Here is a 226,974-nt window from a genome sequence, read left to right as displayed (position 1 = left end):
AAGGATTCGAAAGCATCGTCGGACCAGTCTGAAAGGATCGCGAATGATGTTTCCGCGCGACATTTCCCGGCCGGCGGGCGGCTGAAATCGGGGGCCGGATACGCGACACGCGTGCGTTGCCACGGTGTCGATCCGACCCGCCATTCACGCCATTCACGCCATCCGTCGCGATCGAGTCAGCCATCGGCCGAACGGCCAGTCCTGCGCGCCAGCCAGCACTTCCCCCTTATCGTGACGGTCGGCTCACGCGCCGCATGCGCGGAACGACCTTCCTTCGACACCTGCACCGCCCATACAAAATTTTGTATAATTCGACCATTCTCCCGCCGAAGCCTGTTGTTTTCGTCGGCAGCGCGCTCGCGGATCTGCGCGGCTTTCCGCTGCCTGCGCGACGCGAAGCCGGCCACCAGATCGACCAGGTACAACGCGGGTTCGCGCCCGACGACTGGAAGCCGATGCGCACCGTCGGCGTCGGCGTGCGGGAAATTCGCCTGCGCGATGCGAGCGGCGCGTTCCGGATCATTTACGTCGCGACGTTCGCCGACGCCGTCTACGTGCTGCACTGCTTCCGCAAGCAAGCGACGCGCACCACCCGAGCCGATATCGAACTGGCCGCCCGGCGCTATCGCGCGCTGACGATGGAGAGGAAACGATGACCACCAACCGTTATTCGAGCGTCTGGGACGCAATCGAGGGCCAGCCGGCCGAAGCCGAGAACATGAAACTGCGATCCGAGCTGATGATCGCGCTCAAGCAGCGCATCGCGCAGCTCGAGCTCAGTCAGGCCCAGGCTGCGGAACGACTGGGCGTCACGCAGCCGCGCGTCTCCGACCTGATGCGCGGCAAGATCAACCTGTTCGGGCTCGACGCGCTCGTGAACATGGCGGCGGCCGTCGGCCTGCGCGTCGACCTCCAGTTGCGCGAATCCGCGTGACGCGTCACGTGCGATGCCGCGATGCCCGACGCATAGCGACACGCGCATGTGCCGCCGCGGCTCGCAACGCCCCGCTCACGATCCGCCGAACCAGTTGTACCCCTGGTCGACCCAGTAGCCGCCCGGAAACGTATCGGTCACGAAGATCTCCATGATGTGCTTCGGATTCTTGTAGCCGAGCTTGGTCGGCATCCGCAGCTTCATCGGGAAGCCGAACTCCGGCGGCAGCCGCTGGCCGTCGTAGTCGAACGCGAGCAGCGTCTGCGGATGCAGCGCGGTCGGCATGTCGATGCTTTCGTAGTAATCGTCCGCGCACTTGAAGCCGACGTACTTCGCCCGCGTGTCGGCGCCGGCGCGCGCGAGAAACGCGCCGAACGGCGTACCGCCCCAGCGGCCGATCGCACTCCACCCTTCCACGCAGATATGCCGCGTGATCTGCTCCGCGTGCGGCAGCGCATACAGTTCGTCGAGCGTCCACACGCGCTTGCCCGTCACGCGGCCGGACAGCACGAGCCGGTACGTCGACGCGTCGACGTGCGGCACGTCGTCGATCCCGTAGTACGCGTTGAACGGGAACGGTCGCGTGATGTCGGCTTCGGTGTAGGTCGGCGCGAGCCGCTCGCCGCTGAACAGCCAGGCCTGCACGCGATCGTTCATGCGCGACACCGTCTCGAGGAACGTGTTGACCGACGCGTCGTCCTTCAGCGTGCAGCCGGTCAGCATCGTCAGGCCGCCGAGCGTCAGCACGCGCCGGTTGAACAGCCGCCGCGACGGCATCTCGAGCTCGCGGCGCACGTCGAGTTCGAGCGACTTCCGGTCGAGCGTCCAGCGCGAACCGTCGCGCTTGGTTTCGGATTCCGACATGATGATTTCCTTCACCCGAGGTTGACGGGTCAGCGCCCGCGCAGCATCGCGAGCAGCGAGCGCGGCACCAGCAGCGCCATCGCGACGTGAACGACAATGAATCCGACGAGCAGCGACATCGCCCAGAAGTGCACGACACGCGCGTTGTCGTAGCCGCCGAACAATTCGCGCAGCAGCGGGAATTGCACGGATTTCCAGATCGTGAGCCCCGACAGCACCAGCACGACGAGATCGACGATCGCGGTCAGGTACGCGGCACGCTGCACCGCGTTGTACACGCTCAGGTCGGCGTGCGACAACCGCCCGCCCAGCGCGGCACGGATGTCGCGCCAGATCGACGCCGGCGTGACGGGCAGCATCTTGCGCGCGAGGCGCCCCGTCGCGATCGACATCGTCAGATAGAACAGGCCGTTGAAGACGAGCAGCCACATCGCCGCGAAATGCCATTGCAGCGCGCCGCCGAGCCAGCCGCCGATCGTGAGCCCGTGCGGGAACGTGAACGGCGGATAGATCGGCGACGCGTCGTAGATGCGCCAGCCGGACAGCACCATCAGGATCGCCGCGAGCGCGTTGAGCCAGTGGCTCGCGCGCACCCACAGCGGATGGATCGGGCGCGCGGGCGGCGTGGCGGCCGCGCGGCCGGTGGCGGGAACGGTTTGCATGATGAAGACTCCCGGAATGAGTCGACGGGACGGGACGCGATGCGGGCGGCCGCCGTGCGACGCACGCGCCGGCCGCGCCGCGTCCGCCTTTCGTCAGTTCGACGGCGCCATCTTGTCGCCCGACGGCTTGCCCATCTCGTCGTGCGACATCGCGTCTTTCTTCATCGCGTCTTTCTTCATCGCATGCTTCTTCATGCCGTCCTTCTTCATCGCGTCGTGGCCCATTGCATCCTTGGCCATCGCGTCGTGGCCCATCGCGTCTTTCGACATCGACGAACCCGGCTGCGACATCGCATCGTTCTGCGCATACGCGCCCGTGGCGATCGTGGCGAAAGCGGCGACGCAAGCGGCAATCAGTACTTTTTTCATGACATCTCTCCAGAACAACATGGGTTTAAGGAGCCGAATAGACGGACGACGTCGCGGGAAATGACAGCCGCTGCGAAAATTTTTTTGAGGTTGCGCGAAAGCGCGCCGTGCTGCACCGCATTGCCCTGGCCGGCCGGGCCGGGAGGCCATGCGGCGGCGACGCGCGCTGCCATTTCGACGGGCCACCGTGCCGCCCGCCATGCTGCGGCCGCACCGGGGCAGCCGATTCTCTCCCGGTTGAAACCGCCGCCAAGCCAGTGTATCGTGTGCCCTGCTAACGCGGGGGTCCTGCAATGCGCCCGGTCAAACAACCGGCATTGCGGGTGAGAAATACCCTTTGAACCTGATCTGGATAATGCCAGCGCAGGGAAGCGTACGGATTTCGCCGCCATCCTTCTGACGAAATCCGCCGCCTCACCAAGCCTCGTCTCCTGCTTAGCTCGAGCCCCACATACGTCAAGGGCTCCGGGCAAGCGCCGAAGCGCCTGTCCGGCGCTCACACAGGAGATTGCATGAACGCCAATCCGAAGTTTCTGTCCGCCGACGCTCATGTCGATGCCGCGGCCGTCGCCCCGCTGCCGAATTCCCGCAAGGTTTATGTCACCGGCTCCCGGCCCGACATCCGCGTGCCGATGCGTGAAATCACGCAGGCCGACACGCCGACCGGCTTCGGCGGCGAAAAGAATCCGCCGATCTACGTGTACGACACGTCGGGCCCCTACACCGATCCGGACGTGAAGATCGACATCCGCGCGGGCCTGGCCGCGCTGCGTCAGGGCTGGATCGAGGCGCGCGGCGACACGGAAGTGCTCGACGGCCTGTCGAGCCAGTACGGCCTCGAGCGCGCGGCCGACCCGGCCACCGCCGACCTGCGCTTCCCGGGCCTGCACCGCAACCCGCGCCGCGCCCAGGCCGGCAAGAACGTCACGCAGATGCACTATGCGCGCCAGGGCATCATCACGCCGGAAATGGAATACATCGCGATCCGCGAGAACCAGCGCCGCGCCGAGTACCTCGAGAGCCTGAAGGCGAGCGGCCCGAACGGCGCGAAGCTCGCCGCGATGATGGGCCGCCAGCACCCGGGCCAGGCGTTCGGCGCAGCGGCCTTCGGCGCGAATGCGCCGGCCGAGATCACGCCGGAATTCGTGCGCTCGGAAGTGGCGTGCGGCCGCGCGATCATCCCCGCGAACATCAACCACCCGGAATCCGAGCCGATGATCATCGGCCGCAACTTCCTCGTGAAGATCAACGCGAACATCGGCAACTCGGCCGTCACGTCGTCGATCGGCGAAGAAGTCGACAAGATGACCTGGGCGATCCGCTGGGGCGGCGACACGGTGATGGACCTGTCGACCGGCAAGCACATCCATGAAACGCGCGAGTGGATCATCCGCAACAGCCCGGTGCCGATCGGCACGGTGCCGATCTACCAGGCGCTGGAAAAGGTCAACGGCAAGGCCGAGGATCTCACCTGGGAAATCTTCCGCGACACGCTGATCGAACAGGCCGAGCAAGGCGTCGACTACTTCACGATCCACGCGGGCGTGCGCCTGCAGTACGTGCCGCTCACCGCGAACCGGATGACCGGCATCGTGTCGCGCGGCGGCTCGATCATGGCGAAGTGGTGCCTCGCGCATCACAAGGAAAGCTTCCTGTACGAACACTTCGAAGAGATCTGCGAGATCATGAAGGCGTACGACGTGAGCTTCTCGCTCGGCGACGGCCTGCGCCCCGGCTCGATCTACGACGCGAACGACGAAGCGCAGCTCGGCGAGCTGAAGACGCTCGGCGAACTCACGCAGATCGCGTGGAAGCACGACGTGCAGGTGATGATCGAAGGCCCCGGCCACGTGCCGATGCAGCTGATCAAGGAGAACATGGATCTCCAGCTCGACTGGTGCAAGGAAGCGCCGTTCTACACGCTCGGGCCGCTGACCACCGACATCGCACCGGGCTACGACCACATCACGTCCGGCATCGGCGCCGCGATGATCGGCTGGTTCGGCACCGCGATGCTCTGCTACGTGACGCCGAAGGAGCACCTGGGCCTGCCGAACAAGGACGACGTGAAGGAAGGCATCATCACGTACAAGCTCGCCGCGCACGCCGCCGATCTCGCGAAGGGCCACCCGGGCGCGCAGGTGCGCGACAACGCGCTGTCGAAGGCGCGCTTCGAGTTCCGCTGGGAAGACCAGTTCAACATCGGCCTCGATCCGGACAAGGCGCGCGAATTCCACGACGAAACGCTGCCGAAGGATTCGGCGAAGGTCGCGCACTTCTGCTCGATGTGCGGCCCGCACTTCTGCTCGATGAAGATCACGCAGGACGTGCGCGAGTTCGCGGCGCAGCAGGGTGTGTCGGAAACCGAAGCGCTGAAGAAGGGGATGGAAGTGAAGGCGGTCGAGTTCGTCAAGACCGGCGCCGAAATCTATCACCGTCAGTAAGCGAATGCGCGGTCCGGCGATTCCCGCCGGATCGCCTCGCCACGCACGAAGCCCGCTTTCGAGCGGGCTTTTTTGCGCATGTCGCGTGCCCGCCGGCGCATGCGAAACAATTGATTACGAAACCGCGCGAGCCTTAACAAGTCCTTACAGCAGCCGCGCGGGACGGCGCGTAGATTGGGTTCATGCGCGGCCGCCAGCCGGTCGTGCGCCTTCCCGTTCACTACCACAAGGACAACGATCATGAATTCGATTCGGCGTTTTGGGGTATGCGCTCTCCTCGTCGCGACAGTGGCCAGCCTGTCGGCCTGCGATTCGATGTCGCGACGCCAGCGCGATACGGCAATCGGTGCGGGTGTCGGCGGCGTCGCCGGCGCGGCGATCGGCGGCAACGCGCTGTCGACGCTGGGCGGCGCGGCGGCCGGCGGCATCATCGGTAACCAGGTCGGCAAGTAAGCAGTCCGACATCGGCCGGCCGGGCGTCGCCGCCCAGCCGCAGGCCGGTGGTTCAACGGCGTTTCCGCGGTGCGGAAGCGCCGTTTTCGTCTGTCGGGCCGCAACAGGCCGGGCCGCTCCGCCCGGAAATGATCGGTTACCGTTTCTCATACCGTGTCATCGGGACTCGGCCTAAGCTTCAAGCATCTGCCGATCGCCGGCTCCGCCGGAGACACATCATGAACAGGACCCTCGTCGCCGCGGCGCTTGCCTGCACGACGCTTGCCGGCTGCTATTACCCGTACGGCTATTATCCGGGCGGCTATTACACGGCGGCGCCGGTGCCGGTGCAGCCCGCGCCCGTGTATGTCGATCCGGCCCCCGCCTACTACTATCCGGCGCCGGCCTATGCGCCAGCATGGGGCGGTTATTGGGGCCCGGCGCTGTCGCTCAATTTCGGCTTCGGCGGACGCGGCGGCTGGCGCCATCACTGATCTGACCGGCCGCGCCGCACGTGGCGGAGCGTCTGCGGCCCGGCGGCAAACCGGCGGAATGGCCGTTTCTTGTCGTTTCATCCGATCGTGAAACGACGGGCAGTAACGCGGTGTAAGATTCCTCGCATCCCGTCCCCGCCCTCGCCGATCGATGTCACCCAAGAACGCTTTCCTGCTGACCGTGCTCGCCGCCCTGTGGGGCGCGTCCTTCCTGTTCATCCGCGTCGGCGTGGTCGATTTCGGCGTCGCGCCGCTGATGGCGTTGCGGGTGGGCATCGGCGCGCTGTTTCTCGCCGGCTTCGCGCTGACGCGCTTCAAACCCGCCGATCTCGGCGCCCGGCTGCGCCGGCATGCATGGCCGTTGTTCGTCGTCGGCGCGCTGAACTCGGGCATCCCGTTCTGCCTGTTCGCGTTCGCCGAGCTGACGCTGTCGGCCGGCGTGACGTCGGTGATCAACGCGACGACGCCGCTGTGGGGCGCGCTCGTCGCCTACCTTTGGCTGAAGGACAAGCTGTCGCTGCCGCGCGCGCTCGGCCTCGTGATCGGTTTCGCCGGCGTGCTCACGCTCGTGTGGAACCAGATCGCGAATGCGCACGGCGAAACGGGCGCCGCCGCGACCGCGCTCGCCGCCGCCGCGGCGCTCGGCGCGACGCTGCTGTACGGCATCGCGGCCAACTACACGAAGCGCAAGTTGACCGGCGTCGATCCGCTCGTCAACGCGACCGGCAGCATGATCGGCTCGACCCTCCTGCTGCTGCCGTTCGCGATCGCCACGTGGCCTGCCGCGCCGGTCAGCGCGCACGCATGGGGCTCGGTGCTCGCGCTGGGCGTCGCCTGTACCGGCATCGCGTATTTCATCTTCTTCCACCTGATCGCGCACATCGGCCCCGCGCGGGCGATTACCGTGACGTTCGTGATTCCCGTGTTCGGCCTGCTGTGGGGCGCGCTGTTCCTCGGCGAACACGTGTCGGCCGTGATGATCGAAGGCTGCGTGATCGTGCTCGTCGGCACCGCGCTCGCGACCGGCGCGATCAAGCGGATTCCCGGGATCCGGCCGCGCAGCGGCGAAGCGACCTGACGATACATTCGGGTGCACGCGCCGCCATCGTTCCGGCCGTGATGCGTGACGACCGGGCGCCGGCTATTCATCGCCGCGCCCTCGAATAGTGCCGCGGCGCGGCCGGCATTCCGCTGACAGCGAGCTTCGTTCGCGATTTGGCGGCTGTCGGGATTTCCCGCCTCGCCTTGTCGCGCATGCCATGCTGCCCGATTGTCATGTGCGGCGGCGACGCCCGACGCGACGCGGCGGTCATGCACTGCGCGCATGCGAGCGGCGCCGGCCGCAGTGCCGTTCCCGCGTGGGTCTGGAGTTTCCCTGATACGCGAGCCGCCGCATTCCCGTTACACTTCGGACACTTACCCGCAGAAGGCGGTCTCGATGTCCCACGTCCTTTCGCGTCCGCCGGCGCGTGCGACTGCTTCAGCGTGGCGGCGCGCTGCCGTTGCGCCGCTTGGCCCCGGGCACCGTTGACATGAAGCCCGCCCGCGACCTCTCGCTCGACTCCCTGCTCGAACGCCTCACGCCGACGCCCGGCGGCTGGGTCGCCACCTATCGCACCACGACATTGCGCAGCGTGTTCCAGCCCGTGCTGTCGATCACGCACAAGCGGGTCGTCGGCTACGAGGCGCTGCTGCGCGTCGTCGATCCGAACGGCGCACTGATCTCGCCCGCCGCGCTGTTCGACAAGACGCGCGCCGACGCCGACGCGCTGCTGCTCGACCGGCTCGCGCGCTGCCTGCACACGGCCAACTTCATCGCGCAGGGTATCGGCGACGGCTGGCTGTTCCTGAACGTCAACCCGCGCGTGCTCGACTCGGGCCTCGTGCAGCGCGAATTCGTCGAAGCGCTGTGCCGGCATTTCGCGCTGCCGCCGAACCGCATCGTGCTGGAAGTCGTCGAACAGCCGTCGCGCGACGAAGCCGAGCTCGCCCGCACGATCGACATGATCCAGCATCGCGATTTCCTGATCGCGATCGACGACTTCGGCACGGGATTCTCGAACTTCGACCGCGTGTGGCGCGCGCGCCCCGACATCGTCAAGCTCGATCGCTCGCTCGTCGTACGCTCGACCGGTTCGGCCGACGATCGCCGCATCATGCATCACCTCGTGTCGATGCTGCATCAGGCCGGTGCGATGGTGCTCGCCGAGGGTGTCGAGAGCGACGACTCGCTGCAGGCGCTGATGGAAGCCGACATCGATTTCGTGCAGGGTTTCCAGTTCGGCCAGCCCGATGCATCGATCGCCCATGCCAGCGCGGCAGCACCCGCGATGCTCGACGCCGCGTGGCAGCGCTTCATCGCGCGCCGGCACACGCCGGTGGCCGCCGAGCAGCCCGGCTTCGACGCGATCGAGCGGCTCGTGCTGTCGGGGGCGGCGGCATTTTCCGCAAGCGGCAACCTGCAGGACGCCGCGCAACGCGTGTTCGCGGTGCCGGCCGCGCGCCGCGTGTTCGTCACCGACGAAACCGGCGAGCAGTTCCTGCCGTCGATCGGCGCGCGCGCCGACGACGGCCAGGCGGGCGTCACCCGCCTTTCACCGCTCTTCCCGGAAACCCACAGCAACTGGTCGCGGCGCCCGTATTTCCAGCGCGCGATCGCCGCGCCCGGACGCGTCGCGCTGATGGGCCCGCACTTCTCGCTGACGGAAGGCCGCGACTGCTATACGGCCGCCGTCGCGATCCGCGCGCAGAGCCGGCTGGTCGTGTTCTGCGTCGACTTCGTGCTCGACAGCGCCGGGACCGTCATGCGCTAATCGGTGCGATGGCAAGCGTTCGGCTGTCGCGCCCGCCGTTCGTCGGTGCATCCATTCGTCAGTCGGTCACCTTCCCTCGTCCCGACTTCACCACGCTGCGGCGCGACTTGTGCTCGAGCCGTCGCTCCTTCGACGCACGCGTGGGCCGCGTGGCGACCCGCGCACGCGGCGTGAATGCAACGCCGCTGATCAATGCATCGAGTCGCGCCAGCGCGGCTTCGCGATTCTTCTCCTGGGTGCGATATTCCTGCGACTTGATCACGACGATGCCGTCACGCGTGATGCGCTGGTCGGACAGCGCGAGGAGCCGCTCCTTGATGACGGGCGGCAACGACGACGCGCGGATATCGAAGCGCAGGTGGATCGCGCTCGACACCTTGTTCACGTTCTGCCCGCCCGCGCCCTGCGCGCGCACGGCCGTCCATTCGACTTCGGCCGGATCGAGCGTATAGCGGATCATCATCGCGCAGCCTCCCCGCGGCGCCGTGCAAGCGCCTCGTCGACGCGTGCCGCGAGCCCCGAATCGCGCTGCGTGCGCGTCGCGACCGCCTGCGCGAGTACGCGCCGAGGCCCGATCACCTGCACACGTGTGCGGGCACGCGTGACGGCCGTATAGACGAGCTCACGCGTGAGCACGCGGCCGAACGATGCCGGCAGCACGAGCGCGGCTTCGTCGAATTCCGAGCCCTGCGACTTGTGGACCGTCAGCGCGAACGCGGTTTCGTGCGGCGGCAGCGCGGCCGGCGACACCGCGCGCGCGGTGCCGTCCGCGCGCCTGAACCACACGCGCAGCACGCCGTGCGCGTCGGGCAGCGCAATGCCGATATCGCCGTTGAACAGCCCGAGCGCATAGTCGTTGCGCGTCACCATGATCGGCCGCCCCGTGAACCAGTGCGCGCCGACCGCCAGCGGCACGCGCGCCGCGTGGCGCACGTGCGCGGCCACGAGCGCATTGACGTGCTCCGCGCCGCGCAGGCCGCTACGGGTCGCGCACAGGATCCGGAACCGGTTGAGCGCGTCGAACAGCGGCAGCGGATCGGGCGCCGGCGCGGCCAGTGTGTCGCGCAACGCGTCGAGGTAAGCGCCGAAGCGCCGCGCGAGCCGCTCGACCGTCGACGACGCGAGCGACTCGCCCGCATCGTCATGGAATGACGCGGCGGCCGAATCGTCGGCGGGCAGCGCGTCGAGCGCGGCCTGCACGTCGCCGCTGCGGATCGCGAGCGACAGCCGGCCGATCGGCGAATCGAGACCGAAGCGGTAATTGCGTTCGAGCCAGACCACGCAGTCGGCGAGCGGTGCGGGTGCGGGTGCAGGTGCAGGTGCGGGCGTGGCGGGCGCGGCGGCGGGTTCGCCCGGCGGTATCGATGTGATCGATGCAAGCGCCACGTCGCCCGCGTCGAACGGCGGCAGCTCGACGGCGTCAAGCCACGCAAGTTCGTCGACCTCGATCCACGCGGGGGCGTCGCCTGGCTCACCGGTTTCGATCAGCGCCGGATCTACGGCCGGCGGCGGCGCGACGCGGGACGGCGAACTGTCGTCATCCTGCGGCTCGTCGTCGAAGAGCGATGCCTGTCGCTCATCGACTTTCCGGCGCGACGCTGGTTTGCGCGCCGCGGCCGCGGCAGGCGCCGGTGCCTCGACCGCGGCGGAAGCCGGATGCGCAGCGGGAGCGGCGGCGGTCGCGGCGGCGTCCTGCACCGGCAGCGCCGCGACGAATGCCGCCTCGTCGATGCCGAGCGCCCGCGCGATGCGCGTGCGCGCCGCGGCGGTAAACGCCGGTCGCGCGCTCAACTCTGCGAACACGGCGCCCGCCTCGACCGCGGCCAGTTGGTCCTTGTCGCCGAGCAGCACGAGCCGCGCACCCGGCGCGAGCGCATCGAGCAGATGCGCGGCGAGCGCGACGTCGATCATCGACGCCTCGTCCACGACGATCAGGTCGTATGGCAGCGGATTGTCGCGATGATGCCGGAACCCGGCCGCCCCGCCGCCGCCCAGCAACCGATGCAGCGTGAACGACGTCTCCGGCAGGCGCGCCGCAAGTTCGGGCGGGAGGTCGCCGGCCCGCGCGTGCAGCGCTTCCTGCATCCGTTGCGCGGCCTTGCCGGTCGGCGCGGCCAGCGCAACGCGCAGCCCCGGATGCGCGTCGAGCAGACAGGCCAGCACGCCGACGACGGTCGTCGTCTTGCCCGTGCCCGGGCCGCCGCTGACGATCGTCACGCGGCCCGTCAGCGCGACGATCGCCGCGACGCGCTGCCAGTCGACTTCGCCGGTTGCCGGCCCGAAGTAACGCGCGAGGCTGTCGCGCAACCGGTCGGGCGCGAGACCTTCGTCCGGCGCGGCCACGCCGGCCTGCGCGACGAGCGCATCGGCAAGCCGCCGCTCGTAGTCGAAATAGCGCGACAGGTACAGGTGGTCGTGGCGGTCGACGATCAGCGGCCGCTCGTCACCGCGTGCGAGCGTGCCGAACGCGACCACGCCGCTCGCGGCAAGCGCCGCGCGGACTTCGTCGAGCGGGGCTTCGTAGCGCTGCGCGAGCGCGCCGAGCGCGACACACACGTGGCCGCCCGCGGTCGCACGACTCGTCGCGAACGCGGCGCGCGCCGCCCAGCGCGCGGCCGCGGCCGGCGCACCGGCGCGACGAGCCAGATCGCCGATGCGGCGCGCAAACCCTTCCGCGAGCGCGATGCCGAAATCGGCGGGTTCGGGCAGCCGCGCGACGAGGCCGCCGGTAAATTCGAGCGTGTCGTCCTGCGCGTTCACGTTCATGCGCGGCCCCCTTCCATCATCCGGTCGAGTGCGTCGACGAGCGCGCGCTCGGGCCGCCGCGCATGCACGCCGGCCGGTTCGCCGCCGCTGCGCCAGTCGGGCCGTACACCGCGCACGAACAGGTACAGGTAGCCCGCGATATGCGTGTCGTAGTCATAGTCGGGCAGCCGCCCGCGCAGATAGCGGTGCAGTGCGACCGTATAGAGCAGCGCCTGCAGGTGATACGCGTGATCGGCCATCGCGACGTCGAGCGCGCGCGGACCATAGGCGTCCGGCGTCGTGCCGAGATGGTTCGACTTCCAGTCGACGATCCAGAAGCGGCCGTCGTGTTCGACGATCATGTCGATGAAACCCTTGATGAAACCGGCGAGCATGCCCGCCTCCAGTGCAACGTCCGGATAGCCGTGCGCGACCAGCAGCCGGCGCAGCGCCATCAGGTCGAGCGCGGGAGCCGGGAACAGGAAACCCATTTCGTCGAGCCGCTTCGCGGGATCGAGATCGGCGAGCCGCATGCCCGGCACGAGCTCGGTGTGCACGACATCGTCGACCAGCTGCACCATCATCGCCGGCAGGCGTGCGGCCAGCTCGGGCACGGCCTCGACCGGCCGGTCGTGCAGCGCGCCGAGCGCGGCCCTGGGCCACGACTCGGGATCCGTGAAGCGGCTGAGCTCGAACAGGCGGTGCAGGCACTCGCCGGCCGCCGCGCCGCGCGGGAACACGAGGATATCGTCGTCCGGCGGCTCGGGCGCAACCGTATCGGCCAACAGCCATTCGCCATCCGGCGCCACCGCGGCAAGCGCATCGTGATCGGGCCGCAGCTCGTCATCGGGCACGGCAGCGACGCCCGCCTCCTCGCGCGCCATCGACGCGGTCAGCGAACTGAAGCTGGCCATCCGCCACGCATCGCGCAGCACGCGCGTCGCATGGCGCGCCGCGAGCGTCTGCGATGCGTCGTGCCCGGCCGCGAGGCGCTCGGGGCGCACAGGCGCCGGCAGCGGCGCGACGCTCACGGGGCCACCCGCGAGCGCCTGCCACGCCGTATCGAGCGCGGCTTCGTCGGGCGGCTCGTCGAGCCATGCATCGAACGACTGGCCGGCGCCCGCGACGAGCCAGTTCAGCACGCTGCGCCGTGACTCACGCGTCGAGCGCGACGACAGGTACGGCCCGGCGACGACGTAGCAGCGATAGACCGCGCGCGTGAGTGCCACGTAGACGAGCCGCGCGCGTTCCGCCGCCTGCTCGCGCAGCGCCTGCCGCGCCGCATGCTCGGCTGCCTCCTCGTCGCACCCGTAATGCAGCACCGCGTCGCCCGCATCGTCGTGATACTCGCGCGCATCGGGCAATGCGGACGCGGGCGGCTCGCGCAACCCGCCGTCGTTCAGGAACGGACAGAACACGATCGCGTATTCGAGGCCTTTCGACTTGTGCACGGTGACGATCTGCACGAGGTTGCGATCGGATTCGAGCCGCAGCTGCGCTTCCTCGCCGCCGCCGTCGAGCCGTTGCGCGGCGAGCCAGCGCAGCGTCGGCGCGATGCCCGGCTGCGCGGACGCGCGTGCCTGCGTCAGTTCGGCCAGATGGTTGATGTCGGTCACGCGACGCTCGCCGTCCGCGCCGGCCATCAGGCGCTCGGCAATCCGCAGCTCCCGCGTGAACGTGCGCCACATCACCGCGAAGCCGCGTTCGCGCCACAACAGCCGATACCGCGAGAAGCGCTCGACCCAGCTCATCGCGTCGGCGCTGTCCGCCGCCGATGCTTCACGTTGCGCGTCGCCGTCGCCCTGCTCCATCCGCCACAGCGCGCCGGCATCGAGGCCGAACCAGTCGGATGCGAGCGCCGCGCGCAAGCGCCGCAGGTCGCCTGGCGCATCGATTGCTGCCAGCACACGTTCGAGCTGCTCGGCGTCATGGGTCGAGAACACCGAAGCCTGCGCCAGTTCGACGCTGCCGATGCCCCACGTGGCCAGCACGCGCTTCACGAGACTGCCCTGCCGGTGCGTCTGCACGAGCACCGCGATATCGCCCGGCGACAGCGGTGTCTCGCCGAGCCGCACGCGCCCTTCGCGCGCGCCGCGCATCAGCCGTGCGATCTCGGCCGCGCAGGCCTGAGCGGCCTGTGCCTGCGCGTCGCGCTTGAGCAACGTGCCTTCGCCGCCCGGCAACGCCCACACCCGGAAGTCGCCGGCCGGGCCCGGATCGGTTGCGTCGACGAACGGCGCACGCACGCGTGTGCCGGCACGCACCGCGTAATAGTCGAGCCCGTCGAGCACGAACGCGCGCGGATTCGACATGAAGAAGCGGTTGCATGCATCGACGATCGCGGGCGTCGAACGCTGGTTGACCGCGAGCGTGTAGCACGCGCTCGCCCGCGCGCGCGCGGCGAGATAGGTATGCAGATCGGCCGCGCGGAAGCTGTAGATCGCCTGCTTCGGATCGCCGACCAGGAACAGCGGGCCGCCCGGCGCGAAGATCCGGTCGAAGATCGCGAACTGCAGCGGGTCGGTATCCTGGAATTCGTCGATCAGCGCGGCCGGATAGCGCGCGCGCAGCGTCTCGGCGAGCCACGGATGCGCATGCAGCGCGTGGTACAGGTTCGCGAGCAGATCGTCGAACGAGACGACGCGCCGCGTGCGCTTGCGCTCGGCCAGCTCGCCCGGCGCCATGTCGAGCCATTCGCCGATCAGCGCGAGCCAGCGCGCGCGCTGCGCGGCCTCGGCCGCGGCCACGGCCGCTTCGAGCGCGTCGGCCACGTCGAAGAATGCGTGTTCGGGCGTCGTGCCGCTTTTTTTCGTGGCCTTCACGAGCGCGGTGCGGGTGAGCTTCAGCGCAGCCTTCGGCAGCGCAGCCGTCGCGTCGCCCTGCGCGAAATGCGCGGTCCATGCGGCCAGCGCATCGGCCACGGCCTCGGGTTTGTGCGAGCGCTGGTTGAGCGCGGGTTGCGCGACGCGCAGCAACGCATCGATCGCGTCGCGCTCGGCGGCCCACATCCGCCCGGCCTCGGCGAAGCATTCGGCTGCCGCCGCCTCGGCCGATTCGTCCGGCTCGGTCACGCCGTCCCAGCGCAGCGCGGCGAGCGGCTTCTTCAGTCGCCGCGCGAGCTGCGCATCGAGCGCGGCCGGGCCGGCGCCCGACTCGACGAGCCAGGTCGCGAAGCCCGGCCAGCGCGCGGCTGCCGGCTCGACACGCGTGCGCCAGAAATCCGCTGCCAGTTCGAAGCGCAGCGACGCGTCGTCGGCCTCCATGTCGAACGCGAACGGCATTGCCGCCGCGAACGGCGCTTCCTGCAGCGCGCGCTGGCAGAACGCATGGATCGTATGGATCGCGGCCTGGTCGAACGCGCGCAGCGCACGCCGGATCCGCTTCGCGGCCGTTTCGGGATCGAGCGCGCCGTCTTCGCCGAGCGTGGTTTCCAGCAGACGCTCGATGAACGGATCACCGCCGTCGTCACCGGTGTCGAGCGCATGCGCGAGCTGCGCGAGCCGGCCGCGAATCCGTTCGTGCAGCTCGGCGGTCGCCGCTTTCGTGAAGGTCACGACGAGGATTTGATCCGCACCGAGATCCTTCTCCAGCAGCAGGCGCACATACAGCGCGCAGATGTTCCAGGTCTTGCCGGTGCCGGCGGACGCCTCGATCTGGTTGACACCGTCGAGCGGGCACGCGAACACATCGAGTTCGAGCGCCTGCTGCGGCTGCGACACGGCGCTCATGCGACCTCCTTCAGATGGGCGACGAGCGGATCGAACACGAGCCGCGCGAGCGTGCCGAACGGCTCGTCGAGCGATGCATGCGCGCCGCGCCACGCGATCGCGATGGCCGGATCGTCGGCTTCGCTCACGACCCGCTCGTTGATCCAGACGCTCGCAGCCTTCGCCTCGCCATCGGACACCCTCGCCCACGCGCTGCGCGGGAAAAACCGCAGCGGCATGCGCCGCCCCGCGCGAAACAGCGCGGCCAGCGGCGCGAGCTGCTCGAGCGGCGCCGCGACGGGCGTCAGCTCGAATGCACCGCCGCTGCCGAACCACAGCGTGCGGCGCGGGCCGCCAGGCTCCGCCGCGCAGTAGACGAGATGCGCGAGCCACGCGGACAGGTAGTCGCGCGCACTCGCCCGTGCATAGCGATAGATGATCTGCCCGGCCGGCGTGAGCCGGTTCAGCGTGCCGTGCAGGTCGAGCGGCGCGCTCACCGCGTCGGCCGACAGCCGCGCGTCGTCGGCGCCGAACAGCGCCTGTTCGGTATCCGGCCAGGCCGGCACCACGGTAAGCGTGAACGGCCGCCGCTCGATCCCGTCGGCCAGCGCGCGGCGCACGTTCGACGCGAGCTGCGTCATCGAACCGAGCGCCTGGTCGCGCCACACGGCGCCCGTCGCACCGCCCGGCAGTTCGGGGCTCGCGTCCGCGATGCGCAGCGCGTGATCGAGCACGCCGCCCTCGTCCGACTCGATCAGCAACGGCAGCACGCGCTCGGCGAGCGCATCGCTGCCGGCGAAGTCGAGCGCGAACGGCTCGGTGTCGAGCAGTTCGGCCTGCGCGTCGGCAAGCACGATGCCGAGCCGCGCGCGCAGCAGCGCACGCGCGGGATGGCGCCAGAAGCGTTCGAATTCGCTGAATGCGACAGGCTCGACCGGTTCGGCCGGCAGCGGCTGCGCGAAGAACGGCAGCTCGCGCGGCCCGTCGCGCGACGCCTCGGCGGCCAGCAGCGACGCGAGCGTCGCACGCTCGGCGTCGAAGGAAACGAGTTCGCTGCCGGGCTGGAAATACGCGGCCGCGAACGGTTGCAGCGGATGCTCGACGACGAATGAACGCCGCGCGGCATCGACCGCGTCCGGCGCCGCGTCGGGCCCGGCCGTGACGAGCGCGAGATGGTCGAGCAGTTCGTCGACGAGTGCCGCGGGCGGCAACGGCGCGTTGTCGCGAATGCTGCGGCCCGTGTAGGCAATCATCAACCGGTCGCGCGCGGCGAGCAGCAGGTCGAGAAACAGGTTGCGCTCGTCGTCGCGGCGCTGGCGGTCGCCGAGCTTCGGCAACACGGCCATCAGGTCGAATTCGTCGGCACGCGCGAGGCTCGGCAGCACGCCATCGTCCATCCCGAGCAGGCAGACGACGCGATACGGCAGGCCGCGCAGGCTCGTCAGCGACGAGAACGTGACGCCGCCCCACGGCACGCCGCCGCGCGCCGGATCGTCGAGCGCGGCGGCCAGCCCCGCCCGGACGACGGCCGCCGGCAACGCCTCATCGGGCGCCCCCTCCGTCATCGCGGCCAGCATCGCGTCGAGCGCGTCGCGCACGCCCGCAAGCGCGTCCGCATACGCGGCGCCCGAATCGAAGAACCGCGCGAGCGTATCGGCGAACAGCTCGCTCCAGCCTTGCGGCGTATGCGATTCAGCCAGCCGCCGCGCGAAGCCGTCGAGATCGTCGGTGAAGCGCGCGAGCCGGCCGAGCAGTTCGGCCTCGCTGCCGGTGGCCGCCTCGATCGGCAGCCACGCGCCGACCGGCGCCGCACCCTCCGGCATCGCATAACCGAGAAAGAGCCGCGCGAGCGCATCGGAGAACGTATGGCGCGGCGACGGCACGGCGGCATCGTCGCTCACGAGCGGCGACAGCCCGCGCCGCGCACCGGCCGCCGCGAGCCAGGTCTGCACCGTCTCCAGCGCCGCCGCATCGATGCCGTAGCGCGCCGCCACCGCGTCGACACGCAGCCATTCGACCAGCTCGGGCGCGCCGACCTGCCGCTCCGGCAACGCGAGCCAGTCGAGCAGCACGCGCGCGACCGGGTTCGCCTGCGACGGCGGCAAGCCGGTGATCCGGTAAGGCACACGCGAGCCGCCGGCGCCGGCCGTGCCGAACACGGCGTCGATCAGCGGCCCGGCGGCCGCGAGATCGGCCACCGCGACGAGCACGTCGGACGGTTGCAGGCTCGCGTCGGCGTCGAACCATGCGAGCAGCCGGTCGTGCAGCACCTCGAGCTGGCGCGCGAGGCTGTGGCACACGTGCACCTCGATCCCGCGCTCGGCCGGCGTGTCGCCGATTTCGGCCTCCGGCTGCAGTTCGAGGATCGCGTTCTGCACGCGCGCGAGCCACGTCGGCGCGGGATTCTCGACGAAACGCGACGCGTCGCCCGATGCGGCGCTTTCAGTCAGCTCGTGCAGCATGTGCAGCTGCGCCTGGGTCTGCCGGCCCCATTCGGCGAGCAGCGGATGGCCGACTTCCTGGTAATCGAGCCGCCCGGCCGCATCGAGCGCCTCGGCATGCGCGGCGGTCACGATGTCGAACCAGAATTCGCGGCACGGGTTCAGCGCATAGACGCGCACGTCGATCCAGCGCGACAGCTCGCGCAGCAACGCGACGTGCAGCGGCGGCATCGTCGGCAGCGCGAACACGCTGACCGATTCCGGCCAGTCCGCGCGCGCGATGGCTTCGGGATCGAGATGGCGCGCCTCGACGAGGAAACGGTGCGCCGGCGGCGTGCCGCTGTCGCTCAGCTCCGCGAGCAGTGCGCGCCACAGCGCGGCCTGCCAGCGCTCGTCGTCGCGCGCGGCGTCGCTGATCCCGCGCGGCGCGCCGTCGCCGGCGAGCACGGACTCGCCGGCCTGCCATGCGGCCAGCCATTCGGGACGATAGGTCAGGTAATGATCGAGCACGGCCGCGACGCGGTGTGCCAGCTCGTAGCGCATCGCATCGTCGGACGCGGACAGATACGCGGCCAGCCGCGGCGACGCGAGCCACGGCGCGCCGTCGGCCGCCTGCGCGAACAGCCGGTAGCAGCGCCACACGAGGCGATCGGGTGCGAACGGCGAACGCGCAGGAACCGTCAGCACGCGACCGATCTGCGCCCACAGCCATTGCGCGAGATAGGTGAACTCGACGTTCGCGCACACGCCGTTGCGAGCGGCGATGTCGAGCTCGAGACGGCGGCGCAGCGCCGCGCTCGGCACGATGACCTGTTGCGGCGCCCACGGGCCATTGCGGGCCGGGAACGCGGCCAGATCCTCGAGCAGCGCGTCGGCCAGCGTTTCGTGACGATTCGAATAGAAGAGATGGAGCATGAAGCGGGCGTCGGAACCTCGCGCCGGCCGGGCCGGGCGAACAGGATCACCAAGGATAGCAAATGGGCCGCCGTCGCGAACCTCGTCCGGACGGCCAGGTTTTACGGATCGCGAAATACGATAGACTCGTCGCCAGTCAAGATGCCGCCCCCGGGCGTCTTCGTCTGCCATTCAGCCCATCGATGCGCTATTCGGTCGAAATCAGAAAGTTTTTCTACAGCCAGTACTTTTTCGGCGGCCTGCGGATCGCGGTCGGCGTCTCGCTGCCGGCCGTGCTGTGCCTGATCGTGTTTCACAACCGGGAGCTCGGCTTCACGATCTCGACGGGCGCGCTCGGCGCCTGTGTCGTCGACATGCCCGGCCCGCTCAAGTACAAGCACAACGAAATGCTCGCTTGCAGCGTGATCGGTTTTCTGGCCGCGCTCGCCACCGGCCTCGCGACACCGAACATCTTCGTGCTGTGGCTCACCATCGTGCCGCTCACCTTCGTGCTGTCGCTGATCGTCGTCTACGGCAACCGCTGGCCGCAGATCAGCTTCGCGACGCTGTTCATGATGGTGATGACGCTCGAGGAGAAGTTCACGCCGCTGCAGGCGTTCATCAACGCCGGCTGGATTCTCGCGGGCGGCCTCTGGTACACGTACTGGGCCACGCTCGTGTCGCAATGGCAGGCGCGCCGCATCGAGCAGCAGGCGCTGGCCGAGAGCCTGTTCGCGTGCGCCGACTACCTGCTCGCGCGCGCGCAGTTCTACGATCTCGATGCCGATCTCGACGAGTGCTACCGCAATCTCGTCGCCAAGCAGATCACGGCGGTCGAAACGCAGGAAACCGCGCGCGACATCGTGCTGCGCAACCTGCCGAAGTTGCGCCGCGGCAAGCTCGACCCCGGCCGCACGACAATGTACAACCTGTTCATCAACAGCGTCGACCTGCACGAGCTGTTCGTCGGCGCCCACACCGACTACCCGCTGGTGCGCAATACGTTCGGCGGCTCCGACCTGATCATTTTCTACCGCGACCTGATCCGCAAGGCGGCTGCCGATCTCGAGGAAATCGGCCTCGCGGTGCTCGAGAACCGCGCACCGCATTCGCGGATCAGCGTGAAGGCCGAGCTGCGCGCGATCGAGTACGAGATCGAGCTGATGCGCAAGAAGAACTTCCCGGCCACCAACGCGGAAGCCTATGCGGCCGTGCTGGCCACGTTCCGGCGCATCTGGAGCGCGACGCGCCTGATCGACCGGATGCGCCGCAACCTGTCGGGCCACGCCGATCCGCAGCAAACCGAACTGAAGATCGACAAGGCGCTCACGCGCTTCCTGCAGCGCCGCCGGATGTCGCCGCTCCTGATCTTCTCGAACCTGAACATGCGCTCGCCGAGCTTCCGCCACGCGCTGCGCGTGACGATCGCGGTCGCGGTCGGGTTCTGGCTCGGCCGGCTGCTGCCGCTCACGAACGCGTACTGGATCGTGATGACGACCATCATCATCCTGAAGCCCGGCTACTCGCTCACCAAGCAGCGCAACGCGGCGCGTATCGTCGGTACGCTGATCGGCTGCGCGGCAAGCGTCGCGCTGATCTACACGGTCAAGGATACGCACCTGCTGATCGCGATCATGTTCGGGTCGATGGTGATGAGCTACAGCCTGCTGCTGTTCAACTACGCGGCGAGCGTCGTGTTCACGTCGTCGTACGTGCTGCTGATGTTCCACCTGCTCGCGCCGGGCAGCATGCGGATCATCGGCGAGCGCGCAATCGACACGGTGGTCGGCTGCATGATCGCGATCGCCGCGAGCCGGCTGTTCCCGTACTGGGAATACCGGCTGATGGGCAAGCAGGTCGCCGACATGCTCACCGCCACCCGCAAGTATTTCGAAGCCGTATGGCGCGCCGGGCGCGGCATGTCGCCGCCGCCGGTGCCGGCCGCCGACGGCGCGGCCGTCGTGCCGGTCGTCGCCGCGGCCATCGAGACGCCGACCACGGCCCTCGACGACGACTACCGCTACCGCCTCGCGCGCAAGGACGTGCACATCGCGTTCGCGAATCTCGGGCAGGCGTTCCAGCGGATGATGATCGAGCCGAAGGCGCACCAGCGCTTCGTGCCCGAACTGAACGACCTGCTCGTGCAGACGCACGTGCTCGGCGCGCAGATCACGGCCGCCGCGCCGCTGATCCGCGCAGCCTGCGCGGCCGACGGCAGCATCCTCCACGACGACGCGCTGCATCGCGGCCTCGCCGCCGTGCTCGACAATCTCGAGAAGGCCGAAGCGGGCGAGCCGCCGCCCGCCGACCAGCTCGACGCGTCGAAGCAGATCACGCGCGACCTCGACGCGATGGTCGTGTCCGCGGAGCAATCCGATGCGGTGGGGGCCGAGCTCACGCACGACCTGAAGGTGCTCGCGCACCAGTGCAAGCAGATGCTCGCGTCGTCGCTGCTGATCCGCAAGGATGCGAGCGTGATCCGCCTGCCCGCCTGACCCAGGCTTGACCCCGCCGGTGGCCGGCCCGCGCATGCCGCGGCTCGGCCCCGGCGCTCTCCGATTCAGCGATCCCCGAAGCATGACCCGCCCGTTCCACGCGGCCCGCGCGCTCGACGCGCGACCGCCCAGCCCCCCATTGCGCCCGTCGCGCCAGTCAGGGAATACCCGATTCCGGTCACCCGGCCCGGCTTGTTATCATTCGTTCACATTTAAGTTGTCTATACAACTTGAGCCAATCGGACCGGCCCCGCTCGCCCGGTCCGTCGCATAACGATATCGGAGACACGATGAAAAACTTGCAGCGCCACCTGAGCGCGCGGCACATCCGCTTTCTCGCGCTGGGTTCGGCGATCGGCACGGGCCTGTTCTACGGGTCGGCATCCGCGATCCAGCTCGCGGGCCCGGCCGTGATCCTGGCGTACATCCTGGGCGGCGCGGCCGTCTACATGGTGATGCGCGCGCTCGGCGAGATGGCCGTGCGCGAGCCCGTCGCCGGCTCGTTCGGCCACTACGCGACCGAGAACCTCGGCCCGTTCGCCGGATTCGTCACCGGCTGGACCTACACGCTCGAAATGGTGATCGTCGCGATCGCCGACATCACCGCGTTCGGCATCTACATGGGCTTCTGGTTTCCGGATGTCCCGCAATGGATCTGGGTGCTCGGCGTGGTCGCGATCATCTGCGGGCTGAACCTGTGCCACGTGAAGGTGTTCGGCGAGCTCGAGTTCTGGCTGTCGATCATCAAGGTCGGCGCGATCATCGCGATGATCGGCGGCGGCGTCGCGATCCTGCTGACCGGCATGCACTTCGGCCATTCGGCCGACGTGCCGACGTTCGCGAACCTGTGGAACCATGGCGGCTTCCTGCCGAACGGCGTCGGCGGGCTGATCGCGTCGCTGTCGGTCGTGATCTTCGCGTACGGCGGGATCGAGGTGATCGGGATGAGCGCCGGCGAGGCGAAGGATCCGGAGCGCGTGATTCCGCGCGCGATCAACGCGGTGCCCGCGCGCATCCTGCTGTTCTACGTGCTGACGATGGTCGTGCTGATGTCGATCAGCCCGTGGACGGGTGTCGGCAACGACGGCAGCCCGTTCGTGCAGATCTTCTCGGCACTCGGCGTGAAGTCGGCTGCAACCATCCTCAACCTGGTGGTGATCAGCGCGGCGATCTCCGCGATCAACAGCGACATCTTCGGCGCGGGCCGGATGATGTTCGGGATGGCGCGCCAGGGCCAGGCGCCGGCCGTGCTGATGACGACGTCGCGGCACGGTGTGCCGTGGGTCACGGTGCTCGTGATGGCGGCCGCGCTGCTCGTCGGCGTGCTGCTCAACTACCTGATGCCGAAGGACGTGTTCCTGATGGTCGCCGCGATCGCGACGTTCGCCACCGTGTGGGTGTGGCTGATGATCCTGCTGTCGCAGGTCGCGATGCGCCGCCGGCTGTCGAGCGCCGAAGTCGCGGCGCTGAAGTTCAAGGTGCCGTTGTGGCCGGTCGCGCCGGCACTGACGATCGCGTTCATGGGCTTCGTGATCGTGATGCTCGGCTGGTTCGAGGACACGCGCGTCGCGCTGTATGTCGGCGCGGCCTGGCTCGCGCTGCTCGCGGCCGTGTTCTACGCACGGATCCGCCCGAAGTTCGCCCCTGCGTCACGTTGACGCACGACTGACCTGCCTGCGCGGCGCGCCGGTTCCGGCGCCCGCTTCTCTCCCGGCTCCGCGCGGCATCCCGCGCGCCAACAGCCGGGGATTCATCCCCTTCGCCTGCACCTGCGTGCGCGGCCCCGCGGGCCGCGCTTCGGCACGTCAGTGCGACGCCGCGCTCGCGGCCTCGGCCGGATGGGCCTCGTCGTACGCGTGCTTCTGCGAAATCGCGTTGTACAGGATCGTCCCGATCACGAGCAGCACGGCCACGACGATCAGGATGCTCACGTTGCGGACAGGGTTCTTCTTGCGCTGATCGTTCATGGTCGGGGCGACTCCGTCAAATTCATCGAAGCGGGCATTCTACGCGCTTGCGCGCCCGCTGCGACGCGCCGTTCCGATCCCCCTTCTCCGTCCTTCCTCCGGCCGCCGCAAGCTTTCATTTGATAATCGTTCCCATTTCGATCTAGAATCTCGAGTCTTTCATTTTGTAATGTTTCGGGTCGCTCGGGCGGCAGGCGCGCCCCGGAACGCTCCCATCGTCCACCTGCCCCTCCCGGAGTCTTCATGTCGAATCCGCGCACCCGCCTGCTGCCGCTTGCCGGCGCCCTCGCCCTTGCCGCCGCCGCATTCGCGCCGCTGGCCCACGCGGCCGAGGAAGTGAGCCTGTACACGACTCGCGAACCGAAGCTGATCCAGCCGCTCATCGACGCCTTCACGAAGCAGAGCGGCGTCAAGGTCAACACGGTGTTCGTGAAGGACGGCCTGCTCGAGCGCGTGAAGGCGGAAGGCGCGCAGTCGCCGGCCGACGTGCTGATGACGGTCGACGTCGGCAACCTGCTCGATCTCGTCGACGGCGGGCTCACGCAGCCGGTGCGCTCGAAGGCGCTCGACGACGCGATTCCGGCGAACCTGCGCGGCGCGAACGGCGACTGGTACGCGCTGTCGCTGCGCGACCGCGTGCTGTACGTCGAGAAGGACCTGAAGGTCGACGCGTTCCGCTACGAGGATCTCGCCGATCCGAAATGGAAGGGCAAGGTCTGCATCCGCTCGGGCCAGCACCCGTACAACACGGCGCTCGTCGCGGCGATGATCGCGCACGACGGCGAAGGTGCGACCGAGAAGTGGCTGCGCGGGGTGAAGGCGAACCTCGCGCGCAAGGCGACGGGCGGCGACCGCGACGTCGCGCGCGACATCCTCGGCGGCATCTGCGACGTCGGCCTCGCGAACGCGTACTACGTCGGCCACATGAAGAATGCGGAGCCCGGCAGCGACGCGCGCAAGTGGGGCGATGCGATCAAGGTCGTGCGGCCGACGTTCGCGAACGCGAAGAGCGGCGGCACGCACGTGAACATCAGCGGCGCGACGGTCGCGAAGCATGCGCCGCACAAGGCCAACGCGGTGAAACTGCTCGAGTACCTCGTGTCGCCGGAAGCGCAGGCGCTGTATGCGCAGGCGAACTACGAATACCCGGTGCGCGCGAACGTGAAGCTCGACCCGGTGATCGCCAGCTTCGGCACGCTGAAGATCGACCCGCTGCCGCTGGCGGACATCGCGAAGCATCGCAAGCAGGCGAGCCAGTTGGTCGACAAGGTCGGTTTTGACAACTGACGCAACCCCCGCCGGCGGCGCGCGCCGCGCGCCCTGCCGGCCGCGCCTGCTGCCGCGCGCGGGCAGCCTGTGGCTGCTCGCAGCGCTGGCGATCGCCGCGGCGGTCGCGGCGCCGCTCGCGGTGCTCGTGGCCGCCGCGTTCGACGCCGATCTCGCGCACTGGCGCCATCTCGCCGAATTCGTGCTGCCGCAGGCGCTCGTCAATACGTTGCTGCTGCTCGCGGGCGTCGGCGCGATCGTGTCGATCGTCGGCACCGGCTGCGCGTGGCTCGTCACCGCGTACGACTTTCCCGGCCGCCGGATGCTGACGTGGGCGCTGCTGCTGCCGCTCGCGGTTCCCACCTACATCGTCGCGTTCGCGTATCTCGACCTGCTGCACCCGATCGGCCCGGTGCAGGGCGCGATCCGCTGGCTGCTCGGCTTCGACAGCCCGCGCCAGTTCCGCCTGCCCGACCTGCGCTCGCTGCCCGGCGCGATCTTCGTGCTCGGCTTCGTGCTGTATCCGTATGTTTACCTGAGCACGCGCGCGATGTTCGTCACGCAGTCCGCGAGCCTGCTCGAAGCCGCGCGCACGCTCGGCGCGGGACGCATCGCCACGTTCTGGCGCGTCGTCGTGCCGCTCGCGCGGCCCGCGATCGCGGTGGGCGTGAGCCTCGCGCTGCTCGAAACGCTGAACGATATCGGCGCGTCGGAATTCCTCGGCGTGCAAACGCTGACCGTGTCCGTCTACACGACGTGGATCACGCGCTCCGACCTCGCCGGCGCCGCGCAGATCGCCCTTGCGATGCTCGCGATCGTCGTCGGCATGATCGTGCTCGAACGCTACGGGCGCCGCCGCCAGCGCTATGCGCATGGGCGGCGCATGCGGCCGATCGCGCCGCGCCGCCTGACAGGCGCGGCCGCGTTGGGCGCCGCCGTGCTCGGCTGGCTGCCCGTGCTGCTCGGCTTCGGCGCACCGGCCGCGTACCTCGCGGTGGAAACCGCCAAGCGGCTGCATCTGGTCGGCGGCGTATCCGCACAACTGATGACGGGGCTCGCGAACACGCTGACGATCGCCACCGCCGCCACCGTCGCGACGCTCGCGTGCGGGCTCGTCGTCGCATGGGCCGCGCGCGCGCAACGCGACAGCGCCCGCGCGGGCCCGGCCCGCGTGGGTGCGCGCATCGCCAGCCTCGGCTACGCGGTGCCCGGCACCGTGCTCGCGATCGGCCTGCTGATCCCGTTCGCGGCGGCCGACCGGCTGTTCGGCGCGGTGCTCGGCCGCGACGGGCTGCTGCTGATGGGCTCGTCGGCCGCGCTCGTGATCGCCTATACCGTGCGCTTTCTCGCGATCCCGGCCGGCAGCATCGAGGCCGGCCTCGCGCGCATCCCGCCGTCGCTCGAACAGGCGGCGCGCTCGCTCGGCGAGACGGCCGGCGGCACGCTGCGCCGCGTGCACCTGCCGCTGCTGCGGCCCGCGCTCACGACGAGCGCGCTGCTGGTGTTCGTCGATGCGATGAAGGAATTGCCGGCGACGCTGCTGCTGCGCCCGCTGAACTTCGACACGCTCGCGACCTGGCTGTATGCGGAAGCCGCGCGCGGCACCTACGAGGAAGGCGCGGTCGCCGCGCTCGCGATCGTGCTGGCCGGGCTCGTGCCCGTGATCCTGCTCGCCCGCACCCGCCACAAGATCGGAGCCTGACACCGTGAACCTGCTCGAACTCGATGACCTCTGCCTCGCCTACGACACGCCGCACGGCCGCCGCACCGTCGTCGACGGGCTGAGCCTCGCGCTGCCGCGCGGCGACATCGGCTGCCTGCTCGGCGCGTCCGGCTGCGGCAAGACCACCGTGCTGCGCGCGATCGCCGGCTTCGAGCCGGTGCGCATGGGGCGCATCATGCTGGACGGCGTGCCCGTCGCGGCGCCATCGCTCGACGTGCCGCCCGAGCGGCGGCGCATCGGCATGATGTTCCAGGATTACGCGCTGTTCCCGCACCTGAGCGCGGCGGACAACGTCGCGTTCGGGCTGCGGCGCATGCCGAAGGCCGAACGGCGCGTGCGTGTCGCGGAAATGCTCGAGCTCGTCGGCCTCGCCGATGCCGGCGGCGCGTATCCGCACGAGCTGTCGGGCGGCCAGCAGCAGCGCGTCGCACTCGCGCGTGCGCTCGCACCGTCGCCGGAGCTACTGCTGCTCGACGAGCCGTTCTCGAATCTCGACGTCGATACGCGCGAGCGGCTCGCGTTCGAGCTGCGCGACATCCTGAAACGCACGGGCCACACCGCGATCCTCGTCACGCACAACCAGGCCGAAGCGTTCGCGATCGCCGACCGGATCGGCGTGATGAAGGACGGCCAGCTCGCGCAATGGGATACGCCGTACGCGCTGCATCACCATCCGGCCAGCCCGTTCGTCGCGGATTTCGTGCGCCGCGACGCGCTGGCCGACGAACGCGCGCGCGCACTGGCGCGCGGCCGCTGAACTCGCGGGCGCGATGCGCGCGCCCGCGTCGTTTCATCGCTGCGTTTCGTTGCCGCGTCAGGCCGGCTCGGCAAGATCGCGCACGGGCAACGCGGTCGAATATTTGATCTGCTCCATCGCGAACGACGAGCTGACGTCGAACAGCGGCACCGCGCGAATCAGCTGCTTGTAGACGCGGTCGTAATCGTCGATGCCGGTTACCACGACGCGCAGCAGGTAATCGGTCTCGCCGCTCATCCGGTACACCTCGACCACTTCCGGCATGTCGCGCACGGCCTGCGTGAAACGCTGCGCCCATTCCTCGGTGTGCTGGTTCGTGCGGATCGCGACGAACACGGTCGTGCCGACCCCGAGCTTGCGCGGATCGCACAGCGCAACCTGCGCGCGAATCGCGCCGGTTTCCTTGAGCCGCTGCACGCGCTTCCAGCACGGCGTCTGCGACAGGTTCACGCGCTGCGCCAGTTCCGCGATCGGTAGCGTGGCGTCCGCCTGCAACAGCTCCAGCAGCTTGCGATCGATGGCGTCCATTTCTCCAGTCCCTCGTAGATAGAAATTTATTCTATGCATCCTGCACAACGGGGAACAATATGAAAACGGCTTCGCCGCGTCGACCGGTATAAATACCGATCCGGTATGCGCGCGCAGCGAGCGAATCTCCGCCACACCGCATGCGCCAAATGAAACAGGCGATTCCGCCCGTGAAAGGGGAATCGCCTGGCGTTCCTGCACAGTGCGGCCCGCCGGGCGCTCACGCGCCGCCGGCCAGCGTCAGCGCACCGCTCAATACGCGACCGTCGCGATCTCGTGCACGAAGCTGCCTTGCTCGAGCGCGTCGACGAACGCGACCGCGTAGTCTTCCGCCGAGATCTTGCTGTTGCCTTGTGCGTCCGCGATCAGCTTGCCGACGCCCGTGCGGAACGTACCCGTGCGCTCGCCCGGGGCGATCAGCGCGGCCGGCGCGAAGAACGTCCAGTCGAGATCGCCGACCGTCTTCAGGTAGTCGAGTGCATCGCGGTGCGCGAGTGCGACCGCCTTGTACGCTTCCGGGAAACCTTCGCTGTCGACGAGCTGCTTGCCCGGCGCAACTTCGAGCGAACCGGCGCCGCCCACCACGACGAGCCGCTTCAGCCCCGCCTGGCGCGTGCCGGCGACCAGCGCCTTCGCCGCTGCGACGACCTTCGCCGCATCGTCCTGTTTCGGGCCGTACGCGCTCGCGACGACGTCATGGCCCGGCAGCGCGGCCGCAATGCTGGCCGCGTCGAACAAGTCGGCCGCCTTCGCGGTGATGCCGTCGCCGGCTGCGCCCGGATTGCGCGACAGTGCGGTCACGCGATGGCCGCGTCGCGCGGCTTCAGCGGCAATGCGCGAGCCGATCGTGCCGGTGGCGCCGAACAGCGCGATATTCAAGGTACGTTGCGTCATATCGATTCTCCAGTAAGAAAAATATGTAACGTAGTTAATTACATATAAGACCGAAAAAAACGGGGCAAAGCCCCCGTCGCGCCGGTCGCCGCGCCTCTCGCGCCGCCCGGCCTCCTGCCCTGCCGCCGCTCACCCGCCGGCGCGTGTCGCCTGCTGCGTGCGCTGCTCCAGCTCCAGCACGTCGGCCGTCACGTCAGCCAGCGTGCGCGTGCCCAGCGACGCTTCCATCGCCCGCTGCGCGTCGCCGATGTAGTCGACCAGCGCGCCCTGGATGTGCCGCCCGACGAGACACGCGGGATTCGGCGCCTCACGGTGCAGCGCGAACAGTTGCGCATCGTCGACCGCGCGGTACACGTCGAGCAGCGTGATCGCGCCGGGCTCGCGCGCCAGCAGCGCACCGCCGCCCGCGCCCAGTTGCGACGTGGTCAGCCCCGCGGCCGCCAGCATCGACAACAACCGGCGGATCAGCGCCGGATTCGTGTTCACGCTGCCCGCGATGATGTCGGACGACAACGGCACGCCCTCCTGCATCGACAGCAAGGCAAGCACGTGGACGGCAAACGCGAACCGGCTGCTGGTATTCATTCCTGACTCACTTGACGACGCCGGCCCATTCCGCAGCCGGCGACATGTGTAACTATCATAATTACATTTAGCGGATCATGCAAGCCCGCGTCACTCTCCGCTCGCGGGCTTGGCGCCCGGCGCATTCTGCTGGCTCCACTGCTGGAGCTTCTTGCCGGCTTCGGCGATTTTCGCGCCGGCTTCGGAAGCCGCATGCGCGACGACCGCGGACGCGGCCGCGTCGATCTGCGCCTGCGCGGCGGAGGCGAGGCCGCTCGCGGACAGCGGCGGCACGGCCGACGCCGCGGACGCGATGCCGGCCTTCGCGGCGTTGAGCTGCTGGTTGACGGTGCTCGCGACCTGGTCGAGCGCCTTGGCCGCATTGTTCGCGGCATCGGCGGCCGCGCTCGCGGCCGTATCGGGTTGCGTGGCCGGCGCGCCGGACTTCTCGCAGCCCGCGAGCAACAGCAGCGCACCGGCGGCCACGGCCGCCAGCACGAACCCGGGCACGCGACGCGCCCGCGATGTCTTCATGTTCATCAGCAATCTCCGGCCGCGCGTCGCGCGGCCTCGTGGTTGGACCGACGTCGATGATACCGCCTGTGGAACAGGGCCAATCACGCACCGTGATTAAAAATGGCTTTCAATTTCGGACTCGTCTGATTCAATCGCACACGCGAGGACACTAAAGTGGGCACGCTTCAATCCGCTTTGGACGCGCCCCCTTTTTCTCATGGATTTCCTCGTCGACTGGCTCATCGCCCTGGCCGCCGTGCTTGCCGCCACCCTGTTCCTGTCCCTGCGCCCGCCGTCGGCGCGCCGCCTGGCCGAATCCGGGCGCCCGCGCCGCGTCGCGTCCGCGCGCCTGCTCACGCAGGCCGTGATCGGCTTCTGGACGGCCGCGCTGATCGTCGCGGAAGGCATCCTTGGCCCCACCGCCGACGGTCAGTCGCTGGCGGGCTTCGCGGCACTCGCGTTTGCCGCGCTTGGGTTGACGACCGTCGCCGCTTACTGGTCGGCGTGCGCGCTGCGGCTGCGCCGGCCGCCGCTGCTGTTCCCGCGCCACTGACGCGCCGCCACGGTGCGCGGCAACGCACCATCACGCACCACGCCGCGCCAATCGATATATCGCACGCACCAGTTCCGCACACGTCGCACCACACGCGTGCACCCGGCCTCGCATCGCAGCCGCACCGGCCACGCCCTCTTCCCGTGCACGATTCACCGGATTGCCGCACCCCACGGGGTTGAAGCACCAACTCCACGCAGCCGTTCACCAAGTTGGCTCGATACTTGCATTCCTTGCCCGTTTTTTGCGCAAGGAAGCCACGGCATGGATGGTCTGAAATCCGGCGTCGACACACTGTTCCTGTTGATCGGCGCCGTCATGGTGCTCGCGATGCACGCGGGCTTCGCATTTCTCGAACTCGGCACGGTCCGCAAGAAGAACCAGGTCAATGCGCTCGTGAAGATCCTGGTCGACTTCTCGGTGTCGACGCTCGCGTATTTCTTCATCGGCTACACGATCGCGTACGGCGTCGAGTTCTTCGACGACATCGGCACGCTGTCGCAACACAGCGGCTACGCGCTCGTGCGCTTCTTCTTCCTGCTGACCTTCGCGGCGGCGATCCCCGCGATCGTGTCCGGCGGCATCGCCGAGCGCGCGAAGTTCAATCCGCAGCTCGTCGCGACGCTGATCATCGTCGGCTTCATCTATCCGTTCTTCGAAGGGATCGCCTGGAACGAGCGCTTCGGCGTGCAGGCCTGGCTCACGCACGCGTTCGGTGCGCCGTTCCATGATTTCGCGGGCTCCGTCGTCGTGCACGCGTTCGGCGGCTGGGTCGCGCTGCCGGCCGTGCTGCTGCTCGGCGCGCGCCACGGCCGCTATGCGAAGGACGGCCGGATCGCCGCGCACCCGCCGTCGAACATCCCGTTCCTCGCGCTCGGCGCGTGGGTGCTCGCGGTCGGCTGGTTCGGCTTCAACGTGATGAGCGCGCAGACGCTCGACAAGATCAGCGGCCTCGTCGCCGTGAACTCGCTGATGGCGATGGTCGGCGGCACGCTCGCCGCGTGGATGGCCGGCCGCAACGACCCGGGCTTCACGTACAACGGGCCGCTTGCGGGCCTCGTCGCGGTGTGCGCGGGCTCCGACGTGATGCACCCGATCGGCGCGCTCGTCACGGGCGCCGCGGCCGGTGCGCTGTTCGTCGCGATGTTCACCTGCGTGCAGAACAAGTGGCGCATCGACGACGTGCTCGGCGTGTGGCCGCTGCACGGCATGTGCGGCGCGCTCGGCGGCCTCGCGGCCGGCGTGTTCGGCGTGCCCGCGCTCGGCGGTCTCGGCGGTGTGTCGTTCCTGTCGCAACTCGTCGGCACGCTCGGCGGCATCGCGATCGCGACCGCCGGCGGCACGCTCGTCTACGGCGCGCTGAAAGCGACCGTCGGGTTGCGCCTCGATCGCGAAGCCGAGTTCGACGGCGCGGACCTGTCGATCCATCGCATCTCGGCGACGCCCGAACGCGATTGAGCGCCTGACGAACGCCCGACGCAACATTACGTTTTCAATTCAAAAAACTTTCATCGAGCGTCCTTACACTTCCGTCCAGTTTTCAATTTGCCTTCGCCGAGCTTGCCGACCGCCTGCTTCGCGAAGGCCATTCTTCCAACAACTGAAACTGGACTCCACATGCCCGCGTTGCCCAATGCTGCCCGTCGTCAGGCCCTGAAGATCCTCGCCGGCGCGCCGATGCTTCCCCTTTCCGGCCTCGCGCTGCCGGCCCTGCTGACGGGTTGCGGCGGCGACGACAATCCCGCATCGACGCCGGCCCCAGTCGCCGCCGCGTACACGTCGGCGACGTTCTCGGCGATGGCCGCCCCGACGCTCGACAACGCGGCCGCGATGGCCACGACGACGGTCGGCTCGACGCTGTCGGTGTCGTTCTCGGACGGCTCGGCGCGCAACTTCAAGCTGGCGTACCGGCCGTTCTTCGTGACGGGCGACCAGGTGCCGGACGGCAAGGGCGGCACCACGCTCGCGGGCGGCTACTACGACATCAACAACCAGCCGATCATCGATCGCTCGGTGGCCGGCAAGGAGCGCCAGTTCTATTCCGACTGCCCGGACGGCAGCTCGCTGCTGACGCTGAAGAACGCGAACGTGCCCGGCGTGAAGGGCAACACGGTGTTCGCCGTCGTGCAGTTCGAATACACGACGCGCGACCAGGCGAGCGCCTCGCAGTACGGCCAGCTGCCGTCGCCGATCGCGGTGCTCACGCTCGACCAGGATCCGGCCAACGGCGCGCTGAAGGTCGTCAAGTACCACAACGTCGACACGTCGAAGGCGCACGGCCTGTGGATCACGTGCGGCGCGAGCCTGTCGCCGTGGGGCACGCACCTGTCGAGCGAGGAGTACGAGCCGGACGCGACGAAGGTCGCGACCGACGCGCAGTTCAAGGCGTTCAGCAAGAACACGTTCGGCGACGAGACGAAGGCGAACCCCTATCACTACGGCCACCTGCCCGAGATCACCGTGAATCCGGACGGCACGGGCACCGTGAAGAAGCACTACTGCCTCGGCCGCATCTCGCACGAGCTGATCCAGGTGATGCCGGACCAGCGCACCGTGATGATGGGTGACGACGCCACCAACGGCGGCCTGTTCATGTTCGTTGCCGACAAGGCGGCCGACCTGTCCGCCGGCACGCTGTACGTCGCGAAGTGGACGCAGACGTCGTCCGCCGGCGCGGGCACCGCGACGCTCACGTGGATCAGGATCGGCCACGCAACCAGCGGCGAGATCGAAGCGCTCGCGAACACGCTGAAGGCGTCGGACATCATGGACCTCGCGACCACCGACCCGAACGATGCGAGCTACACGAAGATCCACTTCGGCGGCAAGTTCAACTGGATGCGCGTGAAGCCGGGGATGGAAAAGGCGGCCGCGTTCCTCGAGACGCACCGCTACGCGGCGCTGCTCGGCGGCAGCATGGGCTTCACGAAGCTCGAAGGCACGACCGTGAACGCGAAGGACAAGATCGTCTACACGGCGATGTCGCGGATCGAGACGTCGATGGTCAAGGGCAATGCGGTGTCGCGCGACGTCGCGCTCGACAAGAAGATCGCCGCGGGCGCCGTCTATGCGCTGAACCTGAAGGGCAGCCAGCGCGACACGACGGGTAGCGCGATCGACAGCGAATGGGTGCCGGTCGACATGGGCGCGCCGGCCGCGCTCGTCGGCGAGGATCTCGCCGCGGCCGACGGGCTCGGCAACCTCGCGAACCCGGACAAGATCGCGAACCCGGACAACCTGAAGTTCTCCGAAAAGCTGCGCACGCTGTTCATCGGCGAAGACTCGGGCATGCACGTGAACAACTTCCTGTGGGCGTACAACGTCGACACGAAGTCGCTGGTACGCGTGCTGTCGTGCCCGGCCGGCGCCGAATCGACGGGCCTGCACGCGGTCGACGAGATCAACGGCTGGACCTACATCATGAGCAACTTCCAGCACGCGGGCGACTGGGAATCACCGCTGCACGACAAGGTGAAGCCGACGCTCGATCCGCTCGTGCGTGCGAACTTCAAGGACCGCTTCGGCGCCAGCGTCGGCTACCTGACGGCCGAGCAGACCAGCATCCAGCTCGCGAAGGCCTGACCGGGTCACGCGAGGGAGGTCCGCCACCGCCGGCGGGCCCGTTTCTTCATCACGTTCATTCGTCGGCGCTCCACGCCGTTTGATGCGCGATGCCCGTTGCGGGCGTCGCGCTTTTTTTTGTGCGGCGAGCGCGTCAATGCCGGCCGGCCAGGCCCTGTCCCGGCAGCGTGCCTCCCGGAAAACCGGACAGGCTCGGCGCACTGGCCGGCATCGCCGGGGCAATCGCCGGCGCGTCGGCGGGCGGCGCGGACAGCCCGGGCGCGAGGTACAGGAACTTCCATTGCCGATACGTCTCGGCCCCTTCGAAATCCATGTACCGATCCGGAAATCCCGCGCGCTTGATCGTCGCGCCGTCCGAGCTGCTGAACACGCCGTAGAAGCGCTCGCCCCGCCACAAGAAGGACCAGTCGTTCTTGCCGCTGACCGGATCCGGATACGCGCGGCGCAGGTGGTGCATCGGCTTCGCGAAGCGGGTGTCTTCCAGCAGATCGTCGACCGTCTGCGGGTACGCGCGCGCGAGCCGGTAATAGCTGACGATGGCCTTGCGGTACTGGTCGCCGACGAACAGCAGTTGCCGCTCCTGCTCGCGGCGCCGCTGCAGCGACCAGACGTCCAGCGCGCCGGCCAGTGCGATCGACATCAGCATCAGCGCGATCAGCAAGGCAAGCAGCACGAGCCCGCGCTGCCGCCGGCAGCGGGCCTGCGGCGCGCGCGCGAAGCGGCGCCCGGCCCGCTTCATTTCGCTGCCCCCGCCACAGGCGCAGCCGTTGCCGCGACGCCGGGCTGCACGCCCTGCGCGGCGCTCGCGGGCCCGACGTCGTACACGCCGGGCTTGTTCTCGTCCGGCGAGGCAAGCGTCGCCCATTTGTCGTCGCCGTTGACCGGATCGACCGGCACCGCCCGCAAATAGTGCTTCGCGACCAGCTCGTCGAGCGTCTCGGGATACTGCCCGTTGTCGCCGTAATACTGGTCGATCGCATTGCGCATCACCGCCAGGTTCTGCAGCCTCACCTGCTCCTTGCCATGCTCGATGCTGTGCATGTAGCGCGGCACGGCCAACGTCAGAAGCAGTCCGATGAGCGCCATCACGACCACGATTTCGATCAGCGTAAAGCCGCGGATCCTGCGGATGCGAGCGAGTTTCATGATGGCAGGTCACCACTGTTTGTACGGAATGCCGTTGATGCCGATACGTGCCGATTTCGACGTCACGTCGAACACGTCCTTGCCGGGCTCGAAGCCCCCCGCAGGCCCGTCCGCCGCCGGCTCCGGCGGCGTGCCGTATGCACGCACGTCCCAGGTGTCCTCGTCCGGCGTATCGGGGTCGCCGGTGAAGAACGGATCGCGCGGCACGCGGCGCAGGAACATCACCAGGCCGCCCTTCGGGTCGCGGGCGTTTTTCACGCCCGTCACGAGCACGGTCAGCGACGGCGGATAGCCGGACGATTCGGCTTCCTTGTCGATCTTCCCCGCGTCGCTCGCCTCCTTGTACGCATCGAGCGCGGTGCGGATCTCGCGCAACGCGGCACTCAACGCCTGTTCCTTCTGCCGCTGCACGAGCAGTTCGGAGAACGGCATGACCGCGAGCGCGAGGATCGCCACGAGCGCGAGCGTGATGACCATCTCGATCAACGTGAAGCCGCGCAGGCCGATGCGGCTGCCGCGGCCGACGCAAGTCGCTGCATTGCGCGCGGCCACGGCTCACTTCCCGACCGGGCGAAGCGGGTTTTCGCTCGGAATGTCGCCCGCCGGCATCTGCAGCGTCGGGGGCGGGGCCGCCGGTGCGGCGGCGGGTGCATTGACGGCCGGGGCAGCCTGCTCGGCCGGCGCGGGCGACGCAACCGGCGTCACGGTGGTGCCCGGCGCGGGCGCGACTTCGTTGCCCGCGGGCGGCGGCTCCGCCGCGGCTGCCCCGCCGCTCCCGCCGGCCGGTGCCGGCAATGCCGCTTGCGGCCTCGAGAACCGCCCGCCGTAAGGTTCGGGGGGCGGCGTCGTACGCGGTGCGGCCGGCATCTGTCCGAACGCGCCGCTCTCGGGCGACGGCTGCGCGCGGATCGCGGCAGCCTCCAGGGGGGTCGGCGCCCTGCCGCCCGACGTCCCGCCCCCCACGCTGCCCGGAACGACCCTCGCCGTCGGCGCGGCGGGCGCCTCCGCGTTCTGCGCCTCCGCGTTCAGCGCAACCGGATCGAGTCGCAGCTGGTCGGCGTGCACGTTGACGTCGGTGCCCGACCATACTTCCTGGGTGTCCGCATCCGCCGCCACTTGCGGCCGGACGATATGCGGCGTGATCTGCAGCACGATCTCGGTCTTCTTGTGATCGCCGCCGTGATCGGAGAACAGGCGACCGAGCACCGGCAACTGCCCGAGACCCGGCACCTTGTTCGCGTTGCGGCGATCCTCGTCCGAAATCAGGCCGCCCATGATCTGCGTTTCGCCGTCGCGCAGCCGCAGGCTGGTCGACGCACTGCGCGTACCGATCTGGTAGGCGAGCGAACTCAGCCCCTGCGAGTTGCCGCTCGAGATCGTGTTGGTGATGTTGCTGACCTCGAGATTCAGCTTGATTCCGACGTCGCCGTCGCGATAGACCTGCGGCTCGACCTCGAGCTTGATGCCCACGTCGAGGTACTGGATCATCTGCGTAAACGACGGGCCGCTGGTGCTCGGCGTGCTCGAGCTCGAGATCACCGGGACCTTGTCGCCGATCATGATGCGCGCCTTCTCCTTGTTGCGCGCACGGATGCGCGGGCTCGCGAGCAGGTTCGCGTCGGTATCGGTCAGCTTGAAGTCCGCGGTGGCCGACAGGCTGCTGACGTTCAGCGCATTGATCGGCAGATGGTGCAGCACGCCCCAGGTATCGGCCGAGCTCGGCGTCGACACCGTAAACGAGCTGGGCCAGTTGATGCCCAACTGAGACATCCGGTCGTGCGACACCTCCAGTACCTCGACCTCGAGCATCACTTCCGGCTCCGGCAAGTCCTGGGCGGCGATCATCTCCTCAGCGACCTTGATCATGTCGGGCGTGCCGCGGATCGTCACCGTGTTCGAGCGCTCGTCGATCACCGCTTCCTTCACCTTCAACAGGCTCTTCAGCAGCGACTGCACCTGCTTCGCGTCGACGTTCGACAACTGGAACGTCCGCACCTTGAGCTCCTGGTACTCGAGCTCCTTGGCCGGTGTCGCCGGGTAGATGAACAGCGTGTTCGCGTTCATCTGCTTCTTGTCGAGCTGGTTCTGCAACAGGATCATGTCGACCGTGTCCTGCAGCGACGCGTTCTGCACGAAGATCGTCGTCTTCAGATCGGCGCGCACGTCGCGATCGAAAATGACGTTCAGCCCGGATGTCCGCGACAAGGCCTCGAACACCATCCGCACGTTCGCGTCGCGGAACTGCAGCGACACCGGCGTGCGCATGATCGACGACGCCGCGAGCTTGTCGTCGCGCTCCGCGTGTTGCTGGCGGCGCTTCTCGCTCAGCTCCGCCTGCATGCTTGCCGCCATCGCATTGGCCGGATCCTCGACCAGCACGCGATGCACGCGCTCGGCCGCCTGCGCGTACGAACCGCGCTTCATCATGCGGTCCGCTTCCTGCAGAATCGCGAGATGCTTGCGGTCCTGGTCGATCATCGTGCCGATCCGGCGCGCGCGCTCGCTGGTCGGATCGAGTTGCATCGCCATGTAGACGGAGCGTGCCGCGTCGTCGAACTCGTTCTTCTGGCGAAACGCGTCCGCGTTGTCGAGCAGATCGTCGACGGCCTCCTTGCGGTCGTGCATTGCGTCGATCTTCACCTGTGCATTGGTCGGATCGTCGTGAAGGTTCGGCACATGCGCACATCCGCCGCATGCGAGCAGCGCCACGGCGATCGCCAGCGCGCGTTTCGTCGCGCACCGGCTGGTCGGCAGTGCCAAGCGCGCAGCGGCCCGGGGGGCGGAGCCAAGACATGTCGACCGGCCGTCGTCCCCATCGCGACGCGCATCCCGTGTACGTATGGTTTTCATTTACTTTCCTTCCACTGGAATGAGCACCGTCTGGACCTGGTTCAGCGGCAGATAGGTGAGCACCACGTTCGACGCGGACACCGACTCCACCCGATACTGGCCGCCGATCACGTCACCCGGCGAAACAATCAGCAACTGATCTCCGTTGCCGAGGAACACCTGCGGCTTCGCCGACTTGGCATCCTGCTGGCCGAGATAGACGAACGGCACCGGCGGCGCGGTCGGCGGCGCCGGACGCGTCTCGGGCGGCGGCGGCACGACGGGCGGCGGCGGCAGCCATGACGACGCCGTGAACGGATCGTGTGCGGCTTCGACGGACACGGGCGCACGCAATGCGGCGAGCTGCTCGCGCGGGGTCGCCGCCGCTGCATGCGACGCGGGCGCGGGCGCCGCGGCATGAGAGGCCGGCGCGACGCGCGCACGGGCCGGCGCGGGCACCGCCCGCACCCCGTCGTGACGCACCACGATGCTTGCGGCAGCCGGCGCCGGCTGCTGCATCGCCGCCACCAGCACGCGATATCCGGCACCGGCGACGACGAGGCAAGCCAGCGCGAGTGCGAGCCGATGGCGCGAAGCGGGCTTCATGGCGGCGGAGATCATGGCTGGGCGCTCCGGTAGACGAGCTCGAAACGCACCCGCGCGTCGAGAATGCTGCTGCCCACTGCCGGACGCTCGACGTGGATCTCCTGCAGCGCCGCGTTCGGCACGTTGTTCAGCACCGATGCAAGAAAATGCCGGATCGCGCCGTACTGGTCCTTCACGGGCAGCAGCACCTGGTAGCGCGCGAAGCGCCCGCCCGACTCGGTCGTCATCTGGTACTCGGCCGACCCGAGTGTCAGGTGACTGTCGCGCGCCTGCTCGAAGATCGACGCGATGTCTTCCGCGCTTTGCGAAGAAGCCGGAAAGAGCGCGGGCAGCGCGTCGAGCGGGGTCGCGTCCGCCGCCGTGCCGCGCACATCCACGCGACGATGGCCGGGTGCGGCGCGCACCACACTGGCCGGCGCAAGCATCGCGCGCGTGTCGGACTCGACACCCGCGATCGCCGCGTACGTGATGGCGGCCGCGCCGAGCATCAGCACGCCGGCGAGCCCCGGCAGACCGAAGGCGCGTCGCCACTCGAAGCGAAGCGTGAGCAGGCGGTCCGCGAAACGATCGGCTTTCATGATTTCCTCCAGACGGCCGTGATCTGGAAACGCACCGGCTTGCCCGCCACGTTCTCCTCGACGAGATGACCGTTGAGCGTCGCCTCGCGCAGCACGACGCTCGTCTGCAAGTACTTCAGGTACGCGATCATCGCGTCCGGGTCCTTCGCTTCGGCCGTGATGCGAATCTGGCCTTGCGCCGGGTTCTGGTCGATGCCGATGAGCGCGACGTCATGGCCCGGATAGTCCTCGACGATCGAGAAGAGCGTCTGCCACGGCACGGTCAGCTCGCGCAGCACGGCCTGGCTCTGCTTTTCCGCAAGCCGGGCAGCCGCGGTCGGCGGCGGCTTCGCGACGTGTTGCTGCGCGAGCAGGCGATGCTGGACGACCGTCAGGCTCTCCCTGATGCGATCGTTTTCCGCGTACGTGTGCCAGAGCCGGACGGCGCACGCGCTCCACAGCAACGCGGCGACACCGAGGAGGATCACTCCGCCGGCGCCGATGCGCGCGCGGCGCCGGCAAAAATCGATGTCGAGCGTGCGGATCATGGCGCGTACTCCAGCAATCGGCGCGCGGGCGAACCGTCGTGCGCCGCGCGGCCCGGCAGCGCGAACGCGGCGCAACGCGCGCCGAACGGCGTTACGTCCAGGTCGGTGCCGAACAGATAGACCTTGCAGGCGTCGAGCTTCAGGCCCGTGCGCAGCGCCGAGCGCTCGAACAGCTGCTCGGCGAGCTCGGCGAGCCGCGACGCGTCGCCGGACTCGCCCGGAAAGAGGCGCTGCGTGTCGTACGCGGCCCACTCGCCGTGCTCGATCATGACCGCTTGCAGCAGCGCCTCGTCGACGACGAGCAGCATCGCATCGCCGTCCGGCTTCACCGCGAACCGGTCGAGCGTCTCCGGAAGGGCCGCGCGCAGGCCGCGGATCGGCACGTCGCCGGACGCACCGGCACCGAGGATGCCGTCGTACAGCGTACGCGGCAGCGCGCTGGCAAAGAGCACCCTGCCACCGCGCCGCACGTCGAAGCGCGCAACCAGCGACTCCGCGGCAACGCCGTACGTGTCGGAGAAATGCGCGAGCGCGATTTCCTCCAGCTCGCGGGCGTGCAGCGCGCGGAAGTCTCCGCGCAGGATCGCATGACAACACCAGAAATCGTCGAGCACGACATGCGCGCCGCGCACCAGCGCCCGCTTCGCGCCGGCATCGGCATCGTGCATCGCGGCCAGCGCGGCGCGCAGCGCATCGAGCAGCCCCGCCTCGCTGCCGAACTGCTCATCGGGAATGGCGACGCTGAGCGGATCGGCGACGAACCCGCGCCGGTGCGGCCGCCACAGTGCGCGCGTGCGGATGCCGACGGCGATCTCGCGCGTCCCGACACCGACGGCAAGACGATCATTCGACCATGGTGACACGATTGATCTCCTCGAGCGTCGTTTCGCCGCGCCTGACCAGGTCGAGCGCCGACGCCCGCAACGTCGTCATCCCGTAGCGCAGCGCCGCGGCCTTGATGTGCCCGAGCGGCGCGCGCTCGGACAGCAGTTGCCGCAGTTCGTCGTTCATGCGCAGCGCCTCCGCGATCGCCCGCCGGCCGCGATAGCCGCTGCCGCGGCACATCGCGCACCCGGTGCCGCGTCGAAACAGGTAGCTGCCGGCCGTATCCGGGTCGATGCCCGAACGGGCGAGCGCATCGGCGTCCACCGTGTCCTCGTCGAGGCAGTCCGTGCAGCACTGGCGCAGCAGCCGCTGCGCGATGACGCCGTTCAGCGCCGATACGAAGCTGTACGGATCGACCTCCATGTTCGTGAACCGGCCGATCACGTCGAACACGTTGTTCGCGTGCACGGTGGTGAACACCTGGTGGCCGGTCAGCGCCGCCTGCACGGCGATCTGCGCGGTTTCGGGATCGCGGATCTCGCCGACCATGATCTTGTCCGGGTCGTGCCGCAGGATCGACCGCAAGCCGCGCGCGAACGTCAGGCCCTTCGCCTCGTTGACCGGAATCTGCAGGATCTCGCCCAGCTGGTACTCGACCGGATCCTCGATCGTGACGATCTTCTCGAGCCCGTTGTTGATTTCGGTGAGGATCGCGTAAAGCGTCGTGGTCTTGCCGCTGCCGGTCGGCCCCGTGACGAGCAGCATGCCGTACGGCATCGACGCGACCGACCGCATGAAGCGCGTGTCGGCCGGCTGGAACCCCAGCGCCTCGAGCGTCAGGCCGCCGGACGCCTGGGAGAGCTGATAGCGGTCGAGAATCCGCAACACGGCATCCTCGCCGAACTGGTTCGGCATGATCGACACGCGAAAATCGATTTCGCGTCCCGCGTACATCGCCTTGAAGCGCCCGTCCTGCGGGATGCGGCGCTCCGCGATGTCGAGTTCGGAAATCACCTTCACGCGCGACAGCACCTGATCCGCGACGTCGCGGCCCTCCACCCGCCCCACCACCGTGAGCACGCCGTCGACGCGGCACTTGATCATCAAGCCGGCCGCCCTGCATTCGAGGTGGATGTCGCTCGCCAGCATCTTGAGCGCATCGTAGATCGTCGAATTGAGCAGGCGCACCACCGGGCTGTCGTCGCTGCTGATGCCCTGCAGCGTCAACGCGAGCGACGCCGGATCGGGCGCGCACTGGATCGGGTCGTCGAACGCGAGCGAATCCATCGCGCGGATGTCCTTCTCGCGCACCGCCAGATACGCGCTCAGGTCGCCCGCGCTCGCGAGCGCCCATCGGTACGGCAGCGTCGGGTGCGCGCGCATCCGGTGTTCGACCCAGCCGCGCGTGCGGGCATCGAGCGGATCGGCGACAGCGAACAGCAGCGCGCCGCTGTCGGGATCGCGCAGGCACACGCAGAGACGTGCCATCGCCTCGACGAACGGCACGCGTTCGAAATCCGGCTCCAGGCGGTTCAGCTCGCGTATGCCGATCGGCTTCATCCTGAACTGCGTGGCGAGCCGCTCGCGGATTTCGTCCGCGCCGAGCGCCGTGTGCGCCGTCAATGCCTCGAGCGCGCGAATGCCGGACCCGTGGCGTTCGCCGAGCGTGCGAAGCAAGTCGCGCAGGTCGCCCCGGCCGGCATCCGCGTCGGGATCGGGATCGACGGGAGAAGTGACGGTGTCCATGCGAGTCTCCGGGGCGGCCTACTGAATGCTCGACGCGATCTCGAAGATCGGCATGTACATCAACACGACGATGCCGCCGATCACCACGCCGATCACGATCATCATCGCGGGTTCGATCAGTCGCGAGATCAGGTCGATCGTGCGCGAAACCTGCGCTTCCTGGAATGCGGCGATCCGGTCGAGGACGGGCCCGAGCGCGCCGGTCTTTTCGGCCACCGTCAGCAGGCGATAGCCGATCGCGTCCGCGAGGCCGGCCTGCTGGAACGCATCGGACATCTTCGCGCCGTTGCGGATCTGCTGGAGCGCGGCGGCGAGCGCGGCCTGATCGGCACGGCCGACCAGGCCGCGCGCGAGGTCGAACGCGCGAATCGCGGGAATGCCGCCGTCGACCAGCATCGCGGTCGTGCGATAGAACTGCGACTGGCGGAACACGCGGAAGTGTTGCCCGATGCCGGGCAGCGCCAGCAGGCGATCGGCGAGCCAGATCCGCAGGGCCGGCCGCCGCAGCGCGAGCCCGGCGGCGACCGCCAGCACGGCCAGGCCAACGGCCAGCCCGGTGCCATGCGCGTGCACCATGCCGCCCCACGCCATCAGCAGCCGGGACATCAGCGGCAGTTCGCGCCCGCTGTGTTCGAGGAGCGTGGCGAACCGCGGCACCACGAAGCCGAGCAGGAACAGCACGACGGCCGCGCCGACGAACAGCAGCACCGTCGGGTAGATCGCCGCCGACACGACGCGTGCGCGCAGCTCACGCAGCGTCGCGCTGTTGACCGAATAACGCGTGAGGCTGTCGGCCAGTCCGCCGGTCTGCTCGCTCGCCTTCACGCACGCCACCAGCACCGGCGGAAAGATCGGGCTCGCGTGCTCGAGCGCCATCGACAGCGCCTGCCCTTCCTCGAGATGCCGCAACAGGTCGTGATACACCTGGACGGACGCTTCGCGCCGGGTGCTGCCGCCGAGCGTGCGCAGTGCGTCGACGAGGCCGACGCCCGCATCGAGCAGCGCCGCCAGCTCGCGCGCGAACATGTCGACGTCGAAGCGCGCGCGCGGCATCCCGAACCGGTTCGTGCCGCGCCGCTGCCGCGCGGCGTCCGCGCTGACCGACACGACGCGCAGGCCGCGCGCGCGAGCGAGCGATGCGGCGTTCGCCGGCGAATCGCTGTCGATCCGCAGCGTCTGCACCGACCCACTCGTATCGAATACCCGCAGCACGAATTTCACGTCGACTCTCCTTGCGGTTGCTCACGCCGCGCACCCTGACCGCGCCGCTACCACGACGAGATCGTCACGTTCTCGCCGGTCCCGCCCCCGCGTCCGTCCTTGCCGAGCGAAAACAGGTCGTAGTCGCCGTGTTCGCCCGGTGAACGATACTGATAGGGCCGATCCCACGGATCCACCGGGACGGCCTTCTGCAGATAGGGGCCGCTCCACCGCGATGCGCTTTGCGGCTTGTTCACGAGCGCGTCGAGCCCTTCCTCGGTGGTCGGATACGAACCGACGTCGAGCCGGTACTGATCCAGTGCCTGGCCGAGCGACACGATCTGCGCGCGCGCGACCTTCACGTTCGACTTGCCGACCTGTTCGAAATACCGTGGCGCGACGAGCCCCGCCAGCAACCCGATGATGACCATCACGACGAGCAGTTCGAGCAACGTGAAGCCGCGGCTCGCGCGTGCGCGGCACACGCTTCGTTCGTCGCGCGGCCGCCGGTCCGGCCCGCCGGCCGGTATCGAGGACGATCCATGGCTCACGGCTTTCCTCCCTGTATCAACCCGCGGCGTCGGCGCCGCGGATGCCGTTGATTGCATTCTTGTTCACGCGGGTACGCGCCAGAAGTAGGGAGTGCCGTCCATCCCCATGGGTAGATCCCCCCCAGTTGGGCGATGCGTCAATGGAGGGAATTCACACACGGTCGTCGTCGTTCAGCGCGAGCACGCCGATGTCGATCGCGAAATGAACCAGGCCGGTCAGGTTGGCGATGCCGAGCTTGCGCATCAGATTGGCGCGGTGCTTGTCCACGGTTTTCGGACTGACCTTGAGGCACTCGCCGACCTGCCGGCTCGTGTGCCCCTCGACGACGAGGCGCAACACGGTGCGCTCGCGATTGGTCAGCGCGCTCCACAAGCGCGCCTTGTGCGCGTTCGCGTCGCGCAACCCATGCAGGCCGACGCGGGCGCGATAGGCGTCGAGGCTGACCACGCACTTGCCCTGCATCACGAAGCGCATCTCGCGCACCAGGTCGGCGAACGGCGAGTCCTTGAGCACGTAGCCGTCCGCACCCGCGGCGAACGCGTCGCTCACGTCGTCTTCGCCGTGATGAACCGTGAGGACGATGATCCGCGCATGCGGCACGTTGCGCTTGATCGACGCGATTGCCTCGAAGCCGCTGCCGCCCGGCATCGACAGATCCATCAGGACCAGGTCGGGCCGGGTCTTCTCGGCGAGATGACACGCCTCGACCCCGCCGCTCGCCGCGCCGACGATGCAGTAGTCGGCCAGCTCGGAAACCAGATGACTCAGGCCGACGCGCAACAGATGCTGGTCCTCGACGATCAGCACACGATGCTTGTTGTCCAATTTCGACGCTCCCTCGCAGAAACGTGGCACCCACGGCCCGCTGTCGGCGGGAACGGGCACTAGTTGGACGCGACGACGTCGCGATAGGCAGCGAGCAGCTCGGTGGGCGTCGCGAAACCGTCGATCCTCAGCCATGGCTGGCCCGGCGCGGCCCGCACGAACGTCACCGGCGTGTGGTTCATCTTGTCGCCGCGAAAGACGTTGAACGCGCGCTGCGCGGCCACGCTCGCCTCGACGGTCCCCGTGTAATGCTGCCATTCGGGACCGGCATCGAAGCGGGCCGCGTAAGCCCTGAGCCGCTCCGGCGTGTCGGCCTCCGGATCGATCGAGATCGACATGATGTGGACCTTGTCGCGGTCGGCGCCGAGTTCGCCCTGCAATTGCTCGAGCGTCTGGCTGATCATCGGGCAGATGGTCGTGCAGCTGGTGTAGATGAACGTCAGGATCACCGGCCGGCCGTCGTCGAGCTCCTTGGCCAGCAAGACGGTCCGACCGTCGTCTCGCACGAGCTGAACCGTCGGCGCCGCATACTGGACCATCGTGTGCACGGTCCCCGGCATCATCGCGTGATGCATGTGCATGCCCGCGGCTTCCGTCGCGCCGTCGGTCATGCCGGCCTTGTCGACCGCGTTACCGGCAGGCGCGGCCGGTACAGGCTGCGCGGGGGCGTCGGTCGCGGGCGCCATCGCGGGTCCTGCGGTGGGCGCTGCGGGCGCCGCGGCAGGGTCACTCGCCGGCTCCATCGCGTGCTCCATCGGGTGCTCCGGCGCGGGCATCGCCGCGCCGCCGGCGGCATTCCCGTCGGTGCCGTCCGCTGCGTTTCCGGCAGCGTGTTCGACACCGTTCTGCATGTCCTTGTCCATCGAACTGTCGACGGCTTCCGGCGCCGGGTTTTCCGTGACGCTCCCGGCCGCCGCCGCGCTTTCGACCGCCGCCGCGCCGGCGTTCTCCATCGCGCCGCCGTCGGACGCGCACCACGCGGGCGCTGCGGCGAGGGCAATGCCCGCCACCACGCATGCGCCCATTGTCGATCTGGCGATCCTGTTCATACCGGCCTCCATGACACGAGCGAGGCAGCGGACAATTCCGTGCCCCGCCCATGCAGTGTCATGAATTTGCCGGAGAGCGTCATGGGATGACGCCCCCCAAAGGCCGGTAGGACATGCCCGCCCGGCACGATCCCGCAATGCGCGCGGCAGGCGTTTCCCTATGACGAACGCGCGCAATCCCCATGTTGCGGGCCGCCTCGGTCACGTCCTAGAATGGTCGAAACCTTACGTTTTCCTGAAGACGCGCCTCGGGAGCCACCATGACTGAACGCCAGCCCGAAGGACCAAGGATCCGGCTGCTCGATCTGATCGACGCGATGCGCAAGCTGCGCAGTGCGCTTCGTCACGACGATCGCCGCCGCGCCATCGTCACCGACGCACGGGGCGCGGCGCTCGCCATTCTCGCCGACGACGGCGCGTTCGTATCGGTCAATCGCAGCACCGCCGCGCTGTTCGGATACAGCGGCGCCGAACTCGTCGGCCGGCCGCTGCGCGACCTGGCGCCCGACGACGCCCACGTCGGGCTTGCGGACGCACTCTCCGCGAGCGCCGCGCTCGAGCATCATTCGTTCACGGCGATGCTCGGCGGGCGAAGCGGCCATCCCGCGCAATTCGTCATCTATCGGCAGGCACTGCCCGGCACCCGGCTGTGGCTGACGCTGTTCGAGGAATCGCCGATGCCCGAGCCCGCACGACGCGGCGACGCGGCCAACGATGCGGGCGTGCATGCGTGCCACACGTATCTGCTGATGGGCCAGCAGAAGGAGCGGCATCGGCTCGCCGCGGAATTGCACGACGGGCTCGGCCAGGCGCTGACGCTCATCAAGCTGATGAATGAGGACGCGCTCATGCGGCTTCGTCGCGGCGAGATCGCCGACGCGACGGCGCTGCTCGACGTCGCCGTGCTGCGGATTCGCGAAACGATCGGCGAAGTGCGCCAGATCTGCGGCGAACTGAAGCCGCCGATGCTCGACAGGCTCGGGCTGCCGGCCGCGCTCGCGTCGCTGTGCCACCGCATCGAGCGTGACGCGAGCCCGCTGTCGGTCGAGTTCAATTGCGACGTCGACGACGACGAGATTCCCGAGCATCTGAAAGCGGACATGTTCCGGGTCGCGCAGGAGGCGCTGCACAACGTCGTCAAGCATGCGCAGGCCACCGAAATCATGCTCGGCCTGCAACACGATGCCGGTGGGCTGCTGCTGACGATCGACGACAACGGCGTCGGCTACGAGCGCCATCCGCTTGCGACGGACGACGCACGCGCGGCGGGGCTCGGGCTGATCGGCATGCAGCACCGCATCGAGTCGCACGGCGGCACGTTCGGGATCCAGTCGTCCGCCACGACGGGCACGCGTGTCTCGGCAACCTGGCCGCTCTGATACCGGCGACGCTCAGCGCTTCGCGCCGCCAGCGGGATAGTCGTCCAGCCGCGCGACGGCGTCGGGCACCTGCACGTCGTCGTCGACCGGCCGGGCCGGCACGTCGGCCACATCCGTTTCCGCGCATTTCGCCGCGAGCGTGGTCAACAGACCCATGTTCATCGCGACGAGCACCAGTTCCGTCAGATTCGCGAGATGGAGCTTGTGCATCATGCTCGCCCGGTACTTCTCGATCGTCTTCGGGCTCAGGCTCAGGTACAGGCCGACCTGCCGGTTCGTGCGCCCTTCCGCGATCAGCTTCAACACGCTGCGTTCGCGCGCGGTCAGGATGTCCCACGCCTTTTTGGGCGCGGGCGTTTCGCGGCCGGTCACGAACGAGTCGACCATGTAGCCGTACACATCCGCGCTCAGGTGCCGCTTTCCCAGCATGACCATGCGCATCGCGAGCAGCAATTCGTCAAACGAAACGTCCTTGAGCACGTAGCCTTCGACGCCGGCACGCAGCGCCTCGCGCACGTACTCCTCGTTCTGGTGCACGGTGAGCACGACGATGCGGATCGTCGGTACACGCCGCTTGATCGTCGCACTCGCATCGATACCGTTCATCCCGCGCATCGACAGATCCATCAGGATCAGGTCCGGCGCGAGCGTCATGGCCAGGTGGCACGCTTCCTTGCCGTCGCGCGCTTCGCCGACGACTTCGTAGTCGCCTTGCGCGGAAAGCATCGACCGTAGCCCGTTTCGCAGAAGATCATGATCTTCCGCAATCATCACGCGACATTTTGTATTCACGGCTTCCCCCAAGTTTTCCGCGCTTGCACCACGTCGGATCTCGACGCCTCGTTTGCACGGTGCCGGATGTGTTCTTGTTGCCTTGCCCGGTCTGGCGACCTGTCTCGCGACCAACAGGTCACACCCGTGCTCCGTGCAAGGTTCGGGCCAGCGCGCCGCGCGCGAGCGTCCGCGACGGACATGCCCTCGCCGAAACGTGGCGCACGGGCCGGAATGTTTCAGGGCTGAATCGAATTGACTGTGTGCGTCCCATCAGTAGGACTACGGATGGCGGGACTACCCGATCGTTTCCGGCACGCAAGAAACAAATCATTCCGCAACGGCGCGCGCATTGAGCAGAAACCAACTGTTCCGCGTAAGAATCGTCAACTTCGCCCGCCGGCCCGATATTACCCGCGATTTCTTTTGTAACAGTTTTGCATCGCCGCGCGGCGTGTCGCTGGCGGCATCGAAGTGTAGGAGGTCGCCCCATTGCCGATCCGATGTACCCGCAACGACAATGCAGATGCAGGAGGCCAGAAAGATGCACAGCCGCCCTTCATCCGTATTGGGAACAGCGCTCGTTGCCGCATGCGCGGGATTCGGCTCGATGTGGTCATGCACCGCGCACGCGCAGATCTTCGGCACGGTGACGAGCAACGGCGCCATCGTCCTGACCAACGAGCCCGGCACGGCCAATCTGAAAGTGATCGTCGCCGCCGAAAGGCCGAGCGCAGCGGAAGCGAAGCGCGCCGCGCCGAAAGCGGCGATCGCGTCGTCGTTGGCGGACGTCATCGCCGAGGCAAGCCGGTCGTTCAATATTCCGCCCGAACTCCTTCGCGCGGTGATCGACGTCGAATCGGGATACAACCCGAAGGCAGTCTCGGACAAAGGCGCGCTCGGGCTCATGCAATTGATGCCGGAAACGGCGCGGCGCTTCGCCGGCGTCGACATGTTCGATCCGCGCGACAACGTGCTGACCGGCGCGCGGTATCTGCGCTTCCTGCTCGACCTGTTCAAGGAGAACGTCGAGCTCACGCTCGCTGCCTACAATGCCGGGGAGAACGCCGTGATTCGGGCAGGCTATCGCATTCCGTCGATGCCGCAGACGCGCGAGTACGTGCCGCGCGTCCTGGCGCGCTACAAACGGCTGCTCGCCGCGAGTTGAAACGCCGGCGTCGGCCGGCGCGACACCGGCCGGCGGGTCGAGTGGCGATCAGGGAAACGCCGGGATGGTCGGATCTTCGCCTTGCAGGTGCGCATCCGTGTGGTGAAGCTTGATCGCGTCTTCGATCTCGTGGACGCGGTCGGTCGGAACGTCGATCATCATCAGCAATTCACCGTGCTCGATGCCGTCCTCGAAGCGCTTCAGGCGCGTGCTCGGCACGTCGACGCCGATCATCGTCGACACCCATGCGCCGAAGGCCGCGCCGAACAGCGTGATCGCCACGACGACGCCGCCGCCGATCCGCAAACCATCGGGCGGGAACGCCAGCAGGAGCAGCCCGAGCAGCATGCCGGTCCCGAAGCCGACGGCGGTGCCGCGCGCGAGCGACGGCAGCAGGTCGCTGCGCTGCGCGAGCGTCGCCTCCGGCAACCCGTCGCGCATCACGGCGTGATTCGCGAGGCAATGGATATGTCGCCACTCGACTCGCAGCGACAGCAACTCGCCGACGACCGACTGCGCGCATTGCGTCGTCGGCAACAGGAAATAGACGCGTCTCATGGCTCCTCCTACGTCACCGCGCAATGCGGCGATACGCCCTTGAACCATTCTGGCTCGGCGCGCATCCGGCTTGTAGTGGTAATGCTCGCCAAACTGCATGGGTAGAACACGGTAGGCGCCGCCGCGCGCGCCTCAGAGCCGCCCGTAGCTGTGCAGCCCGGACAGGAACATGTTGACGCCGAGGAACGCGAAGGTCGTCACGAGCAGGCCCGTGAGCGCCCACCATGCGGCCACCGTGCCGCGCAGGCCCTTCATCAGGCGCATGTGCAGCCACGCCGCGTAGTTGAGCCACACGATCAGCGCCCAGGTTTCCTTCGGGTCCCAGCTCCAGTAGCCGCCCCATGCTTCCGCGGCCCACAGCGCGCCGAGGATCGTTGCGACCGTGAAGAACGCGAAACCGACCGTGATCGACTTGACCATCACGTCGTGAAGCACGTCGAGCGTCGGCAGGCGATCGGCGAGCACGCCGCGCTCCTTCATCAGGTACGCGACCGACACCATCGCCGACAGCGCGAAGCTGCCGTAGCCGATGAAGTTCGCCGGCACGTGGATCTTCATCCACCAGCTTTGCAGCGCCGGCACGAGCGGCTGGATCTGCTGCGCGTCGCGCGCGACCGAGTACCACATCAGGAAGCCCACGGCCGCGCTGATCACCAGCAGCACGAACGCGCCGAGCGCGCGCGTGCCGTAGTGGCCTTCGTAATACAGATAGAGCAGCGCGGTGATCAGGCTGAACAGCACGAACACTTCATACAGGTTCGATACCGGAATGTGCCCGACGTCCGCCCCGATCAGGTAGGACTCGTACCAGCGCACCATCAGGCCGGTGAAGCCCATCAGCACGGCGACCCACGTGAGCTTCTGGCCGATCGCGGCGCCCGACTCCGAGCGCGCGAGCAAGCCGATCCAGTAGAAGAGCGTCGCGAGCACGAACAGCGCGCTCATCCACAGGATCGCCGACTGGCTCGACAGGAAGTACTTGAGGAAGAACGCCGAATCGGCGCGCGCGAGATCGCCCTGGTAGATCTGGATCGACAGCAGCGCCAGCACGGCGATCGACGCCATCATCAGTCGCGCGGGCTTCCAGCGCCAGCCGAGCGCGATGAGCGCCGGCACGGTGCCGATCATCACCGCCTTGTCGTAGTCATCCATGTGCGCGTTGTAGTGCACGAGCGCATAGCCCGCGCCCACCACGAGCGCCAGTGCGAACAGCCAGTCGAGCAACGACAGGCGCGCGAGGAACGCACGGTCGTGATCCGGCTCGCGCGAGCGCATCGCGGCCGGCGCACGAAGTCGCCGCTGCAGCGACGCGGCGACGGACGCCATGCCGCCGCGTGGGGATTGAATGGCCTTCATGTGCTTCACCGGAATGGAACTGCCCGTTTTAAAAGAAGGTGCCCCGCCCCGGGGAAGACGAGACACCCAAATGGTCGCCGCCGTCGCCGTTCGTCTGTCCGCTGCGCGGCACCCGCCGCACGCGACGCCGATTCAGCGGCGCGTGTTCATTGCTCGGCCGCCGGGCTCGCCGGTGCGTCGGCTTCCAGCGGAAACGCCTCGACGTACGCCGCGACGGCGCGCATGTCCTGCTCGGTCATGTTCGCGCACACCGATTTCATGACAGCGCCGCGCGGCCGCGAATCGGTTTCCCGGAACACCCTCAGTTGCTTCAGCACGTAGTCCGCGTGCTGGCCGGCGAGCCGCGGGAACCGGCTCATGCCCTCGCCATGCTGCCCATGACACCCGACACACGCCGACACGCCCTTGTCGGGCAACCCCGACACAAAGATCGCCTTGCCCGCATCGAGCAGCGCGTGATCGTCGGACGCGCCGAGGACCGGCGGCTGGCCCGAAAAATAGTCGGCGATCTCGTCGATCTGCGCATCGGTGAGATGCGTGAATCCCCACATGTAGCGCTTCGCATTCGGATCGGCACGCGCGTGATGCTTGAAGTCGGTCAACTGGTCGACGAGGTATTCCTTGCGCTGTCCGGCGAGCTTCGGAAACATCGGCGACACCGACACGCCGGTCGCGCCGTGGCAGTTCGAGCACACCTGCAGCGCGATGGTCCTGCCCGATACGGCCGGATTATCGACTTCCCGCGACCGCTCCAGGTCGTGACAACCCGATGCCGCCAGCACCAGCGCGAGCCAAGCGAAATGGGTCACCTTGTTCATGTCAGCGCTCTCCCTGCCGTAACGTCCGTCGCCCGCCCGATGTCAGAACGAAGCGAGCCATAGATAGACGAACAACGTATCGTTGTCCCTCGCATTGCGCCCGTTGCCGTCGTAGTTGGTCGTCGCGCCGAGGTACTTGGTGAAGTGCGTGTACTGGATGCCGACGCGCACGTGTTGATCCGGCATCCAGAATATTTCCGGCGTCCAGCCCTGCGTATTCGGATGGAAGTTCGCACTCGCCGCGTAGGCCGCGCTGTCGGCCGTGCCCGTCGTATTGAAGAACGACAGGCTGACGCCGTACTTGGCCTGGAAGACGTACGACGCCTTGAGCCGCAGCGAATTCAGGTTCGCGGAGGTGTTGTCGCTCACGACGAAATTGTTCGGATCGTGAATGTTCTCCCGCACGTAGCGCGCCTGCGCGGTGATCGTGTGCGGCTCCAGCAGGTACTCGTATTGCGCGTCGAGACCATAGTCGCGAAAACGCGTGACGCCGGTCCCGAAAATCGGGAAATTGTTCGCGTCGTGCGGGTAGACGTCGACGCTGAAGCCGAACGCGCCGACCATCACGCTATGCGGCCCCCACTCGTGGGTCAGCGCGATGCGCGCATACGGGTTGTAGCCGCGCAGATAGACCTGCGGGTGATTCGGGTTCCCTTCGCTGTTCCCGTGGCTCAGGAACGACCAGATGCCGTCCGCGGTGCTGTAGGTGGTCAGCTCCGCGTACAGCAGGCTGTTCCAGTACAGGTAGGCGCCGGTGCCGACCGCCTGCGTCGCGAGCGCCCCGCTTTCGAGCAAGGGCAGGTTCTGGATCTTCGCCACCGGGCTGATGGTCGACGAGACGTACGGGTATCCCCATGCCGGTGCGGTGTTGAATACGTCCTGCACGGTCGGGTTGTTGTGCACCGTCAAGCCGACGATCAGGTCGTTCGCCGACGTCATGATCCGGTCGACGAAGCGGAAGTCGGTATTGTCCGACGTCCAGTGGCCTTTCCATCGCCCGTCGCCGTCCTGATGATCGTGGGCGATGTAGGTGAACTGCGCGAAGCCGCCGAGATGGTCGGTAATCTTCCCGGCGAGGAACACGCTCGCGAAGTCGAAGATCGGCAGGCCGTCCTTGGGGTTGATCGGCGCGCCGTTGGAGTCGCTGTTGTAGCGCGTCTTGCTCAGGTCGCCAATCGCCATCGCGGCCAGCGGAATCGTGCGTTCGCCGAACGTGTAGCCGTTCAGCTTGAACATGCGCCCGTACGGCGTGAGTTCCGGAAACTGTCCGCCGGCATGGCATGCGACGCAGCTCTGCCCGGTCTGGCGCGCGAAGATCGGCAACGCGTGCGCGACCGGCAATTGCAGCAACGCGAGCACCGCGAGCGCGGCCAGCCAGCCGCGACGTGCCCGGCGATGTCGAACACCATGGCCGGCCAGGAACGTTGTCATGACGGTTTCCCTCCCCGCATCGTATGCCGCGATGCTCCGGCGCGACATCGCCATGTCGCACGATGTCTTCAGTGTGCGATGCGTGCATCGAAACCGACATGGGGCGACTCCCTCCATACGCGGCCTGTTTCCTCCTCCATCCGAAGGCGCGCGACGGCTCAGGGAACGATCCAGTCTCCGTCGGCGGCGATCTTCGTGCGGTCCGGCCCGGCAAACCGGACGATGTAGCCGCCTTTCGACGCGAAGCGCTGCCCGGTCGCGAGCGTCAGGCGCGGGTAGTAGCCGGTCAGGATGCGGCGTTCGAGCATGTCCTGGATGCGCTCGACGAGATACTCGCGCACGAACGCGTCGACCATGTGGCTCAGCGTCTCGGCGAGCAGGCCGCACGCGAGATAGGTATCCGCCTGCACCTGCGGCGCGACCATCGGAATCTTCCGGATCGTGAACCAGCCGAACGCGTAGTCGACGCGCACGCGCCGCCCTTCGGGCAAGTCGAACGGATAGGCCACGCGCGTGACGGCGCGCCAGCTCGTCGGCAGCGGCGTGCTGTCGAGCCCGCCGAGCAGCCCCGACATGAACACGGTGTCCACCGTCGGCGGCACATGCTCGAGCGCCGCGAGATCGGGCGGCCTCAGCCACAGCACGAGCACATCGTTGCGCGACATCCCGCGCAACGCGCGCGCGACGCCGTCGTGCGGTGCGAGCGCATGATTCGACACCGCGATGCCGCGTGCCCTCAGCGCCGCGGCGAGCGCCTGAGCACCGCGCTCGCCGTTGTCGCCGGCGCGATAGACTTGCCTGACCGTCTTCACCGGCCGCGCGCCGACTTCGTCCAGCACGCGCTTCGCGATCAGGTCCGACTCGAGCAGCACGCCGCGCGAGAAGTACACCGAATAGAAATCGTGATCGGCTTCGACCGGCACCTCGACGTTCGGAAAGAGGCAGGGCACGGCCTGCGCCTCGCAGAAGTCGTGAACGGGCGCCCAGTTCCTGCCGCCGAGCCCCGACACCACGGCCAGCACCGGCTGTCGGGCGAGAAACTGCGTCAACTGCGCGCGCCACGTGTCCGGCGGACCGTTCAGTTCCCACACGTGCAGTTCCCAGCGGCGATTGACCATGAACATCATTTTTCGCGTGGAACGCAGCGGCGGCGTCGTGCCGAACGGAAACGCGTTCTTGTCCGCGAAGTAGTGCTGCAGGACGTCGAGCATGCCCGCCCGCTTCACCGGGTCCGCGTCCGGCGTGACGATCGTCGCGAAATGCAGCACCGTGTCCGTCACGCCCGACGGCGGGCGGCGATCGAGACGCTGCAGATAGCCGGTCAGCGCGGCCATGTCGGCGTCGCCGAGCGCATATTGCGGCATCAGTCTGCCGAGCGGCCGGCCCTCCGGGTCGATTCCGTCGCGCACGGCGCGCGCGAGCCGCTCTTCCGTGTACGGCTCGCGATCGGTGCGCATGCCCGGAACGTACGGGATGTCGAGATCCTCGGCGGTCTGCGCGCGCGGATGCACCAGGTAGCGCCACGTGATCGGCGGGATGGTGGTGTTGCCCTCCTTCGAGCCCAGCCCGCTGCGCCGATGGCAATTGACGCAGGCGGCAGCGGCGCCTTGCAGGCGCACGCCGTCCTGATGCACGGCTTCGAGCGGCGCACCGGAACCGAGGATGCCACGCTGGAAGAGGGCTTCTCCCGCATCCGCGGGCACGACGGGTGCCGCCGGCTCGCCGCCGATCGCGTGGCCCGCGCTTGCGCACAGCGCGGCCAGCACCACCCACCGCGCCAGCCGCCCGCGCGAGACCGGCGGCCACGCCGCCGCGAGGGCGCGCGCTCGCCCCCGGATGCCGTTCATGGCCGTGCCGTCGGCCGGGCCACGCCCGGCGGGGCCGCCGACACGCGTGCATCGATCGACGCCGCACGGCGTCCGCCCGGCGATACGGGCCGGCCGAAGAGCGCATCGTCGAGCGGCGGATTCAGCGACACCTTGTCGATGATCAGCGTGTCCTTGGTCGGCGCGGCTGCCGTTCCGCTCTCGATCCTGAGCGGGATTTGCAGGCCGTCGATGAGCTTGAAGTTGCCGTAGTTCACCTCCACCGTGAGCGGGCCGCTCGGCCCGCGCACCTGGCGGTCGGCCTTCACGTCCAGGAAGCTCCGCCCGTCGATCCACACATGCCGTACCGCGCCGGACGGCAACTTCACCGCCAGGCGGTATGCATCGTGTCCGCCGATCGGGTCGACGCCCTCCAGCGTCACGCCGATGCCCTTCGCATCGTGGTCGAACAGCGGGCCGTCGATCACCTGCTCGTCGCGCGCGGACAGCAGCTCGCCCGGCGTATACGGCCGCACGCCGGCGCTGCCGCTCGCGGCCTGTTTCCAGCCTTCGCGGCCATCGAACACGCGCACGGCCTTCTGGTTGAGCACGGTGATCTCGAAGCGCGTCTTGTTCGGGCGCTTCATCGCCAGGACGAACGGCATGTTGCGCACGGGCGCATTCGGGCTGTCCACATGGCCCGACCAGACCATCGTCTGGACCTTGCGCCACGCGTCGAGCCCGCCTCTCGCCGCGATGTTCTTCTCGACGATCTGGTCCACGCCGAGGCCCTGCCCCGGCAATTGCTCGCACCCGCACAAGGCCGCCATCGCGCAGCCGGCGAGCACCCACGATCCGATCCGTCCCATGGTGGTCACCTCGTCCGGGTCTCGGCCGGGTGACTCGGCGCCTTCGCGAAGGTGAGCGGCGGCTTGCCGAACATCCCGTCGTCGGCCGGCTCGTTGAGCGCGACATGCTCGATCGTGATCCGGTGCGCGCCCTTGACGCCGCTCACGACGGTCTCGAGCGTGTGCGGCATGACGAGGCCGTTCTCCTTCCGGTAGTCGCGATAGAACACGGCGACGCTGTGCGTCTTGCCGTCCAGCACGCGCGGCTCGCCGTCGATCTTCAGTTCGAGAAAGCTCGACGCGTCGACCCACAGGCGGCGCGTCGCGCCCTCCTTCGACGTCAGCTTCAGCACATACGCGCGATGCCCTTCCACCTGCTCCGTGCCGAGCGCCTGGATCGTGGTGCCCTTGGCCGCGTAGTCGATCAGCGGCCCGTCGAGTTCGGCCGATGACGCGGCGGACTTGAGTTGCGCCGGCGTATACGGCTCGACGTCGTTGCGCCCGAGGTACGGCCGGACCAGCCAGCCCTGCGAGCCGTCGTACACCTGCAGCGCCGTTTGCTGCTCGAACTGGATTTCGAGCCGGCTCTTGCGCGGGCGCTTCAACGTCAGCGTGAACGGCAGCCTGACGTTCTTCGTGCCGCCCGCATCGAGCTGCCCCGTCATCCTGATCGACGACACCGCCCGCCACGCCTGCAGCCCGCCACGGGCCGCCGCATTGCGCTCGGCGATCTGCGCCGCATCCATGTGCGACGCCGACGCCTCCTGCGCATTCCCCGCCGCCGAGGCCGCGGATGCGACCTGGCCGCAAGTCAACAAGCCGGCGGCACATGCCGCCGAAATCGACTTGAAAAGAAACCGGTTCATGACTGCTCTCCCCGCATGCAGGCCGCCCGTTGCCGATGCGCGGCGGCATGCGCATGTATGTGATTACTCGACCACCAGCCCGTCGATGTGCAGCGAATCGATCAGGATGCTGACCCGTTCGCCGCGCTTGATCGGCCCTCCCTTGTTGGAAAACACCATCCAGTATTCGCGTCCGGTCTCGAGCTGACCGGTCTGCCGCAGCGCGCCGATCTGGTCCATCACCGGAATCACGAGCATTGCGTGGCTCGTTTCGCCGTACAGATAGACGGTCGCTTTCGTGTCGCCGAGCAGCCGCGCCTTGTCGGGATCGGTCACGCGGTAGCTGAAACGGATCAGGTTGCCGGACGCGGTGCTGCGCACGTGCAAGTTGTCGATGCCCTTCGCCATCTGGTAATAGGCCTTCGCCTGCCGCGGCAGGCTCACCGGCAGGTACGGCGAGTGCCGGATGGCCGCGGGTCCGGCCGGCGCATCCTGCCCGGCCGCGGCCGGCTGAGGCCGGACCGCGGCGAGGCAGGCAGCGCCCGCGAGCAGCATCGATGCCGCACGGACGGCCGCCCGTTTCATTGCATCGCTCCCGTGAGCGGCGCGGGTAGCGCCTGCGCCGGGGTCGGCGCCGGAAGCCGCACGGACGGCTGCGCGCGTGTCTGCGCCGGCGACTGCCCAGGCGTCTGCGTGCGGGCACGCGGCGGCGTCCGGGCCGGGGCCTGCAGCAGCGCAGCCGATTGCGGCCGCGCCAGCGCCGGAGACTGCGCCAACACGCCGGCCGGCAGCGGCCGGGTCACCGGCGGAGCCAGCCGCGCCCCTGCCAGCGGCCGCCGCAGCGCCGGCGCCTTGATCGGCGGCAGCGGCACGTTACGGCTGAAGATGGCCGGGATTCCGCCGATCCCCGGGATGCCGCCGATGCCCGGGATGCCTCCACCGCCCGGAATTCCACCACCGCCCGGAATTCCACCACCGCCCGGGATGCCACCGACACCCGGAATTCCACCGCCGCCCGGGATGCCGCCGCCGCCCGGGATGCCACCACCGCCCGGGATGCCGCCGCCGCCCGGGATGCCACCGACACCCGGGATTCCACCGCCGCCCGGAATACCGCCGACACCCGGGATGCCACCGCCGCCCGGAATTCCGCCGCCTCCGGGGATCAGCGCGGCCAGGCCGGTCGGCTGGCTCCCCAATGCGAGCGGGTCGATCGGCGTACCGCCGCCGAGCAGGCCGCCGAGCAGGCCAGGCGCGACGTACTCGACCGCGCCGATGTCGTAGCCGTTGGCTTGCGGCCGCGGCGTGCCGAAGATGTCGTGATTCGGCGCGCCGTTCGCGGTGGCTGCCCCGATCGCCGGCGACGTGCCCTTGATGGAGTAGTTGCCCATCATCACGTTGTAGCCGGCACTGCCCGGCTGGAGCGCCTCGTTGGACAGCGACAGCGGCCCGTACGACATGTTGATCCACTGGTTGCCTTCATCGGGCGTGGCCGACGGCATCAGCCCGAACAACGGGTTCGGCAACACCGCGTCGGCGATCCCGGGCGGTACGGCAAAGCCGTTCCCGCCGGCTTCCGGCGGCACCCGCGAGCCGTTGCAGTACTGGCTGGTCGTCTGCGGGTCCGCTGCCTTGTTGGTCGCGTCGTAACCGGCCGTGCTGGTCATGATCGAGTACTGCGGGTTCATGGTCAGCCCGGACTGGTGATTGGCCGGCCCGGTGTCGCCGTACGCGCCGATGTCCCAGTAGAACGGCGGGGTCGCGCCGCCCGTCACGCAAAAGCCTGTCGATTGCCCCTTCTGGTTCAGCACCGGGTTCAGCGTGACCGCGTTCTGCAAGCCGGGTATGTTCGGGTTCGGCTGCGCACTCACCGAGATGTAGAACGAGCGGTTTTGCCAGAACAGGTTGTTGCTCAGCACCGGATTCGAGAACTTCGTGCAGTTCGGCGCGTTCGCGGGACAGGTGACTTGCCCCGTGAAGCCCGCGGGCGGAACGAACGCCGCCATCAGGTTCTGCGTATGCGTCGTCGTCTCCAGTCCTGCCGGCTGCTGCGTCGATGTCTCGATGAAACTCGTGCAGGTCGAGTCCGCACTGGTCGTGCTGCTCGTGCATCCCGGCGGCGCCACGTTCGACTGCGACGCGGCCGGCGTATTGAAGAGCACGCCCGCCGACGCCGTCGCATCGTTCGCGATCACCGTGTTGTTGATGAAGCTGACGCGCACCGCATCCTGCAGCGACACGCCGCCGCCCGACCAGCCGGCCACGTTGTTCGCGATGATGTTGTTGATCACGCGCACCTGGTACCAGTTGTTCGGATTGCCGAGATTGCGTTGCACGTCCGTGCCGTTGACGTTCTGCAGCCGCAGCCCGCCGCCCTTCCCGCTTTCCGCCGTGTTGCCCATGATCAGGTTGCCGTCGATCACGAGATTCGGGCCGATGCCGTCGGACAGCTGCGGCGCGCAATCGACGTCGACGGTCGAGTTCTCGCAGAACGTGCCGTCGGGCGGCACCCCCTGCGCGATGATCCCGCCGCCGTACGTCGGCAACGTCGGGTTGTTGCTCTGGTTGAACAACACCACGTTGTGCGACAGGTCGCCGTTGTAGCTGAACCCGAAGTGCGAGACGCCGCCGCCGTCACCGCTGCTCATGTTGCCGCAGACCCAGTTGTAGTTGAAGCGGTAGTAGTCGGCGCCCGAGCACAGGGTCACGCCGCCGGCTGAGGACGGCGTGGTCGAGTTGATCTCGTCGCCATACGACGCGTTTGCCGTGACGGCGTTGTGGTGAACGTTGACGAACGTGTTGTACATGAACGGCAACTGCGTCACGCCGTCCGCGGCGATGTTGCCGTCCGGCACTTCCACCTGGCCGACCGTGATGCCGCCCGACAGCGTGCCGGCATTCCCGGTCACGCGGTTGTTCGATACCTCCGTGTAATGGTTCCAGCCGTGCAGGAAGATCCCGCCGCCGCCCTGCGAGCTGTTGGTGACCGTGACCCCGTCGATGCGCGACGGGTTGCACAGGAAGTTGCCGTAGTTCGGGTTGTTCGGGTCCGTCGTGCAATCGTGCGCCGTGAGCATCGTGCAGATGCCGTTCGCGGTGCAGTTCGTGCTCGGCTGCACCCCCTTGGCCAGCACCGTGATGCCCGCGCCTTCATACGCGCCCAGCAGCGACGGCTCGATCAGCAGCTCGCCCAGGTTGCCGTTCTGATTGCTGTCCCAGCCGACGGTCGGCTCGAACGGAATCGGATCCACGTGCCCCTGCATCTGCACCGGGCACTGGTAGGTGCCTGACGGATCGTACGGGTTGTTGGTCGACGAGATCGGCTTCGTCGGGTCGTACGTGGCCGAAATCACCCCACCGTTCAGCGACGTGCCGAACAGGCACGCGATGAGCCTGCGCCACGGATCGAGCTTGCCGGACGGATGCGTATTCGCATTGATCGTCACCGACGCTGCGCCCACGCCTTGCAGCCGCACCGGCTTCCACATCACCAGCATCTCGTTGTACGTGCCCGGACCGACGACGATCATGTCGCCCGCGCTCGCATTGTTGATCGCCGTCTGGAGCGCATTGCTCGCGCCGTTCTCGCCGCTCACGTAGGTCGGCGCCTTGCCGCCGATCGTCACCGTGACCGCATCGATCGACCGCTTGCCGTTGCCGGCCGTGATCACGAGCTCGCCGCACTGCGTCGCGGGTGCGCCCATCTGCTGGATCGTGCAGGTCGACGGCACCTTCAGCGACGGGAGCGACGGAAGGCTCAGGTCAGGCGCAAGCACCACGATCTTCGAGTCGCTCCACGACACGACCGTCGCATTGACGCCCGCGATCGTGACCGAGCCGGTGCCCTGCGTCGCGCCGAAGCCGTAGTGGCGCGTGATGAACTTCTGGTTGAACGGCGCCGTGGTCTGGCTCGGTCCTGTGTACGCGTGGTTCACCACCTGCTGGTCGCCCAGCGCGTTGATCGTCAGTTGCTTGCCGGGCGCGCTGACCCACGGGCCCGCGCCGGCGCCGATCGCATCGCCGGTCACGCTCGAGATCGCCGGCGTCGCATCCGGATACGCGCAGTCGGGCTGGTTATAGCCGTCCGCGAAGGACTGCACCGGCACCACCGGCGTATCCATGTACTGCGTCTGTCCGGGCATGAACGGAATCTCGTAACAGAACTGGCTGTATGCCGGGTTGTACAGCGGGTCGGCAATCGTCTTGCCGGGGTGCTGCGGATCGGGGATCGGGCCCGGATCGTTCATGCACGCGACCATCATCGTCGGCGCATACCCGGTCGGGTTCGGGGGGTTCACTTCCCAGGTCGAGAACGTCAGCCCGTTGTAGATGCCCCATTGGTCCGTATAGGTGCGCGAGGTTTCGTTGCCGGAGAAATCCTTGAACGAGATCGGCACGTTCGGCACGGCGAACTTCTCGCCGAACTGCGGCGAATACGGGTCGAACTCCGACGAGAAGTCGTCGAGCATGAAGCCCGTGTAGTGCGCCGCGACGTGCGTCGAGCTGAAAATCCAGAACTTCGCGAGCACCGATTCCTCGTCGGTCAGCATCACCTCCTTGCGATCGCACAGATGCCGCGATGCACCCGCGAACGGCGCGACTTCCTTCGATCCCGGGAACAGGCTCATGTAGTCCGGCACGATGCGCAGCTCGCCGACGCACGGCCAGAACCGCTCGACGCTGCCGGTGTCGCCTTCGGCATGGGGCGTCGAACCGAGGTTCGTGGTCGGGTTCTGCGGGTTGTTCTTGTTGTACGTCGAGTTCACCGCGGCCTGGTCGGGCAGGATGAAGACCGCGCCGATGCCGGCGAACTGCTGCGTCACCGGAGCGATGTAGTTGTCGCCGATCAGGATGTTCTTGTCTTCCTCCTTCACCAGTTCGTAGCCCGGCGGCACGATGATCTCGACCACGTATTTGCCGGCCGGCAGCATCGGCGTGCCGTCGACGGGGTTCTTCCCGACGCAGATCGTGCAGTTCGACGCGACCGGCTTGCCGTTCGCATCCGTCGCGGTCACGCTCGGGAACTTGTACATCCCGTCATACGGCGCCGGCTGGATCTGGTTGAACGCGTGCATGCCGTCGTAGCACTTGTACTGTGCGTTCGCGGGCAGCTGGCGATGTTGCGGATCGAGCCAGTTGGTGCTGTTCTTCAGCGTGAAGTAGAACGGGTCGTTCGGATCCTGGCCCGGGCAGTTCATGTTCGGCGTCACGCCGTCCGCGCGGAAGCCCTGCGCCCAGTCGTCCCAGCTCGCCGTCTTGGTCGTGTCCACCAGCGTCAGGTTGGTCGTGCCGTCCGTGGCCGTGCCCTCCTGGTACAGGTTCACCGTGACGTTCGGCACGTCGGGTGTCCACTTCGTGTGGATCAGCAGCGTCGGATCGTCGAACGGCCGCGTCGACGCGTAGATCACCTCGCCGCGTATCCCGCCGTTCTCGCCCTTCGCGAACGGCGTCTTGCCGTACTCGATGAACGAGTTCTGGCCGGAGAAGCCCTGCCATGCCTCCGTGCCCGCCCACGGCGGATCGACGCGCCCGGTCGAACCGCTGCCGGTCGACGCGCAGTCCGCGTCCGCGCAATACCGGGCGCCCGGCACATGCAGGTTCGACGGCAGCGGCACGGTTTCGGCCGTGTTCGCGAAGTACGCGGCCACCGTCGAGTGCCCGCTGCCGGCAGCGCCGGTGCCGTCCACCGGACCGCCCGCGTCGTACACCACGTGCGTGCCGGTCGACTTGAAGCGCGTCAGGTCGTCGTCGACCACATACCAGTTGAACAGCGGAAACACTTCGTTGAACGGCGCGTAACCATTGCCGTCGGTCGCATTGAAGTTCGAGAAGCTGCCGTCGCGGAACCGCATGTTGACCGATGCCAGCGCGATGCCGGGGTCGTCAGGATGCGAGACGCCGTCGCCGTGCAGGTCGATGAAGGTCCGCGTATAGAGGTTCGTATGCCACTGCAGTACGGACAGGTCGCCGACGTCGACCGTCGTGCTCCCGTTGGCCGCGGGCAACTGGACCGCCTTGGCCAGCCCGTCGACGATCTGGTCGTTCCATTGATCGAACACGGTGATGCGGGTCGTGCCGCTCGGCAAGCCGCTGATCGTGAACCGGCCCTGGCTGTCGCATTTGGTGAAGCCGTAGTCCTCGCTGTCCGGATCGCCGACGCTCACATAGCATTGCGAGAACGCCAGCGAGTCGCGCGAACCGCTGCTGTACAGGTTCTCGTTCGGCGGGCGGCTGTAGTGCAGGTTCGTCACGCGGCCCGTGAGCGTGTTCGGGCACGGACCGGTGTCGCATATCCCGGTCTTGGCCGCGTTGGTCCTGCGCGCGTTGATGATCTTCGGATTCGCGAAGCCGATCGACACGTGATAGCCGGCCGGCCCGAACTCCTGGAAGTATGCGGGGCCGCCGACCTTGATGAACGCGTCGTGCGCCTTCTGTCCGTCGAGCGTGTTGGTCTGCAGCCACTCCTCGCCGCGGCCGATCCGGTCGGCCGCCGGTGTCGCGATCACGCCGTAGCGGCCCGGCATCAGGTTGGCGATGATGGCCTGGCCGACGAGCGGCGACAGCGTCTTGCCGTCCGATTCGTATTTCGGGCAGGTCGGAATCATGCCGACCAGGCCGTCGGTCGCCGTCGAGATCGGGCACGCATTGAGCCCGGTGAGCGGGTCGACGGTGCCTTGCAGCGAATTCGACAGCGGCATGTTGAACATGTCGTAGGTCATCTGTCCGGTCGGGTCGCCGGTGCCGCCCGCATCGTCCCAGAGCTTGATCTCGAATCCGCCGAGCCCCGGCTCGCGTGCGGTGCCGAATCCGTCGGACCCGCCGCTGACGTCCACTTCGCCGTTCAGCGGCGCATCGTCCTCGAACACGAACACCGACAGCTTCGCGGTCTGGTACGGCGTTTCCGTCAACAGCACGTTGAGCTGCCCGGCCTGTCCCGCACCGGTCTGTCCGGCCTTCGCCGCCGCGACCTGCGCGGGCGCAATCGGCGCGCCGCCCATGCTGTGGCCGCACTTGCCGGTGCCCGGCGCGAAATCCGCGCCGCTCGGGCCCGACGGGCAGTCGAGCGCGATGCTGAATGGCCGCTTGCCGTCCGGCGACACGCCGCCGCCGTTCGTGAACGTGTTACCGGCATCGCCCGGCAGGATCGAGATGTAGTAATGCTTGGTCGGATCGAGCGCCACGTACTTCGGATCGACCGGCGCCTGTTGCGAGACGTTCGGGCCCGTGCGGCACACGCCGTTGCCGACGTCGCATACGGTCGCCACGTGCGTGTTGGACACCGGGTCGTACACGGTCTGGCCGGATTCGCATGCGACGGTGCCGACACAGCCCGACGCCACCACCGGCATGTAGCTCGTGTGGAAGTTCGTGCCGAGGCTCGGGACCGGCAGCGGCGGGCAGTTCGCCGGCCGCCCCGTCGCGGAATTCACCTGGCAGGCCGGATCGATCTGCATCGTGCGGTCTTCCTCGATGATCCAGCGATAGTCGGTGAGCTTGACCGCCTTGTTCGGCGCGGTCGCATCCGGCGCCATGCTCGGCGCGTCCATCACGTTCACGACCAGCCCGCTGCCGGGATTGAAGGTCACGGTCACCGTCCCTGCATTCGCGCTCGTCTGCATCTGCGTATTGGTGACCTTGTACTGGAACGTCATCGTCTGCGCGGCCGCGCCGTTGCCGACCCGCGGCGTCGACGGCACCGCGGTAAACGAGCCGTCCGGATTCAGCGTCACGGTGCCGTTCGTCGCGCTCGACGCGACGATTTGCGCGGTGAGCGGCAACCCGGCCGGATCGTTCGCGCTGGCGAGCACGCCCGGTGCGCCGACCTGGATCTGCGACGCGATGTTGCTCGCGAAACTCGCATTGCCGGCCGTCGGGACCGACAGGCACTTGTTGCTCGTGGTACAGGCGGTCAACGTCACCTTCGCCGTCACCGGCGGCGTGCCGTTGGTCGACTGATAGACGAAACTGTCGTTCGCACTGCTACTCGATAGATACGTGAACGTACCGTCGGTGTTCAACGTGAGCGTGCCGCTCGCGGGCGGCGTCTTGACCTTCACGCCGTACACGCCGGAGTCGCTCGCGATCACGCCCTTGGCCGGATCCGACACGGCAAGCGTCGTGCCCGGCACGAAGTAATAGTTCGCACCCGCGGCGGTCGGCGTTTCGCCGATGCCGGCAGTCGCCGACGGTTGGGCGTTGTTGACCGCGATGTAGCCTTGCATCCCGCCATCGCGCATGTTGTTGGTCGACAGGCTCAACTCGCGGTCGTATACCGGCATCGCACCGGCGGCCGGCGCGTTCAGCATCACGTCGTAGCTCTTGCCGGCCGCCATGAACACGGCGTTCTGGATGCGCGCGGCGCCGGGAATCACGTTGCCGTCCTCGGCGATCAGCGTGAAGCCCGGAACGGACGGATTGCCCGTTTGCGCGCCGACCACGGCCGGAACGTGCATGCGCAGCCCGGCGTTCACCAGGCGCACGAGCACCTGCCCCGTCGACGGCGGCACCATCGCGCTCGGCGGGAACGCCGACGCGTTCGGGTTGGTGCGATCGAAGGCCACGCCGTTGATCAGGTAGTAGCGCGGATCGTAGTTCACCACCGGCGGATAGCAGGTGCCGAACGTGACCGACTTCGAGTCGCCGCATCCGCCGGGCTGCCCCGACCACGCAGCGGTTTCGCTGAAGCCCTTGGTCGCGACGGCCGCGGCAACAGCAGCGTTCTGCACCGGATCGATCTCGCTCATCACGAGCGGCACGTCAGCGTCATAGCAGGACACCGAATTCGGATAGGCCTGTTTCGTCGATGCGCACGTCGAGCTGGGGACGCTCGGGCTCTTCACCACCAGCACCCCGTAGAGGCCCATCGGCCCCTGGATCGACGGGTGCGTGCCCGACTCGAGCAGGTAGGTGCCGGGCTTGAGATTGGTCCAGGTGAGCGTCGTGTGCGATTTCGGATCGGTCGACGCCGCCACCTCGGTCCCGAACGACTGGACGCGCGGCCCTTGCGCGGGCGGCACGAACGATGCCATCGGCGCGGTCGAGGTCGCCGTGACGATCGGCCAGGTCGTGGCGGTCTGCGTCGGATGGACCGGGCTCGGCGTGGTCGTCGGCTTGTCGCCCAGACCGCCGCCCAGCTGGCCGACGATGACGAGCGAGGTCGGCACGGGCGCAGGCAGGTTGTTCGTCAGGTTGATCTGCAGCTGCCCGGCCGGCACGGTGACGACCACCGGCGACCAGTTCGCGCCGGCGGCCGGATTCGCCGCCGCGCAGGTCGCATTCGCGGCCGGCACCGTCGCCACGGCAGCCGGCGTGCAGCTGTAGCCCCACATCGGCACGGCCTGCCCGTCCGGCATCAACGCCGTGGACGCTTTCGCCGTCAGATTGACGACCGCTTGCGCGAAACAGGCTTCGCCTGCCGTCAGCAAGATGGATGCCGCGACCCCCGCCTTGAACAGATCAAGGAGCGTCGCCGTGAGCTTGGTGGATCTCATCGTCTTTCTCCCCACCCCTAATTGGATTCGTCGATCGGAAATACCGGAGGATCAACGAGCATCATCATCATCATTCCGCCCGGGAAGATGTTGTTCGTCGTGATCTCGCGCTCGTTATGCGAGTGCCACATGAACGCGAAGCCTGCTTCCGTCGCCGGCGGGTTCAGGATCGTGTTGCTGGGTGGCGACGTGCCGGTCGGCGCCGTCGCACGCACGGTCGCGTCCGGCCCGAGATAGGGACTGCCGCCATACCAGAAGCCGTTCGTCAGGATGTTCGAGTCCGGCAACGTGACCGGCCCGCCGCTGGCGACCTTGCCGAACGGCGCCTTCTCGAGCGCCTTGCCGTGGTCCTGGCACCACTCGTAGTAGTTCGGCGCGTTGCGCGGCGCCGGCGGGTTCGACGCCGTCGTGTAGTAGCCGTTCGCGTCGGGCACGCAGACGGAGCCGTCGCCCGGGTAGTGCGCGTAGACGTCCCAGTTCAGGCCCTTGCCGGTCCAGTAGAAAATCCCGTCCATCGTCGCGCCCGGCGTCGTGGTGGTCGTGAACAGCAGCGGGCCGGCCGGCAGCCGCGGGTTCGCCGGGTGGCTCGGGTCGACCGGGCTGAGCAACAGGTTGCCGTCGCGCGCCAGCACGCGCACGTGGTTGCCGTGCTCGTGGAACGGATGCTGCCAGCGGCCGGTGCCGATGATCCGCAGCAGCACCAGTTCGCCCGGATGCATGTGCGGATTGCCGTTGTACGGCTGGTGCGGGTACTGCGGCGCGTAGTTCGGATCCATGTCGTCCGGCATCGAGCGGCCGTTGACCATGAAATAGGCCGGGTGATAAGGCTCGGTCTCGACCGTCATGCAGCCGGTCGGCCTGGTGCACGACGTATTCGCCGCAACCTGCTGCTCCGCCTGCTGATGGATGCGCGGATCCATTTCGGAGAACTGAAAAAGATACTCACGGTCATAGCAGGCGGCGCTGTTGTCGAATGCCGCCGCCGCGTTGCGGAAATCGCGCTGGCCGAACGGCCGGCCCGAATCCGGCAGCGCCATGCAGCCCGCCGTGTTGACCGCCGTATTCGGCAGCACGATGATCGCGCCGTACATCCCCATCTCGATCTGCAGATCGCCCTGCGTGCCGCTGTAGTACGCATGCGTGCCCGGCGTCGCCGCGACGAACGTGTAGGTGACCGTCGCGCCGTGCTGCGCCTCCTGCGCGAGCAGCCCCGCAACGCCGGAGGTGCCGGTGCAGGTCTTGCCGTCCGGGCTCAGGGTGCCCGTGCACACGACGAAGCCGGGAAACAGCATCGACGTGTTGCCGGCTGCCGCCGGCAGGTTGTTGGTGAGTGTCACGGTGATGATGTCGCCCTGCCTGACGATCAGCGTCGGACCGGGGATCTGCATCGTCGGACAGGTCGCGCCGGTAATCGTCGACGGCGAGAAGACGAGCGGCGTCGCGCTGGTCGCCGCGCAGCCGTAGCCCCACGAATAGACGCTCGTGCCGTCCGGCTGGGTGATGCGCGCTTCCTGTGCCGTGAGGTTGAAGACCTTGCCGGTGATGCCCGGCGCGGCGGCGTGCGCGTGCACCGACAGCAACGCGGCGAGCGTCGCGACACCGACGCGTGCGAGCCGTCCGAGACGGGCGAGCGTCGCGGTCCACGCATGATGAGTGATGTGTCCCACGGCTTTTCTCCTCAGGGCAGGACTTCCCGGCCGGGGGCCCGCCCGATGATGCGGGCGGCCCCTGGTCATCAAAGAGTGCAATGCTTCGTGACCGGATCCACGGCGCTGCAGATGTGGACCTCGGTCATCAGGCCGCCGAAGTTCTCCTGATCGTTCGACAGGTGATCGAGGTTCGGCGTGTACAGGTAGAAAATCTGGCCCGAGTGGTACTTCGTCTTGTCGCTGGCGTCGAGAATCAGGTCGAGCGACTCGCCGCCTCCGAGCGTGATCGAGTTCGTGTCGTAGGCCATGTTGTTGCCGGCCATGTCGCGCAACATGCGGGCATTCAGCGCGATCACGTGCATCGGGATGCCGAGCGACGCCAGCGTCTGGTATTCGGTCACGTCGAGATCCGAGATCCGCAACAGCGCGCGGCCGCCGGCCGGAATGTTGACCAGCGTCGGCAGCGGTTGCGACGGATGCATCGCACTGTCGGACGCGGGCGTCGACATCGCGCCTTGGGTCACCGTGTCCGGATAGCTGCGGCCGTTCAGCAGGAAGAACTTGTCCTTCATGTCGGTGAACGGTTCGGGATTGAACGTCATGCCGACGAAGTGGAAGTTCGGATCGAAGCCATGGATCTGGATCGGATACTCGACGTCGTACGCGGTCGAGCCGTCGCCGTCGTTGTATGCGTAGAGCGACAGCGTCTCCGGCGTGGTCGGCGGAATGTTGACGTTGGCCGCCCGCACGAGGCCGTTGTTCTGCGGCGGCACCGGCGTCGAGCACAGAATGTCGTTGCCGCAGCGCGTGCGCAGGTCCGACTGCTGCGTCATCAGCGCGTCGTACAGCGACACGCCCTTCGGCACCCGGTCCTGCCGCGGCCGCACGTAGATCTGGCCGACCATGCCCATCTGCAGGTGCTCCGGCGGCGTGATGTGGCAGTGCCAGAAATAGGTACCCGCATCCGGCGCGAGATAGTAGTACGTGAAGCTCGCGCCGATATTGATCGCGACCGACGCGTCCGGCACGCCGTCATAGAACGACGACGCGTTCGGATAGCCGTGGAAGTGCACCGTATGCTTCTCGAACAGGTCGGGGCGCATGATCATCCCGACGTTCGTGAGCGTGAGGAAGAACTCGTCGTCCTCGTCGATCGCCATCATCGGCGCGGGCTGGTTGCCGTTCATCACGCCGATGTCCATGATCGGGCGCGGATCGACGTGGCCGGTCAGCGCGCCGCCGGCATCCGGATCGGGCGCGAGACCGACCGCGCCGTTGTAGGTCGGGTCCGTCCTGGGGTCGCCGACGGTGTTGAACACCGACGCGAGCTGCGTGCCGGGCAGCCCGGCCTTGATGTCCGCGAGCCCGGACAGCGGGCCGAACGCGAACAGGTAGGTCTGCACGCCGTTGGCCATCGTGGCGTAGCCGTCGCCGCCCGAGATCTGCTGGCACTTGATCGCGCCGTTCACCGCGCCGGTCGACGTGGAATTCTGGCCGGTATAGGTCGGCTTCGTGTAAGCGGGTTCGCCGACACCGGGCGCCAGCGCGGTCGGGTGCGACGGCGTGGTGAACGGGCACTGGACCCGGAACGACTGGGCGAACGAGGGAACGGCGCACATCAGGAGCAACAGTGCCGCCACACTGCTGCAACACGCGCGGGTACGGAACATATGACCTCCATCCAAGGGGTCAACCAGCGATACGGGCTGGACGTCATGCTGTGCTGCGGACGCGGGCCGACGAAGTCTTCGCATCGGCCCGTATCTGGATTCTGCAGAGGTGCGCGGCTGGCCGGGATGGGTCACCCCCCTACTTTTGCATAGGGGGGCTCCGGCACGCGAAGGGGCGACATGCTCCGCACGGAGGGGACGTGCGACGTTCGGGCAGACGCGTCGTGGCCCAGGATTTGTCCGATGCAACGCGCACGACGACCGTCGACGTATTGCCGGAATTTTCCCGATAGCAGAAATTAATTAAAATCGCGGGGGTGGCGGTGGATCGTGCAGGACGCGGCAAGCGGTGCCGGCCCCGCTGCAACGAAGCGGATCTTCGATCGCGGCAAACCGGGCGGTTGCCGGAAAACGGGCAAAAAAAAGCGCCACGGAGACCGTGGCGCTAAAAAAGTTCTAGCCATTCCGAGGGCCGTGCTAGAACCTGAGAGACTGCGCGAAACATCGTTGCCGGTTAAACTCTTGAAACGATGTTTCGAAAACGTGAGACATTCTTTCCGTTTCCGCCCGACAAGTCAAGCGGTATTTGCACCGGTTCATGCACTTTCTGGCAACGCTCATTTGAGCGTTTTCCTAATAAACCAAGGGTGAACCCGTAAAATCTCATCCGATGACCGGTTCGCCCGCAGAACATGCATCCTTTGACAATAGTCCTACAATACCAACAAAATTGAAATCGAGTTTCGGAATTAGAGAGAATCCCTCGTGTCGACAACTGTAACCCCTCCCGCGTCGCGGGACCGTGAATCGTCGCCCGACGAGATCACCGCCCTTGCCCGCGGCCTCGCCGTGCTACGCCGCATCGCGGCGGCCGACGCGCCCGTCAGCAACCGCGAGCTGACCGAACTGACCGGCATCCCGAAGCCGACCGTCTCGCGCATCACCGCGACGCTCGTCAGCGCCGGTTTCCTGTTCCAGTTGCCCGACAGCGAGCGCTTCGTGCTCACCGCGTCGGTGCTCGAACTGAGCCACGGCTTCCTGCGCAACTTCGACATCCGCGCGCGTTCGCGGCCGTTCATGATCGAGCTGGCCGAACGCACGTCGCTGTCCGTGCATCTCGCGGTGCGCGACCGGCTCGACATGGTCGCGATCGACGTGATCCGCCCGCGTTCGGCCGTCCTCGTCACGCGCCTCGAAATCGGCTCGCGGATGGACATCGCACGCACCGCGGTCGGCCGCGCGTATCTTGCCGCACTCGAGGACGACGAACGCCGCCAGTTGCTCGAGTCGCTGCGCACCACGGCGGGCGACGACTGGCCGCATGTGTCCGCCCGCCTGACCCCCGGTCTGGACGAGGCGATGCGCGACGGCCACGCGATCGCGATCGGCGAATGGCGCGAAGGTCTGAATGCCGTCGCGGCCGGTTTCGTCGGCCCGTCGGGCCAGCGCTATTCGGTGAATTGCGGTGGCGCGTCGCACCAGTGCCCGCCCGAATGGCTGCACGAACACGTGGTGCCCGCGCTGCACGAATGTATCGCGAAAATCACCCGCGAGATCGGCGGCGCACCGGCCCGTCGCATCAGCGTGTAAGCGTTTCGTCATCGCACTGTCGCGTTCTGTAACGACCGTAACCCGTTGAAAGATAGACCACTGGACTGTAACGGGGACGGGACGTAGGATCATGCCCATCGTCGCGCCGCACTCGCGGTGCGCACCGCTCTTTTCCCGCGCAGACCGGCGGGGGCCCGGACCGAGCCGGGCGCCCCCTCCCCGGCACCGCTCGCCCACGCGCAGCCCAGCAGTCCGATTTCCGGCCCGCCGCGCCGTCTTCCTGACAGATCACAATGGATAACGAACAAAAGCCCACGCCTCCTTCGAAAGACCCCGCGTCCCCCGCCGCGCGGCGCCCGCGCCGCACGCTGATGGCCGGCGCACTCGCGGTCGTCGTCATCGGCGGCCTGCTCTGGTGGCATCCGTGGAACCGCACGCCGGCGGCCGGCAGCACGGCGCAAGGCACGGCGGCCAGCGCCGGCGGCGCAAAGCGCGGCCGTGGCGGCCCCGCCGCGATGGCGAACGTTCCGCAGCCCGTCCAGGTCGCGACCGCGACCCAGGGCGAAATGCCGATCGTGCTGTCCGCGCTCGGCACCGTCACGCCGCTCGCGAACGTGACGGTCAAGACGCAGCTGTCCGGCTACCTGCAGTCGGTCGCGTTCCAGGAAGGCCAGATCGTCAAGAAGGGCGACCTGCTCGCGCAGATCGACCCGCGCCCGTACCAGGTCGCGCTCGAGAACGCCGAAGGCACGCACGCGCGCGACTCGGCGCTGCTCGCAACCGCCCGCCTCGACCTGAAGCGCTACCAGACGCTGCTGTCGCAGGACTCGATCGCGTCGCAGACCGTCGATACGCAGGCCTCCCTCGTCAAGCAATACGAAGGCGCGGTGAAGACCGACCAGGCCGCGATCGATTCCGCGAAGCTGAACCTCACGTATGCGCGCATCACCGCGCCGGTGTCGGGCCGCGTCGGCCTGCGCCAGGTCGACCCCGGCAACTACGTGACGCCGGGCGATACCAACGGCCTCGTCGTGATCACGCAGCTGCAGCCGATGAGCGTGATCTTCACGACGTCGGAAGACAACCTGCCGCAGATCCTCAAGCAGGTGAACGCGGGCCAGAAGCTGTCGGTCACCGCGTACAACCGCAACAACACGGTGCCGCTCGAGACCGGCTCGCTCGCGACGCTCGACAACCAGATCGACACGAGCACGGGCACGGTCAAGCTGCGCGCGAACTTCGATAACAAGGAAGGCATGCTGTTCCCGAATCAGTTCGTGAACACGCGCCTGCTCGTCGACGTGCTGCGCAACGCGACGATCGTGCCGACCTCGGCCGTGCTGACCGGCTCGATCGGCCAGTTCGTCTACGTCGTGAAACCCGACAACACGGTGACCGTGCGCAAGGTCACGATCGGCCCGGTCGACGGCGAACGCACGAGCATCGTCAGCGGCGTGTCGGTCGGCGAGCGCGTGGTGACCGACGGCTCCGACCGCCTGCGCGAAGGCGCGAAGATCTCGATCCCGGCCGACAAGCCGAAAGGCGCGTCGGGCGCGCGCGGCGCCGCTGCGGCGTCGGGCGCATCGGATGCCGGCGGCCATCGCGGCGGACACAAGCACGGCGCGTCGCAGGCAGCGGCCCCCGCGGCCCAGTAACGCGCGGGCCGCTCGATGAATCCATCCCGCCTCTTCATTCTCCGGCCGGTCGGCACCGCCCTCCTGATGGCGGCGATCATGCTGGCCGGTCTCGTCGCGCTGCGCTTCCTGCCGCTCGCCGCGCTGCCGGAAGTCGACTATCCAACGATCCAGGTCCAGACCTTCTACCCGGGCGCGAGCCCGGAGGTGATGACCTCGTCGGTCACCGCGCCGCTCGAACGTCAGTTCGGGCAGATGCCGTCGCTGAACCAGATGTCGTCGCAGAGTTCGGCCGGCTCGTCCGTGATCACGCTGCAGTTCTCGCTCGACCTGCCGCTCGACATCGCCGAACAGGAAGTGCAGGCCGCGATCAACGCGGCCGGCAACCTGCTGCCGTCCGACCTCCCTGCCCCGCCGATCTACGCGAAGGTCAACCCGGCCGACGCACCGGTGCTGACGCTCGCCGTCAAGTCGAAGACGCTGCCGCTCACGCAGGTGCAGGATCTCGCCGACACGCGCCTCGCGATGAAGATCTCGCAGGTCGCGGGCGTCGGTCTCGTCAGCCTGTCGGGCGGCAACCGCCCGGCCGTGCGGATCCAGGCGAACCCGACCGCGCTCGCGAAGTACGGGATGAACCTCGACGACCTGCGCACGACGATCTCGAACCTGAACGTGAACACGCCGAAGGGCAACTTCGACGGCCCGACGCGCGCGTACACGATCAACGCGAACGACCAGCTGACGAGCGCCGACCAGTACAACAGCGCGGTCGTCGCCTACAAGAACGGTCGCCCGGTGATGCTCACCGACGTCGCGACGGTCGTCGCCGGCTCGGAGAACACCAAGCTCGGCGCGTGGGTGAATTCGGACCCGGCCATCATCCTGAACGTGCAGCGCCAGCCGGGCGCGAACGTGATCGCGACCGTCGACGCGATCAAGGCGCAATTGCCGAAGCTGCAGGAAACGCTGCCGGCCGCGCTCGACGTGGAGATCGTCACGGACCGCACGACGATGATCCGCGCCGCCGTGCGCGACGTGCAGTTCGAACTGATGCTCGCGGTCGCGCTGGTCGTGCTCGTGATGTACCTGTTCCTCGCGAACGTATACGCGACGATCATCCCGAGCCTGTCGGTGCCGCTGTCGCTGATCGGCACGCTCGCGGTGATGTACATGGCCGGCTTCTCGCTGAACAACCTGTCGCTGATGGCGCTCACCATCGCGACCGGCTTCGTCGTCGACGACGCGATCGTGATGATCGAGAACATCGCGCGCTACGTCGAGGAAGGCGAAACGGGGCTCGAGGCCGCGCTGAAGGGCTCGCGGCAGATCGGCTTCACGATCATCTCGCTGACGGTGTCGCTGATCGCGGTGCTGATCCCGCTGCTGTTCATGGGCGACGTGGTCGGGCGCCTGTTCCATGAATTCGCGATCACGCTCGCGGTGACGATCGTGATCTCGGCGATCGTGTCGCTCACGCTCGTGCCGATGATGTGCGCGAAGCTGCTGCGCCATTCGCCGCCGCCCGAGAGCCACCGCTTCGAGGCGCGCGTGCACCGGGCGATCGACTGGGTGATCGCGCGCTACGCGGTCGCGCTCGAATGGGTGCTGAACCGCCAGCGCTCGACGCTCGTCGTCGCGCTATTGACGCTCGCGCTGACCGGCCTGCTGTACGTCTACGTGCCGAAGGGCTTCTTCCCCGCGCAGGATACCGGCGTGATCCAGGCGATCACGCAGGCGCCGCAGTCGATCTCGTACGGCGCGATGGCCGAACGCCAGCAGGCGCTCGCGGCCGAGATCCTGAAGGATCCGAACGTCGAGAGCCTCACGTCGTTCATCGGCGTCGACGGCAGCAACATCACGCTGAACAGCGGCCGGATGCTGATCAACCTCAAGGCGCGCGACGAACGCTCCGAGTCGGCCGCACAGATCATCCGCGACCTGCAGCACCGCGTCGCGAACATCACCGGCATCTCGCTGTTCATGCAGTCGGTGCAGGACCTGACGATCGACTCGACCGTCAGCCCGACGCAGTACCAGTTCATGCTGACGAGCCCGAACTCGGAGGAATTCGCGACCTGGGTGCCGAAGCTCGTGGCCCGGCTGCAGCAGGAGCCGTCGCTCGCCGACGTCGCGACCGACCTGCAAAGCAACGGCCAGTCGGTCTACATCGAGATCGACCGCCCGAGCGCCGCGCGCTTCGGCATCACGCCGGCGACCGTCGACAACGCGCTGTACGACGCATTCGGCCAGCGCATCGTGTCGACGATCTTCACGCAGTCGAACCAGTACCGCGTGATTCTCGAGTCCGAGCCGAAGGACCAGCACTACGCGCAATCGCTGAACGACATCTACCTGCCGTCGGCGGGCGGCGGCCAGGTGCCGCTGGCGTCGATCGCGTCGTTCCACGAGCGGCCGTCGCCGCTCTTGGTCGCGCACCTGTCGCAGTTCCCGTCGACCACCATCTCGTTCAACCTCGCGCCGGGCGCGTCGCTCGGCGAGGCGGTCAAGGCGATCGACGCCGCCGAGAAGGACATCGGGCTGCCCGCGTCGTTCCAGACGCGCTTCCAGGGCGCGGCGCTCGCGTTCCAGGCATCGCTGTCGAACCAGCTGTTCCTGATCCTCGCCGCGGTCGTCACGATGTACATCGTGCTCGGCGTGCTGTACGAGAGCTACATCCACCCGATCACGATCCTGTCGACGCTGCCGTCGGCCGGCGTCGGCGCGCTGCTCGCGCTGATGATCACCGGGCACGACCTCGACATCATCGGGATCATCGGCATCGTGCTGCTGATCGGCATCGTGAAGAAGAACGCGATCATGATGATCGACTTCGCGCTCGAGGCCGAGCGCGTCGAAGGCAAGCCGCCGCGCGAGGCGATCTACCAGGCGTGCCTGCTGCGCTTCCGGCCGATCCTGATGACGACGCTCGCCGCGCTGCTCGGCGCGGTGCCGCTGATCGTCGGCTCCGGCGCGGGCTCCGAGCTGCGCCAGCCGCTCGGGATCGCGATCGCCGGCGGCCTGATCGTGTCGCAGGTGCTGACGCTGTTCACGACGCCCGTGATCTACCTCGGCTTCGACTCGCTCGCACGCCGCGTGCGCGGCTGGTTCGAACGCCACGGCCCGCAAGCCGGCCCGCGCACGGATGCGTAATCGATGAACCTGTCGCGCCCCTTCATCACCCGCCCCGTCGCGACGACGCTGCTCGCGATCGGCGTCGCGCTCGCGGGCCTGTTCGCGTTCGTCAAGCTGCCGGTGTCGCCGCTGCCGCAGGTCGACTTCCCGACCATCTCGGTGCAGGCGTCGCTGCCGGGCGCGAGCCCGGAAACGGTCGCGACCAGCGTGACGAGCCCGCTCGAGCGGCACCTCGGCTCGATCGCCGACGTGTCCGAAATGACGTCGACGAGCACGGTCGGCAACGCGCGGATCATCCTGCAGTTCGGGCTGAACCGCGACATCGACGGCGCCGCGCGCGACGTGCAGGCCGCGATCAACGCGGCGCGCGCCGACCTGCCCGCCGCGCTGAAGAGCAACCCGACCTACCGCAAGGTCAACCCGGCCGATTCGCCGATCATGATCGTGTCGCTGACGTCGGAGACCTCGTCGCCCGCGAAGCTGTACGACGCCGCGTCGACGGTGCTGCAGCAGTCGCTGTCGCAGATCGACGGGATCGGCCAGGTGTCGGTGAGCGGCTCCGCGAACCCGGCCGTGCGCGTCGAGCTCGAGCCGCAGGCGCTGTTCCACTACGGGATCGGCCTCGAGGACGTGCGCGCGGCGCTGGCCTCCGCGAACGCCAACGCGCCGAAGGGCGCGATCGAATTCGGCCCGCAGCGCTACCAGCTCTATACGAACGACCAGGCATCCGAGGCGTCGCAATATCGCGACCTCGTCGTGGCTTACCGCAACGGCTCGGCCGTGCGGCTGTCCGACCTGTCGGACGTCGTCGATTCGGTCGAGGATCTCCGCAACCTCGGCCTGTCGAACGGCAAGCGCGCGGTGCTCGTGATCCTCTACCGCTCGCCCGGCGCGAACATCATCGACACGATCGACCGCGTGCGCGCGGCGCTGCCGCAGCTCACCGCGTCGCTGCCGGCCGACATCACCGTCACGCCCGTGCTCGACCGCTCGACCACGATTCGCGCGTCGCTGAAGGACACCGAGCACACGCTGCTGATCGCGGTCAGCCTCGTCGTGATGGTCGTGTTCCTGTTCCTGCGCAACTGGCGCGCGACGCTGATCCCGAGCGTCGCGGTGCCGATCTCGATCATCGGCACGTTCGGTGCGATGTACCTGCTCGGCTTCTCGATCGACAACCTGTCGCTGATGGCGCTGATCGTCGCGACCGGCTTCGTCGTCGACGATGCGATCGTCGTGCTCGAGAACATCTCGCGGCATATCGAGAACGGCAAGTCGCGCATGCAGGCCGCGTTCGACGGCGCGCGCGAGGTCGGCTTCACGGTGTTGTCGATGAGCATTTCGCTCGTCGCGGTGTTCCTGCCGATCCTGCTGATGGGCGGCATCGTCGGGCGGCTGTTCCGCGAGTTCGCACTGACGCTGTCGCTCGCGATCGCCGTCTCGCTCGCGGTGTCGCTCACGGTCACGCCGATGATGTGCGCGCGCCTGCTGCCCGAGTCGCACGACCCGCAAAACGAAGGCCGCTTCGGACGTTTCCTGGAACGCTGTTTCAGCCGCATGCAGCGCGGCTACGAGCGCTCGCTGTCGTGGGCGCTGCGCCGGCCGCTCCTGATCCTGCTGACCCTGTTCGCGACGATCGGGCTGAACGTCTACCTGTACATCGTCGTGCCGAAGGGTTTCTTCCCGCAGCAGGACACCGGGCTGATGATCGGCGGCATCCGGGCCGACCAGTCGACGTCGTTCCAGGCGATGAAGCTGAAGTTCTCCGAGATGATGCGGATCGTGCAGGGCAACCCGAACGTGAAGAGCGTCGCGGGCTTCACCGGCGGCACGCAGACCAACTCGGGCTTCATGTTCGTCACGCTGAAGGATCGCACCGAGCGCAAGCTGTCGGCCGACCAGGTGATCCAGCAACTGCGCGTCCCGCTGTCGGATGTCGCCGGCGCGAGCACGTTCCTGCAGGCCGCGCAGGACATTCGCGTCGGCGGCCGGCAGAGCAACGCGCAGTACCAGTTCACGCTGCTCGGCGATTCGAGCGCCGACCTGTACAAGTGGGGGCCGATCCTGACCGAGGCGCTGCAGAAGCGCCCCGAGCTGACCGACGTGAACTCCGACCAGCAGCAAGGCGGCATGGAAGCCATGGTGACGATCGATCGGGCGACGGCCGCGCGGTTCGGCATCAAGCCCGCGCAGATCGACAATACGCTGTACGACGCATTCGGCCAGCGCCAGGTCTCGACGATCTACAACCCGCTGAACCAGTACCACGTGGTGATGGAAGTCGCGCCGAAGTACTGGCAGAGCCCCGAGATGCTGAACCAGGTGTGGGTCAGCACGTCGGGCGGCAGCGCAAACGGCTCGCAGACCACCAACGCAGCGGCCGGCACCTACGTCGCGACGGCCGCCGGCACGTCGAGCGCCGGCACGGCCACGCAGAGCGCCGCGGCGATCGCGTCCGACTCCGCGCGCAACCAGGCGCTCAACTCGATCGCGGCGAGCGGCAAGTCGAGCGCGTCGTCGGGTGCGTCGGTGTCGACGTCGAAGTCGACGATGATCCCGCTGTCGGCAATCGCGACGTTCGGGCCGAGCACGACGCCGCTGTCGGTCAACCACCAGGGGCTGTTCGTCGCGACGACGATCTCGTTCAACCTGCCGCCCGGCGTGTCGCTGTCGCAGGCGACGCAGGTGATCTACCAGACGATGGCGCAGGTCGGCGTCCCGCCGACCATCGTCGGCAGCTTCCAGGGCACCGCGCAGGCGTTCCAGCAGTCGATGAACGACCAGCCGATCCTGATCCTCGCGGCGCTGCTGGCCGTCTATATCGTGCTCGGGATCCTGTACGAAAGCTACATCCACCCGATCACGATCCTGTCGACGCTGCCGTCGGCCGGCGTAGGCGCGCTGCTCGCGCTGCTGCTGTGCAAGACCGAGTTCAGCATCATCGCGCTGATCGGCGTGATCCTGCTGATCGGGATCGTGAAGAAAAACGCGATCATGATGGTCGACTTCGCGATCGACCAGACGCGCAACAACGGAAAGTCGTCGTTCGACGCGATCCACGAGGCGTGCCTGCTGCGCTTCCGCCCGATCATGATGACGACGATGGCCGCGCTGCTCGGCGCGCTGCCGCTCGCGTTCGGCCACGGCGACGGTGCCGAGCTGCGCGCGCCGCTCGGGATCGCGATCGCCGGCGGCCTGATCGTGTCGCAGGTGCTGACGCTCTATACGACGCCGGTCGTCTACCTGTATATGGATCGCTTCCGCGTGTGGGCCGAGAAACGGCGCAACCGCCGCGGGAATAGCGGCGGGCCGGCCGTTGCCGGGGAGTGATGAAGCGGCCGCCTTGTGCGGCCGTTTTTTTGCGCTTGAACCGCGGCGACGATCGGCTATCGTGAGTCCATGCCCACCGCTGCGCCCTTCACGGGGACCCACCATGAACGTCCAGCTCAACCATACGATCGTCTGGTGCCGCGACAAGCACGCGTCGAGCCGCTTCCTCACCGAGCTGCTGGAATTGCCGCCGCCGACGCCGTTCGGCGCGATGCTGGTCGTCCCGCTCGGCAACGGCGTGTCGCTCGATTTCTATGAACGGTCGGGAGCGATCGCGTCGCAGCATTACGCGTTCCTGCTCGACGAAGCAGGCTTCGATCGCGTGCTCGCGCGCATTCGCGAGCGCGGGCTGCCGCACTGGGCCGATCCGGCGAAGCGGCAACCCGATGACATCTACCGCCACAACGGCGGCCGAGGCGTGTACTTCGACGATCCGGACGGCCACTTCCTCGAAGTGATGACGCAGCCTTACGTGCTGAACGGCTAGTTCGACGGGCCGGCGTTGCACCGGCCCGTACCGTGACGCGGATGCCGCCCCGCTCGGGACGGCATCCGGCCGACCGACGTTACTCGGCAGCGTCCGCCGCCGTCTTGCGCGGACGACGCGCGCGCGGGGCGGCCTTGCGGGCCGGCTTCTTCGGCTTGGCAGCGGCCGGCGCTTGCGCAACCGCGTCGGCATGGGCTTCAGCCGGCGCCGCGTCGTGCGATGGCTGGGCGGCGGCACGCTCGCTGCCGGCATCGCCTGCCGCCGGCCCGGCGTGGGTCATCGTGACATGCTGCTCGTCGCCCTGCTCCGCGTCGCGATGCGCGTCGTCGGCATGCTTGCCGTGCGCGTGCTTGCTGTCGCCGTGCTTCGGCGCGCCATGCCCGGCGTCGTCCGGCGTCCCGGCTGCCTGACGGTCTGCGCGCTTCGCGGCGGCGCCCTTCTTCGCGCCTGCCTTCTTCGCCGCGGTCTTGCGCGCGCGCTTGCGGCCATCCTTCGCATCGCCATGCGCGTCGGCCACTTCGGCCACTTCGACCGTTTCCGCCGGCGACCTCATCGGTGCCGCCTCAGCCACCTCGGCGACGTCGGCCACTTCCGTCTCGTCCGCTTCGACCTGCACGCTTTCGTGCATGACCGCTTCCGCCCGCTGCCCGCGACGTTGCGCATTGCGCGCGGCCCGCGCCGGCTCGGCCGCGCGCGTACCGTGGTGCGCGCCGCCGTGTCCGCCGCCGTGCCCGCCGCTTTCACCGCCCGCCGTGACGTGCTCCGCGGTCGACTGCTGGCGTGCCCGCGACACGAACGCGCCCGACTTGTCGTCACGCCCGACTTCGAGCAGGCCGCGCGCCTGCGCCTCGTCGAGCAGGTTGCCGAACGCGCGGAATCCGTAATACGACTCGTTGAAATCCGGCTTGCGGCGCTTGATCGCGCTCTTGAGCACCGACGCCCAGATCTTGCCGACATCGTCCCGCTCCGACGCGAGCGCGTCGAACGTCTCGACGGCCAGCGCGATCGCCTCGGCCTTGCGCGCGTCCAGGTCGTGCTTGCGCGACGACGGCTCGTCCGGCCGCTTCGCGCCGCCGTTGCCCGCGCGCTGCTGTTGTTCGCGCTTCGCGAGCGCGCGTTGCTGCTCGCGCACCAGGTCGTCGTAGAAGATGAATTCGTCGCAGTTCGCGACCAGCAGGTCCGACGTCGATTTCTTCACACCGACGCCGATCACCTTCTTCGCGTTCTCGCGCAGCTTCGACACCAGCGGCGAAAAATCCGAGTCGCCGCTGATGATCACGAACGTATCGACGTGCGACTTCGTGTAGCAGAGGTCGAGCGCGTCGACGACGAGCCGGATGTCGGCCGAGTTCTTGCCCGACTGGCGCACGTGCGGAATCTCGATCAGCTCGAAGCTCGCCTCGTGCATCGACGCCTTGAAGCCCTTGTAGCGATCCCAGTCGCAATAGGCCTTCTTCACGACGATGCTGCCCTTCAGCAGCAGGCGCTCCAGCACGGGCTTGATGTCGAACTTCTCGTACTTCGCGTCGCGCACGCCGAGCGCGACGTTCTCGAAGTCGCAGAACACGGCCATGCTGACGTTGTCCAGGGGTAATGCCATGTGTACTCCAACCAGTGGGCCGATGCGTTGTAGGACGTAACGGCGAAAAAAGCATCGCGCACATGATAGCCGGTCGGCGCGTCATTCCCGCATCCGTGTGAACGATTGGCGGCCGGAATGTCGATGTCGGTCGCGCGCAGCCGGTATGCCCGATGCCGGTATGCCCCTTAATACACCCCCGCCGCCGCGGCAAATCGACATTACACTTGAGTTATCGGTCGTCCGTCCCTATCTGGAAGGATGACGCATCGAGCAAGGAGCGGTTTCATGACGACGAAGGTACTGCTGATTGGCGCGACCGGCCGAACGGGTCAGGCCTGCGCGGATCTGCTGCTCAAGCAGCCGGAGTTCGAGGTCACGGCGCTCGTGCGCCGCCACGGCTATGCGCTCGCAGGCGCACGGGTGGTCGAGGCCGACCTGACGAACGATTTCTCGCACGCATTCCAGGGCATCTCGCACGTGATCTACGCGGCCGGCTCGGCCGAATCGGAAGGCGCGGCCGAAGAGGAACAGGTCGACCGCGACGCGGTCGCCCGCGCGGCCGAATACGCGCTGGCTTACAACGCGCAGAAGCTGGTGGTGATCAGCTCGCTGTCCGCGTACCGGCCGGAGCTCGGCCCGGACGCGCTGCGCCACTATTCGCAGATGAAGCGCGAAGGCGACGATCGCGTGATCGCGTCGGGCGTCGACTACGCGATCCTGCGCCCCGGCCCGCTCACGGACGATCCGGGTGTCGGCAAGATCGCGCTCACCGACGCATGGTTCGATGGCGCCCCACCCGTATCGCGCCAGGATGTCGCCTGGGCCGCGATCGAGGCGATCAAGCTGGGCATCTCGCGCAAGATCGTCGGCTTCGTCGGCGGCAGCGTGCCGATCGAGCAGGCATTGCGCGCATAACAGCCTCTCACGCGCGGCGGCTGCGTCGCTCCGTACCGGCGGCCCGCACGACGGGCCGCTTTGCCGTGCGGGTCGCCCGCTTACTGCTTCGGATGCGCGTCCGCCCACGCCTTCACGGCGGCGAGCGTATTCTCGACGTGCTTGTCCGGCGACAGGCTCGTGTATTCGTAGAGCACCTTCCCTTCCGGCGAAATCACGTAGGACACGCGGTTCGCCTTGTCGATCGCCGGCAGCTTCGCGTCATATTCCCGGATGATCTTCGCGTCCGGATCGGCCGCGACCGGGAACTTGCTCCGGCACTCGCTCACCGAGAACTTCGTCAGCGTGTCGATCTTGTCAGCCGAGACGCCAATCACCGTCGCACCGTAAGCCTTGTAACGGTCGACCGCGTCCGCGAACGCATGCGCCTCGATCGTGCAGCCCTTCGTGAACGCGGCCGGATAGAAATACAGCACGACCGGCCCCTGCTTCAGCGCGTCCGCGAGCGAGTACGTGTAAGTCTTGCCGCCCAGCGACGCCTGCGTCGTGAAATCGGGCGCCGCGGCACCCGGCTTCAATTCCGCCTGCGCCATCAGCGCATGGCCGGCCACCAGCGCCGCCACGGCGGCGCCCAGCAACAGTTTTCGCTTCATCTGCGTCCTCATTTCTTATAAAGTCAGCCTCGATGCAGGCCCCGCCGGCGTTCGCCTGTCGAACACCCACGAGGCCGATCCGGCCCAGCGGCAACGCCACCGCGGCCGGTCCGTTAAAGATTCCGCACAGTCTGCCGTTATTCCTTCCGGACAACCGGTTCCAGCCCTTCACGTCAGCGAGAAACATGGAAGCCAACAGGAAACAGACGTCACGCAAGGGCTCCTGGCGCAGCGCCTTGCATACGCTGCGCCGCTTCGCCTGGTCGGGCGGCGCGCTGATGCCCGCGCGCGCCGGTGCGCCGCGACGCGACGACTCCGTGCGCAACTGGCTGGAACAGACGGTCGGCACGGTGGATTTCCTCGCCCATGTCGACCGCGAGCTGCGCTTTCTGTACGTGTCCGACGCGAGCCTGCGCTTCATCGGCTACCACCGCGACTACCTGCACACGCTGACGCTGCGCGACCTGATCGCCGAACAGGATACCGCGGCGCTCGAAGGCCTGCTTGCACGCGCCGCGCGTTCGGGCCAGGTCGAGAAGGCGACGATGTGCATCGTCAAGTCGCTCACCTACCCGCTGGACGTCGAGATCCGCGCGTTCAAGAGCCGCCATCACGGGGTCGACGGGTTCGCGATCGCGGCGTTCGACGTGTCGTCGTGGCGCGCGCTCGAGGCGCGCCTGACTTACGAGATGCACCACGACCCGATGACGGGGCTCGGCAACCTGTCCGCGCTCGTGCCCGCGCTGATGCGCGCGCAGCAGGCCGCCGACGGTGACGGCTCGTGCGCGGCGCTGCTGCTGCTCGACCTCGACGACTACCAGCGGATCAACCGCGCGCTCGGCTACGACGCGGGCGACACGCTGCTGCGCGAGACCGCGCAGCGGCTGAAGGCGCTCGTCACGCCGAACGAGCAGCTCGCGCGCGTTGCGAGCGACAAGTTCGCGGTCGTGCTCGGCGCACCGGACCGCACGCAGGCGAGCAACGCGGCGGACGCACTCGCCCGCCGGCTGCAGGCCGCGGTGCGCGAGCCCTACGTGTACCAGGGGCAGACCGTGCACCTGTCCGCGAGCATCGGCATCGCGCTTTACCCCGACGAGCGCTCGGCGCCGCACCGCGCGCAGCACCACAGCCCGCTGCTGCGCCGCGCCGACCACGCGCTCGCGCAGGCGAAGGCGTCGGGCGGCAATGCGCTCGCGTTCCACGCCCCCGTCGACGATCCGGCCGACGCCGAACGGCTGAAGCTCGAGGCCGACCTGTACGACGGCGTGCGCAACGGCGAGTTTTCGCTCCATTTCCAGCCGATCACGCGCAGCCAGTCGGGCGCGGTGGTCGGGGTCGAGGCGCTGATCCGCTGGCGCCATCCGGTGCACGGCCTCGTGCCGCCGGCGACCTTCATTCCGCTCGCCGAATCGATCGGCCTGATCAACTATCTCGGCAACTGGGTGCTCAAGGCCGCGTGCATGCAGCTCGTCGCCTGGGACCGCCAGGGGCTTGCGCTGCAGTACGTGGCGGTCAACGTGTCGCCGCAGCAGTTCCGTGACCCGCGCTTCACGCAGAGCGTGCGCGAGGCGATCGCGCTGACGGGCATCGATCCGCGCCGCATCGTGCTCGAAATCACCGAAAGCCTGCTGATGCACGATCCCGCGCAGGCGAAGGGGCTGCTCGAGGAGCTGACCGATCTCGGCATCCGCTTCGCGATCGACGATTTCGGCACCGGCTATTCGAGCCTCGCGTACCTGCAGCGCTTCCCGCTCGCGAAGCTGAAGATCGACCGCAGTTTCGTCGAGAACCTGCTGACCTCGCGCAATGACCGCGCGATCGTGTCGGCGGTGGTCGGCCTCGCGCAGACGCTCGATCTCGAACTCGTCGCCGAAGGCGTCGAGACCGAGGCGCAGCGCGAATTGCTGACGGAGATGGGCTGCAACCATATCCAGGGCTGGCTCGTCTGCCAGGCGCTGCCGTCCGAGGAGCTCGCGCGGCGCTTCGAGGCGCAGCAGTTGCACCTGCACGCCGCTGCCTGACGCGCGCGGCGAACCGGACAGATCCGTATGTCAATCACCGAACACCTGCCCCGCACCGCATTGCTCGACAAGCTGTGGGCCCGGATGAACGAACGGGGCGATTTCCCGCTGCTGTCGGAATCGCTGCGTGCGACGATGGCCGCGATGAAGAACGACGACCTCGACTTCACCGCACTCGTGCGCGTCGTGCTGTCGGACTTCGCGCTCACGCAGAAAGTGCTGCGGCTCGCGAACTCCGCGATGTACATGGCGTTCGGCGGCAACATCACGACCGTGACCCGCGCCCTGATGGTGCTCGGCATGGACGCCGTCGGCCACCTGGTCGTCGGGCTCAAGCTCGTCGACCATTTCCACCACAGCACACCGCGGCGCATCGACGCGAAGCTCGAGCTGAACCGCGCGCTGCTGTCCGGCTGCGTCGCGCGCAAGCTCACCGAGCGCGCCGAGCTGCGCTCGGGCGAGGAAGCCGTCGTCTGCACGCTGATGCGCCAGGTCGGCAAGCTGCTCGTGGTTTGCTACCTCGACAGCGAATGGGACCGGATCCGCCGCCGCGCGGCCGAGCTGAACGGCGACGAAGCGGCCGCCTGCATCGATGTGCTCGGCGTCGGCTTCGACGAGATCGGGCTCGAGGCGGCCGCGCGCTGGCGCTTGCCCGACGTGATCCGCGCGGGGATGGCCGATCACGACCATGTGGTCCATGCCGATGCGTTCGGCAACGACGATGACGACCACGATGCGGGCCGTGCGACCGATGACGGCCCGGCCGACCGCGTCCGCTGGCTGCGCGCGATCAGCCGCTGCTCGACCGACGTCGCGGGTGCGCTGGTGATGCCCGCGAGCCCGCAGCGCGACGCGCGTATCGCGGCGCTCGCGCAGCACTACGGCGCGGAACTCGACATGGAATCCGACGCGCTCGTCGAGATCGCCGAGCGGCTCGCACGCGAGGAAGCGAGCGACACCGTGATGCGCGAGATCGTCGAGCTGCGCGCGAACGCCGATGCGATCGCGCGCGCCCAGGCCGCGCCCGAGGCGTGCCTCGAAGCCGGCCTCGCGGACCTGCGTGCGCTGCCGTCCGAGCACGTGCTGACGCCGGTGCTCGCGCTGGCGTCGGAAAGCTTGCTGGCCGGCCTCGCGTTCACGCGCACCGTGATGTTCGTGCGCCACGACGACGGCATGTTCGCCGCGCGCCTCGGCTTCGGCCCCGGCGTCGACACGACGCTCGACCGGCTGCGCTTCGACGAGCGCTTCGAGCCGGACGTGTTCCATCTCGCGATCTCGAACTCGGTCGGCATCTTCATCGAGCAGGCGCAGGAGCCGAAGATGCTCAAGCGGCTGCCCGCGTGGTATCTCGACGCCTTCGACGACACGCGCGCGTTCGTGCTGCTGCCGGTGCGCGTCGGCACGACGACCGTCGCGCTGCTGTACGGCGACTGGGCCGGCGCGCAGCCCGCGCGCAAGATCACGCAGCAGGAGATGGCTGTGCTCAACGAGCTGGCGCGCGAACTGGGCCGGTTCTTTCCGGCCTGACGCCGCCGCCGGCCGCTGCTGCGCGGTTTCCCGTCCGCGGTTTCCCGCCAATTTCCGCCCCAAAAAAACAAACCGGCCGCATCAGCGGCCGGTTTGCTTGCATCGTGCGATCGAACGCCGCGCTTACTTGAGCGTCACGGGCACGCTGAAGTACTTCTTCGCGAGGTTGTCGATCGTGCCGTCGGCCTTCAGTTCCTTCAGCGCCTGATCGAGCGCGGTCTTCAACGCCGCGTCGTTCTTGCGCAGGCCGAAGCCGACGCCCGAGCCGAGGATCTCGGCGTCGCTTACGGTACCGCCCGCGAACGCGAAGCCCTGGCCTTGCGGCTTCGTCAGGAAGCCCTTCGAACCGGCTTCCGCGTCCTGGAACGTCGCGTCGAGACGGCCCGACTTCAGGTCGGCGTAGGCCAGGTCCTGCGTCTGGTACGGCACGACTTCGACGCCGGCCGGCGCCCACTTCTTCTTCGCGTACGCTTCCTGGATCGTGCCTTGCAGCACGCCCACGCGCTTGCCCTTCAGCGATTGCGGGGTCGGCAGCAGGCCGCTGCCCTGCTTCGCGATCAGCTGGTTCGGGATCGTGTAGATCGCATCGGTGAACGCGATCGCGTGCTTGCGCTGGTCGGTGATCGTCATGTCCGAGTTGATCGCGTCGAACTTGCGGGCCTGCAGCGCCGGGATCAGGCCGTCGAAGTCGTTCTCGACCCACACGCACTTCGTCTTCAGCTTCGCGCACACCGCGTTGCCGATATCGATGTCGAAGCCGGTCAGCTTGCCGTCGGGCGTCTTGTATTCGAACGGCGCGTACGAGGCTTCGACGCCGAAACGGATCTCTTTCAGATCCGCTGCCATCGCGCTGCCTGCCGCCACGGCCGATGCCGCCACCACCGCATGCGCGGCCACTTTACGCCAATCCAACTTCATCAGGTGTTCTCCTCGATACTCGAATGTTCCGGAACTACGGGCGCATGCATCATTGCAGGGTCGGATGACCACCGCAATGCTGCCGCCGCGCCGTGATGCGGCGCAACAGCCGCAAGGCCGCGATTGTACCAATCCGCGCGGCCCGATATGGCAAAGCAGCCGCCGGCACGTGATGCTGCGCTGCGGGCGCCGACGTCAACGGGGCGACCCGTCGAACTTGCAAGACGATGTCGCAAATACGCAAGCGCGACCCGCGGGCCTTCCGCGTGGCGGGTGGGCGATATCTCGAATTAGGAATGGCGGCCACGCGCAACCGGCCACCGTCAGACGAGCGCGGCGACCGTCTCGCGGGTCGTATCGACGACGAGCAGGCCCGCACGCAAACCCGGCTTCACCGACGGATTCGGGAACACGATGCGCTCCTCGTCGTGCGTCACCGTGTAGCGGTAATCGCCGTCCCGCGCTAGCACCGTGCCGCGTGCGAACGCGGTGAAGTTCGCGACGTCGGCCGCGACGAACAACTCGAGCGCATCGCTCTGCTTCGTGATCTGGTCGATCACCGTGAAGACGCGCGGCAACGGCGCGTCGGCCTCGCAAGCGGCGCCCGACACGAGCTTGCGCACCGCGCGGTCGGTCGGCGCAAAGCGCGCCAGGTCGTTCTGGCCGAACGGGCGCACCTTGCCGAGTTCCAGCGTGCACGCAAGCGCACCGCAATGCTCGGCCGTGAAATGCGAGTACGTGTTGCCCTTCGCGGTATGCAGCAGCACGGCCGCGATGCGCGCGTCGCCGAGCCATTCGAACATCGTGCGCGTCGGCGGCATGCCCGTGTGCGGCAGCAGCGCGAACTGCTCGAACACCGATGCGCGGATCGCCGTATGCATGTCGATGTGCCAGCGCGCGGCGCCGGCCGGCGCGGCCGCGAAGAACGCGGCGGCGGCGGCTTCGAGCTGCACGGCGCGCGGCGCTTCGCGGCTGTCGGGCACCTGCGCGTGACGGCCGCTGAACAGGCGGTTCAGGTCGTCGTCGAGATAGCGTTCGCCGGCACGCATCGCCGGCACGTTGCCGAGCACGACGAGCAACCGGCACGCGAGCGGCAGCGCGCCCGATGCGAGATCGCGCACGAGCATCGACAGCAGCTCGATCGGCGCCGTCTCGTCACCGTGCACGCCGGCCGACACGAGCACGCTCGCGCGCGCCGGGCCGGCGGCCTCGGCCGCCACCGGTTCGAGCGCGAGCAGCCCGTCGCCGCGCCATTGCCAGCGCACGGCGCCGGCGGCGCAGGTACCGTCCGTCGCGGACGGTGCGCTGCCGGCCAGCGTGAACGCGAGGAAGTCGTCGAGCAACGCGTCGGCCATGCGGGAATCAGCGCTGGAAGTCATACAGCGAACCGACGCGCAGGATCTGCGTGAGCTCGTCGAGCGCGGTGCGCGATTCGTCGAGCAGCGCCGGATCGGCGAGGTCTTCCGGTGCGAGGCGGTCGCGATAGTGCCGGTCGATCCACGTGTCGAGCGACGCGAACAGCGTGTCGTTGATCCACACGTTCGACGTGACGGCCGCGCGCTCCGCTTCGTTCAGCACGACGCGCAGGCGCAGGCACGCAGGGCCGCCGCCGTTCTTCATGCTTTCGCGCAGGTCGAACACGAGCACGTCGTGGATCGGGCCGTTGCCGGCCGCGAGTTCGTCGAGATAGGCCGCGACGTTGCCGTTCTCGCGGCATTCCTGCGGCACGACGAGCACCTGCGAGCCGTCCGCGCGCGACAGCAGCTGGCTGTTGAACAGGTACGACGTCACCGCGTCGTTCACGCTCACGGCGGCCTCGGGCACCTCGATCACGTTCAGGCGCGCACCGCGTGCGTCGAGCGCGGCGGTCAGCGTGTCGTAGATCGCCTGCTTGTTGACGAACGCGCGCTCGTGCGTGAACAGCGTGTCGCGGTTGCCGACCGAGATCACGTCGTTGTGGAACACGCCCGCGTCGATCACGTCCGGATCCTGCTGCGCATAGACCGTCGCTTCTTCCGCGAGCCCGTGGCGATGCGCGACCGCGCGGCTCGCCTCGAAGGTCTGGCGCGCCGGGAAGCGCTTCGGCTCCGGCCCGCGGCGGTATTCCGCACGGCCGTACACGAAGAACTCGATGCCCGGCTTGCCGTATTCGGCGCAAAAGCGCGTGTGGTTCGCCGCGCCTTCGTCGCCGAGTGCCGGCGTGCCGGTCAGCGCTTCGTGCACCGCGAAATGCGCGGGATCGGCGAACAGCGTCGACAGCGTGCGGCGCGTCGCTTCGTGCTCGATCGCGCGATGCAGCTTGCTGCACAGGTTCGCCGGCGTGAAGTGCACGCGGCCGTCGCTCGTGTCGGCCGACGGGCTGACGGTGGCCGCGTTCGCGGTCCACATCGCCGATGCCGAGCTCGCCGCGGCGAGCAGTTCGGGCGCCTGCTTCGCGGCCTTCGCGATCACGTCCGCGTCCTTGCCGGAGAAGCCGAGCTCGCGCAGCAGGCGCAGCGACGGCCGCTCCTGCGGCGGCAGCACGCCTTGCGCGAAGCCGAGATCCGCGAGCTGCTTCATCTTGCGCAGCCCCTGCTTCGCGGCGGCCTTCGGGTTCGCGGCCGACTTTTCGTTGTTGAGCGACGCCACGTTGCCGAACGACAGCCCGGCGTAGTTGTGGGTCGGGCCGACGAGCCCGTCGAAATTGGCTTCTTGTGCGTTCATCGTCGTTCCCTCGATCAGAAATGCAGGCCCGGCGACAGGCTCGCGGGCAAGGTCAGTTGCGTGCTTTCCACCGACGCCATCGGATACGCGCAATAGTCGGCCGCGTAGTACGCGCTCGGGCGATGGTTGCCCGAGCGGCCGGTGCCGCCGAACGGCGCGGCGGACGACGCGCCGTTGGTCGGCCGGTTCCAGTTGACGATCCCGGCGCGAATCGTGCGGCGGAAGTGTTCCCATGCGTTCGCGTCGTCGGCCAGCAGGCCGGCGGACAGGCCGAACGCCGTGTCGTTCGCGCGCTCGATCGCTTCGTCGAACGTCGCATAGCGGACGATCTGCGCGAGCGGGCCGAAGTGCTCTTCGTCCGGCAGGTTCGCGACGCCCGTCACGTCGACGATCGCCGCGTTCACGAAGCCGAGGCGCGGATCGCGCTGCGTCATCGCGATGATCGGCTTCGCGCCCTGCTCGATCAGGCGCGACTGCGCGTCGACGAGCTTCGCCGCGGCACGCGCCGAGATCACCGCGCCCATGAACGGCTGCGGATCGGCGTCGAACACGTCGGCCGTGATCTTCGACGTGACGTCGGCGAAGCGCGCGAGGAAGCGGTCGCCGAACGTGCCCTGCGGCACGAAGATGCGGCGCGCGCACGTGCAGCGCTGGCCGGCCGACAGGAACGCCGACTGGATCGTGTGATGGACCGCCGCGTCGATATCCTCGACTTCGCCGATCACGAGCGGGTTGTTGCCGCCCATCTCGAGCGCGAGCACGATTTCCGGACGGCCGCCGAACTGCTTGTGCAGCAGCGTGCCGGTATCCGAGCTGCCGGTGAAGAACAGCCCGTCGATCTGCCGATGGTTCGCGAGCGCGATGCCCGTGTCCTTCTCGCCCTGCACGAGGTTCAGCACGCCGTCCGGCAGCCCCGCTTCCTTCCACACTTCGACCGTCGCACGCGCGACGCCCGGTGCGAGCTCCGACGGCTTGAACACGACCGCATTGCCGGCGATCAGCGCGGGCACGATATGGCCGTTCGGCAAGTGGCCGGGGAAGTTGTACGGGCCGAACACCGCGACCACGCCATGCGGGCGATGACGCAGCACCGCGACGCCGTCGGCCATGTCCTGGCGTTTCTCGCCGGTGCGTTCCTGGTAAGCCTGGATCGAGATGCCGACCTTCGCGGCCATCGACGCGACTTCCGTGCGCGCTTCCCACAGCGGCTTGCCCGTCTCGCGGCCGATCGCGGTCGCGATCGCTTCCTTGCGTTCGGTGAGCAACGCGGCGAAACGCTTGACGATCGCGCAGCGCGATTCGAAGTCGAGCGCCGACCAGCCGGCGAATGCGCGGCGCGCGCTGGCGACCGCACGATCGACGTCGGCCGCCGACGCGCTTTCACCCTGCCATGCGATCTCGTCGGTGCCGGGGTTGCGCGAAGCGAACACGGGGCCCGAGCCTGCGACCCAGGCGCCGTCGATGAAGAGTTCCGTCATGATTCGTTTATCCCTGTTTGACTTTGAGCGGCAGCACGCGCACCGGATCGCCGGCCTTCACGTCGAGCGCGACGGCGTCGTCGGCCGACAGCACGAACGCGCCGTTCGCGACCACGCCCGGCGCGACACCGACGCGGAAATCGGTGAGCGACGTGTTCGACACGAGCGACTTCGGCGGATGGCCGCCCCGCGCATCATCCCGCGCATCCGGCACACCGATCGCGACCGGCACGACGACGCTCTCGCGCACCGTGCGCAGGTCGTTGACGTGGCATTCGAGCACGGGGCCCGCGTCGAAGATGTCGACGTGATTCTGGTAACGCAACCCTTCCGCCTCGAGCATCTTGCGGGCCGGCAGCGTGTCGCGGTGCGTGAGGCCGACCGCGTCCTGCGCGTCCTGCGGCAGCAGGTCGACGTACACCGGATAGCGCGGCATCAGCTCCGCGAGGAACGACTTGCGGCCGTGCGAGCTCAGATAGTCGGCCGCGTTGAAATCGATCTGGTAGAAGTGCGAACCGACTGCGCGCCAGAACGGCGACGTGCCGTCCTCGTCGAAGTGGCCGCGCAGTTCCGCGCAGATGCGTTCCGGGAAGCGCTCGCGGAACTGCGCGATGAACATGAAGCGCGAGCGCGACAGCAGGCCGCCCACGCCGCCCGTGCGATAGCGCGGGCTCAGGAACAGCGAGCACACTTCCGCGTAACCGGTCAGGTCGTGCGAGATGTTCAGCGCGGACATCCGCGTCCACACGCCGAGCTCCTGGCTCGCGTGCACGACCGTGCTCACGCGGTAGTTGTAGAACGGCTGTTCGAGGCCGACCTGCGTCTCGATCCCGCACACGCCCGCGATGTCGCCCGTCTTCGATTCTTCCATCACGAAGAAGTAGCCGGCCTCGCCGGCCGCCGCCTCGCCCGCGAGCGTGCGGCGCGTGCGCTCGATGCGCGCGGCGAGCGCGTCGCGGTCGGGCTTGAACGTGGTCAGGCCCGGCCCGGTTTCCTTCGCGAGCGACACGAGTGCGTCGACGTCGCCCGTTTGTACGACCCGAACGACGATCATGCTGCGTCTCCCTTCAAATCTTCATCGTCGCGGCGGTGCAGCGGCACGCAGCGCACGACATCGCCATCCTTCACATCGAGCACCGCGCGCACGTCGCCGGCCAGCGGTGCATCGCCCGCATCGCCCGGCAGGTCGGCCAGCACGCAGCGGAACGATTCGCCGCTGCCCGTCGACACCATGTACGCCACATCGCCCTGCTGGTGCGCGGCCTCGCGCACGATGCGCTCGGCGCCCTGCTTCACGCACGCGGTGCGGTCAACCTGCGCGGTCAGCACCGGGCCCGCGTCGAAGATGTCGACGAAGCGGTCGGGCTCGAAGCCTTCCTCGAGATGGATGTCGTAGGCGAGCAGCGCCGATTCGTTCGGCTCGCCGAGCACGCGCTGCGCGGCTTCCGGCAGCAGCGGCACGTAGAGCGGATACGCCGGCATCACTTCCGCGATGAAGGTCCGGCTGCGGCCGCCCGACGCGATGTCGACGTCGGTGAAGTCGCGGCCGAAGAACTTGCGGCCCACCGCTTCCCAGAACGGCGATGCGCCGTTGCCGTCGCTCACGCCGAGCAGCAGCGTGAACACTTCCGGCGTGAAGCGGCGGCGGTTCGCGGCGATGTACATCATCCGCGCACGCGAGATCAGGTGCGCGGCCGCGTCGCCGCGCAGCGACGGATCGACGTAGAAGCCCGCCAGCCGGCTCTTGCCGGTCAGCTCGTGCGACATCGTGAGCGCGTGGATCTTGCGGTTCACGTGCAGCTCGCGCGACGCGTGGATCAATGCGTCGTTGCGAAACGCATAGAACGGCTCCGAGTAGCCGGCCGCGGCCACGATGCTCGCCGTGCCGAGCAGCTTGCCCGTCGACGAATCTTCGAGCACGAAGAGGTAGAACTCCTCGCCGGCGAAGTCGACGTCCGCGCGAAACGAATCCTCGGAGAGCGCCACGCGCGCTTCGAGCGCCGCACGGTCGTGCGGCAGCGAGTGCAGGACCGGCTGCGCGGTGCGCGCCATGTGCGCGAGCGCATCGAGATCCGTGAGTTTGCCGGGGCGAACAAATAGCATCGTCGTTCCTGTCTGCGATGAGTGCGCCGATCAGCGCGCGGTGGCTTCCTGGGCGGCGAGCACTTGTTCGACTGCCTTCTCGAAGCGCTTCATGCCTTCGTCGAGCAGGTCGAACGGGATCACCAGCGACGGCACGAAGCGCAGCACGTTCGGGCCGGCGATCAGCATGATCAGGCCGTTTTCCGCGGCGGCGGTGACGAAGTCCTTCGCGCGGCCGTCGAATGCGGCGGTGAGTTCGGCGCCGACGAGCAGGCCCTTGCCGCGCACGTCCTTGAAGATGCCGAAGCGCGCGTTGATGCGCTCGAGTGCGCCTTTCAGGCGCACGCTGCGTTCACGCACGCCTTCGAGCAGTGCCGGGTCGCCGATCAGTTCGACGACCTTGTCGGCGATCGCCGATGCGAGCGGGTTGCCGCCGTACGTCGTGCCGTGCACGCCGACCTTGAAGTGCGCGGCCAGTTCGTTCGTCGTCAGCATCGCGCCGATCGGGAAGCCGTTGCCGAGCGCCTTGGCGGTCGTCAGGATGTCCGGCGTGACGCCCGTATCCATGTAAGCGTAGAACTGGCCCGTGCGGCCGACGCCCGTTTGCACTTCGTCGAAAATCAGCAGCGCGCCGTGTGCGTCGCAGGCTTCGCGCAGTGCTTTCAGGAAGGCCGGATCGGCCGGGATCACGCCGCCTTCGCCCTGTACGGGCTCGACGATCACCGCGCAGGTTTGCGGGCCGATCGCGGCCTTGGCGGCTTCGATGTCGTTGAACGGCAGGTGCTTGATGCCTTCCGGCACCGGGCCGAAGCCTTCCGAGTATTTCGGCTGGCCGCCGACGCTGACCGTGAAGAACGTGCGGCCGTGGAACGACTGGACGAACGACACGATTTCATATTTGTCGGCGCCGTGGCGGTCGAATGCGACGCGGCGTGCGAGTTTCAGGGCGGCTTCGTTCGCTTCCGCGCCGGAGTTCGCGAAGAACGCGCGGTCGGCGAAGGTCAGCGATTCGAGGCGCTTCGCGAGGCGCAGCACCGGCTCGTTCGTGTAGCCGTTGCCGATGTGCCAGAGCTTGCGGCCTTGTTCGTCCAGGACTTTCAGCAGTTCCGGGTGGCCGTGGCCCAGCGACGTCACCGCGATGCCGCACGCGAAGTCGATGTACTCGCGGCCGGCCGTGTCCCACACGCGGGAGCCCTCTGCGCGATCCGGCACGAACGGCGCGGGGGAAAATACCGGCACCATCACTTCGTCGAATGTCTGGCGGGTCACGGTCGAGGTCGTCATGGTCGTTCCTTTCGGTTTCGTAAGAGGGTTCAACAGGATCAAGTTTAGGTAAGGGTGACGCAAGCGTCTTGCGGAATTGCGACGGGTTCTATCGGAAGCGGATAGTGCGGTTTGGTTTTGCCCTTCCGGGCGGGCGGGGGTTCGGTTTCGGTGGGCGTATTTTGAGGCTTTTTTGGCGGTTCGCTTGCGTTGGGCGTGAAGCACCTGTTGTCTTAGCGGTCTATTTGCGTCGCCCCTGCGCGGGGCGGCGGTTACTTTTCTTTGTCTTGCCAAAGAAAAGTAACCAAAAGAAAGGCGCTGTGAGAACGCAAGACCTCCCGGTGCCATGGCGCTCGGAGTGGACCGCGCCTAAGTGTCCGCGCCAGTCCAGAGCGCGGAGTGGTGCGAGCAATGGTTCTGACATCCTCCACTGCCCAACAGAGCGGTATACCGCCCGCTAGCTCCGTCCTCGCTTTGCTCGGCCGACAGGGACACCCCCGCCAGTAACGCTCCAGGTCAATCAGTTCCAGCAATCGCTGCGAGCACCCCGAATTCAGCGAATCAAGGCATGCCCTCATTCACCACGAAAAAGGGACGCAGCACGCACTTACGTGCTCACGCCGTTATCCAACATTCACCGATGGCAAGCAGTCCGATCGGGTACGAATGGTGTGAGAAAAGACGGTTGCGTGCTTTGCTGATGCAGCGCTGGCAGAAGCAAGTGAGCGCATGCAACGCGACGTGAAGTACCTTGCAGCCGAGCGTAGCGAGGATGGAGCTGGCGGGCGGTATACCGCTCTGTTGGGCAGTGGAGGATGTCAGAACCATTGCTCGCACCACTCCGTGTTCTGGACTGGCGCGGACACTTAGGCGCGGTCCACTCCGAGTGCCATGGCACCGGGAGGTCTTGCGTTTTCACAGCGCCTTTCTTTTGGTTACTTTTCTTTGGCAAGACAAAGAAAAGTAACCGCCGCCCCGCGCAGGGGCGACGCAAATAGACCGCTAAGACAACAGGTGCTTCACGCCCAACGCAAGCGAACCGCCAAAAAAAACAAAATCAATCCTTCCCCGCGCGCTCGACAAGCGCGCCCCCGCGAGGCTCTCCGCCGCCGCCGGTCTGCTTCTCGAGCCAGGCTCGCCGATCTTCCCGAGGCGTGACCCCAAACCTTTCGCGGTAAGCATTAGAAAAGTGCGCAGCAGAAGAAAACCCACAGGCGAGACTGACTTGAACAACCGACTTGCTAGTCCGCTGCAACTGGGTCCGAGCCTTGAGCAACCGAAGATTGAGGTAATACTTGGAGGGCATCGCCCCGAGATACTGCCGAAAGAGCCGTTCCAGTTGCCGGCGTGAAACGCCCACGAGCTCGGCGATTTCATCGGTGGTCAACGGATCCTCGACATTGGCTTCCATGAGCAGCAACGCATCATTCAACCGAGGATGCCGCTCGCCCGGCGCAGTCACGAAAGGAATCCGCTGCCGTTCCTCGCCGCTGCGCAAAGTCCCGGCGCCGAGCGCATCGGCGATCCTCTCAGCGAGATCCGGCCCATGTTCCCGGCCAATCATGGCCAGCATGAAATCAACGGTAGCCTGCCCCCCGGCACAGGTCGCCCGATCGCGATCGATCTCGAAGATCTGCTGCGTGACGATCGACCGCTCGAACTGTTCGGCGAACTGCTGATACGTCTCCCAGTTCACGCTCACGCGATACCCGGAAAGCTGCCCGGCCATCGCAAGCCACCAAACGCCATGATGAATCCCGGTGACAACGGGCGTGCGCTGCCCCACCCTCGCGAGACTCGCGAGAAACAACCGATAGTCGGCAAACTGCTGAAACCGCTCCGACACGACGATGACCCAGTCACACGCGATCGCATCGTTGAAAGCCGCATCGGCATGCCACTGCGCACCGCCGGCGAGCGGCACCGGCCGCCCGTCCCACGAACACACCTGCCAGCGATACAGCAGCCGCCCGTCGATCTCGTTCGCGAGGTTCAGCGCATCGACGATCGGACCCACGCCCGACATCGACACGGGCGGCAATGCAACGATCGCCACCTGCGTCGTGCGGGTGGCGCCTGCGGGACGAGACACCGGTACCACGTTGAAACCTGCCCTGTCGCGTTACTTGAGACTGCCCGACAGGAACTGCTTCAGCCGCTCGCTCTGCGGGCGGACCAGCACTTCCTTCGGATCGCCCTCTTCCTCGGTCCGCCCCTGATGCAGGAACATCACGTGGTTCGACACGTTGCGCGCAAAGCCCATCTCGTGCGTGACGACGATCATCGTGCGGCCTTCCTCGGCCAGCTTCTGCATCACCTTCAGCACTTCGCCCACCAGCTCCGGGTCGAGCGCCGACGTCGGTTCGTCGAACAGCATCACGTCCGGATGCATCGCGAGCGCCCGCGCAATCGCCACGCGCTGCTGCTGGCCACCCGACAGATGCGACGGATACTGCTTCTCGACGCGCGGCGGCAAGCCGACCTTCTCCAGGTACTCGCGGGCCCGCTCCTCGGCTTCCTTCTTCGAAATGCCGAGCACGTGCACCGGCGCTTCCATCACGTTCTCGAGCACGTTCATGTGCGCCCAGAGGTTGAAGTGCTGGAACACCATCGCGAGCTTGGTGCGGATGCGCTGCAGCTGCTTGTGATCGGCGACTTCGAGCGCGCCGGCGCGGTCGGTCTTCGTGCGCACGGCCTCGCCGTCGACGACGATCTGCCCCGCATTCGGCCGCTCGAGAAAATTGATGCAGCGCAGGAACGTGCTCTTGCCCGAGCCGCTCGCGCCGATGATGCTGATGACGTCGCCGGCCTTCGCGTTCAGCGACACGCCCTTGAGCACTTCGTTGTCACCGTAGCGCTTGTGAATGTCGACCGCGGCAAGCTTGGTGGAAGCGGCAGCGCTCGTTTGAGTGATCTCGGCCAACTGGCTCTCCTCGAAGTAATTCAATGACGGGCGGCCGCGAGATACGCAAGCCAGTGGCGCTCCGCGCGGCGAAACGCCGCGACGAGTGCGAACGATACCGCAAGATAGATCAGCGCGGCGATCCCGAACGACTGGAACGCCATGTAGGTCGCCGAATTCGCATCGCGCGCGACCTTGAGGATGTCCGGCACGGTCGCGGTGAACGCGACGGTCGTCGCGTGCAGCATCAGGATCACCTCGTTGCTGTACAGCGGCAGCGCGCGGCGCAGCGCCGACGGCAGGATCACGCGGCGGTACATCGTGAACGGCGACATCCCGTACGCCCGCGCCGCCTCCACTTCACCGTGCGGAATCGCACGGATCGCACCCGCGAAGATCTCCGTGGTGTACGCGCAGGTGTTCAGCGCGAACGCGAGAATCGCACAGTTGAAGCCGCTGCGGAAGAACGCGTCGAGCAGCGAGTGCGAACGCACGAACTCGAGGCTGTACATGCCCGTGTACAGCAGCAGCAACTGCACGTAGAGCGGCGTGCCGCGGAACACGTACGTGTAGAACCGCACCGGCGTCGACACCCACTTGTTCTTCGACACGCGTGCGACCGCGAGCGGCACCGCGCACACGAAGCCGAGCGAAATCGACGCAACGAGCAGCCACAGCGTCACCGCGAGGCCGGAGAGGCGCTGGCCGTCCCAGTAAAGGAACGCCTGGCCGAATTCCTGGAGAATTTCGATCATAGATCTGCGTGCCGCACGCCCATGGAATAACGCTTCTCGAGCTGGATCAGCACGAGGTTGGAAACGGTCGTGATCGCGAGATAGATCAGCGCCGCGACGAGGATGAAGAAGAACATGTTGAACGTGCTCTTGCCGGCGTCCTGCGCGGCCTTCACGACGTCCGCGAGGCCGATGATCGACACCAGCGCGGTGGCCTTCACGAGCACCTGCCAGTTGTTGCCGATGCCCGGCAGCGCAAAGCGCATCATCTGCGGAAACATGATCCGCGCGAACACGCGCGCGCCGCTCATCCCGTACGCCGCGCCGGCTTCGAGCTGGCCGCGCGGCACCGACAGGAACGCGCCGCGGAACGTCTCGGTGAAGTACGCGCCGTAGATGAAGCCGAGCGTCAGCACGCCGGCCACGAACGGGTCGATGTCGATCTGGTTCCAGCCGACGAAGTCGGTGAACTGGTTCAGCCAGATCTGGATGCTGTAGAACAACAGCAGCATCAGGACAAGATCGGGCACCGAGCGGATCAGCGTCGTATAGCCGGTCGCGATCGCTCGCAGCACCCGGTTGTGCGACAGCTTCGCCACCGCGCCGATCAGCCCCAGCGCCACCGCAGTGGCGAGCGACAGCACCGACAGCTCGATGGTCTGCACGGTGCCGGCCCAGAGGACGGGACCAAAGCCGTAAAGGAACACGCGCGTCTCCAGAGTTGGAATGGATGCCGACGCGTCTGCCTGTCCCGCGCCGGGCTGACGCGGATAGTCGCAAGCGAAATTGATTGCCTCAAATCACCTTGCACGTGATTGCTGCATCGCAACAATCCGTCCCGTCATTTGCAACCGCGGCCTACACCGCTGTTTCAAAAGGAAAAAAGCCGCTCCCTGACAACCGGATAACCGGCAGGGAAGCGGACTTTTTGCAATTTTCCGGTCGCTTTTTCGATATAGCGCCGAAGGGGGCTGCGGCTGCTCCTACCTCCCCTTCAGGATGTCGGAGCGCGAAGTCGTATAGACAAGCCCGTCCGGGCCGAAATGGACGTTGAAGAATGCGTCGGTGTTGACGCCGTCCTCGAGCCAGCGCCAGCTCCAGACGATCTCGGGCTTGAGCGGATATTGCGCGATGTCGCCGGGCTTGCCGAGCAGGCGCCGCACCTCGTCCTCGTTCATCCCGGGGCGCACCTTCGCGAAATTCTCGGCGGTCAGCACCTGCGTCGCGCCCGTATAGCGGCCGTTCGCATCGAGATCGACGAACCACGTCTGGTTGCCCATCGGGCCGCGCGGGTATTCGAGCCGCTTCGAGCCGTCGGTGAAGTCGCGTTCGGTCTCGGGCTTGCCCATCGTGCCGCGCACGTCGGCCTCGGTCGATTCGCCGACCTTCAGCCCCTTCAGCAGCAGCGGCGCGGGCTTGATCGCGTTGAAGAAATCCCTGATACGTTGCACGTCGAGATTGCCTTGCTTGTCGTCGCAGCCGGTCAGCGCCAGCGCGGCGGCCAGCATCGTCACGGGAAGCAGCCGGAAACGGAAATTCATCGGAAGAAATGCGCGTCGAGAAAACACGCGGCAAGGATACCCGCGCAACGCCAAAAGCGCGAGACGGGCGCGCGGCCCGTCTCGTATTCAGTGCATCGTTTCGGTTTCGGTTTCGGTCTCGGCCCGGGTCGTGCGGCTCGTCGCTTGCGGCGCGCGCGGCACGGCCGGCGGCACGCCGATACGGCGCCGCGTGCGCACGAGTTCGGCCAGTTGCCACGAACCGAGCGCCAGGCAGCCGAACAGCACCTCGCGGCCGCGCTTGACCAGCGCGAGCGACAGCGCCGTCTCGCGATCGACGCCGAACATCTGCGCGAGCAGCACGACGGTCGCCTCCTGCACACCAAGGCCGCCCGGCACCATGAACGCCGCATGGCGCACGGCCTGCGCCATCGCCTCGATGGCGATCGCGCCGCCGATCGACACCGGATGGCCGAGCAGCGCAAGCGCCCAGTAGATCTCGAGCGCGCCGAGCACGTAGCCGGCCAGCTGCCAGAAGAATGCGCTGAACAGCAGCCCCGTGCGCGACATCAGCCCGTCGATATCGGCGTCGAGACGCTTGCCGTCGACGCCCTGCAGCAGCCGGTGCGAATCGCCGAGCAGGCGGCCCGCGAAACGCTCGATCGCATGGAAGACGCCGCCACGGCGCATCAGCACGACGCCGAGCACCGGCAGCGGCAGCGTGAGCAGCAACGCGAGACCGATCGTGCCGCCGCCCATGCTGTTCGTCGTCGCGAGCAGCAGCACGAGGCCGAGCGCGGCGAACGCATACTGGACGACGATCGTCACGAGCAACTCGACGATCACCGATGCCGTCACGCGGCTCGCGTCGGGCACCTGCCAGCGCGCGAGGCGGATGCCGACGATCTCGCCGCCGATCCCGACCACCGGCAGCAGCCGGTTCACGGCCTCGCGCACGGTCGCAATCCACCAGAGGAAGGGCAGCGACGAGCGCTTGTCGAGCAGCAGGTGCCACGCGTAGGCGTCGAGCAGCAGCGGCAGCGCATGGAACGGCACGAGCCACAGCAACGCATAACCGGCGCGCGCGAGCATCTGCGATACGTCGCCGATGCCTTCGTGCAGCCCCAGCGCGAGCAGGATGCCGATGCCGAGCGGCCAGCCGAGCCATTTGATCCACTTGGTCATGACGGCTGCGCTCCCGGTGCGCGCGACGCCGGCGCGGCGCGCCGTGCGGCGGGCTGGCCGAACACGTCGGCAAAGCCGCCGGTCGCGACACCCGCCGCCTTCAGCGCGGCCGCGACGCGCGGCGACAGCAGCGCATCGAGTTCGTCCACCGGGCGGTAGCCGGCCATCGTCGGCGTGATCGGGCCGTCGCCGGCCTCGGCCGGATGGCAGTAGATCTCGCCGACGCCCGGCGGCAGCGTGGCGAGCGCATCGAGCAACACGGCCTCGTCCATCGCGCCCGTATGCTCGATGCCGACCACGTAGTCGTTGTGCGCAAGCCCCGCGCGGTCGAGCCGCGCGCGCACGAGCGCGATCCACGGCTTGAGCAGCGCGGGCGCGCTCGTCTCGTAGGGCAGCCGCACCGCGCGCAACCCGTAGTCGCGGCCGATCTCGATGATCAGCGACAGGACGGTCGGATGCAGGTGGAAATGCTTGTGCGCGTTCACGTGGTCGAGCGGCAGGCCGCTCGCCGCGAACGCGTCGAACTGCGCGCGAATCTCGCGGCGCAGCTGCGCTCGCACATGCGGGAGGAAGAAGAAGCGGCAGCCGTCCTTCGCCATCGCATCGCCGAACCGCCCGTCGGGGCCGACGAGCGCGGGAATCTCATGCGCGGGCAGCGTGGCCGGCCCATCCGCGAGCACCAGATGCAGGCCGACCGCGAGCGACGGCAGCCGCCGCGCGCGCTCGATCGCATCTTGCGCGGCGGGCGCGCCGACCATCAGGCTGGCGGCATTCAGCACGCCGTCGCGGTGCGCGCGCTCGACCGCCGCGTTGACACGCGGGTGCAGCCCGAAGTCGTCCGCGGTGAAGATCAGCGCCCGCGCCGCCGGCTGCGTCCCCATGCATCAGGCCTCGTGTGCGCGCAGGAAGCGGAAGAACTCGACCCCTTCGCGCAGGCGGCGCTTCATCATGTCCCAGCTCGTCAGCATCTCGCGGACGATCTCCCAGATCTTCGACGGACGGAAGTAGAACTGGCGATAGAACTGCTCGAGGTGGTGATAGATCTCGTCGCGCGACAGATGCGCATAGCCGATCGCCGCGAGCTGCACGCCTTCCTTGCTCACCAGGTTGATGGTCTTGTTCTCTTCCATCCAGCCGTTTTCCACGGCCTGCTTGTAGAGCGTCGTGCCCGGATACGGCGCGGCGAGCGAGACCTGGATCGTGTGCGGATTGATTTCCTTCGCGTACTCGATCGTCTTCTTGATGGTCTCCTGCGTCTCGCCCGGCAGGCCGAGGATGAAGGTGCCGTGGATCTTGATGCCGAGCTTCTTGCAGTCCGCGCTGAAGCGGCGCGCGAAATCGGTGCGCACGCCCTTCTTGATGTTCACGAGGATCTGGTCGTCGCCGGATTCGAAACCGACCAAAAGCAGGCGCAGGCCGTTTTCCTTCATGACCTTCAGCGTCTTGTACGGCACGTTCGCCTTCGCGTTGCACGACCACGTGATGCCGAGCTTGCCCAGGCCGATGGCGATGGCTTCCGCGCGCGGCAGGTCGTCGGTGAAGGTGTCGTCGTCGAACATCAGTTCCTTCACTTCCGGCATGTTGTCGCGGATCCACTTCGCTTCCGCGAGCACGTTCTCGACCGAGCGCGTGCGGTAGCGATGGCCGCTGACCGTCTGCGGCCACAGGCAGAAGGTGCAGCGCGACTTGCAGCCGCGGCCCGTGTAGATCGACACGTACGGATAGTTGAGGTAGCCGATGAAGTAGTTGTCGATCTTCAGGTCGCGCTTGTAGACGGGCGCGACGAACGGCAGTTCGTCCATGTTCTCGAGGATCGGACGCGCTTCGTTGTGCTCGATCGAGCCGTCCTTCGCGCGCCAGCTCAAGCCCTTGATCTCCGGGAACGGCTTGCCTTCGGCGATTTCCTTGCAGGTGTAGTCGAATTCCTCGCGGCACACGAAGTCGATGGCCTCGCTCGCCGTGAGCGAGTTGTGCGGATCGACCATCACCTTCGCGCCGACCATGCCGACCAGCATCGAGGGCTTCATCTTCTTCAGGTCCTGCGCGAACATCGCGTCGGTCGGGAACGACGGCGTGCTCGTGTGGATGATCACGAGGTCGTAGTCGTTGGCGATCTTCAGCGTTTCCTCGACCGACAGGCCGTCGGCCGGTGCGTCGACGACGCGGCTGCCCGGCACGAGCGCGGCCGGCTGCGCGAGCCACGTCGGATACCAGAAGGAACGGATTTCGCGCTTCGCCTGGTAGCGCGAACCGGCTCCGCCGTCGAAGCCGTCATACGAAGGGGCCTGCAAGAACAGCGTTTTCATGAATGCTCCGGTAGCCTGCATAGTTCGATTCGTCACAACGATTCAGTCAAAAAACCGCGGGCCGCCCTGCCGGCGCCCGCCTCTCTGTCATGTCGCGCCGCGCGGCCTCGCCGCGCAGCGCGTCTCGGCCCTCGGGCCGGGTACGGTCGGAACGGCCCTAGCGGCCGTCCACTGCTTCCACTGCCGCCGTCGCGCGTTCGCCGCCGACGACCGTCATCCTCGCGCCGCGCCACACCACGTGCGTGCCGAACGCGGCCGCGAGCCATTCGAGCGCGAGCAGCGTGTCGCGCACCGCGACGAGCGGCAGGTCGCGCCAGAACGCGCGCCAGCCGTCCTCGCCGCGCGCGTGCAGCACCAGCCGCCCGAACGCCCCCACCACGGCCGCCCAGCCCGCCAGCGCGCCGGCGAAGGTGCCGTCGAGGCGCAGCGCGAGCGCCGCGCCGATCGCGAGCCACGGCACGGTAAACGTAATGAACAGGAACGCGAAGCCGGCCGGGTTCAGCGAACGGATCGTGCGCAGCCAGCGGGTCTCGCGGTGCCACAGCGGCCCGAACGACGGCTCGATCACGTCGGTCGCGACCTCGACCTCCGACAGCACGGTGCGTCGCCCGAGGCGGCGCGGCAGCTCGGCCAGCCAGAAATCGTCGGCCAGTTCGTCCTTCAGCGCGGGAAAGCCGCCGATCCGGTCGAGCGTGTCGCGCGTCAGCGCGAGCGTCGCGCCGAAGCCGAAGCGGCTCGAGCGGCCGAGGTGCGTGATCCGCACCGACGGGGCGAACCATGCGTCGACGAATTGCGCGCCGATCCGCGTCCAGAACCCGCCGACGCTGCGCGCATGATACAGGCACGTGACGACACCGACCGACACATCGGCGAGCGGCGCCGTCACGCGCTCCAGATAGTCGGGCTTCACCGCGATGTCGCTGTCCGCGATCACGATGCGGCCGTACTTCGCGCGCTCGGCGAGGTTGATCAGGTTACTGACCTTCAGGTTCTTGCCATGCACGCGCGCGTCGATCACGAGCGTGATGTCGCACTCGGGATAATCGGCGCGCAGCCGTTCGACCACGGCAATCGCCGGATCGACCGCCGACGCGACGCCGAACAGCACTTCATACCGCGGATGGCGCTGCTCGCAGAACGTCGCGAGGTTTTCGTACAGGTGCGGCTCCGCGCCGCACAGCGGCTTGAGCACGCTGACCGGCTCGAAGCCGTCGCGCACGGCCGTGCGCGGCGTGCGCGGCCGCGGCGCGAACGCGGCGACGAGCGCATAGCCGGCCGCGGCCAGCGTGAAGACGATCAGGAGCCAGTCGAGCATCGTTGCGGTGGCCGTCTTGCGCGACGCCTCCCGGCGAACTGAACGCCATGGAGAACGCTTGCGCATGATTGAGCGTGATTCGGTATTCCGACAACGACGAACGCGGGCACGACCCGACTCCTTGTTCCAGCAGCGCCTGTATATAGGGGGAGGCTCGACCCATCCTTCGGATACGGCCATGCCCGGCTTCGCGTGGTGCATCTCCGCGCGACGCCCGGACGGGATGCGGGAAGATTCGTATGGCTACCTTCGGCACAACATGGGTAGGCGCCGGATTTTAGCAGCCTGCGGCACCCCGCGCTTGGCACTACGAGAAACGGACTGGTGCAATTCCGGCAAAGCTGTGCAGTCGGCGAACCATTTGGGCGCACCCGCGTTCACATTAGCGTAAGCGGTTTGCAGGCGTATTGCAGTCTTGAAAATCGTACGTTTCGTGCAAATTTGTACGTCGATGCGGATTCACGTCCAATCGACGTAAAGATCGGTAATTAATCGGCGATTAAACTGATTTTTGCAACGACCACCGAATTCGACCCTGCACCCCTGAAACGCGCATGGGTATCGGGCCGCCGCCAGCACGTTCCGGAACCCTTTGGCAAAATCGTTGGCATTTGTTGCGTCAGCGCATCACCGCGCGCGCCCCTTTCGAAGGCCATCCGATGACTCCGTTTTCCGTACTCGATCTCGCCCCCATTCCGGCCGGCGCCGACGCTTCCCAGGCATTCCGCAATACCGTCGATCTCGCGCAGCATGCGGAACGCTGGGGTTACCAGCGCTACTGGCTCGCCGAGCATCACAACATGCCCGGCATCGCGAGCGCGGCCACGGCCGTCGTGATCGGCCATGTCGCGGGCGCCACGCGGACGATCCGGGTCGGGTCGGGCGGCATCATGCTGCCGAACCATGCGCCGCTGGTGATCGCCGAGCAGTTTGGCACGCTCGCGTCGCTGTATCCGGGGCGCATCGACCTCGGCCTCGGCCGCGCGCCCGGCACCGACCAGACCACGTCGCGCGCGCTGCGCCGCGACCTGATCGGCAGTGCCGACTCGTTTCCGGATGATGTCGCCGAGCTGCAGCGCTACTTCGCGGAGCCGGTGCCCGGCCAGCGCGTGCGCGCGGTGCCCGGCGCAGGGCTCGACGTGCCCGTGTGGCTGCTCGGCTCGAGCCTGTTCAGCGCCCAGCTCGCCGCGATGCTCGGGCTGCCGTTCGCGTTCGCGTCGCACTTCGCGCCGGATTACCTGATGCGCGCGCTCGAGATCTATCGTGCGCAGTACCGGCCGTCGGCCGCATGGCCGAAGCCGCATGCGATGGTCGGCGTCAACGTGTTCGTCGCCGATACCGACGACGAGGCGCGGCGCCTGTTCACGTCGCTGCAGCAGCAGTTCATCAATCTGCGGCGCGGCACGCCGGGCAAGCTGCCGCCGCCGGTCGACGTGCTCGAGGCGAACGAGCTCGAACTCGCGACCGTTGCGCATTCGCTGTCGTTCGCGGCCGTCGGCTCGCGCGACACGGTGCGCGACAAGCTGCGCGACCGCATCGCGCAGACGGGAGCCGACGAGCTGATCGTCACCGCGCAGATCTACGATCACGCGGCACGGCTGCGCTCGTTCGAATTGACCGCGCAGATCCGCGACGAGCTCGCGGGCGAAGCGCGCTGACGGCGCACGCCCGGGCCGCCCGCGGCCGGCCCCGCATCACTGCGGGTGCACGGCCTCCAGCCCGTCGAGCAGCGCCTTGTGGAACGCGTCCGGATCCTGGATCTGCGGCGCATGGCCGAGCGCCGGGAACTCGACGAGCTGCGCGCCGGGGATCGCCGCCTGCGTGCGCTTCGCGAGTTCCGGGTAGCGGCCGAGCTTCGCATGCACGTCGGGCGGCGAGACGTCCTTGCCGATCGCGGTCGTATCCTTGTCGCCGATCATCAGCAGCGTCGGCACGCGGATCGCGCCGAGTTCATAGACCACCGGTTGCGTGAGGATCATGTCGTAGATCAGCGCGGAGTTCCACGCGACCGCGTCGCGACCGGCGCCCCGGTACATCCCGGCCAGCATCTGCACCCAGCGCTCGTACGACGGCGACCACTTGCCCGCGTAGTACGTGCCCTGCTCGTAGCGGCGAATGCCGTCGGCCGTGGTCTTCAGCTCGCGCGCATACCAGTAGTCGACCGGCAGCGGCGGCACGCCGAGCGCCTTCCAGTCCTCGAGGCCGATCGGGTTCACGAGCACGAGCTGGTCGGTCGCCTTCGGATACATCAGCGCGTAGCGCATCGCGAGCATCCCGCCCGTCGAGTGGCCGACGATCGTCGCCGACCTCACCCCCATCGATTCGAGCAGCGCATGCGTATTGCGTGCGAGCTGCTGGAAGCTGTACTGGTAGCGATCGGGCTTCGACGACTTGCAGAAGCCGATCTGGTCCGGCGCGATCACGCGATAGCCGGCGCGGCTCAGCACGCCGATCGTGTCCTCCCAGGTCGCCGCGCAGAAGTTCTTCCCGTGCAGCAGCACGACGGTGCGGCCGTTCGGGTGGGCCGGCTGCACGTCGAGGTAAGCCATCTCGAGGGTTTCGCGCTGCGACACGAACGTGTAGAGATGCACGGGCGCCGGATAGGTGAACCCTTCCAGGCGCGGGCCATACACGGGCCCGTCGTTGCCGGCGGGCGATGCGGCGGCCGCGACGGCAGGCACGGCGCACGCGACGGCGACACCCGCGCCGAGCACGGCGGCGCGCACGGCAAACAACATCTTGCGAATCGAAAGCATGGCGATCACGGTGATTGGAGACGCACGCGGGCGGCCGGGCCGCCTCGCGCCCCGCGATTCTACGCGGTCGCGCTGACGACGGCGCGCAACACTCCGGGGCCGCGCGACTTCCGCGCGCGCGACGAACTCGGGTATCGTGTGACGTGACCCTGAAACGCGTGCAGGCGCTTCCCATGAAAAACGTCCTCAGCATTCAGTCGCACGTCATCTACGGCCATGCCGGCAACAGTGCGGCCGTGTTCCCGATGCAGCGCCTCGGCGTCAACGTCTGGCCGCTCAATACCGTCCAGTTGTCGAATCACATGCAGTACGGTCACTGGGCCGGCAGCGCGATCGATGCCGCGAAGATGGAGCAGCTCGTCGACGGCATCGCCGCGATCGGCGCACTCAAGCGCTGCGACGCCGTGCTGTCCGGCTTCCTCGGTTCACCGCCGCAGGCCCGTGCGGCCGTCGAGATCGTCCGCTCGGTGAAGGCGATGAATCCGAACGCGTGGTACTTCTGCGATCCGGCGATGGGCCAGACGGGCGGCATCCGGCCCGAGCCCGGCGTCGAGGAATTCATCGTCCAGGAGATGCCGGCGCTCGCGGACGGCATGTCGCCGAACCACACCGAACTGCAGAAGCTCGCCGGGCGGCGCATCGAAACCGTCGCCGAAGCCGTCGAAGCCTGCCGCTCGCTGATCCGTCGCGGCCCGCAGATCATCCTCGTCAAGCACCTGCACGACCGCAACAGCCCCGCCGATCGTTTCAACATGCTCGCGGTCACCGAAACCGAAGCGTGGATCGGCCAGCGCCCGCTGTACGCGTTTCCGCGCCATCCGGTCGGCGTCGGCGACCTGACCAGCGCGATCTTCGTCGCCTGCCGGCTGCGCGGCGACTCCGTGCGCGCGGCGTTCGAGCACACGCTCGCGGCCGTGCATGCGGTCGTGAAGGCGACTTACGATGCGCGCCGCTACGAGCTCGAACTCGTCGCCGCGCAGGACGAAATCGCGCGCCCGAGCGAATGGTTCGGCGCGTGGGTCACGGACGCCTGACACGCCCGCATCTCCCTCCGCTTCACCGGTGCGCATCCCGCGCCGCATCGCTTTCCCGCGTCATCCCTGCCGCACCGCGACCGCTCGCGACCTGCACCCCGACGCCGCCTCGATATCGCTTCGATGCGGATGCAAACGTTTTCGGACTTCACATGAATGACACCGATTCCCCGCTATGCTCGCGGCGGCACCACCCGGCGCAGCCGCATCCTGCGACCCGGGCGCGCCCTTCCAGCAGGTCCCGCCAATCGGCTCCCCCCTTTACCGCACGATAACGACCATGACCCGATCGAACCGTCGTGACTTCCTGCGCGTCGCTGCCGGCACTGCCGGCGCCGCCGCGCTGAACCTGTTCCCCCCCGTGATTCGCGATGCGCTTGCGATTCCCGCGAACCGCCGCACCGGCACCATCCGCGATATCGAACACATCGTGATCCTGATGCAGGAGAACCGCTCGTTCGACCACTACTTCGGCACGATGCGCGGTGTCCGCGGCTTCGGTGACCCGCGTCCGCTGCGCCTCGCGAACGGCAAGTCGGTGTTCCACCAGCCGGTCGGCCCGGCCGAGTTGCTGCCGTTCCACCCGGGCGCGGACAAGCTCGGCCTGCAGTTCCTGCAGGACCTGCCGCACGGCTGGCAGGACATGCATGCCGCGTGGAACAAGGGCCGCTACGACCAGTGGGTGCCGAACAAGGGCACCACGACGATGGCGTACCTGAAGCGCGACGACATCCCGTTCCACTACCAGCTCGCCGACGCGTTCACGATCTGCGACGCGTACCACTGCGCGATCCCGAGCTCGACCGACCCGAACCGCTACTACATGTGGACGGGTTACGTCGGCAACGACGGCACGGGCGGCGGCCCGGTGCTCGGCAACGAGGAAGCGGGCTACGGCTGGACGACCTATCCGGAAGTGCTGGAAAACGCCGGCGTGTCGTGGAAGATCTACCAGGACGTCGGCACCGGCCTGAACGCCGCCGGGTCGTGGGGCTGGACGCAGAACCCGTACATCGGCAACTACGGCGACAACTCGCTGCTCTACTTCAACCAGTACCGCAACGCGCTGCCCGGCACGCCGCTGTACGACAAGGCACGCATCGGCACCAACATCAGCGCGGGCGGCACGCTGTTCGACATCCTGCAGCAGGACGTGAAGAACGGCACGCTGCCGCAGGTGTCGTGGATCTGCGCGCCGGAAGCGTATTCCGAGCATCCGAACTGGCCGGCGAACTACGGCGCGTGGTACATCGAGCAGGTGCTGCAGGCGCTCGTGTCGAATCCGGAGGTATGGAGCAAGACCGCGCTCTTCATCACGTACGACGAGAACGACGGCTTCTTCGACCACGTGCCGCCGCCGTTCGCGCCGCAGTCGCGCGACAACGGGCTGTCGACGGTCGCGACCACCAACGAGGTGTTCCCCGGCAACGCATCGCACATGGCCGGCCCGTACGGGCTCGGGCCGCGCGTGCCGATGCTCGTCGTGTCGCCGTGGACGAAGGGCGGCTGGGTCTGCTCGCAGACCTACGATCACACGTCGCTGCTGCAATTCATCGAGGCACGTTTCGGCGCGCAATACCCGGTCAAGGCCGGCAACATCTCGCCGTGGCGCCGCGCGGTGTGCGGCGACCTGACCGCCGCGTTCGATTTCGCGACGGCCGACGCCGGCTGGCCGACGCTGCCGGACACGAGCGGCTATGCGCCGCCCGACCGCCTGCGCCACCCCGACTACATTCCCGTGCCGCCGGTGCTGCAGAAGCTGCCGAAGCAGGAGGCCGGGCTGCGTCCGGCACGCGCGCTGCCGTACGAGCTGTTCGTGCACGGCCGCGTCGAATCGGTGAACGGCCTGTTCCGGCTGACCTTCGCGAACACGGGCCGGGCAGGCGCCGCGTTCCAGGTGCAGTCGCGCAATCGCCTCGACGGCCCGTGGGCGTACACGGTCGAAGCCGGCAAGCGGATCGCCGACACGTGGAGCGCCGCGGCGTCGCTCGGCCTGTACGACCTCGACGTGTACGGCCCGAACGGCTTCTACTGCCATTTCCGCGGCCCGTTCGCGACCGGCGTCGGCAGCGCGAACGTGAACCCCGAGGTGATCTACGGCTACGACGTCGCGAACGGCAACATCACGCTGCGCCTGATGAACCGCGGCCACAAGGCCGTGCGGCTCAAGGTCACGAACGCGTACGGCCACGGCCGCGCGCGTACGTTCGACCTCGCGCCGGGCCAGCAGGTCGACGACTACTGGGATCTGCGCGGCAGCCACGGCTGGTACGACCTGACCGTCAGCGATGGCCGCCTGCTCGGCTTCCTGCGTCGCTTCGCGGGTCACGTCGAAACCGGCCGCCCGAGCACCAGCGATCCGCTGATCCGCACGCACGCATCGCACGACGATGCCGAAGCCGCATCGGACGCCCTGTCCGACTGACGGCGTCGCGTGCGCGGCGCGGCCCCGGCGGGCCGCGCCGCCTCCCTGTTTCCCCCTCCTCTCCGCCCGCTCCGTTCGCGACGGGAAACTCCCGATACCGGCTGCCGCCGCACGCGCGGAAGCTATGCGCAAATCCGCACCGAATGCGCGGCGAATTGCCAAGACCCGGGCATATCGGCGACCTATATATCGAGGCGATCGGGGCTCTTCTTCGCGGAGCCTGACGGGAGATTCTTCCGAGGATAACGCTGCCGACCTCCCCGCCCGATTCCGAGAAGCGGTCGAACCGCCCGCCCGTCGCACGCACCCGGCCCGCCCGGGCGCATGCGGTACTCACTCGCAGGTGTCGAACAAGAGGAACAACATGAAATTCCGTCATTCCCTGCTGTCGGTGTCGATTGCATCCGCGCTTGCCCTCCTCTCGCAACAGGCCGCCCAGGCCGCCGATACGACCGACGTGAAGGTCGGCTTCGCCGCGCCGCTCACCGGCGTGAACGCCGGTTACGGCAAGGACCTGCAGAACGGCGTGCAGCTCGCGCTCGACGATGCCGCCGCGCAGAAGGTGCAGATCGCCGGCAAGCCTGCCCACTTCAACCTCGTCGTGCAGGACGACCAGGCCGACCCGCGCATCGGCGTGCAGGCCGCGCAGGCGCTCGTCGACCAGAACGTGTCGGTCGTGGTCGGCCACTTCAACTCGGGGACGACGATTCCGGCGTCGGTCGTCTACGACAAGGCCGGCATCCCGGTGATCGATCCGGCCGCGACCAACCCGACGCTCACCGCGCGCGGGCTCGCGAACATGTTCATGGTGATCGCGACCGACGGCCAGAACGCCGGCAACGCGGGCAAGTATGCGGTCGACGTGACGAAGGCGAAGCGCATCGCGATCATCGACGACCGCACCGCGTTCGGCCAGGGCGAAGCCGACGAGTTCGAGAAGGCCGTGAAGGCCGCGGGCGGCAACCTCATCGGCCGCGAATTCACCAGCAACCAGGCGGTCGACTTCCGCGCGCAGATCACGAGCCTGAAGGCGAAGAACCCCGACCTGATCTTCTTCGGCGGCCTCGATTCGCTCGCCGCGAACTTCATCAAGCAGATGCGCCAGCTTGGGCTGAACGCGCAGTTCGTCGGCGGCGGCGGCGTGAAGGACAACGAGTTCATCAAGATCGCGGGCCCGGCCGCCGAAGGCGCGATGGCGTGGGAATACGGCCGGCCGCTCGACGAGCTGCCGCAAGGGAAGGATTTCGAGGCGCGCTTCAAGAAGCGCTTCGGCGTCGACGTGCTGTCGTACGCGCAGTTCGGCTACGACGCGGCGTGGGCGGCGATCAAGGCGATGCAGGCGGCCGGCTCGACCGACCCGAAGGTCTATCGCCCGGCGCTGAAGAAGATCGACTTCGAAGGTGTCACCGGCCGCATCTCGTTCGCGAGCGACGGCTCGCTGAAGAGCGGGATGTCGACGCTGTACCAGGTGAAGAGCGGCGCGTGGAAGACGATCACGACGAAGGGAGGCTGATCGGCGGTGCCGGCGGCCGGCGGCGGCCACGCCGCCCGGCGCCGGCGATCGATGAATGGAGATCGAGCTTGTATGACGACTGATGTTGAAGCGATTCGACCGGGCCGGCGGCGCCGTGGGCCGCGCCGCCCGGTGCGTCAGCCGGCCTCGGCCTCGGCCGCCTCGTGCGCGCGGCGCAGCCGCTCGCGGCTGTTGGTGAGGTGCGTGCGCATCGCGGCACGTGCCGCTTCCGGGTCGTGGCGTGCGATCGCCTCGTAGATATCCTCGTGCTCGTGGTTCAGCCGGCCGACGTAGCGCTCCAGATCGTCGCCGGCAAAGCGGGCCGAATTCACGCGCGTGCGCGGAATGATCGACGTGCCGAGCTGCGTCATGATGTCGACGAAATAGCGGTTGCCGGTGGACTGCGCGATCTGCAGGTGGAACTGGAAGTCGAGCTGCGCCGTGTCGCGGCCGCCGCCCGCCCCCGATGCGATCGCGTCGAGCGCGCGCCGCAGCGCGGCCAGGTCGGTATCGTTCGCGCGCTGCGCGGCCAGGCTCGCGCATTCGCTCTCGAGGCTGATGCGCAGTTCCAGCACCGCGAGCACGTCGCGCAGCGTCGTGATCGTCGCCGGGTCGATGCCGAGCGTCTGGCGGCGCGACGGCTCCAGCACGAAGCTGCCGATGCCGTGGCGCGTCTCGATGAGGCCGCTCGCCTGCATCCGCGAGATCGCCTCGCGCACGACCGTCCGGCTCACCCCCTGCGCCGCCATGACTTCGGTTTCGGTCGGCAGCTTGTCGCCGGGACGCAGCGTGCCGTTTTCGATCTGCGCGGTCAGCGCGTCGACGACATCTTGTGCGAGGCTGCGTGCGCGACGGCGCGGCGCTGCGGGAAGCGTAGGCACGGACATGAGGCCGGTTCCTTTTTGAATGATCGTAATGTGAGCCGAGGGTTTACGCGGGGTTTGAGCGAAAGCCGATGATTCATTATACTGCGTCACAAGTCATCCGACGACTGATGATCGAAACACGGATCTCCTGTCGACTCAAGCGAGCACGCCTGCAACGCCTGGTCCCATGCTTGACGATCAGCCAGCGTTCGCGTTCCGCGCTGCACTGGTCAGGTTGTCGCTCCCACCCCGTTTCGGGTTGCGTCGACCTGCGGGGCTTGCGCGCCGCGCATGTCGGTTGTCGAATGATCGCACCTCCCGTCGCGCGCGGCAAAGCTTTTGCCGCACGGCATTGCCCACCCTTTCGCCATCGCCGCCCATGAACGCCGTCACTGCCTCGCCCTCCCACGACACGCCGCGCATCGTCGACCTGCAAGCGATTCCGGTCGCCGGCCACGACAGCATGCTGCTCAACCTGAGCGGCGCACACGGCCCGTTCTTCACCCGCAACCTCGTGATCCTGAAGGACAGCGCGGGCCGCACCGGCGTCGGCGAAGTCCCGGGCGGCGAAAGCATCCGCCGCACGCTCGACGATGCGCGCGCGCTCGTCGTCGGCCAGCCGGTCGGCAATTACCACGCGGTGCTCAACGACGTGCGGCGCACCTTCGCCGATCGTGACGCGAGCGGCCGCGGGCTGCAGACCTTCGACCTGCGCACGACGATCCACGCGGTCACCGCGCTCGAAGCCGCGCTGCTCGACCTGCTCGGCCAGCATCTCGGCGTGCCGGTCGCCGCGCTGCTCGGCGAGGGCCAGCAGCGCGAGCGCGTCGAAATGCTCGGCTACCTGTTCTACATCGGCGACCGCACGAAGACCGCGCTCGCCTACCGCGACGGCAGCGGCGCGACCGACGACTGGACGCGCGTGCGCGACGAAGCCGCGCTGACGCCCGAGGCCGTCGTGCGGCTGGCCGAGGCCGCGCATGCGCGCTACGGTTTCAACGACTTCAAGCTGAAGGGCGGCGTATTCGAAGGCGCGAGCGAGATCGAGGCCGTGACGGCGCTCGCCGAGCGCTTCCCCGACGCGCGCGTGACGCTCGACCCGAACGGCGCGTGGTCGCTCGACGAGGCCGTGCGGCTGTGCCGCGACCAGCATCACGTGCTCGCGTACGCGGAAGATCCGTGCGGCGCGGAGAACGGCTACTCGGGCCGCGAGGTGATGGCCGAATTCCGCCGCGCGACCGGGCTGCCGACCGCCACCAACATGATTGCGACCGACTGGCGGCAAATGGGTCACGCGGTGCAGTTGCAGGCCGTCGACATCCCGCTCGCCGACCCGCACTTCTGGACGATGCAGGGTTCGGTGCGCGTCGCGCAGATGTGCCGCGACTGGGGCCTCACGTGGGGTTCGCATTCGAACAACCACTTCGACGTGTCGCTCGCGATGTTCACGCACGTCGCGGCCGCAGCACCAGGCCAGGTCACCGCGATCGACACGCACTGGATCTGGCAGGACGGCGAGCGGCTGACGCGCGAACCGCTAAAGATCGAGAACGGGCTGGTGGAAGTGCCGAAACGGCCGGGGCTCGGCATCGATATCGACATGGATGCCGTCGCGGTCGCGCACGAGCTGTACAAGGAGCACGGGCTCGGCGCCCGTGACGACGCGGCGGCGATGCAGTATCTGATTCCGGGCTGGTCCTTCAACAACAAGCGCCCCTGCCTCGTGCGCTGAGTGCGGGTGCGGCCGGGCGGCAGGGTCGCCCGGTCGAGCCTGGGCCAGGCCTAGCCGGCCGCACCTACCCGGCCAGGCCTAGCCGGCCGCCCCAATCCCCCGCGCCATGCCCGACGCGGCGAACACGATGACGATCACCAGCACCGCCTGCCAATGGCCGATCCGCACATAGGTGCGCGCACGGCCGAGATCGGGCATCCGCTGCTGACGCGCTGCGATGCGCCACCGGATCAGCCCGAGCATCGGCACGACCTCGAGCAGCAGGATCACCACGAGCGCGGTCATCTTCAGGTGAAAGAGCGGTTCGTGCAGGTAGTACGCGGCGCCTTTCTCGAACCCGCCGAACGCGCGCATCAGGCCCGTCGCGATCAGCACGAGTGCCGATAGCCCCCACGCGGCATCCGCCTTGAATACGCCGGGCAAGTCGGGCGCCTGCGCCGACGCGATGAGCCGGCGCAACGCGCGGTTACGCCCCGCGATCGCGGCAAACGCGACGCCGAACGCACTCAGGTGAATGGCAGCCAGCAACCAGTGGACGATCATCACGCCTCCTTGTCGCCCGCATGCCGTGCGCGGGACTTGTCAGACGATCTGCTTGAGCGCGGCGTCGAGCGCGAGCACCGCGACGCGATCGCCTTCGGTCGCAAGCGGCGCACGCATGACGATCTGCCGGTTGTGGCCGACGGCCGCCGGCGAATCCCACAGCAGTTCGACCTTCGGCCGATTGAAGAGGCTGCCGCGGCGCGGCGGCACGACGGCCGGCTGCGCGTCCGCTGCACCCTCGGCTGCGGCGGGCGCCGCGCGGCCGGGCCAGCGCACCGACAGTTCGCGCGCATCGTACTGGCCGACCTTGCGGCTTTCCATCCACACGATCGCAGTGCGCGTCAGCACGTCGAGCGAAATCGCATAACGGCCGACCGCGAAGCGGCGGGCGGCCACGTTGGTCCGCCACAGCGGCCGCGGGCGGCAGATCCAGACGATCGCCGCATAAAGCGCCGGTGCGGCGACGAGCCAGCCGTTGGTCGCCGTCACCGCATGCAGCGCGAGGCGCCAGCCGTCCACCCAGACGAACATGCCGATCGACCAGACCGCGAACAGGAAACCGATCAGCGCGAAGACGCGTAGCGCCTGGCGCAGCCACTGCGGCAGCGGATGAAACGGCCGTTCGGCGCGCGCGACGGCGCCCGGCAGCGCGAGCAGCAGGAAGATCAGCAGCAGGTAGATGAACGCCCAGGGCGACGACACCATCGCCGACAGCGACGAGCGATAGCCCATCTGGGACATCGAGAACAGCCAGCGCGCGAGCAGCACGAGACCGATCGCACGCAACGCGAAGATCACACCGGCGCCGGGGGCCGGCGCTGCGCGCGTGGATTTCGTTCTCGCCAAGACTGCTCTCCTCTGGATATTCGTGCGGGGCCGGATTTCACGGCACGGCCATTATAGGGACATTACCGTCTGGACAGACGGACGGATGCCCTGCCGGGCCGCTTCGGGGGCCGTTCGCGGCGTCGGGCGCGGCGAGAATACAACAGATCCGCGCCGTGGATGTGACAACGCCCCGCCGGGAACCCGGACGGGGCGTCGATGGCAAGCCGCGCGCCGCAGCGCGGCGGCGGCCCGCAATCAGCTTGCGTTGACTTCGCGGAGCACCGTGCGGCGCTTCTGGCGCAGCAGCTCCTCGTAGCCCCTCACGTAGTTCTGCGCCATCACCTTCGACGAGAAGCGGGCTTCGAACGCGGCGCGGACCTTCTCGCGCGGCAGCGTATCGAGGCGCTTGAGCGCGGCAACGGCCGACAGCTCGTCTTCGACGACGAAGCCCGACACGCCGTTGTCGATCACTTCCGGCACCGAGCCGCGCTTGAACGCGATCACCGGCGTGCCGCAAGCCATCGCCTCGATCATCACCAGGCCGAAGGGCTCCGGCCAGTCGATCGGGAACAGCAGCGCGTGCGCGTTGCCGAGGAATTCGGTCTTTTCGGATTCGCTGATTTCACCGATGTACTCGACGTGCGGCAGCGCGAACAGCGGCTTGATCTTCTCTTCGTAGTACGCGCGGTCAGCCTTGTCGAGCTTCGCGGCGATCTTGATCGGCAGGCCGGCCTGCTCGGCGATGCGGATCGCCGTGTCGACGCGCTTCTCCGGCGAGATGCGGCCCAGGAACGCGAGGTAGCTCGGCTTGACGTTCGGGATCGGCGTCAGCAGGTTTTCCGGCAGGCCGTGGTAGACGGTCGACAGCCAGTTCGCCTGCGGCAGCGGGATGCGCTGGTTGTCGGAGATCGACACGACCGGCACGTCGCTGAATGCGTTGAAGATCGGCTGCAGTTCCGGCAGGTCGAGACGGCCGTGCATCGTCGTCAGATGCGGGACCGGCTGGCGCGAGAACAGCGAGAACGGGTAGTAGTCGATGTGGCAGTGCAGGACATCGAACTCTTCCGCGCGGCGGCGCACCTGCTCGAGGAGCAGCATGTGCGGGGCCATCACGTCGCGGATCGTCGGGTCGAGGCGCAGCGCCTGCGGCCAGCAGGCTTCGAGCTTCGCGGAGGTTTGCGAATCGCCGCTCGCGAAGAGCGTGACGTCATGCCCCATCTCGACGAGTGCTTCGGTGAGGTAGGACACCACTCGCTCGGTACCACCGTACAGTTTCGGGGGCACCGCTTCGTGCAACGGAGCGATTTGGGCGATTCGCATGCGTAACTCCTAAAAAATCGGCTAAAAACCAGGTATGGGTCGGCAACCTGCCGGCGGTCCGGGCTGGATGCGTGTCGTCCGAAGATCGGACGAATCAGCCTGCCGGGGGCGTCAAACCCGCGCTGCTCAAGGAGCGTCGGCGACGCGACAGGCATAGAACGTTTGAAACGAAGACCCGTTGACAGGGGTTCGTAAAAACCTGGAATCGAACCCGGAGCCGATTATCTAGGGTTAATCCCGATACGGCGCACAACATTTCAAACACTTTACTTTGTTACAAAGGTGCAACACTTTGCAACCCGCGGACTCGGGTGTCCGTTCTAGAGTGGAAGGCCCTTTTGGCATTCCTTGACCCCGTGACCGCCGGCAGCGTGATTCCGGCACATGAGGCAGGACGGGATGCCGGATTTTATCTCAAAATCGACCGCGAGCCCCTGGCCAAGGCAAGATTCGCGCAGCGCGACACGCGGGCTTGTTTACAATGCCGGATTATTCAGTCCGGGCGAACGCCGGCCTGCGATCCAGCCGCCACGCTCACTCACCGAATCACCGCACGCATATTTTGGAATCTCTCACCCCTGCCCAGCGCAACGCCCACAACGCGAAGCTGTCGAGCTACGCGCATCGACCGATCGCGTTCCTGTTCCGCTACATCCGCCTGCATCCCGTCGCCCACCTGATCGTGCTCTTCAGCGTGCTGGCCGCCGTCGGCTGCGCGCTCGGCTCGCAATACGCGATCAAGCACCTGATCGACGTGCTGGCGACCGGGCGGCATCACCCCGGCCCGCTGTGGAGCGCGTTCGCGCTGCTCGTCGGGCTGATTGCGGCCGACAACCTGCTGTGGCGCGTCGGCGGCTGGTTCGCCGCGCACACGTTCGTCGCGGTCACAGGCGACCTGCGGCGCGACCTGTTCCAGTACCTGATCGGCCATTCGCCCACCTACTACGCCGAAAAGCAGCCCGGCACGCTGGCGAGTCGCATCACGGCCACGTCGAACGCCGTCTACACGTCGGAGAACACGATGGCGTGGAACGTGCTGCCGCCGTGCATCGCGGTGATGGGCGCGATCCTGATGATCATCGTCGTCAATCCGATGATGGCCGCCGGCCTGCTCGGCTGTTCGGCCGTGCTGTCCGTCATCCTGTTCAAGCTCGCCGGGCGCGGCTCGGCCCGCCACCACGCGTTCGCGGCGAAGGCTGCGGCGGTCGATGGCGAGCTCGTCGACGTGATCGGCAACATGGGCCTCGTGCGCGCGTTCGGGATGACGCTGCGCGAACAGAAGCGCTTCGGCGCAACGGTCAAGGCCGAGATGGATGCGCGCCAGCAGAGCCTGCTCTATCTCGAGAAGCTGCGCCTGCTGCACGCGGTGATCACCGCGATGCTGTCCGCCGGCCTGCTCGGCTGGGCGCTGTGGCTGTGGGACCAGGGCCGCGCGACGTCGGGCGACATCGTGCTCGTCAGCTCGCTCGGCTTCACGATCCTGCACGGCACGCGCGATCTCGCGGTCGCGCTCGTCGACGTCACGCAGCACATCGCGCGCCTGTCCGAAGCCGTCAAGACACTGCTCGAGCCGCACGGGATGCCTGACCGCTCCGACGCGCAGCCGCTGTCGGCCAAGGGCGGCCGCGTCGATTTCGAGCGCGTGACGTTCGCGTATCCGCACCGCCGCGCGATCCTCGATCACTTCGATCTTCATATCGAGCCGGGCCAGCGCGTCGGCCTGATCGGCAAGTCGGGCGCCGGCAAGTCGACCGTGCTCGCGCTGCTGCAGCGCTTCTACGACACGCAGGACGGCGCCGTGCAGGTCGACGGCCAGGACGTGAAGACGATCACGCAGGACAGCCTGCGCCAGGCGATCGCGCTCGTGCCGCAGGACATCTCGCTGCTGCACCGGACGATCTACGACAACATCGCGTACGGCCGCCCCGACGCGACCCGCGACGAAGTGCTCGCGGCCGCGCGCGACGCGCGCTGCGCGGAATTCATCGAAGCGATGCCGGAAGGCTATGACACGATCGTCGGCGACCGCGGCGTCAAGCTGTCGGGCGGCCAGCGCCAGCGCATCGCGATCGCGCGCGCGATCCTGAAGGATGCGCCGATCCTGCTGCTCGACGAAGCGACGTCCGCGCTCGACAGCGCATCCGAGGAAGCGATCCAGAGCGCGCTCGACCGCCTGATGGTCGGCCGCACGGTGATCGCGATCGCTCACCGCCTGTCGACGCTGCGCAACTTCGACCGGATCATCGTGATGAACAACGGCAAGGTGATCGACGACGGTCCGCCCGACGTGCTGCGCAACCGCCCGGGCCTGTACCGCGACCTGCTCGCGAAACAGCACGGCCGCCATCACCCCGCGCCGGACGGCAGCACGCCGACCGGCGAACGCGTGGCCTGACACCTCGGCTGCAGCCGACAAAAAAGCCGCAGTGCTTCACGCACTGCGGCTTTTTTATTGCTCGATGACCCGCCGTTTACGCGTGCTGCAGATCGCGCAGGAAGTTGTCGCGCCACACCGACACGTTGTTCTCGCGAAGCTGCGCGATCATGTCCGTATAACGCGCGCGCCGCTCGGCGAGCGGCATCGTCAGCGCCTGCGACAGCGCATCGGCCATCCCGTCGATATCGATCGGATTGACGATCAGCGCCCCCGTCAGCTCGCGTGCGGCGCCGGCGAAGCGCGACAGCACGAGCACGCCCGGGTCCTCCGGGTTCTGCGCGGATACGTATTCCTTCGCGACGAGGTTCATCCCGTCGCGCAGCGGCGTCACGTAGCCGACCCGTGCGAGCCGGTACAGCGCGGCGAGCAGCTGGCGGTCGTACTGGCGATGGATATAGAGGATCGGCGCCCAGTCGAGCTCGGCGAAGCGTCCGTTGATGCGCCCCGACTCCCCTTCGAGCTGCAGGCGGATGTCCTGGTACGCGCGCAGTTCCGCGCGCGTCGACGGCGCGATCTGCAGGAACGACACGCGATTGCGATGCGACGGCTCGTGCTCGAGCAGCTTCTCGAACGCCCGAAAGCGCTCGACGAGCCCCTTCGAGTAATCGAGCCGGTCGACGCTCATGATCAGCTTGCGGCCGCGCAGCGAGGTCGCGAGCGTGCGCACCGCCTTGCCGTGCTCGCCGGCCTGCGCGAGCGACGCGATCTCGTCCGGATGCACGCCGATCGGATACGCGGCCGCGCGCAACGTCCGGCCGAATGCGCGCACCGTCGCCAGGTGGCCGTTGCGCTCGATCGCGCCGTCCGCTTCCGACTCGACGTAGTCGCAGAACGCGCGCAGGTCGGGCTCGGTCTGGAAGCCGAGCAGGTCGAACGCGCACAGCGACTCGACGAGGTCGCGATGCGGCGGCACGCTGACGAGCACCTGCGCAGCCGGAAACGGGATGTGCAGGAAGAAGCCGATGCGGTTCTTCACGCCGGCCGCGCGCAGCGCGCGCGCGAACGGGATCAGGTGATAGTCGTGCACCCAGATCACGTCGTCGTCCTGCAGCAGCGGCACGAGCTGCTGGGCGAGCCACACGTTCACGCGGCCATAGCCTTCGAACTCGTGACGGTCGTACTGGATCAGGTCGGTGCGGTAGTGAAACGCGGGCCACAGCGTCGCGTTCGAGAAGCCGCGGTAATACTGGTCGTAGTCGCGCCGCGACAGGCCGATGGTCGCGAACGTGACCGGCCCGTGCTCCTCGACGCGGATCTGCGGCGCGCCGGACGCGACGACCTCGCCGCTCCAGCCGAACCACATGCCGCCCGTCTCCTTCAGCGCATCGTAGACGCCGATCGCAAGACCACCCGCCGCCGGTTCGCCTTCCGAAATCGGCGCGACGCGGTTTGAAACGATGATGAGGCGACTCATGCGTCCGGCTGCTCCGCACCGAGCCAGCGCGCGATCTGCTCATGCAGCGCGTCGACCGAATCGAGCCGCGTGCGGGCGGACGTCTCGCCCGCGCCGATCTTGATCGACAGCCCCCCGCGCGCGTTGACCACCGCGAAGCCCTTCTCGTCGGTCAGGTCGTCGCCCGCGAACACCGGCACACGGCCGGCAAACGGCGGCTCGTCGAGGAACGCAGCGAGCGCGCGCCCCTTGTCGACGCCTTTCGGCTTGATCTCGAACACCATCTTGCCCGGCTGGAGCACATACGCATCGGCATAGTCGGCGACGAGGCGCTCGGTGGCCGCGCGCGCCGTCGCCTCGCGCTCGGGCGCGTTGCGGTAGTGCAGCGCGACGGCCGCGCCCTTGATTTCGAGCAGCATGCCCGGATGACGGTCGACGACGGCCGCCAGCTCGCGCTCGATGCGCAGCAGGCGCTCGTCGTTGAAGCCGATGCGCTGCGTGTCGCCGTTCGCATCGCGGCGCTCCGCGCCGTGCAGGCCGGCGATCGGCATGCCGGGCATCTTCAGGAACGTGTCGATGTTGTCGATGCCGCGCCCGGACACGATCGCGACCGCGCCGTGCGAGCGGCGCTGCAGTTCGTCGAGCAGCGTCAGCAGCGACGGCGGAACATGAATGCTGTCGGGCGTCGGCGCCAGTTCGACGAGCGTGCCGTCGAAGTCGAAGAAGAACGCGGTGTCGGTCAGGGACAGGGAAGCCGGAACGGATTGCATCGATTCGATAGTGTGAGGGCCGGCCGGCAAACGCCGGGCGGCCGCTGCGCGAATGGAATTGTGCGCATCTTACCGCGCCTGCGCATCGAGATGGGCGAAACCGGCGCGGCGCCGGCATTGCGCTGCCGCCTGCGTCAACTGCGACATATTGCCCCGCTCGCCCGCGGCGTACGGGTTTCGAAAGGACGCGGGCGCGCGAATTGCGCTACAGTCGCAACCGCCTGCCGCGCGACGCATGGCGCCGCGCCGGCCGGCCACCATTCCGTCCGATCGAGCCCCAGGATGTCGTCTGCCTGCACCACGCCGCACCGGCGCTTCTCCCGCCTCATCCGCACGGCCGCGGCCCTCGCCGCCGCCGTGGCGCTCGCCGCGTGCACGCACGACGAGCCGCGCTGGAACCTGACCAACGTTACCGGCCACCTGCCCGACCTGTCGTTCACGCTGACGGGCGGCGACGGCCACCCCGTCGACGCCGATGCGTTCCATGGTCAGGTCGCGCTCGTCTACTTCGGCTACACGCACTGCCCCGATGTCTGCCCCGAAACGATGGCGCGGCTGATGGAAGTGCTGGCGAAGCTCGGCCCGCAGGCCAACAACGTGCGCATCCTGTTCGTCTCGGTCGACCCTGCTCGCGACACGCCGCAGGCAATGCAATCGTATGTCGCCGCATTCGACGCCGCGCATGCGCGCGGCCTGACCGGCACCGACCGCCAGATCGAATCGCTCGCGAAGCGCTATCGCGTCGCCTACCAGATGGAAAAGCGCGATCCGTCCGGCGGCTACGAAGTCACGCACAGCTCGGCCGTCTACATCTTCGACGCAAGCGGCCGCGCCCGCCTGCTTGCGACCGACCGCGACTCGCCCGACGCCATCGCCGCCGATCTGCGCCGGATCATCGACACCGCCTCCACTACCTGAATGCATCCCGACATGAAAACGACAACGACCCTCAAGACGCTCGCCCTCCTCGCCGCGCTGTGCGCAGGCGCCCATGCGTATGCCGCTGGCGCGATCACCGCGCAGAACGCCTGGGTGCGCTGGCTGCCGAACAAGCTGCCGGCCGGCGGCTACGTGACGCTCGTGAACACGAGCGACAAGCCGGTCGATCTCGTCGACGTCGACAGCCCCGACTACGGGATGGCGATGCTGCACCAGACCGTCTCGAACGGCTCGACGCAGAAAATGGAAATGGTCGACAAGCTGACGATCCCCGCGCGCGGCAAGGTCGACATCGCGCCGGGCGGCTACCACTTCATGCTCGAAGAGCCGAAGCACGCGATCAAGCCGGGCGACACCGTGCACCTGCGCCTGAAGTTCTCCGACGGCGAAACGGTCGATGCGCCGTTCGCCGTGAAATCGCCGGCCCAGGCGAAGTGATGCGCGCGCGATGAACCTCCTGTACTGGCTCGATCCGTGGGAACCGTCGCCCACCGTGGTGATCGCGGTGCTGACCGCCGCCGTGCTGTTCGCACGCGGCGTGAAGAAGGCGAAGGTGTCGCCGCTGCGGCAGTTCTCGTTCTGGTTCGGGCTGACGGCGCTCTACATCGCGCTGCATACGCGGCTCGACTATTTCTTCGAGCACGAATTCTTCCTGCACCGCGCGCAGCATCTGGTGCTGCACCACCTCGGGCCGTTCTTCATCGCGCTGTCGTATCCGGGCGCCGCGATGCGCGCGGGCATTCCGTTCCGCTGGCGGCAGCGTGTCGTGCGCCCCGCGCTCGCGTGGGCGCCCGTGCGCGCGACACTCGACGTGGTGTTCCATCCCGTCGTCGCGGTCGTGCTGTTCGTCGGGCTGATCTATTTCTGGCTGCTGTCGCCGATTCACTTCATCGCGATGCTCGACTGGCGTCTCTATCGCGTGATGAACTGGAGCATGGTGATCGATGGGCTGCTGTTCTGGTGGCTCGTCGTCGATCCGCGTCCCGCGCCGCCCGCGCGGTTGTCGCCGGGCCGCCGGATCCTGATCGTCGTCGCGGCGATTCCGCCGCAGATCGCGCTCGGCGCGCTGATCTTCTTCACGCCGCACGAGCTGTATCCGATCTATTCGATCTGCGGCCGCGCGTTCACATGGCTGAGCCCGCTGCGTGACCAGCAGATCGGCGGCCTGCTGCTGTGGATTCCCGGCTCGATGATGAGCGTGATCGGCGCGCTGATCGCGCTGCGCCACTGGCTGCGGCTGTCCGCGCGCGGCCGCCTGATCGATGAACGGGCCGCGGCACAGCGCGCAGCCCGGCCGCCGGTCGCGCACGCCGCGCACTGACTGCCGCGCGGCGCGGCGCGGCGCATCGCATTACGCGCGTGCGCTGCTCATCCACACGTGCGGGATGCCGTCCTCGTCGTGCACGTCCGAACTCGGCGCGAAGCCGAATGCCCCGTAAAAACGCTGCAAGTGGGCCTGCGCATGCAGGCTTACCGGCGTATCCGGCCACTGCGCACGGATATGCTCGAGCGCGCGCGACAGCAGCCCGTTGCCGAGGCCCGCGCCGCGAAACGCGGCGGTCGTCAGCACGCGGCCGATGCGGACGTCGGTGTGCTGCGCATCGGGCAGCAGCACGCGCAGATAGCCGGCCAGGCGGCCGGCCGGATCGAAGGCGGCCAGGTGCCATGCGGCCTGATCCGCATCGTCGATGTCGCGATACACGCAGTTCTGCTCGACGACGAATACCGCGCTGCGCGCTTCGAGGATCGAATAGACTTCGCGCGCCGTCAGCGCGTCGAAGGATTTCCAGCGCCAGTCGAGATCGGCGGCGCTCGGGGATGCAGCGGATGCGTTCATGGTCGGTCCTGATTCGGGCGCGCCGGCCGGCGCGCGGCAATCGACGATTATGCCTCGAAGCGCACGCGCCGCGCGACCGACTGCCCGCGCACAAAAAAGGCCCCGCATTGCGCGGGGCCTGTCCGTCATGCCGGCATCTGGCCGAAGCGGCCGCTGTTGAAGTCCTCGATCGCGGTACGAATCTCCGCTTGCGAGTTCATCACGAACGGCCCGTAACCGACGACGGGTTCGTCGATCGGTTCGCCGCTCAGGATCAGCAGCTTCGCGTCGCCGTTCGCTTCGATCTCGACATCGCTGCCGTCGCGGCCGAGTTGCACGAACTGCGCTTCGCGGGCGACCGTCTCGCCGTTCACCTGCACGGTGCCGCTCAGCACGACCACCGCGAGCGTACGCCCGTCGGCGACCGGGAACCGCGCATGGCCGCCGGCCACGAGCCGCACGTCCCACACGTCGATCGGCGTATGCGTGCGGGCCGGCCCACGCCGCCCGTCGAACTCACCCGCGATGATCCGCGCACGCCCCGCGCCGTCCGGCAGCTCGACCACGGGGATGTCGGCGTTCAGCAGCGTCTGGTAGCCGGGCGCGCCCATCTTGTCCGCGGCGGGCAGGTTCACCCACAGCTGCACCATCTCGAGCGGGCCGCCCCGCTGCGTGAACCCTTCCGAGTGGAATTCCTCGTGCAGGATCCCGCTCGCGGCCGTCATCCACTGCACGTCGCCCGGGCCGATCACGCCGCCCGCGCCGGTCGAGTCGCGGTGCGCGACCTCGCCGTCATAGACGATCGTCACCGTCTCGAACCCACGGTGCGGATGCTGGCCGACACCGCGCGGTGCCGAGGCCGAGCCCGGCTCGAACGTGGTCGGGCCGGCGTAATCGAGCAGCAGGAACGGGCTCAGGTGCGCACCGTGGGACTGGTAGCTGAACATCGAACGCACCGGGAAACCGTCGCCGACCCAATGGCCGCGCGGCGCACTGTACACACCCTGGATCTTCTTCATTGCCTTCTCCGAATTGCGGCGAAACGCGTGTTTCGCATCCTGGGTAGAAATATAGTGATGGAACGATCGATCCGGTAGACTGCCAAAATCGCACGCAGCGTTCCATTTCATGAACGATAAAGCGCGGGATCTGAACGATCTCTATTACTTTGTACAGGTCGTCGAACACGGCGGCTTCGCACCGGCCGGGCGGGCGCTGGACATGCCGAAATCGAAGCTGAGCCGCCGCATCGCGCTGCTCGAGGCGCGGCTCGGGATGCGGCTGATCCAGCGCTCGACACGCCGCTTCACGGTCACCGACGTCGGCCAGACCTATTACGCGCATTGCCGCGCGATGCTCGTCGAGGCCGACGCCGCCGACGAGGCGATCGCGCTGCTGCACGAGGAACCACGCGGCATCGTGCGCGTCAGTTGCCCGATCGTGCTGCTCGATTCACTGGTCGGCACGATGATCGCCGCGTTCATGGTCGCATGCCCGCGCGTCGAGATTCATCTGGAAGCGACCAACCGGCGCGTCGACGTGGTCGGCGAAGGGATCGACGTCGCGATCCGTGTACGCCCGCCGCCGCTCGAAGACAGCGATCTCGCGCTGCGCGTGCTGGCCGAGCGCGGCCAGTGCCTCGTCGCAAGCCCGGCGCTGCTGCGCGAGCACGGCGCACCGGCCGTTCCCGCCGATCTCGCGCGCCTGCCGAGCCTCGATCACGGCGCCCCGCAGTCCGCGCACGTGTGGCGGCTGCGCGGGCCCGACGGCGCTCACGCGGAAATTCATCACCAGCCGCGCTTCGTGACGGGCGGCATGCTCGCGCTGCGCGCGGCGGCCGTCGCGGGCGTCGGCATCGTGCAGTTGCCGACGATGATGGTGCGCGACGAGGTCGCGCGCGGCGAGCTGGTGACCGTGCTGCCCGACTGGGCGCCGCGCCGCGAAATCGTGCACGCGGTGTTCGCGTCGCGCCGGGGGTTGCTGCCCGCGGTGCGTGCCCTGCTGGATTTTCTCGCGGAGCGGTTTGCCGAACTCGAGCCCGATTGAGCGCGCCGCTTCATGCGCGACCGGGCGCTGCAAACCCTGCGCGCGTGCCGTAGACTGCGGTACGCGCATCGCGCATTCCACAACCCTGATTGCTTTCCCGCCATGTTCACGCTGTCCAACGACCCCAACGCCTCCAAGGCCGGCCAATACGCAACGCTCGTCGAGCAGGCACGCGCGCTCGTCGAGTCCGAACGCGACCTGACCGCGAATGCGGCCAACTTCTCCGCGCTGGTCTACCACTCGCTCGACCGTCTCAACTGGGCCGGCTTCTACTTTTTCGACGGGACGGAACTCGTGGTCGGGCCGTTCCAGGGCAAGCCCGCCTGCGTGCGGATCGCGCTCGGCAAGGGCGTGTGCGGCACGGCGGCGCAGACGCGCGAGACGCAAGTCGTGCGCGACGTGCATGACTTCCCCGGCCATATCGCGTGCGACGCCGCCTCGGAATCGGAAATCGTCGTGCCGCTGGTGGCCGCCGACGGCACGCTGATCGGCGTGTGGGACGTCGACAGCCCGGTCGCCGCGCGCTTCGACGACGAAGACCGCAAGGGGATGGAAGCGCTGTGCCGCGTGTTCGTCGAATCCGCGTGGCAGAAGGCACGCGGTTGAGCCCAGGCCGGGCCGCGCTCCGCCACCGAGCAACTGGTCCCCGCGTTCACGCGTAAATCGCGCCGCGCTTCGCGGCCTCGAACGAAAACGAAACGGGCCCCGCAAAGGGGCCCGTTCCACTGTGCCACCGCACCACCGTTCGTGGCGCACTGCAGGTATCAGGCGGCGTGCGTGCCCGACAACACCGGGAACGCCTGAGGCTTCGCGTCCTCGGTCAGCACCTCGAAGCCCGTTTCTGTCACCACGACCATGTGCTCCCATTGGGCCGACAGCGAATGGTCCTTCGTGACCACCGTCCAGCCGTCCGCCAGCATGCGCGTGTCGCGCTTGCCCGCGTTGAGCATCGGCTCGATCGTGAAGATCATCCCCGGCCGGAGCGGCACGCCGGTGCCCGGGCGGCCGTAGTGCAGCACCTGCGGCTCATCGTGATAGACATCGCCGATGCCGTGCCCGCAATATTCGCGAACCACGCTGAATCCTTCGCGATGCGCGACCTGCTGGATCGCGTATCCGACGTCGCCGAGCGTCGCACCCGGACGCACCGCGCGGATGCCCGCGTGCATCGCCTCATAGGTCGTCGCGACGAGGCGCCGCGCGAGTTCGTTCGGTTCGCCGACGAAATACATGCGGCTCGTATCGCCGAACCAGCCGTCCTTGATCACCGCGATGTCGAGGTTCACGATATCGCCGTCGCGCAGCGGCCGCGACGTCGGAATGCCGTGGCACACCACGTGATTGACCGACGCGCACACGGTTTTCGGATAGCCGTGATAGCCGATGTTCGCCGGGATCGCGCCGAGCACGTCGACGATGTAGTTGCGGCAGAGCACGTCCAGCTCGTCGGTGGTGACGCCCGGCTTCACGTGCTCGGTGATCATCGTCAGCACCTGCGACGCGAGCTTCGCGGCTTCACGCGACTTGGCAATTTCCGCGGCGCCGCGGATCGGGATTTCTCGTTTCGCCATTACGCCACCTGCTCGATGCCGTGCTCGACCGGTTCCGCCGGCCCCGTCTCGCCGCCCCGTGCTTCGGCCTCGATCAGCATCCGGCAGATGTCGCCGTAGGACAGCGCCGGATTGAGTTCCGCCAGCATCCCGACGCGCAACCAGTGTTCGGCCTGTGCATTGATCGAGCGGCTCAGCGCCGTGCTGGTCGAGCGCAGCCGCTCGTGCATGTGCTCGGAAATCTTGATGATGCCCATATATCCCCAATTAAGCGAAACGTAGTCGATTCGTATATTACGCCGCGCACGACCGCCGGGCAAGCCATTCGAATTCCGTCGGGCCTTCTCAGGTCGATCCCGTTGACATCGAATTCCAGTTTGCTGGAAAATAAATCCATCATGAAAGAATCAGCGACCACCGTTGCCGACGACACCGGCATCAACGAACGCATTGCCCGGCGCGTACGCGACCTGCGCACCGTGCGAGGCTACACGCTCGATGCGCTGGCCGCGCGCTCCGGCGTCAGTCGTTCGATGATCTCGCTCATCGAACGCGCTTCGGCGAGCCCGACGGCGGTCGTGCTCGACAAGCTCGCGGCCGGGCTCGGCGTGTCGCTGGCCGGCCTGTTCGGCGGCGACCCGGACGATACGCCCGCGCAGCCGCTGGCCCGCCGCGCGCAGCAGGCCGAATGGCGAGATCCCGCGTCCGGCTATGTGCGACGCAACCTCTCCCCGGCCGGCTGGCCGTCGCCGATCCAGCTCGTCGAGGTGGATTTCCCGCCCGGTGCACGCGTCGCGTACGACAGCGGCGGACGCGAAAGCGCGCTGCATCAGCAGGTATGGGTCATCAGTGGCCGCGTCGACGTCACGTTCGGCGATGCGCTTCACGAACTTCACGAAGGCGACTGCCTGGCTATGCGGCTCGACCAGCCGCTGATTTTCAGCAATCCGTCGTCGCATGCCGCGCGCTATGTCGTCGCGATCTGCGATGCGTCTGCCGCCGCCGGCGTGCGGAACCCCTGATGAGCGCGTCGTCGCAGCAGCGATGCGCGCGCCCTATTTATTGCCTACAGGAGCCGGTATGAATTCCCCGAAACAGCGCGACGACGTGCGCCTGATCGATTGCAGCGAAGCCGAGCATGCGCCGGCCATCCTCGAGATCCTGAACGACGCGATCGCGAACTCGACCGCACTGTACGACTACAAGCCGCGTCCGCCGGAAGCGATGGTCGCGTGGTTCGCGGCGAAGCGCGCGGGCGGCTTCCCGGTCATCGGCGCGGTCGACGCAGCGGGCACGCTGCTGGGCTTTGCGAGCTGGGGCGCGTTCCGCGCGTTTCCCGCCTTCAAGTACACGGTCGAACACAGTGTGTACGTGCATCGCGACCAGCGCGGCCGCGGGCTGGGCGAGGTGCTGCTGCGCGAAGTGGTCCGGCGCGCGCGTGAAGCGCAGGTACACGTGGTGGTCGGCTGTATCGATGCGACCAATGCGGGAAGCATCGCACTGCATACGAAGCTCGGATTCGTGCACTCGGGCACGATCACGCAGGCGGGCTTCAAATTCGGCCGCTGGCTCGATGCGGCGTTCTATCAGCTGACGCTCGACACACCGGCGCAGCCGGTGGATGGTTGAGCCGAATGAAGTCGCGCACAACCCGTGTGCGCGCCATGCCACCGTTCGGCCGGACCGCCAGCGGCTTTCACTTCGTTCGCACGCTGCCGGACCGTGGGCCCGCTATTTCCGCAAGAGCGGCGCAACGACGCGCTCGAGACGATCGGCAGTCCACGACGGTTGCGGATCGTCCCAGCCATTGTCGACGAGGAGCCCGTTCCGGTCGATCGTGAAGTTCACCGGGATCCGCCACATGCGCCCGTAGCCTCCGGCATAGGCACTGCCCAACAGCCCCACCGGAAAGCTCAGGCCGGCCGCCACCTGCCGCACCTCCGCGAGGTTGTCCGCCCCGTCCAGGCTGAAGCCGAGCACGCGCAGGCCGGCCGCCGCATGGCGCGCGGCATACGCGGACAACAGCGGCAGTTCGGTCCGGCAGGGCTCGCACCATGTGGCCCAGAAGGTCAGGATGACGACATAACCCCGCCAATCCTCGCTGGCGATGCTTTGTCCGTCGAGCGTATGCAGGACGAGGCCGGGCGCCGGACGGCCGACCGTCAGGCTGCCGGCCTGCGCCGCCGGCAGCCATCCGCCGACGCCGGCGCCCAGTGCAAGCCCTCCAGCCATGCGCAGCCAGTCGCGCCTCGCCCGGCGACGCCCGCTGCTTCCGCCAAAACCGTCAGAACGCATAGCTCGCCCCCACCGTGCCCGACCAGCGCGGAAACAGCTGATAGCCGCTGAGCCTGCTGTACAGCGCCTTCTGGACGAACGCATAGACGTTCAGGTTCTTCACGACGTTCACCGTCACGCCGGGCGACAGATAAACGACCGTGCCGGCCGTGTTGCCGGTGTCGGCGAGCGCCCCCTGGTCCGAACTCTTGCGCGTCACGTTGATCTGGAGCTGCGGCACGATCCTCGGGTTCTCCTCGTAACGCAGGCCGACGCTGACCGTCGCCTGGTTACCGGGTCGGAAGTCCTCGCCGAGGCCGCGAAGGTTCTCGACCACCGCAGCCTGGAATTGACCGTTGATGAACGCGTCGAAATTCTGGCTGATCGGCTGATAGTAGTACGCACCGACGATCAGATCGGTACTGCCCGTCCCGGGCTGCAGGCTCGTATCGAGGGCCTGGCCGTTCGCGCTGTTCGGGCCAGACGAGAAGAACACCGGGCTACGCCCGACGTTGGCGCCCGTCAGCACGTTCTGGCCGCCGTACTTTCCCGTCGGCAGCTTGACCCCCAGTTGCACGCCGAGATTGCGGGTCGGCAGGAAGCCCTGATAGCTGGCGATCAGCTTGATGTCGCCCAGCCCCTTGCTGGTGACGCCGCTCAGATTGTCGGATGTGAGCTGGTCCGGCGTGGCATTCCCGTACGTCGAGTGGCCCCGATCGACGAACGGCACGATCGCGCTGAAGTTCCACTTGGGGTTCGGGCTGTAGCTGATGCCCAGGTTCCAGTAGCGATTGATCGTCTGGTTCTCGACCTCCTGGCTGCCGCCTGCCGCATTGATCGCCGCCGGTACGACGTTCGAAACCGCATGCGTTCCGCTGCGCAACTGGTTCTGCGGGATGAAGGTGTAGTCCAGGCTGATACGCCAGCCCGGCATGGCCGAATACCCGGTCGCGGCATCCGTGCTCAGCGAGCAGCCACAGGTCGCGCAGGCGTGGGCGGCAACCGGCAGGGTCAAGCCCGTCAGACAGGCGAGCGCGGCCAGCGCCGCGTCGACGGTCTGCTTCGATTCGATTCGCATTTCGTTCCCCTCTCATGTCGTGTGCATGCACGCGCGTGATCCGCAACGTGACGGACGCGCGGTGCGAGATGACCCGATTGCCGGCTGGCTGCGGGCGTTTCATGCGCCGCGCGGGAGCCTGCCCGGATCAATTGCTGGAGTGACTACGTCAGAGGTAGAACGGCGAATCGCGGGGCCGGCCCGCGCTGGGGATATCCCGAAGGACGAACGGGCGTGAAGCCGGTGGATGTGCGACGGCATAGCCGGGAACCGCCAGCCATTGCGGCAAGGACGGTGACGGTGCAGGCGCATGATGCACCAGCAGGTCGCAATAGCCGCAAGCCGCGAAATGGTCAGCGGCAAGGGCGTGATTGTCGACGTCGGGCTGTCCATCGGCCGAACAGATCGATGCGACTGGTGCATCCCGGTCAGGGGAGACCAGGCCATGGCTCACGAGCGGCGCAATGATGACAAGCAGCATGGCAAACATGCCAAGCCACGCTGTCCGACGATTGCGGGAACGTGCGGTCATGATGAGCGGCATCGGGACGGTCGCTGGATCTTAGCCGAAGCCAGCCGTGGCAACCGGACAATCGTCGTCGGCACGATGCGGCCCTGCCCCGCACGGTTCTCGTGACGGCGCGCGTTCGAAACCGGCCGCCGGGATCCGGCAGCCGTTTGCGATGACGATCGTGCTGCGGATCGATACGCCCGCACTGTCCACTCGTCGATTTGACTTCATTGAACTGTCCCCCGCCCGGTCGATTGGCCAGGTGGCGCCGAAGTCGCATGGCGCGCATTGAGCCTTTCGATTTCTGAATTCGATAACGCAAACGGCGTGCCATGTGAGGCAGGCGCCCGCTGTCATTACACGTCAGGCGTATGCGAAAAAAACGCCTCCGTGTTGATCGCATGAAGTGTTTCAGACCTGCAACGCTGCCGTCGACATCGTGACGAACGTGTCGGGCACGACGCGTCATGCGTACGTTCTTCCAAGCTGACGTCGATCGGATACGGCCACTTGCCTGCTTCGCGCAAGGCACTCAATCGAGGTTGCGCAATACCATCGGTACGATGCGCACTGTCGCAGACAATCTCGCGTGCGACGGATCATTCGTCGCATCAACGCGTGCTTCCGTTTCAGTCTCGTAACGCATACGTGAATTTCGTTCCAGACGACTCATGTTCAATCCGCGCATCGCACGTCGGACGCGTGGCGGTTGCAACGTCGGGGAGTCGGGGAAAGTGGCTCTCGGTGCAGAAAAAAGAAAAGCCCCGCCGAAGCGGGGCTTTGTCTGGAGGCGCGAGCCGGAGTCGAACCGGCCTAAACGGCTTTGCAGGCCGCTGCATAACCGCTTTGCTATCGCGCCAAAAGCGGACTGTGCGCATGCCGTGAGGCAAGCGACAGATTTTTTATTCGAGGACTGAAAGTCCATCAAATAAAAAGGGAAGCGTGGCTTCCCCATTACTTGGAGCGGGAGACGAGTCTCGAACTCGCGACCTCAACCTTGGCAAGGTTGCGCTCTACCAACTGAGCTACTCCCGCATTGTCCTGCATCTGCAGCGCTTCGCCGACCAACACGCTGCCAGAAAAATCTGGAGCGGGAGACGAGTCTCGAACTCGCGACCTCAACCTTGGCAAGGTTGCGCTCTACCAACTGAGCTACTCCCGCATGTGTCCTGCATCCGCAGCGCTTTGCCGACCAACACGCTGTCAGAAAAAATCTGGAGCGGGAGACGAGTCTCGAACTCGCGACCTCAACCTTGGCAAGGTTGCGCTCTACCAACTGAGCTACTCCCGCGTATTGCTGCGCTACTGCTTCCCCGTCACACACTTACTTCGTCGTGCAGCGGAGAAGCGAGATTATGTCGAAGGCACATTCGTGTGTCAAGGGCTTTTCCAGCCCTTTTTACAAAAACCTGCTCGACCGGACGCATCACGCGCCGCCGCGTTCGCGAATCTGCGGCCATGCGAGCTTCATGTAGTACAGCATCGACCAGATCGTCAGCACCGCGGCGAGATACATCAGCCATTCGCCCCACACGCGCGTGTCGATCGTCGCGACGCCGAGCGGCAGCGGCCCGTAGAACAGCAGCATCGGAATCGCGACCATCTGGCAGGCGGTCTTGAACTTGCCGAGCTGGTTCACCGCGACGCTCTTCGACGCACCGATCTGCGCCATCCACTCGCGCAGCGCCGAAATCGCGATCTCGCGGCCGACGATCACGAGTGCGATTGCCGCGTCGACCCGCGAAATCTGCACGAGGATCAGCAGCGCGGCCGTCACCATCAGCTTGTCCGCCACCGGATCGAGAAATGCACCGAACGACGACGTCTGGTTCCACTTGCGGGCCAGATAGCCGTCGAACCAGTCGGTCAGCGCCGCAAGAATGAAGATCGCCGCCGCCGCGAGATTGCGGTGCGCGCCGCCCATCACCGTGTCCGGCAGATAGAACACGCCGACGACGAGCGGAATCAGCACGATCCGTACCCACGTCAGGAAAATCGGGAAATTGAACGGCATGGCATGCGGGACAGTAAAGGATTCGCAATTGTGCCGTGTCGACCGGCCTGCCACAAGAACGCTGGCAAGGCGGCCGGCCGCACGGCCGCGTCAGTGAAGCTGCTTGTAGATCTGCTCGGCGAGCGCGTGCGAGATGCCCTCGACACTCGCGAGTTCCTCGACGCTCGCGGCCACCACGCCGCGCAACCCGCCGAATCGCGCGAGCAGCCGCTGCCGGCGCTTCGCGCCGACGCCCTCGAGTTCCTCGAGCCGCGATGTCTGGCGCGCCTTCGCCCGCTTGGCACGCATGCCGGTGATCGCGAAGCGGTGCGCCTCGTCGCGGATCTGCGCGACGAGCATCAGCGCGGCGCTTTCCTTGCCGAGTTCGAGCGGCGTGCGTCCGTCCGCGAACACGAGCGTCTCGAGGCCGACCTTGCGCCCCTCGCCTTTCGCGACGCCGACCAGCATCGACGTGTCGAGACCGAGCTCGGTGAACACCTGGCGCGCGATTTCGACCTGACCCTTGCCGCCGTCGATCAGCACGATGTTCGGCAGCAGGCTCGACGCCTCGGCCTGGCGCGTCGACTCGCCGTCGATGCCGGCCGCATCGTCGGCGGCAGCCGCCTGCGCGGCCTGCTCGACCATCTTCTCGTAGCGGCGCGTGAGCACCTGCCGCATCGCCGCGTAGTCGTCGCCCGGCGTGATCCCGGTGATGTTGTAGCGGCGGTATTCGCCCGACTGCATCTTGTGATGGTGGTAGACCACGCACGACGCCTGCGTTGCCTCGCCCATCGTGTGGCTGATGTCGAAGCATTCGATCCGCAGCGTCGCGAGATCGTCGCATTCGTAGCTGAGCGTCTCCGCGAGCGCACGCGTGCGCGCCTGCTGCGAGCCCTGCTCGGACAGCAGCCGCATGAGCGCGATCTGCGCATTCTGCTCGGCCATCGACAGCCACGCACGCCGCTGCCCCTGCGGCTGCCGCACCAGCGACACCTTGTGGCCGGCCTGCTCGGACAGCAGCTCGAGCAAGTCGCGGCTCGCGGGCGCATGGCTCACGACCAGCACGGGCGGCACGCGGTTGCCGAGATAGTGCTGCGCGATGAACGCGTCGAGCACTTCGGCCTCGACCGACGCCACTGCGTCACCGCGCGTGCGGCCGGGTTCTTCCGCGGGGAGGTCGGGCAATACATCGGCGGACACATCGGTCGCCTCCGCCAGCTCGGACTCGTCGCCGATCCCGCCCTCGGCGAGCGTCAGCGCGCTTTCGACGTGCGTCGGGAAATACGCCTTGTCGCCGAGATGCCGGCCGCCGCGCACCATCGCGAGGTTCACGCACACGCGGCCGCCTTGCGCGACGACGGCCAGGATGTCGACGTCGCTGTCGCTGCCGACCTCGATCGCCTGCTGATGCAGCACCGTCGCGAGCGAGCTCATCTGGTTGCGCACGGCCGCCGCCTGCTCGAATTTCAGTTCGGCCGCGAACGCGTGCATCTTCTGCTCGAGCTCCTTCATCACTTCGGACTGCCGGCCGAGCAGGAAACGCGCGGCGTTCGATACGTCGATCGCGTAATCCTCGTCGGAGATCGCGCCGACGCACGGCGCCGTGCAGCGCCCGATCTGGTGCAGCAGGCACGGCCGCGTGCGGTTGTTGAAGACCGAATCCTCGCAGGTGCGCAGCTGGAACACGCGCTGCAGGATCTGGATGCTCTCGCGCACGGCCCAGGCGCTCGGGAACGGCCCGAAATACTGGTTCTGCTTGTCGACCGAGCCGCGGTAGTAGGCCATCCGCGGAAAACGGTGCGCGGTGAGCTTCAGGTACGGATACGACTTGTCGTCGCGAAACAGGATGTTGTAGCGCGGCGCGAGCGCCTTGATCAGGTTGTTCTCGAGCAGCAGCGCCTCGGCCTCCGAGCGCGTGACGGTCGTCTCGATGCGCGCGATGCGCGTGGCCATCATCGCGATGCGCGGCGACAGCTGCGTCTTCGTGAAATAGCTCGATACGCGCTTCTTCAGGTCGCGGGCCTTGCCGACATAGAGCACGGCGCCCGCCGTGTCGTAGTAGCGATAGACGCCCGGCATGTGCGGCAACTGCGCAAGGATCTTCTTCGGTTCGAACGGGGTATCGGAAGCTTCAGGGGATGTCATGCGTGATCCGGGCGCCTTGTAACGCGGAACGGGTCTATTAGAATCGCCAGTTTAGAGCATTCACCGGCCCGCTTCGATGCCCCGCACCACCGCTGCCCCCCTGCCCGCCGCGCCGCTCGCGCCGGGCGAACCGATCGCCTGCGACCTCTTCTGCACGGTGGTCGACAATTTCGGCGACATCGGCGTCTGCTGGCGCGTCGCGCGCCAGCTCGCGCACGAGCACGGCTGGCAGGTTCGCCTGTTCGTCGACGACCTGCGCACGTTCGCACGCCTGCTGCCCGGGGTCGATCCCGACGCGGGGCGGCAGACGGTCGACGCGATCGTGATCGAGCACTGGCATGCGGAAGCCGGCGACGCGCTGGAGATCGCCGATGTCGTGATCGAAGCATTCGCGTGCGAGCTGCCCGGCGCGTATCTCGCGGCGATGGCGCGGCGCGAACGGCGCCCCGTGTGGATCAACCTCGAATACCTGAGCGCCGAGGACTGGGTCGCCGATTTCCATCTGCGGCCGTCGCCGCATCCGCGCTACCCGCTGCTGAAGACGTTTTTCTTCCCCGGCCTGTCGGCCGGCACCGGCGGCGTCCTGAAGGAACACGACCTCGATGCGCGCCGCACGGCCTTCGAAGCCGATGCGGCGGCGCGCGATGCCTGGTGGCAGCGCGCGACCAGCGGCGCGCCGCCGGCCCCCGGTACGACGGTCGTCAGCCTGTTCGCGTACGAGAATCCGGCCGTCGACACGCTGCTCGCGCAGTGGCGCGACGGCCCGACACCGGTCGTCGCACTCGTGCCGGCCGGCCGCGTATCGCCTGCCGTTGCGCGTTTTTTCGGGGTCGAGTCGTTCGGCGCGGGCACGCATGCGCGCAGCGGCAACCTGGCTGCTCACGGGCTCGCGTTCGTCCCCCAGGCCGACTACGATCCGTTGCTGTGGGTGGCCGACCTCAATTTCGTGCGCGGCGAGGATTCGTTCGTCCGAGCGCAGTGGGCCCGCAAGCCGTTCGTGTGGCACATTTACCCGCAGGCCGACGACGTCCATCTGCCGAAGCTCGACGCCGCGCTCGCGCACCTGTCGGCCGGCCTCGCCGACGCGCCGCGCGCGGCGCTCGAGCGGTTCTGGCATGCATGGAACGGCGTCGGCACACCCGACTGGGCCGATTTCTGGCAGCACCGCGCCGCACTGGACGCCAACGCGGCCCGCTGGGCCGATGCGCTCGCGGCCGTCGGCGATCTCGCCGGAAAGCTGGCGGAATACGCAAAATCTCAGTTAAAATAAGCGGTTATCCGACGGCTGACCAGGCAAGCGCTCGCTTTTGGCGTCCACCGGAACGCACCGCTTGCGCCGTCAGCCGTTGCGCAACGCTCAGGCACCTATTTATTTGATTTGATCAGGACAGTTTTTTATGAAAACCGCACAGGAACTCCGCGTAGGCAACGTCGTGCAGATCGGCAGCGACGCATGGGTCATCGCCAAGGCTGAATACAACAAGTCGGGCCGCAATTCCGCCGTCGTCAAGATGAAGATGAAGAACCTGCTGACGAACGCAGGCCAGGAAGCAGTCTACAAGGCCGACGACAAGTTCGACGTCGTCGTGCTCGACCGCAAGGAAGTGACGTACTCGTACTTCGCCGATCCGATGTACGTGTTCATGGACGCCGACTACAACCAGTTCGAAGTCGAAGCGGAAATGATGGGCGAAGCGCTGAACTACCTCGAAGACGGCATGGCTTGCGAAGTCGTGTTCTACAACGAGAAGGCGATCTCGGTCGAACTGCCGACGGTCCTGGTTCGCGAGATCACCTACACGGAACCGGCAGTCAAGGGTGACACGTCGTCGGGCAAGGTGCTGAAGAACGCGAAGCTCGCAACGGGCTTCGAACTGCAAGTGCCGCTGTTCTGCAACACCGGCGACAAGATCGAAATCGATACGCGTACGAACGAATACCGCAGCCGCGCGTAATCGCCAGCGATACCCGCATCGAACAAAGCGCCCTTCGGGGCGCTTTTTGTTTGTCCGGCGCCAACAACCGGCGAGAGTCAGGCTCATGTAAAGCACAAAAGCCACCGGTAAAGATATTCAATTTGTATCATCGGTAACTGTTTTATAGCGCCGGAGAAATATTGCTCGTTACGCGTTCAGCGGGGCATAAAATCAGCTTTTAATCTGACATGCGGCTGCGGCCACGATGACCGACAGCCCGCCTCTCTTGACTCGACTCGCGTCCACCATGCCACACGCCCTGATTGTCGAAGACGATCCCAACAGTCTGTCCGGCCTCACCGCGCTGCTCGCCGCGGACGGCTTCTCGGTCGACACGGCCACGTCGCTCGCCGAAGCGCGCACGGCGCTCGGCCGCTCGATTCCCGACGTCGTTCTCGTCGACCTGAACCTGCCGGACGGCAGCGGGTTCGACCTGCTCCAGCACCTGCCGCAGCAACAGCCGAACGGCTCGCTGCCCGTCATCGTGCTGACCGGCAATGCGACGGTCGAGAGCGCCATCGAGGGGCTGCGTCACGGCATCTGGGACTACCTGCTGAAGCCGATCAACATCCCGCGCCTGCGCAGCCTGCTTGCACGGATCCCGCGTCCGTACGAACTGATCGACGAAGTGCAGTCGTTGCGCGCGTCGCTGCGCCATCTCGGCCGCTTCGGCGCGCTGGTCGGCCGCAGCGACGCGATGCAGCACGTGTACGACATGATCGAGCACAACGCGCGCACCGAAACGGCGGTGCTGTTCTCGGGCGAAGCCGGTACCGGCAAGAAGCTGGCCGCGCGCACGCTGCACGACCTGAGCCGGCGCCGCAAGGGGCCGTTCGTGTCGTTCGACTGCCGGACGATCGCCCAGGCCGGCCGGCACGGTGCGTCGCTCGACAGCGTGCTGTTCGGCCATGAGCGCGGTGCGTTCGATGGCGCCGAGCGCCGCGAATCGGGCCTGTTCGAACAGGCCGGCGGCGGCACGCTGTTCCTCGACGAAATCACCGCACTGCCGCTCGTGCTGCAGGAAGCCCTGCTGCATGCGCTCGATTCGCAGAACTTCATGCGGATCGGCGGCACGAGTTCGATCACGAGCGATTTCCGGCTGATCGCGGCCACGCGACGCCCGGCACGCGAAGCGGTCGCGAACGGCACGCTGCGCGAGGATCTGTGGCTGCGCCTCGATGCGGCATCGATCACGATGCCGCCGCTGCGCGATCGCGACGGCGACGCGCTCGCGATCGCGGATGCGCTGATCGACGAACTGAACCGCGACGCGCGCGCAACCGGCCGCAGCACGACCGACAAGCGCGCGGCGCCGGGCTTCGTCCGTGAATGCCTGTCCTACGAATGGCCGGGCAACGTGCGCGAGCTGCAGGAGCGCGTGCGCTTCGCGTACGACGCATCGGGCGATTTCATCGAGACGCTGCGCGCGGGCGAGCCGAGCTTCTCGGCCGGCGCCGCACTGAACGGCAGCAGCGTGCAGATCAAGGTCGGCACGCCGCTGTCCGACGTCGAGGATCTGCTGATCCGTGCGACGCTCGACGCCGTCGGCGGCACGCGCCACCGTGCGGCAACGCTGCTCGGCATCAGTCCGAAGACGCTGTACAACAAGCTGCAGCGGATGAAGGTGAACTGAGCAGGTGACGGTGCTCGAGGGCGCTGGCAGAGTTTGACCGTTAGTTGCGTCAAAGCACACGACTTCAACCTGCCTGGCTCCTGAAGCTGCCGGGTTCGCACCCGCTGTCAGGCATAAAAAAGCCGCGCGATTGCGCGGCTTTCTGTTTCGGCAACCGGAACGGCGCGGGTCCCGCCGTCCCCTCCCCGCTCAGGCCAGTGCGCTGCTCAACAGCGCCTGCGCCTGCCGATACTCGGGCTGCGCGATCAGCTTGTCCCACTTGAGCGCCTTGCCGCGCCCACGCATCCGCTTGATGCGTCGCACCGACTCGTCCGTGGCCCGCGCTTTCAGCCCGTTCAGCACGACCTCGGCCGCGTCCGGCTGGTTGCAGACGAGCACCATGTCGCAACCGGCCGCGAGTGCGGCGTCGGCCGCCTGCGTGAGCGTGCCGCCTTCGCGCGCGGCTTCCATCGACAGGTCGTCGCTGAAGATCGCGCCCGTGAAGCCGAGCCGTCCGCGCAGGATGTCCTGCAGCCACACGCGCGAGAAACCGGCCGGCCGCTTGTCGACCTGCGTGTAGATCACGTGCGCGGGAATCACCGCGGACAGCGACAAACCGAGCCAGTCGTACGGTGCGACGTCCTGCTTGAGGATCGCGTCGAGCGTGCGGTCGTCGGTCGGCAGCGCGACGTGCGAGTCGGCCTCCGCGAAGCCGTGCCCCGGGAAATGCTTGCCGCAGTTCGCCATCCCGGCGAGCGACAGCCCGTGGTTCAGGCTCTTCGCGAGCAGCGTCACGACGCGCGGATCACGATGGAACGCGCGATCGCCGATCACTTTCGAGTGCCCGTAGTCGAGGTCGAGCACGGGCGTGAAGCTCATGTCGATGCCGCATGCACGCAGCTCGGCGGCCAGGATGTAGCCGACGGCCGTGGCGACCTTCGTCGCGAGCAGCACGTCGCGATCCCACAGCTCGCCGAGGCGGCGCATCGCGGGCAGCACCGTGAAGCCGTCGGTGCGGAAACGCTGCACGCGCCCGCCTTCGTGATCGACGGCGATCAGGATGTCTTCACGCACCGCGCGGATCGAGTCGGTCAGCGCGGTCAGTTGCGCGCGGTTCTGGAAGTGCCGCGCGAACAGGATCACGCCGCCGGTATTCGGATGCGCGAGGCGCCGCGCATCGTCGCGCGACAGGGCCGTGCCGACGACGTCGAGCATGACCGGGCCGGGAGTCGTTTTCATCGAATCGGGAATTCCGTCAGGAGGAGGTTCGGGAAACAGGTGCAGGCGCCGCGTCCGTCTCGGCGACCACGAACGACACCGCATAGTCGCGTTCGTCGCTGACCGTCACGCGCGCCGTGATGCCGCGGGCCGCCAGCCAGTCGGCCAGCTCGCCCGACGCGACCACGTACGGCTCGCCGCTCGGATGGTTGAGGGTCTGCAGCGCACGCCACGTCATCGGCCAGTGCATGCCGAGCCCGATCGCCTTCGAGAACGCTTCCTTCGCGGAAAAGCGCGTCGCGAGGAACGCGATGCCGCGCGCCTCGGAGCGGGCACGGCGCGCATGGAACACGCGCAGCTCGTCGGGGCCCAGCACCTTCTCGGCAAACCGGCCGCCCGTGCGTTCGAGCACGGCCGCGATGCGGCTCACCTGGGCGATGTCGGTGCCGATACCGTAGATCGCCATGTCAGTACGCGCCGGTACGACCCGGCCGGGCCGGGTCAGGCATGACGCGCGACGCGCGGCGGCATGCCATGTTCAGCGCGCGCCGCCATGCAGCGCGGCAACGCGTGCGGCGACCATGATCGCCTTCATTTCGCGCACCGCGTTGTCCCAGCCCGCGAAAATCGCGTGCGCGACGATCGCGTGGCCGATGTTCAGTTCGACGATGCCGTCGATCGCGGCGATCTGCTGCACGTTCGTGTAGTGCAGGCCGTGCCCGGCATTGACCTTCAGGCCGAGCTGCGCGCCGGCCTGAACGCCCGCGACGATGCGCTCGTATTCGCGCTGCTGTTCGGCTTCGTCGTGCGCTTCGGCGTAACGGCCCGTATGCAGCTCGATCACCGGCGCGCCCGCTTCGTGTGCGGCACGGATCTGCGTCTCGTCCGGGTCGATGAACAGCGACACGCGCACACCCACGTCGGCAAGCTGCTTGCACGCCGCACGCACGGCCTCGAAGTGGCCGGCGACATCGAGACCGCCTTCGGTCGTCAGTTCCTCGCGCTTCTCGGGCACGAGGCACGCGTCGTGCGGACGCACTTCGCAAGCGATATCGAGCATCTCGGCCGTCACCGCGCATTCGAGGTTCATGCGCGTCTTCAGCAGCGGACGCAGCTCGCGCACATCCGCATCGACGATGTGGCGGCGATCCTCGCGCAGATGCAGCGTGATCGCATCCGCACCGGCTTCTTCGGCGGCGAGCGCCGCGCGGATCGGATCGGGATAGGTCGTGCCGCGCACATTGCGCAGCGTCGCGACGTGGTCGATGTTGACGCCGAGGTCGATGGCGGTGGGCGTGGTCAGGAAGAAGCTCATAGGTTTTGCAGGTCGATCAGGATCTGACGCGTGGCAAGCGGCGTACCGCCGAGATAGGTGTTCAGCAGGAAGCGCATCAGCGTCTTGCTTTGCGCAACCGTCTGGGCTCGATGGTAATCGTCCTGCTCCATATCGAGCAACGTCTGTCCGGAAATGACCGGCCAGTGCGATGGGACTTCGTCGTCCGCATTGCGCACGCCACGCTCGGGATCGAACACGTAGCGACGATCAGGCTCGACCGCCCGGCGCGCGACCGTGCGGTTCAGCGCCATCGCGTAGCCGGTCTCGCGCAGCAGCACGCGCTCGAACGAACGCAGCACCTGCACCGCGGGTTCGCCGTGCGCGAGGCGCGTGAGGGTCAGCACGTAATGATTGAAGAGCGGCGGCTGGGGATCCTCGCGTGCGCAGAATTTCACGAGCAGCTCGTTCGCGTAGAAGCCGCACAAGAGCCCGTCGCCGCCGAGCGGCAGCATCCCGCCTACCCACTCGGCGCCCGTCAGCGTGCGCACCTCGGATTTGCCCGACCAGGACAGCAGCAGCGGCTGGAAGGTCTGCAGTACGCCGCGCAGCGCGGAGTGCGGACGCTTCGCGCCCTTCGCGACGAGCGCGAGCCGGCCATGATCACGCGTCAGCACGTCGATGATCAGGCTCGTTTCCCGATACGGATAACTGTGCAGCACATACGCCGGTTGCTCGGCGACACGGAAATCGGACGTGCGTGACGTCGCGCGCCGCGCCTTGCGCGGCGGTTCAGGCGGTGCCGGCAGCGGCGCGTCGTTCGCGCCGGCCGTCACCGCGTCTTCAGTCGACGTCAGCGCGTCATTCGTACCCATAGGCGCGCAGCCCTGCCTCGTTGTCGGCCCAGCCGCTCTTCACCTTCACGAAGGTCTCGAGGTACACGGGGCCGTCGAACAGCTTCTCCATGTCCATCCGCGCCTCGGTGCTGATCTGCTTGAGCTTCTCGCCCTTCTTGCCGATCACCATCGCCTTGTGCGAATCGCGCTCGACGAGGATCGTCGCGAAGATGCGCTTCAGGCGCCCTTCCTCCTCGAACTTGTCGATCAGCACGGTGCTCGTGTACGGCAGTTCGTCGCCGGTCCAGCGGAACACCTTCTCGCGCAGGATTTCGGCTGCGAGGAAACGCGAGCTGCGGTCGGTCAGCTCGTCCTCGCCGTAGATCGGCTCGCCTTCCGGCAGGTACGGCTTGATCGTGTCCAGCAGGCGTTTGATGTCTTCCGGTTTCTGCGCCGACAGCGGCACGAGCTCGGTGAATTCGCGCAGCTCGCTCACCTTCTGCATGAACGGGAACAGCGTCGCCTTGTCGTTCACGCGGTCGATCTTGTTCGCGATCAGCAGCGTCGGCATGCCGGGCGGAATCAGGTCCAGCACCTTCTGGTCGTCGGGGCCGAAGCGGCCGGCCTCGATCACGAACAGGATCACGTCGACCGACGTGAGCGTCGACGTGACCGCGCGGTTCAGCGAACGGTTCAGCGCGGTGCTGTGGCGGGTCTGGAAACCCGGCGTGTCGACGAACACGAATTGCGCGTCGTCGAACGTATTGATGCCGGTGATGCGGTGGCGGGTCGTCTGCGCCTTGCGCGACGTGATGCTGATCTTCTGGCCGACGAGTGCGTTCATCAACGTCGACTTGCCGACGTTCGGGCGGCCCACGATCGCGATCATGCCGCAACGGAAACCGGTAGGAGCGGGAGTGTTCATATCGTTTGGGAGACAGGTTCGGAAACGGCCGCGCGGCGCGCGGCACGATCGATGGGCAATTCAGTGGTCGGCATCGGCCACGCGCGCCTGCGCGGCGGCGAGGCTCGCGCCGCCCGGCGGCGTCTCGGCATCCGGTGCCGCGGCGTCGCGTGTGCGCGCAGCCGCACGCGAAGCGGGGTCGGTACCGGCGGAAGACTTGTCGGCGGACGACGATGCCGGGTCGGCGGCCTGGCCAGCCGGCTTGTCGGCAGCGCGTGCGGCGGGCACGGCTTCCGCGGGCTTCTCCGCGGCCTTGTCGGCTCGCTCGGCCGGCTTGTCGACAGACTTGTCGGCCGCCGGCTTCGCCGCCCGTTCGCGTTCGCCCTTTTCCGCCGCCGCATCGACATGCGCCGCGCGAATCGCGGCCATCGGCGCCGCGGCCGGCTCGGTACCGGAAGTAGCGGTTGCCGCAGCCGCCGCACCTGCCGCTCTCGCCTCGCGCGCCGCCGCGCGTTCCTTCCGCTCCGGCGAGCGCAGGTCGAGCGCTTCCTGCACGCCCTTCACGCCCGGCACGATTTCGGGTTCGACGTGTTTCGACCCGCGCGCGTTTTTCGAGCGCTTCGGCTTCGCGGCCAGCATCGGCGCGGCCGCCATCACTTCATCGAGCGCCTTCTTCGCGGCAGCCTGCTCGGCTGCGCGCCGGCTCGCACCGGAGCCCGACACCTTCACATCGAGCTTCGGCACCGTGCATTCGACTTCGAATTGCTGATTGTGCGCCGCACCATGCGTCGCGACCACCGTGTAGGTCGGCAGCGCGATCTTGTGCCCCTGCAGGTATTCCTGCAGCAGCGTCTTCGCGTCCTTGCCGAGCGTGCGCGGATCGATATGGTCGAGAATCGGGATATAGAGGCGCTTGATGACCCCTTGGGCGGCTTCGAAGCCGCCATCGAGGAACACGGCCCCGATGATGGCTTCGAACGCGTCCGCGAGGATCGACGGCCGGCGGAACCCGCCGCTGCGCAGTTCGCCCTCGCCGAGCCGCAGTCCGTCCGAGATATTCAGGGCCTGAGCAATTTCGTACAGCGACTGCTGTTTGACGAGATTGGCGCGTACGCGCGACAGATCGCCTTCGTCCAGCTTGCCGAAACGCTGGAACAAAAGGGCGGCCACCGCGCAATTCAGAACGGAATCGCCGAGAAACTCGAGCCGTTCGTTGTGCGTGGCACTGTGACTGCGATGGGTCAAAGCCTGGCGCAACAATTCCGCATTGCGAAATTCGTAGCGCAGCCGGCTTTCCAACTGGGATGAGGGCATGTGCAGGAGTATAACGCGGGCGCCCGGTCGGGCCGAAACGGCACGGCCGGACGCGAAAAGGCGTGACGAAGCGGTGTTACCGCCGGTTCTTAAAGTAGTTCGGCACTACGCGACGCGGCCCGTGCGTCGCGTAGTGCGAGTGAGTCGATTGCGATCAGTTGAAGGAACCGATGCGCTTCAGGTCGCTGAAGTTCATCCAGATGAAGAACGCGCGGCCAACGATGTTCTGGTCCGGCACGAAACCCCAGTAGCGGCTGTCCGCACTGTTGTCGCGGTTGTCGCCCATCATGAAGTAGTGACCGGGCGGCACCTTGCAGATCACGCCGCGGCTGTTGTACGTGCAGTTGTCGCGAAACGGATAGTCGTATGCGCCCATCACGAACGGCGGCACGGCCGGGTTGTTGAGGATCGCGTTCTTCTTGTTGCCGATCGTTTCCTCGAACTGCTTCGCGTAATTCTGGCGCTCGTCGTCGAAGAAATCGGGCAGCGGCGTTTCGGGCACCGGCTGGCCGTTGATCGTGAGCTGCTTGTCCTGGTACGCGACGGTATCGCCCGGCAGGCCGATCACACGCTTGATGTAGTCGACCGACTCGTCCTTCGGATAACGGAACACGACGACGTCGCCGCGCGACAGCGGGCTGCCCTGCGTGATCTTCGTGTTCGTGACCGGCAGGCGCAGCCCGTATTCGAACTTGTTGACGAGGATGAAATCGCCGACGAGCAGCGTCGGCACCATCGAGCCCGACGGAATCTTGAACGGCTCGACGACGAACGAACGCACGACGAACACCGCCAGGATCACCGGGAAGAAGCTCGCCGTGTACTCGAGCCACCACGGCTGGCGCAGCTTCTCGTCGCGCAGCTTCGAACGCGTCTGCGCCGCGTTTTCATCCGCGAAGCGCTTGTCGATGCGCGACTGCTGGCGATCGAACTCCTCGATCGCCGAGTCGGCCGCCTTGCGACGCTTCGGCAGGAACACCAGTTTGTCCAGCACCCACGCTACGCCCGTCAAGATGACGAGCACAAAAAGAATCAGCGCAAAATTCATAAAAGGATCAGTCCTGTTATTTGTCTTCGACGCGCAAGATCGCGAGGAACGCTTCCTGCGGGATCTCGACCGAACCCACCTGCTTCATGCGTTTCTTACCTTCTTTCTGCTTCTCGAGCAGCTTCTTCTTTCGCGAGATGTCGCCGCCGTAGCACTTCGCGAGCACGTTCTTGCGCAGCGCCTTGATGTTCTCGCGCGCGACGATGTGCGCGCCGATCGCGGCCTGGATCGCCACGTCGTACATCTGGCGCGGAATGATCTCGCGCATCTTTGCCGCTACTTCACGGCCGCGATATTGCGACTGCGAACGGTGCACGATGATCGACAGCGCATCGACCTTGTCGCCGTTGATCAGCATGTCGACCTTCACGACGTCCGACGAACGGTATTCCTTGAACTCGTAGTCCATCGACGCATAGCCGCGCGACACCGACTTCAGGCGATCGAAGAAGTCGAGCACGATCTCGGCCATCGGGATCTCGTACGTGAGCTGCACCTGGCGGCCGTGATACTGCATGTTGATCTGCGAGCCGCGCTTCTGCTCGCACAGCGTGATCACCGAGCCCACGTAGTCCTGCGGCATGTACAGGTTCACGGTGACGATCGGCTCGCGGACTTCGGCGATGCGGCCCGGATCCGGCATCTTCGCCGGGTTCTCGACCATGATCGTCGAGCCGTCGCTCTGCACGACCTCGTAGACGACCGTCGGTGCGGTCGTGATGAGATCCATGTCGAACTCGCGCTCGAGCCGCTCCTGCACGATTTCCATGTGCAGCAGCCCGAGGAAGCCGCAACGGAAACCGAAACCGAGCGCCTGCGACACTTCCGGCTCGTACTGCAGCGATGCGTCGTTCAGCTTCAGCTTCTCGAGCGATTCGCGCAGCGCGTCGTACTGGTTCGCCTCGACCGGATACAGCCCCGCGAACACCTGCGGCTTCACTTCCTTGAAGCCCGGCAGCGGCTCGGCGGCGGCCTTGGTTGCGTGCGTGACGGTGTCGCCCACCTTCGCGGCCGTCAGCTCCTTGATGCCGGCGATGATGAAGCCCACCTGCCCTGCCGACAGCGATTCGAGATTGCGCGACTTCGGCGTGAACACGCCAACGTGCTCGACCGGGTACTGCGCGCCGGTCGCCATCATCTTGATTTTGTCCTTCGGGCGCAGCGTGCCGTTGACGATGCGCACCAGCATCACGACGCCGACGTAGTTGTCGAACCACGAGTCGATGATGAGCGCCTGCAGCGGCGCGGCCGGGTCGCCCTTCGGCGGCGGCACCTTCGCGATCAGCGACTCGAGCACGTCCTCGACGCCGAGGCCCGTCTTCGCGCTGCAACGCGTCGCGTCGGTCGCGTCGATGCCGATCACGTCCTCGATCTCCTCGATCGCGTTCTCGGGGTTCGCGGCCGGCAGGTCGATCTTGTTCAGCACGGGAACGACCTCGACGCCGAGCTCGATCGCCGTATAGCAGTTCGCGACGGTTTGCGCCTCGACGCCCTGGCTCGCATCGACGACCAGCAGTGCGCCTTCGCACGCGGACAGCGAACGGCTGACTTCGTACGAGAAGTCGACGTGCCCCGGCGTGTCGATCAGGTTCAGGTTGTAGACCTTGCCGTCGCGCGCGCGATAGGACAGCGCGGCAGTCTGCGCCTTGATCGTGATGCCGCGCTCGCGCTCGATGTCCATCGAGTCGAGCACCTGCGCTTCCATTTCACGGTCGGCGAGGCCGCCGCATACCTGGATGATGCGATCCGCGAGCGTCGACTTGCCATGGTCGATGTGCGCGATGATCGAGAAATTGCGAATATGATCCATTCAGTGCCGATCAAGCGAAAAAGGCGCGCTCGACGACTGCAGAGCACGCCTTGTGTAAGTCGGTGAAAAAACAGCTTATTTTAGCCGAAAAGGCCTTTGCCGGGCGGTATTTCCAACGCCGGGCCAAGCCCCGTGCGAAACGACGCTCGCCGGCGGCAGGTCAGGCTCGGCGCCGGGCCGCCAGCGCGTCGCGCACCCGCGCGTCGTCGAACCGGTGGCGGCATACCTCCGCCCCGTCCAGCAGCAGTACGGGCACATCCACGTCGTAGCGGGCAACGAGTGTCGGATCCGTGTCGATGTCGACGTAATCGACCGCGATGCCGAATTCGGCCGCCACCGGCGCCAGTGCGTCGCGCAGGTCGTCGCACAGGTGGCACCAGCCGCGGCCGTAGAGCGTGAACATCGGCGCGTTACTTCTGGCGCGGCCGCACGGGCACGAACTGCGTGTTGTCGCCACGCCGCACCAGCACCGCGACCGCCTTTTGCGGATCGAGCTGCGCGGTCACGTCGGCGAACTGCTTCGCGTTCGTGATGTCGGTGTCGCCGACGCGCAGCACGATGTCGCCGCGCTGCAGCCCCGCCCGGGCGGCCGGGCCGTCGACGCCGTCGATCTGCACGCCGTTCTTCAGCTTCAGCGTCTTCATCTGCTCCGCCGTCAGGTCGCTGACCGTCAGACCGAGCGAATTGGTCTGGCGCGGCTTCTGCGGCGCATTCTTGCGCTGCTCGGCCTTTGCGGTCGTTTCGGCCGGCGTTTCCGCGATCGTGATCGGCAGATCGCGTGCCTGACCCTTGCGCCATACGCTGACCGTCGCCTTCGTGCCGGGCTTCGTGTCACCGACCATGCGCGGCAGATCCGACGCCGCATCGACCGAACGGCCATTGAACTTCAGGATGATGTCGCCCGGCTGGATGCCCGCCTTGTCGGCCGGGCCACCCGGCTCGACGCTGCTGACGAGCGCGCCCTCGGCCTTCGGCAACCCGATCGAATCGGCCACGTCCTTCGTCACCTCGCCGATCGCCACCGCGATCCGGCCGCGCGTGACCTTGCCCGTCGCCTTCAGCTGGTCGGCCACGCGCATCGCCTCGTCGATCGGAATCGCGAACGAGATGCCCATGAAGCCGCCGGTACGGCTGTAGATCTGCGAGTTGATGCCGATCACCTCGCCCTGCATGTTGATCAGCGGGCCGCCCGAGTTGCCGGGGTTCACGGCGACGTCGGTCTGGATGAACGGCAGGTAGTCGCCCGTATTGCGGCTCTTCGAGCTGACGATGCCGGCCGTGACCGTGTTGTCGAGGCCGAACGGCGAACCGATCGCGACGACCCACTCGCCGACGCGCACCTTGTTCGAATCGCCGATCGCGACGACCGGCAGGTTCGACGCCTGGATCTTGACGACCGCGACGTCCGTGCGATCGTCGACGCCGATCAGCTTCGCCTTGAATTCGCGCTTGTCGGTCAGCGTCACGTAGATGGTGTCCGCATCGTCGACGACGTGCGCATTGGTCATCACGTAGCCGTCGGCCGACACGATGAAGCCCGAGCCGACGCCGCGATTCTGCTCGGTGTCGGGCGGATTGTCCGGCGTCGGCGCGTTCTTCGGATTGCCGCCGCCATTGCCGCTACCGTTGCCCGGCGTCTGCGGCAGCGGAATGCCGAAGAAGCGGCGGAAGAATTCCGACATGTCGCCGTTGTCGAAGCCCGGCGGGAGCATGCCGCGCGGGCCGCTGCTCGTCGGCACGTTGGCGGTGGTCCGGATGTTCACGACGGCCGGCCCGACCTTTTCGACCAGGTCGGCGAAGTCGGGCAGACTGGCAGCGGGAGCCGTCACCGCAAATGCGGTATGCGGCACGAGCGGCAGGCAGGCAGACAGCGCCGCCGCTGCGAGCCATTTGCGCAGCGTGAGTTTCATCATGTCGGAAGCCGTAGCGTTACTTGGAAGCCTTGTATTCTATGGCAGACGCGAACTGCTGCAACGTAGCCGGCGGCACTTCTCCGAGTACGGTGATCCAGTAGTCGCCGCGGCGCTTCACGAGAACGTTCGTTGCACCGGTGCTGCCCGCGCCTTCCTTGCGCGTATTCTTTTCCGCCGGCTCGATGAAAACCGAGATCGTCGCGAGACCGTCGGTGAAGACGGCCTGATCGACCGGGATCGGCGGCTCGCCCGCGTCGCGCGCGGCCATCGGCCGGCGCACTTCACGAATCTTCTGGAAACCGGCCACGCTCGGGGCGAGCTGCCAGCCCTGCGCTTCCATGTCGACCGTCGCGACCGGCGGCCGCACGACCGTCCAGCCGCTCAGGTTGCGCATGCCGGCCGCGATCGCGGCCTTGTCGCCGCTTGCACCACCCGTCTGCAGTTGCGAGAACGCGATCTGCTCGAGCACATGATCGTTCGCATCGAGCGTCTGCGAGCGCAGCAGCAGCCCCGTGCGCGCGTCGGCCCACAGCTTGTACGTGAAGCGGTACGCATCCTTCGGCACGAGTTCGACGACCTGCGCGTCGATCCCTGCCACGCGGTCCTTGCCGAGCAACTTCGCGTCGTAGACGGACATCACATGCTCGCCGCTCGCACCGAGCAGCGCGGGGAACGAGTCGCGCGTCTGACGGCGCTCGACCACGCACAGCTTGCGCTCGGGCACGAACGTGTACAGCTCGTCGTTATGTCGCAGCAGCTTGCGCGGCTTGCCGTCGAGCGTCTCGATGCGCTCGAACTCGCCGTCGCGGGACGCGACGTGCGCGATGCGCGACGACTGCACATACCCGCCGCGCTGGTAGACGAACGTGCCTTCGTAGCTCTGCTGCTGCGCCGCTTGCTGGACGCGGTCGAGCCAGTCGGCGGCACCCTTGCGGGTCGCGACGGGATCGTCCGGTTGCTGGGCGCTGGCAGGAAGGGATTGAACGGACAACAGGGCGGCTGCGCAAAGCAGGAGGGCCGGCAGCCGCTTCCATCCGGAGATGGCGTGATTCAACTGCAATGTCCGCATCGGGTTTATTGGCCTGGCGTGGTGGTCACGGCAGCGCGGATCAGCGGCATCGAACCCGTGACGACGGGCTGCTGCGCGAATTGCTGGTGCGCTTCAAGATATTGGTCGAGGCTGGCGTCGCGGATGATGTTGACGTCCTGCAGGCCCGGCTGGGCCGATGCCTGCGCAACCGTCACGCGCTGCAGGTTGCCGCCTTGCGGCGCACCGGCCGATGCGACCTGGACGGCGCCCGGGGCCCCGGCCGTCTGCATTTGCGGGACGACGATCCACGTCAGCGTGGCCGCCGCGGCAGCGACCGCGAACGCGGGCACGACGCGCCGGCGCAGCGATAGCAGCTTGCGCGCGACGGGTGCGGCCGCCGGCGCGAGCAGGTGCGGCTCGCTTTCGAGCGCAGCCGACATGCGCGCAGTGAACGCAACGCTCAGCGCAGGCGACAGCGCAAGCTCGTCCGAGCGCAGCGCATCGCCGATCAGGTGGTAATGGGCCCACGCAGCGCGATCCGCGCGGTTGAGCTCAGCCAGAAACTGCCCGTTGTCCGGGCCCTCGAACATTTCGCCGTCGACCAGCGCGGAAAGGCGCTCGCCGCGCGAGCACGCCTGCGACTGCGTATTGACCGACCCCATGATGCTCCCCATCTTGCACACCCCGTCGTGACTTCACGACTCTAACCGTAACTAGACCCCGACCCGCGTCGCTCCGCCTGTCGCGCTTACCAGCGCTTGCCTTCGGGCGTATCGAGCAGCGGACGCAATTTGGCAGCGATTGCCTCGCGTGCGCGGAAGATCCGCGACCGGACCGTCCCGATCGGACAGCCCATCATTTCCGCGATCTCTTCGTAGCTCAGGCCCTCGATCTCGCGCAACGTAATTGCCTGGCGCAGTTCTTCGGGCAGCAGAGCCATGGCAGCGTTGACCGTCTCGGCAATCTGCTTGCTCATCAACATCGACTCAGGCGTGTTGATATCCCTTAGTTGGTCTGCGTCGGAGAAAGTTTCCGCTTCCTCCGCATCGGCCTCCGTCGAGGTCGGCGCCCGGCGGCCTTGCGTCGCAAGGTAGTTCTTCGCCGTGTTGACGGCAATTCGGTACAACCACGTATAGAACGCCGACTCGCCGCGGAATTGCGGCAGCGCACGATACGCCTTGATGAACGCGTCCTGGGCCACATCCTCGACCTCGGCGGGATCCCGCACGAGGCGCGAAATCAGCCGAATGATCTTGCGGTGGTATTTGGAGACCAGGAGTTCGAACGCTGCCTTGTCGCCCTTCTGTACGCGCTCGACCAGAGCCTGATCGATTTCTTTTTCACTCACCTGACAAATCCGTTAACTAGGGATGCAACGCGGAGCGCTATTGTAGCGTTCCCGCGCCGGCCGCTGGTTACGGTAGGTAACCGTGCCGCCGTCAAACCCGCCCCGCCGCGCCCGCCGTTCTCGCCAGCACGGACAGCGCGCTGAACGATGCGGCGTCGAGCGCATCGGCCGGAATCAGCAGCGGCCGGGCCCGCCGGGCGCCCTGCCCGACCGACAGCACCAGCAGCAGGCTGCTCCAGTGCGCATGCCCCGTCACGCGGCCGCGGGCCAGCAGGCGCCCGGTGCGGCCAAACGCCGCGACTTCCCCGAATGCGTCGATCTGCAACTCGGCCGGCAGCCGGCGGCCACAGGCCCGCGCAGCGCATACGGCCAGCAGCGCGGCCGTCACGCCTGCGCCGGCGGCCGCGCCCGCGCGCGGCGCCCAGAACAGGTAGGCCGACGCGGTAGCCGACGCGACGAACACGGCCAGCACGAAATACGACACGGCCGAGGCCCGCAACGCAAAGCGTTGCGGGCGCCCGGCCGGAGCGTCGAATGGACTCGTCAAGCGATTGCGGCGTCAGACGCGCTTGAACACCAGCGTGCCGTTGGTACCGCCGAAGCCGAAGTTGTTCTTCACGGCAACGTCGATCTTCATGTCACGCGCGGTGTTCGCGCAGTAGTCGAGATCGCACTCCGGGTCCTGGTTGAAGATGTTGATGGTCGGCGGCGACACGTTGTTGTGCAGCGCCAGCACCGTGAACACCGATTCGAGGCCGCCCGCGCCGCCCAGCAGGTGGCCCGTCATCGACTTCGTCGAGTTCACGACGATCTTGTACGCATGCTCGCCGAAGGCCGCCTTCACCGCGTCGGACTCGTTCTTGTCGCCCAGCGGCGTCGACGTGCCGTGCGCGTTCAGGTACTGGACCTCGTCCGCGTTCACGCCGGCGTCGCGCAGTGCCGCGACCATGCAGCGGCGCGGGCCGTCCATGTTCGGCGCGGTCATGTGGTACGCGTCGCCCGTCATGCCGAAGCCCGAGACTTCCGCGTAGATCTTCGCGCCGCGCGCCTTCGCCGCTTCGTACTCCTCGAGCACCATCACGCCGGCACCCTCGCCCAGCACGAAGCCGTCGCGGTCCTTGTCCCACGGACGGGATGCGCTGGCCGGATCGTCGTTGCGGGTCGACAGCGCACGCGCTGCCGCGAAACCGCCGATGCCGAGCGGCGACACGGTCGATTCGGCGCCGCCCGCAACCATCACGTCGGCGTCGCCGGCCTGGATCAGGCGCGCTGCGAGGCCGATGCTGTGCAGGCCGGTCGTGCAGGCCGTCACGGCCGCGAGGTTCGGGCCCTTCAGGCCGAACATGATGCTCAGGTGGCCCGAGATCATGTTGATGATCGAACCCGGCACGAAGAACGGCGAAATCCGGCGCGCGCCGCGATCGACGTAGGTCTGGTGGGTATCTTCGATCATCGGCAGGCCGCCGATGCCGGAACCGACCAGCACGCCGATGCGTTCCGCATTGGCTTCGTTCACTTCCAGCCCGCTGTCCTTGATGGCCTGGACGCCGGCGGCGATGCCGTAATGGATGAACGTATCCATGTTCCGGGCTTCCTTCGCCGGGATGTACTCCTCGGCGCTGAAACCCTTCACTTCGCCCGCGAAATGGCAGGCGAGGTTCGACGCATCGAACTTCGTGACGGTGGCGATACCGGACTTGCCGGCGACGAGATTGGCCCAGCCGTCGGCAACATTATTGCCAACAGGCGAAATCAGCCCCAGGCCTGTAACAACAACACGACGGCGGCTCACGGTAACCTCTTTTCCATTATTGGATGACAAAAACAAAAGCCACAGTGGCCACAGGAACCAGCCCTGCGAGCCCTGTGGCTGTTAGTCCGTCCGGCGCGAAGCCGGCAGGATGGCGCGTCAATCGCGAAGATCGCGGCGACGAGGCGGACAAGCGCGAAAGACGCTTACGCCTTGACGTTTGCGCGAGCGTAGTCGATCGCTTGCTGAACGGTCGTGATCTTCTCTGCTTCTTCGTCCGGGATTTCCATGCCGAACTCGTCTTCCAGAGCCATCACCAGTTCGACCGTGTCGAGCGAGTCGGCGCCCAGGTCGTTCACGAACGAAGCTTCGTTCTTGATCTCGGCTTCCGCGACGCCCAGTTGTTCAGCGACGATCTTCTTGACACGTTGTTCGATGTTGTCCATTACCCCTCCGAGGGAAAGTTCAGATTTACAAGTGCGCGCATTTTATCAGGTTTGCTGACGCCAAAACGCGCGTTGGCTTGATGGTCGATCAAGCGCCGATCCGCCTGAAAAACGGGATACGGCGCGGATGGTAAACGAAAATCGTTACGACATGTACATGCCGCCGTTCACGTGCAGCGTCGTACCGGTGATGTAACCGGCTTGCGGCGATGCAAGGAACGCGACGGCATGGGCGATGTCTTCCGGGCTGCCGAGGCGGCCGAGCGGAATCTGGGTCTTGAGCGCGGCCTGCTGTTCTTCCGGCAGCGTCTTCGTCATGTCGGTGTCGATGAAGCCCGGCGCCACGCAGTTCACGGTGATGCCGCGGCTGCCGATTTCACGCGCAAGCGCACGCGTCATGCCCGCCACGCCGGCCTTCGCAGCCGCGTAGTTGACCTGACCCGGGTTGCCGGCCGAGCCGACCACCGACGTGATGTTGATGATGCGGCCACCACGCGCCTTCATCATCGGGCGCAGCACGGCGCGCGACAGGCGGAACACCGACTTCAGGTTGGTGTCGATCACCGCGTCCCAGTCCTCGTCCTTCATGCGCATCGCGAGCTGATCCTGCGTGATGCCCGCGTTGTTGACGAGCACGTTCAGCGCGCCGAATTCCTTCACGGTCGCGTCGATCAGCGCCTCGGCGGCTGCCGCGTCGTTGACGTTCAGCACCGCACCGCGGCCCGTGACGCCCGCTTCCGCGAACGCCGCGGTAATCGCAGCGGCGCCCGATTCGCTCGTCGCCGTGCCGATCACCGTCGCACCCAGGCGCGCGAGCTCGAGCGCGATCGAACGGCCGATGCCGCGCGATGCGCCGGTGACGATCGCAACCTGTTTATCGAGAGTCTTGTCCATGAATCGAATATCCGTCTCTTGAGAAAAGGCGCCGCGTCAGGCGGTCACCAGCTTGAGCGCTTCGTCGAGCGAAGCCGGATCGAATACCGACGCGCCCGTCAGGTTGCCGTCGATGCGCTTCGTCAGGCCGGCGAGCACCTTGCCCGGACCGCATTCGATCACGTGCGTGACGCCCGTGCCGGCGATGTGCTGCACGCACTCGACCCAGCGCACCGGGCCCGCGGCCTGGCGCACCAGTGCATCCTTGATCGCAGCCGGATCGCTGACCACGGCGACGTCGATGTTGTTGACGACCGGAATCTGCGGCGCCTTGACGTCGACGTTCGCAAGATAGTCGCGCAGTTGATCCGATGCCGGCTTGAGCAGCGACGAATGGAACGGCGCCGACACCGGCAGCGGCAGTGCGCGCTTCGCGCCCTTCGCCTTCGCGATCTCGCAGGCCTTTTCGACCGCGGCCTTGTTGCCTGCGATAACGACCTGCGCGGGGGCATTGAAGTTCACCGCTTCGACGACGCCCGCTTCCGCGGCTTCGGCGCAGACCGCGCGCACCGTGTCGTCATCGAGGCCGAGGATCGCGGCCATGCCGCCCTGGCCGACCGGCACGGCCGTCTGCATCGCCTGCGCACGGAAGCGCACGAGCGGCACCGCGTCCTTGAACGCGAGCGCGCCTGCAGCGACGAGCGCCGTGTATTCACCGAGGCTGTGGCCGGCGACGATCGACGGCGCCGGGCCGCCCGCCTGCTGCCACGCGCGGTAGCACGCATAGGCTGCGGTCAGCATCACGGGCTGCGTGTTGGTGGTGAGGTTCAGCTCTTCGGCCGGGCCTTCGGCGATCAGCTTGCCGAGATCCTGATTGAGTGCATCGGACGCTTCCTGGAGCGTCTCGCGCACGACGGCCAGATCGGCGAATGCGTTGAGCATGCCGACCGCCTGCGAGCCCTGCCCCGGAAATACGAATGCAAATTTCATATCGTCCCCAATTGAATCGATTCGGACGGCGCGCGCGAATGGCGCGCCGATGGGATCCGCGCGCAGCCGTCGCGCGCCGCGGATCAGTAGCGGAAGACCGACGCGCCCCAGGTGAAGCCGCCGCCGACGCCTTCGATCAGCACGTGCTGGCCGCGATGGATGCGACCGCCGCGCACCGCGGTATCGAGCGCCAGCGGGATCGACGCGGCCGACGTGTTGCCGTGCTGGTCGACCGTCACGACCATGCGCTCCTGCGGCAGGCCGAGCTTGCGGCAGGTGCTGGTCATGATGCGGATGTTGGCCTGGTGCGGAATCAGCCAGTCGATCTGCTCGGGCGCGAGATTCGCCTTCGCGAGCGCCTCGATCGCGACCTTCTCGAGCACGTTGACCGCGAGCTTGAACACGGCCTGCCCGTCCATGTACAGGAACGCGCTGCCTTCGATCACGCCGCGATTGACGTTGCCCGGCGTGCAGAGGATGTGCGAATAGCTGCCGTCCGCGTGCAGCGCGCTGCCGAGCACGCCCGGCTCTTCCGACGCGGACAGGATCACCGCGCCCGCGCCGTCGCCGAACAGCACGCAGGTCGTGCGGTCCTTGAAGTCGAGAATGCGCGAGAACGTCTCCGCGCCGACGACGAGCGCCGTGCGGTGCTGGCCGCTGCGGATGAAGCTGTCGGCCGTCGCCATCGCATACGCGAAGCCCGAACACACGGCCTGCACGTCGAATGCCGCGCCGCCGTTCTTGATGCCGAGCTTGTTCTGCAGCAGGCACGCGGTGCTCGGAAACACGAAATCGGGGGTCGAAGTCGCGACGATGATCAGGTCGATCGACTGCGGATCGATGCCGGCGGCTTCGATCGCGCGACGCGACGCCTCGAGCGCGAGATCGCTGGTCGTGACGTCGGGTGCGGCGAAATGGCGCGCATGGATACCCGTGCGCGCAACGATCCATTCATCGCTCGTCTCGATGCCTTCCTTCGCAAGGCGATCGGTCAACTGCTGGTTCGTGACGCGGTCAGGCGGCAGGTAGCTGCCCGTGCCGAGCACGCGGGAATAGAGAGTCGATTGGGCCATTTATGCTTTAGAGGATTGCGCAGCGGGAGGTTCGGCGTGATGGCCTGCGGCGGGGCTTGCATGGCCCGCACCGCCCGCGTCGTGCTCGCCTTCGCCGAGCGACACTGAATTATCCGCCATCGCGCGCGTGAGGCGCTCCAGCACGCCGTTTTTGACGGCATCATACCCGCGTTTGATCGCCCACTCAAACGCGTAGGCATCGGCCGAACCGTGGCTCTTGATCACGAGGCTTTTCAGCCCCAGCAGCGCCGCGCCATTGTACTGGCGGTGGTCGACGCGCTTCTTGAAACGCATCAGGACAGGCAGTGCGAGCAGCGCCATCAGCTTCGACATCAGCGAACGACCGAACTCCTCGCGGATGATGTCCGACAGCATCTGCGCGAGCCCCTCGGACGTCTTCAGCGCGACGTTGCCGACGAAGCCGTCGCACACGATCACGTCGACCGTGCCCTTGTAGATGTCGTTGCCTTCGACGTTACCGCGGAAATTGAGCGTGCTGGCGCGCAGCAGTTCGCCTGCGCGCTTGATCGTCTCGTTGCCCTTGATCACCTCTTCGCCGATGTTCAGCAGGCCGATCGTCGGACGCTCCTTGCCTTCGAGCGCCGCCACGAGTGCGTGCCCCATTTCCGCGAACTGCAGCAGGTGCTGCGGCTCGCAGTCGACGTTCGCGCCGAGGTCCAGCATCATCGTGTAGCCGGTCGGGTTCGGCAGTGCGAACGCGATCGCGGGCCGCTCGATGCCGGGCAGCGTCTTGAGTACGTAACGGGAAACGGCCATCAGCGCGCCGGTATTGCCGGCGGAGATGCAGGCCTGCGCCGCGCCTTCCTTGACGTGGTTGAGTGCGACGCGCATCGAAGAATCCTTCTTCTTTCGCAGCGCCACTTCGACAGGGTCGTCCATCGCCACGACTTCGGTGGCGGGAACGATGGTCAGCGCGGGATCGTCGAGGGCTTTCAGCTTTTTCAGCTGAGCGCGGATCGCGCTTTCGATGCCGACGAGCATCAGGTGCGCATCGGGATGCGCGCGGACGAACTTGACTGCCGCGGGAACGGTCACGGACGGGCCGTGGTCGCCTCCCATGCAATCGATTGTGAGCTTTACGGTCATGGAATGCGACGAATTTCAGGCACAAAAAAGCGGCAGTTGAATGCCGCCTTTTTGTTGAGCCAGGAAAGTGTCAAGCGAACCAGTTGTCACGCGAACGGCAAGCGTAGCGCGCAACGCGTGACTTGACGCTTAGTCGTTCTTCGTCTTGACGACTTTCTTGCCGCGGTAGTAGCCGTTCGGGCTGACGTGGTGACGCAGATGCACTTCACCCGTGCTCGGCTCGACTGCCAGCGGCGCTGCCGTCAGGAAATCGTGCGAACGATGCATGCCGCGCTTCGACGGCGACTTCTTGTTTTGCTGGACTGCCATGACTAACTCCTAAATAATTTTCCGGATTCTAACACAGCCCGATCCGGCGCTTAACTACCCTGGCCCAAAGCCTTTACGCCTTCCCGCGCCACAACTGCTTAGTGTTTCTTGGTGCCGTCACCGTCCTTCTTCAGCGCTTCCAGCGCTGCGAACGGATTCGGCCGTTTGCCTTCGTCCCCGGCTTCGTCGGACTCTTCGTCCGCCTCTGCCGCGGGACCGCTCGCACCCGACACGAGGCTTTCGTGAACTGCCGGGCAAACCTCGTGCTTGGGCACGAGCGGCAACGAAAGCAGCAATTCCTCTTCGATCAAGTCGACGAGATCGAACTGGCGTGAGCCCACGATCACATCGGCTTCATCGTCGTCGAGCGGAAATTCTTCAGCTTCTTCTTCGGTCGCGACGACCCGGTACGTCATGTCGACGTCGAACGTCTGGTCGTACGGGGTCATGCAGCGCTGGCACGTGAGCCACGCATCGCCGTGCACCGCAAGGCGCAGATACGGCTGCTGCCCATCGGCGCCGTCGTCCTGCAACTCCTTCTGGGTGAACCCTTCCGCCTGCCATGTGAAGACCGTGTCGCGATCTGGCGCGTCCGCGGGCACTTCGTTTAACATGCGCGGCAGTTGCGAGAGGCGCACCGCACCCGCTGCCTGCCGCCCGCTGCGGGCGAACTCGAACAGGTCGATTGCATGCGGATCAAGCGCCGCAGCCGGTTTGCCAGAAGAAGTGTTCATATGCGCTCCTGCCTACAGGCTGACTTGCGAATCCGGCTTGGTACCGCTCGCGTACGGCTCATCCACGGATGACGTACTTTACTTCCGAAGACCCGACAGGCGCCACCACAACGGAAGCCTGCCGACGAAAAGCGGGAAAGCATACCTGTTTTACCTTTTGCGGTCAATCACTTAAGCTTGCGTCCGCGCAACGCCGCCCAACACCTGACGACTCACCGATCCAACCGACCATGCCGGATACCGTTTGCCGCCCGCCGCGGCTGATTCTTGCCTCCAGTTCACGCTACCGCCGCGCGCTCCTCGAGCGCCTCGGCCTCCCCTTCGACGTCGTGTCGCCAGACCTCGACGAAACCCCGCATGACGGCGAAACGCCGGCCGCGACCGCCCTGCGGCTCGCCGGCGCGAAAGCGCGCGCCGTCGCCGCGACGATCGACGCGCCCGACGGCGTGCTCGTGATCGGGTCGGATCAGGTCGCGACCTTCGACGGGCTCCAGATCGGCAAGCCCGGCACCCATGAGCGCGCGCTCGCGCAACTCGTGTCGATGCAGGGCCGCGAAGTCGAATTCCACAGCGCGCTCTGCCTGTACGACAGCCGGACGGGCGAAGCGCAGGTCGAGGACGTCGTCACGCACGTGCGCTTCCGCTCGCTGCCCGAGGCCGAACTCGATGCGTACCTGCGCACCGAAACGCCGTACGACGTCGCCGGCAGCGCGAAGTCCGAAGGGCTCGGCATCGCGCTGCTCGACGCGATCGACTCGAACGATCCGACCGCGCTCGTCGGCCTGCCGCTGATCGCGCTCACGCGCATGCTACGCGCCGCCGACTATCCGTTGTTTGCAACCACCCGTGGAGACCGCGCATGACCGCCGGCACGCTTTACCTCGTCCCGAACACGCTCGGCGAAGGCGACGAATCGATGCTCGCGGCGGTCCTGCCCGCGGCCGTGCAGGCGCGCGCCGGCACGCTCGGCTACTACATCGGCGAGAACGCGAAGACGACGCGTGCATTTCTGAAGAAGATCGGCACGACGCGCCCGATCCAGGAAATCGAGATCAGCGAACTGAACGTCAACACGCCGGCCGGCGCCATCGATCGCCTCCTCGCGCCCATACTGGCCGGTGCGGACGCCGGCCTCGTGTCCGAAGCCGGCTGCCCGGCCGTCGCCGATCCCGGTGCGTTGCTGGTGCGCCGCGCGCACGAGCGCGGCGTGAAGGTGGTGCCGCTCGTCGGGCCGAGTTCGATCCTGCTTGCGCTGATGGCATCGGGCCTGAACGGCCAGAGCTTCGCGTTCAACGGCTACCTGCCGGTCGACGCGGCCGCGCGCGCCAAACGCCTCCGCGAACTCGAACAACTGTCACGCAAGGCGCGCCAGACGCAGATCTTCATCGAAACGCCGTACCGGAATCAGGCGATGCTCGACACGCTCGTCGCGACCTGCGCACCGTCGACGCAGATCTGCGTCGCGGCCGACTTGACCCTCGCGACCGAGACGATCGCGAGCCGTACCGTCGCGGACTGGAAAAAGGCGCCTGCGCCGAATCTGCACAAGCGCCCTGCGATCTTCCTGCTGCTGGCGAACTGAACGCGGCAGGCGATCCGCCAGAGCCAGATGAACGGCGGGCCATCGCGGCCCGCCTGCCTCCGGTCAGCGCAGGCTGACCGACGCGCCGCCGGCCGTCAGCGCCTTCATCGCGGCGCCGCCGACGGCCGCGCCGAACTTGCGCGCGACGCGGTTCGTCAGGCTTTCCTTCACCGTATAGTCGACGAGATCCGGCGCCTTCAGCACGTCGCGCGCGACCGTGTCGGTCGTGCCGTAACCATCCGCCAGCCCGAGCTCGACGCTCTTTTCGCCGGTCCAGAACAGCCCCGAGAACATGTCGGGCGTCTCGTGCAGCCGCTTGCCGCGGCCATCCTTCACGGCCTTGATGAACTGCGCGTGCACCTGGTCGAGCAATGCCTGCGCATGCGCGTCCATCTTCGGCGTTTCCGGCGAGAACGGGTCGTAGAAGCCCTTGTTTTCACCCGACGTATGCAGGCGCCGCTCGACGCCGAGCTTGCCCATCAGCCCGGTAAAGCCGAACCCGTCCATCAGCACGCCGATCGACCCGACGATGCTCGCCTTGTCGACGAAGATCTTGTCAGCCGCGGACGCGATGTAATAGCCGCCCGATGCGCACATGTCGGTCACGACGACATACAACGGTTTATCCGGATGCTTCGCGCGCAGCCGGCGGATCTCGTCGTAGACCATCCCGGCCTGCACCGGACTGCCGCCCGGGCTGTTGATCCGCAGCACGACACCGACCGTGCCGTCGTCGTCGAACGCGGCGTCGAGCGCCGTGTTGATGTCGTCGGCGTTTGCGTTGACGCCGGCCGCGATCTCGCCGTCGATCGTCACGAGCGCCGTATGCCGCCCGCTCGACGAGAACTTCGAATCGCTCGAGAAATCGATCAGCGCGAACGCGAACAGCACGAATACGGCGAGGAACGCGAAGCGGAAGAAGATCTTCCAGCGCCGCGCCGCGCGCTGCTCCTTGACGGCCGCGAGCGCGATCCGCTCGAGCGCGGCACGCTCCCAGTTCGGTTCACGGCTATCGGGACGGGAGGAAGAATCCGGGGAATTCGGTTGGTCGGCCATGCAGGATTGTCGTTAGTCGGTCGTGGCGGGAACGGCGGGACGCAGGTCGGCGTCGGGCACCCAGAATACCGCACGCCCGTCGGACGTGTCGCGCTCGTCGACCTCGACCGGCCGCAGGCGGCCGCCGCGGCACGGGCCGCCGACGCACTTGCCGGTGTTCGGCTCGTAGATCGCGCCATGCGTCGCGCACATCAGGTAGAGGCCCGAGGATTCGAAGAACTGCCCTTCGGCCCAGTCGAGCTCCATCGGGACATGCGCGCAGCGATTCAGGTAACCGTATGCCTGGCCTTCGTAGCGCACGAAGAACACGACGGCCTGCTCGCCGCGCAGCGTCGCATCGACGCGCACGCCGGCGCCGCCGTCTGCCAGCGCCTCCGATGCGCACACGCGCACGGCATCCGGCGCCGCGCTCATGCGTGCTCCCGCAGCCACGCGGCCAGCGCGCCGACGTCCGGCGCGACGAAGCGCGGCGCGAGCGCGGCCAGTGCGTCGGCCGTGTGCGCGCCATAGGCGACGCCGACGCCGGCGGCCCCGGCACTCGCGGCCATCTGCAAGTCGTGGGTCGTGTCGCCGATCATCACGGTGCGCGCCAGGTCCTGCCCCAATTCCCGGGACAGTTCGTGCAGCATCGCCGGATGCGGTTTCGAGAAGGTTTCGTCGGCGCAGCGCGTCGCATCGAACAGGCTCGTCAGCTTCGACTGGTCGAGCACGCGGTTCAACCCGACCCGACCCTTGCCGGTTGCAACGGCGAGCAGATAGCCCGTGTCGCGCAGCTCGGCGAGCAACTCGCGCACCCCGGCGAACAATTCGATGCGCTGGTCGTCGAGCAGATAGTGATAACGGTAGCGCTCGGCGAGCCGCGAATAGTCGGACGGATCGAGGGTCGGAGCCGTAATCTGCAGCGCATCGCGCAAGCCGAGGCCGATCACGTAGCGTGACGCCTCGTCGGACGGCGTGGGCAAGCCGAGATCGCGGCATGCGGCCTGGATGCTGTGCGCGATGTGCGCAGTCGAATCCATCAGCGTGCCGTCCCAGTCGAAGACGATCAGGTCAAATTGCTGTCGAGCCATGCGGTTCAGGCGGTATCGCGCAGTGCGCTGAGTTGATCGAGGAAGCGCCGGCATTCGTCCGGCAGCGGCGCATCGAACTGCAGTGCCTCGCCGGTCAGCGGGTGGGCGAGCCGCAGCCGGTAAGCATGCAGGAACATCCGTTTCAACGACGGCTGCGCATTCGCGCGCGCCAGCGCCTTGTTCAGTGCGAAATCGCCATACTTGGCGTCGCCGGCGATCGGCAGGCCGAGATGCGCGAGGTGCACCCGGATCTGATGGGTCCGACCCGTTTTGAGTTCCGCTTCGAGAAGCGCGTACTCGGGCCACAGGTCGACGAGATTGAACACCGTATGCGACGGCAGCCCGTCGTCCTGCACCCGCACGCGGCGCTCCCCTTCCGGGGTCGAATACTTGAACAGCGGCGCCTTCACCGCGCGGCGACGCCCCCAGTCCGACTGCCATTCACCATGGACGCACGCGAAGTAGCGCTTGTCCATCTTGTTCTCGCGAATCTGTTCGTGCAGGCCCACCAGCGCCGTGCGCTTCTTCGCGAGCATCAGGATCCCGGACGTCTCGCGGTCGAGCCGGTGCACGAGTTCGAGGAATTTCGCGCGCGGGCGCGCCTGGCGCATCTGCTCGATCACGCCGAACGCGACGCCGCTGCCGCCGTGGACCGCCACCCCGGCCGGCTTGTTGATGACGAGCATCGCGTCGTCCTCGAACAGCACGTCGAAGTGCGCGGGCGGCACGATGGTGGCTTCGGCACGCGCGAGGTCGGCGGCGGCCACGCGCACGGGCGGCACGCGGACGATGTCGCCGAATGCGAGCCGGTACTGCGCATCGACCCGGCCCTTGTTCACGCGCACTTCGCCGCTGCGCAGGATCCGGTAAATATGGCTTTTCGGCACGCCTTTACAGACGCGCAACAGGAAGTTGTCGATACGCTGACCGGCCGAGTTTTCGTCGATCTCGATCATCGATACCTGGCCGCTTGCGACCGAATTCTGGGATATTTTGCCTAACTCGTTCATACTGAATATAATTTTGCCCAGCCTGACGTTGCGGGCGGCCTCACCGGCCGGCCCGGACCAACCGGGCAAGGCGCAAGCGCAAACCGTTATTTTACTTGCGCCGGGGGTCTGCTGCTCGCCCCTAATCAAAGAGATGCAGCAAGTTGCACGCACGGCGCCGCCCGTCGGCAAGGATCGCGCCCACAGGCGGATTCGGTCGGCAAGGCGCCGCGGTAACGGAAAGTTGGTTGAAAAGAATTTGATCGGCAGCCCGACGGCGCGAAGTGCGTCCGCGCAGGCTGCCGGTTGCGAAAATTACGGCGTTGCGCCCGATTTGGCTCCGCGAAGCGTGCGGAGCCTGGCGACGTCAAACCAGGGAAGTACACCCCAGGCGGGAAAGTCGGGCTGGATTCGATACTCCCCGCTGCGGCCCGAGCCGCAGCATCTGCCGCCCGTTGGCACGCGCGTCGCACGACGACGCGCCCCGCGGCAGTGCCAGGCCTCAGGCTTAGCGCGCTTTGACAGCGTGCGGTGTGTGGACGCCGTGCTTTGAAGCCGTGTTCGCAGGTGCCCTATGGCCGCCGGCCCCGTCTTTCGGGCCCAAGCGCCTCTTCAGGCAATTCTCCCCGCCATCGTTCCCGCTCCAGCGTGCTCGTGACAACACAACAAGGCGCGGCCTGCCGTCGTTCCCGCCCTCGCGACTGACAACCGCGAGGCGCCGCCAGCAGAGCCGCCTGGAGTCGTTCATGAAACGCATGCTGTTCAATGCGACGCAGCAGGAGGAGCTGCGCGTCGCCATCGTCGATGGGCAGAAGCTCATCGACATCGACATCGAGACAGCCGGGCGCGAACAGCGCAAAGGCAATATCTACAAAGGTGTCATCACCCGTATCGAGCCGTCGCTCGAAGCGTGCTTCGTCAACTACGGCGAAGACCGCCACGGCTTCCTGCCGTTCAAGGAAGTCGCCCGCCAGTACTTCAAGGAAGGCATCGACATGCGCTCCGCGCGCATCCAGGATGCCCTGCGCGAAGGCCAGGAACTGATCGTCCAGGTCGAGAAGGAAGAGCGCGGCAACAAGGGCGCTGCCCTCACCACGTTCATCTCGCTCGCCGGCCGCTACCTGGTGCTGATGCCGAACAATCCGCGCGGTGGTGGCGTGTCGCGCCGGATCGAAGGCGACGAGCGTCAGGAACTGCGTGAGACGATGGCGCAACTGCAGATCCCGGACGGCATGAGCATGATCGCCCGTACCGCGGGCATCGGCCGCAGCGCCGAGGAACTGCAGTGGGACCTGAACTACCTGCTGCAACTGTGGCGTGCGATCGAAGCGGCGTCGCAAAGCGGCAACCCCGGCCAGCCGATGCTGATCTATCTGGAATCGAGCCTCGTGATCCGCGCGATCCGGGACTATTTCCAGCCCGACATCGGCGAAATCCTGATCGACACGAACGAAATCCACGATCAGGCCCGCGCATTCATGGACATCGTGATGCCGGACAACGTCGCGAAGGTGAAGCGCTACCACGACGACGTGCCGCTGTTCTCCCGCTTCCAGATCGAACACCAGATCGAAACCGCGTACTCGCGCACGGTGCCGCTGCCGTCGGGTGGCGCGATCGTGATCGACCACACCGAAGCGCTCGTCGCGATCGACGTGAACTCGGCGCGGGCGACCAAGGGCGCGGACATCGAGGAAACGGCGACCCGCACGAACCTCGAAGCGGCCGACGAAGTCGCCCGCCAGCTCCGCCTGCGCGACCTCGGCGGCCTGATCGTGATCGATTTCATCGACATGGAATCGGCGAAGAGCCAGCGCGAAGTCGAGCAGCGCCTGAAAGACGCGCTCAAGCATGACCGCGCGCGCGTCCAGATGGGCAAGATCTCCCGCTTCGGCCTGATGGAACTGTCGCGCCAGCGCCTGCGTCCGGCCCTGTCGGAAGGCAGCCACGTGACCTGCCCGCGTTGTAACGGCACCGGTCACATTCGCGATACCGAATCGTCCGCGCTGCAGGTTCTGCGGATCATTCAGGAAGAAGCGATGAAGGAAAACACCGCGGCGATCCACTGCCAGGTGCCGGTCGAGGTGACCGCCTTCCTGCTCAACGAAAAGCGTCAGGAAATCAACAAGATCGAGTCGCGCTTCAAGGTCGGCATCGTGCTGATCCCGAACAAGCACCTCGATACGCCGCACTACAAGCTCGAGCGCCTGCGCCACGACGATGCACGTCTCGACGACCCGCGCGCGTCCTGGAAGATGGCCGAGGAAGCCGCCCGCGAACTCGAGTCGGAAACCGGCTACAGCAAGCGCGCGGCGGAAGTGAAGCCGAAGCAGGAAGCCGCGGTCAAGGGCATCACGCCCGAGCGTCCGGCCCCGAGCCCGGCACCGCAGCGCCCGGTCGAACCCGTTGCAGCGCCCGCGCCTGTCGCGCCGGCAACCGGCGGCTTCATCGGCTGGCTGAAGGGTCTGTTCGGCGTATCGCCGGCGCCCGCACCCGCACCGGTTGCTCCGGCCCCGGCGAAGGAGCAGGCAGCCCGTCCGGCTCGCGGCGAACGCGCCGAGAAGTCCGAGCAACGCGGCGAACGCGGCGGCGATCGCAACCGCAACCGTCGCGGCGGCGCCCAGCAGGCACAAGGCGGCCGCGACCAGGTCGCGGCAGGCCGTGGCCAGTCGCAACGCCAGGAGCGCGAAGCCAAGGAAGTGCGCGAACCGCGTGAGGGTCGTGAGCCGCGTGAAGGCCGCGAACCGCGCGAGGGTCGTGAACCGCGTGAAGGTCGCGAGAACCGCGAAGGTCGCGAGGGCCGTAGCCCGCGCGAAGGCCGCGAGCCGCGTGAAAGCCGTGAGCCGCGCGAACCGCGTGAGAACCGCGAACCGCGCGAGCGTGTCGAGCAGCCGGAAGGCGTCGAAGCAGCCGGTCGTGGCGAACGCCAGGAACGTCGCGAGCGCGGCGAGCGCCGCAAGCCGACGCAGCATGCGGCCACGCTGGAAACCGTGACCCGTGGCGAAACCCATCCGGAACCGGAAGCCGACAAGGCCGTCGCGGAAGCCCTGCCCGGCGCCGAGCTGGCAGCCGATGCGGAAGCCGGCGCGCGTGATGGCGAGGAGCGTCGCCGCCGCCGTCGCGGCCGCCGCGGCGGTCGTCGCGAGCGCGAGGAAGACGGTGCAGTCGTCGACCACGCCGAGCAAGGCGCAGAAGGCGAAGTGACGGTGCAAGCCGTGACGCCGGAAGCACCGGCTGCTGCCGAACCGGCCCACCCGGCCGCACCGGCAGTCGTCGTGGCAGCCGCCGCGGCAAGCGCAGTCGTCGCCGAAGCCGTGGTCGAGCACCATGCCGAACCGGCAGCACCGGCCGCTGTCGAGCCGCAGCCGGCACCGGTACACGTCGAAGCAGCGCCGGTCGAAGCAGCAGTGGCCGCCCAGGCAGCAGAACCGGCACCGGCCGCACCGGCCGTCGATACGGAAGCCGGTCCGGCTCCGGTCGCGGTCTCGCCGACCGACGCGTTCGAAGTGCCGGCAGCACCTGCCGCCGTCGAGGCGCCGCAGCCGGCCCCCGTCGAGCAAGCCGCACCGGCCGTGACGACCGAAGCCGCTCCGGTGGCTGCGGAGCCGGCCCATGTCGAAGCTGCGCCGGTCGAGGCCGTCGCCGCACCGGCACCGGCCCCGACTCCGGCCTCCGCCCAACCGGCAGCCGCGCCCGCTTCGGCGAGCCTGGATACCGTGCTGGAGCAGGCTGGTCTCGTCTGGGTGAACACGGACGCCGACAAGTTCGCCGCTGCGCAGGAAGCCGCGTCGCGCCTCCCGCGTCCGGCTCGCGTGCCGCGCGAACGCAAGGCGCTTCCGCCGGTCGATACGGCCCCGATGCAGCAGGTCGAAACGACGCAACACTGATCGACGCATCGTCCGACCAGGAAAAGCCCGCCTCCGGCGGGCTTTTTCATGTCCGCGCTGCGGGTTTCCCCGCCCACCGGACCCGTCCGCCGCTTACGGCTAAAATAGAGGTCTGGTTCGCACTTCTTTCAACATGTCCCGACGCATCATTCCTCTCGCCGACGTCAGCGGGATGCCGGACGTCTCCGGCGTCGCGCACGCCCCGGACGGCACGCTGGCCGACACGTTCGCCAGGCCGCTGCGCGACCTGCGCATTTCGGTGACGGATCGCTGCAACTTCCGCTGCGTGTATTGCATGCCGCGCGCCGTCTTCGACAAGGACTACCCGTTCCTGCCGCACAGCGCGCTGCTCACGCACGAGGAAATCGAACGCGTGGCGCGACTCTTTGTCGCACACGGCGTCGAGAAGATCCGCATCACGGGCGGCGAGCCGCTGCTGCGCAAGAATCTCGAATTCCTGATCGAGCGCCTCGCCCGCCTGACCACGCACGACGGCCGCCCGCTCGACCTGACGCTCACGACCAACGGTTCGCTGCTCGCCCGCAAGGCGCGCGCGCTGAAGGACGCCGGGCTCACGCGCGTGACGGTCAGCCTCGATGCGCTCGACGATACGTTGTTCAAGCGCATGAACGATGCCGAGTTCGCGAGCGCCGACGTGCTCGACGGCATCTTCGCGGCCCAGGCCGTGGGTCTCGCGCCGGTCAAGGTCAACATGGTCGTGAAGCGCGGCACCAACGACAGCGAGATCCTGCCGATGGCCGAGCGTTTCCGCGGCACCGGCGTCATCCTGCGCTTCATCGAATACATGGACGTCGGCACGTCGAACGGCTGGAACATGACCGAGGTGCTGCCATCGGCCGACGTCATCGCACGAATCGCCGAACACTTCCCGCTTGTGCCGCTCGATCCGCACACGGCGGCAGAAACCGCGCAGCGCTGGGGTTATGCGGACGGCGGCGGCGAGATCGGCGTGATTTCCAGCGTCACGCAGGCCTTCTGCGGCGACTGCACGCGCGCGCGGCTGTCGACTGAAGGCAAGCTGTACCTGTGCCTGTTCGCGTCGACCGGCCACGACCTGCGCGCGCTCGTGCGCGGCGGCGCGAGCGATGCCGAGATCGCGACCGCGATCGCCCGCATCTGGCAGGCCCGCACCGACCGTTATTCGCAGCTGCGCGGCAGCGCGTCGGCCGACGCCGTGCCCGACGGCGCCGGCAAGCGGGTCGAGATGTCGTATATCGGCGGCTGACGCACGCTGCCCATCCCGCCCGTTTACCATGCCCGCTTCCGTCTCTCCCTCGATCGCCGGCCTGCTGCTCGCAGGCGGACGTGCCACACGCATGGACGGCGTCGACAAGGGCCTGCAGTTGCTCGACGGTACGCCGCTCGCGCTGCACGTGCTGCGCCGGCTCTCGCCGCAGGTCGACGAGACGCTGATCAGCGCGAATCGCCATGCCGATCGCTACGCCGAACTCGGTGCGCCATTCGACGCGCGCATCGTCGCGGACGAAACACCCGACTTCCCCGGCCCGCTCGCGGGCCTGCTTGCCGGCATGCGGGCGGCACGCGCGCCGCTCGTCGCGTGCTCGCCATGCGATACACCCTATCTGCCGGCCGACCTTGTCGCACGGTTGCAGGCGGCGCTCGACGCGCGGCAGGCCGACATCGCCATGGCGGTGACCGTCGACGCGCAACACGTGCGCTCGCCGCAGCCGACGTTCGCGCTGCTGCGCACGTCGCTGGCCGACGATCTCGCCGCCCGGCTCGCCGCCGGCGACCGCAAGGTGCGTGCGTGGTACGCACGCCACAAGACGGTCGAAGTCGAGTTTCACGACGAGCGTGCGTTTTACAATGCCAACTCCTGGCAGGAACTCGCCGCGCTGGCCCGCCGCTGACGGCACCCGTGCGGTTCCCGCCCGCCGCCCGCGCAACCCGCGCCCAGGCACCCTCCTCGCGCCACCGGCCACGAACCCGATACGCCTTGCGGCGCAGTCCGACTGATGATCACGCAATCCTCGCCCGCCCCCCGAACCGCACCCGATTCCGAGGGCCCGCTGTCGCTTGCCGACGCGCAGGCGCTCGCGTGCCGCTTCGCGGTGCCGGTCGACGCGTGTGACACGGTGACGCTGCGCGATGCACTCGACCGCGTGCTCGCGGCCGACGTGAACGCCCCGTTCGACATTCCCGCGTACGACAACTCGGCGATGGACGGCTATGCGTTCGACGGCAGTATGGGCACGCACGCATCGCCGCAAGCGGAGGTCACGCTGGCGGTCACCGGCACCGCGCTCGCCGGCCATCCGTTCGACGGCACCGCGGCGGCCGGATCATGCGTGCGCATCATGACAGGCGCGCCGATGCCGGCCGGCTGCGACACGGTGATTCCGCAGGAACGCGTGCACGTCGACGGCGACACGATCCACTTCGCCGCCCACGACATCGCGCGCGGCGCGAACTGCCGCAAGGCCGGCGAGGATCTCGCGCGCGGCGCGTGCGCACTTGCCGCCGGCCGCATCCTGCGGCCGTCCGATCTCGGCCTGCTCGCGTCGTTCGGCATTACCGACGTTTCGGTGCGCCGGCGCGTGCGCGTCGCCGTGTTCTCCACCGGCGACGAACTGCGCGAGCCCGGCGAGCCGCTCAGCCCTGGCGCACTGTATGACAGCAACCGCGGGATGCTGATCGCGATGCTCGAAAGGCTGCATGTCGACGCGGTCGATCTCGGGATCGTCCGTGACGACCCGGCCGCGCTCGAAGCCGCCTTGCGCAGCGCGGTCGCCGCGCAGGCCGACGCGGTGATCACGTCGGGGGGCGTATCGGGCGGCGAAGCCGACTTCACGCGCGACGTCATGGCACGGCTCGGCGACGTGACGTTCGCCAGCCTCGCGCTGCGCCCAGGCCGGCCGCTCGCATGCGGCACGCTCGCACGCGCCGCCGACGGCGCCGGTCACACGCTGTTCTTCGGGCTGCCCGGCAATCCGGTCGCGTCTGCCGTGACGTTCTACGCGATCGTGCGCCCCGCGCTGCTGACGCTGGCCGGCGCGCAAGCGCAGCCGCCGGCGATGCATACCGCACTCAGCACGCAAGCGCTGAAGACCCGCCCGGGCCGCACCGACTACCTGCGCGGCATCGCGACGCGCGCCGCCGACGGCCGCTGGCACGTCGCGCCGGCCGGCTCGCAGAGTTCCGCGTCGCTGAGCGGCCTTTCGGCCGCCAACTGTTTCATCGTCCTGGGCCACGATACCGCGGCAGTCGACGCGGGCACCCCGGTCGACATCCTGCCGCTCGACGGCCTGATCTGAATTCCACTATCGGTATATCTCTACGGGGGCAATCCGCACATGAAGAAACAAATTTCGTCGATCGCCGCGGGGCAGACCGCAAAAGCGCTGATCCTCGTCTACCTGACGTTCAGCGTCCCGATCGTGCTGCTCGGCATTCTCGTCGCCTACGTCCGCTACGGGATGGTCGAACTGAGCACGATCCTGAGCGCGCTGCTGCTGAACGCCATCCTCGGCTTCGTGCTGCTGTGGATCGCATGCCACGCGTACAACTGGGTCGCATCGCGCTTCGGCGGCATCGAGATCGTGCTGTCCGACCCGCCGGAAGAAGCGTGAGCGGCGCACCGCTGATCCGCGCGGCCCAGGCAGGCGACGTCGGCGCGATCCTCGCGCTGATGCGCGAACTGGCCGAGTTCGAGAAGCTCGCGCACCTGTTCGTCGCGACCGAGGCCGATCTCGCCGACGCGCTGTTCGGCGAGCACCCCGCCGCCGAGGCAAGGGTGGCCGAGCACGACGGCGCGATCGTCGCGTATGCGCTGTTCTTCCACAATTATTCGACGTTCCTCGGCCGTCGCGGCCTCTATCTCGAGGACCTGTACGTGCAGCCGTCGCAGCGCTGCACGGGCCTCGGCACCGCGATGCTGCGCCACCTCGCCGCCCTGGCCGTCGAGCGCCGTTGCGGACGCTTCGAATGGTCGGTCCTCGACTGGAACCAGCCGGCGATCGATTTCTACGAAAAGATGGGCGCAACCGTGCTGCCCGACTGGCGCATCGTTCGTGTCACGGGCGACGCACTGGATACGCTCGCCGGGCATTGACGGCGAGCCGGCCACGCCGGCCATCGCGTCAAAAGAAAACGGGCGCCGCGGCGCCCGTTTTTGCTTTCCTGCCGATGTCGGCCATGTGCGTCATGCGTCGTCCGCATCGGCACCGTCGGCCCCTTCCGCACCCAGCAGCCCTGCCGCCGTATCGCCCGGCAGCGCTTCGACCTGCTTCAGCTTGCGGTTCATCACGCGCGTGCGCTGCTCGGCGGCCTCGATCGAGCGCGTGACCGTTTCGAGCTGCGACTTCGTGCGCGCGAGCACGTCGCCGAACTTGCCGAACTCCGTCTTCACCGCCCCGAGCACCTGCCACACCTCGCTCGACCGCTGCTCGATCGCGAGCGTACGGAAACCCATCTGCAGGCTGTTCAACAGTGCGGTGAGCGTCGTCGGGCCGGCGACCGTCACGCGATAGTCGCGCTGCAGCAGGTCGGTCAGCCCCGGGCGACGCAGGATCTCCGCATAGAGCCCCTCGGTCGGCAGGAACAGCAGCGCGAAATCGGTCGTGTGCGGCGGCGCCACATACTTCTCGGCGATCGTGCGCGCCTCCAGCCGCACGCGTGCCTCGAGCGCGCGAGCCGCTTCCTCGACCGCCACCGCATCGGCACGCTCCTGCGCGTCAATCAGTCGCTCGTAGTCCTCGCGCGGGAATTTCGCGTCGATCGGCAGCCACACGGGCGGCGCGTCACGCGTGCCGGCCTCGCGCCCCGGTAGCCGGATTGCGAACTCGACGCGTTCGCTGCTCTTCGGCACCGTCGCGACGTTCTTCGCGTACTGCTCGGGCGTCAGCATCTGTTCGAGCAGCGCCTCGAGCTGCACTTCGCCCCAGGTGCCGCGCGTCTTCACGTTGGTCAGCACCTTCTTCAGGTCGCCAACGCCTGCCGCGAGCGTCTGCATCTCGCCGAGCCCGCGATGCACCTGCTCGAGCCGGTCCGACACGAGCTTGAACGATTCGCCGAGCCGCTGCTCGAGCGTCGCGTGCAGTTTCTCGTCGACGGTGCGGCGCATCTCCTCGAGCTTCGCCGCGTTGTTCGTCTCGATTTCCTTCAGCCGCTGCTCGAGCGTCGCGCGCACCTCGCCGATCCGGCGGTCGTTCGCTTCGGTCAGTTGCGTGAGCTGCCGGTTCAACGTGTCGCCGAACAGCCTGAGCGCGCCCGTCTGCTCCTCGCGCGCCTGCTGCGCCTGGCGCTGCACGCTTTCGCGCATCGCGTCGAACTGCTGCGCATTGCCGGCGACGAGCTTGCCGAGCTGCTGGGCAAACCCCTCGATCTGGTTGTTCTGCACAGTGGCCACGCTCGTCAGTTGCGCGGCGAGCGTCTGCTGAAGCTGCGCGAAGCTGCCGGCCAGCTCGGTGCGCGAACCGCGCGCGTTCTCGACGATCTCGCCGCGCAATTCGCGTTCGAGCCGCTCGACTGCGCGCGCCTGCGCATGCGCGGCGTCCTCGATCTGGTCGCCGAGTATCGCCGCATCGTCGTGGCGGCCACCGCCACGCACGAGCGCGACGATCGCCACCGCAAGCGCGACGGCCAGCACGACGACCGCCGCAAGCAACAACGTCATCGTCATGCGCGCGGCTTCCCGATCACGTCAGGGTTGATCGGATTCGGCGGCTGCCCCGCGCGCGGCCCCTCGCCCAGCGCGGCGATCAGGTTGTCGGCGGCAAGGTTCGCCATCGCGCGGCGCGTCTTTTCGGTCGCGCTTGCGATATGCGGCGTCAGCACGACGTTCGGCACCTCGAGCAGTGCCGGATGGACCGTCGGCTCGCCCTCGTACACGTCGAGGCCGGCCGCGGCGATCGTCCCGTCGCGCAGCGCGACGGCCAGCGCCGCGTCGTCGACGATCCCGCCGCGCGCGATGTTGGTCAGCGTCGCGGTGGGCTTCATCTTCGCGAGCTCGGCCGCGCCGATCGTGTGATGGTTCTCCTTCGTGTACGGCAGCACGAGCACGACGTGATCGGCGCGGGCAAGCAGCGCGTCCTTCGACACGTATTCGGCATTGAGCTCGGCTTCGATCTCGGGCGCGACCCGCGACCGGTTGTGATAGATCACCTGCATCCCGAAGCCGCGCGCGCGGCGCGCGAGCGCCTGGCCGATGCGCCCCATCCCGATGACGCCGAGCGTCGAGCCGTAGATGTCGCTGCCGAGGAAACCGTCGTACGCCCACTTCTGCCAGTGGCCGGCGCGCAGCCAGTGCTCGGACTCGGCGATCCGGCGGGCCGCGGCCATCATCAGCGCCCAGCCGAAATCGGCGGTCGACTCGTTCAGCACGTCGGGCGTGTTGGTGCCGAGCACGTTCGCCGCGTTGAACGCGGCCATGTCGAAATTGTTGTAGCCGACCGCCATGTTCGCCACGACGCGCAGGCGCGGCGCTGCCGCGAGCTCCGCCGCGCCGACCGGATCGCCGGCCGTCAGCGCGCCGTCCTTGTCGGCCAGACGCGCGGCGAGCGCGTCGGGCGCGAGTGCGTCGCCGTTGTTCCAGTCGACGTCGAAATACTGCTTGAGCCGCTCGATCACGTCCGGAAAGATCGGACGCGCGACCAGGATCTTCTGCATCGCCATCTCCGCATGCCACGGACGGATCGTCGCGCGCCATGCGCCGCCGGGACCGCCCGCTCTAGGTTGAAAATCGTCAGCTTACGCCGAGAAGAAGATCCACGACGTCAGCAGGAATACCGGTATCAGCACGACCAGCGCCCAGCCGAGATACGCGAAGAAGCTCGGCATCTTCACGCCGCGCGATTCGGCGATCGCCTTCACCATGAAGTTCGGCGCGTTGCCGATGTAGCTGTTCGCGCCCATGAATACCGCGCCCGCGGAAATCGCGGCCAGCGTCGACGCACCGGTCGTCATCAGCGACTGCGCATCGCCGCCCGCGAGGTTGAAGAACACGAGGTAGGTCGGCGCGTTGTCGAGGAACGACGACAGGATGCCGGTCGCCCAGAAGTACATCGCGTCGATCGGCTTGCCGTCCGGCCCCGTGACGAGATGGACGATCTGCGCGAACGCGCCGTCGGCACCGGCGCGCAGGATCACGATCACCGGCGCGATCGTCACGAAGATCCCGGCGAACAGCTTCGCGACTTCCTCGATCGGCGCCCAGTTGAACGCGTTGCCCTCGCGCGCGGAGCGCGGCGTCAGCGCGAGCGAGGCGAGCGTCACGCCCACGAGCGCGACGTCGCGCACGAGATTCTGCAGCGCGACGTGCGTGCCCCACACGTCGAACGTGACGCCCGGCTTCCACACGCCGCTCATCAGCACCAGGCCGATCACGGCCGCGAGCAGCACGAAATTGATCTTGCCGTCGATCGACAGCCGGTCGCTGTCGGGCGTCGGGTCGAGCGTGGCCGGCCGCTCCTCGCCGCCCTTCCGGTAGAAGTACGTATCGAGCACGAAGAACAGCGTCAGCAGCACCACGCAGATGAACAGCATCGGCAGCGCAAGGTGCGTGGTCGTCCAGAAGAAGCTCACGCCATTGAGGAAACCGAGGAACAGCGGCGGATCGCCGAGCGGCGACAGCGAGCCGCCCGCGTTCGCGACGAGGAAGATGAAGAAGATCACGACGTGCACGACATGCTTGCGGTTGTCGTTGGCGCGCAGCAGCGGCCGGATCAGCAGCATCGCGGCACCCGTCGTGCCCATCACGCTCGCGAGCAGCGTGCCGAGCGCGAGGATCGCCGTGTTCAGCTTCGGCGTGCCGTGCAGGTTGCCGTTCACGCAGATGCCGCCCGCGACCGTATAGAGCGCGGTGAGCAGCACGATGAACGGGATGTATTCCTCGAGCAGCGCGTGCACGAGCGTGCCGAACGCGGTGCCCGCGCCGAACGCGAACGCGAACGGGACCAGGAACACGACCGCCCACCCGGCCGCGATCTTGCCGAAGTGGTGATGCCAGAACACGGGGGCGACGAGCGGGAACAGTGCGATGGACAGCAGGATCCCGGCGAACGGGATGCCCCAGAAAGCAGACAGCGTGGCACCGTCGAGCGTTGCGGCCGATGCAAGCGCGGGGACGGCGCCAAGCGCGATCCCCGACGCCATGCCCGCCCAGGCGGCATGTCGTTTCATGCAGAACTTCCTTGTTCGAGTGGTAGTGGATGCAGCGGGTGCGTCATGCGCCCCGTACGACGATCGCGTGAACGCGGTACGGGCCGTGCGCGCCCAGGACGATGGTCTGCTCGATATCGCCCGTGCGCGACGGGCCCGAGACGAAGTTGACCGCGCGCGGCAATTCGCCGCGCTCCGAGCGGATCAGCGCAAAGGCGTCTTCATGACCGGCGACGATCCGCGACGCGGGAACGATCGCGATGTGCGTTTCCGGCAACAGGCCGGCCGACGCATAGGTGTCCGGGCCGGACAGCAGCACCAGCGAGCCCGTTTCCGCAGTCGCGCAAAAGCAGCCGGTAAGGCCGACCAGATCGCCGTCGCGCGGCTTGCGGCATTCGACCGACAGGCCTGCGCCCGCCCAGTCGAAATCGGCCAGCGTGCGCCACGCGACGGCCTGCGTCGGCAGGCCGTGAGCGCAAAGGTAGCGAGCCGCGGCGGCCGGTACGTCGGCAAGCGTCGCGACTTCGTCGACCGTCGTCGACAGGCGTGCCGCTTCGTCGACGAATGCCGCGACGAGATCGGCCGGCGCCGGCGGGCGCGGGCCCTCCGGATGACGGGCGAGATAATCGGCAACGCCGTCGCGCTCGGCCGCATCGGGTTCGGCCGCACGCCCCTGCGCCGCGCGGATGCGCGCGAGGATCTGGCGACGGGCAGCGGAAGTGTCCATGAACGGTCCTCGTGACGTTGGCGGGCGATACCGTCGGATTATACCGGCCGACCTCGCCGCCACGCAGTTTTGGCCGTTCGGCCGATGCTTACTTCGACGCGTCTTCCTCGACCGGCTGCGCGATGCCGAACACCTGGCGCAGGTAAGCCAGATACGCCTTGTCGTCGCACATGCTCTTGCCCGGCGAATCCGACAGCTTCGCGACCGGCTGGCCATTGCAGCGGACCATCTTGATCACGATCTGCAGCGGCACGTAGCCGAGATCGTTGGTGAGGTTCGTGCCGACGCCGAACGCGAGCTTGCAGCGGCCGCGGAAACGTTCGTACAACTGCATGACCTTCGGGATGTCGAGTGCGTCCGAGAACACGAGCACCTTGGTCCGCGGGTCGCAACGGTTCATCTCGTAATGACGCAGCATCCGCTCGCCCCATTCGAACGGATCGCCCGAATCGTGGCGCGCGCCGTCGAACAGCTTGCAGAAGTACATGTCGAAGTCGTTCAGGAATGCATCCATCCCGTAGACGTCCGACAGCGCGATCCCGAGGTCGCCGCGATATTCCTTCGCCCACATCTCGAAGCCGTAGATCTGCGAATCGCGCAGCCGCGGACCGAGTGCCTGGCAGGCCTGCAGGTACTCGTGCGCCATCGTGCCGAGCGGCGTGATGCCGTGCTTCATCGCATACAGCACGTTGCTGGTGCCCGCGAACTGCGGGCCGAGGCCGTCGCGCAGCGTGAGCGCGACCTCCTCGTGCCAGACCTTCGAGAAGCGCCGGCGCGTGCCGTAGTCGGCGATCTTGCAGTCGGCGAACTCGGGCTTCGCACCGAGCAGCTTGATCTTCTCGCGCAGCCGTTCGCGGCCTTCGCGATAGTCGGGCTCGCGCTGGGTATTGCGGAAATACACTTCGTTGACGATCGCGAGCACCGGGATCTCGAACAGGATCGTGTGCAGCCACGGCCCCGTGATCTCGATGTCGATTTCACCGTTGCCCTTCGGCGACGGCGTGATCGAGATGTACTTCTCGTTCAGGTGGAACAGCGCGAGGAAGTCGACGAAATCGCTCTTGATGAAGCGCATCCGCCGCAGGTAGTCGAGTTCGACGTCGGAAAAGCGCAGCGCGCACAGGCCGCGCACCTCGTCGCGAATCTCGTCGATGTACGGCACGAGATCGACGCCGGGCGTGCGGCACCGGAAACGGTATTCGACGCTTGCAGCGGGGAAGTGATGCAGGACGACCTGCATCATCGTGAACTTGTAGAGATCCGTGTCGAGCAGCGAAGTGATGATCATGATGACGGCAGCGCCAATATCGTGACCGGGCCCCGGCGCACCGCGCGCCGCCCGGTCTGCCGGCCATGTTACCCGAATGCGGGCCCGACCATCGTGAAACCGCCTGCCGCCCCGCTCCGGCCGTACTGCCCGTTCCGGCGCATCGGACACGCACTGCCGCTGGGGCGTCCCTTCGGCGCCCGCTGGACGGCCCCATAAACTAATCACGAAACGATATAAGCCGGATAGCCGACCACGCCATGCGGGTTTTGCGCTTCAGTTACAATGCCGGTTTTGGCGCAAACGCCACCCCATATATACCGCCAAGCAGGAGCGTTTTAATGACTCACGTTGTGACCGAAGGCTGCATCAAGTGCAAATACACGGACTGCGTGGATGTGTGCCCGGTGGATTGCTTCCGTGAAGGTCCCAACTTTCTCGCCATCGATCCGGACGAGTGCATCGACTGCGCCGTGTGCGTCGCCGAGTGCCCGACCAATGCGATCTATGCCGAAGAAGACGTTCCGGGCGACCAGCAGCAGTTCACCGCGCTGAACGCCGAGCTGGCGAAGGACTGGCCGTCGATCACGAAGACCAAGCCGGCACCCGCCGACGCCGACGAGTGGAAGGACGTGCAGGACAAGCTGCACCTGCTCGAGCGCTGATCGCGCAGCGGCCGCAGAAATTTTTTTGTGCGCCGCGGCTCAAAAGTATTGACGACCTGATCAACGCTCCATATAATCTCGTTTCTCTGCTGTTGTTGTTTGTTCCCCGATAGCTCAGTCGGTAGAGCGCCGGACTGTTAATCCGTAGGTCCCTGGTTCGAGCCCAGGTCGGGGAGCCAAAAACGCAAAGGCCCGTTGAAAGTGGACGGGCTTTTTGCTGGTAGACAAACACGCATGCAGATGTACCGATTTATTCCCCGATAGCTCAGTCGGTAGAGCGCCGGACTGTTAATCCGTAGGTCCCTGGTTCGAGCCCAGGTCGGGGAGCCAAATAGCGAAAGGCCCGTCATTCGACGGGCCTTTTGTTTTTCCGGCCCACCATTCGGCTTTCGTCGTCCGGTCGCGCGCGCATGCTAGAGTCTCTGTCCCGCATTCGCATCCGGTTCCGTCGATGAAGCACCGCCTCCTCCGCTCAGCCCCCTTCGCCCTCCTGCTTTCCGCGTTCGCCGCGGCGCCGCTCGCGCACGCGGAGGAAGTCGGCAGCGTCAACACCCATTTCCGCGTCACGGGCTCCGATCGCGTGGTCGTCGAGGCGTATGACGATCCGATCGTGAACGGCGTGACCTGCTACGTGTCGCGCGCCCGCACCGGCGGGATCAAGGGCACGCTCGGCGTCGCCGAGGATCCGAGCGAAGCGTCGATCGCATGCCGGCAGGTCGGCCCGATCAGCTTCAAGGAGCCGCTCAAGCAGCAGACCGACGTGTTCAGCGAGCGCATGTCGTTCATCTTCAAGACCCTGCACGTCGTGCGCGTGGTCGACACCAAGCGCAACACGATCGTCTACCTGACCTACAGCGACCGCATCGTCAGCGGCAGCCCGAAGAATGCCGTCACCGCGGTACCGATGCCGGCCGGCACGACGATTCCGGTCAAGTAAAGCCCGCGCCTGCCGGGCGCGCGAGCGATACACTGTCGATTCGACCGCTCCCGCGCCCGATCATGTCCGCCACCCGCCTTCCCGACTCCGCACGCTACTGGCGCACGCCGCTGCTGCCGGACGCGGACCTCCTCACGGCCACCTATCGCGATCATGCGTTCGCCCCCCACTGGCACGACGCGTACACGATCCCCGTGATTCTCGAAGGTGCGGAGCGCTACACGTATCGCGGCAGCGGCTATGTCGCCGAAACCGGCTCCGTGCCCGTCATCAATCCCGGCGAGGTGCATACGGGGTCGCGCGCGGCCGAGGAAGGCTGGTGCTATCGCGTCAGCTACATACCCGTCGAATTCATCCACGAACTCGCCAATGCGATCGCCGGCCGCCCGCAGGACCCGCCGTGGTTCGCGCCCGACGTGATTCGCGACGCCGATCTTGCGGCCCGGCTCACGCTGGCACACCGGATGATGGAGGCCGGCAGCGAACGCGCACTGACCTTGCAGACGCACGGGCCGGCTCATGATCCGGCGAGCGGCGCACCGCGCGCCTACGATCCGCTCGCCGCCGAAACGGCGATGCTCGATGCGTTGTCGACGCTGATCGTGCGCCATGCCGACGCACAGCCGCGACCGGCGCCGCTCGCGGCGGACGAACCGCGCGTCGACGTCATGCGCGAGCGGCTCGCCGCCGACCTCGTGTGCACGGTGACGCTCGACGAAGTCGCGCAGGCGGTCGGCCTGTCCCCATTTCACGCGGCGCGCCTGTTCACCCGCACGACCGGCATGCCGCCGCATGCGTGGCGCAACCAGTTGCGCTTGCAGCGCGCGTTGGCACCGCTGCGCGCGGGCGTGCCCGTCGCCGACGTCGCGGCGGCCAGCGGCTTCGTCGACCAAAGCCACTTCACCCGGCATTTCAAACGCATGTTCGGCGTGCCGCCCGGGCGCTGGCAGGCGAGCTGACGCGCAGCGTCCGGCCCGCCACCGCGATACTGCCCTCCCGCAAGCGCAAGAACATACAAGCCGGCACACCCCCTTGCTCGCTATCCTCCCGTTCATGGAGGAGCACCCTTTGAATCCGATACCCGCATCGCCTGCCCGCCGCCCATTGAACGAATGGCTCGACGGTGCGCGCGACACGATCCCGATGATGATCGGCGCCGCCCCGTTCGGCGTGATTTTCGGCACGCTCGTGAGCGGCGGCCCGCTCGCCGCATGGCATGGCGCGCTGATGTCGCTCGCCGTGTTCGCGGGCTCCGCGCAGTTCATCGCGCTCGGCCTGATCGCGGGCAGCGCGAGCTTCGTCGTCGTGCTCGCGACCACGCTGATCGTGAACCTGCGTCACCTGCTGTACAGCGCGACGCTCGCGCCCTATGTCGCCCACCTGCCGCTGCGCTGGCGTGCGACGCTCGGCGCACTGATGACCGACGAGGTGTTCGCGGTCGCCTACGCGCACTACCGGCATTTCCCGCCGGGCGCGATCGGCCCCCACTACTTCTTCGGCTCGGGGCTCGCGATGTACCTGAACTGGCAGGTCTGGACGCTCGCAGGCATCGGCTTCGGCGCGGCATTCCCGGGCCTGCAGTCGCTTGGCCTCGATTTCGCGATGGCGGCAACCTTCATCGCGATCGTCGTCCCGCAACTCGGCACGCTGCGCTATTTCGCGGCAGCCGTGACGGCCGGCACGCTCGCCTACTTCTGGCAGGGCTGGCCATACAAGCTCGGGCTGCTCGGCGCGGTCGCCGCCGGCGTCGCGGTCGGCGTCGCGCTCACGTTGCGGCACGAACGCACGCGCGCCGGCTCGCGCACGGAGGCTGCATCGTGAGCTACGCGCTGCTGATCCTCGGGATGGCCGTCATCACGTACGCGATCCGCTCGACGCTGTTCCTGTTCGGCGAACGGCTGACCTTCCCGCCGCTCGTGCGAACCGCGCTCGGCTTCGTGCCCGTCACCGTGCTCACCGCGATCATCGTGCCGATGGTCGTCTCGCCGCACGGCGGCACCGCCGAGCTGACCTGGCGCAATCCACAGCTCGTCGGCGCGCTCGCCGCCGTGCTCGTGTCGGCCGCCACCCGCCGCCCGCTCGTGACGATCGCGGTGGGGCTCGCGGTGTTCTTTTTTTGGCAAGGGGTCGTGCTGCCCCACTGGCTGCCCGCCTGAGCAAACGCTCGGTCGCGCGCGCTCAAGTTTCCGCCCGGCGCGCCGATATAGGGAATGAATACCCGCCACCGGCCTCGGCGCGCACCGGTCAGTCGACGCTGCGCCCGTCCCGGTGCGCCGTGCCGGCCGCCGGCTTGCACGGGCCGCCATCGAGACGATTCATGGGCCAGATCACCCTTTCCCTCAAGGACGACACACTCGAGTCGCTGCGCAAGGACTACGACGCGTTCGTCCGCGTGTCGCTGAAACTCGACCCGCAGTTCGCGACGCCGTCGTTCGAGGATTTCCTGCGCGCCAAGCTGCTCGACAACATGGTGCCGCTGACCGAACACGCGGTGCAGCGGATGCTGCAGGGCGGCCAGTACGCGTGGGCAAAACGCACGCTCGACAAGGAATTTCCGGACGTCGTCGCGATCCTGATGCGACAGGCCGGCGAATTCGGCTTCGGCTTCGCGTCGCGCTCCGAATGGACCCCCGACGAACTCGCGAAGGCTTGCCGCGACTGGGCGAAAGCGATCGTCGCCGAAGCGCAGGCCGACCCGTCGCTGATCGATCCGCTCGCCTCGCAGATCAAGGGGGCCGCGCAAGACATCCAGACGCTCGAGGAACTGATGCAGACACCTGCGTGGCGGCTCGCGGAATCGCTGCGACAACGGGTCTACGAGGCCAAGCTCGCATGCGAGATGAGCGTCGGCAGCACCGCGCGCGACAAGCTCGGCGAACTGCGCGGGCTGCTGCGGCTCGGGCTCGCGCACGGCTCGTTCCAGAAGCAGGAAGCGCAGCAGATCATGGAGTACCTGCGGCTGCTGAAGCCGGAGATCTTCGTCGAGGAACCGTACGACGTCTTCGCCCGGCTCGCCGCGTGGCTGCGCAGCGTATTCACCCCGGCTGCCGTGCGGCCGGCACCGGGTCAGCCGGGCCAAGGGCAAAGCCAACGGCGGCCGTAACGGCGCGCCCGATCGCATCGACCCATGAAAGCAGCCCGGTTCGCACAACGCGAACCGGGCCGCCGGACGGCCGCCGTCGCGACGCGCCGTCGAGGGCGAGCGCCGCGCGGCGCCTGCCACCGCTTACTGCGTGGCGCCCTGGGCCGATGCGCCGCCTTCCGCGCCGACCGACGCACCGCCTTCGGTTGCTTCGCCGGCCTTCGCCTTGGCCGAGCCGACATGGCTCTTGGCCGACTTCGCCGCATGCTTCGTGTGCTTTTTGGCCGAGTGGACGGCCGACGACGTCGATTCCTTCGCGCCATCGGCTGCGGCGCCGACTGTATCGGTTGCACCGCCGGCGGCATTGCCCGACGCATTCGCGCCCGCACCGCCCTGCATGCCGGCACCGGCCGCCGGCGTCTGCGCCTGCACGCCGGCACCGGCTGCGCCCTGCACCGCCGTACCCGTCTGGGCAAATGCGGCCGAGGTGGCGAACGCCGTCAACGCGGCACCGATCAGCATCGTACGAATCTTGGACATGGCAATTCTCCTCAGGAAGTTGTGCGCCCGAACCGCAGCGATGCGGTCCGTTGCGTCCCCCGCCGCAACACGCAGCAGGTACGACAAAAGACCCGCAGCCCGCGCGGCCGGTTCTCGAATCTCTCAGACTGTTACCCACCGTTTCATTTACTGACGAATGGCTCACACTCCCTAACAACTGCGGGCAGCAGCCGGCCGCGCTCGCGCGCCGGCCCGCGGTGCCGTATGATGCGAGGCGATTCCTCCCGCGCAATGCGCACCTCCTTCGTCATGCCCAATCTGGATTTCACGCTGACCGGCGAATACGTCGAGCTGCACAACCTCCTCAAGATCACCGGCCTCGCGGACAGCGGCGGCACCGCGAAGCTGATCGTCGCGTCCGGCGCGGTGAAAGTCGACGGCGCGGTCGAACTGCGCAAGACCTGCAAGATCCGCGCGGGCCAGGTCGTCCTGCTCGGCGACACGCGCATTGCCGTGCGCGAAGCCTAGGGTCGACGGTTCCCCCTGCCTGCGACATGGCCATCGGCGCACGCGTTCGACACCGTTCGAATAAAGCCGTAAGCTAGCCGTCTCTCAAAATAAATACATATAGCGCGGGCCCGCACCCGCGCGAGCGCCCATTCCATGTCGCATTCCGGTCTTACGCGGACGGCCGCCGCGCCGCCGTCCCTGTCCAGTCATGCCGCCGATACCGCGCGCCTCGCCGCGCCGCTCGCGATCGCGCAGCTCTCGCAGATGGCGATGAGCGTCACCGACACGGTGCTGCTCGGCTCGCTCGGCCCCGATTCGCTCGCGGCGGGCGGGCTCGGCGCGAACTTCTTCTTCGTCATCGTGACCGTGCTGCAAGGCGTGCTGTCGTCGGTCAGCGTCAGCGTCGCGCATGCGCGCGGCGCCAAGGCCGACGAGCGCGTCCCGCACATCTACTGGACCGGCTTCGCGCTGTCCGTGCTGCTCGCGATTCCGGCCATCATCGCGCTGTCGCTGTCCGAACCGATCCTGCTGATGTTCCACGAGCCGCCGCTGCTCGCGCATCACGTCGGCGAATACACGGGCATCCTGCGCTTCGCCGCGCTCGGCAGCCTGATCGGCGTCGGGCTGATGCGCGCGTTCCTGCCCGCGATCGGCGCGGCGCGCCGGCTGCTGTGGGTGTCGATCGGCGGCGTCGGCGTGAACGGCGTGCTGAACTACGGGCTGATCCACGGCGCGTTCGGGCTGCCGCGCCTCGGCTTCCTCGGTTCGGCCGTCGCGACGACGATCACCATCTGGCTCACCGCATTCGCCCTGATCTGGCTGCTGCACGGCCGGCAGCGCTTCCGTCATTTCGTCACCGCCGCCCGCCCGAAGCTGCCGCTGATGGGCGAGTTGATCGGCATCGGCTGGCCCGTCGCGATCACTTATGGGGTCGAGTCGACACTATTCCTCGCGACCGGCCTGACGGTCGGCGTGCTTGGCGCGACGTCGCTGGCCGCGCACCAGATCGCGCTGAACGTCGCGTCGGTGGCGTTCATGGTGCCGCTCGCGATCGGCCAGGCCGCCAACGTGCGGGTCGGTTACTGGGTCGGCGCAGGGGCGCCCGTCGCCGCGCGGCATGCCGGCTTCGTCGCACTCGGCCTCGGTGTCGCGTTCATGACGCTGTCGGGCATCGTGCTGATCGTCGCGCCGCATGCGATCGTCGGCCTGTACCTGAACCTCGACGATCCGGCCAACGCGGCCACCGTGTCGCTCGCCGCGTCGCTGCTCGGCATCGCCGCGGTGTTCCAGATCGTCGACGGCGCGCAGACCGTCGGGTCGGGTGCGCTGCGCGGCCTGAAGGACACGCGCATCCCGATGCTCGCGGCCACCCTCGGCTACTGGGGCATCGGCTTTCCGACCGGCTACTGGTTCGCCTTCCACGTGGGCCTCGGCGCCCGCGGCCTCTGGTGGGGCCTCGCGGCCGGACTCGCCAGCGTGGCCGTGCTGATGGCGTGGCGCTTCCATCTGAAGAGCGCGTCGCTCGTGACGTCGCCGCACTGAACGCGACAAGACACGAAATCCGGGCCGGCGCTATGCTAGTCGGCTGAAGATCCCGAGACGCCGCGCAAGCGGCGCGACTGCCTCACGATACGTCTGATTACGTCTGATGCCGCGCGACCACGCGCGGCCTTTCCCCTTTTCTGGAGGAGTGGATCATGAACGAAGCAGTTCGGATGGAACGCGATACGTTCGGCGAGATCGCCGTGCCGGCCGACCGGCTCTGGGGCGCGCAGACCGAGCGCTCGCTGCAGAATTTCCGGATCTCGACCGAGAAGCAGTCGCCCGAGCTGATCCACGCCCTCGCGATCGTCAAGCGCGCCGCGGCGGCCGTGAACCAGTCGCTCGGCGTGCTGGCCGACGACAAGGCGCGCGCGATCATCGACGCGGCCGACGAGATCATCGCCGGCAAGCATCCGCGCGAATTCCCGCTCGCCGTATGGCAGACGGGCTCCGGCACGCAGACCAACATGAACCTCAACGAGGTGATCGCGAATCGGGCGAGCGAACTGATGGGCGGCGAGCGCGGCGAAGCGCGCAAGGTTCATCCGAACGACGACGTGAACCGCGGCCAGTCGTCGAACGACGTCTTCCCGACCGCGATGCACGTCGCGGCCGCGTACGCGATCGTCAACCACCTGCTGCCGGCGCTGCGCACGCTGCGCACGACGCTCGACGCGAAGTCGAAGGCGTTCGCCGACATCGTGAAGATCGGCCGCACGCACCTGCAGGACGCGACGCCGCTCACGCTCGGCCAGGAGTTTTCCGGTTACGTCGCGCAGCTCGACCAGGGCATCCGTCACGTCGAATCGGCATTGCCGCACCTGTACGAACTCGCGCTCGGCGGCACCGCGGTCGGCACGGGGCTGAACGCGCATCCGGAGTTCGCGGTGCGCGTCGCCGATGAGATCGGCCGGCTCGCGAAGCTGCCGTTCGTGACGGCGCCGAGCAAGTTCGAGGTGATGGCAGCGGCCGATGCGCTGGTGTTCGCACACGGCGCGCTGAAGACGGTCGCGGCCGGCCTGATGAAGATCGCGAACGATGTCCGCTGGCTCGCGAGCGGGCCGCGCTGCGGGCTCGGCGAACTGTCGATTCCTGAAAACGAGCCGGGCAGCTCGATCATGCCGGGCAAGGTGAACCCGACGCAGTCCGAAGCCGTGACGATGCTCTGCTGTCAGGTGTTCGGCAACGACGTCGCGGTCAACGTCGGCGGCGCAAGCGGCAATTTCGAGCTGAACGTGTTCCGGCCGATGATCGCGCACAACGTGCTGCAGTCGGTGCGGCTGCTCGCCGACGGCGCGCAAAGCTTCAACGACCATTGCGCGGTGGGCATCGAGCCGAACCGCTCGCGGATCGACCTGCTGCTGAACGAATCGCTGATGCTGGTGACGGCGCTCAATCCGCACATCGGCTACGACAAGTCGGCGCAGATCGCGAAGAAGGCGCACAAGGAAGGCACGACGCTGAAGGCGGCCGCTCTCGCGCTCGGCTACCTGACCGAGGCGGAATTCGATGCGTGGGTCCGTCCCGAGCAGATGATCGGGTCGCAGTAACGGCAGTAACGGCAGGAAGAGGCAGGATGACGGGCGCGGCGCGATGCGCGGCGCCCGCGGCGGTCAGACCGCGCCCTTCGCGACCTCTTCCGGTTTCATCTCGACGATCTTGTCGAGCGCGGCCCGCACGTCGGCCGCATATTTCGCGAGCACTTTCTGCTCGTCGGTCTCGGGCACGAACGGCGGCACCGGCACCGGGTTGCCGTTCTCGTCGACCGCGACGAACACGACGAGGCAATCGGTCGTCTGGCGCAGCATGCCGCCCTTCGGATCGCCGGCATGCACGGACACATGGATGTGCATGCTGGTGCGGCCCGTCGCGACGACGCGCGCCTTCAGCTCGACCAGATTGCCGACCATGATCGGACGCTGGAAACGGATGTTGCCGACGCTGACCGTCACGCAATAGCGGCTCGACCAGACGGCCGCGCACGCATATGCGACCTCGTCGATCCACTTCATCAGCGCGCCGCCGTGCACCTTGCCGCCGAAGTTCACGGACGACGGCTCGGCGAGGAAGCGGAATACGGTTTCGGTGCGGTCGAGGGCGGCCGGTACGGGGGACGGTTGGGACATCTTGTTGGCTCCAGGCGGCAGGGGCTCTGTAATCGGGCCATTATACGTTGCACTGCGGCAACGCGTCGCGGGGCGCCCCGTGTGGCGCGGCTTCCGGCGATATGCCCAGGCGTGCACGGCCGCCTCGGTCAGCGGCGCACCGTGATGCCCTGATCGATCGTTCCGTACATCTCGATGCTGCCGCCGCGCTCGCCGGACGCGCCCGCACCGCCTTGCACACAGGCCGCGCAGACGAACGCGGCCGCCAGCAAACAGAAAATCGTCTTCATCATTGCATCGTGTCACGTGCGGCCGCCCGCTGCGGCCGCTTTCGGCCATTCTACGCGCGCGCCGCAAGCGGCCGCGGCCCGGTTCCGCCGCCTCGACGACGCCTGCGCCAGTGCATCCGACATTTCAGCCAAAAGCGAAACATCGAATGCGCACGCCCACTACACTGAAGATCATCCCGCCTGACGAGACACGACGATGACCGACCAAGACGACCACCACTTTCCGGGCCTGAGCCGCATCGGCTCGCTGATCGCCGACCCGGGCCGCGCCGCGATGCTGTGGGTGCTGATGGACGGCAGCGCGCGACCGGCTGGCGAGCTGACGATGATCGCGGGGCTGTCGCCGTCCGCTGCCAGCGCCCATCTCGCGCGCTTGACCGAGGGCGGCCTGCTCGCGCTCGACGTGCGTGGCCGGCACCGCTACTACCGGATCGCATCGGCCGACATCGCGGCATCGCTCGAGGCGCTTGCGAACGTCGCTCGCGCAGCCGCGCCGCATCGCCCGGTACCGGCGCCGTCCCGCACGGTCCCGGCCGAGTTGCGCTATGCGCGCACCTGCTACGACCACATGGCCGGCGAACTCGCGGTGCGCATCTTCGACGGGCTCACCGCGCGCGGCTGGCTGCTTGCCGACGGCGATGCGATCGAGACCACCGAACTCGGCACCCAGGCGCTCGCGCAATGGGGCATCGACGTCGCTCAACAGCGCACGCGCCGGCGGCGCTTCGCATGCGGCTGCCTCGACTGGAGCGAACGGCGCTCGCATCTCGGCGGCGCACTCGGTGCGGCGCTGCTCGAGCGCTTCTGCGCGCACGGCTGGATCGAGCGCGCCGCGCGGCCGCGCGTGCTGCGCGTCACGGTGCCCGGACAGCAGGTTTTCGACGAGTGGCTTACGTCCGCTTGACGCCTGGATTGCGTCTGCACGACAACGGCGCGCGATGGACAGGTTTTGTTACACCGCGTGCCATTCGACTTACAAAACACCGAGCATTGAAACAGGCCGAACGGATATTGTGAACTCAGCGGCACGAATCGACGCGCCGCGACAATGACGAAGACGCTCACCATGGCCACCCTGTTCACGCTCAAGCGAACCGCCCGCTGCACGCTGGTCGCGTTCGTCGCGCTTGCGGCACTGCCCCCCGCATTCGCGCAATCGGCCGGCGCGCCGCCCTATGCGGCCGCGGCACGGCAACCGGGCGGCGATCCACCCAGCCGTGTCGCGCGGCTCAATTACCTGTCGGGCGCCGTGACGACCGAACCGGCCGGCACCGATACGTGGTCGTATGCTGCCGTGAACCGGCCGCTGACGACCGGCGACCAGCTCTGGAACGATGCCGGTGCGCGCTCGGAACTGCACATCGGCTCGACCGCAGTGCGGCTCGGCGAGTCGACGAGCCTGTCGGTGCTGAACCTCGACGACACGACGACCCAGCTGAAAGTGGGGCTCGGCACCGTATCGACGCACGTGCGCGATTTGCCCGCAGGCGGATCGTACGAAATCGACACGCCTAATCTCGCGCTCGGCATCACCGGCCCCGGCGACTATCGCGTCGACGTCGCGCCGAACGGTGCGAGCACGACGGTCACGGTGCGCAGCGGCAGCGCGACCGTCTACGGCAGCAACGGCCAGTACCCGCTGTCGCCCGGGCAGCAGGTCGTGTTCACGGGCACCGACCTCCAGGTCGCGCAGCAATCCGCGGCTCCGGGCCCCGATCCGCTCGACCAGTGGGCCGCCAGCCGCGACGCGGCCGAGGAGCGCTCGGTATCGGCCCGCTATGTGTCCCGCGACATCCCCGGCTACCAGGATCTCGACGCGAACGGCACGTGGCGCGAAACCCCGAACTACGGCCAGGTCTGGGTACCGAACGACACGCCTGCCGACTGGGCGCCGTATCACGACGGCCACTGGATCTGGCAAGCACCGTGGGGCTGGACATGGGTCGACGACGCGCCGTGGGGTTTCGCTCCGTATCACTACGGCCGCTGGGCATACGTGGACGATAGCTGGGCCTGGGTGCCGGGCCCGCTGGTCGTCAGCCAGCCGCCGGTCTATGCGCCGGCACTGGTCGCGTTCGTCGGCGGTGGCGGCGGGCCCGACTGGAGTGTCGCGCTCACGGTGGGCGGCGTCGCCGCGGCCGGCTGCGCGTGGTTCGCGCTCGGCCCGGGCGAACCGTGGCATCCCGGCTGGGGCGGCTGGAGCCCGCACTACTACGACCGCGTGAACCGCAACATCGTGGTGAACAACGTCAACGTGAACAAGACCGTGAACGTGACGAACATCACCAATGTCACCAATATCACCAACATCAACAAGACGTACGTGAACTTCCGCGCGCCGCACGCGATCACGGCCGTACCGGCCTCCGCGTTCGTGCACGGCCAGCCGGTCGCGCACTTCTCGCAGCACGTCGATCCGCAACAATGGCGCAACGCGCACGTCACGCCGGGGACGCCTGGCATTGCACCGGTGCGCCAGAGCTTCACGGGCGGGCTGCGCAATGCGAGCTACCGCCCGCCTGCCGCGATTGCCCAGCACCCGTACGTCGCGACGCGCAATCCCGCCGTCCCGGCCGCGTATCGCGATCAGGCGGCGGCCCACCTCGCGCAGGAAGGCGGGCGCGTACCGGGTGCCGGCGCACCTGTCGTGAAGACGAACGTGCCGGCCGACTATACGGCTCGCCCGGTCCGCATTCCGGGCAAGCCGGACGGCGGCGCATGGGCGATGCACAACGTGCAGCTCGTGAATCCGCACGGCCCTGTCGTGCAACCGGCTCGCGCGCCTCGCGAAGGCCAGCCGGCCACCGTGCAGGCCGGGCGTCCGGGCACACCGACGCCGGGCATGCCGAATGGCGCCCGGCCGGCGAACGGCGAAACCTCCAACGCAGCGCGTTTCGCCAACGGCGGCATGCCGCAGGCGCCCGGCAACCCGGTGCCACATCAGGCATTCGGGCCCGGTAGCGGCGTCCCGCATCCGCCGGTCGCGAACAACGCTCCGGCGGGCATCGGCAATGCCCACGCGGCCGAAACGCCGTCACCCATGTGGATGCAGCCGCACACCCCGATGGAACGTCAACGCCCTGCGCCGCCGACCGCGCTTCACGCGGCGGGCCAGAATGCGCTGCCGCCCGTGCGAAGCGCGGCAGTGCCGCATCCGGAAGGCGTGCCGGCGCCGCAGGGCGCGCAGCCCGGCAGCCGGAACGAAGCACCACGCGCCCTGCCGCAACCGCGGCTCGACAACACCGCGCAGATTCCGCAGCCGCGTCCACGCCCCGATTTCCAGTCGCCGGCCCAGCATGGGCAATCGCAACCGGAACGGGCCGCACCCGCGCCGCAACCGCACGCCGAATTCACACAACCGGCGCCGCATCGCGAAGTCGCGCCGCCCCGTGTGAACGAGTACCGTCCGCCGGCCCCCGCCGTGCATGACATGCCGCGCCCGCAACCGCAGGCGCCGCGCATGGAGCCTCGGCCTCAGCCTGCACCGCGCATGGAGCCGCGACCGCAGCCGGCGCCACGCATGGAACCGCGGCCGTCGATGCCCGCACCGCACATGGAACCGCGGCCGCAACCGGCGCCGCACGTCGAGGCGCCTCACCCGAGCAACCCGCCGCCACAAGGCGGTCACGAAGAGCGGCATCGCCAGTAAGCGCCGCAAACGTGAAACAAAAAAGCCCGACCGGGATCAACCGGTCGGGCCTTTCTTCTACGGGGCGCGGCTAGATGCAACCGCGCGGCCCAGGTTGCTCGATCAGACCGCCATCGGTGCGGTCAGCGGCTCATGGTGGCGGTAGCCGACGAGCGAGAAATCGGACGGCTCGATCTGTTCCAGCCACTCGGGCGCGTAGACGCCCGTCTTCGCGTATTCCGGCACACGCTCGGCAATCTCGAGCCGCGGGCTCTCGTAAGGCTCGCGCGTGAGCTGGCGCTGCAGCATGTCGAGCTGGTTCTCGTAGATATGCGCGTCGCCGATGAAGTACGTGAACCAGCGCGGCGTGTAGCCCGTCAGCCGGCCGACGAGTTCCAGCAACGCCGCCCCTTCCGTCAGGTTGAACGGCGTACCGAGGCCGACGTCGTTGCTGCGGATGTACAGGCACAGCGAGATTTCGCGCTTCGTCGCATTCGGCAGGAACTGGTACAGCAGGTGGCACGCGGGTAGCGCGATCTGGTCGAGCACGGCCGGATTCCACGCGTGAAACAGGATGCGGCGGTCGGACGGATTCTCCATGATCGTATCCAGACACTGGCGCAACTGGTCGATCGCCTTGTACAGCAGCACCTTCGGCGCGCCGTCTTCGTCGAAACGCGTGACGATCCGGAAGCCGCGGCGCGTCGCATCGGCGATCTGCGCGTCGGCGCCCGCGTCGAGCACCTTGTAGCCCGGCCACTGGCGCCATTGCACGCCGTACACGTCACCGAGATCGTCGACGCCCTGGCGATACGGGTTCGCGAGCCATTGCGCGTTCTCGTTCGCGTTCGCATCCCACACCTTGCAGCCGAGCGCACGGAAATCGGCCGCGCTGCGCGTCGCGCGCAGGAAGCCGACCAGTTCGCCGATCGCGGACTTGAAGGCCAGCTTCTTGGTCGTCACGGCCGGGAAGCCTTGCTGCAGGTCGAAGCGCAGCATCGCGCCCGGCATGCTGATGGTGCGGATCCCCGTGCGGTTCTCCTGCCAGGTGCCGGTATCGAGAATGGTACGAACGAGATCGAGATACTGTTTCATGCGGGTTCCTTCGGCCGCGAGGGCGGCCGTACCCGCCAATTTTAGCAAGCGTGGTGAGGAAGCTCCGGCAACGGCGCCGAAAACCCTGCCAGCGTGTCGCCGCGATCGCGCATGCCGTGTGCGCACATCAGCCGGTAGAGCGTGACGCGCGACACGCCGAGTTCGCGTGCGGCATCCGCGAAGCGGCCGCGATGGCGCAACAGCGCCTGCTCGATCGCCTGCCGTTCGGCCGCCTCGCGCGCCTCCAGCAGCGACACGGGCGCGAGCGTCGCGAACTCGTTCAGCTCGAGATCGGCCGCGGTGATCATCCGGCCTTCCGACATGACGATCGCACGGCGCACGCGATTGATCAGCTCGCGCACGTTGCCCGGCCACGAATAGCCGTACAGCGACGCGACCGCATCAGGGGAAAAGCCGCGCAGGCGACGATGCGCGTCGCCCTTGAAACGCTCGAGCATGTGGCGCGCGAGCACCTCGATGTCCTTGCCGCGCGCGCGCAGCGGCGGCTCCTCGATCTTCAGCACGCACAGGCGATGGAACAGGTCCTCGCGGAACCGCCCTTCGCGCAGCGCCGCTTCCATGTCCACGTGCGTCGCGCAGATCACGCGCACGTCGACGGGCACCGACACATGGGCACCCAACCGCTCGATCTTGCCTTCCTGCAGGAAGCGCAGCAGGCTCGCCTGGCTTTCGAGCGGCAAGTCGCCGATTTCGTCGAGAAACAGCGTGCCGCCGTTGGCAGCCTCGACACGGCCAATCTTGCGCTGGTTCGCGCCGGTGAACGCGCCGCGCTCGTAGCCGAACAGTTCGGCCTGCAGCAGCGTCGACGGAATCGCACCGCAATTGATCGCGATGAAAGGCGCCTGCGCGCGCGACGAACGTTCATGAATCGCGACCGCCGTCAGCTCCTTGCCCGTACCCGATTCGCCGGAGATGAACACCGGCGCGTCGGTCGCCGCGACGCGGCGTATCGTCCTGAAGAGCCCGAGCATCGCATCGCAGGTCCCGACCATTTCGCCTTCGCTGCGTCCGGCGCCGACGGGCGGCGCAACGGTTTCGGTCAGCGCGATCATCCCGTGTGCATGGCCGACGGTCTCGACGATCCGCGCGGTCTCGTACGGCATCGTCACGTAGTCGAAACAGTAGTCGCGAATGAGATGGCGCAGCGTAGCGTCCTGCAACTGGCCGCGGCGCGTCGCCGCGATCCAGCCGATGTGCTGAATGCTCAGACAGGATTCGAGTTCACGCAGGTCGGAAGGCTTGAAGCCCGGCGAAAAATCGAGCAGCCCGGCCGTTGCGACACCATGCTGCACGACGCGTCGAACGTCTCGCACGGTCTCCGCGAGATCGACACGCCAACCGCATTCGTCGAAATGGCCGCGCAACGCGTCGTTCGGTTCGCGCGAATAGTAGATCACGTGCCGCAGATCGGCGCCCATATGCTCACCCCGTTCATCAACCGTCTAACGATTGCCGTGCACGTCAGGTCACGTGCCAAAAGGATCGAATCGGGTCAGCCGAAGGCGGCTCGATTCGCCATGCCGATGCGTGGCGACGACAAAGCCTCGCATGATGGCGCTTATCTCGCGTCCAGTTATTTTGATCAAGACAGCTTAGTTATAGGCACTGAATACGACAATCCGATTTCAGCGCGGTGAGCGATGCGGCCGTATCGCTCAGGAGGTCGATACATGTCAATCGTCTGCACATAGCCCCGGCGCAGCGATACTCTCCGTCATCAACACTTGCGACGATTTTCATCCTTGAAGCGTATCGATTGAATCAGCAGTATTCCCGAGCCCCCTCGTTTCACGCCTGAAACATTTTCAGCGGTTTTTCGAGACAATTCGCAACGCTTGAGCACGAATCGCAGTCTCGACAACGGTCCCGGCGCGATGGCATGCATTTCGCTGAACATGAAAACCGTCGGAGACAGCGATCATGCGAAAACATCCTTTACTTTCTTTCGTGCCGATGGCCATTGCAGTCGCGGCCGCCGGCCCGCCCACATCCGTACGCGCAGACGAAGGCACGAATCCGGCTCGCGTCATGCTGCTTGCGGAAAACGCACCGAGCATGCAGCACGGCAACGGGTTCGGCATCGTGACGGTGTCGTCACCGCAACCGCTGCCGGCCGGCCGGACGTCGGTGACCCTGTGGGACGAGATCCCGCCACCGCCTCAATTGCCGACACCACGTCCGGCACCGCAGCCGGGCGATTTGCAGCACGCGATGGAAGGCACCACGCAAGGCAGTACCCATCAGTGATGCACGAGCCGATCCATTTGATCAGGATGACGTATTAATTTGAGCGCGACGACGCCGGCATCGTCACGCTTGCAACACGAAACGGTTCTTGTGCTCCGTCCCCCGGCGGGCACTCTTTTTATTCATTCCATCGCCGCGACGCCTTGCCTCGAGCGTCGCGGCGCGCAGTGCGGAAAGGCGGATGCGCGTACCCGGAACCGGCGCGTGCCGCCGTTCCGGTAGAATCGGCGCCATTCCGGTTTTCCTTTCCCCGACCTTCATGACGACGTTGACCCTGATCGTCGCGCGTGCCCGCAACGGCATCATCGGCCGCGACAACCAGTTGCCCTGGAAACTTCCCGAGGATCTCGCGTTCTTCAAGCGCACGACGATGGGCGCGCCGATCGTGATGGGCCGCAAGACCCACGAGTCGATCGGCCGGCCGCTGCCGGGCCGCCGCAATATCGTGGTCACGCGCGACGCGACGCGACGCTTCGACGGCTGCGACACGGTCACGTCGCTCGCCGATGCGCTGGCGCTCGCCGCACGCGACGGCGTGCCCGAGGCGTTCCTGATCGGCGGCGCGCAACTCTACACCGAAGGGCTCGCACTCGCCGACAAGCTGGTCGTCACCGAGATCGATGCCGACTTCGACGGTGACGCCTCGTTCCCGGCGCCCGACGCCGCACAGTGGCAGGAAGTGTCGCGCGATGCGCACCAGGCGGCCGCGCCGAATACGTTCGGCTATGCGTTCGTCGTCTACGAGCGCAAGCGCGGCTGACGCGTCACGCCCCATGAAAAATGCCCGACCGGTTCACGCCGGTCGGGCTTTTTCGTTCGATGGCGGCCGCTGCCGCGCGCCAATTACTGCCCGGCGATCGTCATCTGCTCGATCAGCACCGAGCCCGTTTCCTTCGTGCCGCGCACGATCGAATCGGCACCGATCGCGACGATATGCCGGAACATTTCCTGCAGCGTGCTCGCGACGGTGATTTCCTCGACCGGATACTGGATCACGCCGTTCTCGACCCAGAAGCCCGCCGCACCGCGCGAATAGTCACCCGTCACGTAGTTCACGCCCTGCCCCATCAGCTCGGTCAGCAACAGGCCCGTGCCGAGCTTCTTCAGCATCGCATCGAAATCGTCGCCCGCCTGCGTGTTCGAGCTGCGCAGTGCGAGGTTGTGCGAGCCGCCGGCGTTGCCGGTGGTCTGCGTGCCGAGCTTGCGCGCCGAATAGGTCGACAGGAAGTAGCCTTCGACGACGCCGTCCTTCACGACGCTGCGCGCACGCGTGCGCACGCCTTCCTCGTCGAACGGCGCGCTGCCCATCGCGCGCGGCACGTGCGGATCCTCGACGACCTGGATGTGCGGCGCGAACACCGGCTTGCCGAGGCTGTCGACGAGGAACGACGTCTTGCGGTACAGCGCCCCGCCGCTCACCGCCTGCACGAATGCGCCGAGCAGGCCGGCCGCGAGCGGCGCCTCGAACAGCACGGGCACCTTGCGGGTATCGAGGCGGCGCGCGCCCATCCGGGCAAGCGCACGCTCGGCCGCGTAACGGCCCACCGCTTCGGGCGCCGCGAGATCGATCGCGCTGCGCTTCGACGAATACCAGTCGTCGCGCTGCATGTGACGGCCGCTGCCCGCGATCGGCGCGCATGCGATGTAATGACGCGAGTACGGGTAGCCGGACAGGAAGCCGCGCGACGTGGCCAGCACGAACTGCGAATGCTGGGCCGACACGCTTGCGCCTTCCGAGTTGCGGATCTGCGGGCTGACCGCGAATGCGGCGTCTTCCGCGCGGCGGGCAAGCTCGACGGCCTCGTCGGCCGACAGCGCCCACGGATGGTAGAGGTCGAGGTCGCGCGGGTCGGTTTCGAGCAGCTCGGCTTCGGCCAGGCCGGCCGCCTCGTCTTCGGCCGTGAAGCGCGCGATGTTGTACGCGGCGGCGACGGTATCCTTGATCGCGCCCGGCGAAAAATCCGACGTGCTCGCGTTGCCGCGCTTCTTGCCGATGAACACGGTCACGCCGACCATCTTGTCGCGGTTGTGCTCGATCGTTTCGACTTCGCCGCGGCGCACCGACACCGACAGGCCGTCGCCCTCGGAGATTTCGGTCGCGGCGTCGGTCGCGCCGAGCGCCTTCGCATGGCGAAGGATGTCCGAGGCGATTTCCTTGAGCTGGTCCTGCGTGTGCGGGAAATAGCGCGCTTGTACGTCGAGATTGGCTGCCATCGTCTTGATATCCGGTGGCGGGCGGGCGCCCGCATGTTCAAAATGTTGCGTATCCCGCGATCATAGCAAGGTCCGGGGCCGGACACCGACAAGCTTGGGGTGTCCGCGGCGCGATACAATGCCGTCCATGACACGCAAAACCCGAATCCAGCCGATCGAGCATGCCGCCGAAGACGACGACAATGGCTACGATCGCCCCAGCAAATCCCAGTTGAAGCGCGAGATGCACGAGCTGCAGGTGCTCGGCCAGGCACTCGTCGATCTGCCGAAAGACGCGCTGAAACGCATGCCGATGCCCGAAAGCCTCGGTGACGCCGTGCGCGAGGCGCGCCGGATCACCGATCACGAAGGCAAGCGCCGCCAGCTCCAGTACGTCGGCCGCGTGATGCGCTCGCTGACCGACGACGAGACGGCCGCGCTGCGCACCGCGCTCGACGCGCAGCGCGGCGTGAACAAGGCCGCGACGGCCCGCCTGCACTGGATCGAACGCACCCGCGAACAGTTGCTCGCGAGCGACGACGCGCTGACCGAATTCCTGCGCCAGCACCCGGAAGCCGACATCCAGGAAGGCCGCACGCTGATTCGCAACGCACGCAAGGAAGCGCAGCAAGGCAAGCCGCCGCGCTATTTCCGCGAGCTGTTCCAGTGGATCAAGACCGCCGGCGGCACGTCCCATGCGGACGACGAAGCGGCGGACGACGCCGGAGACGACCATGACGACGACGAAGCGTAACCACCCGGACGAGCTCGTCGTCGGCCTCGTGTCGATCAGCGACCGCGCGAGCACGGGGGTCTACGAAGACAAGGGCATTCCGGCGCTGCAGGAGTGGCTCGCCGGCGCGCTGGTGTCGCCGTGGCGCGCCGAAACGCGCCTGATCCAGGACGACGCGCCGACGATCTCCGCCACGCTCGCCGAACTCGTCGACGTCGCGGGGTGCGACCTCGTGCTGACGACGGGCGGCACGGGCCCGGCGCGCCGCGACGTGACGCCCGAGGCCACGCTGGCGGTGGCGACGAAGGAAATGCCGGGATTCGGCGAACAGATGCGGCAGATCAGCCTGAATTTCGTGCCGACCGCGATCCTGTCGCGGCAGGTCGCGGTGATCCGCGAGACGGCCGACCATGCGGCGCTGATCGTCAACCTGCCCGGCCAGCCGAAGTCGATCCGGGAAACGCTCGAAGGGCTCCGCGACGCCGACGGCAAGTCGACCGTGCCCGGCATCTTCGCCGCGGTGCCCTACTGCATCGACCTGATCGGCGGCCCGTACATCGAGACCGACGCCGCGGTGGTCGCGGCGTTCCGGCCGAAAAGCGCTCAGCGCGCACCGCGCTAGGCGCGTGCCGGCCCGCTCAGGCGGCCGGCGCGGACTCGCCTGCCGAAGCGGACGCGGCCGGAATCAGGAAATGCTCGCGGTAGTACTTCAGCTCGTCGATCGACTCGTGGATGTCCGCGAGCGCCGTGTGCATCGCCCGCTTCTGGAAGCCCTTGTAGATCGCGGGCTGCCAGCGGCGGCACAACTCCTTGAGCGTGCTGACGTCGAGGTTGCGGTAGTGGAAGAACCGCTCGAATTCGGGCATCCAGCGCGCCATGAAGCGGCGGTCCTGGCAGATCGAGTTGCCGCACATCGGCGATTTGCCGGGCGACACGTACTGCGCGAGGAAGGCCTGCAATTGCCCGGCGGCTTCCGCCTCGGTCACGGTCGACGCGCGCACGCGGTCGATCAGGCCCGAGCGGCCGTGCGTCGACTTGTTCCAGTCGTCCATCTTCGCGAGCGTTTCGTCGCTCTGGTGGATCGCGAACACGGGGCCTTCGACGGCGATGTCGAGCGTGGAATTGGTCACGACGACCGCGATCTCGATGATGCGGTCGTTATCCGGGTCGAGGCCCGTCATCTCCATGTCGAGCCAGACGAGGTTCAACTCGTTGCGCACGAGCGCGGGCTGGCTGGCGGAAGCGGCGGTATCGGTCATGAGTCATCCTGGAAAATGGCGGACGGCGCGCGGCGCCGCCCGGGCGGCCGGCATCGCATCAGCGGGGCCGGTCCGCAACAACATATAATTCTCGCATAGAACCCTTTGGCGCCTTCGATGTCACCCTTTTCGTTCACCCTGCTGTTCGCGCTCGCCGTGCTCGCGATGGTCGTCACCAAGCTGTGGCTCGCGTCGCGGCAGATCCGCTTCGTCGCGGCGCACCGCAACAGCGTCCCCGCGCAGTTCAGCGCAACCATCCCGCTGACGGCCCACCAGCGCGCGGCCGACTATACGGTCGAGCGCACCCGGTTGACGATGCTCGAAATCGTCGTCAGCGCGGCCGTGCTGGTCGGCCTGACGCTGCTCGGCGGCGTCGGCGCACTCGACACGCTGCTCACCGGCTGGCTCGGCCGCGGCTACGGGCAGCAGGTCGCGCTCGTCGCGGCAGTACTCGTGATCACGAGCGTCATCGACGTCCCGTTCGAGTATTACCGCCAGTTCGGGATCGAACAGCGTTTCGGCTTCAACCGGATGACGAAGCGGCTGTTCTTCACCGACATGCTGAAAAACTCGCTGCTCGGCGCCGCGCTCGGCCTGCCGCTGCTGTTCGTCGTGCTGTGGCTGATGAACCAGGCCGGGAGCCTGTGGTGGCTGTGGACCTGGATCGTCTGGGTCGCGTTCCAGATGCTCGTGCTGCTGATCTACCCGACTTTCATCGCACCGATCTTCAACAAGTTCGAACCGCTGAAGGACGACGCGCTGCGCGCGCGCATCGAGTCGCTGATGAAGCGCTGCGGCTTTGCGGCGAAGGGGCTGTTCGTGATGGACGGCAGCCGCCGCTCCGCGCACGGCAACGCGTACTTCACGGGCTTCGGCGCGTCGAAGCGGATCGTGTTCTTCGACACGCTGCTCGCGCGCCTGTCCGGCCAGGAAATCGAAGCCGTGCTCGCGCACGAACTCGGCCACTTCAAGCGCCGCCACGTGATGAAGCGGATGCTCGTGTCGTTCGTGCTGAGCCTCGTGCTGCTTGCGCTGCTCGGCTGGCTCGCGCAACGCACGTGGTTCTACACGGGGCTCGGCGTCACGCCGTCGCTCGACACGAGCAACGCGGGCGCCGCGCTCGTACTGTTCTTCCTCGCGATTCCCGTGTTCCTGTTCTTCGCGACGCCGTTCGGCAGCCTCACGTCGCGCAAGCACGAATTCGAGGCCGACGCATTCGCGGCCAGCCAGACCGACGCGCAGGATCTCGTCAGCGCGCTCGTGAAGCTCTATGAGGACAACGCGTCGACGCTGACGCCCGACCCCGTCTACACGGCCTTCTACTACTCGCATCCGCCTGCATCGCAGCGGATCGACCGCCTGATGCAGCACGCATGAGCCGGCCGACCTCCCGCAAGCCGGCCCCGCGCGCGTCGAATGCGCAACGGGTCGAAGGCCGCGTGATCGCGGCACACGGGCGCCACTACATCGTCGCGCCCGACGACGGCGGCCCGATGCTGCAGTGCTTCCCGCGCGGCAAGAAGAGCGAGATCGCGGTCGGCGACCGTGTCGCGTACGAACTTGCGTCGGCCGACCAGGGCGTCATCGTCGAGATCGGCGAACGGCGCAACCTGCTGTACCGCTCCGACCAGTTCAAGTCGAAGCTGTTCGCGGCCAACCTCGATCAATTGCTGATCGTGCTCGCGACCGAGCCCTACTTCAGCGAGGACCTGCTCGGCCGCGCGCTGATCGCCGCCGAGGCGAACGAGCTGAAGCCGCTCGTCGTGCTGAACAAGATCGACGTCGAAGCCGCGCTGCCGGTCGCGCGCGAACGCCTCGCGCCCTACCGCGCCCTTGGCTACGACGTGCTCGAGCTGTCGGTGAAGGGTTCGCCCGACGACGCGCGCGCGCAACTGATGCCGCACCTCGCCGGGCATTCGACGATCCTGCTCGGCCAGTCCGGGATGGGCAAGTCGACGCTCGTGAACCTGCTCGTTCCCGATGCCGAAGCCGCCACGCGCGAGATTTCGGCCGCGCTCAACAGCGGGCGTCACACGACGACGTTCACGCGCCTGTACCCATTGGCCGGCGGCGGCGCGCTGATCGATTCGCCCGGCTTCCAGGAATTCGGCCTCTACCACCTGACGGAAGGCCGTCTCGAGCGCGCCTTTCCGGAGTTCCGGCCGCTGCTGGCCGACTGCCGTTTCTATAATTGCCATCATCTGCACGAACCCGGCTGCGCGATTCTCGACGCTGTCGCCGACGGCCGTATCGCCCCGTCGCGGCATGCGCTGTATGCGCAGCTCGTGCACGAGGCGAGCCAGATCGTCCGCTGACCGCGCGGCACGCGCGCGGCGGCCAGCCGGTGCCGTGCGGGCCGGCGTTCACCGACAGGAGCCGCGATGCGTTTCAAGGCACCCGATCTCGCGACGGCGCAGCATTGGGCCAACGTGCTTCAGGTAGCCGGCATCGGTTGCGAGCTGCATAACTGCTACGCGACCGGCGCGCTCGGCGGCCTGCCCGCCGACGCGTGCACGCCCGAACTGTGGCTCGACGACGAACGCGACGACGCGCTCGCGCGCAGGCTCCTCGATGCCGCGTCGCACGGCCCGGCGGCCGGCGCCGCGCCGTGGCGCTGCCGGCAGTGCGGTGAGGCGCTCGAAGCCCAGTTCACCGCGTGCTGGCAATGCGGCGCCGTGCGCGATCCGCTTGACGTGTGATCCACAGCAAAAAGGCCGGCTTCAAGCCGGCCTTCTGCTTTTCATCGGGTACCGCACTGCCCCGTCACGACACCCAGACGGCGAGCGTCAGCATCAGCAGCAGAATCATCCACAGGATCACCGCACGCCAGACGAGGCCCACCGCGGATTGCAGCGTACGCGGCGTGCAATCGTCACCGACCGTCAACGGACCGCTGTCGCCGACTGCCAGCGCATCGAGGCTCGACGGTTCCGCGAGCGGCCCTGCGAGGCGTGCGCCGAGCGCGCCGCTGCCGGCTGCCAGCAGGACGCCATCGTTCGGATCGGGCCACTGGCGCGTGTGGTTGCGCCACGCATAGATCGCGTCCTCGAAATTGCCGACGATCGCGAAGCCGAGCGCGGTCAATCGCGCGGGAATCCAGTCGATCACGAAGAACGCGCGCTGCGCGAACGTCGAGAAGGCCGCCGTGCGGTCGTCGCCCGGCGTCGACCAGCTGCGTGCGAGGTATTCGGAAATCCGGTACAGCACGGCACCGGCCGGCCCGATCGGCAGCACGTACCAGAAGAACACGCCGAACACGTGGCGATGCGATGCGACCACGGCGTGAATCAGCGTATGGCGGACGATTTCGCCGACCGGCATGTCGACCGTGTCGATGCCTGTCCACTCGTGCAGGATTTCGCGCGCGCGCGGCACGTCGTCGTTATTGAGCGCGAGGTGGATGTCGGTGAAGTAATGGCTGAACTGACGGAAGCCGAGCGTGAAATACACGACGACGACGTTCCAGATGAATGCGAGCACGAAGCTCACCTTGAACAGCAGGAAATAGATCAGCGCGACGATCAGCACCCACGGCAGCACGACCGCGAGCCAGGCGAGGATGCCGTGCTTCTGCTTGCCCGCGTCGAGACCATGCGCGACGGTTTCCGCATGAAACTGGAACAGCGCGAACACCGGATTGTTCGGCGACAACGCGCGGACCTGTTCGATGATGAGAGCGAGGAGAACCGAAAAGAAAGTCATGCGTGGCGCCGTCTTCGGAGTTATGTCATTTTTTGCATAACGATAGCACAGCGTAAGCACCGGATGGCTGCCGGTGCAGTCGCCCGCCAGCCGGCCACGCACGCCGACAATCGTGCACGTCTAGCCGGCGGCCAAGAAGCGGTACAGATTGCGCAACATGCCGGCAGTTGCGCCCCAGATGAAGTAATGCCCGCCGGGTTCGCCATTCGGATAGGGCATCGCAAAAAAACGACGCTCGCCGCCTTCCCAGCGGAACACACGCACCTGATGGTTCGCGGGATTCATCAGGAACGCGAGCGGGACCTCGAAAATCTCGGCCACTTCGAACGTGTCGGCCTGCACGGTGAACGGCGGATGCACGAGGCCGACCACCGGTGTCACGCAAAAGCCCGTACCGGTCAGGTAGTCGGGCAGCGCGCCGAGGATCTCGACACGCTCGTCTGCCAGCCCGATCTCTTCCTTCGCCTCGCGCAACGCGGTGGCGGTTGCATCGCGATCGAACGGCTCGCGACGACCGCCGGGGAAGCTGATCTGCCCGGCGTGGTCGTTCAGGTGATCGGCGCGCTGGGTCAGCAGCATGGTGAGACCGGACTCACGGACGACGAGCGGCACCAGGACGGCCGCACTGCGTGGGTCGACGCCCTCCTGCAGCCTCGCCTCGCCGGGTTCGACGCTCCATTCGAGCGTGCGCGCGAAACGGTCGCGCAGGCCGGACGGCGTCATCAGGCGGGAATCGATGGCCGGCAGGCCGGCGCCGGTGCCTTCGACCGGCAGGACTTCGGGATCGATGATGGGGCGGCGATTCAATGGGGCTCTCGGGTTCGTGTCGTATCGAGCATATTCTCGCGCCAGAATGAAAAAAGCACCCGGTTGGGTGCTTTTTCCTTACAGCTCTTACTCTTGGGAAGCTGCTGCGGCGCGATCCTTCGACACCAGCTTTTCCTTGATACGAGCCGACTTGCCCGAGCGCTCGCGCAGGTAGTACAGCTTCGCACGACGCACATCACCGCGGCGCTTCACGACGATGCTTGCCAGCAGCGGCGAGTACGTCTGGAACGTACGCTCGACGCCTTCGCCCGACGAGATCTTGCGGACGATGAAGTTCGAGTTCAGACCACGGTTGCGAATCGCGATCACGACGCCTTCGTAAGCCTGAACGCGCTTGCGGTTACCTTCAACCACGTTCACGTTCACGATCACCGTGTCGCCCGGGGCGAATTCGGGGATCGTCTTGCCGGCGAGCGCGCGCTCGATTTCTTCCTGCTCAAGTTTTGCGATCAGATTCATTACTGACTCCTTATGCCATCGTGTCGGCGTTCACACCCGCCTGCTTCCAGGCCTGGCCCCGATAGAGGATGGATTCACATCAGGCGCCGCACACGCATGTACGGCACCGCCAATTCCCGCTCGCGCAGCCGCCTCAGGAGGCGTCCTTCGCTTCGCGTGCGAGGTTCGCAAGCCACGCCTCGTCGGCGCGACTCAACAACTTCTCGCGGCGCGCCCGGACGATCAGATCCGGCCGCTTCCGCAACGTATTCCTCAATGCTTCCTGACGCCGCCACTTCTCGATCTCGGCATGATGCCCGCCGAGCAGCACGTCCGGCACGCGCACGCCGTCATACTCCTCGGGGCGCGTGTAGTGCGGACAATCGAGCAGGCCATCAGCGAAGCTGTCCTGCACGGCCGACAGCGAATCGTTCAGCACGCCGGGCAGCAACCGCACGACTGCATCCATCATCGCCATCGCCGGCAATTCTCCGCCGGACAGGACGAAATCGCCGAGGCTGATTTCCTCGTCGACGCAACGATCGAGCAGGCGCTGGTCGATCGCTTCATAGCGGCCGCACAGCACGACGACACCAGGCTCCTGCGCCATCCGCACCGCACGATCGTGCGTGAGCGGTGCGCCCTGCGGCGACATCATCACGACACGCGTGCTCGCGATGCCCTGCTCCGCCTGCGCCGCTTTCGCGGCATCGATCGCGGCTTCGAGCGGCCTGGCCAGCATCACCATGCCCGGACCGCCGCCGTACGGACGATCGTCGACCGTGCGGTAGTTGTCCGTCGTGAAATCACGCGGGTTCCAGGTGCGCAGCCCGAAGCGCCCTTGCTTGACGGCCCGGCTGGTGATCCCCCAGTCGGTCAGTGCACGGAACATCTCGGGAAAGAGCGTGACGACGTCGAACTGCACCGCGCTCTCGGTAACCTGGTTCATTTCAGTAATCGGCTTCCCAGTCGACGACGATACGACGCGCCGCCTGATCCACCGTTTTGACGTATACGCCGACGAACGGAATCAACCGCTCGTCGGTGGTCGGCTGACCGTCTTTGCCGGTCGCCGGATACTCGACACGCATGATCGAATGCACGCCATTGTCGATCATCCCGCTCACCTTCCCGAGTGCCACCGATTGCTCGTTGACGACGTCGAGACCGATCAGGTCGACCCAATAGAATTCGTCCGCGGCCAATGCCGGGAAATCTTCCCGGCGCACGAACACGCGAAAGCCGCGCATCGCGTACGCGGCATCGCGGTCGCTGACGCCCGCGGGTTGCGCAACGACGGTGTCGCTGTGCGCCTTTGACTGCACGATGCGGACGGAAAGCCGCTCCGCTCCGCGTTCCAGCCACCAGTGGCGCGCCTTGAGCAGCGCATCGCCACCGCGGCCGGCGTCGGCATGCGTCGCCACCTTGACCCAACCCTTCAGGCCATAGGCGTCGACCACCGCCCCGACCTCGACGGCATCGTCGGGCCAGGCTTGCGCCACTTCGAGACTGCCTTGCTGCTCGGCAGCCTGACCGGCGTTCGCGACAGCCTCGCGCTCGACCGGCTTGCGGACGAATGCGCCAAACGACGCACGCCCGCGCCTTGCATTACCGGAATCGTGACCCGCCATCAATGCACCTCACAGCCGGCACGACCGGCACACCGTGCCATGTTAGGCAGCCGGTTGCGCCTTTTGCGCTTCCTTCACGAGACGCTGGACGGTCGGCGACAGTTGCGCGCCAACACCTTGCCAGTACGTCAGGCGATCCTGAGCGATACGCAGCGATTCGCCCTTCGTAGCGACCGGGTTGTAGAAGCCGACGCGCTCGATGAAGCGGCCGTCACGACGGTTGCGCGAATCGGTAGCAACGATGTTGTAGAACGGGCGCTTCTTCGAGCCGCCACGAGCCAGACGGATGATAACCATATGATGTCCTTCGGGAAAACCGGGTTCGAAACTACTGAAACACGCAATTATAGCCGGAAACCAGAGGTACAACAAACACTTACGCGTAAAAAATGGGGAAGCGGCCTGTCCACCGGGCATACAATCGTCGTGTCCGGGACGTTCCACACCGTCATGCCGCCCCTTCGCGCCGCCTCGATGCGCCGCGCGCAGCACCGTTTCGCGGCGCTGCTTGCCGGCCTTGCCTGCCTCGCGTCCGCACTGGCGTTTGCCGCGCCGTTGCCGGTGGGCGAACTCGTCGTGCCGCCCGGCTTCCACGTCGACGTGCTGGTCGACGCGGTACCGACCGCGCGCGAAATGGCGTGGTCGCCGCGCGGCATCCTGTATGTCGGCACCCGGGAAGGCCGCGTTCACGCATTCGTCATGCACGAGGGCCGGATCAGTGCGCGCTACGTGGTAGCGTCCGGGCTCGACATGCCCGTCGGCGTCGCCTACCGTGGCGGCGCACTCTATATATCCGCCGTCTCACGCATTCTGCGTCTGGATCGTATCGACGACCGGCTGGCCACGCCGCCCGCACCTGCCGTCGTCACCGACGCGCTGCCGACCGAACACCATCACGGCTGGAAATTCATCGCGTTCGGCCCCGACGGCAAGCTGTATGTGCCGACCGGCGCACCGTGCAACGTCTGTCTCGCCGATCGCAACCGCTACGCGATCATCGCACGCATGAAGGCGGACGGCAGCGGGAACGAGGTCGTTGCCCGCGGCGTACGCAATACGGTCGGCTTCGCGTGGCACCCCGATTCTGGCGAGCTTTGGTTTACCGACAACGGGCGCGACATGATGGGCGACGACGTGCCCGACGACAAGCTGAACCGCGCACCGCGCGCCGGCCTCGACTTCGGCTTCCCGTACTGCCATGGCGGCGACACGCCCGACCCCGAATTCGGCAGCGCCGACGTATGCCGCCGCTATGTACCGCCCGTATTGAAACTCGGTGCGCACGTCGCGGCACTCGGCATGCGGTTCTATACAGGGTCGATGTTTCCGGCGTCGTATCGCAATAACGTCTTCATCGCCGAACACGGCTCGTGGAATCGCAGCACGAAGGTCGGCTACCGCGTGATGCGCGTCGTCGTCTCGGCGGATGGCAGCCAGGCGCGCCAGACCCCGTTTGTCACGGGCTGGCTGCGACCCGACGGCACGGTATGGGGGCGCCCCGCCGACGTACTGCCGCTGCCGGACGGCTCGCTGCTCGTCAGCGACGACTATGCGGGTGCGATCTACCGCGTGACCTATGCGGCACCTTGACGCAGGACAGGGGTGACCGGGCCCGACCGGGCATCGTAGAATGCGTGCCGGGCCGCGCGCCCGCGCCGGCCCGCCGGCCGCCCATGCCAACGACAATACGCCGCCATCCATGTCCAGCAGCACCGCTCCGTCCCGCCGCTTTCGCTCCAAGACGCTCACCGCCGCCCTCGCGTTCCTGTTCGGATCGCTCGGCGCGCACCGCTTCTATCTGTATGGCTTTCGCGACGTGTTCGGCTGGGCGCATCTGCTCGCGACGATCGTCGGCATTCCGGGCTTCCTCCTGCTCGCCGCAACCCAGCGCAGCGCGGGCCTCGGTTGGTGGCTTGCCGTTCCCGGCGCGATCTCGCTGCTGGCGGCGTTCCTTGCCGCGCTCGTCTACGGGCTGCGCCCCGACGAAAAATGGGACGCGCAATTCAACGCGGAGACAGGCAAGCACAGCAAGTCGGGCTGGACCGTGATCTTCGTGGTGATCTTCTCGCTGCTGATCGGTGCCTTCCTCCTGATGACCGCACTCGCGCTGTCGTTCCAGACGTACTTCGAGTCGCAGGTCGAAGCGGCCAAGCAGATTTCACAGTAAGCGTAACGGCCGCTACGCACCGGCGCCCGGTGCCGGTTTGGCACACCGGTCAGAACAGGTTCAATTGCGAGTCGTCACGCGACTGCGTCGACCGCGCTGCGGCTGAACGAACAGCAACGCGCGGCGCCGCGGTGGCCGGCGCACCGCGAAACTGCGACAGATCGAGAATTCCGTTCGTGCGCTCGTTCAACCCGAGCCGCTTGACGGCCTGGCGGAAACGCTGCCGCAGCAGGTCGGCCCAGATCCCCTCGCCCTTCATCCGTTTCGAGAAATCCGAGTCGTAGTCCTTCCCGCCGCGCATGTCGCGCACGCGGTTCATCACGCGCTCCGCGCGATCGGGAAAATGCGCGGCAAGCCAGTTCTTGAACAGCGGAGCGACTTCCCACGGCAGCCTCAGGATGATGTAGCTCGCATGCGTCGCGCCGGCTTCCGCGCACGCCTCGAGCACACGCTCCATGTCGGGCTCTGTGACGAACGGGATCATCGGCGCAATGCTCACGCCGACCGGCACGCCCGCCTCGCTCAGCGCACGAATCGTACGCAACCGGCGCGCCGGTGTTGCCGCGCGCGGCTCGAGCGTGCGCGCGAGATCGGCGTCGAGTGTCGTGATCGTGACCGCCGCCATCACCTGCCCGCGTTCGGCCATCGGTGCGAGCAGGTCGAGATCGCGTTCGATCAGCGACGACTTCGTGATCGCGGCGAACGGCAACCCGCGATCGTGCATCACCTGGATCACGCTGCGCGTGATGCGCAGGTCGCGCTCGACCGGCTGGTAGGCGTCGGTGTTGACACCGAGCGCGATCGGCTCCGGCACGTAGCGCTTGCGTGAAATCTCGCGCTCGAGCAGTTCGGCCGCATTGACCTTCGCATAGATGCGGCTTTCGAAATCGAGCCCCGGCGACAGGCCGAGATAACTGTGCGTCGGCCTCGCGAAGCAATAGATGCAACCGTGCTCGCAGCCGCGATACGGATTGAGCGACACGCTGAATGGAATGTCGGGCGACTGGTTGTGCGTCAGGATGCTCTTCGCACGCTCCTCGAAGACCTGCGTGCGCAGCGGCGCGGAGAAATCGGTATCGTCCGACTCGTGTGTCCAACCGTCGTCGACCGCTTCGCGCTGCGCGATCTCGTATCGCCCTTGCAGGTTGTCGACCGCACCGCGCCCCTTGCGGGGCACGGGCGGCGCTATCGGAAATTCGTTGTCGGATCGATCGTCCATGTGCCCACCCATTCGCCTGCACCCAATACTGTATATTTATACAGTATTGGGTGCAGCATGCCAAGGGCGGGATAAAGGGCCTGACGGGCCGCCTCAGGCGCGTCAGTCACCCACCGCGATCGTCAGCGTCTCCTTGATTTCTTCCATCACGACATAGCTCTTCGACTGCACGGCGCCGGGCAACTGCAGCAGGATGTCGCCGAGCAGCTTCCGGTAGTCGGCCATCTCGCCGATCCGCGCCTTGATCAGATAGTCGAAATCACCGGATACGAGATGGCACTCGAGCACCTCGTCGATCTTCATCACTTCGCGGCGGAACTGCTCGAACATGTTGCCGCCCTTGTGGCCGAGCGTGATCTCGACGAACACCAGCAGCGCGGCATCCAGCTGGTGGGGGTCGACCCGTGCGTGATAACCGGTGATCACGCCATCGCGCTCCATGCGCCGCACACGCTCGATACACGGCGTGACGGTCAGTCCAACCTGTTCCGCAAGGTCTTTCATCGCCATCCGGCCGTCGTCCTGGAGCAGTTTCAGGATGCGTCGGTCGAGCTTGTCGAGTGAGCGTACGGGCTGACGTTGCGTTCTCATTTGTTTATGCTGAAAACCTGAAAAATACGATAACAAAACCTACACATTCGACAATACCATAGCGCAAAAAACTAGATCAGCTAGAGGTTACACGGAGACGCAGGTGCGCCCGGCCTCGATCTGGTCCCTTCCATCTGGAGCAGCTATGCGAGTCGTCATTCTGGGCAGCGGTGTGGTGGGCGTGGCAAGCGCGTATTACCTCGCGCGCGCCGGCCATGAAGTCACGGTGATCGACCGGGAAGCCGGCCCGGCGCTCGAGACGAGCTTCGCGAACGCAGGCCAGATCTCCCCCGGCTATGCCGCGCCGTGGGCCGCACCCGGCGTGCCGCTGAAGGCCGTCAAGTGGATGTTCGAAAAGCATGCGCCGCTCGCGATCCGCCTCGACGGCACGCGTTTCCAGCTCCAGTGGATGTATCAGATGCTGCGCAACTGCACGGCCGAGCGCTACGCGGTCAACAAGGGCCGCATGGTTCGCCTCGCCGAATACAGCCGCGACTGCCTGCAGGCATTGCGCGCCGATACCGGCATCCAGTACGAAGGCCGCACGGGCGGCACGCTGCAACTGTTCCGCACGCAGCAGCAACTCGACGGCGCGGCGAAGGACATCGCCGTCCTGCAGGAAGCGAACGTGCCGTTCGAACTGCTGTCCCCGGCCGACCTGAAGAAAGCCGAGCCGGCGCTTGCCGCCGTCTCGCACAAGCTGACGGGCGGCCTGCGCCTGCCGGGTGACGAAACGGGCGACTGCCAGCTGTTCACGACGCGCCTCGCGGCGCTCGCCGAATCGCTTGGCGTGAAGTTCCGCTACAACACGCCGATCGATGCACTCGCGATCGCGGGCGGCAAGATCGCCGGCGTGCAGTGCGGCAGCGAGACGGTGCGCGCCGATGCGTATGTCGTCGCGCTCGGCTCGTACTCGACGAGCTTCATCTCGAACCTGATGAAGATCCCCGTCTATCCGCTGAAGGGCTATTCGATCACCGCGCCGATCGTCAACGAAGCGGCCGCGCCCGTGTCGACCGTGCTCGACGAGACCTACAAGATCGCGATCACGCGTTTCGACCAGCGCATCCGCGTCGGCGGCATGGCGGAAATCGTCGGCTTCGACAAGAAGCTGCGTGCCGCACGCCGTGAAACGCTCGAAATGTGCGTGAATGACCTGTTCCCGGGCGGTGGCGACACGTCGAAGGCAACGTTCTGGACGGGCCTGCGCCCGATGACGCCGGACGGCACGCCGATCGTCGGCCGCACGCCGGTGTCGAACCTGTTCCTGAACACCGGCCACGGCACGCTCGGCTGGACGATGTCGTGCGGCTCGGGCCAGCTGCTCGCGGACCTGATCTCGGGCAAGATGCCCGCGATCCAGGCTGACGACCTGTCGGTGCATCGTTACCTGAAGGACGTGGCCGGCCAGACGCGCCCGGCATACGCATAAGCCGACACGCCCGCGGCCGTGCGAACGGCCGGCATCAAAAAGAACGGCGCCCTTTCGGGGCGCCGTTTTCATTTCATCGAATCGCGTTGTCATGCCGGTCAGCGGCGTGATGGTTCACGAGGTGTCACCCTCTTCCCCTTCTGCAGACGGCGAAAAAAAGGGGCGCTCGTCGCGCCCCTCTTCTCGTGTGCTTACCGCTGAAGCGTCACACTGCTTTAGCTGAGCTCGGCTACGAGCTCCGGCACGAGCGCGAACAGGTCGCCGACGAGGCCGTAATCGGCCACGCTGAAGATCGGCGCTTCCGGATCCTTGTTGATCGCAACGATCACCTTCGAATCCTTCATGCCGGCCAGATGCTGAATTGCACCCGAGATACCGACCGCGATGTACAGCTGCGGTGCAACGATCTTGCCGGTCTGGCCGACCTGGTAGTCGTTCGGCACGTAGCCGGCGTCGACTGCCGCGCGCGAAGCGCCCAGTGCTGCCGACAGCTTGTCGGCCAGCGGCTCCAGCACCTTCGTGTAGTTTTCGCCGCTGCCCAGACCGCGGCCGCCCGACACGATGATGCTCGCCGACGTCAGTTCCGGACGGTCCAGCTTCGTCACCTCACGGCTCACGAACTGCGACTTGCCGGCATCGGCTGCCGCTTCGATCTTCTCGACCGACCCGCTGCCGCCTTCCGCTGCCACCGGATCGAAACCCGTCGCACGTACCGTGATGACCTTGATCGGATCGCTCGACTGCACCGTCGCGATCGCGTTGCCCGCGTAGATCGGGCGCTCGAACGTGTCGGCCGAATCGACTGCCGTGATGTCCGAGATCTGCGCGACGTCCAGCTTCGCGGCGATGCGCGGCGCGATGTTCTTGCCGTAGGCGGTAGCCGGCGCGAGGATGTGCGAGTAGTCCTTCGCGATGTTCAGCGCGGTCGCTTCGACGTTTTCCGCGAGACCCGCTTCGAGTTGCGGCGCGTCGGCCAGGAGGACCTTCGACACACCTGCGATCTTCGCTGCTGCGTCCGCAGCCGCTTGCGCGTTGTGGCCCGCGACCAGCACGTGAATGTCACCGCCGATCTTCACTGCCGCCGCCACCGTGTTCAGCGTCGCGGCCTTGATCGACGCGTTGTCGTGTTCTGCAATCACCAGAATCGTCATTTCTTTCCGCTCCCTCTTACAGCACCTTGGCTTCGGTCTTCAGCTTCTCGACCAGCGTCTTCACGTCCGGCACCTTCACGCCGGCTGCGCGCTTCGGCGGCTCGACCACCTTCAGCGTCTTCAGACGCGGCGTAACGTCGACGCCCAGGTCTTCCGGCTTCACGGTTTCGAGCGGCTTCTTCTTCGCCTTCATGATGTTCGGCAGCGTCACGTAGCGCGGCTCGTTCAGGCGCAGGTCGGTCGTGATGACGGCCGGCAGCGACAGCGACAGCGTTTCCGCGCCACCATCGACTTCGCGTGCGACCGTTGCTTTACCGTCGGCCACCGTGACCTTCGAGGCGAACGTCGCTTGCGGCAGGCCTGCCAGCGCGGCCAGCATCTGGCCGGTCTGGTTCGAATCGTCGTCGATCGCCTGCTTGCCGAGGATCACCAGTTGCGGCTGTTCCTTGTCGACCAGCGCCTTCAGGATCTTCGCGACGCCCAGCGGCTCGACGCCATCGTTCGATTCGACGAGGATCGCGCGATCCGCGCCGATCGCCAGCGCCGTACGCAGCGTTTCCTGCGCCTGTGCGACACCGACCGACACGGCGATCACTTCGGTCGCCACGCCCGCTTCCTTCAGGCGCACGGCTTCTTCAACCGCGATTTCGTCGAACGGGTTCATCGACATCTTCACGTTCGCGATGTCGACACCCGTGTTGTCCGACTTCACGCGGACCTTCACGTTGTAATCGACCACTCTTTTCACTGGCACCAGGATTTTCATGCACACGCTCCAAAGTTACGAATACGACCAGAGGCCATTCTATAGCGAGGCCTCATGACTGCGCGGCCAAGCGGACCCAACCTTCGTGGTTGTCGAGGATACCGCTTCTTGGCGACGCGCCAATGATATCGAACGGTCGTTCTATTTTAAAAGAGAAAAAACCCGGACGCAAAGCCCGGGTTTTCGATCATCGACTCTAATCTCGCCGGGCGCCCGCGTGCTTCACCTGTTACCAGGCGGCAATGACCGCGCCGCCGAACTTGCCTTCGATGAACTGCTTCACGTCGGCCGAATGATAGGCCGCGACCAGTTTCGCGACCCACGGCTTGTTCCGGTCGGCCTCGCGGATCGCGAGGATGTTCGCGTACGGGCCGTTCGGGCCCTCGATCGCGATCGCGTCCTGTTTCGGTTTCAACCCCGCTTCCATCGCGTAGTTGGTATTGATCGCAGCCGCATCGACGTCACCGAGCGAGCGCGGAATCTGCGCCGCATCGAGTTCGACGATCTTCAGCTTGCGCGGATTGTCGACGATATCGAGCGGCGTCGCCTTCAGCCCCGCGTCCGCGCGCAGCTTCAGCAGGCCCTGCTTCTGCAGCAACAGCAGCGCGCGGCCGCCGTTGGTCGGGTCGTTCGGGACCGCGATGCGCGCGCCCGGCTTCAGTTCGGCCAGCGACTTCACACGCTTCGAATAGATGCCCATCGGGAACGTGACGGTATCCGCGACCTTGACCAGCTTGTAGCCGCGGTCCTTCACCTGCGCCTGCAGATACGGATCGTGCTGGTAGCTGTTCGCATCGAGGTCGCCCGACGCAAGCGCGGCGTTCGGCTGCACGTAATCGGAGAATTCGACGATGCGGATGTCGAGGCCGCTCTTCGCCGCGACCTTCTTCACCACTTCCATGATCTGCGCGTGCGGCCCGCCCGTCACGCCCACCTTGATGGTTTCGGCCTGCGCGTGTGCGCCCGCAAACAGCGCGGCCGCGCCCAGTGCCGCCGCGAATTTCAGCATGAAGCGTCGTTGCATCGAGTGTCCCCTGACGGATCAATCTTGTTTTACTTGTGGCTCAGCCGGCGGACGAGCCAGTCGCCGAACGACTGCACGATCTGCACGAACACGATCAGGATCGCGACCACCGTCCACATCACTTCGGGCAGATAGCGCTGGTAGCCGTAGCGGATCCCGAGATCGCCGAGGCCGCCACCGCCGATCGCGCCCGCCATCGCCGAATAGCCGACCAGCGACACGAACGTGATCGTCAGGCCCGCGACGACGCCCGGCAGCGATTCGGGCAGCAGCACCTTGAAGACGATCTGCGACGTGGTCGCGCCCATCGATTGCGCAGCTTCGATCAGCCCGCGGTCGACTTCGCGCAACGCCGTCTCGACGAGACGCGCGATGAACGGCGCGGCCGCCAGCGTCAGCGGCACGACCGCCGCGGCCGTGCCGATCGACGAACCCGTGACGAGCCGCGTAAACGGAATCACCGCGACCAGCAGGATGATGAACGGCGTCGAGCGGACGGCATTCACGATGCCGCCGAGCACGCGATTCACCGCGAGGTTCTGCAGCACGCCCTGGCGGTCGGTCAGGTAGAGCAGCACGCCGAGCGGCAGGCCGACGAGCGCGCCAACCACCCCGGAGATGCCGACCATGATCAGCGTCTCCCAGAACGACTGCACGAACATATCGAACATCTCACTCAACATACGAAAGCTCCTCTACCACCACACCTTGCTCGCGCAGGAACGCGAGCGCCTGCCCGACCTTGCCCGGCTCCCCTCCCGCGAGCACCGCGAGCGAACCGAACGCCTGCCCCTGGATCTCGTCGATCTGACCATGCAGGATGTTGAAATCGAGTTCGTACCGGCGAATCGTCTCCGACAGGATCGGCTGGTCGACACCCGAGCCCGTGAACGCGAGCCGCAGCAAATGCCCGCTGCCCGTCTTCAGCCGCTCGGCCACGCGCGCCTTCAACGCGGGCGGCAACTCCTGCGCGATCACGTCGCCGATCAGCGCGCGCGTCACTTCGTGATGCGGCTGCAGGAACACGTCGATCACGCGGCCTTCCTCGACCACGCGCCCCGCATCGAGCACCGCGACGCGATCGCACACCTGCTTGATTACTTCCATCTGGTGCGTGATCAGCACGATCGTCAGGCCGAGCTCACGGTTGATGCGCTTGAGCAGGTCGAGAATCGAACGCGTGGTCTCGGGATCGAGCGCGGACGTCGCTTCGTCCGACAGCAGCACCTTCGGCTGGCTCGCGAGCGCGCGGGCGATGCCGACGCGCTGCTTCTGCCCGCCGCTGATCTGCGACGGATAGCGATCCTTCTGCGCGGACAACCCGACGAGGTCGAGCAGCGGCAGCACGGCGGCCTCGATCTCGGCACGGCTGGCGCCGGCCAGTTCGAGCGGCAGCGCGACGTTGTCGAACACCGTGCGCGACGACAGCAGGTTGAAGTGCTGGAAGATCATGCCGATCTCGCGACGCGCCTCGCGCAGCGCGCCAGCCGGCAGCAGCGTGAGATCGCGCCCGCCGACGACGACATTGCCTTCGGTCGGCCGCGTGAGCAGGTTGATGGTGCGCACGAGCGTGCTCTTGCCGGCGCCGCTTCGGCCGATGATGCCGAACACCTCACCCTGCGGAATCGTCAGGTTGATGTTGCGCAGCGCCTCGACCCAGCCACCCGGCCCGGGAAATCGCTGCGAAAGATTGCGTAATTCGATCATGTAAACAAAACGGCGGCCCGGCTGGCGAGTTGGCCCGCCAGTCGGCCGCCGATGCATCTGGAATAGCCGCCGATTTTACCGCAAACCCCTCATTCCCCTTAATAATCGATTTCGATCTTTTCATAACCACACGGAATTAGAGGAGCCCCGCTGGCGCGCCGCGACGGTGCCGCGACTATGATCCGGAACACATATGCCAACCGACAGGGGACATGCCAGATGACCGCCACCACGACGCCGGCCGCCACGCCCGCCACCGCCGGACCGGCGCCTTCGTCGCCGCCCGCGCCCACCATGGGCCGGCTGCGTACCGCGGACGGACTCGAACTGGCGTCGTACCGGTGGTCCGCGAGCGACGGCTCCACGCCGCCGCGCGCGACGATCGCGCTCGTTCACGGTCTTGCCGAACATGCGGGCCGCTATGCTGCGCTCGCCGGCCGGCTGAATGCGGCCGGCATAGACGTGCTCGCGATCGACCTGCGCGGGCACGGCCAGTCTCCCGGCAAGCGCGCGTGGGTCGAGCGCTTCGACGGCTACCTGAACGATGCGGATGCGCTTGTCGCCGAAGCCGCGCGCGGCAATTCGCCGCTGTTCCTGATGGGGCACAGCATGGGTGGCGCGGTCGCGGCGCTGTACGTGATCGAACGCGCGCCGACGCGCGGCCCCCTGCTGACGGGCCTCGTGCTGTCGAGCCCGGCGCTCGCGCCGGGGCGCGACGTGCCGCGCTGGATGCTCGCGGTGAGCCGCGTCATCAGCCGCGTCTGGCCGACCTTCCCTGCCATCAGGATCGATGCGGCACTGCTGTCGCGCGATCCGGCCATCGTCGCGGCCAATCGTGCCGATCCGCTCGTGCATCACGGCGCGGTGCCCGCGCGCACCGGCGCGGAGATTCTCGACGCGATGGCGCGCATCGAAAGCGGCCGCGGTGGGCTACGCGTTCCGGTGCTCGTCTATCACGGGACCGAGGACAAGCTGACCGAGCCCGACGGCAGCCGGGCGTTCGGCGCGCGCGTCGGCTCGCCCGATCGCACGCTGACGCTCTACGAAGGTGGCTTTCACGAAACGATGAACGATCTCGAACGCGATCGCGTGATCGACGCGCTGATCGCGTGGATTCACGCGCGCGTGCCGGCGCGCTGAGCGCGCCCGGCCCGGCCGGTTAATCGGTAATCAGATACCGGCCAGCACGCGCAGGTGCGCAACGACGCTGCGCCCGAGCGCGGACAGGTTGTAGCCGCCTTCGAGGCAGCTCACGATGCGGCCCTGCGCATGCCGGCGGGCCACGTCGACGATCTGCGCGGTCAGCCATTCGAAGTCGGCTTCGACGAGGCCGAGGTTGCCGATATCGTCCTCGCGATGCGCATCGAAACCCGCCGACACGAACAGCATCTGCGGCTTGAACGCATCGAGGCGCGGCAGCCAGAACATGTCGACGGCTTCGCGGATCGCCATCCCGTTGCTACGCGCCGGCATCGGCAGGTTGACCATATTCGGCGCCTGATGATCGACGCCCGAGAACGGGTACAGCGGATGCTGGAAGAAGCTGCACATCAGCACGCGCTCGTCATTCGCGAATGCGGCCTCGGTGCCGTTGCCGTGATGCACGTCGAAATCGATGATCGCCACGCGCTCCAGACCGTGTACGTCGAGCGCGTGCCGCGCGGCGATTGCGACGTTGTTGAAGAAGCAGAAGCCCATCGCGCGCGCGGGCTCCGCATGGTGGCCGGGCGGGCGCACGCCGCAGAACGCATTCGCATAGCGGCCTTCGATCACCGCGTCGGTCGCCGCGATCGCGGCACCGGCCGCGCGCAGCGCCGCACGCCACGTATCGCGGTTCATCAGCGTATCGGGATCGATCTCGACGTAGCCGTCGACCGGCGTCATGCTCCGGATGTAGTCGATGTGCGCCTGCGTATGCACCCGGCCCAGCGCGACTTCGCTCGCGAACGGCGCGGTTTCGTGCACGATCAGGTCGTCGATGCGGCTCGCGATCAGTTGATCTTGGATCGCCGACAGGCGGGCCGGGCATTCCGGATGCCATTCCCCCATCTCGTGCAGCATGCAGTCGGGGTGCGTATAGAAAGCGGTTGCCATAAGCTGTCATCCGCGGCGCACGGTGCACCGCAGGTCTCCATCAATGATGTCCATCGTCTGCCGCGAATTCGCCGCTAACTTACCACAACGGGGGCCCGCCACGCCCCGGCGCGCCGGATCCGTCGGGTATACTGCGCCGAACCCAATCGCCTTGTCCGCCCGCTTCGACATGAATTCCAGCAAGCCTGCCGCCCTTCTCTCCGCGCTGTTCCGTGCTCGCGTGCCGCTCGTCGCGGCCGCTGTGGTCGCCGCCCTCGGCACCGCGCCTGCCGGCGCGCAGACGCAACCCGCGAAGTCCACGGACAAGCTCGTCGCACAGGCCCAGCCGCAGCAGCCGACGCCGCCAGGCCAGACCTTCGAAGAGGAAATTGTTCCGCAGCGTTACGCGAACAACGCGAAGGTCGATGCGTTCATCGACGAGATGGTCAGCCGCAACGGCTTCGACTCCGCGAGCCTGCATGCGCTGTTCTCGCGCATCAGCTATTCGGCGACAGCGGTCAAGCTCGTGAAGCCGGCGCCGTCGCCGACGGTCAAGAACTGGCGCGTCTATCGCTCGCGCTTCATCGAGCCGATCCGCATCAACGCGGGCGTGAAATTCTGGAAGGCGAACCAGGCAACGCTGCAACGCGCATCCGAGCAGTTCGGCGTGCCGCCCGAAGTGATCGTCGGCATCATCGGCGTCGAGACGATCTACGGCCGCTACATGGGCAATTTCCGCGTGCTCGACGCGCTGACGACGCTCACGTTCGACTATCCCGACACGCCGAATCGCGACAGCCGCCAGGCGACGTTCCGCAAGAACCTCGAGGACTTCCTGGTCTGGACGCGCGACAACCAGCTCGACCCGACCACCGTGCTCGGCTCGTATACGGGCGCGATCGGGATTCCGCAGTTCCTGCCGAGCAGCATCCGCGAGTATGCGGTCGACTTCGACGGCACGGGCCATGTCGACCTGCGCAGCAGTCCTGTCGATGCAATCGGCAGCGTCGCGAACTACCTGAAGCAGCACGGCTGGGAAACCGACCGCCCGGTAGTCTGGCAGATCACGCCCGACACGGGCAGCCTGGGGATCGCCCAGGCTGCCGCCGACGGCCAGCCCGAGCCGCACTGGGCGCTGTCGCAACTGCTGCGCGCAGGCATGACGCTGAACGAGCCGACGGTCAACATCACGACCGAAGGCGGTACCCCGGTGACGGTGGTCGACCTGCCGTCGCCGGGGCGTGCGACCGAGTACATGCTCGGCCTCAAGAATTTCTATGTGCTGACGCGCTACAACCGCAGCTTCTTCTATGCGCTCACCGTGTACCAGCTTGGCGAGGCGGTGAAGGCGCAGATGGAAGCGAGCGGCGCACTTCAGCCGGCCACCGTCGACACCGAGTCGCAATAAGTACCAGCCGCTCAAAGAAAAAGCGCCGCACAAGCGGCGCTTTTTTTATCGCACGCGGGTTGCGCGCACCTGCCCGCGTTCAGGCAGGGAACACGCCCGTGGACAGGTAGCGGTCGCCGCGATCGCAGATGATGAACACGATCGTCGCATTCTCGACCTGACGCGCGATGCGCATCGCGACTTCACATGCGCCGCCCGACGAAATGCCCGCGAAGATGCCTTCGACCGACGCGAGCCGGCGCGCCATCGTTTCCGCCGCGGCCTGGCTCACGTTCTCGACGCGGTCGACCCGGCTGCGATCGAAGATGGTCGGCATGTACGCTTCCGGCCACTTGCGGATGCCGGGAATGCGCGAACCGTCTTCCGGCTGCGCACCGACGATCTCGATCGCCGGATTCTGTTCCTTCAAATAGTGCGACGTGCCCATGATCGTGCCCGTCGTGCCCATGGCCGACACGAAGTGCGTGATGCGCCCTTCGGTATCGCGCCAGATTTCCGGGCCGGTCGCTTCGTAGTGCGCAATCGGATTGTCGGGGTTCGCGAACTGGTCGAGGATCACGCCCTTGCCTTCGCGCTGCATCTGGTCCGCGAGATCGCGCGCCAGCTCCATCCCGCCCTTCACCGGCGTCAGGATGATTTCGGCGCCGTAGGCAGCCATGCTCTGGCGGCGCTCGACCGACAGGTCCTCCGGCATGATCAGCACCATCTTGTAGCCGCGGATCGCCGCCGCCATCGCCAGTGCGATACCCGTATTGCCGCTCGTCGCCTCGATCAGCGTATCGCCCGGCTTGATGCGCCCGCGCGCCTCGGCCTTGCTGATCATCGACAGTGCCGGACGATCCTTCACGGAACCAGCCGGATTGTTGCCTTCGAGCTTCGCGAGCAGCACGTTGTTGCGCACGCGAATTTCATCGTCCGGCAAGCGGACCAGTTGGACGAGCGGCGTATTGCCGATCGTGTCTTCGATAGTTTTGTAAGCCATGGATATACCGTGAGTACGAGGCCGATCAATCGATCGATTGTAAACCAGCACCGCTGCTCACGCCGGCAACCCCATTGCGACGATGGAATACGCGTGCCGTGCAACCCGCCACCGCAGACACCGCGCCCACGCAAAAAACCCGCGGCATGCCGCGGGAAGCCGTCGCAATGACGGCGACTGAAGGAGCTCGTTGTCGGTCGCGCGCGTCGCGTTACTTCTGTGCCGTGCGGGCAGGCGGTGCCGCGGGCTTGCCGAGCGGCTTGCCCGGTGCCGGCGGCGTGGCACCCGTGCCGGCCGCGCCGATCGTCAGGCCTTCCTGCTGAAGCCGCTCGACGGTATGGCCGCCCATGCCTTTCACGCGCGACGCGAGATCTTCCGCATTCTTGAACGGACCGCGTGCGCCGCGTTCGTCGAGAATCGCCTTCGCCCGAGCCGGGCCGATGCCCTTGATGCCGACGAGCGCATCCTCGTTCGCGGTGTTGACGTCAACGGCCGCCCAGGCCGACGCGATCGTGCCGAGCATTGCCGCTGCGGCCAACCATTTCCTGATCATGTGCTGGATCTCCGATGAAAAACGGCCGGCGGCTGCCGACCGTGAGACCCAGTCTATCGATGCAACGCTTCCGCTTAAACCTGGCCAGATAGCCAACGCACATAGCGGTCGACGCCTTCCTGCACGGTCAGGAACGGTGCGTCGTAGCCGGCCGCGCGAAGCTTCGTCTGATCGGCCTGCGTGAAGCACTGGTACTTGCCGCGCAGTGCATCGGGGAACGGCACGTATTCGATCAGCCCTTGCTCGACCTGCTGCGCGAGCGTCAGCGGCGGCTGGTTGTCGAGCGCACGCAGCGTGTTCACGACCGTCGACGCGATATCGTTGAACGGCTGCGCACGGCCCGTGCCGAGGTTGAAGATGCCCGACTTCTCAGGATGATCGAAGAAGAACAGGTTCACCTTCGTCACGTCCTCGACCGACACGAAGTCGCGCGTCTGCTCGCCCGGTGCATAGCCGTTGTACTCGCCGAACAGCTTCACCTTGCCTTCCGCACGGAACTGGTTGAAGTTGTGGAACGCGACCGACGCCATGCGCCCCTTGTGCGTCTCGCGCGGGCCGTACACGTTGAAATAGCGGAAGCCGGCGATCTGGCTCTTCGCGGTCGGCAACACGCGACGGATCACCTGGTCGAACAGGAACTTCGAATAGCCGTAGATGTTCAGCGGCGCCTCGACCTCGCGCTCCTCGACGAAGCGCGTCGATCCGCCGTAGGTCGCGGCCGACGATGCGTACAGGAACTGCGTGCCCTGCGCGAGGCAGGCGTCGAGCACCGCGCGGCTGTAGCGGAAGTTGTTGTCCATCATGTAGCGGCCGTCGGTTTCCATCGTGTCCGAACAGGCGCCTTCGTGGAAAATCGCGCGTACCTTGCCGAAATCACCACGTGCGAAACGTTCGACGAATTCCGTCTTGTCCAGATAGTCGTCGATCTCGCAATCGACGAGATTCCGGAACTTGTCCGCACGCGTCAGGTTGTCGACTGCGATGATGCGCGTCTCGCCGCGCTCGTTGAGCGCCTTGACGATGTTCGCGCCGATAAAACCGGCTGCGCCGGTGACGATGAGGGTCATGATCGTCCTGCCTGAAAAGTGCGAGCCATGCGTGCGGCGCGCTCGTCGCGCCACCGCATGCGCTCAGTGAAACAGTTCGTCGTAGTCCACCGTGGCCGTGCCGAGCTTGCCGACCACGATGCCTGCCGCGCGATTCGCGAGCACGACGGCGTCGACGAGCGGCACGCCCGCGCCGAGCATCGTCGCGACCGTTGCAATCACGGTATCGCCCGCGCCCGACACGTCGAACACCTCGCGCGCGAGCGCCGGTGCGTGCAGTTCGCCGCTGGCGGAAAACAGCGTCATCCCTTCTTCCGAACGCGTGAGCAGCAGCGCGTCGATGCCGAGTTCCGCGCGCAGCTTCGCGACGCGCGCGCGCAGATCGTCTTCCGACTTCCACTGCCCGACCACTTCGCGCAGTTCAGCGCGATTCGGCGTGATCAGCGACGCGCCGCGATAGCGTGCCCAGTCGTCACCCTTCGGGTCGACGAGGACGGACTTGCCGGCCGCCCGCGCCTTCTCGATCATCGTCGTGACGTGCGTCAGGCCGCCTTTCGCGTAATCCGACATCAGCACGACGTCGTGCTGCGGCAGCAGCGCATCGAAGCGCGCGAGCCCCGCGAGCAGCACCTCGTGCGTCGGCATGGCCTCGAAGTCGACGCGCAGCAGTTGCTGCTGGCGCGCGAGCACGCGCAACTTGATCGTGGTCGGCAGCGCCGGGTCGCGCTCGAGATGCGGCGTCACGCCGCTGCTGCCGAGCAGCTCGACGATCCGCTCGCCGGGTTCGTCGCACCCGACGACGCACAGCAACCCGGCCTGGCCGCCGAGCGTCACGGCGTTGCGCGCGACGTTGGCCGCACCGCCGAGGCGCTCTTCCTGACGCTGCACGTGCACGACCGGCACCGGCGCTTCAGGCGAAATGCGATCGACGTTGCCGAACCAGTAACGGTCGAGCATCACGTCGCCGACGACAAGCACGCGCGAGCGCGCGAGCTGCTCGCGCGGCACCGGAACGACTTCGCGAAGAGTATTCATCGTGTGGTCAGCCACGGGTGGACGACTGGGGATCGACATACGGCCGGCCGATCGCGTAGTAGTCGATGCCCAGTTCGGCCATCGCATCCGGCTCATAGAGATTGCGACCGTCGAAGATCACCGGCGCCTTCAGTTCGGCCTTCAGGCGCGTGAAGTCGGGGCTCCGGAATTCCTTCCATTCGGTCACGATCACGAGCGCGTCCGCCCCCGTCACGGCGATGTCCTGCGTCTCGACGAGATGCAGCCGCGCCAGCGCGTCCGGATCGGTGCCGAAATCGAGCGCAAACACGCGCCGCGCCTCGTCGACCGCGACCGGATCGTACGCACGCACGGTCGCGCCGCGTTCGAGCAGCGCGGCGATCAGGCGACGGCTCGGCGCCTCGCGCATGTCGTCGGTGTTCGGCTTGAACGCCAGGCCCCAGACCGCGAACTCGCGGCCGCTCAGGTCGGCGCCGAAGCGCTGCTCGATCTTGCTGATCAGCACGTCCTTCTGCGCATAGTTGGCCGCCTCGACGGCCTCGAGGATACGCAGCGGCTGGCCGTTCTCACCGGCCGTGCGAATCAGCGCCTGGACGTCCTTCGGAAAGCACGAGCCGCCGTAGCCGACGCCGGCGTACAGGAAGTGATAGCCGATGCGCGGATCGGAGCCGATCCCGCGGCGCACGGCCTCGATGTCGGCGCCGACCTTGTCGGCCAGATTCGACATCTCGTTCATGAACGAGATGCGCGTGGCGAGCATCGCGTTCGCCGCATATTTCGCGAATTCGGCCGAACGCACGTCCATGTAGATCGTGCGCTCGTGGTTGCGATTGAACGGCGCGTAAAGCTTCTTCATCTTCTCGCGCGCGATCGTGCCCGTCTCGTCGTCGTCGACGCCGATGATGATCCGGTCCGGACGCATGAAGTCTTCGACCGCGGCGCCTTCCTTCAGGAACTCCGGGTTCGACACGACCGAGAAGCGATGCGCGACGCTGCCTGCCAGACCGCGGGCGGCAAGCGCCTCGTCGACCACGCCGCGCACGCGCTGCGCGGTGCCGACCGGCACCGTCGACTTGTCGACGATCACCTTGAAGCCCGTCATGTGGCGGCCGATGTTGCGTGCGGCTTCGAGCACGTACTGCAGGTCGGCCGAGCCGTCCTCGTCGGGCGGCGTGCCGACGGCGATGAACTGGATCTCGCCGTGCGCGACGCTCGCCTCGATATCGATCGAGAAGCGCAGGCGCCCCGCCGCGCGGTTGCGCGCGATGATGTCCAGCAGCCCCGGTTCGTGAATCGGCATCCCGCCGTTGTTCAGGATGTCGATCTTGCGCTGATCGACGTCGAGACAGAAGACGTCGTGACCGATCTCCGCGAGGCACGCGCCCGTGACGAGACCGACATAGCCGGTGCCGATGATGGTGATTTTCATAGATGTTCCGGTACTTCCCGGTAATTGACTAACTTGGCCGCCGGGACGAACCCGGCGACAACCGCAGCGCGTTGGCTCCGCGTGCCGGGATCAGCCCGGCATCGCAGGTTCGACGCGGCGCGGCGCATAGGTTTCCCAGCCGCTGCATCCGGGGCACTGCCAATAGAAGAGCCGTGCCCGGAAACCGCAATTCTGGCACGTATACCGTGGCAGATTCTTCGTGCGCTGCTTGATCAGCGCACGCATCATTTCAAGTTCCTTACGGCGCGGTTCGTCGGCCGCGGCGATTTGCGCGTCGAGCAGATGCAGCATCCCCGACAGGTTCGGTGACTTCTCCATCTGCGTGCGCGCGAGCGTGTGCGCCGCCTCCTGGCCGCGCAACCCCGCGATGTGCTGGTACGCGATGTCGAGCAGGTCGTTCGACGGATAGCGGTCGATATACCCCATCAGCAGCTCGGCGCCTTCGGCATGCTTGCCGAGCGCGACATACGCCTTCATCAGCTTGTCGGCGACGAGCGGCAGATACGCGGGATTCTGCGCCTCGACGCGCTTCCAGTGCTCGATCGCGGCCGCGTGGTTGCCCTCGGCTTCCGCCGCGTCGCCGGACAGCACCGTCGCGCGCACGTTCTGCGGGTTCACGGCCAGCGCCAGGCGCAGCTGCTCAGCGGCCGCTGCCGCGTTCTTGCGCTGCAGCGCGTCCTGCGCGAGTTCGCAGTGGAACTGGGCGATTTCGACGCCAAGCGGCTTGTCGCTCATCGACTCGATGCGCTTTGCCGTATCGATCGACTTGTTCCAGTCCTTCTCGATCTCGTAGATCGTCAGCAGCGCCCGCTGCGCGCCGAGCGCGTAATCGCCGTCGGCGAGCTTGTGAAACGCCTCTTCGGCACGATCGAGCAGCCCGGCCTTCAGGAAATCCTGGCCGAGCTCGTAAAGCGCGTGGTCGCGCTCGTTGACCGGCAGGTCCGTGCGGCTCAGCAGGTTCTGGTGCACGCGGATCGCACGATCGGTCTCGCCGCGGCGGCGAAACAGATTGCCGAGCGCGAAGTGCAGCTCGACCGTCTCGGGATCGAGCTTGGCGACCTCGATGAACGCATCGATCGCCTTGTCGGGTTGTTCGTTCAACAGAAAATTCAGGCCGCGAAAATACGATCGCGGCAGGTTGGCACTCTCCGACAGGAGATTCTTCAGGTCATAGCGTGACGCCGCCCAACCCAGCGCGAACGCGACCGGAATCGCGAGCAACCACCAAAAATCCAGATCCATGCGAAATATCGAAGCAGAGACGAAAACCGCGCGATGATCGCGCGGCGTCCGTGTTAAATGACGGGCGGCATCGGCGGCTGGTCGATGACGGCCGGCGTTTCGCGCGCCGCACGCAGATCGCGCTTCAGGCGCCCGTTCTCGAGACGCAGGCGGAAGATCGAAGGCAGCGCGGACAGCAAGCCGGCCAGCAGCCCAACGGCGAAGAACGCCAGGCCGATCAGGATCAGCGGCGCTTGCCATGAATAGCCGGCAACGAAATTCAGCGTCGCGGTTTGCGTATTGGCCAGCGCAAGCACCAGCAGCAGTACGAACACCAATACCCGGATCAGCCAGACGATAAACTTCATGAAGCCCTCTCTTTGTTGAGGTATGCCGCGGCGCGCGACTCCCCTTCGTCGCGCCGAATCGACCCGTATTGTAAAGGATGCGTTTCCGCGGCTGCGCAGATCCTGCGCGCCGCCGTTGCGCGGCGATCGCCGGAAATGAAAAAAGCGCCCGCAAGGGGCGCTTTTCTTTTCAGCCTTCGCCGGATGGGTTCCGGGCAAACCGGATGACGCTCAACGCTCGTCGTCCGGATCATCAGCCTTCAGCGGCTCACCGGCGCGGCCGTCGACGCGTTCGCGCAATTCCTTGCCAGGCTTGAAGTGCGGCACGAACTTCTCGGGCACCTGCACTTTCTCCCCTGACTTCGGGTTGCGTCCGACGCGCGCCGGGCGACGGTTGAGGCCAAAGCTGCCGAAACCCCGAATTTCAATGCGATGCCCTTTCGCCAGGGCGTCAGACATCGCATCGAGCATCGTTTTCACCGCGAAATCCGCATCCTTGAGGACAAGTTGCGGAAATCGCGATGCCAGCTGCGCGACCAACTCGGATTTGGTCATACTTCAGCAGACCTCGTGAGGCTTACTGGTTCTGGCCGTCGAGCTTCGCCTTCAGCAGCGCGCCGAGGTTGGTCGTACCGGTCGCAGCAGCGCTGGAGTCCGACTGCAGGCCGCGGATCG

The 226,974-nt window shown here is 67.2% G+C and carries 206 protein-coding genes, 6 tRNA genes and 1 riboswitch (1 of these 213 running past the window's edge); of the genes, 75 read left to right on the top strand and 137 right to left on the bottom strand.

Annotated elements, in window-relative coordinates; translation table 11 throughout:
• Window positions 1-302 precede the first annotated feature (302 nt).
• Together CFB41_RS06175 and CFB41_RS06170 are read left to right on the top strand one after the other, a co-directional pair.
• Window positions 303-656 (top strand): type II toxin-antitoxin system RelE/ParE family toxin, encoded by a 354-nt coding sequence (locus CFB41_RS06175; RefSeq protein ID WP_089439638.1) that lies wholly within the window; start codon window positions 303-305, stop codon window positions 654-656.
• On the top strand, window positions 653-934 hold the full coding sequence (locus CFB41_RS06170; protein ID WP_089455907.1) for a helix-turn-helix domain-containing protein: 282 nt from the start codon (window positions 653-655) through the stop codon (window positions 932-934). The genes CFB41_RS06175 and CFB41_RS06170 overlap by 4 nt, the downstream gene beginning before the upstream one ends.
• 75 nt (window positions 935-1,009) lie before the next feature.
• Here CFB41_RS06170 and CFB41_RS06165 read toward each other — a convergent pair whose 3' ends face one another.
• From CFB41_RS06165 to CFB41_RS06155, 3 genes are all read right to left on the bottom strand, one after another.
• On the bottom strand, window positions 1,010-1,798 hold the full coding sequence (locus tag CFB41_RS06165) for a molybdopterin-dependent oxidoreductase (RefSeq protein ID WP_089425873.1): 789 nt from the start codon (window positions 1,796-1,798) through the stop codon (window positions 1,010-1,012).
• A gap of 29 nt (window positions 1,799-1,827) precedes the next feature.
• Window positions 1,828-2,460: a cytochrome b/b6 domain-containing protein gene (locus CFB41_RS06160; protein ID WP_089455906.1), complete on the bottom strand. Its 633-nt coding sequence runs from the start codon at window positions 2,458-2,460 to the stop codon at window positions 1,828-1,830.
• Window positions 2,461-2,553: 93 nt separating this feature from the next.
• Complete coding sequence (locus CFB41_RS06155) at window positions 2,554-2,829, bottom strand: pentapeptide MXKDX repeat protein (protein WP_011351498.1); 276 nt, start codon at window positions 2,827-2,829, stop codon at window positions 2,554-2,556.
• 271 nt (window positions 2,830-3,100) lie between these two features.
• A riboswitch (TPP riboswitch) is annotated at window positions 3,101-3,217 on the top strand.
• A 124-nt stretch (window positions 3,218-3,341) separates the two neighbouring features.
• On the opposite strand from CFB41_RS06155, the gene thiC reads away from it, so the two are divergent.
• Window positions 3,342-5,273 (top strand): phosphomethylpyrimidine synthase ThiC, encoded by a 1,932-nt coding sequence (gene thiC, locus CFB41_RS06150; RefSeq protein ID WP_089455905.1) that lies wholly within the window; start codon window positions 3,342-3,344, stop codon window positions 5,271-5,273.
• Here thiC and CFB41_RS37225 read toward each other — a convergent pair.
• Window positions 5,267-5,515, bottom strand: a complete 249-nt coding sequence (locus CFB41_RS37225) for a hypothetical protein (protein WP_105771328.1) — start codon at window positions 5,513-5,515, stop codon at window positions 5,267-5,269. The two genes, thiC and CFB41_RS37225, sit on opposite strands and share 7 nt — an antisense overlap.
• Here CFB41_RS37225 and CFB41_RS06145 point away from each other — a divergent pair.
• From CFB41_RS06145 to CFB41_RS06130, 4 genes are all read left to right on the top strand, one after another.
• Complete coding sequence (locus CFB41_RS06145) at window positions 5,514-5,726, top strand: glycine zipper 2TM domain-containing protein (protein ID WP_011545020.1); 213 nt, start codon at window positions 5,514-5,516, stop codon at window positions 5,724-5,726. The genes CFB41_RS37225 and CFB41_RS06145 overlap by 2 nt on opposite strands.
• Window positions 5,727-5,944: 218 nt before the next feature.
• The gene (locus CFB41_RS06140; RefSeq protein ID WP_089424922.1) at window positions 5,945-6,199 is read left to right on the top strand and encodes a hypothetical protein; all 255 of its coding nucleotides are present in this window, start codon (window positions 5,945-5,947) and stop codon (window positions 6,197-6,199) included.
• 151 nt (window positions 6,200-6,350) lie between these two features.
• Window positions 6,351-7,277, top strand: coding sequence for a DMT family transporter (locus tag CFB41_RS06135; RefSeq protein WP_089455904.1), 927 nt, complete (start codon window positions 6,351-6,353; stop codon window positions 7,275-7,277).
• 454 nt (window positions 7,278-7,731) lie between these two features.
• Window positions 7,732-9,012 (top strand): EAL domain-containing protein, encoded by a 1,281-nt coding sequence (locus CFB41_RS06130; protein ID WP_089456570.1) that lies wholly within the window; start codon window positions 7,732-7,734, stop codon window positions 9,010-9,012.
• A 58-nt stretch (window positions 9,013-9,070) separates the two neighbouring features.
• Here CFB41_RS06130 and arfB read toward each other — a convergent pair whose 3' ends face one another.
• From arfB to recC, 4 genes are read right to left on the bottom strand one after another with little or no spacing between them, the layout of a single operon-like run.
• Window positions 9,071-9,475 carry an alternative ribosome rescue aminoacyl-tRNA hydrolase ArfB gene (gene arfB, locus CFB41_RS06125; RefSeq protein ID WP_011351491.1) on the bottom strand — a complete coding sequence of 135 codons (405 nt, stop codon included), beginning with the start codon at window positions 9,473-9,475 and terminating at the stop codon, window positions 9,071-9,073.
• On the bottom strand, window positions 9,472-11,772 hold the full coding sequence (locus CFB41_RS06120; RefSeq protein WP_089456569.1) for an AAA family ATPase: 2,301 nt from the start codon (window positions 11,770-11,772) through the stop codon (window positions 9,472-9,474). The genes arfB and CFB41_RS06120 overlap by 4 nt, the downstream gene beginning before the upstream one ends.
• Before the next feature lie 2 nt (window positions 11,773-11,774).
• Window positions 11,775-15,485 (bottom strand): exodeoxyribonuclease V subunit beta, encoded by a 3,711-nt coding sequence (recB, locus tag CFB41_RS06115; protein WP_089455903.1) that lies wholly within the window; start codon window positions 15,483-15,485, stop codon window positions 11,775-11,777.
• Window positions 15,482-18,820: an exodeoxyribonuclease V subunit gamma gene (gene recC, locus CFB41_RS06110; protein WP_089455902.1), complete on the bottom strand. Its 3,339-nt coding sequence runs from the start codon at window positions 18,818-18,820 to the stop codon at window positions 15,482-15,484. Before recC ends, recB begins: the two co-directional genes overlap by 4 nt.
• A 182-nt stretch (window positions 18,821-19,002) precedes the next feature.
• Here recC and CFB41_RS06105 point away from each other — a divergent pair, with 182 nt between their 5' ends.
• A complete protein-coding gene (locus CFB41_RS06105) occupies window positions 19,003-21,294 on the top strand; it encodes an FUSC family membrane protein (RefSeq protein WP_089455901.1) in 2,292 nt (763 codons plus the stop codon).
• A 290-nt stretch (window positions 21,295-21,584) separates the two neighbouring features.
• A complete protein-coding gene (locus CFB41_RS06100; RefSeq protein ID WP_089455900.1) occupies window positions 21,585-22,952 on the top strand; it encodes an amino acid permease in 1,368 nt (455 codons plus the stop codon).
• Between the two features lie 147 nt (window positions 22,953-23,099).
• Here the strand turns inward: CFB41_RS06100 and CFB41_RS06095 are convergent, their stop codons facing one another.
• Complete coding sequence (locus CFB41_RS06095) at window positions 23,100-23,261, bottom strand: hypothetical protein (RefSeq protein WP_006476417.1); 162 nt, start codon at window positions 23,259-23,261, stop codon at window positions 23,100-23,102.
• A gap of 243 nt (window positions 23,262-23,504) precedes the next feature.
• On the opposite strand from CFB41_RS06095, the gene CFB41_RS06085 reads away from it, so the two are divergent.
• From CFB41_RS06085 to CFB41_RS06075, 3 genes are read left to right on the top strand one after another with little or no spacing between them, the layout of a single operon-like run.
• Window positions 23,505-24,548 carry a Fe(3+) ABC transporter substrate-binding protein gene (locus tag CFB41_RS06085; protein ID WP_089455898.1) on the top strand — a complete coding sequence of 348 codons (1,044 nt, stop codon included), beginning with the start codon at window positions 23,505-23,507 and terminating at the stop codon, window positions 24,546-24,548.
• On the top strand, window positions 24,538-26,229 hold the full coding sequence (locus CFB41_RS06080; RefSeq protein WP_089455897.1) for an iron ABC transporter permease: 1,692 nt from the start codon (window positions 24,538-24,540) through the stop codon (window positions 26,227-26,229). The genes CFB41_RS06085 and CFB41_RS06080 overlap by 11 nt, the downstream gene beginning before the upstream one ends.
• Before the next feature lie 4 nt (window positions 26,230-26,233).
• Window positions 26,234-27,007, top strand: coding sequence for an ABC transporter ATP-binding protein (locus CFB41_RS06075; protein ID WP_089455896.1), 774 nt, complete (start codon window positions 26,234-26,236; stop codon window positions 27,005-27,007).
• Between the two features lie 57 nt (window positions 27,008-27,064).
• Here CFB41_RS06075 and CFB41_RS06070 read toward each other — a convergent pair whose 3' ends face one another.
• The 4 genes from CFB41_RS06070 to CFB41_RS06055 all read right to left on the bottom strand — a co-directional run bounded on the left by CFB41_RS06070 (window position 27,065) and on the right by CFB41_RS06055 (window position 29,533).
• Window positions 27,065-27,535, bottom strand: coding sequence for an Lrp/AsnC family transcriptional regulator (locus tag CFB41_RS06070; RefSeq protein ID WP_069247564.1), 471 nt, complete (start codon window positions 27,533-27,535; stop codon window positions 27,065-27,067).
• A gap of 252 nt (window positions 27,536-27,787) precedes the next feature.
• The gene (locus tag CFB41_RS06065) at window positions 27,788-28,429 is read right to left on the bottom strand and encodes an NAD(P)-dependent oxidoreductase (protein ID WP_089455895.1); all 642 of its coding nucleotides are present in this window, start codon (window positions 28,427-28,429) and stop codon (window positions 27,788-27,790) included.
• A gap of 129 nt (window positions 28,430-28,558) precedes the next feature.
• On the bottom strand, window positions 28,559-29,014 hold the full coding sequence (locus CFB41_RS06060) for an Rrf2 family transcriptional regulator (protein WP_089439623.1): 456 nt from the start codon (window positions 29,012-29,014) through the stop codon (window positions 28,559-28,561).
• Between the two features lie 90 nt (window positions 29,015-29,104).
• Window positions 29,105-29,533 (bottom strand): hypothetical protein, encoded by a 429-nt coding sequence (locus CFB41_RS06055; RefSeq protein ID WP_089455894.1) that lies wholly within the window; start codon window positions 29,531-29,533, stop codon window positions 29,105-29,107.
• Between the two features lie 193 nt (window positions 29,534-29,726).
• Between CFB41_RS06055 and CFB41_RS06050 the strand changes: the two genes are divergently transcribed.
• The 3 genes from CFB41_RS06050 (at window position 29,727) to CFB41_RS06040 (ending at window position 33,644) form a co-directional block, all read left to right on the top strand.
• Window positions 29,727-30,062, top strand: a complete 336-nt coding sequence (locus tag CFB41_RS06050) for a hypothetical protein (RefSeq protein ID WP_089455893.1) — start codon at window positions 29,727-29,729, stop codon at window positions 30,060-30,062.
• Between the two features lie 264 nt (window positions 30,063-30,326).
• Window positions 30,327-31,520, top strand: a complete 1,194-nt coding sequence (locus CFB41_RS06045; protein WP_089455892.1) for an ammonium transporter — start codon at window positions 30,327-30,329, stop codon at window positions 31,518-31,520.
• Between the two features lie 159 nt (window positions 31,521-31,679).
• Window positions 31,680-33,644 (top strand): PhoX family phosphatase, encoded by a 1,965-nt coding sequence (locus CFB41_RS06040; RefSeq protein WP_089439621.1) that lies wholly within the window; start codon window positions 31,680-31,682, stop codon window positions 33,642-33,644.
• A 133-nt stretch (window positions 33,645-33,777) separates the two neighbouring features.
• On the opposite strand, the gene CFB41_RS06035 is transcribed toward CFB41_RS06040, so the two are convergent.
• The 13 genes from CFB41_RS06035 to CFB41_RS38875 form a co-directional block, all read right to left on the bottom strand.
• Window positions 33,778-34,383 (bottom strand): type II secretion system protein, encoded by a 606-nt coding sequence (locus tag CFB41_RS06035; protein WP_089455891.1) that lies wholly within the window; start codon window positions 34,381-34,383, stop codon window positions 33,778-33,780.
• Complete coding sequence (locus tag CFB41_RS06030) at window positions 34,380-34,790, bottom strand: type II secretion system protein (RefSeq protein ID WP_089455890.1); 411 nt, start codon at window positions 34,788-34,790, stop codon at window positions 34,380-34,382. The genes CFB41_RS06035 and CFB41_RS06030 overlap by 4 nt, the downstream gene beginning before the upstream one ends.
• A 9-nt stretch (window positions 34,791-34,799) precedes the next feature.
• Window positions 34,800-35,342, bottom strand: a complete 543-nt coding sequence (locus CFB41_RS06025; protein WP_089455889.1) for a type II secretion system protein — start codon at window positions 35,340-35,342, stop codon at window positions 34,800-34,802.
• 3 nt (window positions 35,343-35,345) lie between these two features.
• Window positions 35,346-37,550, bottom strand: a complete 2,205-nt coding sequence (locus CFB41_RS06020) for a secretin N-terminal domain-containing protein (RefSeq protein ID WP_373558615.1) — start codon at window positions 37,548-37,550, stop codon at window positions 35,346-35,348.
• Between the two features lie 90 nt (window positions 37,551-37,640).
• Complete coding sequence (locus CFB41_RS06015) at window positions 37,641-38,240, bottom strand: hypothetical protein (RefSeq protein WP_089455887.1); 600 nt, start codon at window positions 38,238-38,240, stop codon at window positions 37,641-37,643.
• The gene (locus CFB41_RS06010) at window positions 38,237-38,803 is read right to left on the bottom strand and encodes a hypothetical protein (RefSeq protein WP_089439615.1); all 567 of its coding nucleotides are present in this window, start codon (window positions 38,801-38,803) and stop codon (window positions 38,237-38,239) included. Before CFB41_RS06010 ends, CFB41_RS06015 begins: the two co-directional genes overlap by 4 nt.
• Window positions 38,800-39,330, bottom strand: a complete 531-nt coding sequence (locus tag CFB41_RS06005) for a hypothetical protein (protein WP_089455886.1) — start codon at window positions 39,328-39,330, stop codon at window positions 38,800-38,802. The genes CFB41_RS06010 and CFB41_RS06005 overlap by 4 nt, the downstream gene beginning before the upstream one ends.
• Window positions 39,327-40,193 (bottom strand): hypothetical protein, encoded by an 867-nt coding sequence (locus tag CFB41_RS06000; RefSeq protein ID WP_089455885.1) that lies wholly within the window; start codon window positions 40,191-40,193, stop codon window positions 39,327-39,329. The genes CFB41_RS06005 and CFB41_RS06000 overlap by 4 nt, the downstream gene beginning before the upstream one ends.
• The gene (locus tag CFB41_RS05995) at window positions 40,174-41,901 is read right to left on the bottom strand and encodes a GspE/PulE family protein (RefSeq protein WP_089455884.1); all 1,728 of its coding nucleotides are present in this window, start codon (window positions 41,899-41,901) and stop codon (window positions 40,174-40,176) included. The genes CFB41_RS06000 and CFB41_RS05995 overlap by 20 nt, the downstream gene beginning before the upstream one ends.
• Window positions 41,902-41,919: 18 nt before the next feature.
• Window positions 41,920-43,122 (bottom strand): type II secretion system F family protein, encoded by a 1,203-nt coding sequence (locus CFB41_RS05990; protein WP_089455883.1) that lies wholly within the window; start codon window positions 43,120-43,122, stop codon window positions 41,920-41,922.
• Between the two features lie 47 nt (window positions 43,123-43,169).
• Window positions 43,170-43,652, bottom strand: coding sequence for a type II secretion system major pseudopilin GspG (gene gspG, locus CFB41_RS05985; protein ID WP_089455882.1), 483 nt, complete (start codon window positions 43,650-43,652; stop codon window positions 43,170-43,172).
• A gap of 151 nt (window positions 43,653-43,803) precedes the next feature.
• Window positions 43,804-44,478, bottom strand: a complete 675-nt coding sequence (locus CFB41_RS05980; protein WP_089439609.1) for a response regulator transcription factor — start codon at window positions 44,476-44,478, stop codon at window positions 43,804-43,806.
• Between the two features lie 59 nt (window positions 44,479-44,537).
• On the bottom strand, window positions 44,538-45,164 hold the full coding sequence (locus tag CFB41_RS38875; protein ID WP_373453229.1) for an SCO family protein: 627 nt from the start codon (window positions 45,162-45,164) through the stop codon (window positions 44,538-44,540).
• 623 nt (window positions 45,165-45,787) lie between these two features.
• Between CFB41_RS38875 and CFB41_RS05970 the strand changes: the two genes are divergently transcribed.
• The gene (locus CFB41_RS05970; protein WP_089455881.1) at window positions 45,788-46,906 is read left to right on the top strand and encodes a PAS domain-containing sensor histidine kinase; all 1,119 of its coding nucleotides are present in this window, start codon (window positions 45,788-45,790) and stop codon (window positions 46,904-46,906) included.
• A 12-nt stretch (window positions 46,907-46,918) separates the two neighbouring features.
• Here the strand turns inward: CFB41_RS05970 and CFB41_RS05965 are convergent, their stop codons facing one another.
• On the bottom strand, window positions 46,919-47,698 hold the full coding sequence (locus tag CFB41_RS05965; protein WP_089456567.1) for a response regulator transcription factor: 780 nt from the start codon (window positions 47,696-47,698) through the stop codon (window positions 46,919-46,921).
• Window positions 47,699-48,221: 523 nt separating this feature from the next.
• Here CFB41_RS05965 and CFB41_RS05960 point away from each other — a divergent pair.
• Window positions 48,222-48,845, top strand: a complete 624-nt coding sequence (locus tag CFB41_RS05960) for a lytic transglycosylase domain-containing protein (RefSeq protein ID WP_089439606.1) — start codon at window positions 48,222-48,224, stop codon at window positions 48,843-48,845.
• A gap of 48 nt (window positions 48,846-48,893) precedes the next feature.
• Here the strand turns inward: CFB41_RS05960 and CFB41_RS05955 are convergent, their stop codons facing one another.
• The 11 genes from CFB41_RS05955 to CFB41_RS05900 form a co-directional block, all read right to left on the bottom strand.
• A complete protein-coding gene (locus tag CFB41_RS05955) occupies window positions 48,894-49,403 on the bottom strand; it encodes a DUF1269 domain-containing protein (protein WP_089455880.1) in 510 nt (169 codons plus the stop codon).
• A 132-nt stretch (window positions 49,404-49,535) separates the two neighbouring features.
• Window positions 49,536-50,678 (bottom strand): c-type cytochrome biogenesis protein CcsB, encoded by a 1,143-nt coding sequence (gene ccsB, locus CFB41_RS05950; protein ID WP_089456566.1) that lies wholly within the window; start codon window positions 50,676-50,678, stop codon window positions 49,536-49,538.
• Between the two features lie 227 nt (window positions 50,679-50,905).
• Window positions 50,906-51,577, bottom strand: a complete 672-nt coding sequence (locus tag CFB41_RS05945) for a cytochrome c (protein WP_089439604.1) — start codon at window positions 51,575-51,577, stop codon at window positions 50,906-50,908.
• A gap of 42 nt (window positions 51,578-51,619) precedes the next feature.
• Window positions 51,620-53,008 carry a cytochrome C gene (locus CFB41_RS05940; protein ID WP_089456565.1) on the bottom strand — a complete coding sequence of 463 codons (1,389 nt, stop codon included), beginning with the start codon at window positions 53,006-53,008 and terminating at the stop codon, window positions 51,620-51,622.
• A gap of 158 nt (window positions 53,009-53,166) precedes the next feature.
• Entirely contained in the window at window positions 53,167-54,855 is a 1,689-nt protein-coding gene (locus tag CFB41_RS05935; RefSeq protein ID WP_089455879.1) for a c-type cytochrome, read from the bottom strand.
• Window positions 54,852-55,682, bottom strand: coding sequence for a hypothetical protein (locus CFB41_RS05930; protein WP_089455878.1), 831 nt, complete (start codon window positions 55,680-55,682; stop codon window positions 54,852-54,854). Before CFB41_RS05930 ends, CFB41_RS05935 begins: the two co-directional genes overlap by 4 nt.
• A 5-nt stretch (window positions 55,683-55,687) precedes the next feature.
• On the bottom strand, window positions 55,688-56,527 hold the full coding sequence (locus tag CFB41_RS05925) for an outer membrane lipoprotein-sorting protein (RefSeq protein WP_089439601.1): 840 nt from the start codon (window positions 56,525-56,527) through the stop codon (window positions 55,688-55,690).
• A gap of 63 nt (window positions 56,528-56,590) precedes the next feature.
• Complete coding sequence (locus CFB41_RS05920) at window positions 56,591-57,091, bottom strand: hypothetical protein (protein WP_089455877.1); 501 nt, start codon at window positions 57,089-57,091, stop codon at window positions 56,591-56,593.
• Complete coding sequence (locus CFB41_RS05910) at window positions 57,088-65,997, bottom strand: choice-of-anchor Q domain-containing protein (RefSeq protein WP_256940848.1); 8,910 nt, start codon at window positions 65,995-65,997, stop codon at window positions 57,088-57,090. The genes CFB41_RS05920 and CFB41_RS05910 overlap by 4 nt, the downstream gene beginning before the upstream one ends.
• A gap of 17 nt (window positions 65,998-66,014) precedes the next feature.
• Window positions 66,015-67,664: a multicopper oxidase domain-containing protein gene (locus CFB41_RS05905; protein ID WP_089455876.1), complete on the bottom strand. Its 1,650-nt coding sequence runs from the start codon at window positions 67,662-67,664 to the stop codon at window positions 66,015-66,017.
• 68 nt (window positions 67,665-67,732) lie between these two features.
• Entirely contained in the window at window positions 67,733-69,316 is a 1,584-nt protein-coding gene (locus CFB41_RS05900; RefSeq protein WP_089439598.1) for a multicopper oxidase domain-containing protein, read from the bottom strand.
• Window positions 69,317-70,081: 765 nt separating this feature from the next.
• Here CFB41_RS05900 and CFB41_RS05895 point away from each other — a divergent pair.
• The 5 genes from CFB41_RS05895 (at window position 70,082) to CFB41_RS05875 (ending at window position 79,450) form a co-directional block, all read left to right on the top strand.
• Entirely contained in the window at window positions 70,082-70,906 is an 825-nt protein-coding gene (locus CFB41_RS05895; RefSeq protein ID WP_089439597.1) for an IclR family transcriptional regulator, read from the top strand.
• A gap of 254 nt (window positions 70,907-71,160) precedes the next feature.
• Window positions 71,161-72,522 (top strand): MdtA/MuxA family multidrug efflux RND transporter periplasmic adaptor subunit, encoded by a 1,362-nt coding sequence (locus CFB41_RS05890; RefSeq protein WP_089455875.1) that lies wholly within the window; start codon window positions 71,161-71,163, stop codon window positions 72,520-72,522.
• 15 nt (window positions 72,523-72,537) lie between these two features.
• Window positions 72,538-75,651, top strand: a complete 3,114-nt coding sequence (locus CFB41_RS05885; protein ID WP_089439595.1) for an MdtB/MuxB family multidrug efflux RND transporter permease subunit — start codon at window positions 72,538-72,540, stop codon at window positions 75,649-75,651.
• A 3-nt stretch (window positions 75,652-75,654) separates the two neighbouring features.
• Complete coding sequence (locus CFB41_RS05880) at window positions 75,655-78,963, top strand: efflux RND transporter permease subunit (protein ID WP_089455874.1); 3,309 nt, start codon at window positions 75,655-75,657, stop codon at window positions 78,961-78,963.
• 103 nt (window positions 78,964-79,066) lie between these two features.
• Window positions 79,067-79,450, top strand: a complete 384-nt coding sequence (locus CFB41_RS05875) for a VOC family protein (RefSeq protein WP_089455873.1) — start codon at window positions 79,067-79,069, stop codon at window positions 79,448-79,450.
• 79 nt (window positions 79,451-79,529) lie between these two features.
• On the opposite strand, the gene CFB41_RS05870 is transcribed toward CFB41_RS05875, so the two are convergent.
• Window positions 79,530-81,050, bottom strand: coding sequence for an NYN domain-containing protein (locus CFB41_RS05870; protein WP_089455872.1), 1,521 nt, complete (start codon window positions 81,048-81,050; stop codon window positions 79,530-79,532).
• A gap of 267 nt (window positions 81,051-81,317) precedes the next feature.
• Here CFB41_RS05870 and CFB41_RS05865 point away from each other — a divergent pair, with 267 nt between their 5' ends.
• A complete protein-coding gene (locus CFB41_RS05865) occupies window positions 81,318-81,947 on the top strand; it encodes an NAD(P)H-binding protein (RefSeq protein ID WP_089439591.1) in 630 nt (209 codons plus the stop codon).
• Window positions 81,948-82,027: 80 nt separating this feature from the next.
• Here CFB41_RS05865 and CFB41_RS05860 read toward each other — a convergent pair whose 3' ends face one another.
• On the bottom strand, window positions 82,028-82,579 hold the full coding sequence (locus CFB41_RS05860; protein WP_069247531.1) for a peroxiredoxin: 552 nt from the start codon (window positions 82,577-82,579) through the stop codon (window positions 82,028-82,030).
• Between the two features lie 278 nt (window positions 82,580-82,857).
• On the opposite strand from CFB41_RS05860, the gene cdpA reads away from it, so the two are divergent.
• Both cdpA and CFB41_RS05850 read left to right on the top strand, forming a co-directional pair.
• Window positions 82,858-84,600: a bifunctional diguanylate cyclase/phosphodiesterase gene (gene cdpA / locus CFB41_RS05855; protein WP_218828635.1), complete on the top strand. Its 1,743-nt coding sequence runs from the start codon at window positions 82,858-82,860 to the stop codon at window positions 84,598-84,600.
• 27 nt (window positions 84,601-84,627) lie between these two features.
• Entirely contained in the window at window positions 84,628-86,127 is a 1,500-nt protein-coding gene (locus CFB41_RS05850; protein WP_089455871.1) for an HDOD domain-containing protein, read from the top strand.
• A gap of 123 nt (window positions 86,128-86,250) precedes the next feature.
• Here CFB41_RS05850 and CFB41_RS05845 read toward each other — a convergent pair whose 3' ends face one another.
• From CFB41_RS05845 to hpnI, 16 genes are all read right to left on the bottom strand, one after another.
• A complete protein-coding gene (locus tag CFB41_RS05845) occupies window positions 86,251-87,045 on the bottom strand; it encodes an ABC transporter substrate-binding protein (RefSeq protein WP_043182082.1) in 795 nt (264 codons plus the stop codon).
• A gap of 323 nt (window positions 87,046-87,368) precedes the next feature.
• Complete coding sequence (gene astE, locus CFB41_RS05835) at window positions 87,369-88,424, bottom strand: succinylglutamate desuccinylase (RefSeq protein ID WP_089455870.1); 1,056 nt, start codon at window positions 88,422-88,424, stop codon at window positions 87,369-87,371.
• Window positions 88,408-89,748, bottom strand: coding sequence for an N-succinylarginine dihydrolase (gene astB, locus CFB41_RS05830; protein ID WP_047850485.1), 1,341 nt, complete (start codon window positions 89,746-89,748; stop codon window positions 88,408-88,410). The genes astE and astB overlap by 17 nt, the downstream gene beginning before the upstream one ends.
• 14 nt (window positions 89,749-89,762) lie before the next feature.
• Window positions 89,763-91,226: a succinylglutamate-semialdehyde dehydrogenase gene (gene astD / locus CFB41_RS05825; protein ID WP_089455869.1), complete on the bottom strand. Its 1,464-nt coding sequence runs from the start codon at window positions 91,224-91,226 to the stop codon at window positions 89,763-89,765.
• A gap of 7 nt (window positions 91,227-91,233) precedes the next feature.
• Window positions 91,234-92,280 carry an arginine N-succinyltransferase gene (gene astA, locus CFB41_RS05820; protein ID WP_089455868.1) on the bottom strand — a complete coding sequence of 349 codons (1,047 nt, stop codon included), beginning with the start codon at window positions 92,278-92,280 and terminating at the stop codon, window positions 91,234-91,236.
• Window positions 92,277-93,329, bottom strand: coding sequence for an arginine/ornithine succinyltransferase subunit alpha (aruF, locus tag CFB41_RS05815; RefSeq protein WP_039348251.1), 1,053 nt, complete (start codon window positions 93,327-93,329; stop codon window positions 92,277-92,279). The genes astA and aruF overlap by 4 nt, the downstream gene beginning before the upstream one ends.
• A 30-nt stretch (window positions 93,330-93,359) precedes the next feature.
• Window positions 93,360-94,592: an aspartate aminotransferase family protein gene (locus CFB41_RS05810; RefSeq protein WP_089445236.1), complete on the bottom strand. Its 1,233-nt coding sequence runs from the start codon at window positions 94,590-94,592 to the stop codon at window positions 93,360-93,362.
• 1,036 nt (window positions 94,593-95,628) lie between these two features.
• Window positions 95,629-96,672: a GlxA family transcriptional regulator gene (locus CFB41_RS05795; protein WP_089455867.1), complete on the bottom strand. Its 1,044-nt coding sequence runs from the start codon at window positions 96,670-96,672 to the stop codon at window positions 95,629-95,631.
• Window positions 96,673-96,693: 21 nt separating this feature from the next.
• Entirely contained in the window at window positions 96,694-97,494 is an 801-nt protein-coding gene (locus CFB41_RS05790) for an ABC transporter ATP-binding protein (protein WP_039348269.1), read from the bottom strand.
• Between the two features lie 20 nt (window positions 97,495-97,514).
• Window positions 97,515-98,228 carry an ABC transporter permease gene (locus tag CFB41_RS05785; RefSeq protein WP_011351456.1) on the bottom strand — a complete coding sequence of 238 codons (714 nt, stop codon included), beginning with the start codon at window positions 98,226-98,228 and terminating at the stop codon, window positions 97,515-97,517.
• On the bottom strand, window positions 98,225-98,914 hold the full coding sequence (locus CFB41_RS05780) for an ABC transporter permease (RefSeq protein ID WP_089439580.1): 690 nt from the start codon (window positions 98,912-98,914) through the stop codon (window positions 98,225-98,227). The genes CFB41_RS05785 and CFB41_RS05780 overlap by 4 nt, the downstream gene beginning before the upstream one ends.
• 276 nt (window positions 98,915-99,190) lie before the next feature.
• Window positions 99,191-99,748, bottom strand: coding sequence for a hypothetical protein (locus CFB41_RS05775; protein WP_011351454.1), 558 nt, complete (start codon window positions 99,746-99,748; stop codon window positions 99,191-99,193).
• An 87-nt stretch (window positions 99,749-99,835) separates the two neighbouring features.
• Complete coding sequence (locus CFB41_RS05770) at window positions 99,836-100,891, bottom strand: lysylphosphatidylglycerol synthase domain-containing protein (protein ID WP_089455866.1); 1,056 nt, start codon at window positions 100,889-100,891, stop codon at window positions 99,836-99,838.
• Window positions 100,888-101,772, bottom strand: a complete 885-nt coding sequence (gene hpnK / locus CFB41_RS05765; protein ID WP_089455865.1) for a hopanoid biosynthesis-associated protein HpnK — start codon at window positions 101,770-101,772, stop codon at window positions 100,888-100,890. Before hpnK ends, CFB41_RS05770 begins: the two co-directional genes overlap by 4 nt.
• A 3-nt stretch (window positions 101,773-101,775) precedes the next feature.
• A complete protein-coding gene (gene hpnJ, locus CFB41_RS05760; protein WP_306426902.1) occupies window positions 101,776-103,218 on the bottom strand; it encodes a hopanoid biosynthesis associated radical SAM protein HpnJ in 1,443 nt (480 codons plus the stop codon).
• A 136-nt stretch (window positions 103,219-103,354) separates the two neighbouring features.
• A complete protein-coding gene (gene hpnI, locus CFB41_RS05755; RefSeq protein ID WP_089455864.1) occupies window positions 103,355-104,512 on the bottom strand; it encodes a bacteriohopanetetrol glucosamine biosynthesis glycosyltransferase HpnI in 1,158 nt (385 codons plus the stop codon).
• Between the two features lie 659 nt (window positions 104,513-105,171).
• Here hpnI and CFB41_RS05750 point away from each other — a divergent pair.
• Entirely contained in the window at window positions 105,172-106,170 is a 999-nt protein-coding gene (locus tag CFB41_RS05750; RefSeq protein ID WP_089456564.1) for an LLM class flavin-dependent oxidoreductase, read from the top strand.
• Between the two features lie 36 nt (window positions 106,171-106,206).
• Here CFB41_RS05750 and CFB41_RS05745 read toward each other — a convergent pair whose 3' ends face one another.
• A complete protein-coding gene (locus tag CFB41_RS05745) occupies window positions 106,207-107,268 on the bottom strand; it encodes an alpha/beta fold hydrolase (RefSeq protein ID WP_089455863.1) in 1,062 nt (353 codons plus the stop codon).
• 173 nt (window positions 107,269-107,441) lie between these two features.
• Here CFB41_RS05745 and pdxY point away from each other — a divergent pair, with 173 nt between their 5' ends.
• The 3 genes from pdxY (at window position 107,442) to CFB41_RS05730 (ending at window position 112,240) form a co-directional block, all read left to right on the top strand.
• A complete protein-coding gene (pdxY, locus tag CFB41_RS05740; protein ID WP_039348286.1) occupies window positions 107,442-108,302 on the top strand; it encodes a pyridoxal kinase PdxY in 861 nt (286 codons plus the stop codon).
• 280 nt (window positions 108,303-108,582) lie between these two features.
• Window positions 108,583-110,727, top strand: coding sequence for a phosphocholine-specific phospholipase C (locus tag CFB41_RS05735; protein ID WP_089455862.1), 2,145 nt, complete (start codon window positions 108,583-108,585; stop codon window positions 110,725-110,727).
• A 364-nt stretch (window positions 110,728-111,091) separates the two neighbouring features.
• Entirely contained in the window at window positions 111,092-112,240 is a 1,149-nt protein-coding gene (locus CFB41_RS05730) for a branched-chain amino acid ABC transporter substrate-binding protein (RefSeq protein ID WP_089439573.1), read from the top strand.
• A gap of 137 nt (window positions 112,241-112,377) precedes the next feature.
• Here CFB41_RS05730 and CFB41_RS05725 read toward each other — a convergent pair whose 3' ends face one another.
• On the bottom strand, window positions 112,378-113,127 hold the full coding sequence (locus tag CFB41_RS05725; RefSeq protein WP_069247513.1) for a FadR/GntR family transcriptional regulator: 750 nt from the start codon (window positions 113,125-113,127) through the stop codon (window positions 112,378-112,380).
• Window positions 113,128-113,485: 358 nt separating this feature from the next.
• On the opposite strand from CFB41_RS05725, the gene gudD reads away from it, so the two are divergent.
• Window positions 113,486-114,838 carry a glucarate dehydratase gene (gudD, locus tag CFB41_RS05715; protein ID WP_089455860.1) on the top strand — a complete coding sequence of 451 codons (1,353 nt, stop codon included), beginning with the start codon at window positions 113,486-113,488 and terminating at the stop codon, window positions 114,836-114,838.
• Between the two features lie 78 nt (window positions 114,839-114,916).
• Here the strand turns inward: gudD and CFB41_RS05710 are convergent, their stop codons facing one another.
• The 3 genes from CFB41_RS05710 to CFB41_RS05700 all read right to left on the bottom strand — a co-directional run bounded on the left by CFB41_RS05710 (window position 114,917) and on the right by CFB41_RS05700 (window position 117,529).
• On the bottom strand, window positions 114,917-115,381 hold the full coding sequence (locus CFB41_RS05710; protein ID WP_089455859.1) for a DUF2214 family protein: 465 nt from the start codon (window positions 115,379-115,381) through the stop codon (window positions 114,917-114,919).
• 39 nt (window positions 115,382-115,420) lie between these two features.
• Window positions 115,421-116,227: a hypothetical protein gene (locus tag CFB41_RS05705; RefSeq protein WP_089455858.1), complete on the bottom strand. Its 807-nt coding sequence runs from the start codon at window positions 116,225-116,227 to the stop codon at window positions 115,421-115,423.
• Window positions 116,228-116,464: 237 nt separating this feature from the next.
• Window positions 116,465-117,529, bottom strand: coding sequence for a glycosyltransferase family 4 protein (locus CFB41_RS05700; protein ID WP_089455857.1), 1,065 nt, complete (start codon window positions 117,527-117,529; stop codon window positions 116,465-116,467).
• Between the two features lie 562 nt (window positions 117,530-118,091).
• On the opposite strand from CFB41_RS05700, the gene CFB41_RS05695 reads away from it, so the two are divergent.
• A complete protein-coding gene (locus CFB41_RS05695) occupies window positions 118,092-119,924 on the top strand; it encodes an ABC transporter ATP-binding protein (RefSeq protein WP_089439569.1) in 1,833 nt (610 codons plus the stop codon).
• Between the two features lie 76 nt (window positions 119,925-120,000).
• Here CFB41_RS05695 and otsA read toward each other — a convergent pair whose 3' ends face one another.
• Together otsA and otsB are read right to left on the bottom strand one after the other, a co-directional pair.
• Window positions 120,001-121,380, bottom strand: a complete 1,380-nt coding sequence (gene otsA, locus CFB41_RS05690; RefSeq protein WP_089439568.1) for an alpha,alpha-trehalose-phosphate synthase (UDP-forming) — start codon at window positions 121,378-121,380, stop codon at window positions 120,001-120,003.
• Window positions 121,377-122,129, bottom strand: coding sequence for a trehalose-phosphatase (gene otsB, locus CFB41_RS05685; RefSeq protein WP_089455856.1), 753 nt, complete (start codon window positions 122,127-122,129; stop codon window positions 121,377-121,379). Before otsB ends, otsA begins: the two co-directional genes overlap by 4 nt.
• A 282-nt stretch (window positions 122,130-122,411) precedes the next feature.
• Between otsB and CFB41_RS05680 the strand changes: the two genes are divergently transcribed.
• The 3 genes from CFB41_RS05680 to CFB41_RS05670 are packed head-to-tail and all read left to right on the top strand — an operon-like array spanning window position 122,412 to window position 124,389.
• A complete protein-coding gene (locus CFB41_RS05680; protein ID WP_089424868.1) occupies window positions 122,412-123,047 on the top strand; it encodes an SCO family protein in 636 nt (211 codons plus the stop codon).
• A 12-nt stretch (window positions 123,048-123,059) separates the two neighbouring features.
• Window positions 123,060-123,506: a copper chaperone PCu(A)C gene (locus CFB41_RS05675; protein WP_089456563.1), complete on the top strand. Its 447-nt coding sequence runs from the start codon at window positions 123,060-123,062 to the stop codon at window positions 123,504-123,506.
• A 10-nt stretch (window positions 123,507-123,516) separates the two neighbouring features.
• Window positions 123,517-124,389, top strand: coding sequence for a cytochrome c oxidase assembly protein (locus CFB41_RS05670; protein WP_089455855.1), 873 nt, complete (start codon window positions 123,517-123,519; stop codon window positions 124,387-124,389).
• 30 nt (window positions 124,390-124,419) lie between these two features.
• Here CFB41_RS05670 and CFB41_RS05665 read toward each other — a convergent pair whose 3' ends face one another.
• Both CFB41_RS05665 and CFB41_RS05660 read right to left on the bottom strand, forming a co-directional pair.
• Entirely contained in the window at window positions 124,420-124,905 is a 486-nt protein-coding gene (locus tag CFB41_RS05665) for a GNAT family N-acetyltransferase (protein ID WP_089455854.1), read from the bottom strand.
• A 125-nt stretch (window positions 124,906-125,030) separates the two neighbouring features.
• Entirely contained in the window at window positions 125,031-125,903 is an 873-nt protein-coding gene (locus CFB41_RS05660; protein WP_089455853.1) for a pirin family protein, read from the bottom strand.
• A 109-nt stretch (window positions 125,904-126,012) separates the two neighbouring features.
• Between CFB41_RS05660 and CFB41_RS05655 the strand changes: the two genes are divergently transcribed.
• Together CFB41_RS05655 and CFB41_RS05650 are read left to right on the top strand one after the other, a co-directional pair.
• Entirely contained in the window at window positions 126,013-126,930 is a 918-nt protein-coding gene (locus CFB41_RS05655) for a LysR family transcriptional regulator (protein ID WP_069247501.1), read from the top strand.
• A 102-nt stretch (window positions 126,931-127,032) separates the two neighbouring features.
• Window positions 127,033-127,536 carry a GAF domain-containing protein gene (locus CFB41_RS05650; RefSeq protein WP_089455852.1) on the top strand — a complete coding sequence of 168 codons (504 nt, stop codon included), beginning with the start codon at window positions 127,033-127,035 and terminating at the stop codon, window positions 127,534-127,536.
• Window positions 127,537-127,694: 158 nt separating this feature from the next.
• On the opposite strand, the gene map is transcribed toward CFB41_RS05650, so the two are convergent.
• Both map and CFB41_RS05640 read right to left on the bottom strand, forming a co-directional pair.
• A complete protein-coding gene (gene map / locus CFB41_RS05645) occupies window positions 127,695-128,501 on the bottom strand; it encodes a type I methionyl aminopeptidase (RefSeq protein ID WP_089455851.1) in 807 nt (268 codons plus the stop codon).
• Window positions 128,501-128,737, bottom strand: coding sequence for a ParD-like family protein (locus CFB41_RS05640; RefSeq protein WP_039348336.1), 237 nt, complete (start codon window positions 128,735-128,737; stop codon window positions 128,501-128,503). Before CFB41_RS05640 ends, map begins: the two co-directional genes overlap by 1 nt.
• Window positions 128,738-128,878: 141 nt before the next feature.
• On the opposite strand from CFB41_RS05640, the gene CFB41_RS05635 reads away from it, so the two are divergent.
• Together CFB41_RS05635 and CFB41_RS05630 are read left to right on the top strand one after the other, a co-directional pair.
• Window positions 128,879-129,502 carry a helix-turn-helix domain-containing protein gene (locus tag CFB41_RS05635; RefSeq protein ID WP_089455850.1) on the top strand — a complete coding sequence of 208 codons (624 nt, stop codon included), beginning with the start codon at window positions 128,879-128,881 and terminating at the stop codon, window positions 129,500-129,502.
• A 58-nt stretch (window positions 129,503-129,560) separates the two neighbouring features.
• A complete protein-coding gene (locus CFB41_RS05630; RefSeq protein ID WP_089455849.1) occupies window positions 129,561-130,109 on the top strand; it encodes a GNAT family N-acetyltransferase in 549 nt (182 codons plus the stop codon).
• Between the two features lie 102 nt (window positions 130,110-130,211).
• Here CFB41_RS05630 and CFB41_RS05625 read toward each other — a convergent pair whose 3' ends face one another.
• The 9 genes from CFB41_RS05625 to uvrC form a co-directional block, all read right to left on the bottom strand.
• Window positions 130,212-130,775 carry a TlpA disulfide reductase family protein gene (locus CFB41_RS05625; protein ID WP_089455848.1) on the bottom strand — a complete coding sequence of 188 codons (564 nt, stop codon included), beginning with the start codon at window positions 130,773-130,775 and terminating at the stop codon, window positions 130,212-130,214.
• Complete coding sequence (locus CFB41_RS05620) at window positions 130,765-131,832, bottom strand: hypothetical protein (protein ID WP_089439557.1); 1,068 nt, start codon at window positions 131,830-131,832, stop codon at window positions 130,765-130,767. Before CFB41_RS05620 ends, CFB41_RS05625 begins: the two co-directional genes overlap by 11 nt.
• A gap of 148 nt (window positions 131,833-131,980) precedes the next feature.
• Entirely contained in the window at window positions 131,981-132,343 is a 363-nt protein-coding gene (locus tag CFB41_RS05615; protein ID WP_179249966.1) for a DUF2946 domain-containing protein, read from the bottom strand.
• A 764-nt stretch (window positions 132,344-133,107) separates the two neighbouring features.
• A tRNA-Cys gene (locus CFB41_RS05610) sits at window positions 133,108-133,181 on the bottom strand.
• Between the two features lie 100 nt (window positions 133,182-133,281).
• Window positions 133,282-133,357: transfer RNA gene (locus CFB41_RS05605), tRNA-Gly, on the bottom strand.
• Between the two features lie 51 nt (window positions 133,358-133,408).
• A tRNA-Gly gene (locus CFB41_RS05600) sits at window positions 133,409-133,484 on the bottom strand.
• A gap of 53 nt (window positions 133,485-133,537) precedes the next feature.
• Window positions 133,538-133,613 (bottom strand) — tRNA-Gly (locus tag CFB41_RS05595).
• Between the two features lie 135 nt (window positions 133,614-133,748).
• The gene (pgsA, locus tag CFB41_RS05590) at window positions 133,749-134,336 is read right to left on the bottom strand and encodes a CDP-diacylglycerol--glycerol-3-phosphate 3-phosphatidyltransferase (protein WP_011351424.1); all 588 of its coding nucleotides are present in this window, start codon (window positions 134,334-134,336) and stop codon (window positions 133,749-133,751) included.
• Between the two features lie 90 nt (window positions 134,337-134,426).
• Window positions 134,427-136,460 (bottom strand): excinuclease ABC subunit UvrC, encoded by a 2,034-nt coding sequence (uvrC, locus tag CFB41_RS05585; protein WP_089455846.1) that lies wholly within the window; start codon window positions 136,458-136,460, stop codon window positions 134,427-134,429.
• 76 nt (window positions 136,461-136,536) lie between these two features.
• Between uvrC and earP the strand changes: the two genes are divergently transcribed.
• The 3 genes from earP (at window position 136,537) to CFB41_RS05570 (ending at window position 140,069) form a co-directional block, all read left to right on the top strand.
• A complete protein-coding gene (earP, locus tag CFB41_RS05580) occupies window positions 136,537-137,730 on the top strand; it encodes an elongation factor P maturation arginine rhamnosyltransferase EarP (protein WP_089455845.1) in 1,194 nt (397 codons plus the stop codon).
• A gap of 127 nt (window positions 137,731-137,857) precedes the next feature.
• Window positions 137,858-138,415: an elongation factor P gene (gene efp, locus CFB41_RS05575; RefSeq protein WP_011351421.1), complete on the top strand. Its 558-nt coding sequence runs from the start codon at window positions 137,858-137,860 to the stop codon at window positions 138,413-138,415.
• 268 nt (window positions 138,416-138,683) lie between these two features.
• A complete protein-coding gene (locus tag CFB41_RS05570; protein ID WP_089439554.1) occupies window positions 138,684-140,069 on the top strand; it encodes a sigma-54 dependent transcriptional regulator in 1,386 nt (461 codons plus the stop codon).
• A 189-nt stretch (window positions 140,070-140,258) separates the two neighbouring features.
• Here CFB41_RS05570 and nagZ read toward each other — a convergent pair whose 3' ends face one another.
• The 22 genes from nagZ to CFB41_RS05460 form a co-directional block, all read right to left on the bottom strand.
• Window positions 140,259-141,287 (bottom strand): beta-N-acetylhexosaminidase, encoded by a 1,029-nt coding sequence (gene nagZ, locus CFB41_RS05565; RefSeq protein ID WP_089455844.1) that lies wholly within the window; start codon window positions 141,285-141,287, stop codon window positions 140,259-140,261.
• 16 nt (window positions 141,288-141,303) lie between these two features.
• Window positions 141,304-141,732 carry a holo-ACP synthase gene (gene acpS, locus CFB41_RS05560; protein WP_011351418.1) on the bottom strand — a complete coding sequence of 143 codons (429 nt, stop codon included), beginning with the start codon at window positions 141,730-141,732 and terminating at the stop codon, window positions 141,304-141,306.
• A 72-nt stretch (window positions 141,733-141,804) separates the two neighbouring features.
• Window positions 141,805-142,581, bottom strand: a complete 777-nt coding sequence (pdxJ, locus tag CFB41_RS05555; protein WP_089455843.1) for a pyridoxine 5'-phosphate synthase — start codon at window positions 142,579-142,581, stop codon at window positions 141,805-141,807.
• Entirely contained in the window at window positions 142,578-143,414 is an 837-nt protein-coding gene (recO, locus tag CFB41_RS05550; RefSeq protein ID WP_011351416.1) for a DNA repair protein RecO, read from the bottom strand. The genes pdxJ and recO overlap by 4 nt, the downstream gene beginning before the upstream one ends.
• Window positions 143,401-144,300, bottom strand: a complete 900-nt coding sequence (era, locus tag CFB41_RS05545) for a GTPase Era (protein ID WP_006476493.1) — start codon at window positions 144,298-144,300, stop codon at window positions 143,401-143,403. Before era ends, recO begins: the two co-directional genes overlap by 14 nt.
• A gap of 60 nt (window positions 144,301-144,360) precedes the next feature.
• The gene (gene rnc, locus CFB41_RS05540; RefSeq protein WP_089455842.1) at window positions 144,361-145,593 is read right to left on the bottom strand and encodes a ribonuclease III; all 1,233 of its coding nucleotides are present in this window, start codon (window positions 145,591-145,593) and stop codon (window positions 144,361-144,363) included.
• A gap of 154 nt (window positions 145,594-145,747) precedes the next feature.
• Complete coding sequence (gene lepB / locus CFB41_RS05535) at window positions 145,748-146,641, bottom strand: signal peptidase I (protein WP_089439551.1); 894 nt, start codon at window positions 146,639-146,641, stop codon at window positions 145,748-145,750.
• Window positions 146,642-146,657: 16 nt separating this feature from the next.
• Entirely contained in the window at window positions 146,658-148,451 is a 1,794-nt protein-coding gene (gene lepA, locus CFB41_RS05530; RefSeq protein ID WP_089455841.1) for a translation elongation factor 4, read from the bottom strand.
• Window positions 148,452-148,611: 160 nt separating this feature from the next.
• Complete coding sequence (locus CFB41_RS05525) at window positions 148,612-148,854, bottom strand: glutaredoxin family protein (RefSeq protein WP_089455840.1); 243 nt, start codon at window positions 148,852-148,854, stop codon at window positions 148,612-148,614.
• Between the two features lie 7 nt (window positions 148,855-148,861).
• The gene (locus tag CFB41_RS05520) at window positions 148,862-150,364 is read right to left on the bottom strand and encodes a DegQ family serine endoprotease (protein WP_089455839.1); all 1,503 of its coding nucleotides are present in this window, start codon (window positions 150,362-150,364) and stop codon (window positions 148,862-148,864) included.
• Window positions 150,365-150,380: 16 nt separating this feature from the next.
• Window positions 150,381-151,433: a MucB/RseB C-terminal domain-containing protein gene (locus CFB41_RS05515; protein ID WP_089439548.1), complete on the bottom strand. Its 1,053-nt coding sequence runs from the start codon at window positions 151,431-151,433 to the stop codon at window positions 150,381-150,383.
• Between the two features lie 5 nt (window positions 151,434-151,438).
• Entirely contained in the window at window positions 151,439-152,056 is a 618-nt protein-coding gene (locus CFB41_RS05510; protein ID WP_089424851.1) for a sigma-E factor negative regulatory protein, read from the bottom strand.
• A gap of 86 nt (window positions 152,057-152,142) precedes the next feature.
• Entirely contained in the window at window positions 152,143-152,742 is a 600-nt protein-coding gene (gene rpoE, locus CFB41_RS05505; protein ID WP_006490873.1) for an RNA polymerase sigma factor RpoE, read from the bottom strand.
• Between the two features lie 91 nt (window positions 152,743-152,833).
• Window positions 152,834-153,289, bottom strand: a complete 456-nt coding sequence (locus CFB41_RS05500; RefSeq protein ID WP_089455838.1) for a hypothetical protein — start codon at window positions 153,287-153,289, stop codon at window positions 152,834-152,836.
• A gap of 12 nt (window positions 153,290-153,301) precedes the next feature.
• Window positions 153,302-154,534, bottom strand: coding sequence for a beta-ketoacyl-ACP synthase II (gene fabF / locus CFB41_RS05495; RefSeq protein WP_089439545.1), 1,233 nt, complete (start codon window positions 154,532-154,534; stop codon window positions 153,302-153,304).
• Window positions 154,535-154,698: 164 nt separating this feature from the next.
• Window positions 154,699-154,938 carry an acyl carrier protein gene (gene acpP, locus CFB41_RS05490; protein WP_004197638.1) on the bottom strand — a complete coding sequence of 80 codons (240 nt, stop codon included), beginning with the start codon at window positions 154,936-154,938 and terminating at the stop codon, window positions 154,699-154,701.
• A 144-nt stretch (window positions 154,939-155,082) separates the two neighbouring features.
• A complete protein-coding gene (gene fabG, locus CFB41_RS05485; protein WP_006476504.1) occupies window positions 155,083-155,832 on the bottom strand; it encodes a 3-oxoacyl-ACP reductase FabG in 750 nt (249 codons plus the stop codon).
• A gap of 36 nt (window positions 155,833-155,868) precedes the next feature.
• Entirely contained in the window at window positions 155,869-156,801 is a 933-nt protein-coding gene (gene fabD, locus CFB41_RS05480) for an ACP S-malonyltransferase (RefSeq protein WP_059695440.1), read from the bottom strand.
• An 83-nt stretch (window positions 156,802-156,884) separates the two neighbouring features.
• Window positions 156,885-157,874, bottom strand: a complete 990-nt coding sequence (locus tag CFB41_RS05475) for a beta-ketoacyl-ACP synthase III (protein WP_089455837.1) — start codon at window positions 157,872-157,874, stop codon at window positions 156,885-156,887.
• The gene (gene plsX, locus CFB41_RS05470; RefSeq protein WP_089439543.1) at window positions 157,875-158,981 is read right to left on the bottom strand and encodes a phosphate acyltransferase PlsX; all 1,107 of its coding nucleotides are present in this window, start codon (window positions 158,979-158,981) and stop codon (window positions 157,875-157,877) included. It abuts the gene before it with no gap.
• Between the two features lie 129 nt (window positions 158,982-159,110).
• Window positions 159,111-159,290, bottom strand: coding sequence for a 50S ribosomal protein L32 (rpmF, locus tag CFB41_RS05465; RefSeq protein ID WP_006051932.1), 180 nt, complete (start codon window positions 159,288-159,290; stop codon window positions 159,111-159,113).
• 98 nt (window positions 159,291-159,388) lie between these two features.
• Window positions 159,389-160,024 carry a DUF177 domain-containing protein gene (locus tag CFB41_RS05460; RefSeq protein WP_089455836.1) on the bottom strand — a complete coding sequence of 212 codons (636 nt, stop codon included), beginning with the start codon at window positions 160,022-160,024 and terminating at the stop codon, window positions 159,389-159,391.
• A 230-nt stretch (window positions 160,025-160,254) separates the two neighbouring features.
• Here CFB41_RS05460 and CFB41_RS05455 point away from each other — a divergent pair, with 230 nt between their 5' ends.
• Both CFB41_RS05455 and CFB41_RS05450 read left to right on the top strand, forming a co-directional pair.
• Window positions 160,255-160,887: a Maf-like protein gene (locus CFB41_RS05455; protein ID WP_089455835.1), complete on the top strand. Its 633-nt coding sequence runs from the start codon at window positions 160,255-160,257 to the stop codon at window positions 160,885-160,887.
• Window positions 160,884-161,606: an SAM-dependent methyltransferase gene (locus tag CFB41_RS05450; protein ID WP_089455834.1), complete on the top strand. Its 723-nt coding sequence runs from the start codon at window positions 160,884-160,886 to the stop codon at window positions 161,604-161,606. The genes CFB41_RS05455 and CFB41_RS05450 overlap by 4 nt, the downstream gene beginning before the upstream one ends.
• 63 nt (window positions 161,607-161,669) lie before the next feature.
• Here CFB41_RS05450 and CFB41_RS05445 read toward each other — a convergent pair whose 3' ends face one another.
• From CFB41_RS05445 to CFB41_RS05430, 4 genes are read right to left on the bottom strand one after another with little or no spacing between them, the layout of a single operon-like run.
• Window positions 161,670-162,662 carry a S49 family peptidase gene (locus CFB41_RS05445; protein WP_089439539.1) on the bottom strand — a complete coding sequence of 331 codons (993 nt, stop codon included), beginning with the start codon at window positions 162,660-162,662 and terminating at the stop codon, window positions 161,670-161,672.
• Window positions 162,663-162,674: 12 nt separating this feature from the next.
• The gene (locus tag CFB41_RS05440; protein WP_089455833.1) at window positions 162,675-163,076 is read right to left on the bottom strand and encodes a Rieske 2Fe-2S domain-containing protein; all 402 of its coding nucleotides are present in this window, start codon (window positions 163,074-163,076) and stop codon (window positions 162,675-162,677) included.
• Entirely contained in the window at window positions 163,073-163,732 is a 660-nt protein-coding gene (locus tag CFB41_RS05435) for an HAD-IA family hydrolase (RefSeq protein WP_089439537.1), read from the bottom strand. Before CFB41_RS05435 ends, CFB41_RS05440 begins: the two co-directional genes overlap by 4 nt.
• Window positions 163,733-163,737: 5 nt before the next feature.
• On the bottom strand, window positions 163,738-164,742 hold the full coding sequence (locus CFB41_RS05430; RefSeq protein ID WP_039348433.1) for an RluA family pseudouridine synthase: 1,005 nt from the start codon (window positions 164,740-164,742) through the stop codon (window positions 163,738-163,740).
• A 725-nt stretch (window positions 164,743-165,467) separates the two neighbouring features.
• Between CFB41_RS05430 and CFB41_RS05425 the strand changes: the two genes are divergently transcribed.
• The 6 genes from CFB41_RS05425 (at window position 165,468) to CFB41_RS05400 (ending at window position 172,701) form a co-directional block, all read left to right on the top strand.
• On the top strand, window positions 165,468-168,608 hold the full coding sequence (locus tag CFB41_RS05425; RefSeq protein ID WP_089455832.1) for an Rne/Rng family ribonuclease: 3,141 nt from the start codon (window positions 165,468-165,470) through the stop codon (window positions 168,606-168,608).
• 133 nt (window positions 168,609-168,741) lie between these two features.
• Window positions 168,742-169,854: a GTP 3',8-cyclase MoaA gene (moaA, locus tag CFB41_RS05420; RefSeq protein ID WP_089424839.1), complete on the top strand. Its 1,113-nt coding sequence runs from the start codon at window positions 168,742-168,744 to the stop codon at window positions 169,852-169,854.
• 28 nt (window positions 169,855-169,882) lie between these two features.
• Window positions 169,883-170,500, top strand: coding sequence for a molybdenum cofactor guanylyltransferase MobA (gene mobA, locus CFB41_RS05415; protein WP_089455831.1), 618 nt, complete (start codon window positions 169,883-169,885; stop codon window positions 170,498-170,500).
• Between the two features lie 105 nt (window positions 170,501-170,605).
• Window positions 170,606-171,904 carry a gephyrin-like molybdotransferase Glp gene (glp, locus tag CFB41_RS05410; RefSeq protein ID WP_089455830.1) on the top strand — a complete coding sequence of 433 codons (1,299 nt, stop codon included), beginning with the start codon at window positions 170,606-170,608 and terminating at the stop codon, window positions 171,902-171,904.
• Between the two features lie 39 nt (window positions 171,905-171,943).
• Complete coding sequence (locus tag CFB41_RS05405; RefSeq protein WP_006401288.1) at window positions 171,944-172,219, top strand: hypothetical protein; 276 nt, start codon at window positions 171,944-171,946, stop codon at window positions 172,217-172,219.
• Window positions 172,216-172,701 (top strand): GNAT family N-acetyltransferase, encoded by a 486-nt coding sequence (locus tag CFB41_RS05400; RefSeq protein WP_089455829.1) that lies wholly within the window; start codon window positions 172,216-172,218, stop codon window positions 172,699-172,701. The genes CFB41_RS05405 and CFB41_RS05400 overlap by 4 nt, the downstream gene beginning before the upstream one ends.
• Before the next feature lie 90 nt (window positions 172,702-172,791).
• Here the strand turns inward: CFB41_RS05400 and rmuC are convergent, their stop codons facing one another.
• From rmuC to pncB, 5 genes are all read right to left on the bottom strand, one after another.
• Window positions 172,792-174,270 (bottom strand): DNA recombination protein RmuC, encoded by a 1,479-nt coding sequence (rmuC, locus tag CFB41_RS05395; protein WP_089430778.1) that lies wholly within the window; start codon window positions 174,268-174,270, stop codon window positions 172,792-172,794.
• Entirely contained in the window at window positions 174,267-175,256 is a 990-nt protein-coding gene (locus CFB41_RS05390; protein ID WP_043183100.1) for a D-glycerate dehydrogenase, read from the bottom strand. The genes rmuC and CFB41_RS05390 overlap by 4 nt, the downstream gene beginning before the upstream one ends.
• A gap of 81 nt (window positions 175,257-175,337) precedes the next feature.
• Entirely contained in the window at window positions 175,338-176,768 is a 1,431-nt protein-coding gene (locus CFB41_RS05385; protein WP_089439530.1) for a sodium:proton antiporter, read from the bottom strand.
• Between the two features lie 43 nt (window positions 176,769-176,811).
• Window positions 176,812-177,474: a lactate utilization protein C gene (locus CFB41_RS05380; protein ID WP_089455828.1), complete on the bottom strand. Its 663-nt coding sequence runs from the start codon at window positions 177,472-177,474 to the stop codon at window positions 176,812-176,814.
• A gap of 88 nt (window positions 177,475-177,562) precedes the next feature.
• A complete protein-coding gene (gene pncB / locus CFB41_RS05375; RefSeq protein ID WP_089424832.1) occupies window positions 177,563-178,762 on the bottom strand; it encodes a nicotinate phosphoribosyltransferase in 1,200 nt (399 codons plus the stop codon).
• 320 nt (window positions 178,763-179,082) lie between these two features.
• On the opposite strand from pncB, the gene fdxA reads away from it, so the two are divergent.
• The 8 genes from fdxA (at window position 179,083) to CFB41_RS05330 (ending at window position 183,446) form a co-directional block, all read left to right on the top strand.
• Window positions 179,083-179,406 (top strand): ferredoxin FdxA, encoded by a 324-nt coding sequence (gene fdxA, locus CFB41_RS05365; protein WP_011351384.1) that lies wholly within the window; start codon window positions 179,083-179,085, stop codon window positions 179,404-179,406.
• Window positions 179,407-179,509: 103 nt separating this feature from the next.
• A tRNA-Asn gene (locus CFB41_RS05360) sits at window positions 179,510-179,585 on the top strand.
• Between the two features lie 75 nt (window positions 179,586-179,660).
• Window positions 179,661-179,736, top strand: a tRNA-Asn gene (locus CFB41_RS05355).
• Window positions 179,737-179,857: 121 nt separating this feature from the next.
• Window positions 179,858-180,343: a CreA family protein gene (locus CFB41_RS05350; protein ID WP_089455827.1), complete on the top strand. Its 486-nt coding sequence runs from the start codon at window positions 179,858-179,860 to the stop codon at window positions 180,341-180,343.
• A gap of 62 nt (window positions 180,344-180,405) precedes the next feature.
• Window positions 180,406-181,302, top strand: coding sequence for an AraC family transcriptional regulator (locus CFB41_RS05345; RefSeq protein WP_089455826.1), 897 nt, complete (start codon window positions 180,406-180,408; stop codon window positions 181,300-181,302).
• A gap of 94 nt (window positions 181,303-181,396) precedes the next feature.
• Window positions 181,397-182,164, top strand: a complete 768-nt coding sequence (locus CFB41_RS05340) for an AzlC family ABC transporter permease (protein WP_089455825.1) — start codon at window positions 181,397-181,399, stop codon at window positions 182,162-182,164.
• Window positions 182,161-182,499, top strand: a complete 339-nt coding sequence (locus CFB41_RS05335; protein ID WP_089424828.1) for an AzlD domain-containing protein — start codon at window positions 182,161-182,163, stop codon at window positions 182,497-182,499. Before CFB41_RS05340 ends, CFB41_RS05335 begins: the two co-directional genes overlap by 4 nt.
• A 161-nt stretch (window positions 182,500-182,660) precedes the next feature.
• Window positions 182,661-183,446, top strand: a complete 786-nt coding sequence (locus CFB41_RS05330) for a DUF4088 family protein (RefSeq protein WP_089455824.1) — start codon at window positions 182,661-182,663, stop codon at window positions 183,444-183,446.
• 123 nt (window positions 183,447-183,569) lie between these two features.
• On the opposite strand, the gene CFB41_RS05325 is transcribed toward CFB41_RS05330, so the two are convergent.
• A complete protein-coding gene (locus CFB41_RS05325; RefSeq protein ID WP_089455823.1) occupies window positions 183,570-183,965 on the bottom strand; it encodes a hypothetical protein in 396 nt (131 codons plus the stop codon).
• Window positions 183,966-184,235: 270 nt separating this feature from the next.
• Here CFB41_RS05325 and CFB41_RS05320 point away from each other — a divergent pair, with 270 nt between their 5' ends.
• The 3 genes from CFB41_RS05320 (at window position 184,236) to fumC (ending at window position 187,528) form a co-directional block, all read left to right on the top strand.
• Entirely contained in the window at window positions 184,236-184,454 is a 219-nt protein-coding gene (locus CFB41_RS05320) for an RNA-binding S4 domain-containing protein (RefSeq protein ID WP_006486208.1), read from the top strand.
• Between the two features lie 135 nt (window positions 184,455-184,589).
• Window positions 184,590-185,978, top strand: a complete 1,389-nt coding sequence (gene norM, locus CFB41_RS05315; RefSeq protein WP_089455822.1) for a multidrug efflux MATE transporter NorM — start codon at window positions 184,590-184,592, stop codon at window positions 185,976-185,978.
• Between the two features lie 155 nt (window positions 185,979-186,133).
• Window positions 186,134-187,528, top strand: coding sequence for a class II fumarate hydratase (gene fumC, locus CFB41_RS05310; protein WP_047850516.1), 1,395 nt, complete (start codon window positions 186,134-186,136; stop codon window positions 187,526-187,528).
• 63 nt (window positions 187,529-187,591) lie between these two features.
• On the opposite strand, the gene CFB41_RS05305 is transcribed toward fumC, so the two are convergent.
• Window positions 187,592-188,104, bottom strand: a complete 513-nt coding sequence (locus CFB41_RS05305; RefSeq protein ID WP_039370920.1) for an acyl-CoA thioesterase — start codon at window positions 188,102-188,104, stop codon at window positions 187,592-187,594.
• A gap of 128 nt (window positions 188,105-188,232) precedes the next feature.
• On the bottom strand, window positions 188,233-188,373 hold the full coding sequence (locus tag CFB41_RS38055; protein WP_179249964.1) for a hypothetical protein: 141 nt from the start codon (window positions 188,371-188,373) through the stop codon (window positions 188,233-188,235).
• Window positions 188,374-188,569: 196 nt separating this feature from the next.
• Here CFB41_RS38055 and CFB41_RS05295 point away from each other — a divergent pair, with 196 nt between their 5' ends.
• Complete coding sequence (locus CFB41_RS05295) at window positions 188,570-189,277, top strand: helix-turn-helix transcriptional regulator (protein WP_089439520.1); 708 nt, start codon at window positions 188,570-188,572, stop codon at window positions 189,275-189,277.
• Window positions 189,278-189,439: 162 nt separating this feature from the next.
• Window positions 189,440-192,022 (top strand): DUF6600 domain-containing protein, encoded by a 2,583-nt coding sequence (locus tag CFB41_RS05290; RefSeq protein ID WP_089456562.1) that lies wholly within the window; start codon window positions 189,440-189,442, stop codon window positions 192,020-192,022.
• A gap of 102 nt (window positions 192,023-192,124) precedes the next feature.
• On the opposite strand, the gene CFB41_RS05285 is transcribed toward CFB41_RS05290, so the two are convergent.
• Together CFB41_RS05285 and CFB41_RS05280 are read right to left on the bottom strand one after the other, a co-directional pair.
• Window positions 192,125-193,096 (bottom strand): thymidylate synthase, encoded by a 972-nt coding sequence (locus tag CFB41_RS05285; RefSeq protein WP_089439519.1) that lies wholly within the window; start codon window positions 193,094-193,096, stop codon window positions 192,125-192,127.
• Between the two features lie 41 nt (window positions 193,097-193,137).
• Window positions 193,138-194,535 carry a sigma-54 dependent transcriptional regulator gene (locus CFB41_RS05280; protein WP_089439518.1) on the bottom strand — a complete coding sequence of 466 codons (1,398 nt, stop codon included), beginning with the start codon at window positions 194,533-194,535 and terminating at the stop codon, window positions 193,138-193,140.
• On the opposite strand from CFB41_RS05280, the gene CFB41_RS05275 reads away from it, so the two are divergent.
• From CFB41_RS05275 to CFB41_RS05265, 3 genes are all read left to right on the top strand, one after another.
• Window positions 194,515-194,754 carry a hypothetical protein gene (locus CFB41_RS05275; RefSeq protein ID WP_226224574.1) on the top strand — a complete coding sequence of 80 codons (240 nt, stop codon included), beginning with the start codon at window positions 194,515-194,517 and terminating at the stop codon, window positions 194,752-194,754. The genes CFB41_RS05280 and CFB41_RS05275 overlap by 21 nt on opposite strands.
• A 391-nt stretch (window positions 194,755-195,145) precedes the next feature.
• Complete coding sequence (locus tag CFB41_RS05270) at window positions 195,146-195,364, top strand: hypothetical protein (RefSeq protein ID WP_373558614.1); 219 nt, start codon at window positions 195,146-195,148, stop codon at window positions 195,362-195,364.
• Between the two features lie 259 nt (window positions 195,365-195,623).
• On the top strand, window positions 195,624-196,124 hold the full coding sequence (locus CFB41_RS05265; RefSeq protein ID WP_069247452.1) for a dihydrofolate reductase: 501 nt from the start codon (window positions 195,624-195,626) through the stop codon (window positions 196,122-196,124).
• A gap of 83 nt (window positions 196,125-196,207) precedes the next feature.
• Here the strand turns inward: CFB41_RS05265 and pmbA are convergent, their stop codons facing one another.
• Entirely contained in the window at window positions 196,208-197,578 is a 1,371-nt protein-coding gene (gene pmbA, locus CFB41_RS05260; protein WP_039370934.1) for a metalloprotease PmbA, read from the bottom strand.
• 127 nt (window positions 197,579-197,705) lie between these two features.
• Between pmbA and yjgA the strand changes: the two genes are divergently transcribed.
• Window positions 197,706-198,311, top strand: a complete 606-nt coding sequence (gene yjgA / locus CFB41_RS05255; RefSeq protein WP_272482667.1) for a ribosome biogenesis factor YjgA — start codon at window positions 197,706-197,708, stop codon at window positions 198,309-198,311.
• Entirely contained in the window at window positions 198,292-198,912 is a 621-nt protein-coding gene (gene mog / locus CFB41_RS05250) for a molybdopterin adenylyltransferase (protein ID WP_011351366.1), read from the top strand. The genes yjgA and mog overlap by 20 nt, the downstream gene beginning before the upstream one ends.
• 16 nt (window positions 198,913-198,928) lie before the next feature.
• Here mog and orn read toward each other — a convergent pair whose 3' ends face one another.
• Window positions 198,929-199,549: an oligoribonuclease gene (gene orn, locus CFB41_RS05245; protein WP_089455820.1), complete on the bottom strand. Its 621-nt coding sequence runs from the start codon at window positions 199,547-199,549 to the stop codon at window positions 198,929-198,931.
• Window positions 199,550-199,666: 117 nt separating this feature from the next.
• Between orn and CFB41_RS05240 the strand changes: the two genes are divergently transcribed.
• The 3 genes from CFB41_RS05240 (at window position 199,667) to CFB41_RS05230 (ending at window position 202,248) form a co-directional block, all read left to right on the top strand.
• The gene (locus tag CFB41_RS05240; RefSeq protein ID WP_089439515.1) at window positions 199,667-200,926 is read left to right on the top strand and encodes a M48 family metallopeptidase; all 1,260 of its coding nucleotides are present in this window, start codon (window positions 199,667-199,669) and stop codon (window positions 200,924-200,926) included.
• Window positions 200,923-201,864: a ribosome small subunit-dependent GTPase A gene (gene rsgA / locus CFB41_RS05235; RefSeq protein WP_089455819.1), complete on the top strand. Its 942-nt coding sequence runs from the start codon at window positions 200,923-200,925 to the stop codon at window positions 201,862-201,864. Before CFB41_RS05240 ends, rsgA begins: the two co-directional genes overlap by 4 nt.
• Before the next feature lie 66 nt (window positions 201,865-201,930).
• Window positions 201,931-202,248: a putative signal transducing protein gene (locus CFB41_RS05230; RefSeq protein ID WP_089455818.1), complete on the top strand. Its 318-nt coding sequence runs from the start codon at window positions 201,931-201,933 to the stop codon at window positions 202,246-202,248.
• Window positions 202,249-202,312: 64 nt separating this feature from the next.
• Here the strand turns inward: CFB41_RS05230 and CFB41_RS05225 are convergent, their stop codons facing one another.
• From CFB41_RS05225 to rpsP, 6 genes are all read right to left on the bottom strand, one after another.
• Entirely contained in the window at window positions 202,313-203,251 is a 939-nt protein-coding gene (locus tag CFB41_RS05225) for a CobD/CbiB family protein (protein WP_011351361.1), read from the bottom strand.
• 120 nt (window positions 203,252-203,371) lie between these two features.
• Window positions 203,372-204,058 carry a CoA pyrophosphatase gene (locus tag CFB41_RS05220; RefSeq protein WP_069247448.1) on the bottom strand — a complete coding sequence of 229 codons (687 nt, stop codon included), beginning with the start codon at window positions 204,056-204,058 and terminating at the stop codon, window positions 203,372-203,374.
• Between the two features lie 87 nt (window positions 204,059-204,145).
• Window positions 204,146-204,538, bottom strand: a complete 393-nt coding sequence (gene rplS / locus CFB41_RS05215) for a 50S ribosomal protein L19 (RefSeq protein ID WP_006753174.1) — start codon at window positions 204,536-204,538, stop codon at window positions 204,146-204,148.
• A 133-nt stretch (window positions 204,539-204,671) separates the two neighbouring features.
• Window positions 204,672-205,466: a tRNA (guanosine(37)-N1)-methyltransferase TrmD gene (gene trmD / locus CFB41_RS05210; RefSeq protein ID WP_006476548.1), complete on the bottom strand. Its 795-nt coding sequence runs from the start codon at window positions 205,464-205,466 to the stop codon at window positions 204,672-204,674.
• A gap of 1 nt (window position 205,467) precedes the next feature.
• Window positions 205,468-206,148, bottom strand: coding sequence for a ribosome maturation factor RimM (gene rimM / locus CFB41_RS05205; RefSeq protein ID WP_089455817.1), 681 nt, complete (start codon window positions 206,146-206,148; stop codon window positions 205,468-205,470).
• 42 nt (window positions 206,149-206,190) lie between these two features.
• On the bottom strand, window positions 206,191-206,445 hold the full coding sequence (rpsP, locus tag CFB41_RS05200; protein ID WP_006476550.1) for a 30S ribosomal protein S16: 255 nt from the start codon (window positions 206,443-206,445) through the stop codon (window positions 206,191-206,193).
• Window positions 206,446-206,598: 153 nt separating this feature from the next.
• On the opposite strand from rpsP, the gene CFB41_RS05195 reads away from it, so the two are divergent.
• Window positions 206,599-207,738, top strand: coding sequence for a sorbosone dehydrogenase family protein (locus CFB41_RS05195; RefSeq protein ID WP_089455816.1), 1,140 nt, complete (start codon window positions 206,599-206,601; stop codon window positions 207,736-207,738).
• A gap of 109 nt (window positions 207,739-207,847) precedes the next feature.
• A complete protein-coding gene (locus CFB41_RS05190) occupies window positions 207,848-208,315 on the top strand; it encodes an NINE protein (protein WP_039370986.1) in 468 nt (155 codons plus the stop codon).
• Between the two features lie 49 nt (window positions 208,316-208,364).
• Here the strand turns inward: CFB41_RS05190 and CFB41_RS05185 are convergent, their stop codons facing one another.
• Entirely contained in the window at window positions 208,365-209,546 is a 1,182-nt protein-coding gene (locus CFB41_RS05185; protein ID WP_089455815.1) for a PA0069 family radical SAM protein, read from the bottom strand.
• 90 nt (window positions 209,547-209,636) lie between these two features.
• Window positions 209,637-210,125 carry an Lrp/AsnC ligand binding domain-containing protein gene (locus CFB41_RS05180; RefSeq protein ID WP_011351353.1) on the bottom strand — a complete coding sequence of 163 codons (489 nt, stop codon included), beginning with the start codon at window positions 210,123-210,125 and terminating at the stop codon, window positions 209,637-209,639.
• A 145-nt stretch (window positions 210,126-210,270) separates the two neighbouring features.
• On the opposite strand from CFB41_RS05180, the gene CFB41_RS05175 reads away from it, so the two are divergent.
• Complete coding sequence (locus CFB41_RS05175; protein WP_011351352.1) at window positions 210,271-211,557, top strand: D-amino acid dehydrogenase; 1,287 nt, start codon at window positions 210,271-210,273, stop codon at window positions 211,555-211,557.
• Window positions 211,558-211,772: 215 nt separating this feature from the next.
• On the opposite strand, the gene CFB41_RS05170 is transcribed toward CFB41_RS05175, so the two are convergent.
• The 5 genes from CFB41_RS05170 to CFB41_RS05150 form a co-directional block, all read right to left on the bottom strand.
• The gene (locus CFB41_RS05170; protein WP_089455814.1) at window positions 211,773-212,708 is read right to left on the bottom strand and encodes an electron transfer flavoprotein subunit alpha/FixB family protein; all 936 of its coding nucleotides are present in this window, start codon (window positions 212,706-212,708) and stop codon (window positions 211,773-211,775) included.
• 16 nt (window positions 212,709-212,724) lie between these two features.
• A complete protein-coding gene (locus CFB41_RS05165; protein ID WP_089439507.1) occupies window positions 212,725-213,474 on the bottom strand; it encodes an electron transfer flavoprotein subunit beta/FixA family protein in 750 nt (249 codons plus the stop codon).
• Between the two features lie 229 nt (window positions 213,475-213,703).
• Window positions 213,704-214,498, bottom strand: coding sequence for a MetQ/NlpA family ABC transporter substrate-binding protein (locus tag CFB41_RS05160; RefSeq protein WP_089455813.1), 795 nt, complete (start codon window positions 214,496-214,498; stop codon window positions 213,704-213,706).
• A gap of 29 nt (window positions 214,499-214,527) precedes the next feature.
• On the bottom strand, window positions 214,528-215,181 hold the full coding sequence (locus CFB41_RS05155; RefSeq protein WP_011351347.1) for a methionine ABC transporter permease: 654 nt from the start codon (window positions 215,179-215,181) through the stop codon (window positions 214,528-214,530).
• Window positions 215,171-216,205, bottom strand: a complete 1,035-nt coding sequence (locus tag CFB41_RS05150) for a methionine ABC transporter ATP-binding protein (protein WP_089439505.1) — start codon at window positions 216,203-216,205, stop codon at window positions 215,171-215,173. The genes CFB41_RS05155 and CFB41_RS05150 overlap by 11 nt, the downstream gene beginning before the upstream one ends.
• Window positions 216,206-216,424: 219 nt before the next feature.
• Between CFB41_RS05150 and CFB41_RS05145 the strand changes: the two genes are divergently transcribed.
• The gene (locus CFB41_RS05145; RefSeq protein WP_089455812.1) at window positions 216,425-217,345 is read left to right on the top strand and encodes an alpha/beta hydrolase; all 921 of its coding nucleotides are present in this window, start codon (window positions 216,425-216,427) and stop codon (window positions 217,343-217,345) included.
• A gap of 30 nt (window positions 217,346-217,375) precedes the next feature.
• Here the strand turns inward: CFB41_RS05145 and CFB41_RS05140 are convergent, their stop codons facing one another.
• Window positions 217,376-218,299, bottom strand: coding sequence for a histone deacetylase family protein (locus tag CFB41_RS05140; RefSeq protein ID WP_011351344.1), 924 nt, complete (start codon window positions 218,297-218,299; stop codon window positions 217,376-217,378).
• A 43-nt stretch (window positions 218,300-218,342) separates the two neighbouring features.
• Here CFB41_RS05140 and mltB point away from each other — a divergent pair, with 43 nt between their 5' ends.
• Window positions 218,343-219,686 carry a lytic murein transglycosylase B gene (gene mltB, locus CFB41_RS05135; RefSeq protein ID WP_089455811.1) on the top strand — a complete coding sequence of 448 codons (1,344 nt, stop codon included), beginning with the start codon at window positions 218,343-218,345 and terminating at the stop codon, window positions 219,684-219,686.
• Window positions 219,687-219,765: 79 nt separating this feature from the next.
• Here the strand turns inward: mltB and cysM are convergent, their stop codons facing one another.
• The 9 genes from cysM to rpsA all read right to left on the bottom strand — a co-directional run.
• Window positions 219,766-220,668, bottom strand: a complete 903-nt coding sequence (cysM, locus tag CFB41_RS05130; protein WP_089455810.1) for a cysteine synthase CysM — start codon at window positions 220,666-220,668, stop codon at window positions 219,766-219,768.
• A gap of 211 nt (window positions 220,669-220,879) precedes the next feature.
• Window positions 220,880-221,221: a helix-hairpin-helix domain-containing protein gene (locus CFB41_RS05125; protein WP_089439500.1), complete on the bottom strand. Its 342-nt coding sequence runs from the start codon at window positions 221,219-221,221 to the stop codon at window positions 220,880-220,882.
• Between the two features lie 74 nt (window positions 221,222-221,295).
• A complete protein-coding gene (rfaD, locus tag CFB41_RS05120; RefSeq protein WP_039343257.1) occupies window positions 221,296-222,288 on the bottom strand; it encodes an ADP-glyceromanno-heptose 6-epimerase in 993 nt (330 codons plus the stop codon).
• Between the two features lie 63 nt (window positions 222,289-222,351).
• A complete protein-coding gene (gene rfaE1 / locus CFB41_RS05115) occupies window positions 222,352-223,302 on the bottom strand; it encodes a D-glycero-beta-D-manno-heptose-7-phosphate kinase (protein WP_069247435.1) in 951 nt (316 codons plus the stop codon).
• 7 nt (window positions 223,303-223,309) lie between these two features.
• Window positions 223,310-224,710 carry a UDP-glucose/GDP-mannose dehydrogenase family protein gene (locus tag CFB41_RS05110; RefSeq protein WP_089455809.1) on the bottom strand — a complete coding sequence of 467 codons (1,401 nt, stop codon included), beginning with the start codon at window positions 224,708-224,710 and terminating at the stop codon, window positions 223,310-223,312.
• Between the two features lie 90 nt (window positions 224,711-224,800).
• Complete coding sequence (gene lapB, locus CFB41_RS05105; protein WP_089439497.1) at window positions 224,801-225,973, bottom strand: lipopolysaccharide assembly protein LapB; 1,173 nt, start codon at window positions 225,971-225,973, stop codon at window positions 224,801-224,803.
• 53 nt (window positions 225,974-226,026) lie between these two features.
• The gene (locus CFB41_RS05100; protein ID WP_021157458.1) at window positions 226,027-226,320 is read right to left on the bottom strand and encodes a lipopolysaccharide assembly protein LapA domain-containing protein; all 294 of its coding nucleotides are present in this window, start codon (window positions 226,318-226,320) and stop codon (window positions 226,027-226,029) included.
• 210 nt (window positions 226,321-226,530) lie between these two features.
• Window positions 226,531-226,854 carry an integration host factor subunit beta gene (locus tag CFB41_RS05095; protein ID WP_006486894.1) on the bottom strand — a complete coding sequence of 108 codons (324 nt, stop codon included), beginning with the start codon at window positions 226,852-226,854 and terminating at the stop codon, window positions 226,531-226,533.
• A 22-nt stretch (window positions 226,855-226,876) separates the two neighbouring features.
• Window positions 226,877-226,974 carry the 3' end of a 30S ribosomal protein S1 gene (gene rpsA / locus CFB41_RS05090; RefSeq protein WP_011544885.1) on the bottom strand. 1,615 nt of this gene lie beyond the right edge of the window, so the window shows 98 of its 1,713 coding nt (coding positions 1,616-1,713); the start codon falls outside the window, past its right edge; the stop codon is at window positions 226,877-226,879.

Origin of the sequence: Burkholderia sp. AU33803, assembly GCF_002223095.1 — a bacterium.
GTDB lineage: Bacteria > Pseudomonadota > Gammaproteobacteria > Burkholderiales > Burkholderiaceae > Burkholderia.
This window is presented reverse-complemented; position numbering and strand designations above follow the sequence as displayed.

What these genes read in the sequence shown, in the direction of transcription:
- efp (WP_011351421.1), top strand. Translation starts at nt 137,858, where the DNA reads ATGAAAACCGCACAGGAACTCCGCGTAGGCAACGTCGTGCAGATCGGC.
- CFB41_RS05625 (WP_089455848.1), bottom strand. Translation starts at nt 130,775, where the DNA reads ATGCGTTCTGACGGTTTTGGCGGAAGCAGCGGGCGTCGCCGGGCGAGG.
- CFB41_RS06140 (WP_089424922.1), top strand. Translation starts at nt 5,945, where the DNA reads ATGAACAGGACCCTCGTCGCCGCGGCGCTTGCCTGCACGACGCTTGCC.
- CFB41_RS05615 (WP_179249966.1), bottom strand. Translation starts at nt 132,343, where the DNA reads ATGACCGCACGTTCCCGCAATCGTCGGACAGCGTGGCTTGGCATGTTT.
- CFB41_RS05445 (WP_089439539.1), bottom strand. Translation starts at nt 162,662, where the DNA reads ATGGCCGACCAACCGAATTCCCCGGATTCTTCCTCCCGTCCCGATAGC.
- glp (WP_089455830.1), top strand. Translation starts at nt 170,606, where the DNA reads ATGATCACGCAATCCTCGCCCGCCCCCCGAACCGCACCCGATTCCGAG.
- fumC (WP_047850516.1), top strand. Translation starts at nt 186,134, where the DNA reads ATGAACGAAGCAGTTCGGATGGAACGCGATACGTTCGGCGAGATCGCC.
- CFB41_RS05280 (WP_089439518.1), bottom strand. Translation starts at nt 194,535, where the DNA reads ATGGGCGCCGATCTGCGGCACGTGATCTACTATTCGCGCGAACCGAAC.
- CFB41_RS05180 (WP_011351353.1), bottom strand. Translation starts at nt 210,125, where the DNA reads ATGAGAACGCAACGTCAGCCCGTACGCTCACTCGACAAGCTCGACCGA.
- CFB41_RS05140 (WP_011351344.1), bottom strand. Translation starts at nt 218,299, where the DNA reads ATGGCAACCGCTTTCTATACGCACCCCGACTGCATGCTGCACGAGATG.
- CFB41_RS06130 (WP_089456570.1), top strand. Translation starts at nt 7,732, where the DNA reads ATGAAGCCCGCCCGCGACCTCTCGCTCGACTCCCTGCTCGAACGCCTC.
- CFB41_RS05440 (WP_089455833.1), bottom strand. Translation starts at nt 163,076, where the DNA reads ATGAGCGCGGCGCCGGATGCCGTGCGCGTGTGCGCATCGGAGGCGCTG.
- CFB41_RS06060 (WP_089439623.1), bottom strand. Translation starts at nt 29,014, where the DNA reads ATGAATACCAGCAGCCGGTTCGCGTTTGCCGTCCACGTGCTTGCCTTG.
- CFB41_RS05305 (WP_039370920.1), bottom strand. Translation starts at nt 188,104, where the DNA reads ATGTCCCAACCGTCCCCCGTACCGGCCGCCCTCGACCGCACCGAAACC.
- mobA (WP_089455831.1), top strand. Translation starts at nt 169,883, where the DNA reads ATGCCCGCTTCCGTCTCTCCCTCGATCGCCGGCCTGCTGCTCGCAGGC.
- CFB41_RS05155 (WP_011351347.1), bottom strand. Translation starts at nt 215,181, where the DNA reads ATGTTGAGTGAGATGTTCGATATGTTCGTGCAGTCGTTCTGGGAGACG.
- CFB41_RS05570 (WP_089439554.1), top strand. Translation starts at nt 138,684, where the DNA reads ATGCCACACGCCCTGATTGTCGAAGACGATCCCAACAGTCTGTCCGGC.
- CFB41_RS05945 (WP_089439604.1), bottom strand. Translation starts at nt 51,577, where the DNA reads ATGAACAAGGTGACCCATTTCGCTTGGCTCGCGCTGGTGCTGGCGGCA.
- pdxY (WP_039348286.1), top strand. Translation starts at nt 107,442, where the DNA reads ATGAAAAACGTCCTCAGCATTCAGTCGCACGTCATCTACGGCCATGCC.
- CFB41_RS05655 (WP_069247501.1), top strand. Translation starts at nt 126,013, where the DNA reads ATGAACGATAAAGCGCGGGATCTGAACGATCTCTATTACTTTGTACAG.
- moaA (WP_089424839.1), top strand. Translation starts at nt 168,742, where the DNA reads ATGTCCCGACGCATCATTCCTCTCGCCGACGTCAGCGGGATGCCGGAC.
- CFB41_RS06095 (WP_006476417.1), bottom strand. Translation starts at nt 23,261, where the DNA reads ATGAACGATCAGCGCAAGAAGAACCCTGTCCGCAACGTGAGCATCCTG.
- rnc (WP_089455842.1), bottom strand. Translation starts at nt 145,593, where the DNA reads ATGCCCTCATCCCAGTTGGAAAGCCGGCTGCGCTACGAATTTCGCAAT.
- CFB41_RS05345 (WP_089455826.1), top strand. Translation starts at nt 180,406, where the DNA reads ATGTCCGCCACCCGCCTTCCCGACTCCGCACGCTACTGGCGCACGCCG.
- CFB41_RS05270 (WP_373558614.1), top strand. Translation starts at nt 195,146, where the DNA reads ATGCTGCTTGCGGAAAACGCACCGAGCATGCAGCACGGCAACGGGTTC.
- CFB41_RS05290 (WP_089456562.1), top strand. Translation starts at nt 189,440, where the DNA reads ATGGCCACCCTGTTCACGCTCAAGCGAACCGCCCGCTGCACGCTGGTC.
- gudD (WP_089455860.1), top strand. Translation starts at nt 113,486, where the DNA reads ATGAACGCCGTCACTGCCTCGCCCTCCCACGACACGCCGCGCATCGTC.
- CFB41_RS05750 (WP_089456564.1), top strand. Translation starts at nt 105,172, where the DNA reads ATGACTCCGTTTTCCGTACTCGATCTCGCCCCCATTCCGGCCGGCGCC.
- CFB41_RS05330 (WP_089455824.1), top strand. Translation starts at nt 182,661, where the DNA reads ATGGGCCAGATCACCCTTTCCCTCAAGGACGACACACTCGAGTCGCTG.
- yjgA (WP_272482667.1), top strand. Translation starts at nt 197,706, where the DNA reads ATGACACGCAAAACCCGAATCCAGCCGATCGAGCATGCCGCCGAAGAC.
- arfB (WP_011351491.1), bottom strand. Translation starts at nt 9,475, where the DNA reads ATGATGATCCGCTATACGCTCGATCCGGCCGAAGTCGAATGGACGGCC.
- rfaD (WP_039343257.1), bottom strand. Translation starts at nt 222,288, where the DNA reads ATGACCCTCATCGTCACCGGCGCAGCCGGTTTTATCGGCGCGAACATC.
- CFB41_RS06135 (WP_089455904.1), top strand. Translation starts at nt 6,351, where the DNA reads ATGTCACCCAAGAACGCTTTCCTGCTGACCGTGCTCGCCGCCCTGTGG.
- hpnK (WP_089455865.1), bottom strand. Translation starts at nt 101,772, where the DNA reads ATGGGGACGCAGCCGGCGGCGCGGGCGCTGATCTTCACCGCGGACGAC.
- CFB41_RS06050 (WP_089455893.1), top strand. Translation starts at nt 29,727, where the DNA reads ATGGATTTCCTCGTCGACTGGCTCATCGCCCTGGCCGCCGTGCTTGCC.
- acpS (WP_011351418.1), bottom strand. Translation starts at nt 141,732, where the DNA reads ATGGCGATCTACGGTATCGGCACCGACATCGCCCAGGTGAGCCGCATC.
- rsgA (WP_089455819.1), top strand. Translation starts at nt 200,923, where the DNA reads ATGAGCCGGCCGACCTCCCGCAAGCCGGCCCCGCGCGCGTCGAATGCG.
- rmuC (WP_089430778.1), bottom strand. Translation starts at nt 174,270, where the DNA reads ATGACGATGACGTTGTTGCTTGCGGCGGTCGTCGTGCTGGCCGTCGCG.
- CFB41_RS06045 (WP_089455892.1), top strand. Translation starts at nt 30,327, where the DNA reads ATGGATGGTCTGAAATCCGGCGTCGACACACTGTTCCTGTTGATCGGC.
- pdxJ (WP_089455843.1), bottom strand. Translation starts at nt 142,581, where the DNA reads ATGAGCTTCTTCCTGACCACGCCCACCGCCATCGACCTCGGCGTCAAC.
- CFB41_RS05875 (WP_089455873.1), top strand. Translation starts at nt 79,067, where the DNA reads ATGAACGTCCAGCTCAACCATACGATCGTCTGGTGCCGCGACAAGCAC.
- rpmF (WP_006051932.1), bottom strand. Translation starts at nt 159,290, where the DNA reads ATGGCAGTCCAGCAAAACAAGAAGTCGCCGTCGAAGCGCGGCATGCAT.
- hpnJ (WP_306426902.1), bottom strand. Translation starts at nt 103,218, where the DNA reads ATGCAGGCTACCGGAGCATTCATGAAAACGCTGTTCTTGCAGGCCCCT.
- CFB41_RS05960 (WP_089439606.1), top strand. Translation starts at nt 48,222, where the DNA reads ATGCACAGCCGCCCTTCATCCGTATTGGGAACAGCGCTCGTTGCCGCA.
- CFB41_RS06170 (WP_089455907.1), top strand. Translation starts at nt 653, where the DNA reads ATGACCACCAACCGTTATTCGAGCGTCTGGGACGCAATCGAGGGCCAG.
- rpsP (WP_006476550.1), bottom strand. Translation starts at nt 206,445, where the DNA reads ATGGTTATCATCCGTCTGGCTCGTGGCGGCTCGAAGAAGCGCCCGTTC.
- rimM (WP_089455817.1), bottom strand. Translation starts at nt 206,148, where the DNA reads ATGGCGGGTCACGATTCCGGTAATGCAAGGCGCGGGCGTGCGTCGTTT.
- lepB (WP_089439551.1), bottom strand. Translation starts at nt 146,641, where the DNA reads ATGAATTTTGCGCTGATTCTTTTTGTGCTCGTCATCTTGACGGGCGTA.
- CFB41_RS05910 (WP_256940848.1), bottom strand. Translation starts at nt 65,997, where the DNA reads ATGAGATCCACCAAGCTCACGGCGACGCTCCTTGATCTGTTCAAGGCG.
- CFB41_RS05095 (WP_006486894.1), bottom strand. Translation starts at nt 226,854, where the DNA reads ATGACCAAATCCGAGTTGGTCGCGCAGCTGGCATCGCGATTTCCGCAA.
- CFB41_RS06010 (WP_089439615.1), bottom strand. Translation starts at nt 38,803, where the DNA reads ATGAAAGCCGATCGTTTCGCGGACCGCCTGCTCACGCTTCGCTTCGAG.
- CFB41_RS05125 (WP_089439500.1), bottom strand. Translation starts at nt 221,221, where the DNA reads ATGATCAGGAAATGGTTGGCCGCAGCGGCAATGCTCGGCACGATCGCG.
- CFB41_RS05320 (WP_006486208.1), top strand. Translation starts at nt 184,236, where the DNA reads ATGCCCAATCTGGATTTCACGCTGACCGGCGAATACGTCGAGCTGCAC.
- CFB41_RS05775 (WP_011351454.1), bottom strand. Translation starts at nt 99,748, where the DNA reads ATGAATTTCCGTTTCCGGCTGCTTCCCGTGACGATGCTGGCCGCCGCG.
- CFB41_RS06165 (WP_089425873.1), bottom strand. Translation starts at nt 1,798, where the DNA reads ATGTCGGAATCCGAAACCAAGCGCGACGGTTCGCGCTGGACGCTCGAC.
- CFB41_RS05700 (WP_089455857.1), bottom strand. Translation starts at nt 117,529, where the DNA reads ATGCGAATCGCCCAAATCGCTCCGTTGCACGAAGCGGTGCCCCCGAAA.
- CFB41_RS05380 (WP_089455828.1), bottom strand. Translation starts at nt 177,474, where the DNA reads ATGGACACTTCCGCTGCCCGTCGCCAGATCCTCGCGCGCATCCGCGCG.
- earP (WP_089455845.1), top strand. Translation starts at nt 136,537, where the DNA reads ATGCCCCGCACCACCGCTGCCCCCCTGCCCGCCGCGCCGCTCGCGCCG.
- CFB41_RS06105 (WP_089455901.1), top strand. Translation starts at nt 19,003, where the DNA reads ATGCGCTATTCGGTCGAAATCAGAAAGTTTTTCTACAGCCAGTACTTT.
- mltB (WP_089455811.1), top strand. Translation starts at nt 218,343, where the DNA reads ATGATGTCCATCGTCTGCCGCGAATTCGCCGCTAACTTACCACAACGG.
- CFB41_RS05865 (WP_089439591.1), top strand. Translation starts at nt 81,318, where the DNA reads ATGACGACGAAGGTACTGCTGATTGGCGCGACCGGCCGAACGGGTCAG.
- lapB (WP_089439497.1), bottom strand. Translation starts at nt 225,973, where the DNA reads ATGGATCTGGATTTTTGGTGGTTGCTCGCGATTCCGGTCGCGTTCGCG.
- lepA (WP_089455841.1), bottom strand. Translation starts at nt 148,451, where the DNA reads ATGGATCATATTCGCAATTTCTCGATCATCGCGCACATCGACCATGGC.
- CFB41_RS05170 (WP_089455814.1), bottom strand. Translation starts at nt 212,708, where the DNA reads ATGACGATTCTGGTGATTGCAGAACACGACAACGCGTCGATCAAGGCC.
- CFB41_RS05175 (WP_011351352.1), top strand. Translation starts at nt 210,271, where the DNA reads ATGCGAGTCGTCATTCTGGGCAGCGGTGTGGTGGGCGTGGCAAGCGCG.
- thiC (WP_089455905.1), top strand. Translation starts at nt 3,342, where the DNA reads ATGAACGCCAATCCGAAGTTTCTGTCCGCCGACGCTCATGTCGATGCC.
- CFB41_RS05725 (WP_069247513.1), bottom strand. Translation starts at nt 113,127, where the DNA reads ATGTCCGTGCCTACGCTTCCCGCAGCGCCGCGCCGTCGCGCACGCAGC.
- era (WP_006476493.1), bottom strand. Translation starts at nt 144,300, where the DNA reads ATGAACACTCCCGCTCCTACCGGTTTCCGTTGCGGCATGATCGCGATC.
- CFB41_RS05995 (WP_089455884.1), bottom strand. Translation starts at nt 41,901, where the DNA reads ATGGACACCGTCACTTCTCCCGTCGATCCCGATCCCGACGCGGATGCC.
- CFB41_RS05430 (WP_039348433.1), bottom strand. Translation starts at nt 164,742, where the DNA reads ATGAACGAGTTAGGCAAAATATCCCAGAATTCGGTCGCAAGCGGCCAG.
- CFB41_RS05350 (WP_089455827.1), top strand. Translation starts at nt 179,858, where the DNA reads ATGAAGCACCGCCTCCTCCGCTCAGCCCCCTTCGCCCTCCTGCTTTCC.
- trmD (WP_006476548.1), bottom strand. Translation starts at nt 205,466, where the DNA reads ATGAACCAGGTTACCGAGAGCGCGGTGCAGTTCGACGTCGTCACGCTC.
- CFB41_RS05970 (WP_089455881.1), top strand. Translation starts at nt 45,788, where the DNA reads ATGACTGAACGCCAGCCCGAAGGACCAAGGATCCGGCTGCTCGATCTG.
- CFB41_RS05675 (WP_089456563.1), top strand. Translation starts at nt 123,060, where the DNA reads ATGAAAACGACAACGACCCTCAAGACGCTCGCCCTCCTCGCCGCGCTG.
- CFB41_RS05845 (WP_043182082.1), bottom strand. Translation starts at nt 87,045, where the DNA reads ATGAAGTTGGATTGGCGTAAAGTGGCCGCGCATGCGGTGGTGGCGGCA.
- astE (WP_089455870.1), bottom strand. Translation starts at nt 88,424, where the DNA reads ATGACTTCCAGCGCTGATTCCCGCATGGCCGACGCGTTGCTCGACGAC.
- CFB41_RS06040 (WP_089439621.1), top strand. Translation starts at nt 31,680, where the DNA reads ATGCCCGCGTTGCCCAATGCTGCCCGTCGTCAGGCCCTGAAGATCCTC.
- CFB41_RS05870 (WP_089455872.1), bottom strand. Translation starts at nt 81,050, where the DNA reads ATGGCATTACCCCTGGACAACGTCAGCATGGCCGTGTTCTGCGACTTC.
- CFB41_RS05425 (WP_089455832.1), top strand. Translation starts at nt 165,468, where the DNA reads ATGAAACGCATGCTGTTCAATGCGACGCAGCAGGAGGAGCTGCGCGTC.
- CFB41_RS05460 (WP_089455836.1), bottom strand. Translation starts at nt 160,024, where the DNA reads ATGAACACTTCTTCTGGCAAACCGGCTGCGGCGCTTGATCCGCATGCA.
- CFB41_RS05735 (WP_089455862.1), top strand. Translation starts at nt 108,583, where the DNA reads ATGACCCGATCGAACCGTCGTGACTTCCTGCGCGTCGCTGCCGGCACT.
- CFB41_RS06015 (WP_089455887.1), bottom strand. Translation starts at nt 38,240, where the DNA reads ATGATCTCCGCCGCCATGAAGCCCGCTTCGCGCCATCGGCTCGCACTC.
- recC (WP_089455902.1), bottom strand. Translation starts at nt 18,820, where the DNA reads ATGCTCCATCTCTTCTATTCGAATCGTCACGAAACGCTGGCCGACGCG.
- norM (WP_089455822.1), top strand. Translation starts at nt 184,590, where the DNA reads ATGTCGCATTCCGGTCTTACGCGGACGGCCGCCGCGCCGCCGTCCCTG.
- CFB41_RS06030 (WP_089455890.1), bottom strand. Translation starts at nt 34,790, where the DNA reads ATGAAACTCGCTCGCATCCGCAGGATCCGCGGCTTTACGCTGATCGAA.
- fabD (WP_059695440.1), bottom strand. Translation starts at nt 156,801, where the DNA reads ATGAAATTTGCATTCGTATTTCCGGGGCAGGGCTCGCAGGCGGTCGGC.
- CFB41_RS05745 (WP_089455863.1), bottom strand. Translation starts at nt 107,268, where the DNA reads ATGCTTTCGATTCGCAAGATGTTGTTTGCCGTGCGCGCCGCCGTGCTC.
- CFB41_RS05770 (WP_089455866.1), bottom strand. Translation starts at nt 100,891, where the DNA reads ATGACCAAGTGGATCAAATGGCTCGGCTGGCCGCTCGGCATCGGCATC.
- CFB41_RS06035 (WP_089455891.1), bottom strand. Translation starts at nt 34,383, where the DNA reads ATGAAGCGGGCCGGGCGCCGCTTCGCGCGCGCGCCGCAGGCCCGCTGC.
- CFB41_RS05110 (WP_089455809.1), bottom strand. Translation starts at nt 224,710, where the DNA reads ATGAAAATCACCATCATCGGCACCGGCTATGTCGGTCTCGTCACGGGC.
- CFB41_RS05385 (WP_089439530.1), bottom strand. Translation starts at nt 176,768, where the DNA reads ATGAAACGACATGCCGCCTGGGCGGGCATGGCGTCGGGGATCGCGCTT.
- CFB41_RS05225 (WP_011351361.1), bottom strand. Translation starts at nt 203,251, where the DNA reads ATGACTTTCTTTTCGGTTCTCCTCGCTCTCATCATCGAACAGGTCCGC.
- CFB41_RS38875 (WP_373453229.1), bottom strand. Translation starts at nt 45,164, where the DNA reads ATGGCGCCCGCGACCGACGCCCCCGCGCAGCCTGTACCGGCCGCGCCT.
- CFB41_RS05660 (WP_089455853.1), bottom strand. Translation starts at nt 125,903, where the DNA reads ATGAAGAAGATCCAGGGTGTGTACAGTGCGCCGCGCGGCCATTGGGTC.
- CFB41_RS05515 (WP_089439548.1), bottom strand. Translation starts at nt 151,433, where the DNA reads ATGCGGACATTGCAGTTGAATCACGCCATCTCCGGATGGAAGCGGCTG.
- CFB41_RS05940 (WP_089456565.1), bottom strand. Translation starts at nt 53,008, where the DNA reads ATGACAACGTTCCTGGCCGGCCATGGTGTTCGACATCGCCGGGCACGT.
- CFB41_RS05160 (WP_089455813.1), bottom strand. Translation starts at nt 214,498, where the DNA reads ATGCAACGACGCTTCATGCTGAAATTCGCGGCGGCACTGGGCGCGGCC.
- CFB41_RS05325 (WP_089455823.1), bottom strand. Translation starts at nt 183,965, where the DNA reads ATGTCCAAGATTCGTACGATGCTGATCGGTGCCGCGTTGACGGCGTTC.
- fdxA (WP_011351384.1), top strand. Translation starts at nt 179,083, where the DNA reads ATGACTCACGTTGTGACCGAAGGCTGCATCAAGTGCAAATACACGGAC.
- CFB41_RS05230 (WP_089455818.1), top strand. Translation starts at nt 201,931, where the DNA reads ATGCGTTTCAAGGCACCCGATCTCGCGACGGCGCAGCATTGGGCCAAC.
- CFB41_RS05195 (WP_089455816.1), top strand. Translation starts at nt 206,599, where the DNA reads ATGCCGCCCCTTCGCGCCGCCTCGATGCGCCGCGCGCAGCACCGTTTC.
- orn (WP_089455820.1), bottom strand. Translation starts at nt 199,549, where the DNA reads ATGACCGATACCGCCGCTTCCGCCAGCCAGCCCGCGCTCGTGCGCAAC.
- CFB41_RS05640 (WP_039348336.1), bottom strand. Translation starts at nt 128,737, where the DNA reads ATGGGCATCATCAAGATTTCCGAGCACATGCACGAGCGGCTGCGCTCG.
- CFB41_RS05525 (WP_089455840.1), bottom strand. Translation starts at nt 148,854, where the DNA reads ATGTTCACGCTCTACGGCCGCGGCTGGTGCCACCTGTGCGACGACCTG.
- CFB41_RS05880 (WP_089455874.1), top strand. Translation starts at nt 75,655, where the DNA reads ATGAACCTGTCGCGCCCCTTCATCACCCGCCCCGTCGCGACGACGCTG.
- astB (WP_047850485.1), bottom strand. Translation starts at nt 89,748, where the DNA reads ATGAACGCACAAGAAGCCAATTTCGACGGGCTCGTCGGCCCGACCCAC.
- CFB41_RS05455 (WP_089455835.1), top strand. Translation starts at nt 160,255, where the DNA reads ATGCCGGATACCGTTTGCCGCCCGCCGCGGCTGATTCTTGCCTCCAGT.
- CFB41_RS05285 (WP_089439519.1), bottom strand. Translation starts at nt 193,096, where the DNA reads ATGAAACAGTATCTCGATCTCGTTCGTACCATTCTCGATACCGGCACC.
- CFB41_RS06065 (WP_089455895.1), bottom strand. Translation starts at nt 28,429, where the DNA reads ATGACGCAACGTACCTTGAATATCGCGCTGTTCGGCGCCACCGGCACG.
- cysM (WP_089455810.1), bottom strand. Translation starts at nt 220,668, where the DNA reads ATGGCTTACAAAACTATCGAAGACACGATCGGCAATACGCCGCTCGTC.
- CFB41_RS05165 (WP_089439507.1), bottom strand. Translation starts at nt 213,474, where the DNA reads ATGAAAATCCTGGTGCCAGTGAAAAGAGTGGTCGATTACAACGTGAAG.
- CFB41_RS05680 (WP_089424868.1), top strand. Translation starts at nt 122,412, where the DNA reads ATGTCGTCTGCCTGCACCACGCCGCACCGGCGCTTCTCCCGCCTCATC.
- CFB41_RS05850 (WP_089455871.1), top strand. Translation starts at nt 84,628, where the DNA reads ATGTCAATCACCGAACACCTGCCCCGCACCGCATTGCTCGACAAGCTG.
- CFB41_RS05930 (WP_089455878.1), bottom strand. Translation starts at nt 55,682, where the DNA reads ATGGGACGGATCGGATCGTGGGTGCTCGCCGGCTGCGCGATGGCGGCC.
- CFB41_RS06160 (WP_089455906.1), bottom strand. Translation starts at nt 2,460, where the DNA reads ATGCAAACCGTTCCCGCCACCGGCCGCGCGGCCGCCACGCCGCCCGCG.
- CFB41_RS05890 (WP_089455875.1), top strand. Translation starts at nt 71,161, where the DNA reads ATGGATAACGAACAAAAGCCCACGCCTCCTTCGAAAGACCCCGCGTCC.
- CFB41_RS05710 (WP_089455859.1), bottom strand. Translation starts at nt 115,381, where the DNA reads ATGATCGTCCACTGGTTGCTGGCTGCCATTCACCTGAGTGCGTTCGGC.
- CFB41_RS05925 (WP_089439601.1), bottom strand. Translation starts at nt 56,527, where the DNA reads ATGAACCGGTTTCTTTTCAAGTCGATTTCGGCGGCATGTGCCGCCGGC.
- uvrC (WP_089455846.1), bottom strand. Translation starts at nt 136,460, where the DNA reads ATGACATCCCCTGAAGCTTCCGATACCCCGTTCGAACCGAAGAAGATC.
- CFB41_RS05475 (WP_089455837.1), bottom strand. Translation starts at nt 157,874, where the DNA reads ATGGCCCAATCGACTCTCTATTCCCGCGTGCTCGGCACGGGCAGCTAC.
- CFB41_RS05240 (WP_089439515.1), top strand. Translation starts at nt 199,667, where the DNA reads ATGTCACCCTTTTCGTTCACCCTGCTGTTCGCGCTCGCCGTGCTCGCG.
- hpnI (WP_089455864.1), bottom strand. Translation starts at nt 104,512, where the DNA reads ATGCTCGACTGGCTCCTGATCGTCTTCACGCTGGCCGCGGCCGGCTAT.
- acpP (WP_004197638.1), bottom strand. Translation starts at nt 154,938, where the DNA reads ATGGACAACATCGAACAACGTGTCAAGAAGATCGTCGCTGAACAACTG.
- CFB41_RS05340 (WP_089455825.1), top strand. Translation starts at nt 181,397, where the DNA reads ATGGAGGAGCACCCTTTGAATCCGATACCCGCATCGCCTGCCCGCCGC.
- CFB41_RS38055 (WP_179249964.1), bottom strand. Translation starts at nt 188,373, where the DNA reads ATGAAGACGATTTTCTGTTTGCTGGCGGCCGCGTTCGTCTGCGCGGCC.
- CFB41_RS05650 (WP_089455852.1), top strand. Translation starts at nt 127,033, where the DNA reads ATGTTCACGCTGTCCAACGACCCCAACGCCTCCAAGGCCGGCCAATAC.
- CFB41_RS05295 (WP_089439520.1), top strand. Translation starts at nt 188,570, where the DNA reads ATGACCGACCAAGACGACCACCACTTTCCGGGCCTGAGCCGCATCGGC.
- ccsB (WP_089456566.1), bottom strand. Translation starts at nt 50,678, where the DNA reads ATGCGCTCGCGCGAGCCGGATCACGACCGTGCGTTCCTCGCGCGCCTG.
- CFB41_RS05145 (WP_089455812.1), top strand. Translation starts at nt 216,425, where the DNA reads ATGACCGCCACCACGACGCCGGCCGCCACGCCCGCCACCGCCGGACCG.
- fabG (WP_006476504.1), bottom strand. Translation starts at nt 155,832, where the DNA reads ATGGACAAGACTCTCGATAAACAGGTTGCGATCGTCACCGGCGCATCG.
- CFB41_RS05150 (WP_089439505.1), bottom strand. Translation starts at nt 216,205, where the DNA reads ATGATCGAATTACGCAATCTTTCGCAGCGATTTCCCGGGCCGGGTGGC.
- CFB41_RS05885 (WP_089439595.1), top strand. Translation starts at nt 72,538, where the DNA reads ATGAATCCATCCCGCCTCTTCATTCTCCGGCCGGTCGGCACCGCCCTC.
- CFB41_RS05810 (WP_089445236.1), bottom strand. Translation starts at nt 94,592, where the DNA reads ATGACGACCTCGACCGTGACCCGCCAGACATTCGACGAAGTGATGGTG.
- CFB41_RS05100 (WP_021157458.1), bottom strand. Translation starts at nt 226,320, where the DNA reads ATGAAGTTTATCGTCTGGCTGATCCGGGTATTGGTGTTCGTACTGCTG.
- rfaE1 (WP_069247435.1), bottom strand. Translation starts at nt 223,302, where the DNA reads ATGAATACTCTTCGCGAAGTCGTTCCGGTGCCGCGCGAGCAGCTCGCG.
- CFB41_RS05635 (WP_089455850.1), top strand. Translation starts at nt 128,879, where the DNA reads ATGAAAGAATCAGCGACCACCGTTGCCGACGACACCGGCATCAACGAA.
- CFB41_RS05935 (WP_089455879.1), bottom strand. Translation starts at nt 54,855, where the DNA reads ATGAACGGCATCCGGGGGCGAGCGCGCGCCCTCGCGGCGGCGTGGCCG.
- CFB41_RS05450 (WP_089455834.1), top strand. Translation starts at nt 160,884, where the DNA reads ATGACCGCCGGCACGCTTTACCTCGTCCCGAACACGCTCGGCGAAGGC.
- recO (WP_011351416.1), bottom strand. Translation starts at nt 143,414, where the DNA reads ATGGGTACGAATGACGCGCTGACGTCGACTGAAGACGCGGTGACGGCC.
- rplS (WP_006753174.1), bottom strand. Translation starts at nt 204,538, where the DNA reads ATGAATCTGATCGCAAAACTTGAGCAGGAAGAAATCGAGCGCGCGCTC.
- CFB41_RS05185 (WP_089455815.1), bottom strand. Translation starts at nt 209,546, where the DNA reads ATGGGTGGGCACATGGACGATCGATCCGACAACGAATTTCCGATAGCG.
- CFB41_RS37225 (WP_105771328.1), bottom strand. Translation starts at nt 5,515, where the DNA reads ATGATCGTTGTCCTTGTGGTAGTGAACGGGAAGGCGCACGACCGGCTG.
- CFB41_RS05390 (WP_043183100.1), bottom strand. Translation starts at nt 175,256, where the DNA reads ATGCAGAAGATCCTGGTCGCGCGTCCGATCTTTCCGGACGTGATCGAG.
- astA (WP_089455868.1), bottom strand. Translation starts at nt 92,280, where the DNA reads ATGATCGTCGTTCGGGTCGTACAAACGGGCGACGTCGACGCACTCGTG.
- pgsA (WP_011351424.1), bottom strand. Translation starts at nt 134,336, where the DNA reads ATGCCGTTCAATTTCCCGATTTTCCTGACGTGGGTACGGATCGTGCTG.
- astD (WP_089455869.1), bottom strand. Translation starts at nt 91,226, where the DNA reads ATGACGGAACTCTTCATCGACGGCGCCTGGGTCGCAGGCTCGGGCCCC.
- CFB41_RS05510 (WP_089424851.1), bottom strand. Translation starts at nt 152,056, where the DNA reads ATGGGGTCGGTCAATACGCAGTCGCAGGCGTGCTCGCGCGGCGAGCGC.
- CFB41_RS06100 (WP_089455900.1), top strand. Translation starts at nt 21,585, where the DNA reads ATGAAAAACTTGCAGCGCCACCTGAGCGCGCGGCACATCCGCTTTCTC.
- map (WP_089455851.1), bottom strand. Translation starts at nt 128,501, where the DNA reads ATGGCGAAACGAGAAATCCCGATCCGCGGCGCCGCGGAAATTGCCAAG.
- aruF (WP_039348251.1), bottom strand. Translation starts at nt 93,329, where the DNA reads ATGCTATTTGTTCGCCCCGGCAAACTCACGGATCTCGATGCGCTCGCG.
- pncB (WP_089424832.1), bottom strand. Translation starts at nt 178,762, where the DNA reads ATGATCATCACTTCGCTGCTCGACACGGATCTCTACAAGTTCACGATG.
- CFB41_RS05405 (WP_006401288.1), top strand. Translation starts at nt 171,944, where the DNA reads ATGAAGAAACAAATTTCGTCGATCGCCGCGGGGCAGACCGCAAAAGCG.
- CFB41_RS06085 (WP_089455898.1), top strand. Translation starts at nt 23,505, where the DNA reads ATGTCGAATCCGCGCACCCGCCTGCTGCCGCTTGCCGGCGCCCTCGCC.
- CFB41_RS05190 (WP_039370986.1), top strand. Translation starts at nt 207,848, where the DNA reads ATGTCCAGCAGCACCGCTCCGTCCCGCCGCTTTCGCTCCAAGACGCTC.
- CFB41_RS06005 (WP_089455886.1), bottom strand. Translation starts at nt 39,330, where the DNA reads ATGATCCGCACGCTCGACATCGATTTTTGCCGGCGCCGCGCGCGCATC.
- CFB41_RS05630 (WP_089455849.1), top strand. Translation starts at nt 129,561, where the DNA reads ATGAATTCCCCGAAACAGCGCGACGACGTGCGCCTGATCGATTGCAGC.
- otsB (WP_089455856.1), bottom strand. Translation starts at nt 122,129, where the DNA reads ATGCAATCCGTTCCGGCTTCCCTGTCCCTGACCGACACCGCGTTCTTC.
- CFB41_RS05435 (WP_089439537.1), bottom strand. Translation starts at nt 163,732, where the DNA reads ATGGCTCGACAGCAATTTGACCTGATCGTCTTCGACTGGGACGGCACG.
- otsA (WP_089439568.1), bottom strand. Translation starts at nt 121,380, where the DNA reads ATGAGTCGCCTCATCATCGTTTCAAACCGCGTCGCGCCGATTTCGGAA.
- CFB41_RS05785 (WP_011351456.1), bottom strand. Translation starts at nt 98,228, where the DNA reads ATGATCGAAATTCTCCAGGAATTCGGCCAGGCGTTCCTTTACTGGGAC.
- CFB41_RS06145 (WP_011545020.1), top strand. Translation starts at nt 5,514, where the DNA reads ATGAATTCGATTCGGCGTTTTGGGGTATGCGCTCTCCTCGTCGCGACA.
- CFB41_RS06070 (WP_069247564.1), bottom strand. Translation starts at nt 27,535, where the DNA reads ATGGACGCCATCGATCGCAAGCTGCTGGAGCTGTTGCAGGCGGACGCC.
- CFB41_RS05955 (WP_089455880.1), bottom strand. Translation starts at nt 49,403, where the DNA reads ATGAGACGCGTCTATTTCCTGTTGCCGACGACGCAATGCGCGCAGTCG.
- CFB41_RS05670 (WP_089455855.1), top strand. Translation starts at nt 123,517, where the DNA reads ATGAACCTCCTGTACTGGCTCGATCCGTGGGAACCGTCGCCCACCGTG.
- CFB41_RS05620 (WP_089439557.1), bottom strand. Translation starts at nt 131,832, where the DNA reads ATGCGAATCGAATCGAAGCAGACCGTCGACGCGGCGCTGGCCGCGCTC.
- cdpA (WP_218828635.1), top strand. Translation starts at nt 82,858, where the DNA reads ATGCCCGCGCGCGCCGGTGCGCCGCGACGCGACGACTCCGTGCGCAAC.
- CFB41_RS06155 (WP_011351498.1), bottom strand. Translation starts at nt 2,829, where the DNA reads ATGAAAAAAGTACTGATTGCCGCTTGCGTCGCCGCTTTCGCCACGATC.
- plsX (WP_089439543.1), bottom strand. Translation starts at nt 158,981, where the DNA reads ATGACCGTAAAGCTCACAATCGATTGCATGGGAGGCGACCACGGCCCG.
- recB (WP_089455903.1), bottom strand. Translation starts at nt 15,485, where the DNA reads ATGAGCGCCGTGTCGCAGCCGCAGCAGGCGCTCGAACTCGATGTGTTC.
- nagZ (WP_089455844.1), bottom strand. Translation starts at nt 141,287, where the DNA reads ATGAAAACGACTCCCGGCCCGGTCATGCTCGACGTCGTCGGCACGGCC.
- CFB41_RS05920 (WP_089455877.1), bottom strand. Translation starts at nt 57,091, where the DNA reads ATGAAACGGGCGGCCGTCCGTGCGGCATCGATGCTGCTCGCGGGCGCT.
- CFB41_RS05900 (WP_089439598.1), bottom strand. Translation starts at nt 69,316, where the DNA reads ATGTTCCGTACCCGCGCGTGTTGCAGCAGTGTGGCGGCACTGTTGCTC.
- mog (WP_011351366.1), top strand. Translation starts at nt 198,292, where the DNA reads ATGACGACGACGAAGCGTAACCACCCGGACGAGCTCGTCGTCGGCCTC.
- CFB41_RS05665 (WP_089455854.1), bottom strand. Translation starts at nt 124,905, where the DNA reads ATGAACGCATCCGCTGCATCCCCGAGCGCCGCCGATCTCGACTGGCGC.
- CFB41_RS05730 (WP_089439573.1), top strand. Translation starts at nt 111,092, where the DNA reads ATGAAATTCCGTCATTCCCTGCTGTCGGTGTCGATTGCATCCGCGCTT.
- CFB41_RS05860 (WP_069247531.1), bottom strand. Translation starts at nt 82,579, where the DNA reads ATGAAGCGAAAACTGTTGCTGGGCGCCGCCGTGGCGGCGCTGGTGGCC.
- CFB41_RS05520 (WP_089455839.1), bottom strand. Translation starts at nt 150,364, where the DNA reads ATGATGAAACTCACGCTGCGCAAATGGCTCGCAGCGGCGGCGCTGTCT.
- CFB41_RS05265 (WP_069247452.1), top strand. Translation starts at nt 195,624, where the DNA reads ATGACGACGTTGACCCTGATCGTCGCGCGTGCCCGCAACGGCATCATC.
- CFB41_RS06055 (WP_089455894.1), bottom strand. Translation starts at nt 29,533, where the DNA reads ATGAACATGAAGACATCGCGGGCGCGTCGCGTGCCCGGGTTCGTGCTG.
- pmbA (WP_039370934.1), bottom strand. Translation starts at nt 197,578, where the DNA reads ATGGCAGCCAATCTCGACGTACAAGCGCGCTATTTCCCGCACACGCAG.